The organism is Geobacter sp., assembly GCF_027327745.1.
Taxonomy (GTDB): Bacteria; Desulfobacterota; Desulfuromonadia; order Geobacterales; family Geobacteraceae; genus Geobacter.
In genome coordinates, this window is the sequence record NZ_DAHVYG010000033.1 from 1 (window position 1) to 200,402 (window position 200,402).

Below are 200,402 nucleotides of genomic sequence, written 5' to 3' on the forward strand. Positions count from 1 at the left end.
TTCAGGACCATGCGCTATGCCAATGATACTGGATCCATCAAGGTCATCAGCTACGGGGGGCGCGGTGTAGCCTGGAAAGGTTTCCTTGAAATGGCAAGAGCCATGGCACTGACCAGATCTCGACTATCTGACCGCACCATCGAGTGGCTTGTTTTTGGTGACGCCATTTTACCGCCGGATAACCCGATTGCCCCTTATATCCCTTTGGGTTTTCTAAAGCCGGAAGCGCTCTGCCAGGCTTACAACAAGGCAGATATCCTTCTAAGTGCCTCGTGGTACGAAAGTTTTCCTCTATTTCCTGTTGAAGCGATGGCTTGCGGTCTGGCAGTGATAACGACGCAGGCCGGTACCGAGGATTACGCTTTTCATGCCGAAACGGCTCATATCGTTGAGTCCAGAAACGTAGAATCGATTGCGGACGGCTTGTGCAAGTTGATTGTCGATATTGATTACCGGAATAACCTTGCATCAAATGGTGAAGTTATGGCCGCAAGGTTTACTTGGGAATCATCAGTTGACACAATGGAAAAGATTCTGACTGAGATAGCCACAAGGGATTGTTGACATAAACTGGAATGAAAGAAATACGCCTCTGGCATTTACCTGCTTACCTTCTCCATCGCTTCCTCTTTGACGGAGTGCTGGCCGTGGGGGACGAGGAGTTCAAGGAGAAGTGCAGGCTGATAATTACCGAGATTATGGCGGGCGAAAAAGTCGTCTTCATCGTGAGTCATGACAAAGAGGATATGCAGCGATACTGTGACGGGATCCTCAGTCTAACCCATGGAGTTGCCTGTGTATAAAACGGTGAACGTTGTAGTCGTAACGTACGGTAATCGCTGGGTCTATCTCAGAGGGTTGCTGGCTTTCCTGGAAGGCGAACCGTCGGTTAGGAAAGTTATAGTCATTGACAATGCCTCGCCCTACGATGTTGCGACTGCCTGTGAACAGGCTTCGTTTCCGAAAGCACGGGTATTCAGAAATGACGCCAATCTCGGCTCGGCAGGTGGTTTTTCGCGTGGGATATCCATTGCATGCGAAGAAGACAACGAACTCATTTTGCTTCTTGATGATGATAACCTGCCTAGACCCGGTTCCATCAAGGGGCTAATCGATACTTACAATGGTCTTGCAGGAGAAACTTGTGACGGGAAAGTTGCAGTAATAGCTTACAGGGACAGTCAGCATGCCCGCTTTAGGATTCCACTTAAGCCACTGTTTATGCAGGGGAGAGACTTCCTTTGTTTCAATGTGTTTAACGCCTTCCAGAGACACTTGGGTCTGGTCAAGGTCGAAAACGGCCCCCACTCGGGCCCGGAATACGCCGTTATGTCTAGAGGTGCTGCATACAGCGGGATGATGTTTTCCCCCAAACTTGTTTCCAATATAGGATTGCCAAACATCGATTTTATTCTTTACTTTGATGATGTTGAATATGCAATACGAATGCTAAAAATGGGTCACACTATCTGGCTTGACAGGGAAAATCCAGTCGATGATGTTCAGTTGAACTACTCTGCAAGCGCCTATGACATTCCTTTTTGGGGCTTTTTGTCAGCCGATTCTGATAGTAAGATTTATTACAATATAAGAAATAGAATATATCTGGATTATTTTGTAGATCATAAAAACTCTTTTCCCTATATGTTAAACAAATTCATATTTTTGTCTGGAATCACTTTCCTTTGCTTGTTTACCATGAAGCTAAGGCGGTTGAGGACTATTTTTGATGCGTACCGTGACGGGAGAGGGGGGCGTCTTGGTTTCAAAGAAGGTTATCAGATATGAGTAATAACTATGGCTATATGAAAAAGGTTACCGCAGTCATCGTGACCTGGAACAAACGTAGTGATGTATTGAATCTGTTGGATGCACTGACAACTCTCGAGTATCCAAAATTAGATGTAATTGTTGTAGATAACGCATCTACGGATGGCACTGCTGATGCTGTAAGGGCTCATCCTTCCAAAGTTTATCTGATAGAAAACCGTGAAAATATCGGCGGTACTGGTGGGTTCAACACCGGCATCAGGTATGCCTTGGACAATTGTTGCCCACATTACGTCTGGCTGTTGGACAATGACGCTCGCATAAGCCCCACTACCCTCCGCAATATGGTTTCCGCGATGGAGTCGGATCGTTCCATCGGAGTGGCCGGATCTTGTATCCTGAGCCCTGAGGATTCTTCTCTGATCGTTGAGGCGGGCGGGTTCGTCGATTTCCGCACGGCAACATGGAAGCCCCATCTCAGATACAAGAGATATGACCCAGTGGCTGCTAATGGAAAGCAGGAGGAAGTCCATTACGTGCCGGCCTGCTCCGCGCTTGTCCGTACCGAACTGTTCCATCGGGTCGGTCTTCTGGACGAGAGGTATTTTCTGCATTGGGACGATGTGGATTTCTGCTTCAGGGTCCGGGAATCCGGCTACAGAGTGGTTTCAGTCATGGATGCCCCAGCTTACCATGGTGTTGAAAAGGGGCACAATCCCATTACTCTCTATTATGACTTCAGAAACGCCCTTCAGTTTTTTGCGAAGCACGCCGACGGCCTTTCAAGGCTGCGCTGCTTCTCGAGGATCCTTGGGAGCTATCTCACCTCTTACTGCTATCTCCGCCTACTGGGGCGCCTCGCTCCTGCAAGGTACCTTCTTTCCGGCCTTATCGACTTCCTTGCCAGACGCGGTGGTCGGGCCGGAATGGAGCCATCCGCCATACTGGAAGAGGAGGGCGAATCCTGCGGGGTTGAAACGGATTTGCCCCCCGGGATGAAGAAGATCATCGTCTTCGCCGTGGGGGGATATGATGAAGTTGTCGCTGCTGTTGGGTACCTGAAGAGGTGCTCACCTGCCTGTTCCCTCACCATTGCCGCGGCAGCCGAGCGGGCTGAGGCCTACCGGCTACCTTTTGTCGAAGAAGTCGTCTCTTTCGATCTGTTGCGCGATGGTTTTGCGGCCAAATTCTCGACGGCCCTGAATATCCTCGCTCGGGGATACGACTGTGGGGTTTCGGTAGGAAACAGGTTCACGATTCCATATTCTTTCTTGGTCCGGAAGAATTTCATTTATCGACCTGCTGTCGACAGATTGCAGCAGTCATCATCGTCACTCTCGGCAATTTGGAAAATTCCTGTTTCCATGGCTGGAGGGTGGCTCTTGATGCTAAGGTATCTGCTCCCTGTCATGGGTGTGGGGCGTTCTGTGGTTGACTCAGCGTCGAATGGTCTCAGGACAATCCCCCGGCGGTAAGTACATCGCCTCTATCGACGGGGGATTACTGTGTAACCTGAGGCACCTGTCCGCCGCTCGCGTCTACAATCGTCCCGAAGGGAACCAAAAGGCATGAAAATACTTATCCTAGGCGCAGGTCCCTGCGGGCTCGGAGCAGCCCGTCATCTCCGAAAGCTGGGACTTGAGAACTGGCAACTCTTTGAGCGTTCCGGGCATGTCGGCGGTCTTTCCGCATCCTTTGTCGACTCTCACAGCTTCACCTGGGACATAGGCGGCCATGTTCTGTTTTCCCACTACGACTATTTCGATCAGGCAGTGGAAGAAGCCCTTGACGGCGCCTGGTACGAGCATCAGCGGGAGAGCTGGGTCCGGCTCATCGACACATGGGTCCCGTACCCCTTCCAGAACAATATCCGCCATCTTCCCCAAGATGCCCTCGACAAGTGCTTGGAAGGACTCAGGGCTTTAACCGGAGACCCGCGCACTGCCCCCAACTTCCGTGAATGGATGGACACCGTTTTCGGGGCCGGCATCGTCAGGCATTTCATGGAGCCTTACAACCGAAAAGTCTGGGGTGTTCCGCTCCACGAGATGTCCAGAGAGTGGATCGGCGAGCGAGTGAGCGTCGTTGATCTTGCGCGTATCGAGCGGAACATCGCCGAAAAGATCGACGACGTGAACTGGGGGCCGAACAATACCTTCAAATTCCCTCAGAGGGGAGGGACCGGCGCCATCTTCAGCGGCATCGCCCGCCGATTCCAGGAACGCATCTCCCTCAACCATGAACTTGCGGAAGTGGACCTTGCCACCCGCAGGCTCGCCTTTTTGAATGGCCGGCACGAGCATTACGACACCCTCATAAACACAATCCCCCTGGATATCTTCATCGAACTTTGCAGGGACGTGCCCGACAAGGTGCGCAAGGCCGCCCGCAATCTTGTACACAATGGTGGCCTCATCGTAGGCATCGGCGTTGAGGGGGAGAGGCGCGACAGCAAGTGTTGGATGTACTTTCCTGAGGACAACTGCCCCTTCTACCGGGTGACCAACTTCCACAATTACTCACTATGGAACGTGCCGGATGGCGACACGAGCCGCTTCTTCTCTCTCATGTGCGAAACGACCTACTCTCCGCACAAGCCGGTGTGCCGTGAGGAGATCGTTGAGACGACCATCCAGGGGCTGGTCAACGCCGGTATGCTCTCCGAGAGTGAGCGGGAGCGGATCGTCAGTCGCTACCTGATCGATATTCCGTACTCCTATCCCGTCCCGACTGTTGGAAGGGATGCGGCGCTTGCCGTGATCAATACGTTTCTCGAATCGAATAGGGTCTACTCCCGGGGACGCTTCGGCGCGTGGAAGTACGAAGTGGGCAACATGGACCATTCATTCATGCAGGGGGTGGAGGTGGTTGATCGCATACTGACCGGCGCTGAGGAGCCGACTTTTCTCGGTAGCATCTGAATCGATGGCGCATTGGACATGGCAGCTCCACTGACACTACTCAAACACGCAGACCGCCTTGCAGGCCAACTGATTGCCTCTTTGCTTCCCCGGCCAGTTTTACGCGAAATGCAAGGTTTTCCCAAGTCCCTACTGATCATCCGGCCCGGCGGAATCGGTGACGCAGTACTCCTTGTTCCTGCGCTCCAAACCTTGCAAGTCCGCTTCCCCGGCGTCTCCATCGACATCCTGGCCGAGCGGCGCAACGCCGGTGTCTTTTCGCTTTGCCCCGCACTCCGGTCGGTACGCCGCTACGATATCCCTTCCGAGTTTTTCGAAGCGTTACGCTCCCGCTATGATGTGGTGATCGATTCGGAACAGTGGCACCGGCTTTCGGCCGTGGTGGCCCGGATCCTCCGGGCAGAGATCCGCATCGGTTTCGATACCAACGACCGCCGCCGTCTCTTCACTCATCCGATTCCTTACGAGCAGGACGATTATGAAGCGGACAGCTTCATGCGGCTGCTAGCCCCGCTGGGATGCGCCGCGGAAGAGGAGGGTGGGGGGCCGTTACTCTCATTTTCGACGCGCGACGCTGAGGCTGCCGGTTGTCATCTTAAACGACTGGAGGGAAGGCCGATCGTCACCTTATTCCCCGGGGCGAGCATTGCCGAGCGGCGCTGGGGCGCGGAACGGTTCGTGAGGCTTGCACAACTTCTCGGGAGAAGAGGAGTCGGTGTGGTCGTGGTAGGAGGAGAGGGGGAACTGGCCGATGGTCGGACCATTGAAACGATCGGCGGTATCTCGTTGTGCGGTCTGACGAATCTCGCCGAAACCGCCGCCGTCATCGCCCGCTCGTCCCTCCTCGTCAGCGGCGACTCGGGCATCCTCCACATCGCCGTTGGCCTCGGCGTCCCCACTGTCTCCCTCTTTGGCCCCGGCCGGGCGATGAAGTGGGCGCCCCGCGGCGAGAACCACATCGTCATCAACAAGAATCTTCCGTGTTCCCCCTGTACCACCTTCGGCTATACCCCGCGATGCCCCATTAACGCCCGCTGCATGACGGAAATAACGGTGGATGAGGTTGAAGAGGCGGTGTTGACGCTACTTTCCAGAAAAAATTTTGACGGACACCAACAAAAGCCTTGACTTATCCGGGGGCGCTTGGTATTTAGGTAATCCGTTTTGCATGTAGGCGCGTAGCTCAGGGGGAGAGCGCTACCTTGACACGGTAGAGGTCGGCGGTTCGAGACCGCCCGCGCCTACCATCCAAACAACTCGCAGCGAGAGCTGTGGAAGGGGCATCGAAGTTCGATGCCTCTTCGTGTTAAGGGGCCAGTGATGGGAGATATCAGGGTTAAACTGCCGGACGGGTCGGAAAGGGTTCTTGCCGAAGGGGCGACGGTGCGCGATCTGGCCGCTTCCATCGGGGCGGGGCTTGCCAAGGCTGCTATTGCCGGCAAGATCGACGGGGTGGAGGTCGATCTGGCGGCCCCTCTTGTTGATGGCGCCAAGGTCGAGATCATCACAGAGAAATCCTCCGAGGCCCTGGAGATCATCCGTCACTCCACGTCCCACCTCATGGCCCAGGCGGTCAAGGAGCTCTTCCCACAGGCGAAGGTCACCATTGGACCGGCTGTGGAGAACGGGTTCTATTACGATTTCGATGTCGATCATGCCTTCACTCCCGAGGACCTCGAAAAAATCGAGGCCCGCATGCGGGAGCTCGCCAAGGCCGATCTCAAGATAGAGCGTCAGGTCCTTGCCAGGGACGAGGCCATCAGGCTCTTCGCGGATATGGGCGAGCCTTACAAGATTGAGCTGATCGAGGCGATTGGCGACAGCACTGTTTCCCTTTACCGGCAGGGTGATTTTGTTGATCTTTGCCGCGGGCCGCACCTCCCGTCGACCTCTTTCTGCAAGGCGTTCAAGTTGACAACGCTTGCCGGCGCCTATTGGCGCGGTGACGAGAAGAATAAGATGCTCCAGCGGGTATACGGAACCGCCTTTGCCGACAAGAAGGATCTGGACGCTTACCTGGAGCGGCTGGAGGAAGCCAAACGCCGCGATCATCGCAAGCTCGGGCGCGAGCTCGACCTTTTCTCGTTTTCGGACGAAGTGGGGGCCGGTTTTGCCATCTGGCATCCGAAGGGGGCAATGCTCCGCACCATTCTGGAGGATTTCGAGCGCAAGGAGCATCTGAAGCGCGGCTACGATATCGTCGTGGGGCCCCAGATCCTCAAGACCGAGCTCTGGCAGCGTTCGGGGCACTACGATAACTACCGCGAAAACATGTATTTCACCGAGGTGGAAGGGCAGGGGTTCGGCATCAAGCCGATGAACTGCCTGAGCCACATGATGATCTACAAGTCCCAGCTTCGCAGTTATCGGGATCTGCCGCTCCGTTTCTTCGAGCTCGGTACGGTGCATCGTCATGAGCGGGCCGGTGTGCTCCATGGTCTTCTTCGGGTCAGATGCTTCACCCAGGATGATGCGCACATTCTCTGTGCCCCTGAGCAGCTCGACGCGGAGATCAAGGGGGTCATCTCCTTTGTCAATGATGTCATGGCGATCTTTGGTTTCGAGTACGAGATGGAACTCTCCACGCGGCCGGAGAAGTCCATCGGTTCGGACGAGGACTGGGAACGTGCTACCGGTGCCTTGTTGGGAGCGCTGAAAGCCTCCGGACGTCCTTACGAGATCAATGAGGGGGACGGTGCGTTTTATGGGCCAAAGATCGACATCAAACTGCGCGATTCTCTTGACAGAAGGTGGCAGTGTGCTACAATCCAGTGCGATTTTACGCTTCCCGAGCGGTTTGACCTGACCTATGTGGATGCTGATGGCGACCGGAAGCGCCCCGTTATGGTGCACCGGGTGATCCTCGGTTCCATTGAACGTTTCATTGGCGTACTCATTGAACATTTTGCCGGTAACTTCCCGCTCTGGCTTTCGCCGGTTCAGGCGGTTGTGCTGACCGTTACGGACAGCCAGATACCCTACGCGTCCGAGGTCTTTGAGCTGTTGCGCGCCCGCGGTATCAGGGTCCAGAAGGATTTCCGCAACGAGAAGCTCGGGTACAAGATCCGCGAAGCGCAGTTGCAGAAAATCCCCTACATGCTCGTCATTGGCGATAAGGAAGTCGAGAACGGAACGGTTACGCCACGTTACCGTGATGGGTCTAATATTGCTGCCATGAAACCGGAAGAATTTGCTTCCTTTGTTCATGAAGAAGTGAAAAGTTTCAAATAGGAGGTGGAGCCATAGCCAAGCCTACAGTAAATATCAACCAGGCCATCAGGGCACGTGAGGTAAGGGTTGTCGGCGCAAATAGCGAGCAGCTCGGAATCATGCCGCTTCACGAGGCTCTGTCGCTTGCTGATAGTCAGCAACTGGATCTTGTTGAGGTTTCGCCCACTGCGGTGCCGCCGGTTTGCCGAATCATGGATTATGGCAAGTTCAAGTACCAGCAGAGCAAGAAGATGCAAGAGGCAAAGAAGAAACAGACGCACGTTCAGTTGAAGGAAGTCAAATTGCGACCGAAGACCGATGAGCATGATCTTCAGTTCAAGATCAAGCACGTACGGCGCTTTATCGAAGAAGGGAACAAGGCTAAGGTCACCCTGGTTTTCCGGGGCAGGGAGATAACACACACCGAGATCGGCCTCAAGTCGCTGGAGCGGATCGCGAGCGAGTTGGAAGATATCGCCGTGGTTGAGTTCAAGCCGAAGATGGAGGGGCGTAGCATGTTCATGATCGTGGCCCCGAAAGGTAAGAAATAGGATTCACTTCTATCTATCTATTTGCGCATTCAAGGAGAGAGTACGATGCCCAAGATCAAAACCAATCGTGGCGCTGCCAAGCGCTTCAAGAAGACGGGAACCGGGAAAATCAAGAGAAGTCACGCATTTACGAGCCATATCCTCACTTCAAAGACGAGGAAGCGCAAGCGTCAGCTTCGTTCCAGCTCTATCGTTGCCGCTGTTGATCACAAGAATATTGCGAAACTGATCCCGTACATCTAGTCAGCAGGTAATCGAGTCGCCCGTGAACCGTGAGGAAACCGTCTCCCCTTGCGGATCCGGCGTAATACCACAAAAAGGAGTTGTAGATGCCAAGAGTAAAACGTGGATTCAAAGCGAGACAGAGAAGAAACAAGGTTCTCAAGTTGGCAAAGGGTTATCGCGGGGCGAGAAGCAAGCTGTTCAGAAGCGCTACCGAGGCTGTCGACAGGGCTCTCAACTACGCATTCCGTGACCGCAAGGTCAAGAAGCGGGATTTCCGGGCGCTCTGGATTACCCGGATCAATGCCGCTTCACGGCTCAACGGTCTTTCCTACAGCAAGCTCATTTTCGGCCTTAAAAAGGCGAACGTAGAGATTGACCGCAAGGTCCTGGCAGATTTGGCGGTTTCGGATCCTCAAGGATTCTCGGAAATTTCCGCTCTTGCAAAAGCTCAGTTTTAATTAAATATTGGGATAGAAAAAGAAATGGAATGCTCTGCGTTCCATTTCTTTTTTTATAGAGGGTAACCTGATATGAAGGAACAACTCGATCAATTGCTCCAGGACGCTCTCCGGGAGATTGCCGGCGTCAATTCCGAAGACTCGCTGCAGGAGCTGCGCGTCAAATATCTTGGCAAGAAAGGGGCCCTGACCTCCCTCATGAAGGGACTCGGTTCTCTTCCTGCGGACGAGCGTCCCCTTGTTGGTCAGATGGTCAATACGGTTAAGTCCCAGCTTGAAGAACAGCTGGCTGAGGCTCTGACAGGCGTCAGGGAGGCGGCCAAGAGGGAGCGGCTGCAGAGCGAGCGCCTTGATGTGACCTTGCCGGGACGCAGGGGAGGACGCGGGACGAAGCATCCCGTTTCGCTGGTGATAGAGGAGATATCCGAGATTTTCGGTAGCCTTGGTTTCCAGGTGGCGGAAGGCCCCGAGATTGAACTCGATTTCTACAATTTCGAGGCTCTTAATTTCCCCAAGGATCATCCCGCCCGGGATATGCAGGATACCTTTTTCGTCGACGATAACATTCTACTCCGTACCCACACCTCTCCCGTGCAGGTGCGGACCATGCTCAAGCACGCACCGCCCGTTCGTATCATCTCGCCAGGTACGGTTTACCGGTGCGACTCCGACGCAACCCATTCCCCGATGTTTCACCAGATCGAGGGATTGATGGTCGACAAGGGAGTGACCTTCGGCGACCTGAAAGGCGTACTGACAACTTTTGTGAACCAGTATTTCGGCAAGGGGACAGGGGTCCGTCTCCGGCCAAGTTTTTTCCCTTTCACCGAGCCCAGCGCCGAGGTTGACATCGCGTGCGTAATGTGCCGTGGGGCCGGGTGCCGCGTCTGCAAGCAGAGCGGATGGCTGGAGATTCTTGGTGCAGGGATGATCGATCCTGAAGTGTACCGACACGTGGGTTATGACTCGGAAAGTATCTCTGGGTTTGCATTCGGTATGGGGATTGAGCGAATTGCCATGCTGAAATACGGGATCGGCGATATGCGCCTGCTCTTCGAAAACGATGTCCGCTTTCTTTCGCAATTTTAATGTGATGCGGGAATTGTTTAATGCAGTAGTTTAACAAACCAAACACGAGAGAGATTATGATCATAACGTACAACTGGCTCAAGGAATTTGTCGACTGTAATCTTCCTGCGGAAGAATTGGCAGATCTTCTGACCATGCTTGGTCTCGAGGTTGAAGCTATTCGTCATGTTGGCGGCGGTCTTGATGACGTCGTAGTCGCTCTCGTGGAGTCTAAAGACAGGCATCCGAATGCCGACAAGTTATCGCTCTGCAAGGTTAATAACGGTCGGGAGATCCTCGATGTAGTCTGTGGAGCGCAGAATTTCAAGGCTGGTGATAAGGTGGCACTTGCCCAGGTCGGGGCGGTCCTGCCGGGGGACTTCAAGATCAAACGCTCGAAGATCAGGGGAGAGGAGTCGTGCGGGATGCTTTGCTCGGAAAAGGAGCTTGGCTTGTCCGCTGAATCTTCAGGCATCATGATCCTTTCACCTGATTTGCCTCTTGGTGTACCTCTTTTCGATGCCCTCGGGCTTAAGGACACCATTTTCGAGGTTGGCCTGACGCCAAACCGATCAGATTGCCTAAGTGTTGTGGGGATTGCACGTGAGGTCGCTGCAAAACTCGGCAAGAAGCTTAATCTTCCACGGGTTGATGTTGTTGAAGCGGGAAAATCTGTCCAGGAATTTGCCTCCGTAACAATCGAGGCGCCAGAACTCTGCCCCCGTTATACTGCACGCTATATCAGCGGATGTACCGTTGCCCCTTCACCGGCCTGGCTGGTAAAGCGCCTCGAATCTGTCGGTATGCGTTCGATCAATAACGTGGTGGACGTTACCAACTACGTGTTGATGGAGTACGGTCATCCGCTTCATGCGTTCGATGCCGACCGTCTCGATGGGGCAAAAATCGTGGTCCGACGCGCCGCAGATGGCGAACGCTTCGTGACGCTTGACGGTCAGGAGCGGGTGCTGGATGCTTCTGACCTGACGATTCGGGATGCGCGCAGAGGCGTGGCGTTGGCTGGTATCATGGGAGGAGAGAATTCCGAGATCCATCAGTCGACAACGAATATTTTGCTCGAAAGTGCCTATTTCAATCCGTCAGCTATCCGCAAGACGTCAAAGCGTCTTGGCCTGCATACTGAGTCCTCACATCGATTTGAACGTGGAGCAGACGTTAATATCCTACTCATTGCCCTCGATCGGGCGGCTGCTCTGATTGCGGAGCTTGCCGGTGGTTCCACAGCAAGGGGGGTGATCGACGAGTATCCGACGAAGATAATTTCCTGCACTATCGATTTTCGCGCAGACCGATGCAATGAGTTGCTGGGAATCGTTCTCTCTGCACAAGATATAAGGGGAATCTTTGAAAGCCTTGATTTTGAGGTGATGGAGTGCGCTCCAGGGCAGTTCAAGGTCACGGTTCCAACTTATCGGGTCGACCTTGAGCGTGAGATCGATTTGATTGAAGAGGTAGCCCGCCTGAACGGCTACGAGAAGATTCCCGTTACCATGCCCAAGGCACGCGTTTTTTCTGACAGACCGACTCGACACCAGAGATATGAGAGGCAACTGCGGTCGCTCATGGTGGGCGAAGGGTTCACGGAAATCATAACTTTCAGCTTCATGTCCCCGGCAGTGTTTGACAAGCTTCTTCTCGACGCCTCTGACCCACGGCGTAACGTGGTCCGCCTGCGTAATCCGCTGGTCGAGGAACAGTCGGTTATGCGCACAACGTTACTATCTGGAATGTTGGAGACGGCCAGCAGCAATATCAACCATCGGTCTCTCGATCTCTGTATGTTCGAGTTGCGTCGAATATACCAACCTGTCGCCGATCAGGAATTGCCCCACGAGCCTCTTTATCTGGCGGGCCTGATTACTGGTTTGAGGCGGCCCGCCGGTTGGGGCGAAGAGAAACTGCCCGCCGACTTTTTTGATGCAAAAGGAGTTGTCGAGGTCGTACTGGATGCGTTCGGGATTCCCGCGGTTACCTATTCGGCCAGCTCCGTTGACCCCTTCTACCACCCCGGTAAGAGCTGCGTAGTCAACTCGTCTGGTGAGATTCTCGGATCGTTGGGGGAAATTCATCCGGACGTGCAGGATAATTTTGGCATCACCCAAAAAGTATACTATTTTGAGCTCAACTTCGAGAAGCTTCTCTCCAAGGCTTCCCCGCGAGTGACGGTGAAGGCTCCGTCGAGGTTCCCCGACACATTCCGCGACATTGCCATGCTTTTGGCTGAGGATACTCCGGCAGCCAGCGTCATCGGCACCATCATGGGGTTGAAGATACGCGAAATTGAAAGTTCATCTGTATTTGATCTTTACAAGGGAGCTTCAATCCCCCAGGGGCAGAAGAGTCTTGCGGTCAGAATCCGGTATCGGTCTTCCGAGAAGACTTTAACCGATGACGAGGTGGGAGTGCTGCATCGTCGCGTGATTGACGCTTTGGTGAAAAAGCTGGGCGTGTCTATTAGGTAAAAACAGGTTGATTATCTTACAACGCTATGATATAAAACCATGCGCCTTAGGTGAGCGGATTTTGTGAGTTAGTGTAATAATTTTGAGGGAGTATATGACCAAGGCAGACATTGTTGAGCAGATCTACGAGAAAGTGGGATTCTCGAAAAAAGAATCCGCTGAGCTTGTTGAGCGGGTCTTTGGGTTGATCAAGGAGACTCTCGAAAAGGGCGAGAAGATAAAGATAGCCGGCTTTGGCAATTTTGTTGTTAAGGAAAAGGCTGACCGTCGTGGCCGCAACCCTCAAACTGGCGACGAAATCATCATTTCTGCTCGCAAGATTCTCACCTTCAAGCCGAGCCAGGTTTTGAAGGCCTCTATTAACTCCTGATTCGCTTCCGTGAGGGAAGGTGGAAGCAAAGCTTCCGGATAAAACGTATTACAAGATCGGAGAGGTGTCGCGTCTGACCGATCTTAAGCCGTCGGTAATACGCTTTTGGGAATCGGAGTTCAAGGAACTTTGCCCAGCCAAGAGCCGCAGCGGCCAGAGAGTTTTCACGCGCTCTGATATCGAGTTGCTCAAGCAGATAAAGTTATTTCTCTATACGGAGCGGTTGACAATCGAAGGGGCCCGCAGCAGGCTTGCTCAAATCAGCAAGAAAAGCGAGCCGGTTGTCGCAAAACCGCACAATGAAGAACCCACTTCCTGTCTTCAGCTTCTGCGCGAAGTGAAATTTGAACTGCAGCAGCTGTATTCGGAATTATAAACATAATCGGGGCGTAGCGCAGCCTGGTAGCGCACTAGACTGGGGGTCTAGTGGTCGCTGGTTCGAATCCAGTCGCCCCGACCATTTTTGTAAATAGACGGCTATCAAGCCGTCTATTTTTTTATCACAAAGGGTGGCTTATGAGGATTCTTGTCACCAACGACGACGGGGTCTTTGCTCCGGGAATAATTGCACTTTCAGAAGCGCTGCGAAGTGTTGGCGACGTGACTGTTGTCGCCCCTGACAGGGAACGGAGTGCGGTTGGTCATGCTTTAACCCTGCACTCCCCGCTGAGAGTGACGGATCTTGGCGGTGGGGTATTCTCCGTGGACGGCACACCAACCGACTGTGTGAATATCGCGGTTCACACCCTGCTTCCGCAGCGGCCAGACATCGTTATTTCCGGTATCAATCGAGGTGGGAATCTGGGTGACGATATCACGTACTCCGGAACTGTCTCTGCCGCTATGGAAGCAACGCTCATGGGCTTCCCCGCCATTGCGGTGTCGCTGGTTACCTCGGGGCAGGGCGAATTTTACTCTTCGGCGGCATCATTTGCCGCCCGTCTCGCCCGTGTTGTTGTCAAGAAACGATTGCCTTCCGATACGTTTCTGAATGTGAACGTTCCCGATTTCCCCGAAGATCAACTCCGCGAGCCAGTTGTTACATCGCAGGGCAAACGCGACTACGAAGGTGAGATAGTGGCGAAGATCGACCCCCGTGGTCGTACTTATTACTGGATTGGTGGTAGTGAGCCCCAGTTCAGAGATTTGGAAAAGACGGATTACCATGCGATCAAGCGTGGCCATATCTCCATAACACCGCTTCATCTCGATCTTACGAATTATGCCTCCATGGCGGTACTCCAGCAGTGGGACATATCCTGAAGGTAGACAGTCGAGTGGCTCTCTGTTATTATCTAATGCTCTAATAATCGGAGATTTGTTATGAACTTTGACGTAGCACGCAAACGTATGGTGGAGTCGCAAATCATAGCTCGCGGCGTTACCGAACGCCGTCTCATTGAGGCGATGCTGAAGATCCCCCGCCATCTTTTTGTCGAAGAGGCCCTGTCTGCACAGGCGTACAGTGACACTCCACTTCCAATAGGCGAGAAACAGACCATTTCTCAACCTTACATTGTAGCTCTTATGACCGAACTTCTCGAACTTGGAGGTACCGAAAAGGTACTGGAGATTGGCACCGGTTCGGGATATCAGGCTGCAATTCTTGCAGTTTTGGCAGACAGGGTCTATACGATTGAGCGGATTCGCCCACTTGCCTTGCGGGCTCGCAAGGTGCTCGACAGTTTGGGGCTTCTCAACGTGAACATCCGGATTTCCGACGGTACTGTGGGGTGGGAGGAAGAGGCCCCGTTTGATGCGATCATGGTAACCGCAGGAGCACCGGATGTGCCACAGAAGTTTGTTGATCAACTCAAGCCTGGCGGCAGGCTGGTCTTGCCGGTCGGAAGTCAGTTTGAACAGGTTTTGGTGAAGATTACGAAAGCGGCCGACGGTACCTTGAGTCGCAAGGAGATAACCGGATGTCGTTTTGTTAAGCTTCTCGGGGCACACGGGTGGAATGTCGAGGATTGAACTGTAACCTTCAAACGGCTCGGAGTGAATATGGAAAATGGCGTTTTCGCAGATAAGGAACTGGAAGAGACGGAAGAACCTAGAGAGGATTTGCTTGAACATGAGCCGCCTTCCTTTGAATTGGAGGAGGGCGAAGAGGAGGAGCCCGAGGAGGAAGTCAAGGTCCTGGAACAAGAGCATTTTGACGACGCCATAAAGCTCTATCTCCGGGAGATCCAGAAAACCACCTTGCTCTCAGCCGATGAAGAAAAGGCGCTTGCGAGCCGCATTGCAAAAGGCGACAAGTCTGCCCGTGACAAGATGATAGAGTCTAATCTTCGTCTTGTCGTAAAGATTGCAAAGCGTTACATAAACCGGGGGCTCCCTTTCCTGGATCTAATAGAAGAAGGAAACATGGGACTCATCAAAGCGGTTGAACGCTTCAAGCTCTCCAAGGAATGCCGCTTTTCTACGTACGCCACATGGTGGATCAGGCAATCGATCGAACGCGCCCTGGTAAACCAGTCAAGAACCATCAGATTGCCAGTTCACGTCTCTGACGACATCAACAAGATGCTCAAGATAACCCGTGAACTCGTTCAGAGATACAACCGGGAACCTTCCACTAAAGAAGTTGCTGCCGAGATGAACGTGAATCCTGCGTATATTCGCAGACTGATGGTTCTTCTCAAAAAGACTTATTCGATAGAACGTCCCATGGGGGAGAACAGCGACTATTTTCTTATTGACACAATCGAGGATACTTCAACGATATCGCCTGCGGTTCTTCTCGAAGATTTGAACAAATATGAAATAGTTTCCAAGTGGTTCTCCTCACTGTCGGAAAACGAACAAAAGATACTGACTCTCCGATTCGGACTCGATGACAAGGAACCTCAGACGCTTGACACAATCGGACGAAGCTTTGGAGTAACTCGCGAGAGAATTCGGCAGATAGAGGCTAAATCACTGGAAAAACTTAGAAAATACATCGAAGGTACCGACTCTCAGGCAATAGATTAAACCTAAATCAGGAGGTGTGTCTTGGAAGAGTTGAAAAATATAATCAGAGACGTCCCCGATTTCCCAAAAAAAGGAATCGTATTCAAGGACATTACGACGCTTCTTGCTGACGCCAAGTCTTTCCAGAGAATGGTCGATTTGCTAGCACATCGATATGTTGGTGAGAAAATCGACAAAGTGGTAGGCGTAGAGGCTCGTGGATTCATCATTGGCGCAGCTTTGGCCTATAAGCTTGGGGCGGGTGTAGTACTGGTACGCAAACCGGGGAAGCTCCCTTCGGAAACTTTCAGCAAGAGCTATGAGCTCGAGTATGGAACTGACACCTTGGAGATTCACCGAGACGCCATAAAACCAGGCGAGAGGGTGCTGATAGCCGACGATGTACTTGCGACGGGAGGGACCATGGCAGCGGTTGTTGATATGGTCCGAACTCTTGGTGGTGAGATTGTTGACTGTTGTTTTATGGCGGAGCTGGACTTTCTGAACGGTCGCTCCAAGCTGCCGGCAGGAAGGGTTTATTCACTAATCAAATTCTAATTGTAATTCTGCCTTCTCTGTGAGGGGAAAAGGTTGCATTAATTGACGAGATAAGTTATATAGACCATTCAATTGTCCCCGTAGCTCAGCCGGAGAGAGCACTTCCCTCCTAAGGAAGGGGTCGGACGTTCGAATCGTCTCGGGGACGCCAGGAAATATAAGGGGTTACGGCTTATGACTGTAGCCCCTTTTTGTTCAGCTGCAGTGAACCTTGAGGTGGTGTTTCGCAGTCATGTCGTCACCCGTGGCTGCCAAAGCGGCAACAACCCAGAGACAACCTCGGAAGGGGAGTGAAGAAATGAAAAACGCCCTGAATCTGAACGATTAGGGCGTCTTCTTGTGCGATAATGGTGCCGAAGGCGAGACTCGAACTCGCACGAGCAATTGCCCGCCACCCCCTCAAGATGGTGTGTCTACCAATTCCACCACTTCGGCAAGGACCAACTTTATATCACCGATCCGATTTCTGTGTCAATACTTTTTTCTGCATTTATTTGGCCGGTGCGTTTACTGGAGCTTGTTGCGCCGGGGGTACGGGCTGTTGTGGTTTAGTGGTCGGTGCGGGCGCTGCTTTCTGGGGAGTCGACGTTGGAATCCCTTTTGAAGGCATGATGGACGAAGTTCCCGGTTGACCGGAGAGGTAGGCAAGCGTGAGCGAAGTAAGCATGAAGATGATAGCTGCACCAGTAGTGAGCTTGCTCAGGAAAGTTGTCCCGCCTCCGGCACCAAAAACAGACTGGCTGCCGCTTGCACCGAATGATGCCCCCATTTCCGCCCCTTTTCCTGATTGGAGAAGAACTATTGCAATGAGGGCAATTGATACCAGAATGTGAAGGATGATAAGTAAAATCATCATGTTGGATAACTCCGATTGCTTTAGTAAGCTTTACTGAATATCACATCGACGAGGTAATGCAAAGAACAAAATTAAGAGTTGTAGTTTGCAATGGCTGCAAAGGAGGGTGCATTGAGACTGGCACCTCCCACCAGGGCACCGTCGATGTCCGGTTGGGTCATGAGACCCTTGATGTTCTCAGGCTTAACGCTTCCTCCATACAAGACCCGGATTGCCTCGGCTGCGTTCCGGCCGTAGAGTCTTGCGATCAGAGTCCTTATGTGGGCATGAGCTTCCTGGGCCTGTTCGTTTGTTGCCGTCTTGCCTGTGCCTATTGCCCAGACAGGTTCGTAGGCGATGATGATCTTCGAGAGCCCGCCGACGGGTATATCAACAAGACCACCACAAACCTGGCTATCAAGGACATCTAACGTTTTTCCCGACTCACGTTCGGCAAGGGTTTCACCGATGCAGAACAGAACGGTAAGCCCTGCGGAAAGGGCAGCCTTGATTTTCCTGTTAACGGTCGTGTCGGTTTCACCGAAATATTGCCTACGTTCGGAATGTCCGACAATTACGTGACTGCATCCAACGTCGCACAACATGCCGGGAGAAACCTCGCCGGTGTAAGCTCCTTCTTCTTCCCAGAAGCAATCTTGGGCTGCAAGCATTACGTTTGTGCCTGCAATGACATCCCTTACTTTACCGAGGACCGTGAAAACCGGCGCTACGATAATTTCAACCCCTGATGTCTGTTTAACCAGCGGAATGAGTTCCGAGACGAGGTTCACCGCTTCAGCACTCTTTTTGAAGAGTTTCCAGTTACCCGCAATGACAGGTGTTCTCATTTTCGGTCTCCCTCGCTATTGTTTGCCGTTTTCTTCAAGAACCTTGATGCCGGGAAGCTTTTTACCTTCGAGCAATTCGAGGAAGGCCCCGCCGCCGGTGGATATATAGCTGATCTTGGCGTATTCGCCGGCCCGATGAACGGCCACGTCGGTGTCACCGCCACCGACGATAGTCAGTGCATAGGAGTTGGCGACAGCCGAAACCAGGGCAAAGGTGCCGCGGGAGAATGCATCCATTTCGAAGACTCCCATGGGGCCGTTCCATATGATGGTTTTGGCGTTTTGAAGCGCTTCGGAAAAGAGCGTTACGGTTGCGGGGCCGATATCGAGGGCCATCCATTCTTCCGGAATCTCCTGGACCGTGGTCACTTTCGTTTCTGCTTCCGGGTTGAAGCGGTCTGCGGCAACGCAGTCTATCGGCAGATAGAACTTGATTCCTTTTTCGCGGGCCTTGTTGAATGTATTGAGTGCAGTTTCGAGGAGGTGCTCTTCGACGAGAGACTTGCCCACGTTGTAACCGAGAGCCTTCAGGAAGGTGAACGCCATCCCGCCGCCGATGATAATCTTGTCCACCTTGTTGACGAGGCTCTCAAGCACTTCGAGTTTGCCCGATACCTTTGCCCCGCCGAGAATGGCCACGAGCGGCCTGATGGGATTTTGCATGGCCTTCTCGAAGTAATTCATCTCGTTCTTCATCAGGAATCCGGCCGCCACCACCGGGAAATAATTTGAAATGGCTTCCACTGAAGCGTGAGCACGATGGGAGACGGCAAAGGCGTCGTTGACATAGATGTCGCAATCGTTGGCAAGCACCTTGGCAAAGTCGCGGTCATTCTTTTCCTCGCCTTCGTAGAATCGGACGTTTTCAAGCATTACGATGTCGCCCGGCTTCATTGCATCAATTATTTTCTTAACCTCTTCGCCGATGCAATCGGGCGCGAGCTGGACCTCTTTGCCCAACAGCCGTGAGAGGCGTTTGGCGGCGGGAGCCATCGAATATTTCGGTTTGCGTTCCCCCTTGGGGCGTCCCAGGTGTGAAGCGAGAATAATCTTCGCACCTGCATCAAGGGCATAGTTGATGGTCGGGAGAACTGCCCGGATGCGGGTATCTTCCGTGATGTTCTGGTGCTCGTCGAGAGGTACGTTGAAGTCAACCCTCATGAACACTTTTTTCCCTGCAAGATCATCGATCTCGTCAATGTACCGGATAGACATTGTATTCCTCCTGAACGGATAGTCTTTGATTTTATGCTTTATTTTGTGAGGATAATCGGGGATAGCCACGATTTGTAAAAAAAGGGGGGGATATGTTATCCCCCCCTCCGTGGCTTCTTCGAGCTTACTTCGCGATTAGCTTTATGAGATCGACAACGCGATGGGAGAAGCCGGTTTCGTTATCATACCAGGAGAGGACCTTGACCATGTTGCCATCGAGGACCTTGGTGCAGCTCGCATCGACGACGGATGAGAGGTTGCAGCCGTTGAAATCGATGGAAACCAGCGGCTCTTCGCTAAATCCGAGAATCCCTTTGAGCGCACCTTTAGAGGCTTTTTTGAGGGCAGCGTTAACCGTTTCTGCATCTGTTTTCTTTTTGAGGGTGGCGACAAGGTCAACCACGGAGACGTTGGGGGTCGGGACCCGGATCGCCATGCCGTCGAGCTTGCCCTTGAGCTCCGGTAAGACCAGGGAGACAGCCTTGGCGGCGCCGGTAGTGGTCGGGATCATCGACATGGCTGCAGCACGGGCACGGCGCAGGTCCTTGTGGGGGAGGTCGAGGATCTGCTGATCGTTGGTGTAGGAGTGAACGGTTGTCACGAGCCCTTTTTCGATTCCGAAGGTCTCGTGCAGAACCTTGGCTACCGGTGCAAGGCAATTGGTGGTGCAGGACGCATTGGAGATGATGTGGTGCTTCTTCGGATCATAGGCCGTGTGGTTCACCCCCATGACAATGGTTATATCTTCGTTGGTGGCCGGCGCTGAAATAACGACTTTCTTGGCCCCCGCCTTGAGATGCAGCTCTGCTTTCTCTCGGGCAGTGAAGAGCCCGGTCGATTCGAGAACCACATCTATTTTCTCCTGTTTCCATGGGAGTTGCTCCGGGTTCCGCTCGGCAATGATTTTGATGGGCTTGCCGTTGACGATGATCTCGTTGGTTCCGACCTCAACCTTGCCGGGGAAAATACCGTGGACCGAGTCGTACTTCAGCAGGTGTGCCAAGGTCTTGGCATCGGTGAGGTCGTTAATGGCGACGACTTCGATCCCTTTCTCCTTATACACTGCACGGAGCACCGAACGTCCGATTCTTCCGAAACCGTTGATTGCAACCCTAAGAGCCATTGATCCCTCCCTGAAGAAGTATGTGCAAGCCTGAAGGCTGTGCTATAAACGCGACAATCATATAGAGTTGTCCCACCAACGTCAACTTCTTTTCATGACGCTGAACCCTCTTCCGACAAGGCGCTGCGGTTATTCACGGCAGGCAAATTTAATACGTGAGGGTGTGACGGCAATTATGCTAATATGAACAAAATTCGAAATATACCCGATTTCTTGTTTCTGATATTTTAATGAAGAATACTCTTGAAAAACGGATCATACTTTTTGCCTTTGCGATTTTGCTCCTGACGATTGCCGCAAACTCGGGGATGGACATCGTGGGGTTCCGGCGCGATTATGTTCAGGCTCTCATCCTGCGGTCGCAAAGTCTTGGCCTGTCCCTCAAGACAAACATTGAAAAGGTGATAGGGCTCGGGCTCGATGTCCGTGAGATCACCGGGTTGACGGAGCGTTGTGCCGAGCTCGTTCAATCCAGCCCCGAAATTGCTTACTGCGTCATCACCGACAGCGAGGGCAAGGTCCTGTTCTACAATGATGTATCCTTCAGCAAGCTCCGGTTTGACATCATCAAGAAGGCGCTTACAACTCGACTTGACCAAAGCATTCACCTGATCGGCGACGAGAAGGAATATTACGACACGGTTACGCCTGTCCGCGCATCCGACGGGAAGCAGGTGGCACTCATCCATATCGGCTTTTCGGATGATGTGATTGCACAAAAGGTCAACCGGATCATTCTTCGTTCTCTCATCGTCCTCGCGATTTTCTTTCTTATCTCTTTTTCCCTCGTGGTGATATTTGTCAAAAAAAGTATCGTCCAGCCCATTTCCGCTCTTCTCAATGGGGTGAAAAAGGTCTCGGAGGGCGACTTCGAGCAGCGAATCAAGTCGCTTCCAGTCTATGAGTTCGACGAGTTGGCCAAGAACGTCAATGTCATGTCCGAAGCCCTCAAAAACAGGGAAGAAGAGATCCGGCGCAATTATCAGGAGCTTGAAAATATACACAACGATCTTCATTCATCATACCTCAAGCTTGAAACCTTGAGCCTGGACCTGGAGAAGTCCGAAGAGCTCTACAAGTCGCTCCTTGAGGATGCCAGTGACGCCATCGTCGTTATCGACGAAAACGAGATTGTTAAAATGGCCAACAAGATGGCGGAGGAGTTCTTCGATCTCGGTTCCGGCGAGATTGTCGGCCTTCCACTTGCCCGAATGCTTGCCCATATAGGCACAATCAACGCACCAGTTGTCCACTCATTTTTTCAACAGGCAGGGAAGGGTAAGCAGGTAGCCGAAGAGATACGGTTTCTGCGCTCCGGAGGCGTGGAGGTCGTCGGACTTATCCATGCCAATATGGTCACCATTGGAAGCGAAAAGCTCATACAGGCCATAATCCGGGACGTGACCCGGGAACGTGAAATTCTGTTCAATCTTGAGAAGAGTGCCACCGACCTAGCCCGCCTCAACAAGATGAAAGATTCGTTTCTCGGCATTGCTTCCCATGAGCTGAAGACCCCCCTCACCGTTATCATGGGCTATGCCGAGTTGATTCTTTCCGATCTTCCCGACAAGCTCGACCAGAACATTCTCGAAATGATCCAGAACATCGCCAACGCTGCAGCGAGGCTCGATGGCATCGTCAAGGACATGGTGGATATCTCCATGATCGACGAAAAGCGTCTCCACCTGCGACTCGATGAAGTCAACGTCAACCAGCTTGTCATGGATTCGGTCAATGAACTCCGATTCTTTGTTTCGATGCGCAAGCAACAGATCGACGTGGAGCTGGATGAAGCGATTCCCTCAATAAAGGGAGACCGTGTCCGGCTGATGCAGCTACTGTCCAATGTCATCGGCAATTCCATTAAATTCACCCCGGATGCGGGAAAAATCATGATATCTACACGGTCCAAGTATTTGCTGCGTTCCAAGCAGCACCCCACCTCCGAGCCGATACCGCAAGTGGTCAATATTGGAAAGGATCAGCACCTCTACGTGGAGATAACCGTGGCCGATACCGGCATCGGCATAGATCTCGACGACCAGCTTCGAATCTTTGACAAGTTTTACGAGGTGGGGAATATCGAAGAGCACAGTTCCGGTAAAGTGGCTTTCAAGTCCCGCGGGGCCGGGCTCGGGCTGTCGATCGCCAAAGGAATTGTCGAGATGCACGGCGGTGAAGTATGGGTCGAGTCCCCCGGCTATAACCCGGAACAGTTCCCCGGATCTACTTTCCACATTGTTTTGCCTCTCAACCCGGTCACCGGCGACGGGACCATCGATTATCTGAACCTTCTAGAGTAGGAATGCTTGATTCATTAAAAAAAACTACCGTGTTTCGCCTTGAATATCGCACAGCATTTCGGTATAAAAAATTGGTTATGCCTTTTGGCCATGCCTGCGTTGTCGGGGCAATCACACGGAGGGATCGTGAAGGTCTGCCTGCTCGCCAGTGGAAGCAAGGGAAACTCCCTCTATGTGGAGTCGGGCGAAAGCAGAATTCTCGTTGATGCAGGACTTTCCGCACGAGAGATTGTACGCCGGCTTGCCGTAATCGGGGTCGATGCTGCAGAGTTGGACGGACTATTTGTGAGTCACGAGCATGTGGATCATGTGCGCGGGGTAGGGGTGCTGGCCCGCAGATACCATCTGCCGGTCTATGTCAGCTATCCGACCCACCGGGCGATTGGCGAAAGCCTGCAGGGTATTCCGGTTACGGAGTTTGAATCGGGCTATTCTTTCATGTTTCAGGATCTTCTGGTCGATCCGTTCCCCATCACCCACGATGCCTGTGACCCTGTTGGGTTTACCTTTGAATGCGCTGAGGGGAAGATCGGGGTCGCGACCGATTTCGGCGTGGCGACCCGACTCGTCGCCGACAAGCTCAAGCAGTGCCGGGTTCTTGTGCTCGAATCGAATCATGACGAAGAGATGCTGATAAACGGCCCCTATCCCTGGCATCTTAAGCAGCGGATCAAGTCCCGTCACGGTCATCTATCCAACAACGATTCAGCAGCCCTGTTGTCGGATCTGCTGAGCTCCGGGCTTGAGGGCCTCTTCCTTGCACACCTCTCTGAAGTCAACAACGACCCGGCTGTTGCACGGGACGTGACCCGGAATCTCTTGACCTCGCAGAACGTCTGCTCACCAAGGCTGATTGTCGGGGAGCAGTACCAGCCGAGCGAAATCTTCAACCTGTGACCATTGCCGGGGCCGACACGATGTCAGCCCTTTTACTTTTCCCTGATGAAGGAGAATCTGCCGTGATTGAGCGTTACAGCCGTCCTGAAATGTCCCGTATCTGGGAGCCGCGGAACCGCTACCAGAAGTGGCTTGATATCGAGATATACGCCTGCGAAGCCCATGCCGAGCTGGGGAACATCCCCCGCGAGGCGGTCGAGCGGATCAAGTCCAAGGCCAACTTCGACGTGGAGCGCATCGACGAGATCGAGCGGACCGTGAAGCACGACGTCATCGCGTTTCTGACCTCTGTCGCCGATTACATCGGTGACGATTCGCGTTTCGTTCACCTCGGCCTCACCTCCTCGGATGTTCTCGATACCTCGTTCGCCATGTTGCTGGCCGAGGCGTCCGACCTGATCATCGACGATATCAAGCGTCTCATGGAGGTTATCAAGCGCCGGGCCTATGAGCATAAGGAGACGCCGATGATGGGGCGCTCCCACGGCATCCATGCGGAACCGGTCACCTTCGGCATCAAGATGGCCCTCTGGTACGACGAGATGCGCCGCAACCTCCGCCGGATGGAGTCCGCCCGGGAGACCATCGCGTACGGGAAGATCTCGGGGGCGGTCGGCACCTTCGCCAACATCGACCCACGGGTTGAGGAGTACGTCTGCGGCAAAGCGGGACTGAAGCCGGCTCCCTGCTCGACGCAGGTTATCCAGCGCGACCGGCACGCCGAGTTTTTCTCGGCCCTGGCGATTATCGCGAGTTCCATCGAGAAATTCGCCGTGGAGATCCGCCACCTCCAGCGGACGGAAGTTCTCGAAGCCGAAGAGTATTTCAGCAAGGGGCAGAAGGGATCGTCGGCCATGCCGCACAAGCGCAACCCTGTCCTCTCCGAGAACCTCACCGGCCTTGCCCGCTTGGTGCGCGGCTATGCCGTATCGGCCTTCGAGAACGTACCGCTCTGGCATGAGCGGGACATCTCCCACTCCTCCGTAGAGCGCGTTATCGGCCCGGACGCAACGATCGTCATGGACTTCATGCTCAACCGTTGCATCGGGCTCATCGACAACCTCGTGGTCTACCCCGAAAACATGATGAGGAACCTCAATCTCATGCGGGGGCTCATCTTCTCGCAGCGGGTCCTTCTGAAACTGGCCAATGCCGGTGCTTCCCGCGAAAAGGCCTACGAACTCGTCCAGCGCAACGCCATGAAGGTCTGGGAGCAGGGGAAGGATTTCCAGACCGAACTTCTGACCGACGCCGAGGTCCGGGGGTATCTGCCCGAAGAGGAGATTCGCGAGGCGTTTGACCTTCAGTACCATCTCAAGCACGTAGCCACCATCTTCTCGAGGGTATTCGGTGGATAGCATCCTTGAGCTCTTCAGAAGTGGAGCTGACGAGGGTTCGCTGGTGTTCTGGCTCAAGGAACTCCTTTCGGCCGTCGTCATCTTCACGTTCTACTGGGTTCTTTCGCTCATTGTCCGGTATCTCCTTACCCACTGGGCGCCGCGGCTGACTGCGTTCACGCGCACCGACCTGGATGACCGGATCCTCCGGCGGGTGACCCCCCCCACGTGTCTCCTCGTGGTGCTGGCCGGCCTCTATTTTGCGGTGAAGTCCCTGCCGCTTCCCGAAAAGGTCCAGGTGGCGCTTTCCGGGGCGGTGTTCATTCTCAATGTCGTAGTCGTCAGCAACATAGCCTGGCGCGGGATCGACGAACTTCTGGAGTGGTACGGCACGCGTCTCGCCGAGCGGCACGGGGCGGGCGTGGACCGTCAGGTCATCCCGCCACTGGAAAAACTGATCACCATCTTCCTCGTGGGGATCGCCCTGATGGTGACGCTGCGGCACTTCAACTACGACATCCTGTCGGTTGTGACCGCCCTCGGCATCGGTTCGCTGGCCATCGGCATGGCGGCCAAGGACACCCTCGCCAACATGATCTCCGGGTTTACCCTCATGGTGGACCGGCCGTTCCGGATCGGTGACCGCGTCCAGCTTGCTTCCGGTCAGTGGGGTGATGTCTCCGACATCGGACTTCGCACCACTAAAATCAAGACGGTTGACAATACCCTCCTTATCATCCCCAACTCCGAGCTCTGCAATACGACAATCATCAACATGGCATTCCCCGACATACGCGCCAAGGGGAGGGTGAACATCGGCGTCGGATATGGCAGCGATGTGGAAGTGGTGAAGCGGATCCTGACCGAGACCGCCCTTGAGATCGGCGAGGTGCTCAGGGACCCCGCGCCGGAGGCTTTTTTCGTCTCCTTCGGCGACAGCGCCCTGAACATGTCGCTGTTCTTCTGGGTCGAGGACTACGCCCGGGTCTTCGCCACCACCGACCGCATCAACGAGCGCATCATCATCCGTTTCCGGGAGGAGGGGATCTCGATCCCCTATCCGACCCGGACAGTTTTCCTTGAAAAGGACCACTAATGGCGAGAAGAATCGAAATAGCCCTGAAAAAAGGTGTACGCGATGCCCACGGCGAGCGGATCAAGCGGGAGATCGAGCATTTCCTTCATCTTGCGGTTGAAGAAGTGCGGACCATCGATGTCTACACCGTGGACGGGGAATTGAGCGAAGATGAACTGGTAAAGGCGGCATCGGAGCCTTTCTGCGATCCGGTTATCCAGGATTGGCGCATCGACCGTCCAATGGCTGACGGGTTTGACTTTCTCGTCGAAGTGGGCTTTCGCCCCGGCGTCACTGACAACGTGGGCCGGACTGCCCGTGAGGCGATCGAGTACATCACCGGCCGGTTGTTTGCGTCGGGCGAGGGGGTCTACACGTCGGTCCAGTACCTCCTGAAGGGCGAACTTTCCCGGTCCGACGTGGAACGGATTGCGAAGGACCTCCTCTGCAACACCCTCATCCAGCGCTTCGTGATCCTCGATCGAGCTGAATTCCTGGCCAAGGGAGGGGTGCCGGTCTCCGCCCCGAAAGTGACTGCCGAGACGCGGAGCCAGGTGCGTGAAATCGATCTTAACGTTTCAAACGATGAATTGATGCGCATCAGCAGGGAAGGGGTGCTGGCCCTGACCCTTGACGAGATGAAGATCATCCAGGCTCACTATCGCGACCCGGCGGTTGTTGCCGAGCGTCGGAAGGTGGGGCTTTCGGACAAGCCGACCGACGCGGAGCTTGAGGCCCTTGCCCAGACTTGGTCGGAGCACTGCAAGCACAAGATCTTTTCCGGCAACGTCGAGTACATCGATGAAAACGGGAACCGGGAAGAGATCCGGTCCCTGTTCAAGAGCTACATCCAGCGGACCACGGCCACGGTTCGCCAGCAGCTTGGGGACAACGACTACTGCCTGTCGGTGTTCAAGGATAACGCGGGCGTCATCAGGTTCAACGACGACTGGTCGTTGGTCTTCAAGGTTGAGACCCATAACTCCCCGTCGGCCCTCGATCCTTACGGCGGGGCGCTGACCGGCATTGTCGGCGTTAACCGCGACCCCTTCGGCACCGGCATGGGGGCGCGGCTCATCTTCAACACGGATGTCTTCTGTTTTGCCTCGCCGTTTTACGAGAAGCAGCTCCCGAGCCGTCTCCTGCACCCCCGCCGTATCTATGAGGGGGTGGTGGAAGGGGTCGAGCACGGCGGGAACAAGAGCGGCATTCCGACGGTGAACGGCTCCCTGGTGTTCGATGATCGCTTTGCCGGCAAACCGCTCGTTTTCTGCGGCACCGCCGGTCTCATGCCGGCCACCATCAACGGCAAGCCGGCCCATGAAAAGCATATCGATCCGGGCGATCTGATCGTCATGACCGGCGGGCGGATCGGCAAGGACGGCATCCACGGCGCCACCTTCTCGTCCGAGGAACTGAACGAGAACTCTCCGGTGACCGCCGTTCAGATCGGGGATCCGATCACCCAGAAACGGATGACCGACTTCCTTATCCGCGCCCGCGACAGGGGACTGTACAACTTCATCACCGACAACGGCGCAGGGGGGCTCTCCTCCTCGGTGGGCGAGATGGCCAAGGAGTGTGGCGGCTGCCGGATGGATCTCTCCAGTGCCCCGCTCAAGTACCCGGGGCTCGATCCCTGGGAGATCCTCATCTCGGAGGCCCAGGAGCGGATGAGCCTCGCCGTGCCGCCGGCCCGCATCGACGAGTTTCTGGCCATGGCTAAACGCTTCGGTGTAGAGGCTACGGTGCTCGGCGAATTCACCGACACGGGTATCTTCCAGATCATGTACGGCGAGCGGACCATCGCCTATCTGCCGATCAGTTTCCTCCACGAGGGGCTTCCTCCCATGGAGATGCGGGGAGTCTGGGAGATCAAGCGGCACAACGAACCGGCCATCGAAGTTTCGACTGATTACACCGGCGATCTCAAGCGACTTCTCGGCTCTCTCAACATCTGTTCCAAGGAGTCGGTGGTCCGCCGCTACGACCATGAGGTCCAGGGGGGGAGCGTGGTGAAGCCCTTCACAGGCGTCGCCAACGACGGACCTTCCGACGCGGCGGTGGTGCGGCCGGTGCTCGATTCCTACGAAGGGGTCGTGGTGGCCCACGGCATCTGCCCCCGCTACAGCGACATCGATACCTACCACATGACCGCCAATGCCATCGACGAAGGAGTGCGCAACTACGTGGCCGTCGGCGGCTCGCTGGATCTGGTCTCCGGGCTCGACAACTTCTGCTGGTGCGATCCGGTCAAGTCGGAAAAGACACCGGACGGCGAGTACAAGATGGCCCAGCTGGTCCGCTCCAACAAGGCGCTCTACGACTACTGCGTCGCCTATGGCATCCCGCTCATCTCCGGCAAGGATTCCATGAAAAACGACTTTTACGACGGAGCGGTCAAGATCTCGATCCCGCCGACCCTCCTCTTCTCGGTCATCGGCAAGATCGACGATGTGCGCAAGGCGGTCACCATGGACGTCAAGCGGCCGGGGGACATCGTCTACCTCCTCGGGACGACCGCCAACGAACTGGGGGGCTCCGAATACTTCGCCCTCCGGGGCTTCGTCGGGAACAAGGTGCCGAAGGTCGATGCCGACAGGGCCCTGAAGCGGTATCGCGCACTCCAGCGGGCCATAACCGCCGGGCTTGTCGCCTCCTGTCACGACCTCTCCGACGGCGGCCTGGCCGTCGCCCTGGCGGAAATGGCCTTTGCCGGCGGGTTCGGGATTTCGGCCGAACTGGGGAGTGCCCTCTGGAGCGGTGATGGCGCCGGGAGAAACGATGCCGTTCTCCTCTTCTCCGAGTCAGCGTCGCGGCTTCTGGTAGCGGTCAGGCCGCAGAACCGTGCAGCCTTCGAACAGCTCATGGAGGGGTGCGATGCATCCAGGATCGGGGTTGTGACGGAAGAAGACGTCTTGACCATTACGGGGCTCTCTGGTGCCGCGGTGATCAGGGAGCGGATCGACGAACTCAAGCAAGCGTGGCAGAGCCCGCTGAGGGAGCTGTAAGATGGTGAGAGCGAGAGCGATAGTCATTACCGGCAACGGCACCAACTGCGAGATGGAGGCGGCCCATGCCTGCCGCCTCGGCGGTTTTGACGACGTGGTCATTGCCCATATCTCCGACCTCCTGGCCGGCGAGATCAGGCTCGACGATTTTCATTTCCTGAATCTGACCGGCGGATTTCTCGACGGTGACGATCTCGGCAGCGCCAAGGCCCAGGCCAACCGCTTCAGGTACGCGAAGGTCGACGAGCTCCGGGAGCACCTGATCGACCAACTCATGCATTTCATCTCCGCCGGGAAGCTGATCCTCGGCGTCTGCAACGGGTTCCAGCTGATGGTGAAGATGGGGCTTCTTCCCGCCTTCGGGGGGAGCTACCTCAAGCAATCCGCGACCCTGACCTTCAACGACTGCGGGCGGTTCCAGGACCGCTGGGTCTACCTCAAGTCCGATCCCGCCTCGGCGTGCGTTTATACGAAGGGGGTCGAGAAGGGGCTCTATCTTCCGATTCGCCACGGAGAGGGGAAATTCGTCGTCGACAGCCGGGCAACTCTCGATGCCATCGAGGCAAACCACCTGGCCGCCTTCAAGTATTCGGACAGCACCTACGAATCTCCCACCATGGAATTCCCCCTGAACCCGAACGGCTCGGTGAATGCCATTGCCGGGCTCTGCAACGAGACCGGCCGCCTCATGGGAATGATGCCGCACCCGGAGGCCTTCGTGCACCGGATCAACCATCCGCGCTGGACCCGCGAGGAGCTCCCCGAGGAGGGGGATGGCCTCATCCTTTTCAAGAATGCTTCAGAGTTTGTCAGAAAGAACCTGCTGTAACACCCGGGCGGCTGCAATCGTGCAGCCGCTTTTATCGTACATGGAGACGGAATGAAGCTTTACAGACCAACGGAAGAGTGTGGCATTTTCGGTGTCTATGGCCATCCTGAAGCAGCCAACCTGACCTATCTCGGCCTTTACGCCCTTCAGCATCGCGGCCAGGAGAGCTGCGGCATTGTCTCCTCCGACGGGAGATCCCTTCACGCCCACAAGAGCATGGGGCTCGTGGCCGATGTCTTCGGCGATCAGGAAATATTCCGGAAGCTGCCGGGGCGGTCGGCCATTGGCCACGTCCGGTATTCCACCACCGGTGACTCGGTCATCAAGAATGTCCAGCCGATCATGGTCGACTATTCCCGGGGCTCCATTGCCGTTGCCCACAACGGCAACCTGGTGAATGCCCAGACCGTCAAGGATGAGCTGGAAGCGTGGGGCTCCATCTTCCAGACCACCATGGATACCGAGGTTCTGCTCCATCTCCTCGCCACCTCCAAGCAGAATTCGCTCGAAGACCGTATCGCCGAGGCTCTCGGTAGGGTAAAAGGAGCCTACTGCCTACTCTTCCTCACCGAAACCCGGATGATCGCCGCCCGGGATCCCCAGGGTTTCCGTCCCCTCTGCCTCGGGAAACTGGGAGAAGGGTGGGTGGTTGCTTCCGAAAGCTGCGCCCTGGACCTCATTGAGGCCGAGTTCATCCGCGAGATCGAGCCGGGCGAAATCGTCGTCATTACCAAGGATGGGGTGACCTCCCATTTCCCGCTCGCGAAGTCCGAACCGGCCCCCTGCATCTTCGAGTTCGTCTATTTCGCCCGTCCCGACTCGTACATCTTCGGTAAAAATGTCTACATGGTGCGCAAGGAGTTCGGACGGCAGCTCGCCCGCGAGCACCGGGTCGACGCCGACATTGTCATCCCGGTTCCGGACTCGGGGGTTCCGGCTGCCCTCGGCTATGCCCAGGAGTCGGGGCTGCCCTTCGAGCTCGGCCTGATCCGCAATCACTACATCGGTCGGACCTTCATCGAGCCACAGCAGTCAATCCGCCACTTCGGCGTCAAGATCAAGCTCAACCCCGTTCGCGACATCCTGAAAGGGAAACGGGTCGTTGTCATCGATGACTCCATCGTCCGCGGCACGACGTCGCGCAAGATCGTCAAGATGGTGCGCAATGCCGGCGCCAAGGAGGTTCACGTCCGCATCTCGTCGCCGCCCACAAGTTACCCCTGTTACTACGGCATCGATACGCCGACCCGCAAAGAACTCATCTCCTCCTCGCACACCATCGACGAAATCCGGCGATATATCACCGCGGATACCCTCGGCTACCTTTCCGAAGAAGGGTTGCTGGAGGCTGTTGGGACCGGCACCAATCCGTACTGCAAGGCCTGCTTTTCCGGCGGCTATCCCATCAGGTTTCCTAAGTTGGGATCTGAGCCCCAGCTTGACCTCTTCTGAAAGGAGCATCATCGAGCATGACCGACAAAGAACGCCTCAAACAGATCGTCCTGGAACTCTCTTACGAAAAACGGAAGGTTATTCTTGCTTCCGGTCGCGAGAGCGATTTTTATTTTGACGGCAAGCAGACCACGCTCCATGCCGAAGGGGGACTCCTGGTCGGCAAGCTTTTCTACGAAGCCATTAAGGATGTGGAAGGGGTTCAGGGGGTAGGGGGGATCACTCTGGGTGCCGATCCCATCGCCACCGCCACCTCCATTGCCGCTTACCTTGACGGCCGGCCGATGCACGCCTTCATCATCCGCAAGGAGCCGAAGGGACACGGCACCGGCCAATGGCTGGAGGGGCGCAAGAACCTCCAGCCTGGCTCAAAGGTTATCATCGTCGAGGACGTGGTCACCACCGGCGGCTCCTCGATGAAAGCGGTCCTTCGTGCCGAGGAGGAGGGGCTTGAGGTCCTGGGCATTGTTTCTCTCGTCGACCGTGAAGAGGGTGGGCGGGAAAACATCGAAAAAGAAGGGTTCTGGCTTAGGACCATCTTTACCAAATCGGAGCTTCTGGCCTAGCCAAGCCGGGCGGGAACGGGCAACAATAGCATGAAGGCGGGTTTCTCCCGCCTTCTTTTTTGAGCAGACATGGATCAAATCCTGGCAGAATACGGTGTTCTTCTTTCCGAGGTCGACGACTGGTTCCGTCGCTGTGTCGCCTCTGCCGGCACACGCATCCGTTGCAGCGAGGGATGCTCAGAATGCTGCCGCGGTCTCTTCGACATAACACTTCTCGATGCGGCATACCTCAAAGCGGGATTCCATCAGCTTGACGAATGCACGAAGGCGTCGGTTCATGACCGGTGCCGGAGTCGCGTTGATGGATTGTGTAAGATGTGGCCTGAATTTGCTCCCCCCTATATCCTCAATTACCGTCCCGAGGATGACTGGGACCTCCTCATGCCCGATGACGATGAAACACCCTGCCCCTTGCTCGGCGGGGATGGAGCTTGTCTCGTCTATCCGTACCGGCCCATGACCTGCAGGCTTCACGGAATTCCCCTTGTCGACCTCTCGGGCGAGGTGCTTCACGACGAATGGTGTACCCACAATTTCATCGGGGAAAACCCGCTCGGAGACAGCCGACTCCAGGGCGGTCATTCCGCGATCTTCAGCCGTGAAGTCCAGCTGCTCAGGCGTTTTTCCGACGAGCTTCTGGGACGGACATTCTTCGAATTGGATACCTTTATTCCGACGGCGCTGCTTCTGGATTTTGAGCGGTACGACTGGAAGTCATTCGCCGATTGGCTTGGCCGGCATCTCCCTGATGCCCGCTGAAGCGGGACGTTGGGTCGACTCTGCGCGTTGTGCTCTATCTGGTATACTATGAAACAGAAGGAGCGCTATCGTGCGGGAGGGACCACACCATGAAAAACATCTGGCAAGAGCGCGAAAAGGCACTGGAGAACCAGTATATCTTCAAACAGGAACGGGAGAAGATCGAGCAGGCGCGGAAGGAAATGAAGGAAAAGCTCATCCGTGAACTCTGCAAGGATCGTTGTCCCAAGTGCGGCGAAGAAATCGAGGCCATGATCTTCAGAGGTGTTCCCCTCGACAAGTGCCCCGCTTGCGGTGGTGTCTGGCTTGGTCCCAACGACCTGAGGATCCTCGCCTCCAAGGATCATCGAAGCTGGTTCGACAAGTGGTTCAGGAGCGAGAACGAGCCACCGGAATCTTCCGCATAATGTCTGACATCCCGCAAGAAAATAGCCGGCTCTTTTGGAGCCGGCTATTCCAGTTTCCGCTTCGAAAATGGCGAAGCCTATTTTCTATGGCACATCCCGCACTTTGTTGGCCCTGTTCCCCGCAGTTCGTGACACCCCTTGCAGGTCTTGTGAGCAAAATCCTTACCGAAATTCGGCATTCTTCCGGGCGTCTTCTCGTGGCAGAACCTGCATTCGCGCAGCATATCGGTGTGTCGTTTGTGGGGGAACGTTACGCTTCCGTTTTTCGACGGAAAGATGAGGATATCGGCACCCGATGCCAGCGACGTCCATAACATAGTTACAGCCAGAAGGAGAATAATCCTGTTCATATCACGGTTCCCTTTCCGAGAAAGAGCATGTCCTGAACTGTCTGCGAAAGGCTGGCTCCTCGTCACGATCGGGTACTGACCATATCGGTAATGATTACCCTGCGCCCCACAACCCTCAGTCCATTCTCGACGAAGAGCCTTACCGCTTCCGGGTAAATCCGGTGCTCTTCATGCCGGATCCTGGACGCGAGCGTCTCTTCCGTATCGTCGTCCAGGACCGGAACGGCGGCCTGAATGATGATGGGGCCTGTGTCTGTCCCTTCGTCAACGAAGTGAACGGTGCATCCGGAGACCTTCACTCCGTATTGAAGCGCCTGGCGTTGCGCGTGAAGTCCGGGAAAAGCCGGGAGAAGCGCCGGATGGATATTCATGATCGAGAGGGGAAAAGCATTGAGGAGAATCGGCGTTATGATCCTCATGAAACCGGCGAGAACAACGAGACGAACGCCATGTTCCCTGAGCTTTTCGACAAGCGCGGCATCGTACTCTTCGCGACTGGCAAAAAGCCGGTGATCCAGGAAGAAAGCGGGGATACCATGCCGTTTGGCGCGCTCCAGTGCGAATGCATCGGAGTTGTTGGTGATTACGCAGGCAACCTGCGCCCGAATGGCCCCAGCTTCAATCCGGTCAACAATAGCCTGAAGGTTAGAGCCGTTTCCGGAGGCAAGGACGCCAATATTAAGAGGTTCGGACATCAGGAGGTTTCCGTTGCGCACGACAGGAGGAAATTAAACAAGTTCCACCGATTCGGCACCGGCTTCACATTTTGCGACTTCACCGATGACAAAGGCCTTCTCGTGGAGCCCTGAGAGGCGTATCAGGATTTCGTCGGCTTCCTTTTCGGGGACGGCCAGGACCATCCCGATTCCGCAGTTGAATGTGCGGTACATCTCCATCATATCGACCTTGCCGGCATTCTGGATGATGCGGAAGATCTCGGGCACCGTCCAGCTGTCGAGGCGAACGACCGCCTTGCACCCCTTCGGCAGGACCCGCGGGACGTTTTCCAGCAATCCTCCGCCGGTTATATGGGCAATGCCGTTGATGCTGAAATCGCGCAGCAGGTTGAGCACCGATTTTACGTAGATCCGTGTCGGGGCGAGGAGAACATCGGCCACGCTCCGGGAGAGCTCGGGGATGGTATCGTTGATGCCGAGCCCCATGACGTCGAATATTACCTTGCGGGCAAGGGAGTAGCCGTTGCTGTGAAGACCGCTCGATGCAATGCCGATCAGCTTGTTGCCGACGGTTATGGAGGAACCGTCAATGATGTTCTCGCGGTCGACCACGCCGACGGTGAAGCCGGCGAGATCATACTCGCCGGGCTGGTAGAAGCCGGGCATTTCGGCGGTTTCGCCTCCGATCAGGGCACACCCGGCCTGGACGCACCCTTCGGAAATCCCCTTGACGATGTCTGCTCCCTTTGCGGGGTCGAGCTTTCCAGTGGCAAAGTAGTCGAGGAAGAAAAGAGGCTCTGCTCCCTGGACGACGATGTCGTTGACGCACATCGCCACCAGGTCGATACCGACGGTATCATGCCGATCGGCCATCATGGCGATCTTGAGCTTGGTCCCCACACCGTCGGTGCCTGAAACGAGTACCGGATTCTTGTATTTGCTGGCATTGAGCGAAAACAGCCCCCCAAAACCGCCGATGTCGGAGATGACCTCCGGCCGGGACGTGGCCTTCACGAAGGGCTTGATCATCTTCACAAACGTATTGCCGGCGTCGATGTCGACGCCCGCATCCTTATAGGTGACTCCGGTATCGCTCAACTCTGTTCCTCCCGTGAAATGAGGAGCAAAATTTAACCCATGAGTCGGTAAATGTCAAACCCTATCTGGCGTCCACAAATGCCTGAAAAAACAGTTTACAAGCGGGGTGAGGTTCGCTTAAGATGCAATTCGGATGGACCTTGAAACGACAGCAATAATCCTGCCGATGACCGCCGCCGATCTGGAAGAAGTGATCGCAATCGAATCGGATTCTTTCCCACGGCCCTGGACCCGAGACCATTTCCTTGCAGAGATTGATTCTAACCGTTCTCTCCCCCTTGTAGCCAAAAACAGGGAAGGTCGAATTGCAGGCTACATCTGTTCGACCCATGTCCTGGACGAGGGCGAGATCCTGGATGTGGCCGTCCGTCGCGACTGCAGGGGGAAGGGGCTCGGCCGGATGCTGGTTACGACGGCTATCTCTACCCTCACGGCTCGGGGAGTCAGTTCCATAGGCCTCGAAGTGCGTGCCTCGAACGCATCTGCCATCGCCCTCTATCGCAGAATCGGTTTCGAAACGGTCGGCCTGAGGAAAAATTACTACGAGAACGGCGAAGACGCCTTCTTGATGGCATACACAATCAACGACAGCGAGGACAGAGCCGATGCAGTTTAGATCGACGATCATCTCCAATCAGGAGGTCTCACCTGGCTATTTCAGAATGCGGCTGACCGCCCCGCCGGAGCTGTCTGGAGCATCTCCGGGTCAGTTCATTATGGTGCGGGTCCGGGATGCCATAGACCCCCTCTTGCGTCGCCCCTTCGGCATCTTCGACGTCGGAACCATAAAGTCCGAATTTCCGGGACTGGGCTCCGCGACTTACTTCGAGATACTTTACAAAGTTGTTGGGAAAGGGACCGAGGCACTGTCGGACTATCATCACGGGGATCATGTCGACGTGATCGCACCGCTTGGCGCCGGTTTCGACCTTGGCGATCCTGCCGAAGAGAAGATCCTGGTCGGTGGCGGAGTCGGCATAGCCCCCCTCTACTACCTGGCCAGAACATTGGTGCAGCGCTCCCGTGTCCGGTTTTTCCTCGGGGGAAGAACCAGGGATGATATCCTCTGCGTGACCGAGTTCGAGCGGCTCGGCGTTGAAACATACGTGGCAACCGACGATGGAACCCTGGGGGACCGGGGACTCGTGACCGATGTGATGGAGCGGCACATCAGGGAGGATGGACGCCCGAAGACGCTTTATGCCTGCGGCCCGATGCCGATGTTGAAGGCGGTGGCTGATATTGCCCGGAGAACTGCCACCCCCTGCCAGGTTTCGCTGGAGGCATACATGGCCTGTGGCATGGGGGCCTGTCTCGGATGCGTGGTCAAAGGGAAGGGCCATTCCGATGATACCCCCGATTACCGCTGTGTCTGCAAGGACGGGCCGGTGTTTACCTTCGATCAACTGAAATGGGTATAGTGGAGTTACGATGAGCAAGCCTGATCTGTCCGTCAATATTGCGGGTATCGCGCTCAGAAACCCGGTCATGACCGCCTCCGGAACCTTCGGCTACGGCGAGGAATTTTCCGAATACGTCGATCTGGAAACGATCGGCGCCATCATTACCAAGGGCCTTTCCCTCCGCCCCAAGGCGGGGAATCCGACGCCGCGCATCCAGGAGACTACCGGCGGCATGCTCAATGCCATCGGGCTCCAGAATGTGGGTATTGATGCATTTGTCGAACAAAAGGTGCCGTTCCTGCGTACCGTCTCTACGCCTGTTATCGCCAACTTCTTCGGCAATACGGTGGAGGAGTATGCCGAACTGGCCGAACGGCTCGACCGGATTCCTGAGGTGGCGGGGGTGGAGATCAATATTTCCTGCCCCAACGTGAAACATGGCGGCATCGTGTTCGGTACCGATCCCAAGGCCGCCTACTCGGTGGTGAAAGCGGTTCGCGAGGCGACAATAAAGCCGGTTATCGTCAAGCTTTCGCCCAATGTGACCGATATCGTGGAGATGGCGTGGGCCTGCGCCGACGCGGAGGCCGATGCGCTCTCCCTCATCAATACCCTCACCGGCATGGCGATCGACCTGAAGAAGCGCCGGCCGGTACTGGCGAACGTGACCGGCGGTCTTTCCGGTCCGGCCGTGAAGCCGGTGGCCCTGCGGATGGTCTGGCAGGTGGCCCGGGCGGTGAAGATCCCGGTGATTGGCATCGGCGGGATCATGTCGGGAACCGATGCCCTCGAATTCATGCTTGCCGGTGCGAGCGCCGTCCAGGTGGGAACGGCCAATTTCCTCGACCCTGCAGCCGCGCAGCGGATCGCGACCGAGATGGAGCAGTATCTCGAAGATAACGGAATTGCCGACGTGAAGGAACTGATCGGCGCACTCGAAGTCTGAGAGGTTGTGAAGCTGGCATGGGGGGATGCGAAGGCGGGGAACTTCCCCGCCTTTGTCCGTTTGGAGAAGGAGTGAGAGATGGAATCGTGGCGTCGACGGCTTGCGGAAAGCATTACCACGCCGGAGGAGATAGCGGAGAGGTTCGGCACGGATCCGGCGCTTCTGGCCCCCGTGGCCCGGCGCTACCCGCTCCGGATTACCCGCCACTATCTCGGGCTTATTCGATCCGTCGGAGACCCGATCTGGCGGCAATGCGTCCCCGACCCGCAGGAACTGGAAGACGACCAGCTCCCCGATCCCCTCGACGAGGAACGGCTTTCACCGGTCCCCGGGCTCATTCACCGCTATCCTGACCGGGTGGTCTGGCTCGTATCCAACGAGTGCGCCGTCTACTGCCGTTTCTGCATGCGCAAGCGCCGCGTCGGGTGTCCGCTTCGGGGAGGCGATGGGGGAACTATGCACGAGGCACTCCGCTATATCGCCGAGACCCCGCAGATTCGGGATATAATCCTGTCGGGCGGCGATCCTCTCCTTCTTGATGACGAGCACCTGGAGCAGATCCTAGCACGGCTGAGGTCGATCCCCCACGTGGAGATCGTCAGAATCGGGACCCGTACCCCAGTCACCCTCCCGGAGCGGATTACATCCCGCCTCTGCCGGATGCTGCGGCGCTATCATCCCCTCTACGTCAATACCCACTTCAACCATCCGCGCGAGATTACCCCGGAAGCCGCCCGGGCCTGCGCACGCCTGGCCGATGCGGGGATTCCGCTCGGCAATCAGACCGTGCTTTTGCGGGGCGTAAACGATGACCCTGCGGTGATGACCCGGTTGATGCAGCGGCTTCTTGCCATCCGGGTCAGGCCTTACTACCTGCACCAGATGGACCTTGTACGGGGAACCGGGCATTTCCGGACAACCGTCTGGACCGGGATTTCGATCATGGAAGGGTTGCGGGGCCACACCTCGGGAATGGCGACCCCGTACTACGTGATCGACGCGCCGGAAGGGAAGGGGAAGATACCGATCCTCCCCGATTGCGCCACCCTGCAAGGGGATACGTGGCTGCTGCGCAACTACCGCGGGGAGACCATCAAATATCGTGATCCGGTCGGTTAGAGCTCTTCCGGCGTGAAGGCGACCACCTGATCAATGGTGGCAGCATCGAGGAGGATCATCACCAGCCGGTCGACGCCGAGGGCAATACCTGCGGACGGCGGCATTGCGGAAAGCTCCTCCAGAAACTTCCCCGGCAGGGGAATGGGGGGGTGGCCGAGGGATTCCCGGTAGGCCGATTCCCGCTCGAAGCGGGCACGCTGCTCGGCGGGATCGGTCAGTTCGGAGAAAGCATTGGCCAGCTCGACACCGCCGATATAGAGCTCAAAACGCTCGGCGACCAGAGGGTCCCCCTCCTTCAGGCGGGCCAGGGCACCCCGGGAAGCCGGGTAATCGTAGATGAACGTGGGCCGGTCCGTTCCCAACCCCGGTTCTATCCGCTCGACCATCACCTCGTCAAAAAGGTCTTCTTCGAGGGCCTTCTCCATCGTCATTCCGCCGAACTCGTCAAAGGCGTCCCGCACCGTTATCCGTTCCCAGGGCGAGGCGAGGTCGATGTCGCGTCCCCGAAACGCCAGTTTATCGCCGAAGCCTGATTTCTCGGCCACCGCACGGACAAGCTCTTCACATTCGATCATGATCGCGGAGTAATCGGCATTCGCCCGATACCATTCGAGCATGGTGAACTCGGGAACGTGCAGCCGGCCACGCTCACCGGCTCGCCAGCAGTGGCAGAGCTGAAAGATACGGTCATAGCCTGCGGCCATCAACCGCTTCATGCAGATCTCCGGCGAGGTATGGAGAAACCAGCCGTCGGCGCCAACCGGGTCGATGTGCGATTCAGGTGCCGGCGCAGGAATGCGAAGGGGGGTCTCTACTTCGAGATACCCCCCGTCAATAAAAAAGCTTCTGATTTCCTGGATAATCCGCGCCCTGCCCCGAAGCGCCTCACGCTTGCGGGCCAGGTTCCAGTTTTCGGCCATGATCTCTGCTATCCTTTTACCCGCGTCGAGTACTCGCCGGTTCGCGTGTCGACGACGATCATCTCTCCTTCTTCGATGAATGGAGGGACGCGGAGGACGTAGCCGGTCTCAAGGGTGGCCGGCTTGGAGTCGCTGCCGGAGGTGTCGCCCTTGATCCATGGATCGGTCTGGACAACGCGCAGGTTGACGAAATTGGGAAGTGTAACGCCAATGGCCTTCTCTCCGAAAATGAGGATGTCCACTTCCAGGTTGTCGATGAGGAAGTTCTTGGTATCGCCCACGGCATCCTCGCTCATCTGCACCTGTTCGAAAGTCTGGTTGTCCATGAAGGTGTAATGGGTGTCCTCTTTGTAAAGATACTGCATCCTGCGCTCCTCGAGACTTGCGGGCTCGAAGGTTTCGCCGGAACGGTAGGTCCGGTCCAGCGTCACACCGGTTATCATGTTTTTCAGCTTCGTGCGGTAGAGAGCCTGACCCTTGCCCGGCTTTGAAAACTCAAAGGCAGTGACGATATAGGGGTCGCCGTCGATGGTAACCTTGAGACCTTTTTTCAAATCAGCAACAGTGTACATACGCGTTCCTCATATTCCTGGTGGTGTTTGGCGAAAAATGCCTTGTTACACGATGACAGTCCGTCTGTTGGCAAAAAGAGGCAATGCTCCGCGACGCCTGGACAGTTACGGCGTTTCCCGTAAAATTAAATCCGGGATTTCAGTTGGAGGACATTGCTGCCGGTCCGGATTTTCAGGTTCGGGCCGGCAGTTATGGATAACGGGCCCCTCAGACGGAAACAGCTCGCGGGGCGATGCTCTCAACTTGAAAGAGGGGGTTGTCGAGACCAGCGCCAGGGTGATCAACAGCGCTGCCCATGTGTTTCCTGTGACGGGAAATAACCGAGCCCGCAGGGAATGCCGGACACGGGTAATTACTTGGCGCGGTAGGTGATCCGTCCCCTGCTCAGGTCGTAGGGAGAAAGCTCGACGGTGACCTTGTCCCCCGGCAGGATCTTGATGAAATACTTCCTCATCTTGCCGGAGATGTGAGCCAGAACGATATGGTCGTTCTCGAGCTTCACCCGGAACATGGCGTTGGGAAGTGGTTCGATGACCGTACCTTCAACTTCGATTGCTTCTTCTTTACTCATCGGTGCTCCTTATCGGGTGTGTCGAATGCGTGTGATGCCGCTATGATCAAACTTTTACACTTTATCCGGTAATTAAGTAAAAAGCAATGAATTTGATGTACTCAAGGGGGAATCACATCATGAATACCAGCGATGTAGTTGCCAGGGCAGGGCGGGTCTTTACACCCGCACTCCACAATTACTGGCCGATCACCGTGGTGCGCGGCGAGGGGGTGCATGTCGAATGCGACGATGGCCGGAACTATCTCGATTTTTCATCGGGGCTTGCGGTCCTCAATATCGGCCATAAACCGAAGAGGGTCGTAGAGGCGGCAAGACATCAACTGGAGCGATTTGTCCATACGGGAGGGGTTTACTACAACGAATCCACCGTCACTGCAGCGGAAGAACTAGTCGCCATAACTCCCGAAGGGCTCGACATGGTGTTTTTCAGCAATGCGGGAGCCGAAGCGGTGGAAGGGGCGTTGAAACTGGCCCGCTTCGTGACCCGTCGGCAGGGAATCGTCTGCTTCACCGGCGCGTTCCATGGCCGGACCCTTGGAGCCGTGTCGGTTACCAGCAGTTCCGCCCGTTACCGCAGCCGTTATCATCCGCTCCTCCCATCGGTGTTTCAGGTTCCTTACCCTTACTGCTATCGCTGTCCCTTTGCGAAGAGTCCCGACCAGTGCGACCTCAGCTGCCTCTGGTTCGCGGAAAAGACGCTGATTCACCACATCGCCCCCGACGAAGTGGCGGCATTCATTATCGAACCGTTTCTGGGCGAAGGGGGATACGTCCCGGCGCCCCGCCAATTTCTGGTTGGTCTGCGGGAGCTCTGTGACCGTTACGGGATCATGCTCATCTTCGACGAGGTGCAGTCGGGAATGGGGAGGACCGGTTCATGGTTCGCCGCCGGACACTATGGCGTCAGACCCGATATCCTGGCGGTCGCCAAGGGGATCGCCTCGGGCTTTCCCCTTTCCGCCATCGTCTCGCGGCACGAGATCATGACGCAGTGGCCGTCGGGAGCCCACGGCACGACCTTCGGCGGCAACCCGGTCTCCTGTGCCGCAGCCACCGCCACAATCCGCACCATCCGGGACGACAATCTTCTGGAACGTGGAAGGAGACTCGGAGACCGGGCCCTCTCCCGGCTGCGCGAAATCGCTGCCGAATCGCGGATCATCGGCGACGTGCGGGGGTTCGGCTGCATGATCGGCGTGGAATTTGTCGACGAAGGGGGAAATCCTGACGGCGAGGGATGCGAAAGGGTGTTAAAACATTGTCTCGAAAGCGGGTTGATCCTCATTAACTGCGGAACGTATCGAAACGTTGTCCGCTTCATTCCGCCACTGGTCACTTCGGATGACGAACTGGAGCGGGCCCTCGACATCTTTGCCGCGGCGGCAGGGAGCCCTAAGTGAAGGAAGAGCGCGTCATCATCATGGGGGCCGCCGGGCGGGATTTCCACAACTTCAACACCGTATTCCGGAACAATCCGGCGTACCGGGTGGTTGCCTTCACCGCCGCGCAGATCCCCTTCATCGCCGAGCGCCGTTATCCCCCCGCTCTGGCCGGAAGGCGCTACCCGGAAGGAATACCGATCCATCCGGAATCGTCCCTGCTGGAACTGATCCGCCGGCACCGGGTATCGAAAGTGGTCTTCGCCTACAGCGACATCGCTCACGCGGAGCTGATGCACAAGGCGTCGGCAGTTCTTGCGGCCGGTGCCGACTTCTGGCTCATCGGTCCCGATGCAACGATGCTGGCGAGCAGCCGGCCGGTAATCTCGGTATGTGCGGTACGGACCGGCTGCGGCAAAAGCCAGGTGACCCGCCACATCTGCGCTCTGCTGGCCGATGCCGGCGTGAGGCCGGTGGTGGTCCGTCATCCGATGCCGTACGGCGATCTCGCCACGCAGGTGGTGGAACGGTTTGCCGGGTTCGACGACCTGTCGCTGCACCATTGCACCATCGAGGAGCGGGAGGAGTTCGAACCCCTTGTCGGTCGCGGGACCGTGGTCTATGCCGGCATCGACTACGAGCGTATTCTGCGGGAGGCGGAACGGGAGGGGGAGGTGATCGTCTGGGACGGAGGGAACAACGATTTTCCGTTTTTCCGGTCGGACCTGGAAATCGTCCTCGTCGACCCCCTGCGTCCCGGCCATGAAACCGCCTATTTCCCGGGGGAAGTGAATCTCCGCCGTGCCGGCCTGGTTGTCGTCAACAAGGCGAATGCGGCAGCCCCCGAGGTGGTGGCACGCCTGGAAGAGGATGTCAGACGCATCAATCCGAAGGCCGAAGTCGTCAGAACTTTCTCGCGCGTCATCGTAAGCGACCCCGGCGCCATTGCCGGGAAACGGGTACTTGTGATCGAGGATGGCCCGACCGTCACCCATGGCGGAATGCCGACGGGGGCGGGGTACGCCGCCGCCCTGGAATCGGGCGCCGCAGAGGTCCTTGATCCCCGTCCCTGGGCGGTCGGCTCCATCGCCAAATCGTTCGAGGAGTATTCCCATCTTGGCCCCGTTCTTCCCGCCATGGGGTACAGTTCCGGGCAGGTGGATGAGCTTCGCCGGACCATTGAGGCCGTACCGTGCGAGGCCGTTGTGTCGGCAACCCCCGTTTCCCTGGAACGGTTGTTCCGGACGCAAAAGCCGATGGTCCGGGTCTTCTACGAGATCGAGGAGTTGCCCGGCGCACCGCTACGACGGGCGATCGGGAGATTTCTGGAGAACGCCGGACCTAAGTGTTGACAAACGTCTTTACTTCCCAAGGGGAAGCATAGTATGTATCTTCAGATACAAACTAACCTCGCAGGTAACGCTTCATGGTGCAACCCATCAGAGAATTCCCCCTCGAAAACGGGCTCTCACTCCGCATTTTCGATCACACCCGTCATTACTTCGGCGATTTTCATCACGTAAAACTCGAACTTACATGTGAAATCCCAATTCTTTCCGCGCATTTTGCCGAGTCGGCCGACAAGGAGGCCGCGTGCCGTCTTCTGGGAGACGCGGTCGTCTACCGCAGGACCGTTGAGCAGATGGGGGTTCCCTCCGCCGAAGTCCAGTCGACCGTGGAACGCCTGATCGGCAATTTCACGCACCACGCGCTCCCCTATCTGTCCACCCCCGACTTCTCCCGCCGTTTCGTCCGCGCCGAGTTCGAACGCGCACGCAAGAGAAAGAGTCGACCGATCGGTTACCTTCCGGGCTCCCATGACTGAAGCCATACTGCGTATCGATTGCATGGCCTTCGGTGGTGCAGGCCTGGGCCGCGTCGAGGGGAAGGCCTGCTTTGTGCCTTTTACCGCGCCTGGAGACCTGGTCCGCATCAGGGTTGCCGTCGCCAAGCCCTCCTATCTGGAGGGAGAGCTTGCCGAACTGCTGGAGCCATCGCCGCTGCGGGTGACGCCGCCGTGCCCGGTCTTCGGGACCTGCGGGGGATGCACCTGGCAGCATCTGGGCTACGACGCCCAGTGCGACGCGAAAAGCGCGATCTTTGGCGAGACCTTGTGGCGCTTCGGCCGGATCCGCCCCGAGGTGATCGCCCCGGTCGTCCCCGCCCCGGAACCTTACGGCTACCGAGCCCGGGTACAATTCAAGATCCGCTGGAGCGGCGGGCGGCTCCACATCGGTTTCTACCGGCGCGGTTCCCATTACGTGGTTGACGTGCCGGGGCGATGCGCCATCTGTCACCCCACGCTCAATCAGGTTCTTGCCGAAATCCGCCCGGTTCTTGCCCGCTTCCCGGAACCGGATCGCATTCCCCAGGTAGATGCCGCGGTGGGCGATGACGGAGCAGCGCTCATCATCGTCCATTACATCGGAGCCGACCGCCGCAAGGCGACCGAGTACCTGGCGGCAGTCCGAAGCGATCTCCCGTCGGTAGCGGGGCTCCATCTTCAATACGGCCGCAAGGAGACGATCGAGAAAATCTGGGGGATCGATGCCCTCGGTTACCGCATCCCTGATGGGTTTCTTCCCGAGGTACCAGAGACGCTCCTTCAATTCATGCGAGGCGGTTTCTCCCAAGTCAATTACCGGCAAAACCTGGAGCTCATCCGCGGCGTCGGCCGCCTGGCCCGGGTCGAAAAGGGAATGCGGGTCCTCGATCTTTATTGCGGCAACGGGAATTTTTCGCTCCCCCTGGCTCGGCAGGGTGCCGAGGTGGTCGGGGTGGAGGAGTACGGCCCGTCACTGGACGATGCGCGAAGAAACGCCTTGAACAATGGCATCACCTCCGTCGAGTTCATCCGGGCCGACGCAGGCGAGGGGGTTAGCCGACTGCGACAGCGGGGCGATTCTTTCACTGTCGTTGTTCTCGATCCACCCCGGACCGGCGCAAAGGAGGCGGTCGGCCACATTGCATCCCTTGCCCCCGACCGTATTGTTTACGTGTCGTGCGATCCCACCACGCTGGCCAGAGATCTGGGGCTCTTAGGCAAGAGCGGCTACCAGGTTGTCGAGAGTTTTCCCGTTGACATGTTCCCCCAGACCTACCACATCGAAAGCGTTACCTTGCTCCGGAAAACCGGTTGATCTCCCAAGCTGCATACCTTCCTTGACACTCCCCGCCGGAATTCGGACACAAACAACGACAAGAAACCATCAGAGAGGTGTCGCCATGTTTATCAAAAAACTATTCCGCAAGGGACATGAATCTTACCTCGAAAAGGGGGAAAAGCTTCTTGCCGCCGGGCGGGTTGCCGAGGCCCGGACTCTCTTTCAGGACGCCCTCGAGTCGCTCTCGTCCGATTGTCCGGGAAGGGATGCGGTCGAGGCCCAGATCCGGGAGCGCATAGCCCTGACCGGGAACCGGCTTGCCGAGCTGAACCTTGAAGAGGCCCGACATGCCTTGAAATCTGGTGAGATGGCAAAGGCTGAGGAGCATCTGAATTTGGCCCTCGACTTGGCAGAAGACGTAACTATCCGGGAAAAGGCGGAAAAAATTCTTGCTGCAATCCCGAGTGACGGGCTTCACGAACATGGCGTCCATGATGGCGCCGGGTGCAGCGGCTGCCACGGCACCAGCTGTCAACCGACCGAAAGTGCGACGTTTTCAAGTCATGGCCTCATGGACTCCGATCGTTTTGAACTTCTCGTCAGGCCGTTGCCCGGAGACTTGCCCGAGCGGTATCTTGATTTGGGAAAGGAATTTGCAAAGGGCTATTTGGCGGCAGATGCCGGTGATACCGCAGCAGCCAGGGCCGTCTATGAAGATCTCCTGTCGCGCGACGAAAACGACATCCTCCGCTACGAGATCGCCCTCCTGGATCACCGGGCAGGAGAGACGGAGCGCTGCGAGCGGCAATTGCGCCGTGCTCTCGAACTGAACGACGCCAATCCGCTCTGCAATCTGGTCCTTGTGCAGCTTTTGGGGGAAACCGGGCGCTTTGCCGAAGCTATTTCGCACCTCCAGGGGATGGTGGCGCGCAACATCCTTACGGAGCAGGCAGAGATGTTCCTGGGGGATATCTATCATGCCCAGGGGGACAACCTCCGCGCCATCGAGCACTACTCCCGGCTTCTCTCCGGACAGTACAAGCGGGAAGCAGCGGAAAGGCTGGCGGGTGTCCTTGTCGAATGCGGAAGAAACGACGAGGCTGAATATGTTGTAAAGCAGTATCTCAAGGGATGCTGCTGAGGTTTTTCCCGAATTTACTAAAGTTTATCTCTGCACCCGCCGATTGTTTTAATTAGATATGCCGCTTGCGATGTATTTCGTGAGTTCACTAACACGGGAGGCTACCGTATGAACAAGTCCGAATTGATTGAGGCGCTGGCTGCGGAGAAGGGGCTCACTTACAAAAAGGCCGAAGAGGTGGTCAACATTATCTTCGACGTCATGTCCGACGCCATGGTACGTGAAGAACGAATCGAGATCCGCGGCTTCGGGAGTTTTGTTGTAAAAGACTACAAGGCATATACGGGAAGAAACCCGAAAACCGGCGACCCGATTGAGGTCAAGCCGAAGAAACTCCCCTTTTTCAAGGTTGGGAAGGAGCTGAAGGAGCGGGTAGACGGGTAGCGTTGTCGTGTAGTTGCTCCCTGGCGGGAGAGCCTCCGCTGCCCCGCCCACGCTGATGCCGATGCAAGCCGGATACACCGACAGGACCAGCCGAATTGATGCTGAAATTTCGCGCCATACTTACAATCTGCCTCATTTGTCTCGCCACGACTGCCTCTGCAAATCCAACCATGAACGGCGAAACGGGTCTCATTACTGTTCCGTCAGCCGATACCCTCGATGCAGGTAACGTCTGTGTCGGTGTCTGGGGCGAAGGGGTGAAGAACGTCGGGGGGAGTGCCATCACAGTCCCGGTGGCCCTCACTCTCGGCATCGGTACTTTCTGGGAACTGTACGGCACCTATCCCAATATCCTCTTCAACGGCAAGGAGGATGTGGGGGGGAAAGGATATGCGGAGCTGGGTTCCAAGGTCCGTTTCATCGGTTCGCGGAGTTCTGCCTTCAAGATGGCGTTTGATCTTTCCGCTCAACGCCAAATCTCGGAGGACAGGGCAATTGACGGTACCACCAGCGGCAGCGTCAAGGTCATTGCCTCTTACGGCACAAGCCGCTTCGGGATTCACGGCTACTCCGGGTATCTGTTTTCCGGCTCCCCGCAAGGCCGGCAGTACGACAATGAGGTCCTCTACGGCGTCGGTGTCGAGTATCTTCCCGCCATGAGAGTGAGGCTGACCGGCGAACTGACCGGCAGCACGGGGCGCGATCCGTCGACAGCCGCGTCGCGGGAAGGGTTGCTGGGATTCCAGTATTTTCTCTCGCCGCACCTGACTCTCAACCTTGCAGGCGCAATCGGCCTCTCCGAGGGGAGTCCGGATTGGCGCGGCATCGTCGGTCTCACCGCCTGTCAGGGGGTCGGCACGTACGTGAAGCCGATTCCACGACTCGGCCAGGGTCTCGATTCCGAGGAAAAGAAGAATAAAAAGCCCGTCAAGGTGAGCAAGATTATTCCCATCTCTTCACTTCTGGTAAAATCCCTCGCCCCTGTGGCACCGGTCAGCAAGCTGGAGGTGCCGGTCGAGTCCGACAGGGAAGAGATCGTGATCAAGCCCTACGGTCAGGTCACGCTGCCGGCCCAGCCGGCTGCGGCAAAAGTGACGGCGCCGGCTCCCCACGAAGAGGTTTCCCTCGCCCAGAACGGCGAGGAAGTAAGACTCGTATCGCACTCCGGAAAAGCGCAGGAAAATTCGGCGGTCGAGTACACTCTCAACCGGCTTGAGGGTGTAACGCCCCTTTACGGGGTCGATGTCAAAGGGCAGAACATCCTGATGGCCTCGGCCGAGAACGAGCAGATTCCCGAGACAATGACCGTCTACCGGAAGTTCCGCTTTCCGGATGTCACCTTCGATTTCGACCAGTGGAGCCTGTCGGAGGAGGGGAAGAAGTCGCTTGCGGAGGTTGCGGAGTTGATCCGCAAGGACAAGCGGTGGATGTTTCTCCGCGTTGACGGGTATACCGACAACATCGGTTCCGCCAGTTACAACATGGATCTCTCTCTCAAACGGGCGATTTCGGTGGCCGGTTATCTGATTGCCCGGGAAGGGATCGATCCTTCCCGCATCTTCGTCAAGGGTCTCGGCAAGTCGAAACCGCTGGGTGACAACGCCTCGCCGGAGGGACGCAGGCTTAACCGCCGTTGCGAGATACTCTTCCTGGTTCCGAAGGAGTGACGATGAGACTTGCGCCGACTCTCATCCCTCTTTTTGTTGTCGCCGCATCTGCCGCCACCGCCCTGGGGAGCGACCGGGAACTGAAGCAGTTCCTCCACGAGGAACCTATCGCCACGGTTGTGGCGCACGGCGACTCGTTTTGCCTCGATCAGAAGATGATGAAAAGCATTGATCTCCTTGCTCCGCGTCTCAGATCCCTCGCAAAAGGGAGCGTGATTCGCATCGAAGGGTTTTCCCGCCGGGGTGAGGATCGGGAAGCCCAGGTGCGAAACTCCTTCTACCTTGCGTTCGAAGCACAGAAGTATCTTCGGGAAAGGCACGGGGTTAGCGCCGATATCTATCTCTCCGCCATCCCGGACGGGCAGAACTCGACCACTGACTTTCTCAGGATCGCCGTCTTTGCGGATGCCTTTTCGGCGATTCATGTCTCCCGCGCCGGGGACACGTCCCGGTAGCCCGCGGACATTACGGCTTGACGTTGCACCCTTTTAGTGACGTATAATTCCGTCGGCATGGTGCCGGCGGACAGAACCGTTGCGGCATGGTACACTGACAAAAGCGGTCTCACCGGCTCCGATTTCCCTCAAGGGGGTACCCGACATGAAAAGGCTTGCTCTCCCTCTCGTCCTTGCCATAATCGTTCTTTCCGGTTGCGCGATGAAAGTCATCCCGCAGCCCGTCGCCCAGGGGGTCGTGGATCCGTCGGACAATTCGCAGACCATCACAAAGGATGGGGTGTCCATCAAGGTTGCCAACAGCGACACGGAAATCGTGGCTTACAACCTCGAGAACGTGGTGACGGCCTTCTCGGTTTCCATTCACAACCAGACCGATCACGAAGTGGCGTTCGATACCGACTCCTTCCTCCTTCTCGACGATCAGAAACACCAGCACTTTCCGCTGACGCCGGCCAAGGTCAAGGAGCTGGTCTCCCGTGACTCCTACTACCTGATTCCCTATCCCTATGTAGGGTTCTACTACCTTGAGGATTACGAGAAGACATCCTTCTACAACGCGACCAATTCGCAACTCCCCTATTACTACGAAGTCTACCCGCAGGATATCTACACCCGGGCACTGAACGCCGGTTCCATCATCCCGGGTGCCAAGGCTGCCGGTCTCGTCTATTTCAGGATCGACCTCTCGTCAGTCAAGGAAGTCACCCTGCTGGTCTACCGCAAGGGGGCCTCCAGGTCTGCGCCCCCCGATTTCATGTTCCCCTTTGTCATTAAGAAATAGCGTCAGGGAGCAGTTCTTCCCATGACGATTCTGTACATCCTCGAGGCACTCGGGGGGCTCGGTCTGTTCATTCTCGGCATGAAGTCCATGTCGGGAGGGCTCCAGAAGCTCGCTGGCGACCGATTCCGGCGCTCCCTCGAACGCATCGCCGGCAACCGCCTGACGGCGGCGCTTCTCGGCAGCTCGCTTTCGGCGCTCTTCCAGTCGAGCAGCGCCGCCTGCATCCTTACCGTCGGCTTCGTCAACGCCGGTCTCATCTCCCTCTACCAGGCCCTCGGCATTCTCCTCGGCACCGGCATCGGCACGACCCTGGCCGTTCAGTTCATTGCCTTCAAGATTACATCCTTCGCACTCCCCGCCATCTTTGTCGGCGTGCTGCTCAAATGTTTCTGCACGAGGCGCAGATGGGTAAACGCAGGCGAGCTGGTCCTCGGCGCCGGGCTGATCTTCCTCGGGCTGCGGATCATGGAGGCGAACCTGCTGCCGCTGCAGCAAAATGCCCTTCTGTTCAGTCACGAATCGTTTCTCATCCCCAGGCGCGTGACCGCTGTCATCTTCGGGGCGCTGCTGGCGCTTCTGGTCCAGTCGGGGAGCACCGCCGTCGGCATCGCCATGGCACTTGCCGGCAGCGGGCTTGTCACCTTCGACACTGCTGCAGCCATGGTCATCGGTGAGCTGGTCGGCACCTCGATAATTACCGCCATAGCTTCCATCGGGGGGACCCTGGAGGCGAAACGGACCGTTATCTTCTATTTTCTGATCAACCTGTTCGCCGTTGTGGTCGTCATGATGCTGTTCCCGTCGTTTCTCAGGCTGGTCGCACTCATCTCCCCGTCCGACATGACCACATCCTCCTCCATCTCCCGAAGCCTCGCCAACACCCATACCCTTTTCAGCGTCCTGAACGCCTGTATCTTTCTCCCGCTGGTCGGTTTTTTCGCCCGCTCTGCGCCCCGTATCCTCCCGGCGCGGCCCGGCGCCACGGGAGTGGAACCCCGGACGGTGTTCATCGACCCCCGCGTCATCAATACCCCCCCCATTGCCCTCCTTCAGGCCCGCAACGAGCTGAAACGGATGGCCGACATCGTCCGGTCCATGTATGGCGAGATGGTGGAACAGTTCTTCCGTTACGACGCAAAGAAGGCGTCAGTGATCAGCCAGAAGGAGGCCGCCGTGGACATCATCCAGCGGGATGTCGCCGATTTTCTGGTTTCCCTCTCGCGCAAACCGCTGCCTCCGGAAAACAGCTACGAGATCCCGGTCATGCTCCAGCTTGTCAGCGAACTGGAGCATGTGGGGGATCAGGCCGAAGCCGTTCTGGGATATCTGCGACGCAAGAAGGAGGAGAAGCTCATCTTCTCGGCCTCCGCCATGACGGAGATCCGCAATCTTGCCCGCAAGGTTCAGGAACTAGTCGAGCTTGCCACCGACAGCATCGACGCTCCGCAGGAAGGGACGGAGGAGAGGGGGAGGGTGCTCAGAAACGAAGTAGCGGTGATGCGGGATGCCATGCTGACCAATCACATCAAACGCCTTTCCGCCGGCAAATGCACCGTCAGGGCCGGTCTGATCTACGCCGACATGATCTCGTCATTCGCCAAGATCGCCGATTCATGCCTCGCTATCATCGAAACGAAAAGGGAGTTCATCTGATGTCGCAGCCGCCGTTTGCCTCCATAGATCTCGGGACCAACACCGCCCGCTTGCTCATCGGCCGGGTCGAGGGGGGAGAAGTGGTGCCGCTTGTCGTCAGGCGCCGGATTACGCGCCTGGGGGGGGGATTCACCAGGGAACGGGGGATCTCGGACGAGGCTTGGGAACGCTCCCGCGATGCCCTGATCGACTTTGCCGATGAAATGAACCGGGCCGGCGTTGTCCGGTCGCGAGCCGTGGCTACGAGCGCGGTGCGTGACGCCGTCAACGGCCCCGCTTTCTGCGCGGACATTCTCGAACGTACCGGCATCAGGCTGGAAGTGATCGACGGCCGCGAGGAAGGGCTTCTTACGTTGGAAGGGGTCCTCTCCGGTCTCGATCGGAAAGGGGGGGATTTCTGCGTTTTCGACGTCGGAGGCGGAAGCACCGAGTATACCCTCGCCGTGGGAGACTCCCCGCTCTTCACCGAAAGCCTGCCGCTCGGGGTCGTCCGGCTCACGGAGGGAAAACCGGATCTTGCCTCCATGGAGGATAAGATCGTCAGGGAACTCGGCAGGGTAAGATCGAAAATCGTTGCCGCGGGGCTCGGCGAGCGGCTGGGCCGCGCAACGCTGGTGGGGACCGCCGGCACCGCCACGACCCTTGCCGCCATCAGCCTCGGGATGGAGGAGTACGACTACCGCCGGGTAAACAACTACGTGCTCCCGGTCGGGGAGATTCGGGACATTCTCGCGCTGCTCGCCCCCTTGTCTCCGGCCGAACGCCTGAAGGTCCCCGGACTCGAAAAGGGGAGGGAGGATCTGATCATCGCCGGGACCCTGATCACCCTGAAGACCATGGAACTGTTCGGTTTCGAGGAGATGAAGGTGAGCGACTTCGGTCTCCTTGAAGGGGTCCTTCTGAACATGGCGAAGACGGGAGGTGGTGTACGCACCTCCCGTTGAGCTCTTCTGCTACATCCCCGGCCCCCCAAAGGTCTTAATATAACCGACGAGCGATTTCATGTCATCCGAGTCGGGGTCCAGCGGTTTTCCCTTCAGCGACTTCTCGATGCAGCGGTTGACGATCGACGTCAGTTTCTCGTCCCCGTAGGAGCTGGCCGCCCATTCGAGTTTCCTGCCGCCGGGGTGGCAGGTCGCACAGCTCTTGCCGTTGGTCCCAAGCTTCACACTTTCGAACAGCTCCTTCCCGCGGTCAAGGGAGACCTCTGCCGCATAGGCGGCGGTTCCCCCTGCCAGCAGCGCGATAAGACCGTAACACGTCGCTCTGTTCATCCGGTTCCTCCTTCAGCGTTTTCTTCAAGGGTAATCAGATGATATTCAAAGTCAATGCTAGATCTATTTTTCATTTCACTAAACATTTTAGAAACCCGTTTTACAAAGCAGTTGACTAACAAACCGCTTCTTTTGTATATTCCGTGGGCAATTAAGGGGGCTCCCCCTTATTTTATTTTTCAGGGAAAATTTCATCATGAAGGAAATCCTTTCCGGCAACGAAGCCATCGCCAGGGGGGCTTTCGAGGCGGGTGTCAAAGTTGCCAGCGCCTATCCGGGCACCCCGTCCACCGAAATCCTCGAAACCATCGTCAATTACAAGGAAATCGACGCGTCCTGGGCGCCGAACGAGAAGGTTGCCCTCGAAGTGGCCATCGGCGCCTCCTTCGGCGGCGGACGAGCCATCGTCTGCATGAAGCACGTCGGAGTGAACGTGGCGGCGGACCCGCTCTTCACGCTCTCCTATACCGGAATCGGCGGGGGGCTGGTGCTGGTAACCGCCGACGATCCGGAGATGCATTCGTCCCAGAACGAGCAGGACAACCGCAACTATGCGAAGTTCGCCAAGGTTCCGATGCTGGAGCCTTCGGATTCCCGGGAGTGCAAGGAGTTCACCCGTCTCGCCTTTGAGCTCTCCGAGCGGTTCGATACGCCGGTGATGCTCCGCACCACCACCCGCATCTCCCACAGCAAGTCGATCGTGACGCTGGATGAGCCGGTGACCGGTCTCCCCGCCCCGAAGCTGGTGAAAAACGCCGCCAAGCTTGTCATGTTGCCGGGGAACGCCCGGGTGCGCCACCCCCTGGTCGAGGAGCGGACCGCCGCCCTTGCCGAGTACGGATGTAGTGCCCCGTTCAACCGGATCGAGATGCGCGATGCCGGGATAGGCGTCATCACGGCCGGCGTCTCCTACCAATATGTGCGGGAAGTGCTGCCGAACGCCTCGGTTCTCAAACTCGGAATGATCCACCCGCTCCCGATGCAGATGATAAGAGAGTTTGCCGCCCAGGTTGATCAGCTCTACGTCGTGGAAGAGCTCGATCCGTTCATCGAGGATCAGGTGCGCGCTGCCGGCCTTCAGGTCCTCGGGAAGGAGATCATCCCCCTCTGCGGCGAGCTGACGCCAGGGAGGCTCAGGAAGGCGTTCGGCATCCCTGCAGCCGTCCAGGCCACCGTCGAAAAGCTTCCGGGGAGGCCGCCGAACATGTGCCCCGGCTGTCCGCACCGGGGGGTCTTCTACTCCCTCAACCAGCTCAAGGCCTACGTCACGGGGGACATCGGCTGCTATACCCTCGGCTTCATGCCCCCCCTGAACGCCATGGACACCTGCGTCTGCATGGGGGCGAGCATCAGCACCGCCAGCGGCATCGTCCGGGTCCTCGGCGATGACGAGAAGAAGAAGGTGGTGGCTGTCATCGGCGATTCCACCTTCCTCCATACCGGCATCAACAGCCTCATGGAAATGGCGTACAACCAGTCGCCGGCGACGGTGGTCATCCTCGACAACCGGATCACCGCCATGACCGGCCGTCAGGACAACCCGGCCTCGGGGTGGACCCTCATGGACGAGCCGACCCCTCCCGTTGACCTGATGCAACTCTGCAGGGCCATCGGGATACGGCATGTTCAGGTGGTGGACCCCTTTGATCTGGATCAGACCCGAAAGGCGCTAGCGGAGGAAATGAACCGCCCGGAACCGTCGGTGATCATAACCAACCGCCCCTGCGTTCTCGTGAAGCGGGAAGGGGTCTTTCAGAAGGGGCTGGCCTTGTCGGTCGATCAGGACCATTGCAGCGGCTGCAAGGCGTGCCTCAAGCTCGGTTGCCCGGCCATCGAGTGGCAACCCGCTCCCGACGGCGGGAAGGGGAAGGCTTACATCGATCCACTGCTGTGCAACGGCTGCGATGTCTGCCGGCAGCTCTGCAAGTTCGGCGCAATCGGGGGGGGCAAATGAGCGACACGATCACCAACATACTCCTGGTCGGCGTCGGCGGACAGGGGATCCTCCTGGCGTCCGAAATCCTCTCCGAGGCGTTCATGCTGGCGGGGTACGACGTAAAGAAAAGCGAGATCCACGGCATGTCCCAGCGGGGGGGGAGCGTCGTCTCCCATGTCCGCTACGGCAGGGAAGTCTTTTCGCCCATCGTCCCCGAGGGTGAGGGGGACATCCTGTTCGGGTTTGAAATTCTCGAAACCTACCGTTCCCTTCCCCTGCTCAGGAAGGGGGGGACGGTGGTGGCCAACGATCTGCGCATCCAGCCGCCGTCGGTGCTCCTCGGTCAGGAACCGTATCCTGAAGGGCTGGCGGAGAAGATCAGGGCACAATTCCCCGATTTCCTCCTGGTCGACGGGCAGAAGCTCGCCTCGGAGGCAGGGAACCCCCGCGCCGCCAACACGGTCCTCCTGGGTGCGGTCTCCAGGCGGCTCGACATTGCCGAGGAGTACTGGCTGAAGGCCCTGGAAAAGATGGTTCCCGCCAGGGCGCTCGAGATCAACCTCACGGCATTCCGGCTCGGCCGGAACCTGTAACCAGCGAGGCTCTCCATGATGTACAACGAAGAGTTCGAGACACTCCCCCGCCAGGCCCTTGAGGCGCTGCAGCTCAAACGTCTTCAGACCACCGTCGCAAGGGTGTACGCCTGCGTGCCGTTCTACCGCCAGGCATTCGACAGGGCCGGCGTTTCCCCGGACAGCGTCAAGTCCCTGGCGGACCTGCAGCGGCTCCCCTTCACCCTGAAGCAGGACATGCGGGACAGTTACCCCTACGGCCTGTTTGCCGCCCCAATGGACGATATCGTCAGGATCCACGCGTCGTCGGGGACCACCGGCAAGCCCACCGTGGTCGGCTATACCCGCAAGGACATCGAGACCTGGTCGGAGCTGATGGCCCGCTCCTTTGCCGCGGCGGGGGTCCACAAGGGTGACATCATCCACAACTCCTACGGCTACGGCCTCTTTACCGGGGGACTCGGCGCCCACTACGGCGCCGAACGCCTCGGGGCGTCGGTCATTCCCATGTCCGGCGGAAACACGAAGAAGCAGATCATGATCATGAAGGATTTCGGTTCCACGGTCCTGACCTGCACCCCCTCCTATTCGCTCTTCATGGCCGAGGCGGCAAGGGAGGAGGGGATCGACTTCCGCTCCCTCAAGCTCCATGTCGGCATATTCGGGGCCGAGCCGTGGTCGGAGGCAATGCGGGCCGAGATCGAGGATAAACTCAATATCTGCGCCATCGACATCTACGGACTCTCCGAGATCATGGGGCCCGGCGTCGCCATCGAGTGCCGCGAGGCGAAGAAAGGGCTCCACATCTGGGAAGACCATTTCATCCCCGAGATCATCGATCCCGAAACCGGAGCGGCTCTCCCGGAAGGGGAGCGCGGCGAGCTGGTCATCACCACCATCACCAAGGAGGGGATTCCCCTCATCCGGTATCGGACCCGCGACATCACGAGCCTCACCTTCGAGCCGTGCGCCTGCGGCCGCACCCACGCCCGGCTCTCCCGCATGACCGGCCGAAGCGATGACATGCTCATCATCCGGGGGGTCAACGTCTTTCCGTCCCAGATCGAATCGATCCTCATGGGAATCGAAGGGGTCGAGCCCCACTATCTCCTGATCGTCGATCGCAAGGAAAATCTTGATACCCTTGAGGTTCAGGTAGAGGTCGACGAGCGGCTCTTCTCGGACGAGGTCAAGATCCTCCAGGCCCTGAGCCATCAGATCGAGAAGGAGATCAAGGATCTTCTCGGCGTCACCTGCAAGGTCCGCCTCGTCGAGCCCCAGACCATCGCCCGCAGCGAAGGAAAGGCCAAACGGGTCATCGACAATCGACTTTTGTCCTGAGTCTCTCCGAACGGACAGGGAGGGTAACATGAAAGTAGAGCAGATATCGATCTTCATCGAAAACAAGTCGGGTCGCCTGGCGGAGGTTACCCGGATTCTCGGGGAGGCGGGAGTCAACATCCGCGCCCTGTCGCTTGCCGATACCTCCGATTTCGGCATCCTCCGGCTCATCGTCAACGACCGGGAGAAGGCGAAGCAGGTCCTGAAGGAGCAGGGATTCACCGTCAGCAAGACCGAAGTGGTTGCCGTCGAGGTGCCGGACCGTCCCGGCGGACTCTCGCAGATCCTGCAAGCCCTCGACCGGGATGGCATCAACGTCGAATACATGTATGCCTTTGTCGAGCGCTGCGGTGAGAACGCGGTCATCATCTTCCGGTTCGACGAGACCGAGAAGGCGATTGCGACACTGAGCAACAACGGTTTCACCGTACTGGAGGGAGAGCGTCTCTATGCGATGTAACCATCACGGGATCGGGCAAAGGAGGGGGAAAATGAGTCGGATTGCAGCGGCAGTAGTCGGCATTGGATTGTTTTTCGTGGCAGGGCTCGCCCACGCGGCGGAGTCGATCCGGATCGGCGCCCTCTTTGCGGTGACCGGCCCGGCGTCGTTTCTCGGCGAGCCGGAAAAAAACACCATGGAAATGCTGGTGAAGGACGCCAACGCCAGAGGGGGAATCAACGGCCACAGGGTAGAGCTCGTCGTTTATGACACCCAGGGGGATGTCACCAAGGCGGTGCAGCTTGCCAACAAGCTCATCAAGAACGACAGGGTGAGCGTCATTGTGGGGCCGAGCACGACCGGCGAGACCATGGCGGTCATTCCGGTGGCGGAGAAGGAGAAGATTCCCCTCGTTTCCTGCGCGGCGGGGATCAAGATAACCGAACCGGTCAAGAAGTGGGTTTTCAAGACCCCTGCGAACGATCACGTCGCCGGCGAGAAGATCCTCCTCCATGCCGCCCGGCACAGGGTGAAGCATATTGCTCTCATTACGGTTTCCGACGGTTTCGGCGCGTCGGGTCGCGAGCAGCTCAAGGGGCTTGCCGCCAGGAAGGGCTTCACCATTGTTGCCGACGAGGTGTACGGGCCGAAGGACACCGACATGACCGCCCAGCTGACGAAGATCAGGGGTTCCAGGGCCGACGCGGTCATCTGCTGGGGGACCAATCCCGGGCCGGCCATCATCGCCCGCAACATGAAGCAGTTGGGGATGAAGATTCCCCTTTACATGAGCCATGGCGTCGCCTCGAAAAAATTCATCCAGCTGGCAGGCGCGGATGCCGCGGAAGGGATCATGCTGCCGGCGGGTAAACTCGCGATCTTCGACAAACTGCCGAAAAACGACCCCCAGCTCAGGCTCCTCAGGGATTACGACCAGTCGTACCGGAAGGCCTTCGGCGTCGAGGCTTCCACGTTTGGCGGATACGCCTACGATGCCTTCCTGCTCATAAGCTCGGGGGCCAGGAAGGGGACCACCCCCCAGCAGATCAGAGACGGCATCGAACAGGCAAAGAAAATGGTAAGCGTCTCGGGCATCTTCACCATGTCCCCCCGCGATCACAACGGGCTCGATCTCTCCGCGTTCGAGATGGTTAAGATTGTCAGGGGTGATTGGGAACTTACCAGGTAATCCGGGAGGAGGTGGGGAGTGTTGAGAAAAATTTCGTTCATTTTCGTTTCCGTGGTGTCTTTTCTGGTTGCGGCGGTCTGCGCGTTCGCCGCACCGCCAATCAAGATCGGCGGCCTCTTCGCCGTGACCGGGCCTGCATCGTTCCTGGGGGAACCCGAGCGCAACACAGCACAGATGGTCGTCAACGAGATCAACGCCGCCGGAGGGATCAGGGGGCGCAGGCTCGAACTCGTTGCCTACGATACCCAGGGAGATGCCACCAGGGCCGTACAGGCGGCCAACAGGCTCATCAAGGAGGACAGGGTCGTCGCCATCATCGGCCCCAGCACCACCGGTGACACCATGGCAGTTATCCCGATCGCCGAGCGGGCCCACGTCCCGCTCGTCTCCTGCGCGGCAGGGAGCAAGATTACCTCTCCCGTCAAGAGGTGGGTCTTCAAGACGGCACAAAACGATGCTCTGGCCGTCGCCAGGATCTACGAATACCTTGCCGGGAGGAAACTTACCCGGGTTGCCATCCTGACCGTTTCCGACGGTTTCGGCTCCTCGGGACGGGAACAGCTGAAGGCAAATGCCGCCAGGTACGGTATCCGGATCGTATCGGACGATACCTACGGCCCCAAAGACACCGATATGACCGCCCAACTGACCAAGATCAGGGGAAGTCAGGCCCAGGCCATCATCTGCTGGGGTACCAATCCCGGTCCGGCGGTGATTGCCCGCAACGCCCGGCAGATCGGCCTGAAGATCCCGCTGTTCATGAGTCACGGTGTTTCGTCGAAGAAATTCATCGAACTGGCGGGTGACGCGGCCGAGGGGATTATCCTGCCGTCGGGCCGCGTCATAGTCGCCGATCGCCTCCCGAATTCCGACCGGCAGAAAAAGCCGCTTCTCGCCTTCGTAAAGGATTACCAGCGCCACTACCGGGCGGAAGGGGACCATTTCGGCGGCCACGCCTGGGATGCCGTCATGCTCCTCAAGGCTGCCATTGAACGGGGGGGGGACAATCCGGCCGCCATCCGCGACCAGCTCGAGAAGATCAGGACTTTCGCCGGCATCGGCGGTGTGTTCTCCTATTCGCCGGCCGACCATGCAGGGCTCAACAAAGACGCCTTCGTCCTGGTCGAGGTCCGGAACAGGGACTGGACCCTCGTGAAGTAGGGGCGGCCCTGCGTGGCCGCCCAGATGGAGCCGCCCGATTACAATCTCCGATCCTTGGGAGCGCAGGCTTTCCCGGCCTGCGCTCCTGTTATTGTAAGCCCGACTCTACACACTATGAACCTTGGACAACAGCTAGCCCAGTACATCCTGTCAGGCCTTTCGACCGGGGCGATCTACGCCCTGATCGGGGTAGGCTTTGCCATAATCCACAACGCGACCGGGATCATCAATTTCGCCCAGGGCGAGTTCGTGATGCTCGGCGGGATGGCGACCTTCTTCTTTTTCTCGGCTCTCAAGGTGCCGCTTGTCCTCGCCGTTGCGCTGGCGACAGGCGTCTCCACCATGGCAGGGATCGTGTTCGAGCGCCTCGCCATCCGGCCGCTGAAGAATGCCACCCCCATCAACCTCGTCATCATCACCATCGGCGGCAGCATTCTCATCCGGGGGATCGCCATGCTCCTCTGGGGGAAGGATACCCATTCGCTCCCGACCTTCTCGGGCGACGAGCCGATCATGCTCGGCGGAGCCACCGTCATGCCCCAGCATCTCTGGATCTTTGCCGTGACGCTGGTGGTGATCGTCTGCAGCAAGCTCTTTTTCAGCCATACCATCAGCGGCAAGGCGATGCGGGCCTGCTCCTACAACCGGCGGGCAGCGGGACTGGTCGGCATCGACGTGCGGCGGATGGTTCTTTTCTCCTTCGCCATCAGCTCCGCCATGGGTTCCATGGCCGGCATCATCATCGCGCCGCTCACCATGACCTCCTACGATGTGGGGGTCATGCTCGGCCTGAAGGGGTTTTGCGCCGCCATCATCGGCGGCATGAGCAGCGGGCTCGGCACCGTTTTCGGGGGGCTGATCCTCGGCGTTCTGGAGGCCCTGGGGGCGGGGCTCTTCTCGTCCGGTTACAAGGATGCCATCGCCTTCATAATCCTCCTTCTGATCCTTTTCATAAGGCCCCAGGGACTTTTCAGGAGAGGAGAGTCGGAGCGGGTCTGAGCCGCTCCGGCCAAGGGTTGCCATAACCATGAAATCTCTTCTGCGAAACGAAGCAGTACGGTTTGTCCTCTTTTCCGCCATGATCCTGGCCCTCCCCGCGCTCCTCGCGGGAGGTTACCTTCTCAACGTCTTTGTGTTCGTCGGCATCCATACCCTGCTCGCCGTGGCCCTCAATCTTCTGCTCGGCTATGCGGGCCAGATATCGCTCGGGCAGGCGGCTTTCTTCGGGCTTGGGGCGTATGCCTCGGGGATTCTTACCGCAACCTACGGGCAAAATCCCTGGGGGACCATGGTGGCCGTTGCCTTGGCGGTCGGACTCCTCGCCTTTCTCGTCGGTTTTCCGATCCTGAAGTTGAAGGGGCACTACCTTGCCATGGCAACGCTCGGCTTCGGCATCATTGTCTACATCGCCCTGAACGAGGCCGTTGACCTCACGGGGGGGCCGTCCGGCCTGCCGGGGATCCCCAACCTCTCGCTCGGGTCGTACGTCTTCGACAGCGATCTGAAGAACTACTACCTCATCTGGGGTGTGACCCTGGCGACAATCCTCCTGTCGCTCAACCTGGTGAACTCGCGGATCGGTCGCGGGCTTCGGGCCATTCACGACTCGGAGGTCGCCGCCCGGGTTATGGGGATACGGGTTCGTCTCCTCAAGGTCCAAATATTCGCCCTTTCCGCAGTCATATCCTCGATTGCCGGTAGTCTCTATGCCCACACCATGACGTTCGTCTCGCCGACGTCGTTCGGTTTCAATTTCTCCGTCGAGCTGGTCACGATGGTGATCATCGGCGGGCTGGGGAGCATCTACGGCTCGTTTCTCGGCGCCGCGCTCCTGACGCTTCTGCCGGAGATGCTCAGGGCCTTCCAGGATTACGACATCGTGGTCTACGGCTTCCTCCTCATCGCGATGACCATGTTCATGCCCGGCGGCCTGGTACGGGGAGTGCCGGAACTTGCGCGGCGGCTCCTTGCAAGGCCGCAAAAAGGGAAGGCCGATGCTTGAGGTGAGCGGGATCACCCAACGGTTTGGGGGCGTCACGGCTCTGGACGACGTCTCGTTCAGGATCGGTGCGGGGACCATTACGGGGATCATCGGACCCAACGGCGCGGGAAAGACCACCCTTTTCAACATCGTTACCGGGATTTACACCCCCACGTCGGGAACCGTGCATCTTGAAGGGAAAAACGTCACGCGGCACGCCCCCGAGCGTCTCGCCGCCCAGGGGATGGTGCGCACCTTCCAGAATATCGAGCTCTTCGGGAAGATGACGGTACTCGAAAACGTGATGGTGGGGCTTCACACCAGGGGGAGAAGCGGCATCCTCGCCTCGGCCCTCCGGCTTCCCTGGCAGATTGCCGAGGAGCGCCGGCTGCGGGAGCAGGCACTTCACTGGCTCGATTTCGCCGGGATAAGCGACCTGGCGGAGATCGAGGCCGGCAATCTCCCGTTCGGCAAGGGGCGGCTCCTGGAGATTGCCCGTGCCATGGCGCTCCAGCCGAAAGTGCTCCTGATGGACGAGCCGGCGGCCGGGCTCAACAGCCGCGAAACCCTCGAACTGGCGCGACTGATCCGGAAGATCCGCGAAGAGGGTGTAACCGTGGCGCTGGTCGAACACGACATGGAACTGGTCATGGACATCTGCGAAGCGATCGTGGTGCTCAATCTCGGCAGGAAGCTGGCCGAGGGGACGCCGCGGGAGATCCAGGAGAATCCCGACGTGATCGCCGCATACCTCGGTGAGGGGTAGGGTCATGCTCAAGATCAAGAACATCAACACCTACTACGGCAAGGTCCACGCCCTCAAGAATGTCTCGCTGCATCTACACAAGGGGGAGATCGTAACGCTTATCGGTGCCAACGGTGCCGGCAAGACAACCATGCTGAACACCATCTCCGCCGTAACGCCACCCTCGGCGGGGAATATCATCTTCGAGGAGCGGGACCTCGCCGGGCTTTCTCCGGACCGGATCGTGAAGCTCGGCATCTGCCAGGTCCCCGAGGGGAGACAGGTTTTCAAGCCGTTGTCGGTGGAGGACAACCTGCATCTGGGGGCCTATCTGCGCTATCGGGGAAGGGAGGGGCGCGCCGAGATCCGCCGTGACCTCGACGACGTCTATGCGCTGTTCCCCCGCCTCCTGGAGCGGCGCAAACAGGCCGCCGGGACTCTCTCCGGCGGCGAGCAGCAGATGCTCGCCATGGGGAGGGCGCTCATGGCGCGCCCCAGGCTGCTCCTTCTCGATGAGCCGTCGATGGGGCTTGCACCGCTGGTGGTGCAGGAGATCTTCCGGGCCATCGAGCAACTCAGGCAGGAGCGGGGGACCACCGTGCTGCTGGTCGAGCAGAATGCCAAGGCGGCGCTACGGATGGCGGGTCGTGGCTATGTTCTCGAAACAGGTAAAGTAGTACTTGAGGGTTTGCCTTCCGACCTCTTGGAAAACAACGATGTTCAGCGGGCGTACCTGGGGAAGGACAAGAAGGAAATCTGGGAGCGTTGAGGTGCATATGCAGATCTGGGAACCGACATACGAATGCATGCCGCGGGAAGAGCTGGAACAGCTTCAGCTGGAAAGGCTCCAGGCAACGTTGAACAGGGTTTACAAGAACGTAACCTGTTACCGGAACAAGTTCAACGAGATCGGCCTGGTGCCCGAAGACGTCCGGTCGCTGTCGGACCTGCAGAAGCTCCCGTTCACGACCAAAGAGGACCTGCGCCTCAATTACCCCTACGGCATGTTCGCGGTCCCGCTGCGCGAGGTGGTGCGCATCCACTCCTCCTCGGGTACGACCGGAAAGCCGACGGTCGTCGGCTATACCAGGCACGACATCAGGACATGGTCCAATCTGGTCGCGCGTTTCATGACCGCAGCCGGTGTCACCCACGACGATGTGGTACAGATCGCCTTCGGTTACGGCCTGTTCACCGGGGCCTTCGGCCTGCACTACGGGGCGGAGGCCATCGGCGCGTCAGTCATCCCCATGAGCGCCGGCAACACCGAGAAGCAGATCATGATCATGCAGGACTACAGGACCACCGTCCTGGTCTGCACCCCCAGCTACGCCATCACCATCGCCGACAGGATGGAAAAGATGGGTATCGACCCGAAAAGTCTCTCGTTGAAAGTCGGGCTTTTCGGCGCCGAGCCATGGTCCGAGGCGATGCGCAAAGAGATCGAAAGCCGGCTCTTCATCAGCGCCACCGACAACTACGGACTTTCCGAGATCATCGGCCCCGGCGTGGCGGGCGACTGCGAGCAGAAGTGCGGCATGCACATCTTCGAGGACGCCTTCCTTCCCGAGATCATCGATCCGGAAACCGGCGCGGTGCTCCCGCCGGGAAGCGTCGGCGAGCTGGTGCTGACAACCCTGACCAAGGAGGCGTTCCCGATGATCCGCTACCGGACCCGGGACATCACGAGCCTCGACTACGCACCGTGCGCCTGCGGCCGAACAATGGTCCGGATGAAGAAGACCATGGGGCGCAGTGACGACATGCTGATCATCAAGGGGGTCAACGTCTTCCCGTCCCAGATCGAGGAGATCCTCTTCGCCGTCGAGGGGTGCGAGCCCCACTACCAGCTCGTCGTCGATCGTCAGGGAGCCATGGACGTGCTGGAGGTACGGATCGAGGTGACCGAGAACATCTTCTTCGACGAGATGAAACGGCAGCGGGCCTTCCTGGAGATGGTGGAAAAAAGAATCGATTCGGTACTGGGCGTCGGGGCAACCGTCAAGCTCGTGGAGCCGAACAGCATCCCGCGCCACGAAGGGAAGGCGGATCGGGTAATCGACAAGAGGAGACTCTGAACCTGCTCCTGCCCTGAACAATCGTTCCCTGAGCGTCGGGAAAGCCCATGATTCCACGAATGCCGCGCGGCAGCGCCATTCCCGGGGTCATGGGTTTTTGTTTTCAAGCTCAATCGTGAGAGTGCCTTCCTTGACAGGAGAAGATGGTGTGATATCAATATTCAACCATTCAGAATCACAGGCGCTATTCTGATCCGATCATGCTCCGCCTCTCGGCGGTTGGCGGGGTATGTCGGCATGCCATTATGTTTGGAGGAACTGCCATGCCAGGGACGGCAGGCACCGATCCGGCGGAGGAGATTGTTTCCTACGCCGACGGGCTCGAACAGCTCACGGACGAACTGCGCAGGCTCGACCTTCTCATCCGGAGCCGGGCGCTTGTCGTGCGCGGGCGGGGTGAGCGTAGTCAGGCCGCCCCGTTCAAGGGGCTCGTGATTTCGGACGAGGAAATCGACGAGCTTCTCCTCAGGCCTTCCCCGGATGCATCCGACCACTTCGTCCGCTTACCGCGCCATGGAGCCGGCCGTCCCACTGAGCTCGAAAGGATCGACGGGACGATTGCCGCCCGGCGGGCGGCGACCCGGCTCTCGGGGCTCGCTCTCCCCCTGCTTCGCCTCTCGCACCTCTTCCGTCTTACGCCGTTCGAGGAGCAGTGCCTCATCGTCGCCCTCGCCCCGGAACTCGACGGCAAGTACGAAAAACTCTACGCCTATCTCAACGACGACGTCACGCGCCGTCTCCCGACCGTGGGGCTGGTGCTCGACCTCCTCTGCGCGACGCTGCGCGAAAGGATCGAGGCGCGGCGCTTCTTCGACCCGCGGGCACCGCTTCTACGCTATCGCCTCCTCCGCTTCGCCGATCCCCCTGACAATGCCGCTTCGTCGCTTATTTCCCGTCCGCTCAGGACCGACGAGCGGATCGCGGGATTTCTCCTCGGGGCTCCTCCGGGCGACCCCCGCCTCGGCCGGGCGGCCAGCCTTGAACAGCCAAGGGAAGGGCTCGACCTGATCACGCTTCCCGCCGGCGAGGTAGAGCGTCTCCGCCGCGTTGCCGCCGATCATTTTCGCGACCCCGCCCGCAGTGACAGGAACCTGGTCTTTCACTTTCACGGCCCCCCCGGCGTGGGAAAGAAGGGGCTCGTTTCGGCGCTCTGCGCCGACCTGGGAACCGCGCTTGTCACGGCCGACCTGCGAAAGCTTGCCGACGGACCGCTCCCGTTCGAGGAGGCGGCGCTGCTTCTCTGCCGGGAGGTGGCGCTCCATCCGGCGGCCCTCTGCCTGGAGGAGTGCGATTTCCTCTGGGAGGACGATGGCGAACGGCAGCGAAGAGAAAGTCTCGCCGAAGCCGTGACCACCTTCTCCCGCCTGACCTTTTTCCTCGGCAGCAAGCCCTGGCGCCCCGATGGTCTCTTCAAAGATGAGCTCTTCGTGCCGATCCCCTTTCCCGTCCCCGGTGACGCCGACCGGAAAGAGTTCTGGGCGAAGGAGCTGGCAAGGGTGGGCGATCCTGCGCACGGCATCGACGTCGAAATGCTCGCCGGCGCCTTTCGCCTTACGCCTGGGCAGATGCGGCACGTCCTGGCGGATGCGGCGGACCGGGCGCGAGTACGCTCCGGGGAAGGGGAGGGGATCTCCGCCGATGACCTTCTGACCGCCTGCCGCTCCCTCTCAACTCCGAAGTTCGGAGGAGTGGCGCGTACGGTGAAGCCCTCCTTCGGCTGGAACGACATCGTCCTTCCCGCCGACCAGCGAGCCCAGTTGGAAGAGATCTGCGCCCGGGCCCGCCACCGGCATCTGGTGATCGGTGCGTGGGGATTCGGCCGAAAACTCGCCTACGGCACGGGGCAGAACGTCCTCTTCTCGGGGCCGTCCGGGACGGGGAAGACGATGGCGGCCCAGGTCGTCGCCACGGAGCTCGGACTCGCCCTCTTCCGGATCGACCTCTCCCAGGTGGTGAGCAAGTACATCGGCGAGACGGAGAAAAACCTCGACCGGATCTTTACGGCGGCGGAGGCAGGAAGCGCCATCCTCTTCTTCGATGAGGCCGACGCCCTGTTCGGGAAGCGTTCCGAGGTCAAGGACGCCCACGACCGCTACGCCAACATCGAGATCGGCTACCTCCTGCAGAAGATGGAGGAGTACGAGGGGATCGCCATCCTTGCCACCAACCTGCGGGCCAACATGGACGAGGCGTTCGTCAGGCGGATGCAGGCGATCGTCGAATTCCCGTTCCCGGACGAGGCGCAGCGGCGGCGCATCTGGGAAGTGGTCATTCCCGACCGGGTGCCGCTCGGGGATGACGTCGATTTCGGTCTTCTGGCCCGCGAGGTGAGGCTGGCCGGGGGAAACATCAGGAACATCGCCCTGGCCGCCGCGTTCTGCGCCGCGGCTGACGGAGGGAGCGTCACGATGGGGCACCTGATGCAGGCCGTCCGGCGCGAGTACCAGAAGCTGGGGCGGACGTGGGACGGGATGGAGCAGGGGGACGAGCCATGAGCACGAGAGATACGAAATGTCCGGAGAGGGAAGGCGCCTCTTCGTCCGCCACCCGGACGGGGGCGGGTGCCGTCCGCACAGCCGCGCAGGCCGGGCTTGCCGGGAAGCTTCTCTCCCTGCAGCGGACCCACGGCAACCGATACGCGCGACAGGTGGCGGAAAAGCTCGGAGGGGCTGGCGAGAAGGCGAAGGGAGACGGCAAGCTGGACTCGAAGATCGAAACCAGAGAGGCCGAGGTTGTCGGCGGCATTGTGGGAGGAATTATCGGCGGCGCTGTCGGTTTTGCCGTCGGAGGGCCCGTGGGAGCCGTGGTTGGAGGGGGAGCGGGGATCATCCTCGGAGCGGTGGTTGGACATCTGCTGGCCCGGAAAACCCTGACCATCAACATTACGAAGGTGGAGGGATCGACCCGATCCACCACTGTGGACGATGCCAGCAAGGTCCTCGAGGACGCCGCCAACGTGAAGATATCCGTGGGGAAGGTGAAGACCCTCACCAAGGCGGAGAGCGAGGCGGCGATCGGTACCGATCTTGTCCTGGACGAGTTTTCGACCCCGGGCAGTCCGACTGCGGAGGAGGTCGCCCTCACCGCCATCAACCGGACCCCGGACACGATAACCGCCTATTTCGTGAAAGCCATGAGCGCGGGGAGCCACGGTGAGGCGTTCAGACCGAGCGCATTCCCCACGGTGCCGCCGAGCGTCGCCATCAAGAACGGCGACAGCCCGTTCGTGGCGGGAAAGCCCCTCGCGCACGAGCTGTGCCACATCCTGCTGGACAAGGGGACTCACCCCTCCGACACCAAGAACCTCATGTCGTACAGTAACGACGGCGTCGGACTCACCCCCGACGAGGTGAAGAAGGTCCGGTCGAGTTCCTTCGTCAAATGACCGCGGGAAGGAGCCATTCAATGACTGAAGCCAAGCGAATCCAGACGGAAATCCAGGCGGCATGGTCGACCGTCCTCGATCTCCTGGGAACGGGCGAACTGGAGCGTCTGGAGCAGGCTGGGACGGCGGCCCTCCTGGAGCAGCTGCAATCGTATGAAGAGCTGCGGCAGCCGGAGCGTCTGCGCCAGCTCTCCTCGAACTGGCGCCGGTGGGACCTCCGCTGTGCCCCTCCCTGGACCGCTCCCGACGGGCGCGAGACGGTGGTCGCCACGGCAGGACCGGAAGGGAAGGAGCACCGGTTCACGTTCGTCAGGACTGCCGGCGGATGGATGCTCGACCGCTGGGAGCCCGGACTGTGACGGCCACCGCGATGAATGATGAGTGACCACGGAGAAGACCTTCGCCCATGATTCGAGACCTGAGCCAGACATTGCGGGCCATCCTCAGCCAGCCGGGACTTCCGGCCGAACTGGCGGCGGCGCGGATCGCCTTCGACCGGCCGACGGAACAGTTCAACCCGCAGCAGACAACGGTGGACCTCTTCCTGTACGACGTCCGCGAAAATGTGGAGCTCCGCTCCAGCGAGCCGGTCGTCGAGCGGGCCGGGGGAGAAGCGGTCATTCGCCGGCCGCCGCTCCGGGTCGCCTGCTCCTACCTCGTGACCGCCTGGCCCGTGGGGGGGACGGAGCCGGCGCTCCAGGAGCATCGCCTCCTGAGCCAGGTCCTGCAGGTCCTCTCGCGCTACCCGATCATCCCCCCGGCGTTTCTCCAGGGGGGACTTGCCGGTCAGGAACCGCCCCTTCCGATGGTCGCGGCCCTCGTGGACCGGCAGAAGAATCTCTCGGAATTCTGGACGGCGCTCGGGAACAGGCTCCGCCCCTCTCTCACCGTGACGGTGACGATCGGGATCGACGTCTTCACCCCCGAGACCGTGCCGATGGTCCTCACCGGCGAGGTGCTCCTCGGTGAGCGGACCGCGCCCCACGAGACCACGCTCAAGGCTGGGACCGAGGTGCGCTCGTTCCGGATCGGCGGCCGGGTCACCGGGACCGGCGACGCTCCGGTGGCGGGTGCGACGGTGACCCTCGTTGAACGGGGAATCTCGGCGACGTCCGACGGCGACGGCCGCTTCGTCCTCGGCGCCATGAAGCCCGGCAGCTATACCCTCCACGTGGTGAAGGGAGGGACGGTGAAAGACGTGGCCATCACCGTCCCGGCGCCCGGCGGGCAGAACTATGACGTTCAGTTGACGTAGTCATTTTCACCCTTCCGCCGGTGTGGCGCCGGGTGGGCCTGCACCGGGGAGGGACAGCGAAAGGAGGAGGTCAGTATGCCGCAATACCTGTCACCAGGCGTTTACGTCGAGGAAGTGCCCCCCGCGGCGCGTCCCATCGCCGGCGTCGGAACGAGCACGGCCGGATTCATCGGGGTCGGTCTGGGGGACGCCGATATGCCGCTCAAGCCGGGGAGCACCACCGACCACTTCACGGTCGCCGCGGCCGGTGTGCCGCAGCTCATCACCGGATGGGAGCAGTTCAAGAATTCCTTCGGCGACTTCCAGAAGAAAAAGGGGACCTGGTCCGACGCCGACTACGGCGCCTACCTGCAGCTGCAGCATGCCGTCTACGGGTTCTTCAACAACGGCGGGACGCGCTGCTGGGTGATCCGGGTTGCCGCGGCGGCCGATCTGACGAACGTGGCGGACGATCTGGCCAAGTTCGAGCCGATCGACGAGATCGCCATCGTCGCCATCCCGGGTGCAACCGCCAAGGCCCAGCAGGAGGCGGTCCTCGACCACTGCGAGAAACTCCTCGACCGGGTGGCGGTCCTCGACGGGGTCGAGAGCCCGGCGGCCCTCACGGCCGGCGACATCAGCGGTGGAACCCGGGACAGCAGCTTCGGCGCACTCTATTTCCCGTGGCTAAAGGTGTTCGACCCGGCGAGCGAGACGAACATCAATCTCCCTCCGAGCGGGCACGTCGCCGGCATCTACGCGCGGGTCGACGCCACGCGGGGAGTCCACAAGGCCCCGGCCAACGAGGTCGTCCGCGGGGCGGTCGATCTGGAGCGCCGGCTCGGCAAGGCGGATCAGGACGGCCTGAACCCGGCCGGGATCAACGTCATCCGCCCCTTCGGCGGCACCCTCAAGGTTTACGGCGGCCGGACGCTCGGAGGAGACGACAACGGCGAATTCCGGTACCTCAGCACGCGCCGCTTCATGAATTTCCTGCGCGAGTCGATCGACGAGGGGACCCAGTTCGTGGTGTTCGAGCCGAACTCCCCCGCGCTCTGGCAACGGATCACCCGCTCCGTGAGCGATTTCCTCCTGAACCAGTGGCGGGCGGGGGCCCTCTTTGGCGAAACTCCCAAACAGGCGTTTTTCGTTAAATGCGACCAGGACACCAACCCGCCGGAAGTGCGCGAGACGGGGCAGGTGGTGACCGAGATCGGCGTGGCCGTCGTTAAGCCGGCCGAGTTCGTCATCTTCCGCATCCAGCAGTTGACTGGCGGGTAACCGGTGATCCCGGGGACGCCGTCAGGTCCGTTCTGTGGTGGCGGGAGGCAGCGGCGGATAGCATGTCAAAGTTCAAATCGAATGAAGAGGAGGTTTTCCAATGGCACGAATAGATCCGTACAAGAATTTCCGCTTCCTCGTGGAGATCGACGGGATCGTGCAGGCGGGATTTTCCGACTGCAGCGGCTTCGGCTCCAACGTCGAGGTGGTCGAGTACCGCGAGGGGGGGGACGCCACGACGGTGCGCAAGCTCCCCGGGAAGGTGAGCTATCCCGACATCACCCTCAAGTGGGGGACCACCGACTCGCGGGAACTCTACGACTGGCACCTGGCGGCGGTGAACGGGCAGATCCAGCGCAAGAACGGCTCCATCATCCTGCTGGACGACACGGGACAGGAAAAGGTCCGGTGGAACTTCTTCAGCGCCTGGCCGAGCAAGTGGGACGGCCCCGATTTTACCGCCAAGGGGAACGACGTCGCCATCGACTCCCTGACGGTGAGCTGCGAGCGGGTTGAACGGGCATGAGTGCCTTCCGGACGGAATTCGAGTTCGTGCTCCCCCGGGGATACGTGGACGCCACGGGCGAAATCCACCGGGAGGGGACGATGCGGCTCGCCACGGCCGCCGACGAGATTCTCCCGCTGCGGGACCCCCGCGTCCAGGCGAACCCGGCATACCTGGTCGTCATCCTGCTGTCGCGGGTGATCACCAGCCTCGGGGCGGTGGAAGCGGTCAACCCGAAGGTGATCGAGGGGTTGTTCTCGTCGGACCTCGCCTACCTCCAGGAGTTATACAACAGGATTAACGGCACGGGAACCCAGGCCCTGAGGGTGGAATGCCCCCACTGCAACAGCGGGTTCGAGGTGGTGCCCGCACAGACGGGGGAGTGATCGGCTACCCCCTCGCGCAGCTCTACGAGGAGGTAGCCTCCCTTGCCCACTCCTTTCACTGGTCCCATGACCAGCTAATGGAGCTGGAGCATGCGGACCGGCGGCGGTGGGTGGAGGAGATAGCGAAGATGGGCCGCGCACGACGCACCTGACCGTGGCGCGACGGCTATTCCGGATCGAGAGATATGGATACGACTGCACCGGAACATATCGAAGAGGGGGGCGGCGGAGTGCCGCCGGCTCTCCGGCAGCGCCTGACGTGGCGCCCCCCCGCCGTGAGGGGAGCGGATGCGCTTCTTTTCGGGATCGCCGACCGTGCCCGGCCGATGCTCGCTGGCGTCGCCCGCCTCGAACAGTGGCACGGACGGTTTGCCCGGCGGGTGCGACCGGGGTGGACGTCGGTGGCTGCGCCGCCTCTCGATGCGGAAGGAAGGTCGGAAGTAGAACCGGGGTGGGCACAGGAGCTCGGCCCGGAGCATCTTCGGCAAGCGCCTCAGGCTTCGCCCGGACTTTCATCCTCCGCCGGAGAAGGGGAGCTGCGGCGCGGCGGCAGCAGAGACATCCCGAATCCCGTCCCACCCCTGGAGCTGGCAATCCTTCGGGAAACGCCGGTGGGGCCGGGCGGCGGAGCGTTCGTAAATATGCACGAAGGATCGCTCCGCATCGAATCGCTTGAACGAATCTTTCCTGCCGTCGAGAGAGTGACACCCGCACCCCGTGCCATGCTTCCGGAAGAAACCCGTATCGGCGAGAATCGTCCCCTGGAGTTTCGTCTCGCGACCACCGTAATGGCTAACCCGCGACGCGAGGTGCGGGGCGGCTTTCCCCATCCGGGAGGGCCGGGGGAGTCTCCCGCGGCAGGGAGGGTGGAGAGGGAACAGGGTGGTGCGGTTCGCGACGGACGGGATATCGTGACGGGTCTCCCCCTCCGGCCGGCAGCCGCCGCAGCGGGGACGGCACGTAAAGGCTCCCCGGCCGCGCATCTCCCGGGCGACAATGCGTTCGCCGGCACCACTACCCAACCAGCTCTCCCCTCGAAATCGGACTTTCGTTCCGAGCCACAGGGAGGGCTGGAGAAGTTCCTGGAGCAGTACGTCGTGCCGACTCCGATGCCGGGTCTCGCGATGCGCCTCCTGGAGCCCGCCCCCGAGGTTCTTCACTCCAGACCGCCCGACTCCCGGGAGCGGAATGCGGAGCGGCAGGAGACACCTGCGACAGCTCCACCGGCGGCGCCCCAGGCGCCTCCCCTCGACATCAACGCCATCGCCGAACGGGTATACCAGACGCTCAGGCGCCGGGACCAGCTTGAGCGCGAACGAAGAGGGCTCTCCTGATGGGACTGATGAAGGCGCTCATCATCAATACCGACGCGGTGGTGCCGGTGCCGATCCCGGTCATGTTCAACCCGCCGGAGTACCAGCTCCAGAAGACGAACCAGTACGCCGAGATCGGCATTCCGGGGCTCGGGTCGTCGCTCCTGCAGTTCGTCCGGGGGAGTGCCCAGACCCTCTCCATGGAGCTCTTCTTCGACACGACCGATCTGGGGCTCGACGTGCGGGCGTTCACCGGGCTCGTGCTGGCGCTCACCGACGTGAACTCCGACACCCACGCCCCGCCGCGGCTCCTCTTCGTGTGGGGGTCTCTGGTCTTCCCGTGCGTGCTGGAGAGCGTCAGTCAGCGGTTCGAATACTTCAACTCCCTCGGCATGCCCCTCAGGGCGCGGCTCAACGTCACCCTCAAGGGGAACGACAAGCTGGAGGATCTCCTCTCCAGCATCCCGCTCCTCTCGGCGGACCGGGCCAAGCGGCGGGTGGTCGCCTCGGGAGACACGCTCCAGAGCCTGGCGGCCCAGGAATACGGCGACTCGCGCCTGTGGCGCGCCATCGCCGAGGCCAACGGCATCGACAGCCCCCTCGGTCTCACGCCGGGGCAGGGGCTCATCATTCCCACCCTGACGTAAGGGAGCGTTATGGCGATCTTCGAACTCATTTCCCAGATATACGTCCCGACCTTCGCCATCAAGGTCGGCGGAGCGCCGCTGGACGACCGGGTCGCCAAGAGCGTCCTGGAGGTGAGCGTCACCGAGTTCCTCGGCTCGCCGAGCCAGTTCTCCTTCCGGCTGAACGACCCGGGGCTCCGGTTCATCGAGAAGGGGGGAGGGATCTTCACCGAGGGGACGAAGGTCGAGATCGGCGTCGGTTACGTGGGAAAGACGAAGACCCTCCTGGTGGGAGAGGTGGCGGCCGTGGCGGCCGATTTTCCCGCCAGTGGCCCGCCGACCCTCGGTGTCGAAGGGTTCGACCTCCTGCACCGGCTGACGCGGGGGACGACGTACCGCAGCTTCGGCGGGCCGGGCCCCCAGGACGGCTTCTCCCACGGTCAGGTCGTCTCCCGGGTCGCCGGGGAGGTGGGGCTCGGGGCTTCCGTCGATCCCGCGCTGACCAGGAGCGAGCCGGTGGTCCAGTACTACCGGTCGAATCTTCAATTCCTCGAACAGCTTGCCGAGGCTGACGGCTGCTTCCTCTGGATCGAGGGGGAGACCCTGCAGTTCCGAACGAAGCCCCGCGAGTTCGATCCGGTCTCTCTCGAATGGGGAAAGACCCTCGTGAGCTTCTCCCCCCGGCTGACGACGGCAGGACAGGTGGAGGCGGTCGTGGTCCGGAGCTGGGACCCGGGCCAGAAAAGCATGATTTCCCACCGCGCCCCTGCGTCGTCCGCGCCGGATCAGGTTCTCGCACCGGCCGGCATCGACCAGGTCGGCAAGGGGGCAGGGGGGAAGTCGGAGCTGGTGATCGAGGACCCCCGCGTCCTCAATGACAGCGCTGCCCAGGCCCTGGCGGAGCGGATCTACTTCGAGAAGCGGAAGGCCCTTCTCACCGGCAACGGCTCGGCGGCCGGCAATCCCGGCATCAGGCCCGGGACGGTGCTCAACCTCCAGGGGCTCGGGAAGAGGTTCAGCGGCGCCTACGTGGTCGAGCAGGCGACCCACACGGTGGGGGGAAGCGGTTACCAGACATCGTTCGAGGCCAGGTGGAAGGGATGAACGGATTCGATTTCATCAGGGGAGGGGAAGGGACGCGGTTTTTCGGGGTGATGGTCGGCCTGGTGATCGACAACGCCGATCCCCAGGGGCTCGGCCGGGTGAAGGTGCGGCTTCCGGCCGCCACCGCCGAGGAGATCGGCCACTGGGCCCGCATCGCCGTCCCGATGGCTGGGAACGAACGGGGAACCTTCTTTCTTCCGGAGGTGGACGACGAGGTGCTCGTGGCGTTCGAGCACGGCGACATCTCCCGGCCGTACGTCATCGGCGCCCTCTGGAACGGCAAGGACAAGCCACCGGAGACGAACGCCGACGGCAAGAACAACCTCCGCTTCATCAAGTCGCGCAGCGGGCACCAGGTCCGCCTCGACGATACCGACGGGTCCGAGAAGATCGAGATCATCGACAAGAGCGGGAAGAACAGCATCACCTTCGACACCGCCGGCAACACCATCACCGTCAGGGCCGACAAGGACGTGGTGATCGAGGCCCCCCAGGGGAAGATCAGCCTGAGCGCCCGGGAGATCGAGCTCAAGTCGTCCGCCGGCACGAAGATGGAGGCCCAGGGGTCGATGGAGCTCAAGGCGAGCGCGACCATGACCGTGAAGGGGGCGACGGTGAATATCAACTGATGATGAATTCGCAGAAAATCAAAATCCTGAAAAGCTATCTCTCACAGAGCACACAGAGGACACAGAGAAAATCTAAAACATCAAAAATTGAGTTTTGTCGAGAGATCGTAAGCTGATGGAATATGTTGGAATTTCAACAGAATATAGTGCTCATGTGTACAGGTAAGTACATGTGCCGGTAATGGATCGAGCTGATAGAAAAGGACGAGGAGCGTTACCGATGGGAATGCCAGCGGCAAAGCAGGGTGACAAGGTCACCGCCACCGACATGCATATGATCCAGCCCCCGGGGACCTCGCCGCCGGTGCTCCTTCCGCACCCCTTTGCCGGGACCATCGACGGGGGGCTGAGCCCGGACGTGAAGATCATGGGGATGCCGGCGGCAACGGTGAACAGCACGGCGTCCAACACCCCTCCCCACGTCCCCTCCGGCGGTACCTTCGTGAAGCCCCCCGCCAACCGGGCGACGATCATCGTGGGGAGCCCGACGGTCTTCATCAACGGCAACCCCGCGGCGCGCAGCGGCGACACAGCCCTGACCTGCAACGATCCGACGGACCTCCCGATGGGAACGGTGACGGCATCGGGAACCGTCTTGATTGGATAAAAGGAACCGGCTATGAACGGTGAATCGGACATCGGCAAGGAGTTTCTCGGGGCGGGACTCGGCTTCCCCCTCGCGGTCGACGGTGAGGGGCGTCTGGTGATGTCCCGCCTGGAGGAGCACGTTCGCCAGTCGATCCTCCTCATCCTCCGGACCATGAAAGGGGAACGGGTGATGCGCCCCGACTTCGGCTCGGGACTCGACAGCCTCGTCTTCTCCCCCGTCGGCGCCGTCACGGCGGCCCTGGCCGAACACGAGGTGAAGGAGGCGCTGATCCGGTTCGAGCCCCGGATCGAGGTGCTCTCGGTGCGGGCGGCCACCGACCCGCAGCAGCAGGAGGTGCTCCTTATCTCGCTCGAGTTCCGCGTGCGCCGCACCGACACCCTGTTCAACCTCGTCTATCCCTTCTACCTCGAAAAAGGAGCACCGTGATGCCGGCACCTTCCCCGACCATCGACGACCGGACGCTTCTCCGGATCCTGAGGCAACTCCTCGGGGAGGCAGGGAAGGCGTTCGACGCGGCGCCGGCGGTGACGCGCTGGAAATACGCCCGGCCGTTCACCGAGGATGAGGTGCGCCAGCTCCTTGCCCAACCTTTCGACGACGCCGGCCTCATGCTCTCCCATGGGTACGCCCGGCTCATGGAGCTTCTCCTCCAGCGGCTCAACGGGGTCCCCGAGAAGAACCTCCTCGCCTTTCTCGATGCCATGGGAGTGGAGTTACTCCCGCCGTCGCCGGCCCGGGTGCCGCTCACCTTCACCCTCGCCCAGGGGACACCCCCGACCCGCATCCCACGGGGCGCCCAGGCGGGGACCAAACCCGACGGGACGTCCGCCGCCGCCATCTTCGAGACCGGGGAGGATCTCACCGTACTCCCGGCGCGGCTCACCGCCGGATTCACCATGGACCCGGTCTGGGACCGTTACACCGACCTGGGAGGGATGCTCGGCGGCGAGAGCGGGACCGGCTTCACCCCCTTCGTCGGCGTGAAGCGGATGCCGCACATCCTTTTCGTCGGCGACGATGCGCTCCTCGACTTCAGCCATCCCGCCGTGGCGGAGCTTCTCTTAACCTGGCAGGGAGGAGCGCCCCCGGCGGTGGAGCGGCTCTTCCGCGAAGGGCTCGATTACGAGCTCCTCGTGCAGGGGGAGCTGAAGCAGGTTGTCCCCGTCTCCGTAACCACCGTCGCGACGAACCAGCTCCTCGTCCGCTTCTCGCTCGCCGCAGGGGTCGACCGGGAGACCATCCGGGGAGTCGGCCTGGTTGGCGGAATCGCCGGGCGCTGGCTCCGGGCGGTTCTTCCCACACCTTTGCCGGACGATCCGGTCGCCCGCGCCCTCTCGCTGGGAGCACCGCTCCTCCGGGTGAAGGGGACGGGAATTCTCCCCGATCTCGCCTATGGCAACACGGCCCCCCTCGACGTGACCAAGGAATTCCTTCCCTTCGGCCAGACCCCGAAGGTCGGGGACACCTTCTACATCGCGAGCGGCGATGTCTTCTCCAAGCCTGGGGCGACCGTCACCCTGACGGCCGGGACGAAGCCGACCCCGCCGCCGGTGCTCACCTGGGAGTACTGGAACGGTGACGTCTGGACGGTGCTTCCCAAGAGCAGCGTGGACGACGGGACTGCCGGTTTCACCCGGACCGGCTCCATCTCCCTCCTGGTTCCTTCGGAGGCGTCGAAAACCACGACGGGAGGGATCGCCTCCTCCAATTTCACCTTCGTCCGGGCCCGGATCGCCGCCGGGCAGTACCGGGGGCATCCGGCGCTGAAGAAATTCCAGTTGGCCACCGACACGAAGCTGAAGACCGCAGTGAGCGCCGGCGCCGATACCGTCCAGCTCACCGATCCCCCCTTCGCGGCGCCGGGGCAGGTGCTGGTGGTGGAGGACGAACACGCCATCGTCGTGGGATTCTCGGGGACGGACGGTCTCAAGGTGAGGCCCACCTTCGCGAAAGCACACGCTGCGGGAAGCCCCGTGATCCTCCGGGGAGCCGTGCCGGCAACCAGGCTCGCCGATGGAGTCGGCGTCGGAGCGACCCAGGTCCCCGTTCACTCCGCGGGCGGGATCTCGGTCAACGACATACTGCTCGTCGACGACGGCGCCAATCCCGAATTCATCCGGGTCGCAGCTCTTCCCGTCACCGGTGCGGCGGTGATCGTCGTTGCTTCCGCTCCGCTCCGGTTTGCCCACGCCAATGACGTGGGGCTGGCGCGGATCGCCGGGTACGGCCTCGTGGGGTACGCGGACGGCGACTGGCAGGATTTCTCGAAACCGTTCGCTCCGTTCGGCGATCAGCCGAGCCCTGGAGACATCTTCTACCTCTACGCCGTCGGCGGGCTCTCCCCCCGGGCGAAGGCGCGGGAGTTCACCCCCGGCGAGGGAAGCGGAGGGGGCGGGACCAGGGCCTCGACGATCAATTTCGGCCCCATCGGGGCAATATCCGCTGAAGCGAAGATACGCATCGACCTGGCGGCCATCTCGGTGCTCTTTCCCAATCTCGGCTTCACCCCCCAGGTGAGGCTGAACTTCCGGGTGGAGGTGGGGATGGTGCTCCCGGCGGTGGAGCTCCAGTGGGAGTACCTCGGGGCGGCGGGGTGGAATCCGGTCACCCCCGCTGCGGACGGAAGCGACCGGTTCCGGCAGGAAGGTCCCCGCGACATCGTGTTTCCTCCCATATCACCGATACTGGCCGAGGTGAACGGTCAGAAGAATTACTGGCTCCGCGTGAGGATCGCCAGCGGCAACTACGGCCTTCCCGCCGAGTTCGAGCCGGTCGATCCGTCGGACCCGTCCAGGGGATTCACCATGAAGGCGGGAACCGGAAACGTGAACCCGCCGGTGATCAGCTCCCTTTCGCTGAGCTACAGCGCCGAACGGACCCCGACGGTCGTGACGGAGAACGGCTTCCTCCTCCAGCAACGGACCGAAAGCACGTTCACCCCCTTTATTCCCGTAGGGAACCTCGCACCCGCCATCTACGCCGATCCCGATCCGGCCCTTTACCTGGGCTTCGACCACGCGTTCCCGGAACAGCCGGTGACTCTCTACGCCGCATCCATGCCCCGCTCCTTCGCAGGGAGCGTCATCAAGGAAGGGAAGGGGGGAGGGGGGGCTGCACCCCCGGCGGGGGAGTTGCGGTGGGAGTATTTCGGCGGCGGCACCTGGCGCGAGCTTACCCTCATCGACGGGACGGAGGCCTTCACCGCCTCGGGCACCGCGCAGTTTCTCACCCCCGCGGACATGGCTCCCCTCGCGCGTTTCGACGCCACGCCACGGTACTGGGTCCGCGCCCGGGCAGCCGCAAACGATCCCTCCGGCATCGACCGGGTGGCCGGCATCTTCCTCAACACGATCCCGGCCGTCCAGGGGAGTGCGGTAAGCGGCGAGATCCTCGGCTCGGGGAGCGGCAAACCGGGACAAACGCTCCGCTTCTCCCGTACCCCGGTCCTCGCCGGCCAGCAGCTGCTGGTCAGGGAGCCGGCCTCCCTCTCCGGGCTGGAGCGGGCGGCCCTGGAGGGGGAGGAGGGGAGCGACGCAATCCGGGAGCGGATCAACCCGGCCACGGGCGAGACCGAAATCTGGGTGCGCTGGCACGAAGTGCCGAACTTCCTCCGCTCCGACTCCCAGAGCCGCCACTATCTCCTCGACCGGGCCACGGGGACGGTGACCTTCGGCGACGGAACCCGCGGCGCGAACCCGCCCCGGGGAACCAACAGCATCACCGCCACCTACCGCACCGGGGGAGGTGCCGCCGGCAACGCACCAGGGGCGGCCGTGGCCCAGATCAAGTCTGCACTTCCGGGGGTCGCATCGGTGAGAAACCCGGTGGCGGCCGACGGCGGCTCGGACATCGAAAGCGCTGCGCTGGTGCGCGAGCGTGGGCCCCAGACCCTGCGCCACCGCTACCGTGCCGTGTCAGCCGGCGACTTCGAGTGGCTGGCGCTGGAAGCGGCTGGAACGCGCATCGCCCGTGTCCGGTGCCTCCCCAACGTCAACCGGGATCTCCGCTTCGAGCCGGGATGGGTGACGCTCCTTGTCGTTCCCCGGGGGACGGAGGCGAAACTCACGCCCGGTTCCGAACTCGTCCGCGACGTTGAGGAGTACCTTGAAGCGAAGGGAAGCGTCGGGCTCGTCCAGGCGACCCCTGGCCGGATAAGCGTCATCGGCCCGGGGTATATCCGCGTTGCCGTCGAGGCGGAGGTGGTGCCGAACGCGCTCCGCGAGGCGGAGCAGGTGAAGGAGCGGGTACGGACGGCCCTCGACTCTTTCCTCCACCCGCTTACCGGCGGGCCGGACGGGACGGGATGGGAGTTCGGCCGCGACGTCTACGCCTCCGAGGTCTGCCGGCTCATCGAGGGGACGCCGGGGGTCAACTACCTGCGGAAGCTGAGGCTCGTTCCCACCGTTGCCCAACGCCGCCTCGTCCTGGCGGAGGGGAAGGTGGCCGTCACGGATCTCCCCGAGGGAAGCCCGGTGACGTCCGTCGACCGGCGAAAAGCGGCGCTCCTCGCCGAGAAGTTTTCCGCAGGGGACGTCGTCGGGAAGGCGGCGGTCAAGGGATTCAAGGAAGGGGATCGAATAACCCGGGTCCTCGACCTCACGGTTCAGGCGGTGGCCGGAACTACCGTGACGGTGCTGCCGTTCACGGGAGAAACGGTCGTCTTTCCCCACGGGTGCGCCATTACCACCTTCAACGGGAGCGCGGCGACCCGGCTCGCCGCGGCGATTCCGCGCGGTGCCGCGGGGCTGACCACCGTCGTGGTGGAGGATGCGGCGTTCACGGCCGGACTTGCTTCCGGCGACGTGATCACCGTCTTCCATCCGTTTCCCATGGTCGTCGCCTCAGTCGAGACGGAGATCACTGAAACCACTACCCGTACCGCCCCGGGAACCGGCCAGCGGGTGGTTATCGAACCGTACGAGACCGAGGGCAATATCCCCGCGGGGGTGGTCATCGCCACTCTTGATAACCGGGTTCGGCTTCCTCTCTCGACCGGGGTTTCCGCGGAAGCACCGGTTACGGTCCTGGATTTAGCCGACTTCCAGAGGGACGATTCCGTCACCATCGCCCGACGCGACGGGATCGGCTCGCCGCTCACCGGAACCGTCGGGGAGGTGCGGCCTGTGGTCGATACCGTCTACCTTGACGACAACTTCCTCGTCTATCCGGGGAAGCACACCGTGAGAATGACGGCGGCCTGAGGGCTGTCCCAGCAGGGTAAAGAGGGCACCATGTCTCTGCCGATACCGAAAATCGATGACCTGACCTATGACCGGCTCGTGACCGAGGTGCGGTCGCTGATACCGCGATACTTCCCCGCCTGGACGGACCACAATCCGTCCGATCCGGGAATCACGCTCCTGGAGCTCTTCGCCTTCCTCGCCGAGACGGTTTCATACCAGCTCGACCGGGTGCCGGAGCGGACCCTGGAGAAGTTCGCCCGCCTCGCAGGGGAGGAGCGGATTCCGGGGGAGCCGGTCGACGCCACCCTGCGCCGGGCGATCGAGGGACTGGAGGTGCGGCTGCGCGCGATCACCGCCCGGGAATATGCCGACATCGCCCGCGGGGCGGTCGCTGGTATCGCCCGGGCCGCGGCGGTCGTGCAGGTTACGGGCGTAACGAACCTCTATCCCGACGAGCAGATCGTGAAAGTAGTCATCGTCCCGGACGACCCGGCAGATCCGGCGCCGGTGCCGACGCCGGCCCAGCGGCAGGTGGTATTCGAGGCCCTCCGCAGCCGTGCCCCGATTACGACGCGGGTGCAGGTAGTCTCGCCCGACTGCACGGGGGTCGATATCGCCATGGCGGTGATCCGGAATCCGGCCGACCGGATCCCCGGCGAAGGGGTCAAGGGGGCGGTAGAGCAGGCCGTGCGCGCATTCCTGGGCCCGCTGGCAGGCGGAACGGAAGGGGAGGGGTGGGAGTTCGGGAGGCCGGTCTTCAGGTCGGAACTCTATCAGCTCATCGAAGGGGTGAAAGGGGTGGATCATGTCCGCCGGCTCCTCCTGAACGGGAGCGAGGGGACTGCCGGCATCCCCCTCACGTCGCCGACCTCACTCGTCCATCTCGTGGCCCTCGACGTTGTGGTCACGGACAGGTAGGAGTAACCGATGCCCAATGAAACACGACCGATCCGGTTCCGCGATTTTCTCCCCGAGGCGTTTCGGACGGAAGAGGCCACAGGGACGGGCTTTCTCGGCACCTTTCTTACCGCCTTCGAGACCCTTTTCGAGGAACTTCAGGGGGAGATCGAGGGAACGCCCGATCGCACCTCCGGCGGGATACCCGATCTCTTCGACCCGACCGTCATTCCGCCGCCGCAGTACGGGCACCTGCCGGAAGATCCCTTCGCGTACCTGGAGTATCTGGCCGGCTGGGTCGGCATTCCGCTTCGTCCCGAGAAGCCACTCGACTGGAACCGGGAGTTCTTCGCCGCGGCAGTGCAGCTCGTCCGGGAGCGCAGTACGCTTCCCGGCCTGGAGAGGCTCCTGCGAGCATGGCTGAAGGGGGACCTTGCGGTGAGCGATCCTCCGGCCGCCATCATTACGGATCTCACCCGGACCCAGACGGACACGGACGCCGTCTTCCAGCTTGCCCCCGCCCTGGACGCCGATGCGAAGAGCGGCGAGCTGTACGCCCAGGTCGGTCTCACCACGTCCCTCGGAGAAGGGGCGCCGTTCTTCTTCATCGCCGATCTCATCGTCGACCCCGAGGTGCGCGACTTCCGCACCCCGGCGGGGATCGACACCTTCCAGCGGGCGGCGCGCTACCTCCTCGACCTGGAGAAACCGGCCTACACCTGCTACGAGCTTCGGGTGAGGGGGCATGCCGTGCAGCTGGCGGAAGAGGGGAAGACCGACGTGGATGGCCGTCCGGCGGCCCAACTCGGCGAGACGATGCTCCTCTGGGATGAACCATGGATTTACGACAGCGACTGCTGACGGAAAACATGCCCGTCATAGCGGGCGGTCTGAATGACAGGGAGGGATATGATGGCTGACATAACGAAGCGGATGAATTTCTTTGACCGCCAGTTCCTGCGGGCCCGGGACTTTCAGGACGAGCAGGCCTATCACATCGACCGACGCCGGCGCCACGGCGGCGGCCTCCACGGCAGCGGCGTGGTCGAAGGTCTGACCGTCTCAGCCGGCGGCGGGGTAGGACAGGTAACGGTTGACAGGGGATGGGCGCTGGACCCCCTGGGGCGGGAAATCGTCCTGGCTGCCCCGCGGGCCAATATTGCGACCGGGGGCGTCGATGTGGCGGTCTGGATCGCCTATCCCGACCCGGAGCCGCTCGCCAACCCGAGCAGCGACCCGGGGGTAACCGGGCTCACCCGGGTGAACGAAGGGCCGGTGGTGACGATCGTCCCCCCAGGGACCCAGCCGGCCAACGGAATTCTCCTCGCCACGGTCACGGCGGGAGGGGTGATCAACAACGGCGTCCGTGCGCTGGCCGGGGTGAAGGACCGCTCCATAACCGAGCCGAAGCTTGCCGACGGCGCGGTGTCGACGCGTGCGATCCAGGACGGTTCCGTCTCGTCGGTAAAGCTCCAGAGCGCCGCGAGCGACGCCCAGGATGCCCAGCGGGCGGTCACCGCCAACCACATCCGCAACCGGAGCGTCACCGAACCGAAACTGGCCGATGGTGCGGTGTCGACGCGGACGATCCAGGACAAGGCGGTCACGGCCGACAAGCTCCTTGATGGGAGCGTCGCCACGGTGAAGCTGGCCGATGACGCCGTCACCCAAGCCAAGATCGCACCGAAGTCCGTATCGATCCAGGAGCTCAAGGCGTCGATCGCCGCGGAGGGAACCCTGGTGCTCGCAGGAAGCACCGCCCAGCTGGTTCCTCCATCGCCGCTGGCGGCAGGGTTTTACATGGCGAACATCACCATCACCGACCAGCCCCAGGTCGGCGTCGACCTCCGGATAGCGTGCCAGGAAGAATACACGGCCACCATGCGGTTCATCCCCCGGCCGCCGCCGCTGCCGCCGATCACGCTTCCCATCGTCGGCCGGCAATGGCGTGTGACCAACCAGTCCGCAAACCAGCTGAACGTGGCATACCGGATCTACCGGATCGAAGAAACCTGACGGCGTCGAGGAGGATGCTTTATGCGACTGTTCGTAAAATACGACAAAGAGGGAAAAATCACATCAACCGCAAAAGTGGCGACGCTTCCCGAAGGCGTCGAGCATCCATACATCGACATCGGCAAGGGGGAATCGGTTATCGAAGTTCCGGCGACCAAATCCCTTGAAACTCTCACGTGCGAGGATATCCACGGAAAGTACCGGGTCGACGTGCACAAGAAGAAGCTCGTCAAGGGCAAAGGTTAACCGGCGAGGGGGGTTACGTGTCTGTTAAAGTAAAATTGTTTACTACAGGCCCGTTGTAAGTATCCAGATTTGCGGATAATCGGTCTATTTGTAAACACTTTTACTTAAAATGTCGGATAAGAAAAGTGTTTACTACGATGCGGCGTAAATTAAAATCCTCCTCCCGATTCCGATCGCTTTGCAGATTTCTACGGCAGTCTGGTTTGAAGTTCTCGTAAAGGATCCGTGCCTGCTCAAGCTTTGTCCGATCTGTTTTCGGTCTTCCTCCGGTTCTACCTCTCGCCTTTGCCGCTGCTCTCCCTGCCTCCGCTCTTTCAGCCTTCAGTTCTCTCTCCATTTGGTTAATAGCCCCCATAATGGAAATGAAAGCTCTGTCGGAGCCGATGGTTTTGCCGAACCTGACAAAATCTACTGGTTGAAGCTCCAATCATGGTTCCCTGTGATTGTTCCGGTCTTTCCTGAATCATGGCACAATTTTTGCGCTTGTAAAATGGCAATAGTCGAGGAGCCCCTTTGTGTCTCGTCGATAACCTTGTGATGCAAGTGATATCGGATGGTTATGGTGGCATGGTCGTGTGGCTTTCTTTGCTGGCCCTGCTTCTTGACATCGGCACGACGGTGATTTGACGTTTTCGGTCTCTTGTTCCCACGAACAGGTGCGATTCCACGGAGAGACGATATGGCAACGGTGAACATGATGGGACGGAGCAGAGGAGCAACGGGTGCGTTCGCACTGCTTTCCATGGCTGTGGCGCTGCTGGTCATGGCCCTGGCGGCGGAAACCGTGCGTGCCGGTACCATCACCAACTGTGCGGGGTGCCACGGCACCAACGCGAGCGATCTGCGGCCACTGGATGCCACCTACCGCAACATCTCCACCGGCGCCTTCCAGGGGAACCACGGCGCCCATATCTCGTCTGCGGCGACCGCGACCACCTGCGCCGCCTGCCACGGCGCCGGTGTCGCCGCCTATACCAACAGCCACCGCAACGCCAACATCGACCTCTCCGCCAACATCAACAGCTCCCCGGCTACCGGGACCTACAGCAAGGGAACCTCCTTCCCCCGGACGGCGACCCCCACCTTCGGTACCTGCGCCAATGTGAACTGCCACTTCGAGGCCACGACCCCCACCTGGGGCGCCGCCGCCTTCACGGCACCAGCCAACTGCACCAAGTGCCACGAGGCTCCGCCGAGCACCATCGATCCGGGGAGCCACGCCAAGCACGACACCTACTTCAGCGGGACCGGCAACTGCATCAAGTGCCACTCCGACCATCTGAACGAGGCGAAGCCGTTCGCCCACGCCACGAGCGCGGGCAAGCGGAACCTGGTTGTCCAGCCCCGCGACCCCGGCAACGTCCTGGGTGGGAGCTACGGCGGCGCCGTGAACGACTACCTGCCGAGCCAGATCAACACCTTCGGCAGCTGCACCGCCACCTACTGTCACAGCCCGGGGAACAAGGCGAGCAGCTTCGACGCCCCGAACCAGACGGCCACCTGGGGGGGAAGCCTCACCTGCAAGGGGTGCCACAAGGCCGATCTGGCCTCGGGAAGCGACATCCAGACCGGCAGCCACCGGGCACACGTGAACGGGTTCGGCATTGGCTACAACACCATCAAGTGCGTCAAGTGCCACGCCTCGACCGCCGCGGCGAACATGACCATCACCAGCGTCTCCCGTCACGTCAACAAGCAGGTCGAGTTGGCGTTCCACAACAGTTCTTCCGCTGTGAACGGCAGCTACAACGGGCAGCCGGCGACGCCCGCCTCCCCGTCGGTGAAGACGCCAGGTTCCGCGTATGGCCAGTGCCAGAACGTCTACTGCCATTCGACCGCCCAGGGTGCGAACGGGACGTGGCCCCCCACCTACCAAACCCCGACCTGGGGGAGCGCGGCGAGCGGACAATGCGGCACCTGCCACGGGGTTGACAGTAACCAGCACTCTTCCATGGCTGTAGCCAATTTTATTGCGTCGGGCAGTCACACCAAGCACCGGAGCTACACCTTCGGGATGTCGGACGCAGAGGCACGGTGCGCCGCCTGCCATTCCACCGCAGCCGGACTGACCCAGACAGGCTGCCAGTCAGCGGTTTGCCATACCAACATGACTCAGAAGCACGCAAACTACGAGGTCAACATCGGTATCGCCACCATTTTCGGTGCCTCGGCCAGTTATTCAGGAACCACGAAGCCGGGCGACGGCTACGGCAGCTGCACGAGCGTCTACTGCCACTCGGACGGCAAGGGCGCCCCGACCTACGCCCCCGCCGTCACCTGGGGTGGGGCGTCCCTTTCCTGCACGAGTTGTCACGGCAGTGCCACCGCCAACGGTGCGGGCGGCACTGCCCTTTCCGGCAAGCACGCCGCCCATGTGAACAACGCGGCGGTTTTCGGTACGAACAACAGCTTCCACTGCATCGACTGTCACATGGCCACGGTGAGCGACGACACCACCCTCAATGCGACGACCGGCACCAGCAAACACGTCAACAAGTTCGTCGACTACACCGGCGCCAAGGCGGGGGGCCCTTCGCGCTACAACTCCAGCACCAAGGTCTGCTCCAACCTCTACTGCCACAGTTCGGGCCAGGCGACCCCCACCTACCGCACCGTCGCCGCCTGGGACTCCGGCACCAACTACGGCTGCAAGGCGTGCCACGGCGCCGACGCCGGCTTCGTCTCCCAGTACGGTGAGCCCAACTACACCAACACCGGCGCCGGCACGGCCAATGCCAACAGCCACCAGCAGCACGTGGCAGGCTTCGGCATCACCGACACCACCGGCTGCGCCACTTGCCATTTCCGGACCGTCGATGCTGCCGCCGCCAACAAGCTCCGCAACTACTCCACCCTCCACCTCAACAAGAGCCGCGACATCGCCATCAAGCTGACCGGCGGCAAGACCGGCACCTACGACAGCGGGAACAAGACCTGCTCCAGCACCTACTGCCACGGCACCAACTCCTCACCCCAGTGGGGGGTCACCACCATCGCCTGCAACGCCTGCCACAGCGCCAGGGCAAACGACGCGTACTGGGCCTCCAACAGCGCCCACCGGCAGCACTGGGAGGACACGGCCCTTCCCGCGAGCTACGCGGCCGCCCCGGCCAACAACGGTACGGCGACCGCCTACCGCTTCACCTGCGCCTCGTGCCATTACGAAGGCCAGCACGTCCAGGGGCCGGTGAGCGCCAACAACTACGTGGCCCAGGTCCAGTTCGGCTACACCTCGGCCAGCCGCAAGGGGAACCCCTACAACTACGGCACCACCCAGGGGACCACCGACAACGGCTTCCAGTGGACCAACGGCGGCGGCACGAGCTGCTCCAACACCTACTGCCACTCCGGCGGCGCCAGCCAGGCCCCCCGCGTAACCTCCTTCAACTGGGCCTCCGGCGACGGCACCCTCGACTGCAGCGGCTGCCACGGCCAGACCACCTATCCCTCTGACTTCCGGAAGGCCACGCCGCTCTACGGCTCCGGAACCATCACCCACAACGGCGCCGCCAAGGGGAACGCCCACGACAGGCACACGAAGGTCGGCTCCCTCACCGGCACCTACATGCAGTGCTCCAACTGCCACGCCGAGACGACCCGGAACAGCACGAGCATCGCCGACAAGGCCAAGCACGTGAATAAGGCCTACAACGTCGCCTCCATCGTGCAGGGGGTCTACAGCTCCGCCTATCGCGACGGCGACAACACCCTGAACTCCACCAAGGTCACGGTCGCCTACAGCTACAACGCCGGCGGGAGCAGCTGCTCCAACGTCTCCTGCCACCCGATCGGGCTCAACAAGGCGGACCGGAGCTCGAGCACAGTCACCTGGAGCACCGGCTACAAGTGCATCGACTGCCACAACATCGCCATGGAGGACACCGGCACCTTCCACCACGCCATGCGCAACTATTCCACGGGCTACCCGACCGCCGCCCCCAACGGCAGCGCGGCGAGCGGCACCAACCCCGCGAACCGCCGCTGCACCATGTGCCACGTGGACCACGACAAGTTCAGCCCCAACCTGAACGCCAACAGCGCCGGCCGGGCCTACAATCTCCGGACCGACATCGCCGCGGCCCCCACCGCCTCAACCGGCTTCACCAACACCGACTTCATCAGCAGCGGCACCGGCGGCATCTGCATCAGCTGTCACACGAGCGCCCGGACCAAGGACACCACCCGCCGCCGCAACGATACCGGCGTTACCGTGACCCCTGTCATCGCATTCGCCTCCTACAGCGGCTCGGCCCACGAGTACAACGTGCCGGCCAAGTTCTTCAGCGACGGGAGCCAGGTGCAGGGGAACTGCTCCAAGTGCCACAACGCCCTCTCGGGCGAGACCTCGGTCTTCATGAACATCTCCACTTCGGGAGGCTCCACCGGCCTCTCCTTCGGCAACCACAACAGCGGCGTCCGCCGCCTGCAGGGGGCGCTGGGGGCAGCGGGCGGCGAGACCGCCGAGGAGCAGATCTGCTACCGCTGCCACAGCACCACCGGCGATTCCGCCCCCGGCGGCGGCCCCTCCAAGGTCGTGGCCAACAAGGATTACTACGCCGCCCAGACCATGAACGCCGCATCCCAGGGAATCTACGCCATCATGAAAAACGCCGGCTACAAGACCCCTGATCCGAACGTGAGCTACACCAACAAGCTCTACTTCAAGCCGAACGCCACCGAGAGCGACTACGACGGGACGGCCTACCCAAGCAACCCGCAGCCCTCCGGCCACAACACCGGCGACACCTTCGCCGGCGGAACCTGGATCGGCCGCTCCATGTCGCCGTGGGAGCCGAGCGTCAACTACGAGACCGTCTCGCTGCTCAACCTGAACAACACGGGTGTCGATTACTGGCGGATGGCTACCTTCGTCTCGCCGGCCGTACAGACCACAACCACCGTCCCTGCCGGCTCCTGGGTCATTAATATCTATTGCCGCGAGTCGAGCACGAGCCTTAATGGACGCGTCCGCTACATGGTTTATAAGTGGAACGCCGGCGGCCTGGGGGCGACCATCATCGCCAAGGGAACCTACGCCACCGAGCTCTCCACCACCGCGGCCCCCGGCAACAACCGGCAGATTGCCGTCGACATCGGCTCCGTCACCCTGAACGCCGGCGAGAAGATCGTTGCCGACATCTCCCTGGAGACGAACCAGGGGTACTCCTACAACCGCGACGCCTTCTTCTACTACGGCAACGGCGCCCCCAGCAACCTGACCCTCCCCGGGATGGTCTACTGGAGCTACGGCGACCCCGGCACCACCGGCTTCGGTCACAACGCCTCGTTCTTTGCCGGGGTCCACAAGCCCTCCACCACCGACGAGACCCAGGCCTTCATCAGCGCCAACAAGCACGTGGAGTGCGTCGACTGCCACAACCCCCACGCAACCAAGGCGGGGCTCCACACGGCGAACAACGCGACCATCGCCAAAGTCCTGCGCAACGTCCCTGGCGTCACCCCGACCTGGGGCGGCGCCTGGGCCGGCGCCACCGGCTACACCGCGATTGCTTCGGCCGACGCCGAGTACAAGATCTGCTTCAAATGCCACTCGAATGCCAACACCAACGTCACCAGCTGGTCCACGACCGGTTCGCCGGCTCCCACCGGTTCCAAGGCATGGACCAACCTGGCACTGGAGTTCAATCCGGCCAACAAAGCGGGGCATCCCGTCGTCGCCACCCTGAACAACTCGGCCGGCAGGGCGGCCGCCAAGGCCCTCGGCGCCGCCGCTCTGAAGGCGCCCTGGAACGCAAGCCCCGGCAACAACATCATGACCTGCTCCGACTGCCACGGCTCCGACTCGGCCACCACCAAGGGACCCCACGGCTCCTCGGTCAAGTGGATGCTCACCGGCACCAACAAGGCGTGGCCCTTCACCCTGGCCAGCCAAAACGGAGGTAGCACCGGCACCACGTTCAAGCTCGGCACCTACAACTCGAATGACGGCACCAGTGACGGACTCTTCTGCCTGAACTGCCATACCGTCATGGGCGCCACCAAAAACCGTTTTCACGCAAATGTCGGGGGGGGGAATCACAGCGGCTGGGCAAGCGCCACGCGCGGTGCGTGCGTCTCGTGCCACATCCGGGTGCCCCATGGCGGCAAGGTCTCGCGCCTTATCAGGCCTGGAACGGCCGCAGTCCTGGGTCGTTACGCTCCGGACGGCAACGGCGCCGAGGTGGCGGGCCAATCGCAACAGGTTATGACTTCCTTCGACAAACCGGCCACTTGGGGGACAGGCGGCACAAGTTATCTCGGCGGCAGCGGCAGTTGCTATTGTCACGGCGGGGGTGCGGAAACCTGGTAGGAAAAAGGGAGGCACGGAGAGGCATTCCGTGTAATTATAAATATATTTTTAGGCGTTGCCTGCACGTTATCCGTCGGATAGAATCACACGCGTCGGCAAAAAAATAAGTATGTCAAAGGAGAGGATATGGACAAGGATATGGACGGTAAACTTCTCATTGCAATGTGTGCGCTTCTCGTCTCCCTGGCGAGCGGCACTGGCACCGCCGGGGCATGGGGCACCACGAGCTATCAGTCATCCGGCTTGTCGTCATCGGGGACATCCCTGGACCTGAACCTGACGATTGCCGATTGTGCCAAGTGCCACACCGGTTCCAACCCTGACAGGCATCATGCACTGATGGCGAAGTCGGGTAAGCAATGCCTCGACTGCCATCAGATGACGGCTGATCCGACGGGTCAATATACCGTCCAGGTCGTACGCGACTGCCAGGCATGTCACCAGCCGTCGGTGCACGACGCCGTCCGGCACGACGTCAAGACCTGCAGCTCATGTCACGGCAGCGATGTCATACGGATTCATGGGGGGTGGGGGTATTCGTCAAGCAGCACGCTTTCGGTATGTTTCAAGTGTCACACGAGTACGGTGCCGGCGGTCCGGCAGACCATCGCGGCCGGGGTGGCCGGACAGGTTGTTGCGTGCACGGATTGTCACGGCAATGATCCGCACCGATGGGGCGGTTCGTGGGGGCGCTAACAGTAACAGACCACCTGCACAGCAGGTGGCTTAAAGTCCGGTCACGGCAGGAATGCGCTTGTGATATCCGGCACTCCATACGTTGTGCCCTACCGTTTTAAGGATGGAGAAATTCAAGTGCTCCGTGTACTTCATGGCGCGCGGCGGTGGCCGAATGAGTTCCCCACATGAGATTTTGTCTTCTGATCAGCATATGTTGTGCCCTCGTCATTGCTGCCTGCACTGAGACCCCCCGCGAGACCGCCGCTCCCCGACAGGCTGTGCCGACATCGGCCCCAAAGCCGACTCCGCTCCCCTGGAAACCTGCTTACAACGGCGGCACCCGGACGGACGCAGTGAAGAACGCCATCCTCCGGTACAATGAGCTCCTCGCCTTCGGTTACGAGCACCTGGACATGACCCACCTCCAGGAGGTGACGAACGAAAGGCAGGCCGAGAAGGCCTACTTCCACATGGCCGCCATTGGCGAGGGAGGGGTGCGGATGCTCTCCAGGCTGAAGAGGATCGACTTCACCGGGGTATCCTTCCCCTCTCCCGGAAAGGCCAGCGTCAGGACGCGGGAGGTTTGGGACTTCGTCTACCACGACATGAAGAGCGGCGCTAAAATGGAAGAGGAGAGGGACTTCGGCTATCTCATGACCTACACCCTGGAAGAGGAGGGCGGTCGGTGGCTCATAACGGACAGCGTCGCCGCCGGCGAGGAGAAGAAGACCCGGAAGGAGGGAAGGCGCTAGGTGTCTGAAAGAGGATCGACGCGCACCCTCGTCCTTCTCTCCGCCGCCATGGTGATTTTCTCCGTGGTGGTGGCCTGGGGGCTCGACCTCCACGGCAGGCGGGCGCGGGTCTACGGCGCGGCCGGCCCCCTGGGCGCTCCAGAGGCCGGGGCGCTCCTCGTCAAGACACCCCTTGACGCCTACCGCCTCTGGAAGGAACGGGGATATCGGGGGAGGATCATCCTCTACGTGGGAGAACGGTGGGCACGGCTCGACCCGAGCGAGTACAACATCCCTCCCGTCTACCGACCCTATCCGCTCCCCCTCTACAACCTACCCCGGGAGCGGGAGCGCGAGTTCCTGGACGACGGCAACTTCCTCTTCATGGCGGCCCTGAACGGCATCGCCCGCCGGATCGACGCCGTGCTCGCCCCGTCCGGCTTCGCCGGGATCAGTGCCCAGGCGCGGCAGGCACGAAACGTCTCCATGGAGAAGGGGCATGTCTTTCACACCCACAACGGCTTTCCCCGCAACTTTTACACCGCCGCCACGTTCCGTCCCCCTGCAGAGCCGGTCCTGCTCTACGTGGGAGCCTCCCACTTCAAGGAGGAAGACCCGGAGAGCCTGGCGAGGACCTTGACCTCGACCGGTCTCCGGAGCGACCTTGTGGTCCTCTGCGCCGAGGAGAACGATCCCTCCATCCCTCCGAAAGCCCGGGAGGCGCTGCTGCGCTTCGCGGATCTCGCGGCCCTCAAGCCGGCGGGACAGCGGTGATTTGTATGGAACCGAACCGCGAAACCGTCTTCGACCGGCGCTTCCCGCTTTTCGTCTGGGCTCTTTCTCTCGCCGCCTTTCTCCTGCGCGTCCTCTGGCTCCCGTCCCAGCCTCCTTCCGTCGATGACTTCTCGGTGGCCATCACCGCCATCAACTACGTGGAGTCGGGGCAGCTCGGCCCCACCATGTGGAACCATCCGGGGCTGCGAAACCTCCTGGTCTACTGGTCGATGGAGCTCTTCGGGAGCGGCGTCGTGGGGGTCAAGGGGTGGTGCGTCCTGTTCGGCACCCTGTCGGTCCCCCTCCTGGCTCTGGTGGCCCGGCAACTCACGGTGAGCCCCCCTGCGGCCCTCATGGTGGCCTTTTTCTGGGCCGTGGAGCCTTTGGCAGTCGATTTCTCGCGCCAGGGGATCAACGACATCTACCTGGCCTTCTTCCCGCTTCTCGCCATCTGGTGTGCCCTTCGGTACGAAGAGGGAAGGACTCCCTGGTGGCTCGTGGCGTCCGGCACGGCCTTCGGCCTCGGTCTGGCATCCAAGTGGAGCGTTGTTTTTCCGCTGGCCGTCACCGGGGGGCTGCTCTGCCTGCACCTTTTACGTGAGCGCTCTGGAGGCTCTCTGCTTGTGGCGAGGCTCTCCTTCCTCGCATGCTCCCTCGTTGTCCTTCCCCTGACGGTCTATCTTCTGACCTTCTTCCCCTGGTTCGGCCGGGGGTATTCGCTTTCCGAGTGGCCCATCCTCCAGAAGGCCATGTACCGTGAAACCAAGCTTCACACCGGCTACCACACGACCATCCGGGGCGACCATCGGGCGTGGGAGTGGTTCGTGAGGCCGGTGACTTACCAGGAGACTTTCTTCGTCCGCACCGACGATCAGGAGCCGATGCGAGAGCCGAGCGTGGAGGAAAACGCCGTCATCCTGCTGGCGGTGGCCAATCCACTGGTCTGGCTCCTGATCCTGCCGGCGACGGCCTGGACGGCGTGGCGGGGCAGCCGGACGCGGGACCGGATGCTCTGTTACATGGTGGCGCTCTTCGTGATCACCTATCTCCCCTTCGCTGTGGCCAACCGCCCCATCTGGGTCAACACTGCCGTCGCAGTGCTCCCCTTTGCGTTCATGATCCTCGGCTATGCCCTCTGGGACAATCTGGGGGGGAGCACCGCGCGGCGAAGGGCGCTCGCCGTCTATCTGGCGGCCGTACTGATCAGCACGGCGCCTCTCTATCTTCTTGCCATCGGCAAGGGATTGCGGATACCCTATCTTCGTGAGCAGCTCATTCGCACACTCCAGCTCAGGCACCATTCAGGCGACTGATGATTCTCCCTCGGTCTCGCGGCCGGGTGCGGTCGGCCGGGCAGTCCGGTTTGCCCGGTCGATCGGCCTTCTTGCGACCCTGGGAGGAAAATCGCCGACGCTGGTGAGTTTCAACGTCACCAATCGCTGCAACGAGCGCTGTCCCATGTGCAACGTCTGGCGCAGCGATGCGGCGGAGCTCTCGCCGGCTGAGATCGGTGCGATATTCGCCGACCTTCGACGGGCCGGAATCAGGCTCGTGGAGATATCGGGCGGCGAGCCTCTGCTGCGGCCCGACCTGCCGGAGCTCATCACCATCCTGGACCGGCTCGGCTTTCTCTTCACCATGACCACCAACGGCGCCCTCTGGCGCGATGACGTGGTCGAAACCCTGCGTCGTTCCCGGGGTGCCGTGCAACTGGCGGTGAGCCTCGATTCCCTGCGGCCCGACGTCTACCGGCTCCTCCGGGGGCGTGATTGCCTTCCAACCGTTCTCGCAACCATCGACCGCCTGGTGGAGGCTCGCCTCGGCATGCCGCTCAAGATAAACCTCAGCCTGAGCAGGCACAACGTGGACGAGGTCTTCGACATTCTTGAGCACGCCCGCCGGCGCGGCCTCTACCTTTCCGTCTTCCCAGTCAACAACGGGCCGGGGCGCGTTCACAGCTCCGACGATCCACTCATGGCCGCCTCGGAGGCCGACCTGCACCGCATGGCGGAGGTCTTCCGCGAGTTGGCCCGGCTGCGGCGACGCGGCGAACCCCTCTGGGAGTTCAGCGGATTTTACGACAGGGCTGCGGAGTTTCTCATTGGAAGTTCGCCCGTGGAATGCGGTGCGGGCCGCCTCTTCCTCGACCTTCACGCCGATGGTCAGCTGGCCCCCTGCGTGGAGCGCCGGCCCGTGGCCGACCTTCGCCTCGTGAAGGTTGCCGAGGCCCTTGCGCGGGTCGCGGCCCAGGCCGATGCCGTTGCTGCCTGCGCCCGGAACACCCCCTGCTGTTATTCCTGTACCGTCAATGTGTCGCTTACGGCCCGGCATCCGGTCCAGTTCGCCCTGGAAGCGCTCAGGGTCCGGCTCAAGCGGTTCGTTCGATTCCATTCCAGGGAGGATTTCCGTGGAGACTGATGCCGTCGGCGAAAGGCCCCTGCCGGTGGCTGTCATCGGCGGCGGACCGGCGGGACTCACCGCCGCGTACGAGCTGACGCGGCAGGGGATGCCGGTGGTGCTCCTGGAGCAGGACCCCCAGATCGGGGGGCTCGCCCGGACCGTGGAGTACCGGGGCTTCAGGTTCGACATCGGTGGACACCGCTTCTTCACAAAGAACCAGGAGGTTCTCGCCCTGTGGCGCGAACTTCTCGGCGACGACCTCCTCGTCCGGCCGCGCCTCTCCCGCATCTTCTACCGGGGACGCTGGTTCGACTATCCCCTGCGCCCCGTCAACACCCTCGTGAACCTGGGGGCAGGGGAGAGCATCCGCATCCTCGCCGGTTACCTGCGGCGTCGGCTGTCCCCCCTTGCTCCCGAGACGAGCCTCGCCGACTGGATCACCAACCGTTTCGGCCGGCGACTCTTCGAGATCTTCTTCAAGGGGTACACGGAAAAGGTCTGGGGGATGCCGTGCGAGGAGATCCGTGCCCAGTGGGCGGCCCAGCGGATCCGGGGGCTTTCGCTGCGCACCGCCGTCTTTTCCATGCTCTTTCCCGTATGGCGTCGCGGAGGTCGCCTCCGGACCCTTACCGACCAGTTTTTGTATCCTAGACTCGGACCGGGTATGATGTGGGATGCCCTTGCAGGACAAATCAGGGAAAGAGGGGGAGACCTACGTCTCCAGTCCCCCGTGGTGGCCCTCCACCATGACGGACGGCGCGTGACTGCCATCGAGGCCAGTTGGGGTGTGAAACGAATGGCTCTCGACGTGGAGCAGGTGATATCCACCATGCCGTTGCGCAGCCTCATCCGGCGGCTGAGGCCCGCTCCTCCCGGGGATGTCCTTGAAGCGGCAGAGCGTCTGCGGTACAGGGACTTTCTGACGGTTGTCCTCATTGTCGACCTCCCTGACCTCTTTCCCGATAACTGGATATACGTTCATGACGACAGAGTCAGGGTAGGGCGAATCCAAAACTTCGGGAACTGGAGCGTCGGGATGGTGCCTGACCGCAAACGGAGCTGCCTCGGGATGGAGTACTTCTGCTTTGCCGGCGACGAACTCTGGTCCATGGACGACGCAGCCCTCGCAGCCCTGGCCCGGGAGGAACTGGCCTTGCTCGGCCTGGCCCAGGCGGACAGGGTGAGCGACGGCACCGTGGTGCGGATGCCCAAGGCCTATCCGGTCTACGACGATGGGTTCGCCGACGCCGTGGCCGTCATTCGGCGGTATCTGTCACGGTTCGAAAACCTCCAGACCGTCGGCCGCAACGGCATGCATCACTACAACAACATGGATCATTCCATGCTTGCCGCACTCTTTGCGGCGCGGAATCTGCGTGGCGAACGCCACGACCTGTGGAGTATCAATATCGACGAAGAGTATCATGAACAATGCTCACGCTGAGGATCAGCACGATTTTTCGGGGAGAGGGGAAGCTTAATACCAATGGTTCAAGGTACACCATGAAAATGGTCCGGAACGGCTCGAAGGTGACCGGCGAGTTTTACAGGGCCGATGGAGAGGCGGTGGCCGAATGCCCATTCTCGCCCCCTTTGCGGAACCTGTCCTGATCAGCTCTAAATTTTAAACCGTCCCACCACGGTCTGCATAGCGTTTGCCAGGTCCTGGAGGGTTTCAGCCTCGGAGGCCAGCTTATGCGCTTATCGATAGCAGCATGGCTCCTCTCATCGAGGCAAAGCGCCTCACGGATTTCTCCCTGTCATTCCCTCCAGTTTGCACCTCAAGACATCCGGACCAACTGGAATATCCGCAACACTCGATCCGCCTCGAACACATCGAGGACCTGGTCGCGGTCCTCATCGCCGATTATAACGGCACGCCGTCCGCCTGCAACGGCTATCGGTCTCCGCTGGAGCTTAAACTGACATCACGCGCGAAGTGGCCTCCTCTCGCATCGCTCAGTTACGTCCCATAAGATATATTATGTAAAGTTCTTGAGGGGGCAAATAAAATGGAGAACCAGGCGGCTCTCCAGACGCGCCTGATTCCCCTAAGCCAAGCCGACCACTACACCGCCCTACAAGCCATCACCAAGGATGAGATGTAACAGGCTTCACCTCACTCCTCGAACGCCTCCAACTCCCGGACGAGCCTGGCAACCTTCTCCACAACCAGCTCTTCGATCCGCTTTCCCTTTTCGGCGCTCGCTTTGGTCGGGTCTCCCCAGACGCCCCCCGGCCAGTATTTCCGTTTGTTGCGGACAAGAAGTCCCGGCGGGAAGTTCGGGAATTCCCGCTCGCCCGTCCCCTTCACGAGGTGCGGATGGGAGTGCATGATTCGGGAGGTCTCGATCTCTCCCGCATGGGCGTCCCCTTCGGTTTCGACGATCTTTTTCCCTTCGCGGTATGCGAGTTCGTATTCGGTTACGACGGCAATCTTCAGTTCGGGAAGCTCCGGGAGAAGCTCCTCGCCTGCGTCCTGGAGCGCCATGCGGTGGGAGCCTCCGGCATGGCCGGTGAGGACGATGACGTTGCGCAGCCCCTGCCTGTATAGCGAGAGGACGATGTCCTTGAGAAGCGCCTTGAGCGTGACTGTCGAGATGGAGATGGTGCCGGGATGACACGACGTGGAGCGACAGGAGCCGTAATGGATCGGCGGGGCGACGAACAGAGGGATCAGTCGCGCGGCTTTCTTGCCGACTTCATAGGCCTGGATGGTATCGGTGGAGAGCGGCAGGTGGGAGCCGTGCTCCTCGACGGAGCCGAAGGGGATCAGGATGGTTCGGGTCCTGGCCAGTCCGGCCTCGAACTCTCCCATGGACATCTCTTCAACTATCATGTTGTCTCCGGGGGTCAGAGTTGTCCCATGAACTTATGGGTCTGGGGGATGACGCGGCATTCCCGCACGTAGCGGCTGGCAATCTCCTGCAGTTCGAGGACCCTCAGGGGTCCGATGTCGACGCTGCCGTCACGACGGGTGACCGGCTGCAGAACAAAGGGGATATTGCCGGCCACGGAGCTTACGATCTCGGCGGATCGCTCGATTTCCCAATCCTCGGTCTGCTCTCCTACGACAACCTTGACAAAGACATCCTTTGCCGACGCTTTCCTGAGAAAACGCCGATGGTCCTCCCAAAGTTCGGTGCAGCCCGAGGTGGAGGGAATCTTGATATCCATGCCGATCATGTCGATGTGGTCGATGAGAAGATCGAGGGCGGTGTGCATGACGCCGTTCGTTTCGAGATACACGGGGAGAAGGATTCGAAGCTTCGGCAGCCACGATTGCAGGATTTCATGGCTCACGAGGGGTTCCCCTCCCGTGATGCTGACGGAATGGTGTACGCCGGGCCACCCCCGATGCCACCCTTCGATCAGGGAAAGGATCCGATGGAGGGGGACCGGATTTTCCACCGGAACGAAATCGCGGCGGCCGGGAGCCTGTTCCATAAGGCACGGCTCGGCAGAGACGCCCGTGGGGGTATCGCAGTAATCGCACTGCAGGTTGCAGCCGCGAAAGCGGATGAAGACCTGCCGCAGCCCGATGAGCCCCCCCTCTCCCTGGATCGAGGAGAATACCTCGGCAAGTTCGGCGGAATGGTTATTCATAGTACGTGGCTGCAGCGTTGTCCGACTCCCAGACCGTAACGCTCCCTACCTTTACATTGCCGTCATTGAGCCGCCTGGAAAGTTCTCCGAACAGATAACGGGAGATATTTTCGGATGAGGGCGAAATGTCGCGGAACGGCTCCAGCTCGTTGAGATACTTGTGGTCAAGCGTCCGCAGCAGGCTGTTCGTTTCCTGCTTGAGCACCTTGAAATCGATGCCGAGGCCGGCCTTGTCGAGTTCGCGGGCGGTGACCTCCACTTCAACCTTCCAGTTGTGTCCGTGCAGGTTCTCGCAATCCCCCTGATAATTGATGAGACAATGGGCTGCCGCAAAGGATGTAATGATCTTGAGTCGGTACATGATGTTTCCTTCCGTAGTTCCGTATCGCGCGTAAATGGGGTGAAATAGTACCACGCTCCCGGTAAAAATGCAAAAATTGGCACAGACGACGATCGTTGGAATTTGGTTGCACAGGTAAGTATGTATACCTATAATGCCGGGTGCAATTTCAGGCAAGGAGTGCTTTCGCCATGACCAATGAATCGCTCGAAGGGCAAATGACCCTCTTTGGGACTCCCCAGGACAAGCCGCAGAAGATCGAGCGAGCGCGCAAGGCCGCGGCCGGGCCGGTGGAGAAAGGCCGTGAACCCCGTACGACCCCGCGGAAAAAGGGCGGAAAAGATACCTCTCCCGCCAGGACGAAGGGGACCCGAAAGGAGACGCGCAGCCTGTCGGGGCTCGTTCCGGAGGGGGACGTAAGGCTGACCGCCAATATCCGCGAGGATCTCCATTTGAGACTGAAGATCGCCGCGGCCAGGCAGCGCACAACGATTGGCGAGCTCATCGAGCTCATGGTGAAAAAGTACATAAAATAAAACTGTTGTAGCGCATAGCTCAAGCTACACTCAAAGTTTAACGCCCTCTCCCCGAATCCTGTCTTCCTCCACCAGTTTTACGGCCTCCTCGTCCAGCAGCCAGAGGAGTCGGCCGTCCACCGGATGGATGAGGCGGGCCGGCACCTCCCGCATCCCTGCGAGCGCTTCCCTCACGATGGCGGCCTTCCCTTCTCCCGAAACAAGAAAAACGATGAGAGCTGCCTGGTTGATGACAGGGACGGTGACTGTTACCCGCTGAATTGCTTCGTCGGCCTTCGTGGCCACTGCCACCAGACGGTCCGGCTCCCCGAGCAGCGGACTTCCCGGGAAAAGCGAGGCAATGTGGCCGTCTTCGCCGATCCCGAGAAAGACCAGATCGAATCGCGGGATTGCACCTTGGGAAACGGCGCCGAGTTCTGCCTCGTACCGGGCAGCCCCGGCATCGGCGCTTCCCTCGCACGCTATCGGATGGACGTTGGAAGGAGGAACGGGGACATGGTCGATCAGTGCCCGCCGCGCCATCCGGTAGTTGCTGCGGGGGTCGTCGCGGGGGACGCACCTCTCGTCTCCCCAGAAAAGGTGAACCCTGTCCCACGGGATCCGTTCCCGGCGGTGGGGTTCGGCCAGGAGTTCGTAGGTGCGGCGCGGGGTCTCGCCACCGGACAACAGGACGGTGAAGCGTCCCCGGTCGGCAACGGCCTCGCACGCTTCGCGGACAAAGAGTTCCGCTGCCGCAAGAGAAAGGGCTTCCCGGTCGGGATGGATCAGGATCATTTGCTCTCCTCGGCAAGGGCCGGCTGCAGCCAGTTGTGACGGTCGCGGGCAATGAGGAGATCCGCCGCCTCCGGTCCCCAGCTCCCGGCGGAATAGTCGGGAAACGCAGCCGCCGGTACTGCCTCCCAGACGTCGAGGATCGGCGATATGACCCCCCAGGCGCTTTCCACCTGGTCGGCCCGCATGAAGAGGGTTGCGTCTCCGCGGATCACATCGAGAAGAAGCGTCTCGTAGGCTTCGGGTGCGGATGCCTTGAAGGCTTCGCGGTAGTGGAAGGCCATGTCCACCGGACCGAGCAGCATCCGGGTCCCCGGCTGCTTCACCTGGATACGGGAGACGATCCCCTCTTCCGGCTGAATGCGGAGCACGAGCCGGTTCGGCTGCCAGCTTTCCACTGCCGCCGCGGGAAACGGTTGATGGGGTGCAGGGCGAAAGATTATGGCGACCTCGGAAACCTTGGTGTGAAGGCGCTTGCCGGTCCGGAGATAGAACGGCACCCCCTGCCAGCGCCAGTTGTCGATCAGGAGCTTGAGAGCGACGTAGGTCTCGGTGGACGATGCCGGCGCGACCCCCGGCTCCTCCCGGTAGGCCGGCACCGCCCTGCCGTCGACGATGCCGGCGCCGTACTGGCCGCGGACGGCGAAATGATGCACCTCTTCGGGCGGGATCGGACGGATGGCGCGCAGGACGTCCACCTTCTTGTTGCGGACCTCGTCGGCCGCGAAGGAGACCGGCGGCTCCATGGCGATGAGGCAGAGGATCTGGAGGAGATGGTTCTGGACCATGTCGCGCAGCGCCCCGGCCCCCTCGTAATAACCTCCGCGGCTTTCCACACCGACGGTTTCGGCAACGGTGATCTGGACATGGTCGATGTAGCGCCGGTTCCAGATCGGCTCGAAGAGCGAGTTTGCGAATCGCAGCGCCAGGATGTTCTGGACCGTCTCCTTCCCCAGGTAATGGTCGATGCGGTAGATCTGGGACTCGGCAAACATCCCGGTAAGGAGGCGGTCGAGGGTGCGGGCCGATTCGAGATCGCGCCCGAACGGCTTTTCCACCACCAGCCGGTCGTGGCCGCAGTCCTTGCAGAGACCGAGTTGCTCAAGCTGTCTCGTCGCCTCCTCGAAAGCGGTCGGGGGGATGGCAAGATAGAAAACCCTGTTCGAGCGCTCCCCCCACCCTCCTTCGATCTCCTGAAGACGGGCCTTCAGCCCCTCGCCGGTCTGCGGGGCGCTGAGATCGCCGCCGAAATAAGAGATGCGTTGCGCAAACGCGCTCCAAGCCCCGGGTTCCGTTGTCCCCCTCCGCGAGAACCGGTCGACCCCATTCTTCAGCCGCTGCCGGAACGAGTCGCTCTCCATTTCCCGACGTCCCACCCCGATGACTGCCAGCCGTTCGGGGAGATAGCGGTCGAGATGGAGGTTGTAGAGGGCCGGGATGAGTTTTCGCCACGTGAGATCGCCGGTGGCGCCGAAGATGACGAGGATGGTCGGTTCCTTCGGAGTGGCGCTCATTGCCCTTCCTCCCGTTGGGCATCCTTTTCCCGGTGTCCGCCGAATTCGGAGCGCAAGGCCGAGAGAAGCCGGTCGGCAAACCCGGCGCCGCTCCGGGAGCTGAACCGCTGGTACAGGGCCGCGCTCAGAACCGGCGCCGGAATACCCTCGTCGATGGCGGCGGAGACGGTCCAGCGCCCCTCGCCGGAGTCCGACACAAGGCCCTGGAAGCCCGAGAGATCGGGATCCTCCAGAAGGGCATGGGCGGTGAGATCGAGGAGCCACGAAGCGATTACGCTCCCTCTCCGCCAGAGCTCGGCAATCTCCGGGAGGTCGAGGTCGTACCGGTAGTGTTCGGGATGACGGAGCGGCGCAGTCTCCGCGTCGATCTGTCGCGCCTCGGCGCCGGCGTTGGCGTGGCGCAGGATGTTGAACCCCTCCGCATAGGCGGCCATCACGCCGTATTCGATGCCGTTATGCACCATTTTCACAAAGTGACCGGCGCCCGAAGGGCCGCAGTGGAGATAGCCCTGTTCGGCCATCCCTCCCCTCCCCTCGCGCCCGGGGGTACGGGGAGCGGCGCCGATGCCGGGGGCAAGCGTCGCGAAGAGGGGGTCGAGACGCGCCACTGCCTCCGCTTCGCCACCGATCATGAGACAGTAGCCGCGCTCTCCGCCCCGGACCCCGCCGCTCGTCCCGGCGTCGAGATAATGGATTCCCTTCATCCTGAGCGAAGCGGCCCGGCGCAGATCATCGTGGTAATACGAATTGCCGCCGTCGACCACGATGTCCCCCTCCCGGAGGTGGGGAACGACGGCATCGATGGTCCGGTCCACCGCGGCGGCGGGGACCATGAGCCAGACGATTCGGGGCTCGACGAGCCTTGCGGCAAACTCTCCCACCGACCGGGCCCCCACGGCCCCTTCCCGTTCAAGGCGTTCCACGGCATCGGCGTTCAGGTCGTAGACGACGCAGTCGTGCCCTCCCCGCATCAGGCGCCGCACCATGTCCGCCCCCATGCGCCCGAGCCCGATCATTCCGAGTTGCATGCGGTTTTCCCCCCTACTATTTGAGCCCCTTCTTCAGCGCCGTCCGCAGATTCTCCGCTCCCGGGTTGCTCACCGACCTCTTCACGACGATGTCGACAGGGGTCACCTCTTTGCCGTAATAGGCGCGATTGAGGCTGTCCCTGACCTCGACCAGGGAGCCCTCCAGATTCAGGCCGGCATAGAGCCCCTTGGTCCTCGAAAACGCGATGAAATCGGCCGGCACTTCACCCTTGGCGCCGGCGCCGATGGGGCCGAGGGCGATGGAGGCCCCCGCCCCGAGTTTGAGCGACGAGGAGAGGAGCGAGTTGACCGCCTTGTCGTTCATCACCATCATGATCACCTCCGACGCCTCTCCCCCGATCTGCAACCCGAACGTCACGGACCCGACGGTGTAGAAGGCGGGATTGCTCCAGTCGTCGCTGTCGTCCTTCCGCACCACGAGAACTCCGGTCCCCCCCGCTCCTCCGATGAAAAAGCCTCCCTTGATGACCTGCGGGTAGATCAGGAGCCCCTTGGCCTTGCGCAGATGATCGTGAAGCCACGAAAAGTTCCCGTCGGCCATGAAGTCGTTGAAGGTGGCCTTGGCCCGGTCCACGATCCCCTGGGCCTCCGTCGCGTCCGAGGCCGAGGCCGGCCCCGGGGCCGCGATGGCCAGAGCCGTTGCCAGGAAAACCACGAAGGCCAGCACCCGCATCATCGTACCCCTCACTCCCCTTTTCATCTCGCTGCTCCTTTCCGGGAAATCCTTTCCCCCTTCACCTACCCCCTGGAATCCGCCTTCCGACGGACTTTCCGCCCTTACCGCTCCAATGCGGCCACCTTGGCGAGCCGCCGCCGGTGCCGCTCGGCGCCGCTGAAACGGGCGGCGAGGAAACTGCTCACCAGATCCCACGCCTGTGCATAGCCCACGACGAGGCTTCCGAGACAGATGACGTTCATGTCGTCATCCTCGACCCCCTGGTGGGCGGAAAAATTGTCGTGAATCAGGGCCGCCCGCACGCCACGAACCTTGCTGGCGGCAATGGACGCCCCGACACCGCTGCTGCAGAGAGCGATCCCCCGCTCCACTTCCCCCTTCGCCACGGCCCCGGCCAGGGGAATGACGAAATCGGGGTAATCGTCCGCCGGGTCGAGGGAAAACGCCCCGAAATCGGTCACTTCGTGCCCCGCGCTTCGCAGTGCCTGAACAAGCCGCTCCTTCATGGTAAATCCGCCGTGATCGGCGGCGATGCCGATTTTCATGCCGGTTCCCCCTCGCGACCGATGAGGCGCAGGGCCTGGCGGCAAACGTTGTCGGCGGTAAAGCCGTATTCGCGCATGACCACATCTCCCGGGGCCGAGGCGCCGAAGCGCTCGACGCCGATGACCCCTCCCCTTTCCCCCACGTAGCGGTGCCAGCCGAGGGGAGAGCCCGCCTCGACCGCCAGCCGGGCCGTCACCCCGGGGGGAAGGACCGCATCGCGATACTCGCGGTGTTGGACCTCGAAAACCTCCCAGCTCGGGAGCGACACCACCCGTGACCGTACCCCGTTCGCCCGCAGCCGTTCCTCGGCGGCAAGCACGAGGGATACCTCGGATCCCGACGCAAGAAGAATCAGCTCCGGGACTTCTCCCCCCTCGACCTCCCTGATCACATACCCCCCCCGCCTCGCCCCATCCGCGGAAGCAAGATGGGTACGGTCCAGGACGGGCAGGTTTTGCCGCGAGAGAACGAGGGCCGTCGGCCCGCTTCGCCGCGCGAGGGCCATCTGCCAGGCAACGGCCGTTTCGTTGGCATCAGCGGGACGCAGCACCGTCAGGTTCGGGATCGCCCGAAGCGCCGCCAGGTGTTCCACGGCCTGGTGGGTCGGACCATCCTCCCCGAGCGCGATGCTGTCGTGGGTAAAGACGTGAATGACCCGCAGTCCCATCAGGGCGGCGAGGCGCAGGGAAGGACGAAGATAGTCGGAAAAGGCGAGAAACGTTGCGCCGAAGGGGATCGTCCCGCCGTGGGCCGCCATGCCGTTCAGGATCGCCCCCATGGCGTGCTCGCGGACGCCGAAGTGGATGTTCCTCCCCTGGTACCCCCAGACGGGCCCCACGGCCCCCTGGCGGTCCTCTTCCCCCCCGGAGAGAGGTTCGAAATCCCCCCCGTCGGGAAGAACGGTATAGGTCGAGGGGTTCAGGTCTGCCGAGCCGCCGATGATCTCGGGGAGACGGGAAGCCGCGGCAGCGAGGATTTTCCCCGAGGCAAGCCGGGTCGACATCCCCTTGGGGAGCGGGGTGAAACGGGGGAGGCTCTTCTCCCAGCCGGTGGGGAGCATGCCGGTGATGATGCGTTTCAGTTCGACTGCATCATCGGGGTATTCCCTGACATAGGCGGCCATCTTCCCGTTCCAGGCCTCTTCGGCCCCCTTCCCCTCCTCCAGCGCCGTGCGGAAACGGGCCAGCGCCTGGGCCGGAACAAGAAACGGCGGGTCCGTCGGCCAGCCGAGCCTCTCCTTGGTGAGGCGGACCTCCTCCGCCCCGAGGGGGGAACCGTGAACCTCGAAGGTGTCCTGTCTGTGGGGGGACCCGAAGCCGATATGGGTACGGACCAGGATCAGCGACGGGCGCCCGGTTTCGGCGCGGGCCGAGTCGAGGGCGGCACCGATGGCGGCCAGATCGTTGCCATCGGCCACTTCGACTACGTGCCACCCATAGGCCGCAAAGCGCGCGGCCCGATCCTCGGTGAAGGTTAGGGCAGTTGCCGCCGCAAGGGAAATACGGTTGTCATCGTAAAGACAGATAAGCTTTCCCAGTTTCAGGTGTCCCGCGAGCGATGCCGCCTCGGCGGCAACACCCTCCATCAGGTCACCATCGCCGACGAGGCAATAGGTGTAATGATCGACAACGTCCAGCCCCGGACGGTTGAAGCGCGCTCCCAGGTGGGCCTCGGCCATTGCCATACCGACGGCATTGCCGAACCCCTGCCCCAGCGGACCGGTGGTGGTCTCGACGCCGGGGGTGTGCCCTCGTTCCGGGTGCCCCGGCGTGTGGCTGCCGAACTTACGGAACTGCTTGATTTCCGAGAGGGGGAGGCCGTAACCGGTCAGATGGAGCAGGCTGTAGAGAAGCATCGAACCGTGGCCGGCCGAGAGGACGAACCGGTCCCGGTCGAACCAGTCGGGATTGGCCGGATTGTGCCTCAGATAGCGGGTCCAGAGGAGATATCCCATGGGGGCCGCCCCCATTGGCATGCCGGGGTGCCCGCTGTTGGCATTCTGGACGGCATCAACGCTGAGAAAGCGAATCGTGTTGATGCAGAGGGTATCGAGTTCAGTCTGTGACGGATGATGGGGGATGGGCATGTTTGCTCCCGGTAATTCGGTAAATATTGCCGTACCTACCCAACGCTTCCACCATACCGCTCTTCTTCGTTTTTGCAAGTCGCGGAGGTACGCCGCCTGCAACAAAGCAGAGATCGGCGGAGAACCGTTGCCTGAATTGTTTAAAACACGTATAAACGATAAGAATCACGTCCATTCAAGCGAGGTGCAAGATGAATTGTCTCAAAACCGTGTGTCTGGCCGCCACTCTCTCCGTATCCGTTGCCATGATCGCCCATGCGGAAGAGCAGAACAAACTGGCTGCCCCCTCCCCTCCCCCCGCCAAGGTTGCCAAAACAGCGAACACCGATCGACCCGTCAAGATTGGATACGTTGAGATGGAAAAGATTTTCAGCGACTCGGAGCGCGGGAAAGCTGCCAAAGCCCAGGTGAAGAAGAAGACCGAGAAGTACCGTGCCCAGATTGCCGCCCGCCAGAAGAAGCTGGAGAAGATGAAGGGGGATATCGAGGCAAAACTCCCCACCCTTTCGCCTTCTCAGCGCGAGGCCAAGGTGAAAGCCCTCCAGAAGAAGATCGCTGAATTCCAGGAGTTTGTTAAGGACGCCGAAAAGGATATGGGCAAGCTGGAGGGAGAGTTGACCGCGTCTGTCATGGAGTCGGTTGAAAAGGCCGCCGCCGAGTACGGCAAGGCCAACGGATTTGCCGCCATCGTCCCCAAGAGGGATATTCTTTACCTGGGGAACGCGGTGGATGTGAAGGACGTGACGGACGAGCTGACAAAAGCCATGTCGCGTCCATGAACAGGGAGATAACGTAGCTTTTCCTAATGCATTTTGGCTCGGTTATCCACTGCTGCTCATTTCTTTTTGCAAGGTCGTCAGAACACCCGATTCGTGTCGAGACCCGCAAACCACAAAATAACTATTGACACGTAATTTCAGCCCGTTACGGAGACTGCCCATCTGCTATGCATATTGCAGAAGTGCCCAACACTGCGTAGCTATTGCCGGGGTTATCCACAGATGCCGGATGGTTATCCACATGCCCGGTGGAAAGCACGACTTGCCCTGAAAAACAGACCCGATTAGTATCAATCTTCCGCTAACCTTCCTGAACATTCCCACGGCGGAGATTTTCGGCCATAGCTATTCCCTCTCCAGGCTTTGCAGCAGCCGCAGGTAGTCGCGCTGGCTCTCCCAGACCATGCTGGAAAGGAGGTTCACGAAGGGGGCAACGTTGCCGGTGTTGCTCTCCTTGACCGCCGCCAGGTACTCGCTGCGAACCACCGGCGGAATGATGGTCACCGGGTAGCCCTCCTGGAGCAAGGCCAGGTTCATCAGCAGCCGGGCGGCCCTGCCATTACCGTCCACGAAGGGATGTATGGTGACGAGCTGGGTGTGCAGGAGTGCCGCGAACTCGATGGGGTGCTTCTCGGCACGGAGGCGGGGGACCTCCTCGGCAAAGGCGGCCATCAGCCCCTTCAGCTCGCTGGGCGCGGGGAAAACGAAGTCGGTGCCAGTGACGATGATGTTCTGCTTCCGGTAGATGGGGCTCCAGGTTTTTGTGGCGAGGGAGATGTGGTGTGGGTTGAGAAGCATAGGAATTTCCTTGCGAGATCAGAAGCTTTACCGCCGGATATACGAACAAGCCGCGAGCTTTTCCAACAGATACTGATGAGTTATCTTCTCCTGCTCTAGTCTGAGCTTTTTGCTTTGCACAAAGTTGAATAACTCAAGCTCCTCTTCGTTCAAATGCTCCAAGATGCTTGCATTCGTCCGTTCCCCAGGGCCGATCTCCTTTTCAAAGAAGTTCAATGTAGCGAAGTCCATCAGGATTGCTTTCGTATGGGGAAAAAGCCTTCTTAGTTGCGAAAGGATCTGAAGACCGTGGGAATCGATGTCTCCCCAGTAGACAATCTCCTTTTCCATAAGCCACTTGCACTCTCCGAGAATATTCACCTTGAATCCCCCACCCCAGATGCAGACGGCATCCGGCAGGCCAGGCATCGTCAGAAAGTTCATCAGGTTCTCGACAATGTAAACATTCCGGCAGGCAATGAACATGCCTCTGAACTGGGTCTCCGGTATCGACAGATCGGAAAGACCGGAAAACATCCCGGCTGCGAGGAAGTCATCGAGAATGCGGACCCTGACAAGGGGCTCCGAATATTTCAGATTCAACCGTTTTTCGAAGAGGGTTTCATCCCTATTCACTGCATCGGGAATAAGGAATTCCAGCAACGACCTGACAACCCCTTTGTGCTGTTCGATGAACTTAGTGTGGACCGGAATCGGCAGTTCCCGCAGATACAGGCCTGGTTTCGGATTGCGGATAAAATAATTACAGACGGCCATGAGGTCGTGCCACGCTCCATTGTATTCGATGACTTTGAGCGGGTTTTGCAGCAACCACTCGCCGAGGGAGGGGAGTTCGGCGAGAATGTACGCCACATCCGCCTTGAAGTGTTCGACCTCTTTCTCTTTCCGAAGAAACCGAACGTAATCGTTTTCGGTCTCGAAGCAGATGGCAGTTGGGAGGTCTTGCTCCGTGTGCCTGCGCGTCTTGACCCGCTGGTAATGGATAGTGTAACCGTATCCGGTCCGGTCCTTCGACTGGTCGATAACTTCCGAGAGCTCGCGGCGCATGGTGTTGAAGTCGTCGGACAGGGACTTGTCCGACCGGATCACCTTGGGGAAAAAAGGCGTGCCAGACAAAAAAGCACGGAGGAACGACGGATAGAGGTTCTCTCCCTTCTTGCGTATCTCGGCGGCGGTTATCACGTCAAGTCTGCCATTTCTGCTTCTCCGCCTGATACTGGGCGATAGGCATATCGTAGATCAGCGAGTTGCGGTTGTTCTTGCGCTGGACGAAATGCACCCGGGCGATATACGGCTCAACGATGTGGGTCTTGTCGTTGGGGGTCACCACCAACAGCTGAAGGTGCAGTTGTTTGCAGAGATCCATGAGGTAGGTCGATTTCTCGTCGTCCTGATTGCTGAACGACTCATCGACACAGATAAAGCGGAACGATCTGGTGTCGAGGCCGTCCCGGCTGATCCCGAACTGGTAGGCGATGGCCGAACCGAGAATGGTGTAGGTCAGCTGGGCCTTCTCTCCGCCCGACAGCTTGCCGGTGTTGTCGTACGTGCGAAAGACCCGGTCGCCCTCCCGGTAGAACTCCTTGGCGGTGAACTCCAGCCAGTTGCGCACGTCAGTCACCTCCCGCCGCCATGCTTCCTTCGTGGATAACTCCTCGATCAGTGCCTGGATCTTCAGAAAACTCTGTTCCAGGATGGTGTCGTCTTTGGTCCGCTCATACTCCGCCAAGTTCGGCTTCCACTCCCGGAGTTTGATCTGGAACTCATGGATGTTCTTTGCCCTGACCCTGTTCTCCTTCAACTGGATATAGGTCTTGGGATTGTTGCGGAAATCGATCCGCTTCAGCGACCTGTTCAGCGCCTCGATGTTTTCGACGATCGCCTCCTCCTGGCCATGGAGCATGGTCTGAAAGTCGGCGATGCGGGTTATCATGTCCTCGTTGAGGTATTTCTTGAACCGGTTCTTGTGTTCGCTCAACTCCTGGCCACTGATCCGCTCGTGCATCTCCAGGTATTCCGACACAAAGGTCACGCTATCGGACAGCTTGTGGGTGTCGGAGAGCCAATCGGGGAACCGCCGCAATAGCTCCTCGTCAGAGGGGCGCTTGAATTCGCGCATCACCCCTTCCAGTCTGCTGATAACTTCGCCTTTATCCCGCTCATTGCTCCTGATACGGCTTGCCATGGAACTTACACACCGTTCGGCAACCGCGTCAATAGAATGCAGGTCGTGCCCCTGGGCGTCGAAACCGAAGAACTCCTCAAGGGCACTAAAGATTTCCGTCAACGAGCCTCCCTTATGAGCATCGAGCACGCCGAGCGCCGTTTTCAGGGCTTCGCGACATTGAGTCAGGTAACGATCCGCATCATGGTGGGCGACTGTCAGTCCTCTCTCCCTTTCCACCTTTTCGTCAATCACGCTTTTCAGTGCGGCCTGCTGCCTTTTCAACTCGTTGATCCGGTCGCTGCTCTTTTCTAGCAATGCCTTGTCCTGCTCCAGCTTCTGGATCTTGATGGCGATGCTTTGCCAGTCGATTTCTGCAAAGGTGTCGAACTGCCGAAAGGCGATGAGCGCCTCCTTTTCCGCACTCAACCGCGCCTGATGCCTCTTCAGCTGATCGAGTTCCTGGTTTGCCGCCTTTATCTTCCGGTCAAGTTCCTTCAGCACCTCCCTCGTATGCCTGATCTTTTCCTTCGTATCCCAGCCGAGCACGTAATTGTCGCGGGTCAGCACATGGGGACGGTCGTCCTTTTCGTGCCGGGAGCGGTTTTTCACCAGCCCCTGCGATGTCACCCCCTTGTCGCATTCGGAAAAGATATCGAGGTCGTCGGTGCAGAGATAATCGTAGTCGGTGCGTATCCTGTTCTCCACCCATTCCGCATAGGGAGAATCCCGGCGTATCTCGATCTTCGAGAAAAGGCTGTCTTCCGGCTGTGGAATCAGGTCATTCAGGAAGCGCTCCGGCTTGACACGGTGATATACGATCCTTCCCCTCAGGTTAGTGTCGTTGACGTACCGGTTGACATCCTTGTAATATTTTTCCGGCACGATCAGGCGCAGGGCGAAGTTGTGCAGCACCTTTTCGATGGCGCCCTCCCAGTGCTGCCGCTCCCGCGGAAGCACCTGGATGAGCTCGCCCACGAACGGTATATCCGCTTCGGTTGCCCCCACATGTTCCAGGATCTGGCGCCTGATCTCCGCGACCCGGCCGGTGATGTTGTTCTTCTGGCCCTCAAGCTCTTTCAGGTCGGTGGCCTTTTCCTCGAACGCCGTTGTCAGAAGTTTCTTCTCCGCAAGTCTGTCGGCCTGACGTGCTGTCAGACCGGGCAGCTCCTTATCGATATCGCGCCCCCTCTTTTCGGCCTCCTCGATCTGGTGGACAAACAGCGCTTCGTCAGGGTTTTCGCGCATCCGGGCCTTCGATGCCTTGTCGTTGTAACCCTTGAGTTTCTTCTCCCTCTTCTGCTTATCAGCCTCAAGATCATGAATAGCATTTTCCAGCCCTTGTATCCGTTGCCCTGTCTCATCTTTACGAATGTCAAAATCGAGATCCCGCTCCCTGGCGCGATCGCTCCCGATCTCGGCTGTCAGCGTCTCAAGGTCATCCGCCAGCTTCTGGGCCTGCCGCTCCTGCCGTTCGATCTCAACTTCGAGAAGATCCTTCTTGCGGACGGAGAACCATGGGGGGATCGCCCGCTCCAGTCCGGAAAGACGCACCTGCTCGGCAGACAGCTCATCCAGGCGGCGCGCCTTTTCCACCACCGGTCCCAGCAACCGCAACTGCTCTTCGGCCTTCTCGATGGCCCGATGGGCGTTTAAAAGAGTCGTGTAGTTCTCCTTGAGCCGGAAAAACTCCTCTTCCACGTTGCTCTCTTCCAGCATGTGGTTCCTGATGAAGTCGTCCAGATTGCCAAGCACCTTGAGCCCGACCGTCTGACTAAAAAGCGTCAACGCCTTTTCTGATCTCATGCCGAAAATGCGGCAGAACTTCTGGGCGTACGGACCGGGGGAGTCGAAAAATTCGACCATTTCCCTGCTGCCGGCCTTAAACCGCTCCTTAAGCCGCTTTCGCCACTGCCCCGTCGGGTCGAGAGGAAGGATATCCTTTTCAATGCCGAGCGGCTTGTGGGCAATCATATAACTTCGCTTCAGTTCGCTGCCAGCAAACCAGCGAGTCTGGGCGAGGGTTACGAACTGGTCCTCGTTGCGGAAGACGGCCAGCAGGATGGAGTAAACCTCCGTCCGATTCGGACGAAGACGCTGGGTGATCTTCCCCACCCGCCCCTCTTCCTCGATATCGCCATACTCGCCGAGGACGTAGCTCTCCTCGGTACGCTCGTCCTTCCTGGTGGCGCCGGACGACTGGTTGTAGAGCCGCTTCTTGCGCTCCGGCACGAGTAGGGTGAGGATGGCGTCAACGTAGGTGGTCTTCCCCGAACCGTTGGCGCCGGTGAGCAGGGTGGTGCTCCCCTCCGGGGATATGTCGCAGACGTAGCGATCGAAGGTCCCCCAGTTGTAGATCTCAACATTATGGAGGCGAAAACCTGCCTCCGATGACTGGGTGCTAAAGAGACTGTAGTTCATGGGCGAGTTTGTTCCTGAACTCTTCGAGTTTGTCGTTGGTGATTTTCGCCTTGATGATCCTGCGAACTTCGTACTGCGTCTCGTCCCGCGATGCTTCGGTCTTGCGGATAACCTTCAGAAAGCCGAGCCTGACGATCTCGTCGATATACCGGTCAAGCTCCCTGAACAACTTCATCTGGTTGGATTTCTCCTTGAAGAAGAGCTCCACCCGCTCCCTGAGCGCCTTGTGGCTGACATAGAGGTTGCGGGTGTCGGTATCGCTCACCTCGAATTCGTCCAACCACTCGCGCAGCAGCACGCAGATGAGGGTCACTTCGTAACTGAGGGGCATCCTGCGGATGAGGCCGATGGTCTTCCCTTCTTCGTCCAGCTCCACTTGGCGCAGAAACGCATAGCCATCCCCTTTGGCGATGATGACCTCGATGCCGATCCGGCCAAAGTATTCGCGAACCTGCATCTCGTGGAGGAGCAGTTCGTTCCACATCTTTTCGTTATCGTCGTAGATCCCACCCTGGAGCAGTCTCACGATCACCTGCGCATACGGTTCAATAGCAACAAATCGGCTTTCCATCATTGTTATCCCGTCATCTCGTAAAGATAATCTGCGGCACCTTCAGATATTTCCCTTCAACGGCATCGAAAAGGAGGAACTCCGATTCAGCGTCATTGACGACGTACTTCTCGGAGGAGTCGAGGAGCGAGACATAGCCAATCAGCTCTCCCAGACCTTTCTTCACCGGGTGCTCGCGGATGACCTCCGCCAAGGTGACCTGCGGCCTCTGCCGCAGCGTGTCGTGGACATTGCGCAGCAGCTCCCGTTTGTCAACGGCATGGGGATTGAACAGTTTGGCAAGATCGGCAATATCGAGAGTGCCGTCCAGCTTTTCCGGACGCCTGCTGAAGTCAAGTTCCACCGGCTCTTCACCCAGCTTTCGCTCCATTGGCATGGCGATCTCCGGCTCACCGTCCACCACGCAGTAATGCTCATCGACCGGTTCCCGTCCCACAAGTTGCAACGCCAGGTAGCGGATCCCATGAATGGTTTCACGCGCCTTCCTGCGCTCCAGCAGGTCCTTCTCGGCTATCACGCGGCTCAGCTTGTCGGCGAGAAGGTCATTGGAGTCGAGCACTTTCCGACCCGCCATGTGAAGGAGCGTCTTTATTTTCCGTAGGAACTTCTCGTTGTACTCGATCCCACGGTCTTCCAGAATGTTATAGAGCTCCGCAACGAGGAAACGGAGTTCCTCCTGGCTGGCGTCGTCGATAAGAAAGCTCCAGAAGGCATAGAAGCTCTTCCCTTGGTCGCTCTCCTTCAGTTCGTCGAGGGAGTCGAAGGTGTATTTGAGAATCGTCCCCTTGGTCAACAGCTTGTTGGTCTGCTTTTCATAGATACCGCGGGTGATATCCTTGAAATTATCCTCCACCTCGCGGAAATCGCCGATCAGTTCGTTGGTGAGCCGGTTGATCTCCTCAAAGCGGGATTTGATCTGGTAATTCTCGAAGCTTTTTACAAAGCCGTCCCGCTTGATGGCACGGATTTCGTCTTCAATCTCCCTCTTGCGGTTTTCCAGTTCCTCGATCTTCCGTTGCGGATCATCGGTTGAATTGTCGATCAGTTCCCTGAGCTTGTTGAAAATATCCCTGAACTTGGATTCGGTGCCCACGAACTCCCGCTCTTTCAGGAGTTCCAGCACCTGGAAGACCTTCTCCGTATGCTTGGTGAGGATATTGATGACCTCTTTAGTCATATCGTCCACATAGTTACGAAGGTAGTTCTCTTCGGTCCAACGATCGATATACCGCTTTGCCTTTTCCTGATAATCGAGGGACCAGAAAGCAAGATCGGCATTCTCCTCTTCGTCATGGTAATCGAGCTGATCGAGGTAGTCGGCAAGCCTCTGGACAAGCAGACTATTCGGGATAGCTATATCGTTGCGTTCTTTGAACTGTTGGTGAAAAAAGGTAATCATCAGTGCCGCGTGTCTGGATCGCAGCAGCTTCAAGGTGGGAGAGTTTCTGAGTAATGTGTCGAATTTATCAAGATCCATGTTCCGGCCTAAGAGCAGGATAATTTGAGTGCACTTCAACTGAGGTCAGGATGTCAGGTTCGCCAATTGGAGCATAGGCACGGCATCCCACGTCCTCCAAACCATTCATCAATCCCTCATAACACCGCAATATTACGCAGGTTTAATACACCTTTCAACCGAGGATGTCAATGGGAAAGGCCACGATCGAGAGTCGGGGACCGAGACTCAGGGCCTGATGAAGGAGAAAAAGAAAAGCCTCCTTTATGGGAGGCATTTCAGGATTTACCGCGCAGCAAGCCGGAGGATCACAACACCACCGCAGTCTTGCGGATGACCTGCCGAAACGACTCGCTGGCGGTCGACCAATCCACCACATCCACCTTGAAGGGGAGTTCCGACTCGTCAAAATCGTTTTCAAGCAAAGCAAGCCGGCCGAAGTCAAGGGGGGTGTCGCCGATAACGGCAAGGTCGAGGTCGGAATACTGCTTGGCGGTGCCGGTCGCCCGCGAGCCGAAAACCCAGACTTCCCGGTCGGGTACGTGCCTGCGGAGAATGGCCTTGACCGTTTCGAGATATTGTGGAGCAACGTCTATCACGGGCGGGGCATCTTCTCGGTCAGTCTGTCGAGCAGGTAACGCGCTTCCCGCAGAAATTCCGGGACGATCCGGAAAACCTCACGCGCCTTTTCCTCGTCGTAGGTGTGGCTGGTGGTGCCGCGCGCCTTGCGGTAACGTACCCAGTTGTCCCAGCCGGACATTAGCAAGCCCTGTTCACTTCCGGTACGGATGAGCGTCTGGAACGACATGCCGTCCACCTCTTCAGGGTTGGGCAAAGTGACCTCCAGGTAGCGCTTGAGCATCTTCCAGGAAAGCTCATAGGTGTATTCGAACCGCTGGATCACGCCATCCCTGAGCAACTCGCTGTCGGGCACCGAGAGCGATTCCCGCAGACCTGCGTTCAACTGTGAGATGGCCTTTCCCAGAGATTGAAAATCGAGTGTTTCCACGGCATCTCTCCTTATTCAGGGTACTTCCGAATTGCAGGGGAAAATCCGCTTTCGCAAGCTGCGGTTGCTTCAGCGAACGGCCATCGGTAAAAAACAAGGCTTCAACTGGCACTGGCGCGCCAGCCGAAGCCTTGGCTAAAATTGGTGGAGGTGCCGGGAATCGAACCCGGGTCCGAAGATCATACGCTAAAGGCGTCTACATGCTTGTGCGAGGGTTTTGATTTAACGGACCGGAACTCCCCCTGCCGGGATTTCCGGACAGCGATCCTGCTAAGGTTTTGCCTCGGGGCCGCAGGCGTTCCCGTTGACTATCCCACTGAAATGACGATCCATCCTTGCCCGTGGGAGAGGCTCAGCGGATCGGTAGCAGGGTATTAAGCTGCTACAGCGTAGTCGTAATTGTCGGCGTTTAATTCGCCCCGGGCTGTTTTACGAGACCTGCCCGGACCTCGGCATGCAACCTTTGCTTCCTATCCCCGTCGAAACCTTTACACCCCCGTAAATTTGCGTTCGCCCCGCTTGCGGGGTCGTTACTTGTTGCGTTCTTTCAGCGCCACAGCCATTTCGCGCTTCTGATCCTTCTTCTTCAAGTCTTCCCGCTTGTCGTACAGCTTCTTTCCCTTTGCCAGCCCCAACTCAATTTTGATGTATCCGTTCTTGAAGTAGAGGCGAAGCGGAACTACCGAATACCCCTTTTCCCGAATCTTTCCGTAAAGCCGGTTGATCTCGGCCTTGTGCAGAAGGAGTTTGCGCATCCGCTCGGGGTCGTGATTCTCCCGATTGCCGAAGGCGTATGGCGAGATATGCAGATTGTGCAGGAATACCTCCCCTTCGCGAACCAGCGCGAAGGAGTCGTTAAGATTCCCCTTGCCGAGACGGAGCGACTTCACCTCGGTCCCCTTGAGCACCATGCCGGCCTCAAACTTTTCTTCGATGAAGTAATCGTGGAAGGCCTTTTTATTATTGCAGATCAGCTTTTCGCCCATACACATGCATACTATCAGATGAGGCTAAAGCATTGCAAGGAGAAAAAACGGACTCTTTTTGTCTTCTTCATGTCAAGGAAGGAACTTTGCCGGCGGCGAACACGTCGACCAGGGTTCCCGTATGAACGACTGCTTCGCAAAGATTTCGCTCTGCGGGCAGGGAGGGGAGCCTGACAACGAGGAAATCGGCCCGTTTGCCCGGTTCGAGGGAGCCGACATGCCGGTCTGCGGCGATGGCGCGGGCGGCATCGAGTGTGGCCAGGGAGAGAACCTCCTCCGGGGTGAAGACCCCTGGGTATGCTTCGGGAACAAACCGCATTTCGTCCCAAAGGGAGAGTGAGTCGTTGCTCGCGAGGGAATCGGTGCCGAGGGCGAGTTGGATGCCGAGCTTTTTCAGAAGGTGGGCCGGCGCTCTGCCGACGGCGAGCTTTTCGTTGCTGCGAGGGCAGAGGATCACCGAGACACCGCGCTCTTTGAGGATCCTGGCATCGGCGGGAGTCAGGTGCACACCGTGGACGCAGGTTGTGCGCCGGTCCAGCAGGCCGTGCCGGTCCAGCCAGGATGCGGCGGTTGCGTGCTGCGGGGGGGGAATGAATTCCTCCCAGTGGACGTGGGGATAGAGAGTGTCCGCTATCATTCCGGAGGAATCGAAGTAGAAATCCGATTCGGCACGTGATTCCGCCAGGTGGATGACACGCGGGATCTCCATTGTGGCCGCGAGCCGGCAAAGGCTGCCATGGAACTGCGCCGCAAGCGTGTGGGGGGCGTGGGGCGATATTCCCTGCTCGAAGCTGCCGCAGCTAAAAGAGGAGAGGTCGGCGCGAAGGGCGTCCAGTGCCTCCTGGCAGCGGAGGGGCTCATGACCGATGGCCTCGAAGAAGATGCGGCCGGAGAGTGGAGCGTTGCAATAGAGGGGAAGGAGCGAACGGTCGCTGAGAATCTCGCCGACTGAGGTCGTGCCTGATTCGAGACAGATCCGGAGCCCCTCGCGTACGGAGAGTTCCAGCTCCTGCGGCGTGAGCGCCCGCCTGATCTTGATCACCTGGATGATCCAGTCCACGTAGGTGCGGGGAGAATAGTCGATCCCCTTGCGGATCTTCCAAGATGGGAAGTGGGTCAGTTCGAGATGGGTATGGGCGTTGACCAGACCAGGAATGATGACGCAACCGGGAAAGTCGCGCTCTGGGACGCTGTACCGTGCGCGAAGCCCGGCCAGCGTCCCCGTTTCAACGATGCGGCCACCGTCCACCACCATCGCACCTCCGGGAACAGGTGGAGACGAAATCGGTACGAGGTATGAGGCGGCGAACAGTTCCATGGCTCCCCTGTTACTACCAGGCTACTTTTTTCAGACTCCCCTGCCCCGCCACTTCTTTGCGTGTGGGAAGCATGCAGTTCTTGTCGTCGACAAAGACCAGCTTCGGCTCGTACTTCTGAGCCTCTTCGTTCTCCATGTTGACGAAACTTGCAATGATGACGAGATCCTTGGGCGCCACGAGACGGGCAGCGGCGCCATTGATACAGATGACCCCCGAACCGCGCTCACCTTCGATCGCATAGGTCTCGAAGCGGCTCCCGTTGGTGACGTTCCAGATCGACACCGCCTCGTAGGGAATGATGTCGGCGGCTTCCATCAGGTCGAGGTCGATGGTAATGCTTCCTTCGTAGTGAAGATCGGCTCCGGTGACCGTGGCGCGGTGAATCTTGCTTTTGAGCATCCTGCGTTCCATTTAATTTTCCTCCCCCAAGGTACAGTTGTCAATCAGCCTCGTTTTTCCGATTCTGACGGCCAGGGCCAGCAGGGTGCTTTCGTCGGCCGTCTCCAAAGCTTCAAGGGTGTCCTTGTTGCGGAATTCCGCATAGTCTATCGATGCAGCGGGGACCTCGGCGATCAGGCGCACCACCCGCTCCCTGAGGATCTTCACCGAACGCTCACCGTCGTTGAAAAGCCCCCGGGCGGCGGCAAGGGCCCTGTACAGGCAGAGGGCGTTCTGCCGCTCTTCGGGCTGGAGGTAGGCGTTGCGCGAACTCATGGCAAGCCCGTCGTCCTCGCGGACAATCGGCATGCCGATGACCTCAATGTCCATGTGCAGATCGGACACCATGCGCCGGATTACGGCAAGCTGCTGGAAATCCTTCTTCCCGAAAAGGGCGACATGGGGCATGACGATGTTGAAGAGCTTGGTCACCACGGTGGTGACCCCCCGGAAATGGCCGGTACGGCTGGCGCCGCAGAGGGGGAGCGTCAACTCCTCGGCATTGACATAGGTCTGATAACCGTGTGGATACATGTCGCCGCTCTTGGGCGCGAAGATGACATCAACCCCTGCCCCGGAGGCAACCGCCGTGTCGCGCACAAGGTCGCGAGGATAGGCATCGAGGTCCTCGGAAGGGCCGAACTGGGTCGGGTTGACGAAGATGCTCGCCACCAGGATGTCGCCCCGTTTTCTCCCTTCCCTCATGAGAGATGCGTGCCCCTCATGGAGGTAACCCATGGTCGGCACCAGGGCAATGGTCTTCCCTGCCGTGCGGGCCTCCCGTGTAAATCTCTGCATTTCGGCGACCGATTCGATAATTCTCATGTCAGCTGAACGAATGCCCCTCGTCGGGGAATTCTCCTTTCTTGACTTCGGCGATATAGGAGGTCACCGCATCGGCAATTACCCCCCTGACGTCTGCATAGCGCTTCACGAACTTCGGCGAGTATTTCTCGCAGAGACCGAGGATGTCATGGATGACCAGCACCTGGCCGTCGCAGTGGGGTCCGGCCCCGATGCCGATGGTAGGGATCGAGAGTTCATCGGTTATCCGCCTGGCCAATGCAAGGGGAATCCCTTCCAGAACCAGGGCAAAGGCGCCGGCTTCCTGCACGGCCAAGGCATCCTCCATGAGACGCCTGGCCTGTTCTTCCCTTTTTCCCTGAACCTTATATCCCCCCATCCGGTGTATCGACTGGGGGGTAAGGCCGATATGCCCCACGACCGGTATATCCATGTCGACGATGGCCCGGATGGTGGCGGCGATGTGGGTACCCCCTTCGAGTTTGACCGCCTCCGCTCCCCCTTCCTTCACCAGTCGCCCCGCGTTGAGCCGGGCATCGCGCAGGTCTGTCTGGAAAGAGAGAAACGGCATGTCGGCAACGACCAGCGCCTTCGGGCGGGCGCGCGTGACGGCCCGGGTATGATAGATCATCTCTTCGATGGTAACCGGCAGGGTATTGTCGTAGCCGTCAATCACGACTCCAAGCGAATCGCCGACCAGTATGGCATCGATGGCGCAGTCGTCCATGACCCGGGTGAAGGGAAAATCGTAGCTGGTGAGCATGGTGATCTTCTCGCCGGCTTCCTTCATCTTCTGGATATCGAGGATTGTCTTTTTTCTGCTCACTTCAGAACACCTCATTAACAAAAAATGCGCCCCCGGGAAACGGAGGCGCACGAAAAGACCGGAAGAGTATCTTCTCTCTTCTTCCTGGTGCGGCTATTGCCTTCCGTCCCGGTTCTCGGCGAATCCAGGCAGTATGCTTGTTGTGAAAGGTTCCCACGGCTCCGCCGGTGTTGCGGGCCATTCCTAGAACATTTTTTTGTTTAGCATGGATGAAACGATCGTGTCCACAACTTAATTTATTTATCCTGCGATCTTCTTCATCATCTCAAGCTCTTTGACCACTTCGCTGCTCTCTTCACGGCGGACTTCCATGTCTTCGAAGATCTTGGTCACCATCTGGCCGACCCCTTCCACCGACTTCTTGATCTCGGTACCGTCCTCCACCTGCTTAACGGTGGCCTTGACCATCTCCTGGGTCATCTCCTTGATCGTGTCGATGGAGCGGACGATGCTCATGGCGGCATCCGACTGCTCCTTGGATGCCTTGAAGATCTGGGAGCTCATGCTGCTCACGTTCTCGATGGAATGGGTCACGAGCTGCACGCTTCGCGCCTGTTCCTCGGTGGCGGTCTTGATCTCGCGGGTCATGTCCATGGAACGGACCGAGCTTTCGTGGATGACTTCCAGCGACTGCCCCATGACGCCGCCAAGTTCGACCCCGCGCTGCACCCGCTCCTTGGAGGCCGAGATATTTTCCGCAGCGTCGCGGGATTCCTTCATGATCTCTTCGATAATGCCGGTAATCTCGCCGGTGGATTGCCCGGTCTGAAGCGAAAGGTTGCGGATCTCGTCGGCAACGACCCCGAAACTCTTGCCGTACTCGCCTGCCTGGGCGGCGATGATGGAGGCATTGAGCGCCAGGAGGTTGGTACGCTTGGTAATGTCGTTGATGACACCGACGATGCTTTCGATCCGTCCGCTGTTTTCGGTGAGACGCTTCATCCCTTCGAAGGAAAGCTCGACCGAATTCTGGATCTCGGCCAGGGCCCTGATAGTCTCTTCCACCACCCGCCTCCCCCGGTCGGCCTCTTCCTTCACCTTGCTGGATACCTGATGGGAAATGGCGGCACTCTGCTCCACGTTCTTGATGGTGGAGTTGAGTTCTTCCATGGCGGAAGCGGACTTGTCGATCGATTCGGAGAGATAGTCGAGGTTCCTGGTCACCTGCTCGATGGACACGTAGATGTTGCTCACGGCGGAACTGGTCTCGTCCACGGCCGAAAGGACGCTTTCCGCAGCTGACGCAATGTGGGCGGTTCCGTCGGCCACCGAGCTGACCGCATCCTTCAGGTTGCTAACATAGCGCGAATAGTGGTCGCGGTTCTTGAGGAGGTCGGCAAAGGTGGTCTCAAGCTCCGACGTCAACGCTCCGATCGCCTTCAGCAGGTTGATACGGACGATGGCCGAGGCGGCCTGATCGGCAAACAGCTTGATGGTATCGACATCGGTGTCGTTAAGTGGCCGCTTGCTGAGGCTGTTGTCGATGCCGAAGATTCCGATCGATTCCCCCTTGACGACGATGGGACAGACCACGAAGCTCTTCGAGCGCAGTGCCTTGATCGTATCGTACGGCGGCTGGAGCTTGAACTCGGACGGATAGACGTTGATGTCGTCAACCATGTAGAGCTGCTTGTCGCTGAAGCACTTGAAGATGACCCCGCTGCGGAGATCGAGGGGGAGTGTCACCCCGCTCGGGTTGAATCCGGCAGTCCCGATGGACGCCACGAACGAGAGAGAGGTGCGCATATCGTCGGCCATGAGGATGTTGACCCGTTCATAGCCGAGAACGTCATGGAGCCCATCGGCGCAAAGACGTAGGACTTCGTCCACGTCGATGGATTTCTGGATCTTGCTGCTGATCTGGTGGAAGTTCTTGATATTGCTGTCGAGCACCCGGTAACGGTTCTCGAAGACTTCCTTCTGGGAGGCAACCTCCTGATGGAGACCGTCCAGCTCCACGGCCCGCGTGTGGAGTTCGTCACTTGTCTTTCCGATGTAAGTGCCGACAACGGCCAATACGGTGGCGGTGCCGATCCCCATGTAGGAGTACAGGGCGAGATTGTAGCCACTCTTGAAGATGTCGCCGAAAATCTGTGAAAGAACAGGCTGGTCCGGGTCGGCGAAAAAGACAAGTCGGAGAGCGGTCCAGGCCACAGGGGCGCCGATTCCCATGGCGCAGCCGAGGATGCCGTAGAGCCTGCTCCTGTTTCGGATGATTGCCCCGGTTTCCATAAAAGGTTACCCTCCAGTGAAGATATCCATGTACATGGCGGGGAGGCCTTTACAGGCCCCCTCGAAAAAACATTCTGCCGAGGAATAGCTAAACCGCTGAGACAACACCGGTGCACTCTATCTTGCCAAGGTCGCAAAGTCAACCATTTGCGAGGGTTTTGCGGAAATGGGGAACTCCGCGCCCCGGCCTTTTGTGGGATCATCGACGACCGACGGCGATGCCAAGCTCCTCGGCTGCGGTAACCATCTGGCCTTTCGGATCGACGAGCTTGAGCCGACGGACCGCTTTTTCGATCGAGACCGACCTGATATCCCTTCCCCGCAGACAGACCATCTCGCCATAGCGTTCCCGTTCGAGGAGTTCCACCGCACCAACCCCGAAACGGCTACCAAGGCAGCGGTCGAAGGTGGAGGGAGACCCTCCCCGCTGGAGATGGCCAAGGACCATCGTTCTCGTATCCATCTTCAGGCAGGACGAAAGCTCCCGCGCAACGTATTCACCGATTCCGCCGAGCCGCTCCACGGGGTTTGATTCGTCTGCCCGCCGCCGGACCACCCTCCCTCCCCCACAGGGGTACGCCCCTTCGGCGGCAACGATGATGCTGAATGTGCTGCCGCGGCGGCACCGCTCGTCGATCGCCCGGCATATCGACTGAATGTCGAACGGAATCTCCGGAATGAGGATGACATCCGCTCCGCCGCTTATTCCAGACTCCAGTGCGATCCAGCCGGCATAGCGCCCCATGACTTCCATGATCATGACCCGGTGATGGCTTTCCGCCGTGGAGTGGAGCTTGTCGAGGGCGTCGGTTGCCGTTTCCAGGGCAGTGTTGTAACCGAAGGTGACGTCGGTCTCCATCAGGTCGTTATCGATGGTTTTCGGAACACCGACTATCGGCACACCCTTGCGCATCAGTTCGAGGGCTATCTTGAGCGAACCGTCACCCCCCACCGTCACCAAGCCGTCGATTCCCATCTTTCGTATGTTGTCGACGACCTGATCGGATATGTCGGTAAGTACCGTCTTACCACCCTCCTCCACGGGGTAACAGAAAGGATTTCCCCTGTTGGAGGTCCCGAGAATGGTTCCTCCCCGGGGCAGAATTCCCCGCACATCTCCAAGGCCGAGAAGTCTCGTCCTGTCAGCCCTCAGAAATCCGTCGAAGCCATCCTCGATGCCGACGACCTCCCACCCGCGGCGGATAATGGCGCTCTTGACCACCCCCCGGATCACTGCATTGAGCCCCGGACAGTCGCCACCGCCGGTAAGAATCCCGATTCGCCGTTTCATCGCTCCTCCGTGCTGAAATTCCCTTGCCGTCAGACTCCCGTTCTGTTGCCAAAAGCCTGCATCGCGAGGGCGGCACTGCCGATCAGGCCGCCATCTTCACCCAGGGCCGCGGGAATGATCCTGAGCCGTTCGCCGGGAACCGAAAATGCGCGCGCCCGCATCTCCTTCTCCGCGGCGTCTTTCAGCAGATCGAAGCTGGCGGCCACTCCACCTCCCACGATGAACGCCTCCAGATTGAGGATATTGGCCAGGCCCGCCGCCGCAATTCCGAGATATCGGCCCGCATCCGCAAAAATCTTCAGTGCACGGGGATCGCCTTGCCGTGCCGCCTCGGATACGCTTTCGGCGGAGATGGCCTCCTCACCGCTCCCGCCCGACATGGCAGCACGGGCACTGGTCGCGATGGCCGTAGCCGAAGCGTACTGTTCCAGGCATCCACGGTTGCCGCAGGTACAAGGCCTGCCATCCGGTTCCACAGTCAGGTGTCCGAGCTCCCCGGCGACCCCATCGATGCCGGTCCACAGGCTTCCGTTGAGCACAAGCCCTCCCCCCACGCCGGTCCCCAACGTAACCATGATGAACGAAGAGAATTCTGCCCCGGCACCGTATAGCCGTTCTCCCCAGGCGCAGGCGTTGACGTCGTTGGCGATAACGGTAGGGAGTCCGGTGATGCGCTGCAGGTCTTCGCGCAGATTTACCCCGTCGAGGGGAGGAAGGTTGACGGAAACATGAACATACCCATCGTTGGCGATGAGTCCCGGTATCCCTGCTCCCGCGGCAACAATGGTTGCTCCGCATCCGTCGGCGGCGCTTCGCAAGACGCCAACTCCTTCGCGAATCTTTTCATAGAAGGGCTCACGCCCGGCTTTGATCTCGGTTTTGAGATCGTGCCGGTGCCGGATCCTCCCCAACCGGTCCACCAGGGCGAAACGGAGGTTCGTCCCTCCCACGTCGATGCCGGCAAAAAGCCCATTCCTCTCCTCTGTCATCGGAAGTACCCCGGAAGGTTATCGTTTAAGAGCTTCAAAGCGGGGAAGCAGGCGATCGTAAGCGGCGAGAAGACCCTCCGGAACGACCCTGACGTCGGCGACGACGCTCATGAAATTGGTGTCGCCGTTCCACCGCGGAACGATGTGGCAATGGAGGTGATCGTCGACCCCGGCACCGGCCGCCTTCCCCAAATTCATTCCGATATTGAATCCCTGGGGAGATGCTTCCTCGTGAAGGATGGCACGGCAGAGGCCAACGGTGCGGAAAAGATCGAGCATCTCCTCGTCCGACAGCGAATCCATGTCCGCCGTGTGTCTGAGGGGAGCGGCCATCAAGTGGCCGTTGGTGTACGGATACCGGTTCAGCATCACCAGAGATAACGGCGTTCTGTGAAGCACCAGGTGCTCGCGGTCTTCGCTGGTATCCTGCGGGAGACAGAAGATGCACCCCGAAGGTTTTTCAGTGAAAATATATTCGGTCCTCCAGGGTGCCCAGATGCGTTCCATGGCCGTCTCCTCCGTCTATCTGCCCGTCTCGGCAGGGGTTTCGGAATTATCAACCAAACAGGTCCAAATTACAAGTGCCGCCAGGGGATTGCCCGGGCTCTGGGAAGTAAAATGATTTTTTAGTTTCACTGTAATTTGAGCTTGACAAAGCGGCAAGACACGGACTAAGGTGTCTCAATTTAAGTGATTTCAGCAAAATAAAACTCCGTAACACCAGTGTGGCACGACGGAAAAATTTTTATCACGAGTAAAAATTGCCGGGATGCCGCCGAAGAAAGGAGCCGAGTCCGCCATGCGCAAGAAACAGGATGCCCTTGACTACCACTCCAGTGGCCGTAAAGGCAAGATCGAAGTAATTCCGTCCAAACCGTGCCTTACCCAACGTGACCTCTCTCTCGCCTATTCGCCCGGTGTCGCCGAGCCATGTCTCGAAATCGAGAAGAACCCCGAAGACGCCTACAAGTATACTGCCAAAGGGAATCTTGTCGCAGTCGTCTCGAACGGTACCGCCGTTCTGGGCCTTGGCAACATCGGTGCCCTGGCCGGCAAACCGGTCATGGAAGGTAAGGGGGTACTTTTCAAGCGTTTTGCCGATATCGACGTATTCGATATCGAAGTCAACTCGGAGAACCCCGACGAGGTGATCAAGGTCTGTCAGCTCCTGGAGCCGACTTTTGGCGGAATCAACCTGGAGGACATCAAGGCTCCGGAGTGCTTCTACATAGAAGAAAAGCTCAAGGAAACGATGAACATCCCGGTCTTCCACGACGACCAGCATGGCACTGCCATTATCTCGGCCGCCGGTCTGACTAATGCCTTGATGCTGGTGGGGAAGAAGATCGAGGAAATCCGCCTCGTGATCAACGGTGCCGGCGCCGCCGCCATTGCCTGCGCGAACCTGGCAATTTCCCTCGGCCTCAGGAAAGACAACCTCATCATGTGCGACACCAAGGGGGTCATCTACCGGGGCCGCACCGAAGGAATGAACAAATACAAGGAGCGCTTTGCCGTCGACACCTCGCTCCGTACGCTTGAGGAAGCCGTGGAGGGAGCCGATGTCCTCTACGGTCTTTCCTCCAAGGGCGCCTTCACCCCCGAGATGGTGCGCAAGATGGCTGCCAATCCGATCATCTTTGCCATGGCCAACCCCGACCCGGAGATCACTCCCGAGGAGGCCCGGGCGGTGCGCGGAGACGTCCTTATCGCCACGGGTCGCTCCGACTATCCCAACCAAGTGAATAACGTTCTCGGCTTTCCGTTCATCTTCCGCGGTGCCCTCGACGTACGCGCCACCACCATCAATGAAGATATGAAAAAGGCCGCGGTCTCTGCTCTGGCAGAGCTGGCCCGGGAGGAATGTCCCGACTCGGTCTGCCGCGCGTACGGCAACGTGAAATTCTCCTTCGGCCGGGATTATATCATCCCCAAGCCGTTCGACCCCCGGGCCCTTCTGCGCGTTGCCCCGGCGGTCGCCAGGGCGGCCATGGAATCGGGAGTGGCCCGCCAGCCGATCGAGGACATGGAGAAGTATGTCGAGCACCTGGAATCGCTGCAGGGCAAGGCCAAGGAAACCCTGCGCATGATCATCAACAAGGCCAAGTGCGACCCGAAGCGGATCGTCTTCCCGGAAGGGGACAACGAAAAGATTCTCAAGGCGGCCCAGATACTCATCGAAGAGGGGATCGGGAAACCGATCCTCATCGGGAATCACGAAAATATCCGCGCCAAGATGGCGGAGCTCGGTCTCGAACTCAACGGTGAGGTGGCAATCGTCGACCCCGCGAACTTCGAGCGGTCGGAAGAATACGCCGAGGAGCTCTTCCGGCTTCGCCAGCGTAAGGGGCTGACCCTTTCCGAGGCGCGCCGGATCATGACCCGCAAGTCCCGCACCCATTTCGGCTGCATGATGGTCCACATGGAGGATGCCGACACCCTCCTTTCCGGTATCGATACCCACTATCCGGAGACCATTCGCCCGGCCCTGGAAGTGATCGGCAAGCAACAGGGGCTCTCCAGCGTCCACGGTCTCTACATGATGGTCTTCAACAAGGGGATCTTCCTCATGGCGGACACCACCGTCTGCATCGAGCCGACGCCGGAGGAACTGGCCGAAACCGCCGTTCTCGCCGCCGAGAAGGCGCGCATGCTCGACCTCGAGCCGACGGTGGCCATGCTCTCGTTCTCCAACTTCGGATCGGTGAGCCATCCCCAGACCCTGAAGGTGAAGCGGGCGGTGGAGATCGTCAAGGAGCGGGAGCCGAATCTTGTCATCGACGGGGAGATGCAGTCGGACACGGCGGTGGTGACCGAGATCCTCCAGAAGAGCTTCTCCTTCGCAAGCCTCAAGGAGGCGGCCAACGTCCTGATTTTCCCCGACCTCAACTCCGGGAACATCTGCTACAAGCTCCTTCACCACCTCGGGGGAGCCGAGGCCATCGGCCCGATCCTCATGGGGATGAAAAAGCCGGTCCACGTGCTGCAGCGGGGAGACGATGTCAGCGACATCGTGAACATGGCCGCCATTGCAGTCGTTGACGCCCAGAACTCCTGATTTTCCATCTTCCGTCACAAGCAAGAGAAAGGGGGCTCGACAGGCCCCCTTTCCCTTTCTCTTGCCATTACAACATGCTCTTTGCTAAGATTTTTCCTCCTGACCCATCCCAATCCTCCCTGGGAGTTTTCCCGCAATGGAGCGCCAGTTTCTTTTCAATCACCCCGTGCGAGGTTTGTCGCGAGCGTTGCTCCTTTCTCTCGCGCTCCACGCAACGGTGGCCACGGCAATAGCTCTCTTCTCACGCAGCCAGGCCTCCATCGGTTCTCCACGGATTGTCACTCTGGACCTGGCGGAGCTAAACGATAATCCCATCCCCGTCTCTCCCGGGCCGGTTTCGGAGGCAAAGCGCACCACAACGCTGACACGACCTGCAACGGCAACGGTGCCACCCCCGATGGCAGTGGGGGAGAAGCTTCCCGAAGAACAGCCGCCGAAGCCCCTCTCACCCGAACCACGGATGAATCCTTCGTCCCTGTCGCTTGGAATGACCCGAGGGTTTTTCAGGAGCCTTGCCGATGGCGATACCCTGCGCAGCGATATCAAGGAGTATTACTTCGCGCTGGTTCAGAGGATTAACGAACAGTGGTGGGCAGTGGCGGATCAACGGGGAACAGAGCCCGGGAGGCAGGAGGCCCTGGTGACGATTGTCCTGAAAAGAGATGGTGAAATTCTCGATGTGAGGCTGATAAAAAGTTCAGGGAATCCGGAATACGACCGGGTGATCCTGAAAGCACTTCAGTCGGCGACTCCGCTTCCTCCCCTTCCGGAGAGCTATCCCGGCGAATATTTCGAGGCCCCGTTCAGACTTATGGCTCCATTGGGCCTTCTTTCCTGAGACTGGACCGTCCTACCCCACGATTTCCTCGGCGTCATCGAGATCCACAAGCTCGATATCCGCCAGATCCAGTGCTTCGTCATCGCACTGCAGCCGGGCTATCTTTTGAACCGTGTCCCTGAAATCGGGGCTCACGGCGTAAATCTCGCGATATTCTTGCAGCGCCTGTTCGCACGCCCCCATGGCTTCCCGCAGCAGCGCGCGTTCGTACTTGAGGCAGAGCTGCTCCTCTTCCGCCAGCCCGGGCAAGGCCAATCCCCCGGTAAAGAGTTCCTCGGCCTGGAGATAATCCCCCTTCTCCCTGCAGCAGATACCCTGAAGAGTGATGCAGTCGATCCGGCGCTGCGGGTCCAGAGAGGCTGCTCTGAACTCGGCGATCGCGTCGTCGTAAAGCCCCATCTCCTTATAGGCAATACCGAGGTTGTAGTGGGTCTCGGTGTCGCCCTGGTCGAGCTGTTCGCCCACCCCCTTCTTGAATGCCGAAAAGAGTCCGTCAAGGGCGTATTTGTCGCGCTTTGCCGGTTCCTGTGCCGTTGCTGCGGCCGGGATAAGCCCGTCGAGCTCATCCTCGGAAAAATCGAGATCGAGGGCTTCGGCACCGCCTTGTTCCGCCGAAGCCGGGAAGGTTTCTTCAGCACCGTTCAGCCAATCGTCGGACTCCGCCGCGAGATGGGAGACATCCAGTTCAACCATGTCGCCGTCGAACGTATCGCCCCCGCCGGCAAATTCGCCTTCAGGCTCCGACACCGCAAAATCGAAGGTCGCCGACGCATCATCGCCCGGGAAGAGTCCTTCTTCGCCTTCCGACGTCAGAGGCCCGGGCTCCGGAGGCTCGGCTGCCTCCGACCCCGAGGACTCGTCTGCAGAAGCGGCTAACAGCCCTGTTTCGGGTAATTCTTCCTCTTCGAACGTGATATCGATCTCGTCCTCTGTCGGGAAGTCGTCAGCAGTCGCTGCCTCAGAGGATATCTGACCGGAATCCGGCACCGATTCCGAAGGGGTGGGAGACGTTTCAGGCGAAGATGCAGGTTCGGTGCTTGCCGTTTCGGCAGACGCTGCCTCTTTCTCCTCGACATCAGCCGTCTTGTCTTGCTCCCTGTCTCTATCGACGACGTCGGGGTGTTGAGGGGCCAAGTCGTGAATGGCACGATAAAACCCCTCGACGGCGGCGGGCTCCCGGGAGAGGAGCTCCGGCTCGAACATCTTGAGATACCTGAGGGCTTCGTCGACGTTCTGCTCGTCGATGAAACAGGAAATCAGGCCCGTGCGGGCCGCGATCTCGTCGGGGTAGCGTTTGACGATCTGTCCGTAGGCACCCTTTGCGGTCCGGGGATCGTTGGCGGCGCGGGCGGCATCGGCCAGAAGATAGAGAGCCCTGGGATTGAAGCGGTCATCAGAGACCAGCTGCTTCAACAGCGGCAATACCGCCACAGGGTTGCCGCTGTTGACCTGCCCCTCGGCCACCGCCAGGAGGAATTCCTTCCGTTCGGGGAAGAGCTGGCCGATCCGCTCGCACACCCGCGCAAAGGTCGTCTCGTCGCCACTCCTCTTGATATCCCGGGCCAGGGCCGTGAAATCGTCGTATGCCTGCTCTCCCAGTCCCGCCCTGTGACGGGTTTCAGCCAATTTGAGGCGGATGTTGAAATTGTCCTTGTCGACGGCATGCATCTTTTCGAGGACCGATAGAGCCTCGTCAAGTTGCCCGCTTTTTTCATAGTGATCGTAGACCGTCTTGTACTCTGCAAGGGCATTTCCGACCAGGCCCTGTTTTTCGTTCAGAGATGCAAGCGTGAGAGAAATGGCGCTATTACGGGGATCGGTGCGCTGGATCTGCTTGTAGACGGCGATGGCCTTGAGGTAAAAACCGTTGTCCGCGTAAAATTTGCCTATTACTTCGAATTCCCTGACCGCATCATCCTTGCGGTTTGCCCGCATCAGAAGTTCGGCAAACTTCTGCCTTACCCTGATATCCTTCGGATCAAGGACAACCGCCTGCTCGTACTCGCGGATGGCGCGGTCGAGCTGCCCTTTCACGAGGAATTTCTGAGCAGAGTCGAGATGTTTTTCTTTCTTGGTCAAAGCTTCTCCACAACAACCGCATCAGCGGCGACGATCATCCTGTAAACCTAAAGGAAAGAGTGCCCCTTGTCAAGCCATATGAACGCCGGAAAAACCGCGTAAATTCCAGCTTTCGGGGCTAGTCGCCTTCTGCGTCGGCCCCCTCTTGCCTGACCAATCTCATTCTTCCGGCGTGAGCAGCCGACGCATGATACCATCATCGCCTCTCAACCTGCGAAAAAGCCGCTCCCCCTTCCCTTTTCATACACTTGCTGATAAGATGCACCGTTATCGTTCAACGTCGATATATGCCTGCCAGGAGATAATTTCCCATGAACTACATCAGCACCCGAGGAACCATCACGCCGATCGACTTCAAGGATGCAGTCATGATGGGGCTCGCCACCGACGGAGGGCTTCTGCTGCCGGAGACGATACCGGCGCTTGCCCCCGGCACCCTCGAGTCGTGGAAAAAGCTTAACTATCAAGAGCTTGCCTTCAACGTCATGTCGCTCTTCGCCACGGACATTCCGGCGGGAGACCTTCGGCGGCTGATCGACACCTCCTACGCCACCTTCACCCACCCGGAGATCACACCAGTGGTGAAGAAGGACGGCGTCCACATCCTGGAGCTCTTCCACGGTCCGACGCTTGCGTTCAAGGACGTGGCCCTGCAGTTCCTCGGCAACCTCTTCGAGTATCTTCTCCGGGAGCGGGGGGAGCGGATGAACATCGTCGGCGCCACCTCGGGCGACACGGGAAGCGCCGCAATCTACGGCGTCCGCGGGAAGGAGAACATCAACATCTTCATCCTCCACCCACACGGCAAGACCTCGCCGGTCCAGGCGCTCCAGATGACCACAGTCCTCGACCCGAACGTCCACAACATTGCGGCCCGCGGCACCTTTGACGACTGCCAGAACATCGTCAAGAGCCTCTTCAGCGACCTTCCCTTCAAGGAGCGCTATGCGCTGGGCGCCGTCAACTCCATCAACTGGGCACGGGTTCTGGCGCAGGTGGTGTACTACTTCTATGCCTACTTCCGCGTCGCCGGGTCTTTCGGGCAAGAGGTGGTCTTCTCGGTCCCCACCGGCAACTTCGGCGACATCTTTGCCGGGTACGTGGCGAAACGGATGGGACTGCCGGTAAAAAAACTCCTTCTGGCCACCAACGAAAACAACATCCTCACCCGCTTCATCAATGAAGGCGACTATTCCCTGGGGGAGGTGGTTCCCACCGTTTCCCCCTCCATGGATATCCAGCTCGCTTCCAACTTCGAGCGCTACCTCTACTATCTCTTCGACGAGAATCCCGTCCGGGTCCGCGAAGCGTTCGCCTCCCTACCCGTCAAGGGGCGGATCGACTTCTCTCCCGCCGAGCTGGAGCGGGTCCGCGAGGAATTCATCTCCCGCTCGGTGAACGAAGCGGAGACCATTGCCACCATCTCCGCATTCCACAGGGAGACCGGATACATCCTCGACCCGCACACAGCGGTCGGCGTGAAGGCGGCCCGGGAGATGGTCACGGACGGGACCCCGGCGATCTGCCTTGCCACCGCTCACCCGGCCAAGTTCGCCGAGGCGGTGGCCCGGGCCGTCGGCTTCGAGCCGGCGCGCCCCCCCTCTCTCGAAGGGATCGAACGGCTGCCGACCCGCTGCCAGGTACTCGATGCAGACCGGGACGCGATCAAGGCGTTCCTAGAGGAAAAGGCCCGCTGAGGGCCTTTTCTCTGCCATCACGGCCATGTTTATCGACTGGAACCAGATCGACACCGTCCTCCTCGACATGGACGGCACCCTCCTTGACCGTCACTTCGATGACCACTTCTGGCTCGAACATGTGCCGAAACGTTATGCCGCCCAAAACGGCATCCCCCTGCCCGAGGCGAAGGAGGTTCTCTACGCCCAGTTCCGCTCCCAGGAACGGACCCTCAACTGGACCGACCTTGACTACTGGTCAGAGCGGCTTGGCCTCGACATCCCGCTCCTCAAGCTCGAAGTGGAGCACCTGATCGCCGTCCATCCGGGGGTAGTGGAATTCCTCCTCTTCCTGCGCCAGAGCGGCAAGAGCGTCTGGCTCGTCACCAATGCCCACGGCAAGACCCTCTCGCTCAAGATGAGAAAGACCCGCCTCGGCCCCTATTTCACCGGCATCGTGTCGGCCCACGAGATCGGTCTTCCCAAGGAGGAAAACGCCTTCTGGGGAAAACTGCGGGAGAAGGTGCCCTACGATCCAGCCAGGACCCTCCTGGGCGAGGACAGCGAGACCAACCTCGGGACCGCGGAACGCTACGGCATCCGCTTCCTCGTCTACGTGAGCCGCTTCAGCTCCACGGTCCATCCGACGCCATCGACCCGGTTCCCATCCATCAACCACTTCACCGAACTCATTCCCCATCCGGACGACCGCCGGATCGTCATCCCTGAATAGACAAAGGCGGCCGTAGTGGCCGCCCCTGCGTTGCGCTTTGCTCTCGTCAAAATACCCAATTGTAATCTACTTACTCACTCCAGGTTATCCTCGATCCGGATCAGCCTGGTTTCCTGGGTGATGATGTCAAAGGTGTCGATCTCGTCCAGGGCCTTGCGCACGTGCTCCTCGCGGGCTTCGTGGGTCATGATCACGATCGGCACCTCCTCGCCCGCCATCCGCGCGCTCTGCACCATTGACTCGATGCTGATGTCGTACCTGCCGAGCACACCCGAGATCTTGGCCAGGACGCCCGGCTTGTCGACCGCGCTGAAGCGGAGGTAGTATTTTCCCTCGATGCTCCCCATCGGCTTGATCGGGAGGGTGGCCACCGCGTCGTCGCCATAGCCGAGGGGGGCGGCACGCCGGCCGATGCCGGCCATGATATTGCGGGCGATGTCGATGATGTCGCCCACCACGGCACTGGCCGTCGGGTCCATTCCCGCGCCGCGGCCGTAGAACATGACCGGTCCAATGAAATCGCCAGTAAAGCGGATGGCGTTGAAGACGCCGTCCACATCGGCCAGCGGATTGCTGACCGGGATCATGGTCGGGTGAACGCGGGCCTCAACGCCGTCGGCGTCACGCTTGCCGATGGCCAGGAGCTTGATCTTGTAGCCGAAATCCCGGGCAAACTTGATGTCCACCGATGAAAGGGAACTGATCCCCTCGGTGTGAATGTCGTCGAAGTTGACCCGGGTGCCGAAGCAGAGCGACACCAGAAGTGCCAGCTTGTGCGCCGTATCGACCCCCTCGATGTCGAAGGTGGGGTCGGCTTCTGCGTAACCGAGCTCCTGGGCGTTTCGCAAAACATCTGCGAAATCGGCCCCTTCCTTGGTCATCCGGGTAAGTATGTAGTTACATGTACCATTAAGTATGCCGAAGACGGTGGAGAAGTTGTTGGCCGCCATGTTCCCCCTGAGGGCGGAAATGACGGGGATCCCTCCACCCACGGCCGCCTCGAAGAGGACCTCGACCCCTTTGCGGGCGGCAGCGGCGTAGATCTCTTCGCCGTGTAGCGCGAGGAGCGCCTTGTTAGCGGTCACCAGGTGCTTCCCATTCTCGATTGCCTTGAGCACAAACGCCTTGGCGGGATGATAACCGCCAATCAGTTCGATCACGACGCCGATCTCCGGATCGGTAAGAACCTCGTCGGCGCTTGTCGTCAGTATGCCGGCAGGAAGGGAAATGCCACGATCGGTGACGATATCCAGGTCGGCAATTTTCTTCAGTGTGATCCGGGCACCAACTTTTGCGGCAATCAGCTCCGCGTTGGTCATCAGCAGCTTCGCTACGCCGGTTCCGATGGTGCCGAAGCCCAGCAGGCCTACCTTTATCTCTTTCATAATCCCTCGCTTCAGTCTGTGGGGAAATGTTTGAGGATGAATCTAACCTTTGTCGGGAAGGGTCGAGGCAATTTCGTCGAGGATGCCGTTCACGAATGACGGCGACTCCTCGGTGCCGAACTTTTTCGCCACCTCAATCGCCTCATTGATGGTGACGTTCTTGGGGATTTCGTCACGGTAGAGGAGCTCGAAAACAGCGAGGCGCAAAATGTTCAGATCCACGCGTGCCATCCGGCCGATGGACCAGTTCTTCGACTTTTCGGCAATCGCCGCGTCGAGCACCTCGCGGTGCTCGAGAACGCCGCGGACCAGTTCGTCGGCAAAGGCACGTCCCGCCGCAGTCCCGGCTTCGGATTCGTCGAGAACAAGCTCCAGGGCGGGACCGGCCTCGCTAGCCGCATAATCACGGGCATACAACAATTGGAGGGCTATTTCCCTCCCCAGGCGACGCATACCCACTCTCAGAGCTCCTTATAAAGACGCGCGGTTTCAATGGCGGTCATCGCCGCATCAAACCCCTTGTTACCCGCTTTGGTCCCGGCCCGCTCGACTGCCTGCTCGATGGTGTCGGTGGTGAGAACGCCAAAGGCGATCGGCACCTCCGTATCGAGAGAGACATGGGCTATTCCCTTCGACACCTCGGCAGCCACGTAATCGAAGTGAGGCGTAGCTCCGCGGATCACGGCCCCGAGGCAGATGACGGCATCGTATCCCCCCTTTGCGGCCATCTTCTTTGCGGTGAGCGGGATTTCGAACGCCCCGGGCACCCGCACGACGTCGATGGCCGCATCGTCGGCGCCATGACGGACCAGGGCATCGACGGCTCCCTCCAGGAGGCGCTCGGCGATAAAGCTGTTGAAACGGCTCACGATGATCCCGAACTTGAGGCCAGAGGCGTCCAGTTTGGCTTCGATGATTCTCGGCATGCGGTTTCCTCCTTATAGACAATGGACAACGGGGCGCGGGCACCGCTCCGGTACACCCGACATCACGCTGGCTCAGATATTTTCCAGCAGGTGCCCCAACTTCTCGCGCTTCGTTTTGAGATAGCCGAGGTTGGTGGTGGTGGGGGGGATCTCGATGGAGACCCGGTCGACGATGTTGATGCCATATCCCTGGAGTCCGATGAGCTTCCGGGGATTGTTGGTCATGAGGCGGATCGAGCGGACTCCCAGATTGACGAGAATCTGCGCCCCGATGCCGTAATCGCGCAGGTCCGGCTTGAAGCCGAGCTCCAGATTCGCCTCCACCGTATCTTTTCCCTGGTCCTGGAGGGCGTAGGCCTTGAGCTTGTTGAAGAGCCCGATCCCCCGCCCTTCCTGGCGCATGTAGAGGATGACCCCCTTCCCTTCCGCCTCGATCATCTCCATGGCACGGTGGAGCTGGGCGCCACAGTCGCAGCGAAGGCTCCCGAAGACGTCGCCGGTCATGCACTCGGAGTGGACCCGCACCAGCACCGGCTCATCGCCGCTGATCTCCCCTTTCACAAGCGCCAGATGCTCCAGCTTGTCCACGTCGTTTTCGAACGCTATGGCGCGGAACTCGCCGAACTCCGTCGGCAGCGTAACATCGGCGGCGCGACGGACGAGGGATTCGTGCTTGAGGCGATAGGCCACCAGGTCGGCGACGGTACAGATCCGGATCCCGTGCTCCTTGGCGAATTTCTTGAGCTGCGGCATCCGGGCCATGGTGCCGTCCTCGTTCATGATCTCGCAGATGACCCCGGCAGGCTTCAGGCCCGCAAGCCGCGCAAGATCCACCGACCCCTCGGTCTGTCCGGCACGGACCAGAACGCCCCCGTTTCGGGCCCGCAGCGGGAATATGTGGCCCGGGCGCGCCAGGTCCTCCGGCCGGGTGGAATCCGCCACGGCCGTAAGGATCGTGTGAGCCCGGTCGGCGGCAGAGATGCCGGTGGTCACCCCGCGCTTCGCCTCGATCGAGACGGTGAAGGCGGTTCCGAACGAAGAGGTGTTGTCGGAAACCATGAGCGGGAGACGCAGGAAGTCGCACCGCTCGGAGGTCATGGTGAGGCAGATCAGACCGCGACCGTACTTGGCCATGAAATTGATCGCCTCGGGGGTGACCTTCTCGGCTGCCATGGTGAGGTCACCCTCGTTCTCCCGGTCTTCGTCGTCCACGAGAATGACCATCTTACCCTGGCGGATATCCTCGACAGCTTCTTCAATCCTTGCAACGGGCATTACCGGCTCCAATACGGGAATTTGGCAAGCTTTCTATATCTCACAGAAAACCGCTCTTTGCAAGCAGTTCGAGACTCACCCCGTTCCCCCTGCGCTCAGATGTTCCGGCCCCCAGGAGCCGCTCGACGTATTTGCCGAGAATGTCGGTCTCGATGTTTACTTGATAGCCGGGACGGGCGGCGCCGAGGGTGGTCATGGCGGCGGTGTGGGGGATGAGGTTGACCGAAAAGCCGTCGCCCGACACGGTGTTGACGGTGAGGCTGATGCCGTCGATCGCCACCGACCCCTTGGTCACGAGGTAACGGGCAAATCCGGTGGGGATCCGGAAACCGAAGACGATGTTGCCAGAGATTTCCCGGCGCTCCGATACGGTGGAGATGAAATCCACGTGGCCGGTCACGATATGCCCGCCCAGGCGGTCGCCCAGGCGCAGCGCCCGCTCCAGGTTCACCCGGGCGCCGGGGGAGAGCGTTCCGAGCGTGGTTCGCTCCAGCGTTTCCGGCGAGGCATCGAAGGTAAGTTCCCCCGCACCCTTGGCCACAACGGTGAGGCAGGCTCCGTTCACCGCCACCGAATCACCGATGGCAATCGACTCCAGCGGCAAACCGCTCCCGACGACGAGCCGTGCAGCGGTGCCGGCACGCTCTATCCTCCTGAGCGTCCCCACCTCTTCTATGAGCCCGGTAAACATGCTTCCTCCGGATAGGCCTCGACCATGATATCGCCGCCAAAGCGGCGCACCGTGTCGGTCCTCAGCCTGAATGCCTCAGTCATGCGCCCCACGGAAGGACCGCCGAAGAGGCCGTAGCCCTCTTTACCCCCCAGCAGTTTCGGGGCGTAGAAGAACAGGAACTTGTCGATCACCCCCGCACGGAGCGCTTCGCCGGCAAGCTCGCTCCCTCCCTCGATGAGCACCGCCTGCACCCCACGTGCCCCGAGCCTCTTCAGAAGGTGCCTCAGATCGACCCGACCGCCGCGGTTCGCACAGTGGAGAATTTCAGCGCCGGCGGAGCGAAGGCCCGCCATCCGCTTCTCATCGCGGGAGACCGTGGCGATGAGAGTCGCGGCATCCGATTGCTGAGTCAGCATCCGGGCCGTGGCGGGAGTACGGAGGTTACTGTCGACCACCACCCGAAGGGGGTCCCGGCCCCCGGGTATCCGGGCGGTCAGCTGCGGATCGTCGGCAAGAACGGTGCCGATCCCCACCATCACCGCATCAGCCCCGGCTCGAAGTTTGTGCACATATCGTCGCGATTTTTCGTTGGTTATCCAGCGGGAGTCCCCGGACCCGGTGGCAGTCTTTCCCTCCATGGTCATGGCCGACTTGAGGGTCACGAACGGCATTCCGGTCGAAACATGCTTGATGAACGGCTCGTTGATTCTTCGACAATCAGCTTCGAGAATGCCGGACACGACTTCGATGCCGGCGGCTTCCAGCCTGCCGATTCCTTGGCCGCAGACCCTGGGGTTCGGATCGACCATCCCGACGAAGACCCGCGCCACTCCCGCCGCCACGAGGGCATCGGCGCACGGCGGGGTCTTTCCGTGATGGGAGCAGGGCTCCAGCGTTACGTAAACGTCGGCTCCCCGCGCCCCCTCGCCCGCCTGCCGCAGGGCATGGACTTCGGCGTGGGGGGTGCCGGCCTTGCGATGCCACCCCTCACCGATGACGGCGCCGCCACGGACAATGACGCAGCCAACCGCCGGGTTCGGGCTCGTCCTGCCGATGCCGCGCCGCGCCAGGGAAAGGGCACGGCGCATCATCCGTTCGTGGAAATCGGTCACGGGCACGGCGCGGGTCACTTCTTCAGCAGGTCTTGCAGCTCGGACATGAATTCATTCACATCCTTGAAGGAGCGGTAGACGGAGGCGAAGCGGACGTAGGCCACCTCGTCGATCTCGTGGAGCTCGGTCATCACCCATTCGCCGATGGTGGTACTCGGAACCTCCTTTTCTCCCCACTCCTGAAGACGGCCTTCGAGGCGGTCCACGAGCCTGTCGATCGTTTCCCGTGAGACTTGTCGCTTTTCACACGCTTTCTGGATGCCGGACACGATCTTCATCCGATCGAACGGTTCGCGGCGGCCATCCTTCTTCAGGACGAGGGGAAGGGGCTCCTCGACCCGCTCGTGGGTGGTAAAGCGTTTGCCGCACGACTCGCACTCACGGCGCCGGCGAATGGCGGCCCCCCCCTTGTCGGGACGGGAGTCGACCACTTTGCTGTCGGGATGGAAGCAGAACGGGCACTTCACGGAGCGTCTCTCTCCAGTTCACTGTATTTTTCGACCAGAACGCCGGATTCCCGGATCATCTCACGGGCCAGATCATCGGAGTACCCTTCCTCGTAGACGATGCGCCGGATGCCGGCGTTGATCAGCATCTTGGAGCAGATGATGCACGGCATGGTGGTGCAGTAGAGGGTGCTGCCATCGATATTGGTGCCGTGCTTGGCGGCCTGGATGATGGCATTCTGTTCGGCGTGGAGGCCGCGGCAGAGCTCGTGCCGCTCGCCCGACGGTATTTGGAGTCTCTCGCGGAGGCATCCCACGTCGAGGCAGTGGGCAACCCCGGATGGGGCGCCGTTGTACCCGGTGGCAAGGACGTTCTTGTCCTTGACGATAACCGCCCCCACCTGCCGGCGCAGACACGTGGACCGCTTGGCCACCAGGTGGGTGATCTCCATGAAGTATTCGTCCCAGGTCGGGCGGGCCATGGTCTCTCTCCGTATCGGGAAATGGCGGCCAGCATACTTGAGAAACGCCGTCAGGTCAAGGTTCCAGGCGGAATTCACCCCTACGGGATCACTCGTCGGGAGCGCTTCGGAGTCGCTTGGCCTGGGCACGTCGTTTCTTATCCTCGAGACGCCGCTTTTTCTCGGCGTTGGGCACCCGGGTCGCCACTCGCGGTTTTGCCCGCCGGGCACGGCGTTCCAGGGCCTTGCGGAGGCGCTCCATGGCCACTTCGCGGTTTCGCGCCTGGGAGCGGCTTTCCGATGCCTGCACCACAATCCCCGTGGGGAGATGGCGGATGCGGACCCCGGTCTCCGTCACGTTGCGATGCTGGCCGCCGGGGCCGGAGCCCCGGATGAATTCGATCTTCAGGTCAGAGTCACGTATCTCGATCACGTTCGATCTCCGATGGTTAAAGCCGGCGGCCCGATTGACAGAATGTTCGCGAAAATTGATAATATCGTATCAAGCATGAGAGGTAAACCATGAACGCAGAAGCCCTCTTGACCAAGCATTTCGGCGTGGCCGACCACGCCTGCAGTATCGTCCTGGAGCACAGCAGGCTTGTGGCCGACAAGGCGCTCCGGGTAGCTCGCTCCCTGGGCGACCCGGCACTGGATCTGAACTTTATCGAAGAAGCGGCCCTTCTTCACGACATCGGTGTCTGTCGGACAAAATCTGCCGGCATCGGCTGCACCGGAGATGCCCCCTACATCCTTCACGGCATCATTGGCCGGGAGATTCTCGAATCCGAGGGGCTTCACCGCCACGCCCTCGTCTGCGAACGCCACATCGGCGTCGGCCTCACCACCGACGACATTCTCCGTCAGGGACTTCCCCTTCCCTCCCGCGACATGGTCCCCCTCAACCGCGAGGAGATCATCATCTGCTTTGCGGACCTCTTTTTCTCCAAGAAGCCCGACACGCTCCGTCATGAAAAAAGCTGCGACGAGGTGAGGCGGAACCTGGGGAGGTTCGGAGAGCACAAGGTTGCCATCTTCGAGCAATGGCTGCAGGAACTCTCCGGATAATCACACGAACATCTCATTACATACTTACCCGAAACTGCCGGGCATCGCGGGTGCGCTTCCATATTTGTGTTATAGTTTGGAAAAACAGCTGATCGAGGTGGAATGCCATGACGCTGCCATCCGAACTGAGACGCATCGCGGAGACCATCTGGGAGCTTCCCCGATCCTACAAGCCCGGCATGCTCGTGCCGGCACGGATCTTCGCCACGGAAAGGCTGATCCAGGCCATGGACGCCGGGGTTTTCGACCAGGTATCGAACGTCGCCTGCCTTCCCGGGATCCAGAAATACGCGTTCTGCATGCCCGACGGCCACTGGGGGTACGGCTTTCCGATCGGCGGGGTGGCGGCCATGGACCCGGAAACCGGCGTCATCTCCCCCGGCGGCATCGGTTTCGATATCAACTGCGGCATGAGGCTCGTCCTGACGAATCTCACCTACGATGAAGTCAAGCCGCGCCTCCGCGAACTGGTGGACGCCCTCTTCTACAAGGTGCCGGCCGGAGTGGGGTGCCACGGTTTCGTGCGGCTATCCCACGAGGAATTCTGCGATGTGGCGGAGCATGGGTCACGCTGGGCGCTGAAGAACGGTTACGCCTGGCCGGAGGACCTGGAAATGACCGAGGAGGGTGGCTGCTTTGCCGGAGCGGACGCCTCGAAGATCAGTCACCGGGCCGTCGACCGGGGGTTCAACCAGATCGGAACACTCGGCTCGGGGAACCACTACCTTGAGATCCAGGTGGCCCGTCCCGAAAACATCCACGATCAGAAACTCGCCCAAGCCTTCGGCATCACCGTCCCGAACCAGGTCGTCGTCATGTTCCACTGCGGAAGCCGGGGGTTTGGCCATCAGGTGGCGACAGACTACCTGCAGCTGTTCCTCTCGGTCATGGAGAGGAAGTATGGCATCCATACCAATGACCGGGAACTTGCTTGCGCTCCGTTTCGCTCCCGCGAAGGGCAGGATTACTTCGCCGCCATGAAGTGCGCGGTCAACATGGCCTTCGCCAATCGTCAGGTAATCCTCCACCGCATCCGCGAGGTCTTTGCCGACATCTTCGCCCGCGACCCGCGCGACCTGGGAATGGAGATGGTCTACGACGTTGCCCACAATACGGCGAAACTGGAAAATCACGTCGTTGACGGGAAGAAGCGGGAGCTTCTCGTTCACCGCAAAGGAGCCACCCGTGCCTTCGGGCCCGGCATGGAGGGAATCCCCGAGCGTTACCGCAATACCGGCCAGCCGGTGATCATCGGGGGGAGCATGGAGACCGGCTCCTACCTGCTGGCCGGCGTCCCGGGGGGGAGCGAGACGTTTTTCACCACTGCCCACGGCAGCGGCCGGACCATGAGCCGGCACCAGGCAAAACGGATGGTAAAAGGGCAGAAGCTCCAGCATGATATGGAGACCCGGGGTATCTACGTCCGCACTGTTTCGTGGGGGGGCCTTGCCGAGGAAGCGGGATTCGCCTACAAGGATATCGACGAGGTGGCCGAGGCCACCGAGCTTTCGAATCTGAGCCGGCGGGTGGTGCGTCTGGTACCGGTCGGGAATGTGAAAGGGTGAGATGGGAAGAGCGGCGGGAACTGTCCCTGGGCAAGCCGGCTATACAAGAAAGTCGACCACCAGCCCCTTCAGTTCCATGATCTTGTTGGTGATGGCGAGGCGGTCCTTGTTCTGCGTCATGATCAGCCGGTAGAGGTTGTCGGCCTCCCGGTCGATGACGGTGACGATCTCGAAGCAGCGGGGATTGAGGGTGTTTCCTCCGATCCGTTCGAGGCGGTAGGCGTGGGAGGTGACCTTTTTCGTAAGGGCGCCGATGAGATCCCGGAACACCTTGAAATTGGCGATGGTCGGTTCGCGCTCCAGTTCGCTTCCCGCCCGGTCGATCTCGTCCTTGAGTTCTTCAAGCTCCTGCTCGTAGCTGAGAAATTCCGCCTGACGACGGGAAAGTGCCCGGACAAATGGTGAAGTACTCCCCTCCCCTGCCTTTGTCAACGATCCCTTTTTCGCCTTTTTTTCGATATCCCGGGCTGACAGTTTATCGTTAATCCGCATCTGGCAGCCTCACTGCTCTGTACCGGCGGGATTCCGCTGCCAGGGAGAATCGGGCAGGGCAAGGCAATTACCCGACCAGCTCCAACTCGTAATAATCTCCCTGGCGTCGACGCCAAAGGTCCGCTCGCATCTCAGGTTTACCTGCCCGCCGTACGCGTAAACCTCACCCCGATCCTCGTACCAGTGATAACACTTGGTACCTTCATTGTCGGTGGAGACCGCCGACGGGGGACCGACCTGGGCAATCAGTTCGCCAAGACGGGCACCCTGCCAGGCGCTAAGTTGCTTCGGCACCGGAGAACAGCCGGCAAGAACGATCAGGAGGAGTGAAAAGGCGAGAGTAGATTTCACGTTTTATCCCAATAGCATGAAGGAATTTCCGCAATAATGCACGAAACGGGCGGAAAAAACAAGGGTGTCGACTCCCCTTGGTGAGACTTCGATCCGTGTGCGATGGGCAAGTCCTTCAACCAGTCAAAATGGTCCACCCATGACAGAATATCCCCGATTTTTGCGCTCATCCGCAGCGAAGATGGTGTATACTTCACCATTGATTGCCATTGTCCTTTGGCCCCCGGCAGGCGACGACGGTTTGTATCTGATGTCATGACTTAATCTTGATGACAGGGGAAAACATGGCCAAGAAAATCTTCATTGGAGCGACCGGACAGAACTGCGGCAAAACCACGATGAGCGTTTCGCTCATGCACCTGGCGCGACAAAAGTACCGGCGGGTCGGATTCATCAAGCCGATCGGGCCCAAGATCGAGGTATACGGTTCGATGACCGTCGACATGGACGCCGTTCTCATGGCCAAGACGTTCGGACTCGAAGAAGACATAGCTCTCATGAACCCGGTGTCGCTGCACAAGAACTTCACCCGCGACTACCTGAGCGGTAGGCTGGACTGTCATTCGCTCAAGCAGAAAATGATCGAGGCCGTAGAGATTCTCGACAGGAAGTTCGACTTCCTCATCATCGAGGGGGCCGGCCATTGCGGCGTCGGGTCGGTCATCGGCCTTAGCAACGCCTGTGTTGCGCGCATTCTCGATGCTCCGGTTATTATCGTAGCCGACAGCGGCATCGGCAGCACCATTGACGCCGTCCACCTGAACCTGGCCCTGTACGAAAAGGAAGAAGCCGATGTCCGAATGGTCGTCGTAAACAAGCTTCGGGCCGACAAGCGGGAGTCGATCCTCGGGTTTCTCGCCAAGGGATTTCCCAGCAGAAATATCCAGGTAACCGGAGGCTTCAACTACTCGCCGATCCTTGCAAACCCGACGCTTTCCCACATCGGCAAACTTCTGAACCTTGCCGTACATGGCGATCCCGAGGGACGCAGCCGCATCATTCACCACATTCACCTTGGCGCAGCCTCGTCCCAGCGGGTGGTGGACGGGCTCGAAGAGGCCACTCTGCTGGTGCTTACCAGCTCGCGGGACGAACTCATCGTCACCCTTTCATCCCTCTATCACATCCCCTCGTACCGTGACAAGATCGTCGGACTCGTCATTGCGGGGCATGTGCCGATCTCTGAAATCAGCCAGCAGATTCTGGATGACAGCAACATCCCCTATATTCGCGTCCATGAAACGACGGCGAAGGTATTTACCGCCCTCATGGAGGACGTGGCAAAGATCACTTCCGAGGACCAGGAGAAGATCAGCTGGATCAAGGCAAACGCCGAAAACGAGATCGACTTCGAGGCTATTGACGCCCTTTTCTGAGGAGCGGGTAAATTCCCATGCCATACCGATACCTGGAAGAAATTGCCACCGCCGACGTAGCCTTCGAGGCATGGGGAGCGTCGTTGGAAGAGATGTTTGCCGCCGCCGCCGATGCCCTGGCGAACGTAATGGTTGCGGACCTCTCCTCCATCACCACCGTTCACCGGGTTCCGATGGACCTTGAACACGAAGCGGTCGACCTCCTCCTCTTCGACTTCCTCCAGGAGCTTGTTTTTCTGAAGGATGCCCGACGCCTTCTCCTGCGGGTTCCCAATCCCTCCATCTCTCGCGCCGGAGAGGCGCTTATCCTCCACGCCGTCGCCGAAGGCGAGGAGATCGACCCGCAGCGCCATGACCTCCTCGTGGACGTGAAGGCCGTGACTCTTCACCGGTTCGAGGTGGTACAGCGGGATGCGGCGTGGTACGCCACGGTCATTCTCGATATTTGAAGCCGTTGCAGGAACGCCGGCAACTAACGAAATGCAAACAGGGGGAGAAACCATGAGCGTCAAGGACCAGATCGACACCTTTCTCAAATCCCAGGAGTTCGGGGTGGTAGGGGCTTCCGCCGACCGCCACAAGTACGGCAACAAGGTGCTGCGGGTCTACCAGCAGAAGGGGCTGCGGGCAATTCCGGTCAACCCGAAGGAAAGCGAGATCGAGGGGGTGCCTTGCGTGGCGAGCGTATTGAACCTGCCGGACACCGTGAAGAGCCTCTCGGTCATCACCCCGCCCCCCGTAACGGAGCAGGTTGTAGAGATGGCAAAACAGAAGGGGATCGAGAACATCTGGATGCAGCCGGGCGCCGAAAGCGATGCCGCGGTGGAGGCGTGCCGCCGGGCCGGGATAAACGTCATTGCCGACGGCACCTGCATCCTGGTCGTGCTGGGTTACCGCGACCACTGAGCAAATCCCCGCCTGAGTCTGCTAACTCAATGCCTCCGGACGAGAACCGGACACGTCCGTACGCTGCGGCTTCAGTCACGGGCCTGCCGATTGTACAGGGCATCCCCTTCCTGATCCGAAACCTGCACTCCCACGCGGTCAAGGATCTCGCCGGTGGCACGCCAGAGTTGGGTGATGGCGTCGTTGTACCCTGCCAGCGCCTTGATCTGGTTACTCTTGGCCACCGCCAGATCATTCTCCACATCGAGGACATCTTTCGTCGTGGCGAGCCCCACCTGGTTCTTCTTGATGAACGCACGGAGGCGCTCCTCGGCAAAGGCCCTCCCCCGGGCGGTTACGTCGATCTGCTTGAAATTCGTCTCGATGCCGCGCACCGCACTCTTCACTTCGTTTACGACGTTCGCTTCAAGGCTGCTGATCTGGGTCCTGGTCTGATCCACCCTCAGGCGGCTCTTGATGTAATCGTTTCGTGCGGCATCGTTGCCCAGAGGATATGCGAACTTGAACCCGACGCTCCAGACCGGATAGTCGGCCGAGCTCACCTTTTCCAGGTCGCGGTTGTAATGCTGGTCGAGCCCGGTGGCGGCGAAACTCGCGGAAAGCGACAGGTCGGGGAGGGTCCGGTTGCGGGCCACGCGGGCCTGCAGTTCGTTCGTCCTGAGGGTGGTGCGCTGTGCCTTCAGCTCGGGGCGGTTGTCGAGAGCACTCTTGACGAGCTCCCCCTCGCTGATGGCAACCGCCTCCTTCGTCGGAACGTCCACCGGGATGATGTCACCCCCCGAAGGAATCTGAAGGAGCACCCTGAGCACGTCGTTTTCGTCCCTTACCGCCTTTTCGGCATCGAGAACATCCTTCTCCCGGCTAGCGACACCGAACTCGGCGTTCAGGATCTCCATGGCGGGCAAAACACCTGCCTTCACCTGGGCCTGGGTGTCGGAGAGAATCTTGCGGGCCAGCTCCAGCGACGTCCGCTTCACCTCCAGGTCTTCCCTCAGGCTGTACAGCTTGTTGTACTCGGTTCGGACCTGGGCAACCGTATCCATGAGTCTGGTCTTGAACTGGTCGACGGATCCTTCCTTGTTGTTGCGCGCCACCATGATGGCAAGCTCGGTCGGCTCGCGGCCGAAGTTCTTCAACAGGGGCTGGGAGAGGCTCAGGGTGAGATCGGAATTCCAATAGTTGGGAAGAGAAAAGCGCGCGTTGGTGCTGGTATACGTATTGTTGAAGGTAAGACCGAGGGTGCCGCCGGTGGGTATCAACTGGCTTACCCCCGGATTGAGCTCGAAGGTCTTTTGCCTGCTGAGATTAGCGAAAAATGTGCTTGCCGGCTGGGTGACAGCGTATTGAAAATTGGTAAACAGGCTCAGGAGGGGATTGTAAATTCCCTCATTAAGCCTGATGTCCGCCTCAGATATCGCCGGATTGTAAAGCTCGGCCCTGACGTCGAGATTTTTTTCAACCGCCGACCGGACCGCCTCTTTCAGCGTAAGGCGCAGCTCCCCCTCCTGCGCCCCCGCATGCGAGGCCCACAAGCCGACCATCAACAGTGCAACCATACGTTTCATCGATTACTCCTCCTCACAAGGCCGTTGAGAATAAGACTCGGGCGAAAACAGGGTCTCCTCTCCAATTACCATTAAAACGATAACCCCCCGCAACAGGTTGAATACAATTTTCGCCGCTGCAACCGGATCGACCGACACCACGCCGAACTGCAACCAAGTTACGTATTTCTTCGGCTGAACGCCTGTTCAGGTGTGCGAATGTTCATCAAAACAACCGGGCTGTCAAGCTCAAATTATCCCTCATAAGCCCCAATGCAACAGGGTGTACCCGCAAATGAAAAGGGGAATGCCCTGCGGCACTCCCCTTTTTGTTCTGCTGTTCCGGAAACAAAGATTATTTGAGTCGGTCGGCATAGAGCGGGAAACGCTTCATGAGCCCATTTACCCGACCCTTGATCTCCAGGAGTTTGGCATCGTCACCGGCATTGGCCAGGGCCTCGGCAATGAAGCCCGCAACCTCGACCATCTCGGCTTCCCTCAGACCGTGGCTTGTGGCGGCAGGGGTTCCGATCCTGAAGCCGGAGGTAACAAACGGCGAGCGGGTCTCGAACGGAACCGTGTTCTTGTTGACCGTGATGCCGGCCTTGTCGAGGGATTCCTCGGCAATCTTACCCGTCAGCTCAGTGTCCGTGAGGTTGACAAGCATGAGGTGGTTGTCGGTGCCGCCGGATACGAGCCGGAAACCACGCTTCATCAACTCCTCGGCCAGCGTCTTGGCGTTCTTGACAATCTGGGCCTGATAATTCTTGAACCCGGGGGCAAGCGCCTCCTTGAACGCCACCGCCTTGGCGGCGATCACGTGCATGAGGGGTCCCCCCTGGATGCCGGGGAAGATATTGGAATTGAGGGTTTTGGCATACTCCTCACGGCAGAGGATCATGCCGCCACGGGGACCGCGCAGCGTCTTGTGGGTGGTAGTGGTGACGAACTCTGCATGGGGAACGGGGTTCGGATGCAGGCCCGCGGCCACCAGACCGGCGATGTGCGCCATGTCTACCATGATCACCGCTCCGACCTTGTCGGCAATGGTCCTGAAGACGGCAAAGTCGAGAACGCGGGGATAGGCACTGGCCCCCACTACGATCATCTTCGGCTTGTGCTCCAGGGCGAGCCGCTCGACCTCATTGAAGTCGATCGTTTCGGTCTCCCGGGAAACTCCGTAGGGAACTACATTGAAAAAGCGCCCGGAGAAGTTGACGGGGCTGCCGTGAGTAAGGTGCCCGCCGTGGGAAAGGTTCATGCCGAGAATCGTATCGCCCGGCTTGAGCACCGAAAAGTAGACTGCCATATTGGCCTGGGAGCCGGAATGTGGTTGAACGTTTACGTGATCGGCTCCGAAAAGTTGCTTTGCCCGCTCGATGGCAAGGTTCTCCACCACATCCACATGGTGGCAGCCGCCGTAATAACGCTTGCCGGGGTACCCTTCGGCGTACTTGTTTGTCAGAATGGAGCCCTGAGCCTCCAGCACTGCCTCTGAAACAAAGTTTTCGGAAGCGATAAGCTCCAGATTGTACTCTTGCCGCTCGGTCTCATGCCGGATTGCCTCGGCAACCTCGGGATCGAATGTTGAAAGAATCGACATCTTGTTGCTCCTTTCAGTGATATAAAAAGGAAAACGGGACCGCTGGCAGTCCCGTATCGTGCATGCTTCCGAGCTGTGGCCGGAACACCTGGCACACTACTTCATAAGTTCCTTCTCCAACGCGGCTATCTTGTCGAGTCGTCCCTGGTGGCGCCCCCCCTCGAAGGTGGCGTCGAGCCAGGTACAGACCATCTCGCGGGCCGTCTCCTCATCGAGAACGCGTCCGCCGAGAACGAGGATGTTGGCATTATTATGCTCTTTCGCCATGCGGGCCATGAACGGATCGGCGGCAAGCGCCGCCCGTACCCGGGGAAACTTGTTTGCCACGATCGACATGCCGATCCCGGTTCCACAGAAGAGAATCCCCTTTTCAGCGGCGCCATCCGAAACCTTCCGGGCCACCCGGATCCCGAAATCGGGATAATCGACGGAGTCTCCATTGTCGGTCCCGCAGTCCTCGACCGCGATGCCGCGTTCGGCGAGAAGCCGCTTGATCGCCTCCTTCAGCTCCAGCCCCCCATGATCACTTCCCACCACTATCACCGTGCCGTCCTCCTAGATCTTCTTGAAGAGCAGCGTGGCATTGGTCCCTCCGAAGCCGAAGTTGTTGCTGAGGGCGTAAGTGATCCTGGCATCCCGCGCACTGTTGGGGACGTAGTCGAGATCGCACTCGGGGTCCTGCTCCTTATAGTTGATGGTCGGGGGAACAACCCCTTTTTCCATGGCCATCAGGGTGAAAACCGCCTCAACACCGCCGGCCGCACCGAGCAGGTGTCCGGTCATCGACTTGGTGGACGAAACCATCACCTTCTTCGCGTGATCGCCAAAGACGCGTTTGACGGCAAGGGTCTCGAAATAGTCATTGAAGGGAGTGGAGGTGCCGTGGGCGTTGATGTAATCCACCTCTTCCGGATTCACGCCGGCGTTGGCGAGGGCCATCTTCATGCAGCGGGCCGCCCCCTCTCCTTCCGGAGCCGGTGCCGTAAGGTGGTATGCGTCACCCGAGAGACCGTAGCCGACGACTTCGGCGTAAATCTTGGCGCCCCGCTTCTTCGCCGCTTCGTACTCCTCCAGCACAACGATCCCTGCACCCTCGGCAAGAACGAACCCGTTGCGATTCTTCTCAAAGGGACGCGATGCCCCCTTGGGATCGTCATTGTGGGTCGAAAGCGCCTTCATCACGGCAAAACCGCCGATGCCGAGCGGCGTAACCGTCGACTCGGTCCCGCCGGCAATCATGGCATCCGCATCGCCACGCCTGATCATGTGATATGCGTCGCCAATGGAATGGGTGCCGGTGGCGCAGGCGGAGACCGACGACACGTTCGGCCCCTTTGCGCCATACTTGATGGAGATGTGGCCCGGTGCCAAGTTGATGATGAGCATCGGAATGAAGAAGGGGGAGATCTTCTTGTACCCGCCATCGAGCATCGCGGAGTGATATTTCTCGATAGTCGGAAGTCCGCCCAGACCGGCACCGACAAGGACGCCCACGCGCTCCGCGTTCTCCTCGGTAATCTTGAGCCCCGAGTCCTCCATGGCGAAATGAGCCGCTCCCATGGCATACTGGATGAAGAGGTCCATCTTCTTGACCTCTTTCTTGTCAATGAACTGCTCAGGGTCAAAATCCTTGACCTCGCCGGCAATCCTGACCGGAAGATCCGACGCATCGAAGCGGCTGATCAGGTCAATGCCGGATGTTCCCGATGTCAAAGCTTCCCAGTTCTTCCGGTTGCCGGTACCAAGCGGGGAAACAGCCCCGATCCCCGTCACCACAACTCTTCTCATAATGATCTGCTCCCGATGTACGGATTCTGAGGACGTGTCGGTGTAACCACACGTGTGCGAAAAAGGGGGAAGGCAACCCTCCCCCCTGGGACTCGTCTATTAGGTGTGCTCGGTGATGTAGTCAATGGCGTCCTGGACGTTCTGAATCTTCTCGGCGTCCTCGTCGGAGATCTCGATATCGAACTCCTCCTCAAGTGCCATGACCAGTTCGACGGTATCAAGAGAGTCGGCCCCGAGGTCGTCCATGAAAGAAGCATCGTTGGTAACCTGTGCTTCGTCCACGCCAAGTTGTTCGGCCACGATCTCTTTCACCCGCTTTTCTATCGTTGACATGCTGTTTTACCTCCGTTTGGTTTTATACCCGTTCAGGTTTTTGGGTAATTTTTCTAGCTACATACCATGAAACTTCTTATTTGCAAAAGATAAATTTTTCACATGTGCATGCCGCCGTTGACCGACAGGACATGACCCGTAATGTAAGACCCCAAGTCCGATGCAAGGAAGAAAACGGCATTGGCAACATCGTCCGGAGTGCCCAGCCTCTCAAGGGGAATCTGCTGCAACAGCCCCTCGCGAACCTTCTCCGAGAGCACTGCCGTCATATCGGTCTCTATGAAGCCCGGGGTAACAGCATTTACGCAGATCCCGCGTTTGGCAAGCTCGCGGGCCGCCGATTTGGTGAGGCCGATCATCCCCGCCTTGCTGGCGCTGTAATTGATCTGGCCGGCGTTACCCATTTCGCCGACAACGGAACTGATGTTGATGATCCTGCCGCTACGGGCCTTGGTCATGAGTTTCGCTGCCTCGCGAAGGCAATTGAAAGCCCCCTTCAGGTTGACATCGATGACCGCGTCCCAATCGGCATCCTTCATCCTGAGAAGAAGGCCGTCCCGTGTGATGCCGGCATTATTGACGAGAATATCGACCTTTCCGAACTTCTCGACGACTGCGGCGAACAGAGACTCCACAGCGGACGAATCGGCAACGTCCACCGCCATGGCCAACGACTTCCGCCCGAGCGTCTCAATCTCGGAAGCCGTCTTCCGGGCACTCTCCAGAGTCGTGGCGGTCACCACCACATCGCACCCCTCACGGGCCAGTTTGAGAGCTACCGCCCTGCCAATCCCCCGGGAGGCACCCGTCACGATCGCAACTTTTCCCGCCAGATTCATGCTCGCTCCTATGCCAACGCCCTGACACCGGCGGTGTCTTCTACGTTGCATGTCGTAACTTCCTTGTCGATCCTTTTGACGAGGCCCGACAGGACCTTGCCGGGACCGATCTCGACGAAATCCGATACCCCGAGGCTCACCATTTCGCGTACGGAAGAGTCCCAGAGGACGGGGGCGCTCACCTGCCTGACAAGAAGCTCCCGTACCCGCGCCTTGTCGCTGTTGGCTTTTGCCTCCACGTTCGTCACCACCGGAGCTGCAAAGTCGGCAATGGCGATCCGGGCAAGAACCTCGGAGAGACGCTCACCGGCGGGGACCATGAGACTCGAGTGGAAGGGAGCGCTTACCGGAAGCAGCATCGCCTTTCTAAACCCCCGTGCCTTGGCAATTTCAATGGCACGATTCACCGCCTCGGCATGCCCTGCGATCACAATCTGGCCCGGGGAGTTGAAATTCGCAGGGGAGACGACCTGTCCCTGGGCAGCCTCGGCGCAGATTTCGGCAAGTACGTCCGCCTCCACTCCGAGAACAGCCGCCATGGCCCCCACGCCGACAGGCACAGCTTCCTGCATGAAAGTCCCGCGGGCACGAACCGTCCTGACCGCATCGGCGAATTGCAGGGCTCCGGCAGCCACAAGAGCTGAATATTCCCCTAATGAATGTCCTGCGTAATAGTCGGCCGCCACGTCGGTTTCCTGACGAAGAACCCGCAGCGCGGCAATGCTTGCGGTGAGAATTGCCGGTTGGGTGTTGGCGGTAAGTTTCAGCTCGTCCTCTGGTCCTTCGAAACAAAGCTTCGACAGCCTGTTTCCCAGGGCATCGTCAGCTTCTTCGAAAGTGTGCCGGGCAATGGGGAAATTTTCCGCCAACTCCTTGCCCATACCGGGAAACTGTGAACCCTGACCAGGAAAGATAAAAGCTCTTTTGCCCATTGCCGTGAATCCCTTGTGAAAAGTTTACCAGCGAATTAACGCGGAGCCCCAGGTAAGGCCGCCGCCGAATGCGTCAAAGAGAACCAGGTTGCCGTCAGCCATTCGTCCCGTACGGTTTGCCTCGTCAAGGGCGATCGGTATTGATGCAGCCGAAGTGTTGCCGTAGCGGTCAAGATTGACGAATACCTTGTCGCTGCCAAGGCCAAGCCGCTTGCCGATGGCATCAATGATCCGTCGATTTGCCTGGTGGGGTATGAAAATGTCGATATCCGGGGGAGAGAGACCGTTGGCCCCGAGCGCCTCCAGAGCGGCATCCTCCATTGCTCGGACGGCCAGCTTGAATACTTCGTTTCCCTGCATTCTGAGAAAGTGACGTTTGGCGTCGAGAGTTTGCTGGACGGCCGGGTTTCTGCTGCCGCACCCCTCTTGATAAAGAAGCTCCCAGTAGGAGCCGTCACTATGGATGTGGGTGGAGAGGATTCCGTGATCATCGGTGCAGGAAGACAAAACCGCGGCCCCTGCCCCATCCCCGAAAAGAAGACATGTGTTGCGGTCGGTCCAGTCGAGGATTCTGGTCAGGACCTCCGCACCGATCACCAGCGCCTTGGATGCCGCACCGGATTTGATCGCGTTGCTGGCCAGTGAAAGGCCGTAGATGAACCCCGAGCATGCGGCTGACACATCGAAGGCGGCAGCCCTGGAAGCCCCGAGATTACTCTGAACGATACAGGCGGTGGAAGGAAACGGGAAATCCGGAGTTACCGTCGCCACGATGAGAAGGTCGATTTCGCCTGCCGCCACGCCGGCCATTTCGAGGGCATGCTCGGCCGCTCGCGTTGCCAGAGTCGACGTATACTCCCCTTCACCTGCGATCCGGCGCTCCTTGATCCCCGTTCTGGTGGTTATCCATTCATCGGAAGTATCCACCATCTTCTCAAGGTCAAAATTGGTCAGTACCTTCTCGGGTACAGACGAGCCGGTGCCGACAATCTTCGCTCTCAACATCCGCTCACCCCTTCTAACCGGCGGCGACATCCTTCACACTGTCGCGCTGCATGTAGGCAACGAAATCGCTTTCCAGTTTCTCGACAAGACGCTGGTTGACACCTTTGCGTGCATATTCGTGGGCAAAATGGATTGCGTTCTTGATCGCCTTGACGTTGGAACCACCGTGGCAGATCATTGCAACGCCGTTGATTCCAAGGAGTGGTGCCCCGCCGTATTCGGCGTAATCGACTTTCTTCTTGAAGTTCTTGAACGCCTTGCGGACCAGGAAGTAACCGAGCTTGGAGACGACACTCTTGACAATTTCTTCCTTGAGCATCTTCCCGATTGCCTCGGCGAGCCCTTCGGACAGCTTCAGGACAACATTTCCGACAAATCCATCACAGACGACCACATCAACCATGCCGTTGAAAATGTCGCGGCCCTCGACATATCCATGGTAGTTGAAGGAGATATCCTTGAGAATGGAATGGGTTTCCCGGGTCAGTTCGTTCCCCTTGCTATCTTCTTCGCCGTTGGAGAGAAGGCCAAGCTTCGGCCGTTCGACCCCCATCACGTGCCGGGCGTAGACCTCACCCATGATCGCAAATTGTACGAGATGAATCGGCTTGCAATCGACATTGCCGCCGACGTCAAGGACCAGGGTCTTTCCGCGAAGCGTCGGAAATATCTGGGCGATCGCCGGCCGGTCGATCCCCTTGATGCGCTTGAGGACGAACATCCCTGCAGCCATGGTCGCACCGGAGTTGCCGGCACTGACCACCGCATCCGCCGCGCCACCCTTTACCAGTTCGTAGGCAACCCGGATCGAAGAATCCTTCTTCCTGCGAACGGCATCGGAAGCGGCATCATGCATCCCGACCACTTCACTGGCGTGCTGGATGGCTATGTCAAGGCCTTGAATGTTGTGCTTGGCGAGCTCCTGGCGAAGACGATCCGTGTCGCCAACTAGGGTAATGGGGATGCCGTACTCGCGCGCAGCGGCAACGGCCCCCTCCACCTCGATGACGGGAGCGTTGTCGCCTCCCATCGCATCTACAGCAACTCTCATGGTACCCCTGCAGAAAGGAAAATCGACATACGAGGAGGAGATCCGACTAGATCTCCCCCGACTTGATCACTTCTTTGCCTTTGTATGTGCCGCAGGAGGCGCAGGCACGGTGGGGGAGCTTCGGCTCCTTGCATTGGGGGCAGATCGAAGAGGCAGGAGGAGTCAGAAAATCGTGAGCCCTTCTCATGTTCTTACGGGATTTGGAGGTCTTTTTCTTAGGTACCGCCATCGTATTTCTCCTTTTACTTTTCTACCTTTAGATTCTTGAGTGCAGCAAACTTGATATTGAACGATCCCCGCTCGCATCCGCACTCGCCTGCATTGAGATCCGTCCCGCACGTGGCGCAAAGACCGAGACAGTTCTCTCGACAAAGGGGCTTGAGAGGAAGCTCCATGATAACCTGTTCGGCTATCTCGGGAGCAAAGTCTATCTCATCCCCTTCGTATACTACGGAAACCAGATCTTCCTCGCCCAGTTCGACCTCGTCCTCATCTTGAAGCTCCTGCTTCCGCTTCAAGTAAATCATGGTAAAGGCTGATCGAAGATCGGAGTCGAACCCGGAGAGACAACGGGAACAATTAACGCGAACCGTGGTGGCCAGACTCCCTTGAACCCGGATATGGTCATACTCGCGCCAAACCGAGAGCTCTGCGGCAATAGGCCGCAAAAACTCACATTCGCCCGCATCGGTCAATTCCTGCAGGGTCGGAAAGCTTTCGGCCAACTCCTCGAAAACGAGAAGTTTCGGCTGGTCAATTATCTCGTCAATCCTGATCTTCACGCTGGTTTCCCGCGGGCAGAGCCCGAAGCCCCCCAGTATATAGATGGGGGTCTGATTGTCAAGCAAAATGAGGCAAAACGAAAACCGCCCTTTCAGGCGGCTCGTATAAGTTTCATTACCTTATTCACGTTGATTTTGCAAGTACATTTCCCGACATTTTCCTGTGAACGCTCGCATAAAGTGCTGTGTACAAAGGGGGGCGAGTAGGATCAAGCGAAAAGTCAGATTGTTATTGTTTCCCCCGGACGCAGACTCGGAGTATCGGGATTATGGAATGAAGAGAAGAAAAGCAGAGCGAATATGAAAATCACCGCGGCAAGCACAATAAGATGCGGCGTCAAGCGAACGGAGTGCCCAGAATCGCGCGGTGCGCCCGCAAGAAGCCCTGCAACGGCCATCACCACCCCGACACCACCGAAGAGTCCGCCCCAGAACAGCCCGTCATAAACAAGCTGGACTTCAGTGTAGGATGAAAGGCCCAGCCATGCCGCAAACACCGAATGGAAGAACGTGGAGGCGGTAACTACGATTACTGCCATGATTATGCAGTAGATTCCGACCCGGATAGTGCGCTTCCTCATCTCACCCACCGCACCAGCTCACGTCTCCGATCCCCTTGCGGAGCACCGTCGGGACATCGCCGATCAGACTAACCACGGAGCTTACGTCAGCGGAGAGAATCCCGCCATCCACCACCAGATCGAGTTGCTTCCCCATCGCCTGATCGACGAGAAAAGGGTCGCCTATCGGCTCCTCCCCCGAGATGTTTGCACTGGTGGTGATAATCGGATGGCCGAGTTCCCGCACTATCGAGAGGCAAATCGGATTATCCGGCATGCGAATTCCAACCGTTTTCTGCTTTGTCACCAGAAGATCGGGGACGATGCTAGTGGCATCCAGGACAAAAGTATACGGACCTGGCAGATAGCGCTTGATGATCTTGAATGCATAGTTGCTCACCTTGGCATAGCGGCTAACCTCGGACAGGTCGGAGCAGATGAAGGAAAACGGTTTTTTCTTCTCGCGCTGCTTGATGAGATAGATCCGCTCAATCCCCTTTTTATTGAAAATACTGCAGCCGATGCCATAGGTCGTATCGGTCGGATAGGCGATGATTCCGCCTCCCCTGAGGACCTCCACCACCTTCGCAACGAGCCGTGGCTGAGGATTGTGAGGATTGACGGCGAAGAGCATCTTCTTACCCCTTCGGGTTCAGATCGAGAAGGTCCTTGTGAACGAACAGACCGTCCTTCTGGATGAGATGATTATCGAACCAGATCTCGCCATCTCCCCTCAGAAGTTTCACCATGTCCCAGTGTACTGCGGAGCGATTGCCGTTGTCGCACTCGTCGTAGCACTGGCCCGGCGTAAAGTGAATGGAGCCGAAAATTTTCTCGTCGAACAGGATATTGCGCATCGGCTCCCGGATATTCGGATTCACCCCGATGGCAAACTCGCCGATGTATCGTGCACCTTCGTCGGTGTCGAGAATACGGTTGAGCGCATCATCCATCCCCGTTGCAGTCGCCTTTACGACCTTGCCCTTGCGGAATTCGAGCCGGATCCCGTTGAACTCCTTCCCCTGATAAACGGTCGGACAGTTGTAGGTAATGTGTCCCTCGACGGAATCGCGAACCGGCGCGGTAAACACCTCACCGTCAGGAATATTGAATCGCCCGTCGCACTTTATCCCGTCAAGCCCCTTGATGCTGAACGAGAGATCCGTGTCCGAAGCCTTGATACGCACGGTTTCCGCACGATCCATGAGCCGTTTGAGTTTTTCCTGCTTCCGCGACTCAGCCTGCCAGTCAATGCAGCAGGCGGAAAAGAGGTAATCCTCGTACTCCTCCAGGCTCATCTTGGCTTCCTGAGCGGCTCCGTGGGTTGGATAACGGGTAATGACCCACCGGGTATTTTTCACGCGCATGTCAACGATGGGGCGGGTGGTTTTCGACCAGGCAATCATGTTCGCCTGGTTTGCCTGCGCCATCACCATGGAGTTTTCCCCCGCCGAAATGCCGATATAAACCGACACCTCTTTCATGAAGTCAAGTTTGTGCTGGGGAAAATGGGAAGTCTGGGCCTTCGTGGCGGAATTGTAGAAATGGCGGTCGATTTCGGGAATCTGGAAAGAATATTCGGCGTATTTCGCACCACGGGCGAGACAGAGGGAATAGAGCTCCTTCACAAGCGGGATACATTCGGTGCCGGATGCATTGATGAGAACCACGTCCCCCTTCCGGACGCGGGTGGAGTAGCCGACAAGAACCTCGGCAAGCTGACGTACACGCGGATCGTTCATTGATACCCCCTCTCCGTTCAGGTGCCGGTGTGGCCAAATCCTCCGGTACCCCGGCCAGTATCGTCGAGCTCGGTCACTTCGCTCAGCTCGGCACGGACAAACGGCGCAAAGACCATCTGTGCAATCCGTTCGCCCGGTCTCACCACGAATGGCTCAGTACCGTGATTGATGATGATAACTCCTATTTCGCCACGATAGTCGGGATCGATGGTACCCGGCGAATTGACGAGCGCTATGCCGTGCCTGAGCGCAAGTCCGCTTCGGGGACGAATCTGCGCCTCATAACCGTCCGGAAGTGAGATGGCGATGCCGGTAGGAACCAGTTGGCGCTCCCCCGGCAGAAGCGTCGTTTCTTCATCGAGAGCGGCACAGAGGTCCATCCCTGCGGCGTGCTGGGTCATGTAACGGGGAAGCGGAACGTGGTGACCGGGACGAACATGGCGTATTTTGACGAGGCAGCGATTCACGGCAGACCTACAGGACAAGGCGTGACGGTTCGCACCGCTTACCTTCGACTCTCCCCGTGAGGGCAAGCGTCAGATAACGCTCGTCAAAAATCTCTCCGGCAAGGGACTGAATCCCCTCTGGAGTAACGGCGTCGAATCCGTCGGTGAGCTCGGCCAGCGGCATGTAACGGCCAAAATAAATCTCGTTCTTTGCCAGTTTAGTCATGCGATTATCGGTGCTTTCAAGGGAAAGCAACATGTTTCCCTTGATCTGTTCACGGGATGCGTCAAGCTCGCTCTGGCTTACCGGCTCGCTCTTGAGACGCTTCAACTCCGCAGCGGTGATATCAAGAACATCGTCAAGCTTGTCAGGGGCCGTTCCGGCGTAAATGACCAGCGATCCGGCATCGGTATGGGATACCACATAGGAATAGACCGAATAGGCGAGACCCAGACGCTCCCTGATTTCCTGAAAGAGGCGGGAGCTCATGCTGCCACCGAGAATGGTGTTGATGAGATAGACTTCGAAGCGCCGCGGGTGATTCTGGGGAAGCGCCCTGGTTCCCAGACAGATGTGCATCTGCTCCAGGTCCTTCTCCACAATTTCCACCCGTTTCTCGTAAGTCGGGAGGTGACAGAAGTCACGGCCGCTTCCTCCGGGGATCCGGCCAAAGAGCCCTTCGAGAAGGGAGAGCAACTCCTCATGGCGAACATTGCCCGCGACCGAGATGATAATGTCGTCCGAGCGATACTTTGAATCCTTGTGAGAGAGGATGGCATCGCGGGTAAGCCCCACGATGCTGTCGACGCTTCCGAGGATCGACATCCCCAGCGGGTGCCCCTGCCAGAAACTGCGATGAAAGAGATCGTGAATGAAATCATCGGGAGTGTCCTCCAGCATGCTGATTTCCTGGAGAACAACCTTCCGCTCCTTCTCGATCTCTTCGGGGTCAAAGGTGGAATACAGGAAGATATCGGCGAGAAGGTCGACGGTCTTAGGGAGAAACTTGTCGAGGACCTTGGCGTAATAACAGACGTACTCACGGCTGGTGAAAGCGTTGAGCACCCCTCCCACCGAGTCGATCTCCCGCGCGATATCGAGGGAGGTGCGACGCTCGGTCCCCTTGAAGAGCAGATGTTCGATGAAATGGGCGACACCATTGTGCTCCCGCCGTTCGTGGCGGGAGCCGTTGGCAACCCAAATCCCGATGGAGACGGAGTGTACATGCGGCATGTACTCGGATATGATCCGAACACCGTTATCGAGAATCGTTTTACTGACCATGGATAAGACTATACCCTGAAAGGAAGAGTTTACCAGCAACCCCAATCCCTGGTTATTCGGAGAGAACAGCCCCCAAGGCCTCCTTACGGGACAGCTTTATCTTGCCCTGCTTGTCGATGCCGATACACTTGACGAGGACCTTGTCGCCTTCCTTGAGAATATCGGTGACGTTCTTCACCCGCTCCGTGTCGAGCTCGGAGATATGGACGAGACCGTCCGTGCCGGGGAAAATCTCCACGAATGCACCGAAGTCCATGACCTTCTTGACGGTGCCCATGTAAAGTTTCCCCTCCTCCGCCTCGGCGGTGAGGTCGCGAATCATCTTGATAGCCTTGTCACAGGCTTCCTTGCTGGTACTGGCGATATTGATCCGGCCCGTGTCCTCGATATCGATCGAGACGCCGGTCGCCTCGGTGATTCCCCGGACGTTCTTCCCTCCGGAACCGATGACGTCGCGGATTTTATCGGTTTTGACCCAGATGGTGGTGATGCGCGGTGCATGGGGGGAGAGCTCGGCCCGGGAGGCGGCCAGGGTTTCGGCCATCTTGCCGAGAATGTGCAGACGCCCTTCCTTCGCCTGAGCGAGGGCGTTCCCCATGATCTCGCGGGTAACCCCGGTGATCTTGATATCCATCTGGATGGCGGTCACCCCTCCTGCAGTGCCGGCAACCTTGAAGTCCATGTCGCCCAGGTGATCCTCGTCACCCAGGATATCGGAGAGGATGGCGACGTCATCACCTTCCTTGATGAGCCCCATGGCGATACCGGCAACCGGGGCCTTGATCGGCACGCCGGCGTCCATCATGGAAAGGGCGCCGCCGCAAACCGAAGCCATAGAGGAGGAACCGTTACTCTCCAGGATGTCGGAGACGATCCGGATGGTGTAGGGGAAATCCTCATGTTTCGGAAGGACCCGTTCCAGCGCGCGCTCGGCAAGCATCCCGTGGCCGATCTCGCGGCGTCCCGGAGCGAGCCGCATGCTCGTCTCACCCACGGAGAACGGCGGAAAGTTATAGTGAAGGAGGAAGCGCTTCTTGCTCTCGCCGAAGAGGGAATCGATCCGCTGCTCGTCGCTCGCCGTGCCGAGGGTGGCGGCGACAAGGGCCTGGGTCTCGCCCCGGGTGAACAGTGCGGCGCCATGGGCGCGGGGAAGAATGCCGACCTCACAGGTAATCGGACGAACCGTTTTGGTGTCACGGCCGTCGATCCGCTCTCCATCCTTGAGGATGTGCTCACGGACAAGCTCGTATTCGAAGTCGCCGAGAACCGCCTTGATCTCCCCTTCACGTCCTTCGAACTCTCCGGCCAGAGCGGCCAGGGTTTCAGCCGTCACCGCATCGATCCGGTTGTGGCGCTCCTGTTTCGACTTGATGCGCACCGCATCCTTGATGCTGGCGTAGGCGAGCTCCTTGACGCGAGCCTTGAGGGTCTCGTCGGCGGAGTTTGCCACCACCTCCCGCTTGGGAACACCGGCCATGGTGCGGAGTTGGACCTGGGCCTCGATGAGCGGCTGAACCGCGGCGTGACCGAAGAAAATCGCCTCCAGCAGATCGCCCTCGGAAACCTCGGCGGCGCTTCCCTCAACCATGATCACGGCGTCACGGCTTGCGGCCACGACCACTTCCATGTCGCTCTTCTTCTGCTGCTCGACGGTCGGATTGCAGACGAACTGACCGTCGACGCGCCCAACCTTGACACCGGCGATCGGACCGAGGAACGGAATGTCGGAAACTTCCAGTGCCGCAGAAGCGCCGATCATCGCGAGAATGCCGGGGTCGTTGTCCTCTTCGGCCGAGATGACCGTCGCCATGATCTGGGTCTCGTTGAGGAAGCTTTCAGGGAAAAGCGGGCGAATGGGACGATCGATGAAGCGGCAGGTGAGGGTCTCGTTTTCGGTGGGACGCCCCTCCCGCTTGAAGAAGCCGCCAGGAATCTTCCCGCCGGCATACGCCTTCTCCTGGTAATTCACGGTAAGCGGGAAGAAGTCCTGTCCTTCCCGCGCACTCTTGGCCGCCACCGCGGTCACGAGCACCATGGTGTCGCCGCAGCTGACCACCACCGAACCGCTCGCCTGCTTGGCCATCTTGCCCGTGGCTATGGTTATGGTCCTTCCACCCAACTCCACACTTACTCTCTGTTCATTCATTTCTCTCTGGCCTCCTGAGCCTGGATTGCTTCGTTGGGGCCGTCGATCGAATCACCAAAGGTCTTGGTGCCTCAATCCACGCCCCCAACAAAAATAAATGGGCCGCGAAGCCCATACCGGTGTCGAACCTGTAAATTGATCCCCGTCCGCCATGGCCTGGCAAGACGGCACCAGTCGCGGAACGGGGACAGAGGTGAAAAAGGAGAGGCAATATACCCCTGAGGAGTATACTGCCCCTTCTTAACGACGAATGCCGAGCTTCTCAATGATCGCCCGATACCTCTCGACGTCCTTCTTCTTCAGATAATCGAGAAGCCGCCTTCTCTGACCGACGATCTTCAGAAGGCCGCGACGGCTATGATGATCCTTCTTGTGGATCTTGAAGTGGTCCGTCAGATAGATGATACGCTCGGTGAGAAGAGCGATCTGCACTTCCGGGGAACCCGTGTCGCTGTCGTGACGCTTGTGAGAGGAGATAATCTCCTTTTTCTTATCCGTTACCAGCACGTCCTGAACACCTCCTTCCATTACTGTAGTACGATCATGGATCATTATGTTTAATGCCATCGGCTTTGCAACAGTGAACCTTTCTATCACAAACCCTTGGGGCTGTAAAGCTAAACCTCGTTAAAAACCCTGATAAGCCTGAGGTTTTTCGAATCCTCACTCCACGTCGAACTGAGACTTTCCGCAACGGCAAGAAGACGGTCGCCGTGCATGAGCCGGAAACGCTCTCCTGCCCCCACTTCGCCGACCACAGAGACAAAATCGGTCGGCCGGGGGACTTGGCCGTGCCGAATCCGCACACTCCCCTCATCCCCCAGTAACAAAGTTCTGAGATGACCAAGCGCTTCGCCGAGAGGAGTGATATGGTTCCCGACTTCCCCCATTTCACTGATCCGGCTGAACTCGTCAAGCGACAGGGCCCGATCAATGGCAAACGGACCGCTGCGGGTCCGGCGAAGTGCCGTGAGGTGGGCGTCACACCCCAGCGCCTCGCCGATGTCGTTGGCAAGGGTCCTCACGTACGTCCCCCGCGAACACGAGACGGTGAACGTTACGTGCGGCAGATCGACAACATCGACGGCAATCGAGTAGATCTCGATCTCCCTGGGCGACCGCTTCACTTCTTCCCCTTTGCGGGCAAGCCTGTAAAGGGGGACACCGTTTTGCTTCACGGCGGAAAACATGGGCGGGAGCTGGCTCTGTCGCCCGACAAAAGATTTCATGATCGCTACGATTCGATCCGGAACGAGATCTTCCCACGTCCCCCGGCGGATTACGGTTCCAGTGCAGTCCTGCGTATCGGTGGCAGCACCGAGCACCATGGTTGCCCGGTATTCCTTCATCCCCTCATCGAGGAAAGGGATGGCCTTGGTCCCTTCCCCGAGAGCAACCGGCAGTACACCGGTGGCGAAGGGATCGAGGGTGCCCGTATGTCCGACCTTCTTCTGACGCAGGGTGCGGCGAACGACCGAAACAACGTCGTGGGAGGTAATGCCGACAGGTTTATCCAGAACAATGAAACCGTCCATCGATCAGAGAGCCTGCTCCAGATGGGCGAAAACCTTGTGCCGCACTTCATCGAGCGTGCCGGCAACCGTGCAGCCGGCAGCGTTGTGGTGTCCGCCGCCCCCAAAGGTGGCTGCCAGGCTCGAGACATCCACTTTTCCCTTGGAACGGAAACCGACCTTGAAGAGCCCCGAGTTGATTTCGCGGAAAAAGACCGACACTTCGACCCCGCAAATGGAACGGGGGTAGTTGACGAAACCGTCGGTCAGTTCTGCGCAGGCCCCGGTCCGCCGGTACATGTCGAGCGTAACCGTGATTGATGCGAAGTCGCCCCGTTCCGATATGGTGAGGGTGGAGAGCGCAAGGGCCAGGAGCTCCAGCCGCTGGCGCGGCTGGCTCTCGTAAAGCTTTTCCGCTATGGACCACGTATTGATCCCCGTTGCCACAAGCTCGCCGGAGATGGCGAAGGCCTCGGGATTGGCATTGGAGTACCGGAAGGAGCCGGTGTCGGTAATGATGGCGGTATAAAGCGAAATGGCGATCTCGTAATCGATGCTGTCACCTGCTGCCTTGATGATGCGATAGACGAGCACGCCGGTCGCAGCTGCGGACGGATCGATATAATTGATGGCGCCGAAATTGTCACGGGTGAGATGATGGTCGATATTAATGAACGAACCGATCCTTCTGCACTCCGTCACCTGCCGCCCTGCCCGGCTGAATTCGCCGACATCCAGAACAAAGCAGACATCGAAGTCGCGATCGGGGAGATTCTGGACCACCGTGTCGGCAAGCGGAAGAAAAGCATACAGATCAGGAACGGGATCACATAAATGAATCGTGACATCTTTGCCGAGTCGCCTCAGATACGCAGCCAAGGCCAAAGACGAACCGACTGCGTCCCCGTCCGGACTCTCATGGGTAGTTACGAGAAAGCTCTTGTTGGCACGGATCTCTCCGATTATGCATTCAATCATGCTCACCTTCCGCCGTGCCGATTTCCTTGAGAAGCTTGTCGATACGGCTGCCGTACTCAATCGATTCATCGTATTTGAAGACGACATCAGGGACGTATTTCATCCGGAGCGCCTTGCCGATTTCCTTGCGGATGAAACCTACCGCACTTGTGAGGCCGTGACGCGTCGCCTTTTTCTCTTCATCGGTTCCGATGACCGTGTAATAAATAGTTGCCAGATGGAGGTCATCGGTGACCTTGACCGCGGTAATGGTCACAAAACCGACGCGGGGATCCTTGAGCCCCTTGACCAGCAAAGCTGAGACGAGCTCGTGAATTGCCTCGGCCACCTTGTCAGAACGTTTATGCATGTATAAACCTGCGCCATCTGCCACGGCTGAACCCGTGGCCCGATGCTTTCCAGTCTTTCCTTACTACAGCGTCGCTGCCACCTTTTCGATTTCGAAGTCCTCGATGATGTCACCGACCTTGATATCGTTGTAGTTCTCGAGGCCAATCCCACACTCGTAACCGGTGGCCACCTCCTTCACGTCCTCCTTGAAGCGGCGAAGGCTGGACATCTTCCCTTCGTAAATCACGATGTTGTCGCGCAGCAGCCGCACCTGGGCATTACGCCTCATGATGCCATCCTGTACGTAGCAGCCGGCCACGTTGCCGACCTTGGGGACGGAGAATACTTCGCGGACCTCGGCGCGGCCGAGGTGCTTTTCGCGAAGGGTCGGTTCCAGAAGCCCCTCCATCGCCTTTTTGATATCCTCGACCGCATCGTAGATGATGTTGTAAAGGCGAACGTCGACCCCTTCCTTCTCTGCCAGGGCCGATGCCTTCGGCTCCGGACGAACGTTGAAGCCGAGAATAATAGCGCTGGATGCGGTGGCGAGGTTGACGTCGGTTTCGGTGATCGCCCCGACGGAAGAGTGGATGACATTAAGGCGCACGGCATCGGTGGAGAGCTTGCGAAGCGATTCGGCAACCGCTTCCACAGACCCCTGAACGTCTGCCTTGACAATAACGTTGAGGTCCTTGACCTCTCCCTTCTGGATCTTGTCGTACAGCTGCTCCAGCGACATCTTGCTGTGCTTGGCGAGCTCGGTCTCCCTCTGCTTCTGCTGGCGGTAGGAAGCTATCTCCTTTGCACGCTTCTCGTCGTTCATCCCGATGAAGACATCGCCGGCATCGGGAACCCCGGTGAAACCGATGACCTCCACCGGCATCGACGGCCCCGCCACCTGGACTTTCTCTCCCCGGTCATTCTGCATGGCCCGAACACGTCCATAGTGCACGCCGGCCACAAAGAAGTCGCCAGTCTTGAGGGTACCCTCCTGGACGAGAACAGTCGCCACCGGACCGCGGCCGCGATCCAACTTGGCCTCGACGATGGTGCCACGGGACTCCTTGTTGGGATTGGCCTTGAGATCCATGACGTCGGCCTGCAGCAACACCATCTCCAGGAGCTCGGGAAGGTTGATCCGCTTCTTGGCCGAAACCTCGACGAAAATGGTGTCACCACCCCACTCCTCGGATACGAGACCCAGCTCCATGAGCTCCTGCTTGACCCGCTCCGGCTTTGCTTCAGGTTTGTCGATCTTGTTGATGGCGACAATAATCGGCACGCCGGCAGCCTTCGAATGGTTCACCGCTTCACGGGTCTGGGGCATGACACCATCGTCGGCGGCAACCACAAGGATAACGATATCGGTGACCTTTGCTCCACGGGCACGCATGGCGGTGAACGCCTCGTGGCCCGGCGTATCGAGGAAGGTTATCTTGCGGCCGTTCAGCTCGACGTCGTAGGCGCCGATATGCTGGGTAATGCCGCCTGCCTCCCCGGCAATGACGTTCGCTTCACGGATTGCGTCAAGGAGCGAGGTCTTGCCGTGGTCGACGTGTCCCATGATGGTAACCACCGGCGGACGCTTCAGCAGGCTCTCCGGCGCATCGGGCACCGCTTCGAGCATTTCGTCAACATCGATGGCGACGTTTTCGATCTCGTAGCCGAAATCGCCGGCGACCAGCGTGGCGGTGTCCACATCGAGAGGATGGTTGATAGTCACCATCATCCCCATTTTCATGAGGACCCGGATCAGATCGGTCGCCTTAACTCCCATCCGCTTGGCGAGTTCACCAACGGTTATGGACTCGGAAATCTTGATGATTCGCTTGATGGCCTTCGGAACCGTAATCTCGGTCTTCCTGCCGATACTCACCTGCTCCTTTTCGCGCCGCTTTCCCTTGCCCGCCTTGGGCCCCGGCTCGAACACCCGCTCACGGCGTTCCAGCATTTCCGCCTTTTTGAACACCTCTTTCTTCTTGTCGGGCGCTCCACCCTTCTTTCCGCCCCGTGCCGCTTCCACGGGAACCTCGGCAAACTCCTTCTTGCGAGCACCTTTCTTCAGCTCAGCCGATGGTGCTGGTGCCGGCCGCTCGGAGGGGGCCGGAGCAATTGGCCGCTCTTCCTTCCTGCGCGGCGGAGTAATGACGACCTCCCGCTTCTCCGCTGGCCGGGCGGCGGGCTTGGTGGTAATGCCGGGAAGCTCCACCCGGCCCAGGATCCTGGCGCGAGTGGCGGTCGGCACTTCTGCGGGCGCCTCCGCCGGTGCAGGGGGTGCTTCAGCCGGTGCCGAGGGAACTGGAGCTGCTTCCTCAGCCGGAACCGCAGGTGCCGGCTCAACCGCCTTTGCAGGCGCCGGGGGGGCGGCTGCCTCAACCGACACGGCAGCTGCCGCCACCGCTTCCGGGACAGCCGGCTCTTCCGGCTGGGCTTCCGCCACTTTCGGACGACGGCGGATAACCGTTGTCGTTACGCGGACCTCTTCCTGCTCCTTGGCGGAAACCGCCTTGGGGGGCGCAGGAGCCGTCACCTTTCTGACATCGTCGTCCTCAAGGACCGACATGTGACTTTTCACCTCAATGCCATGACTCTTGAGTCTGGCAATAAGCTCCTTATTCTCGATTCCCAACTGCTTGGCCAGTTCATATACGTGGATCTTGCTCATCCACCGCACCCCCATCAAGGAAATTACCGTATCGTTTCACTTCGTTAAGTATTGATTGGACAAAACCGCTCTCAATCACTGCCACCACGCTTCTCAACCCCTTGCCGAGAAGCCCGCCGAAACGGTCCTTATCGAGCATGCGCAAACAGGGGATACCACCGCGCTCCGCAAGATACGAAACCTTCTCGCCGATATCCCCGGAGATATCGGAAGCAAGCAGCACAAGACCAAGACCGCCACCCCTCCGGAGCCGCTCCATGACCATGTCGCTTCCTGAGACGATCTTGCCCGCTTTGTTTGCAAGTGCAAGATAGGAGGCAACCCGCTCCATGAGGAGAGCGGCTATCTGTGCCGCGAGTTCTCCCGCGGGCGGCACTGTTACCTCGCTTCTGAAGGCCCGGGAGAACTGCCTCCGTTCGACGGCCTTCGTAACGCATGAGCGACGGAAACATGTGTATGCGCCCCTGCCGGGGAGCTTTGCCATGACGTCCGGCACCAGGGTACCCTCGGGCGAGAGGACGAACCGGAGAAGTTCACCCTTGTCGCGCGCTTCACGACAACCGAGGCATGTCCTCTGTGGTGCGGTTCGCGGCATCTCTACTCTTCGATCTGCTCGACCGGCGCCTCGCCGGGTTCCGCCACCGGACCTTCGGAGGTCTCCGCTTCAGCGGCCTCTTCCGCGGTCCCGTCGTACGATGAGAACTCCAGCAGTTCGGCCTCCGCGGCGCGGGTCTCGCTCTTGATATCTATCCGCCATCCGGTGAGGCGCGCGGCGAGCCGTACGTTCTGTCCGCGCTTGCCGATGGCGAGAGAGAGCTGGTCGTCGGAAACTATTATCTCCATGGCACGATTCTCCTCGTCTATATACACCTTGGAGACTACGGCAGGCTGCAGGGCGTTGCAAGCAAAGCGAGCCGGGTCCTCGGACCAGGGGATGATGTCGATTTTCTCGCCGCGGAGCTCGGAAACCACATTCTGGACCCGGGAGCCGCGCATGCCTACGCAGGCGCCGACCGGATCCACGTCCGAATCATGGGAGTAGACGGCGATCTTGGAGCGGCTCCCCGGCTCGCGGACCACCGACTTGACCTCCACAATCCCTTCGGCTATTTCGGGCACCTCGGCCTCGAACAGCTTGGCGAGGACATTGGGATGGGTTCTCGACATGAGGATCTGCGGTCCCTTCGGCGTCATCCGGATATCGGTGATAAGGGCCTTGACGCGATCCCCCTGACGGTACACCTCGCGCGCGGCCTGCTCCTTCTGGGGAAGAAATGCCTCGGCCCGTCCGAGGTCTATGATCAGATCCCCACGTTCGAAACGGCGGACTACTCCATTGACTAGCTCCCCGATCCGATCCTTGAACTCGTTGAAAATCGTTTCCCGCTCTGCCTCGCGCACCTTCTGGATGATCACCTGCTTGGCGGTCTGTGCGGCGATACGGGTGAAACCACTCGCATCGAGCTTCATCCCGAGCGAGTCGCCGACTTCGACATCGGGGTCGATTTCCTTCGCCTCCTCAAGATCGATCTCCTTGTAGGAGTCCTGCACCTCGTCCACCACCGTGACGAATTCAAATAGTTCGACCTCGCCGATCTCGGAGTTATAGTGCGCCTCCAGATCGCGGGTGTTTCGAAACTTCTTGTTGGCGGCGGTAAGAACCGCCTGCTCCAGGGCCTCGACGACGATCTGACGGTCAATGCCCTTTTCCTTCACGATCTGGTCGATGATGTGCTTGAGGTTGAAGGTCGTTTCCACTTCGGATTCTCCTTAAAAGTCTATGGTTACGATTGATTTCTAAAGTTCGAATTCCAGATTCGCCTTGGCGATCTTTTCAAGCGGTATGCGGGCCATCTGTCCTTCGCGCAGGCGAATGACGACGACACCGTCATGGAGCCCTTCGAGATCACCCAGAAAGGTCTTGCGCCGGTTCCCCGCCTCGTCCGCCAAAAGCTCAAAGGTCCTGATCTTCACCAGGCGCCCCCGAAAACGGTCGTAATCCGATTCTTTCCTGAGAGGACGATTGAGTCCCGGCGACGAGACTTCGAGCGTATAACGGTCACCGATAAAATCTTCCACATCGAGTATTTCGGAGAGCTCACGGCTAACTTCCGCACAATCGTCCAGGGTAATCCCACCCTCCCTGTCGAGGAAAAGCCGCAGCACCATCTGGCGCCCTTCCCGCTTGTACTCGACATCGACGAGCTCCATCCCGAGGGGAGCCACAATCCCCTCGACAATACCCGCTACCCTGGTTGCCACATCCTGATGCGCCATGGGGAACAAAACCTCAGAAACAAAAAAAGTGAGCTCAGGAGCTCACTTTTGAGTGAACATTAACTTGTACTAGCTGTTTAACATGAACCCCCGGCAATTGCAAGTATTTTTTTCATACTGAAAAACTGCGGATTCCCCCTGGATTGCCGCCATGCCATTAATTTTTCCACCAAGATGGTTGCGCAGTCGTTAACCTTGCAGCGGGGCCTGGTTGACAACCGGACGCTTTCCGTGATAGACAAAGCGCCGGGAGGTACGTTATGAGGCATTTCATCGATTCGCTCACCGAGAGCGTCGTTGCGGGGAAACCGGTGCAGGAGTCGGATGCGCGGGCACTGGCAAACGCATCGGGCAACGACCTGTTCACGCTTTTTGCCGCCGCGAGCAGGATAAAGAGTCACTTCCTCGGCTCCGCAGTCCATCTCTGTTCCATCATCAACGCAAAATCGGGACGCTGTCCCGAGAACTGCGCATTCTGCGCCCAGTCGGCGCATCACGCCACCGATACCCCGGTCTACCCCCTTGTGGATGAAGAAAGGATCGTCGCCAATGCCCGGGAGGCCGAGAAGAACGGTTCCCGCTGCTTCGGCATCATCACGAGCGGCACCGGCATCAACAAGGGCGAGGAACTCGACCGTATCTGCCGGGCCGTCCGCCGGATCAGGCAGGAGACGAAAATCGCCCCCGCCTGCTCCCTTGGCATCATCGATTTCCCGACCGCCGCGGCGCTCAGGGAAGCCGGGGTCGAAACCTATCACCACAACCTTGAAACGGCCCGAAGCTTTTTCCCCGAAATCTGTACCACCCACAACTACGAAGAGGATGTCGAAACGGTCCGCGTGGCGCGCCGCGCCGGGCTCAAGGTATGCTGCGGCGGCATCTTCGGCCTTGGAGAGTCGGTCGATCAGCGGATCGAGATGGCACTGACCCTCCGGGAACTGGACGTAAACTCCGTCCCTCTCAACTTCCTCAACCCGATCGAAGGGACGCGGCTTGCAGGCGCCGACAACATCACCCCCCTTGAATGCCTGCGGACCATCGCCCTTTACCGGTTTATCCTCCCCGACAGGAGAATTGCCGTCTGCGGCGGCCGCGAGCGCAATCTCCGCGATCTCCAGTCGTGGATATTCCTGGCCGGCGCCGACGGGACCATGATCGGAAATTATCTGACCACCACCGGCAGGCCTCCCGAACAGGACTGGCAGATGCTCAAAGACCTGGAACTGGCCGTGGAGGGGTGCTGTGAATAGCGGGGCCATCTTCGTAACCGGTACCGACACCGGCGTCGGCAAGAGCGTGGTCTCGGCGGCCCTGGCACGCCTGCTTCACAGACGTGGCGTCAACGTGGGGGTGATGAAGCCGGTGACAAGCGGCTGCGTCGAGCGCGACGGAGCGCTTGTCTCCGAAGATGCGGAACTCCTCGCCTGGGCTGCGGGGGTCTCCCTCGACGACGACTGCGCTCCCTATCGCCTCCGCACCCCCATTGCCCCGTCGGTGGCAGCAGCGCGCGAAGGGGTGAAAATCGACTTCTCGCGGATTCGGGAAGCCTGCGAACGGCTTGCGCAGCGGCACGACTTCGTCATCGTCGAAGGGGCAGGCGGGCTTATGGTGCCGCTCACCGGCGGGATGCTGGTCGCCGACCTCGTCACGGCACTGAAACTCCCCCTGCTGGTCGTGGCGCGACCGAACCTGGGGACCATCAACCATACCGTCCTCACCTGCTACACGGCGAAGCAGCTTGGCATCGACGTGCGCGGGGTGATCGTCAACTCCTACCCCGACCCTCCCGACATGGCGGAAGAATACGCCCCGCATCTGATCGATTCGCTCTCCGGAACGCCGCTTCTCGGTGTTTTTCCCCGCCTTTCGGAAGGCACGGACCGGGAGGTGGTGGAACGGCTTGCCGTGCGCCTTGCGGGAGAACCAACCACGAAGATCCTTCTCAGGGAGATCGGCCTTGAACAGCCTTGATACGAAGACCCTCCGGGAGTACGACCGGAACTACGTCTGGCACCCCTTCACGCAGATGAAGGAGTGGGAACGGGACGTTCCGGTAGTGATCGTGCGGGGTGAGGGGTCGTACATCATCGACTCCGACGGCAACCGGTACCTGGACGGGGTCGCCGCCATCTGGACCAACATCCACGGCCACTGCAAGCGGGAGATCAACGAGGCGATCAAGAGCCAGGTCGATCTCATCGAGCACTCGACCCTGCTCGGTCTTGCCAACGACAAGGCCGCCATCCTGGCAAAACGCCTCGTCGACATCGCCCCGCCGGGGCTCTGCAAGGTCTTTTACTCCGACAACGGTTCCACTGCGGTGGAAATCGGGGTCAAGATGGCCTTCCAGTACTGGCAGCACAGGGGACGCCCCGAAAAGACGAAATTCATCTCCTTCAGCAACGCCTACCATGGCGACACCATCGGCGCCGTGAGCGTCGGCGGCATCGACCTCTTCCACGGGGTGTTCCGCCCCCTCCTCTTCCCGACCATCCAGGCGCCGGCACCCTATTGCTATCGGTGTGAATTCGGCGATTCCGATCCCGAAAACTGCCGACGGCACTGCCTGCAGGAGCTGGAGCGGCTCATGGCCGCCCACGCCGACGAGGTGGCCGGCCTCGTTATCGAGCCACTGGTCCAGGGAGCCGGCGGCATGATCGTCCAGCCGGAGGGTTTTGTGCGCGCGGTGCGCGCGCTCTGCGACCGTCACGGCATTCTGATGATCGCCGACGAGGTGGCCGTGGGGTTCGGCCGAACCGGCACCATGTTCGCCTGCGGACGTGAGGGGGTGACCCCCGACATCATGGCCCTCTCCAAGGGGATCACGGCAGGGTACCTGCCGCTGGCGGCCACCCTTGCCACCCGGGAGGTTTACGACGCCTTCCTCGGCGAATACCGGGAGATGAAGACCTTCTTCCACGGCCACACCTTCACCGGAAACCCGATTGCCTGCGCCGCCGCCCTGGCGAGTCTCAATCTCTTCAAGAGCGAGCGGTTGCTGGAGAGTTTGCCGCCTAAAATCGATTACTTGTCGATCAGACTTCAAGCAGTGGCTCAACACCCCTTCGTGGGCAACGTCCGCCAGTGCGGCATGGTAGCCGGTATCGAACTGGTCCGAAACAAAGAGACCAAAGAGCCTTTCCCGTGGGAGGAGCGGGTCGGCGTGCGGGTCTGCCGCGAAGCGCTGCGCCACGGGCTCTTCCTCCGCCCCCTCGGCAACGTCATCGTCGTCTTCCCCCCCCTCTCCTGCACCCTGGAGGAGCTGAAACTCCTGATGGACGGGATCGGGAAATCGATCGAGACCGTCACCGGGCACCCTTCCGCATAGCCGAAAGACAAAGGGGATGACCGCAGCCGCGTCATCCCCCTTGTCTTTCTTCACGCCTGTATTCTTCGGGAATTTTTCAGAATTTGCCGCGCAGCACCTGGGCCGAGACGATCACCCCGCCTTCGCCGTGCCCGCGGGCCGGGACGTAATCCGGGATGACGGTCGGCACCGCCAGCCTCACCTTGCCGTTCTCCACCTCCGCCAGTGCCGTTGCCGCCTTCGCGGTACCGTAAACGGCACCGGCCAGGATCCCCCCTGCCGCCCCGTAACCGACGTAATCGAGGTGATCGGCCGGCCGGTGGGTGAACGCCAGCAAGGCCCCGCCCACCAGTGCCCCCGCCAGCCCGCCGTAGAGGGCATTTCTGAAGACGGTTTCGAATCCTCCCTCATCGGCGTGGCAGGGAACGGAGGAGACCGCCAGCGTCAGGGCGATCAGGGCGCAAAAGATAACGGTGCGTACGGTGTGTGTCATTGGATACCCCTCACTTGTCGATTTCACTGGATTCCCCAAACATTAGCAATGAACGGGCCAACTGCCGGCACCAGGGAGATATCCGCACAAGAGGCGGAAATCACGCGCGTAAAGCGGGTGCCTTCCCCCACTGAGACCCGGCTGACGGGAGAACGGGCGTTGCAATCGCGCAACAGATTTTCGAGACGGCATCCCTGAAGCCGGAGAGCACCACACCTTTTTTGCACGGGATTCCGGCACATTGGCAGGCAATGCGGCGGGATTTGCATATTTGCTACACAGCCGCCATTGCCCTGACGGCAATCCGGAGCTCGTCGTCGCGGGTCGCCGCTTCATCGTTCAGCCGGGCAGTAAGAACGAGGTCGAGGATCTCCCGATAGCGGGGCCCGGAGGGAAGCCCCAACTCCCGCAAGTCGTCCCCCGTAATGGCAGTGGTCACGCCACGCAGATGGGTCACGTAGAGCGAAACGAACTTCCGCACCTCTTCCCGGCCCGTTTTCGCCATGATGTAGAGGAGGACCTCGGTCGTAAGGCCCCGGAGCCAGAAGAAGATGTCGCTACGCCGCACCTCCTCGCCCCGCGCCGCCTTCCGCTCCATCAGCTCCAGCACCTGCTCGCCCTGGAGACGCATCTCGATGAGCCGCTCGCGGTAATGCTCCGAGACCGAGAGCCGCGTGCAGGTACCCCGGAAGGAGTCGCCGGAAAGGGAAGAGGTGAGGGCCAGGAAGTAGACCACCCAGGTCTCGATAGTCTCGCCGAGGTAGAGAAGATCGAACCAGGAGATCACCTTCTTCACCTCGTCGAGGATCCGCAGGTTATCTTCCCCGAGGGCGATGTCGGGATGGATGAACCTCAGGAGCCCCAGTCCCGACATCCGGAGGATCGCCCGGACCGGCTCCCGTTCCCTCAGGATCGCCACCAGTTCGTTTAACAGCCTCTTCCCGCCGAGTTTCTCCAGAAACCCCATCTTGACGGCGTTCTTGACGAGATTTTCGGTATGACGGGAGATCTGGAAACCGAGGCGCTGTTCGAAGCGGATCGCCCGAAAAACGCGCGTCGGATCCTCCACAAAGGAGAGGTTGTGCAGGACCCGTATCGACTTCTCTTGAAGATCACGGTAGGCGCCGAAGTAGTCGAGGAGCAGCCCGAAATCGACGCCGTTCAGCCGGATGGCGAGGGTGTTGATGGTGAAGTCCCGCCGGTAGAGGTCCATCTTGAGCGAGGAGCGCTCCACCGTCGGAAGAGCGCCCGGCGTGGCGTAATACTCGAGCCTCGTGCTCGCCACATCCACCTTGAACCCGTCGGGAAGGACGATGACGGCGGTGCCGAATTTATCGTGGCTCTTCACCCGGCAGCCCATGCGGGACGCGAAGGTCTCGGCAAAGAGGATCCCGTCCCCCTCCACCGAAACGTCGATGTCGTCGTTCTTGTTGCCGAGGAGGAGATCCCGCACGAAGCCGCCGACGGCATAGAGGGGGAGCTCCAGCTCGTCCCCCACCCTGCCGAGATCCCGCAAAAGGGACAGCACCCGCGCCGGGAGCCCTTTGTTCATCAGGTGCAGCACCTCGCGCCGGCGCACGGGGGGATTCTCCCGGGCCAGGTCATAGACCGCCTCGGCGGTTCGCTGCACCCCGGCATACATATAGCGCAGCAGATCGGTGCGGGTTATGACGCCGACGAGACGCTCCTTCTCGAAGACCGGGACGAGCCGCCGGTGCTGCACGACGATGTACTCCTGCAGCGCTGCGATCGGCGTGGAGGGCTCGGCACGCAGATACTCCGTGTGCATGTATTCGCTGACCGACAAATCGCCCAGTCCGTGGTAGAGGGCCTTTTCCACGATCCGGCGGGAGATGATCCCCTCCATCCGTTCGCCGTCCATGACCGGCATGGCGTTCACGTTGTACCGGGTGAGGTATTCCCGCGCCTCGGCGAGCGTGGTGCCGACCGGCATGGTCATCACCGGGGACGACATCAGATCGGCGGCGGTCCGCTTGGGGTTCACCCGCTCCGGGAGAAGACGGTTCAGTCGCCCCAGCACCTGGATCACGGTCTCCCCCCGTACCGTCGCCGCAGCCGCGGTGGCATGGCCTCCACCACCGAATTCCCGCAGGATCGCACCCACATCCACCTCGGAGATGCGGCTGCGGGCCACGATGTAGACCCGCTCTCCCATCCCCACCACCACAAAGAGCGCCTCAAGGTTCTCCATGTCGCGCATCATGTGGGCCAGCACGGCAATGTCCCCCACGTAGTAGTCGAGAGACGCGTGGGCAATGGCGACATCCACGCCGTTCACGCTGACGGTCCGCAGCGACTTGATCAGGTCGTTGAGCAGCGAAACCTGCTCGGCGGTCAGTTCCTGGGTGACGAAATCGGCAACGATGTTCAGGTTCGCCCCCTGCTCCAGGAGCCAGGCCGCGGCGGCATAGTCATCGGTCGTTGTGGAGGGAAAGGTGAGGTTGCCGGTATCCTCGTAGATGCCGAGCATCATGAGCGTCGCCTCGACCGGCGTCACTTCGGCCCCCCTCTCCTTCAGAATCAGCGCCAGGATGGAGGTGGAGGATCCGCAGTCGCGGATCGCGCCGCCGCTCGGCCTGATGTCCCCCGAGGCGCCGGGGTGGTGGTCGTAGATATGGACCTCGACGCCGGCACGACCCAGCAACTCGGCAAAGCGGCCGATGCGGGATGAGTGCTGGCAATCGACAAGGATGAGACGGGTGATCTGCTCGAAATCCACCTCCTTCAACCGGGTGAGGGAGGGAACGTAACCGGGGGACTTGAGGAAGAAATCCCTCATGCTCTTCTCCTGGGAGCCGGAAAAGACCATGAGGGCATCGGGGTAGAGCCGCTTCGCCGCAACCATAGCGCCGAGGCAGTCGAAGTCGGCGTTCACGTGGGTGGTGATGACATCCATGGGAGAGAGTGTGCCGCAGGAGCGGCAAAAGTAAAGTGCAAGCGGGATTTTCGCCGCTAGCGGGATGCAATGAGGGGCTTGAGCGGTTCGGAGAGATATACCGGATTGGAGCCGACCACCTCCACCACCGGTCCATCTTCCAGCAGCTCCAGATCACCGGTGTCGTCCTCGTATTCGTCCTCCCCCACGGCCCAGTCGTAGAGCTTTTTCGCGTCCTGCAGCACCGGTTTTTCCGGAATGCCGTACATCCGCTTCTGCATCGGCTCGTCGAAGAGCCCCACGCAGCCGTGGGAGGCGGGACGCCCCGGGAGGTCCCGCGCGTGCATCCAGTAGGCCACATTGTCCTGCCCCACATGGAAACGCATCGCGAAGTCCATCGGGTACTGGGCGGTCTGGTCTTCGGTCTTGTAGAGCGACGACGTGTGGGTCCGGTGGCGGGCATCGATCCGGAAGAGGCCGGTGGGGGTTTCGTGTCCCACGCCGCCGGTGGCCGCCGGCATGGAGAACCTGAGCTTCCCGTTCTCATAAGCTCCGATCCACTGTTCGGTCAGGCTGATGAGGATGTACTTCTCGTAATGCTTCGCGGGCTCGTACTCCCGGGGAAGCGGCGTGTAATCGCTGGCAGCCGTCAGGTCGTCCGGCACCTTGAGGGTCATGCCGGGATAGGTATGCCGCCGGTCGATCCGGTTGAAGCGGGCCACGGTCACCCAGTCGGGCCCGAAGAGCGATTCGAGGGTTTCGTCGGGCCTGATGAAATGCGGAGACCATCTGACGTTGCGCTGGCTCGGGTAGTCGATGCGTGTGAGGTCTTCCCTGGCCCTGTCGGCGGGAGAGGCTCCCGGCACCGAGATGGAGGTCGGTTCATTGACAACGATGGCGGAAAAAACGATGAGGGCAATGAAAGGCGCCAAACTGCGGATCATGGGTTCTGTCCTGTGGCAAAAAAAGAATGGGGCGAAAGCCCCATTAAAAAAATATGCCCGCACCGTAGCACTTTTGTCTACCGCGGTCAAGAGATGGAAGTACGTCCCTCCCCGAACCGCTCGGCGATGATGCGCTCCACGGCACTGTAGGGATCGGTCCGGCGCGACGTCATCTCCTCGACGATCTCCCTGAACCGCCCGTTCACCCGAATGTGGCCATAGACCTCGGCAAAAAGCCTTTCCTTGAGGAGATCCATGAAGTGCCGCACGCTTCGCTCCTCGCAGATCCGCTCAAAAGCCCCCGAGTCGACGAGATACCGGCGGTGATTCTCGATCTCCACCACCATCTCCTCGATGCCGCGGTTACGACTTGCCTCGGTCAGCAGCACCTTCGGCTGCCAGTCGTCCGGTTTGGTCTGTTTCATCTCCAGCATGACGGAAAGCTCCCGTGCGGTACGGTCCGCCCCGTCCCGGTCTGCCTTGTTCACGACAAAAACATCGCCGATCTCCAGGACACCCGCCTTGATCGCCTGGATATCGTCGCCGAGCCCCGGCACCGACACTACCACCGTCGTATGGGCCATCCTGACGATGTCGATTTCGTCCTGTCCCACCCCCACCGTCTCGATGATCACGACATCCATCCCCATGGCGTCCATGACGTTCACCACATCGCCGGTGGAGCGGGAAAGCCCTCCCATGTGACCGCGGGTGGCAAGGCTCCTGATGAACACATCCGGGTCGTCGGCATGGCGGTTCATCCTGATCCGGTCCCCCAGGATCGCCCCGCCGGTAAAAGGGCTGGTCGGATCGATCGCCACCACCCCCACGCGCTTGTCCCGCTGGCGGTACGCGGCGGTGAGCTGGTCCACGAGGGTCGACTTTCCGGCCCCCGGAGGTCCGGTGATCCCGAGAATGAAAGCCCTCCCCGTCAGGGGGTAGAGCTTTTTCATCTCATCGGCGGCGCTTCGAAAGCCGTCGTCGAGATCCCTCATGAGGCGTGCGGCGGCACGGATATCGCCATCAAGTATTCTGTCTGCCAAAGACATGCTCGGGTTCCTTCAAGAGATTTGGAGCTTCGCCACTACCGGACCGTCGTTCTGCAGGGCCTCCCGGCCGCACACCGCTACCCCCTCGGTGTCACGTGCTCGCGAATCCACCCGACGATATGCTCGGTGGAGGTCCCCGGCGTAAAAACCTCCTTGATCCCGGCGGCCTTGAGCCCGGGGATATCGTCCTCGGGAATCACGCCGCCGCCGAACACGACGATGTCGTCCGCCGACTTCTCCCTGAGGAGCTCGCAAACCCTCGGCAGGAGCGAATTGTGGGCACCGGAGAGGATCGAAAGCCCCACCGCATCCACATCCTCCTGGATGGCTGCCGAAACGATCTGCTCCGGGGTCTGGTGGAGCCCCGTGTAGACAACTTCGAAACCGGCGTCACGGAAGGCCCGGGCGATGATCTTGGCCCCACGGTCGTGGCCGTCCAGACCCGGCTTCCCGACGAGAATACGCAGCGTTCTTTCAGTCATGGCACTCTCCTTGGCTCGTGTTCACTTCTCTATTCCAACCCGTGCCGGCACCCCGGCCCGATAATAGTGTTTGATTTCGCGCATTTCGGTCACCAGGTCCGCCGCAGCGATCACCCGCTCGTCCACGTTGCGTCCGGTAAGGACCAGCTCGACCTGCGCAGGCTTGGCGGCCATGAACTCCAGGACCTCCTCGACGGTCAACAGGCCGAACGAAACCGCTCCGTTCACTTCATCCAGAATGACGAGGTCGTACCCGCCGCTCGACATCGTCTCGCGGGCCGTATCGAGGGCGGCGCGCGCAAGCCGGACATCCTCCGGGTCGGGATTCTCCCGGTTGACCCAGCCGGGGCGCCCGGTCTGGATAATCGTCAGATCGGGCGCGAGGCGGGCCGCTGCGGCGTGCTCCCCGTAAGGGCCGCCCCCCTTCATGAACTGGATCATGACGACCTTGAGGCCGCGCCCCACCGCCCGGAAGGCAAGACCCAGGGCCGCAGTGGTCTTGCCCTTCCCGTTCCCCGTGTACACCTGGATGAGTCCCTGATCGAGCTTCATCTCGTCTCCCCGCAACCCTGCCGTTCCCAACGATGTGGCGGCATACACATTTCTATAAACATGATACCCGGTACAACCCGGATCGAACAGCTCTTTGATCCGGTTGCCAAACCGGCTCTCGTTTTAGCCTCGGTAAAAATTGTGCCGGGACTATAACAACTGATCCGACAGGCTGTCAAGCCGTATTCACGGATTTATAACGTTGTTTATTGCTACTTAAATACCCACTTGCCGCATCCCCCATCGCCTGTGACAAATGAATGCTTGACACAACCAGCCGCTTTTGATATTTAGAGTCTCCACATTGCGGGCGATTAGCTCAGCGGGAGAGCACTGCCTTCACACGGCAGGGGTCGTAGGTTCGAACCCTACATCGCCCACCAGAAAACACGACCGGCCAAGTCGAGAAACTTGGTCGGTTTTTTTATTGCAATTTAAGTTAGTTACAACGCTACCACCTGAACAATCCAGTCCCAAAAACCACGCATCACAAACGATTCCCGTACGTATTAGTCAAGCCTGAAGGTACCTACACAAGCTTCGATTTCGCAGCCCGCATGCCGATGAATACCTGTTCGGCGACCGCAGCCGGGAAACCGGCCGGCAGAGACGATGCGACACGGTTGATGATGTCATCCATCGGATCAAGCAGTTCCCTGGTAATGCCGGCCAACTCTTCCTCAGGGAAACGGACCTTGCGGGCCATACTCTCCCAGTGACGCTTCTGGATTTCACCCCAGTAATAGTGCTTGTTTTTCCCGTCCGCGGACATGGCCATTTTCATCTGCTTCGTGTGGAGTTCTTTTCTCGCCACGAGGGGCCAGGCGGACATGACGTCATAGAGCGGCGTCATGCGATAGGCACCACGCGGCAGCAGGTAGATGCTGAAATTCTTCCCATGGCCGTCAATGGCCCCCAGCAGCCAGAACAGGAGCTGCGCTTTCATGAACAGACGCCGGTCAGCTGCGGCATTCTCGGAGCCGAGCAGCAGATCCATGATCCTGCGGATGCCCGGTCCGCCATCCTCTTCATACTTGAACACCGGCGGGACTCCCAGGGCCTGGCACATATCCTCCATCGGCAGGCGGATGATCCAGGTGCCGTCCTTTGACATCCGGCGGTCAAACCGCTCCACCACGAGGGTCTTGACATCCTCGAAGGTGCGGATTTCGGCGTTTGCTACCGGCATGCCGTATTCCATCAGGATACGGTGACACAGCCATTCGTTTTCGACGCTGTCGGAGAGATCGATCCGGGGTGTCTGCCCAATCGGCAGCTTGAAGATATGGGTTGTCGGCGTAACACCGTGTGGTCGGCACCAGCGATCACCGTGCAGCAGAAGAGCGGTTTTTTCCTGGGCACCGGCAATCGAGATGCGGAAATCGGAGCTTCTTTGCATCCCCAGCGGCATTGTTTGATAGTTTCTGAGGGTCTCGGCGATCTCGGCATCAGTAAGCGGCTCCGCCGTTATGGTCATGATACCGGGCGGCTCTTCAGTTTCCGGCAGGAGTTGGACAGCGCCGACACAATCCCGCCCGATGTGCCACAACAGGTCGAAGCATCGGTCGCTGGCAGCGCCGAACCTTGTCTGAATCCGCTTTCGTATGGCGTCATTGTCCGGTAGCAGGTTGTCGAAGAAATGCTCAACCGCTGTGCCGTGCAGAGGGTGGTAGCTGAGAGGGAGCGACAGGGACAGAGGCCGGCTGTTTTCAGATTCGAGCCAGGAAGGGGCATAGGCAAGCTGTATTTTGCCCGTTGATGAAAAGGAGAGAGTACCGACCTTCTCGCCGTTGATGTAAACAATGAGAGGGATGCGGGTTCTGGGCCTTGCCACGATTACCACCTATCCTCTGCCGGTTGCCCCTGCTCCCGTGGGCCGACCAGGATATTCAGATTGAGGGCCGCAAAGAGAAGAAGAACCGTCTGCAACTGCACCGACGGCTTACCCTTCTCGATCATGGAAATGGTGGTCTGGTTCACCCCTGTCATTTTCCCCAGGGCGACCTGGGTTAACCCCTGTTTTTTTCTCTCATCCCTGAGAATAGCGCCCAGGGATTGGGCTGATGTGATGAGCCTGAACATAAACAGCCTCGAATTATTGCCTGATGCCGATATTTTAACTTTAATGTCTATTTAATATATTTCTTCGTTATTGTATATAAGAAATATTTTCAACTCGTTTTCTTTTGAACAAACCTCCCGTAACTCAATCCTCTTCGCAGTTCCAGGTCGAAGAGGTTAGAGTAGCGGATGGTCTTGCTCAAGTGAACGCCGGAGACCTCCCGTTTTTTGTTGTCTTCACCTGCATTTGTTTTCAATCACATCTCAAGCCCGGCCTTGGGATCTCCTCCACGCCGTCACAGGTTGGCCGCAATGTTATCCAAAACCTCATCGACCCCCTTCACTTGGGCGTAGACCGCTCCCAGCGCCGCCATGTACGAGGCGTGGACCTGGGGAGCGGGGACCGTGACCCCGTTGAAGGCGAGTTCTCTGGTGGCGCAGGCGTCGTGGGCCAGGATACAGGTGAAGCCCAGGTCGAAGGCCCCCCTCACGGTGGCGTCCACGCACATGTGGCTCATCATGCCGCAGACAAGGAGGCTTGTGATCCCCCCTGACCTGAGGCGTTCCAGGAGGTCCGTCTCCCGGAAGCTGTTTGGATAGTGCTTGACGACGACGGGTTCCGCAGGCAGCGGGCGTACTCGCTCATGAATCTCGGCTCCCGTGGTGCCGGGCAGAAAAAAGGTCGCTCCCGGCCGGTTGGCGATGTGCTGAATGTGGAACACCGGCCACCGTTCCCGCCGGAATGCCGCAAGCAGCCTTCCCGCCGCGGATGCTGCCTGGATACTGCCAACCAGTTCCATCTTGCCGCCGGGGAAATAGTCGTTCTGAATGTCGATAATTAACAGGGCTGTGCTCATTTTCGAACCTCCTCGCGCGGTTGAACTAGAAACGATACGCCACCGTCGCCGTCGCCACATGGTCGCTGTAGTCGAACGAGGGATCGTCGGAGCTCCGCCGGGCATACTGATAGCCGGCCGAGACGGTAAGCCGGGTAAGGGGCGTCCACTCCACGCCGGCGTTCAGCTCCTGGGTGAAGTCGCTCCGCGGCGCCACGCCGGAACCGGGAACATCCCGGAAATCCTTCCACGACAGACGGTCGAAGACCGTCCCCTTCACCTTCGGGGTGAACTGATAGGCAAAGCCGGCGCCGATGGTGTCGGTAACGCTGTAGATCCGGTCGGCGTAGGTCTCCTCGTAGAGCTGGCGCTCCCAGTTCAGGAGGAACCCGAGCTTCGCGGTGAGGGCGTAGGATGCCGCCACCTTCCCGATCACGCCGCTGAAGTCCCGGGCCGACGACGCCTTGTGGCGGCGGTTGAGGTAGCCGACGTAGCAGGAAACCGCCGTCCGCGGACTGAAGGTCTTGTCCAGTCCCACCCGGATCGAATCGGCGCTGTTGCTGTTGTTCACGGCCGTCGGGCCGAGGACGAGAGCCTGGTCGTACTCCCTCTCGTCCCGCTGGTAGGTGGCATAGAGCCGCGCCTCGGGCGAAATCCGGTACGAGACCGTACCGGCATAGCGGTCGATGTAGTACTCGCTCGTGCGGTACTGGGGAAGCGAGTAATCCACGGTCAGACGCCGGTACGCCGCCTCGAAGCCGAGCCCCGAGGTCATCACGTATCCCACAGAAACCCCCGCCGCCATCTCCCGGCGCCTGTTCACCGCGGCGCTCCGGTAGTCGGTCCGCGCCTCGGGGGTCTTCGCGTACGACCCGTCGATCCTGACCCGCAGCGCATCCAGCAGCGCCAGCGTCACGGCGCCATTGGCCTCGTCCCGGTCCACATCCTGGTCCGAATAGTTGCCGTAGCGGATGAAATCGCGCCGCACCAGCAGATCCAGCTCCTGCCGGCTCAGCCGGTACCGGACCCCGGTCCCGATGCTCGCCACGGTGATGAAATCGCCAAGCCGCTCCTCGCCGACCAGACTCTTCAGCTCTGCCCGGTCCCGCACCCGGAAGATGTTGCTGTCGTACATCTCCGTCACCGACGCAAACGGCTTCAGGGTATCGCCGAGGAAGGCGGCCCGAGCCGGAACCGCCACCGTTACCAAGGTCAACAGAAAGATTGTTTTTGAAGGGAATTTCATGAGATTGTAAGTTTTGCGTTTTGGGTTTTGAGTTTAAATCCCGAGTCCCGAGTCCCGAATCCCTAGCCTCAACATCCCGTCCCCTTCACCACCGCCAGCACGGTCCGGGCGATGAGCTTGAGATCGAGGCCGAAGTGCCAGTTGTCGATATACTCCAGATCCATCTTCATCCAGACGTTGAAATCCTTGTTGTTGCGGGCCACCACCTCGTGGATGCAGGTGATCCCCGGGCGCATGCTGAGGCGCCGGCGCTGCCACCGCTCGTAGCGCTCCACCTCGGAGGGGAGCGGCGGCCGCGGCCCCACGAGCGACATGTCTCCCTTCAGGACGTTGATCAGCTGCGGCAGCTCGTCGAGGCTCGTCTTGCGCAGCAGCCGCCCGATCCAGGTGATCCGCGGGTCGTTGCGGATCTTGAAGACCGGCCCCTCCAGCTCGTTCAACCGTTGCAGCTCCTTCAGCTTCGCCTCGGCGTTCACGATCATCGTCCGGAACTTGAGGATCCGGAACGGTCTTCCCCGCAGGCCGCTCCGGACCTGGCTGAAGAAGACCGGCCCGGGCGAGGCGAGCTTGATCGCCAGCGCGATGAGAAGAAAGAGGGGGGAGAGGACGATGAGCCCCGCGGCCGACCCCATGACGTCGAGGACCCGCTTGAGCGACAGGGAGAAGAAATCCTGGGGGGTCGTATCGAAGGTGAGGAGCGGCCACCCCTCCACCTCCTTCACCACCGGCTTGGCGATGGCGGTATCGAAGAAATCGACCGCGATGGTCGCCTTCACCCCGATCTTCTCGCAGACCCGCACGTACTCCTCCAGCCGCGACAGCCACTTGCGCGGCATGAGGAAGAGCACCTCGTCCACCACGTGCTCCTCCAGGATGCGGGGCATGTCGTCGAAGGTGCCGATCACCTTCCCCTTCCCCACGGCCATGCCGCGCATCTCTTCCTCGTCGATGAAGCCGAGGATCTTCTGCCCCCACTCGGGGTGGGACTCGATCACTTCGGCGAACTCCCGGGCCCGTGGCCCCGAGCCGACGATGAGCACCACCCGGAAGTTGAGCCCCTTGCGCCGGGCGCTCCGCAGGAACTGGAGCACCAGAAACTTCTCCGCCGCCAGGAGGAGCACCGCCGCTCCGAAAAACGCCATGACGAAGGTCCGCCTCAGGATGTCGAGCTCAAGGAAAAACGCCGCGGCGGAGAAAACCAGGGTGGCGACCAGCGACGCCTCGAAGATGGTCCAGAAGACCTGCCAGATGCTCTTCTCCCGCATCGAGCCGTAGACCCCGAACCACTTGAGGACAATGATCCAGAGCGGGATGAGCAGGGCCAGGAACGGGAGGTAGTCGTCGAAGGACGGCACGGTGTACAGCCCGTCGGACTCTTCAACGCGCACAACGTTGGTGGCGATCAGATAAGAGATGCCGATGATGATTGCGTCAAGACAGATGGCGATCTTATGGATGAATCTGTTCTGTTCCTTGAGCATGGTGTACTCCTGTCACTCCCCCCCTTGGATTAAGGGGATCGTAACTCCCCCCCGGCCCCCTCTTAACCCAAGAGGGGGTGAAATTTTAAGGGGAGGCGGGGGTGGGGTTATGCCTCTGTGGTGCTGTCAACCACTTCCACGCCGGCAATAACCTGACGGCTTTTCCCTGAACGACGGTGTCGCCCTCTTCCTCCCAGGTAAGCACAAACAGATTTTCGCAGGCCAGTTCCTCAGCGGCACGCAGCAGAGCGGTCAACTCGCGCTTCCTGGTCTTCGGATCGGTCATGTCATAACAGACCTGGATCAGATCGGTGGTCACGCCACCATCCCTGACGACAAAATCCACTTCCCTGCCGCCCGGTTCCTTGTAGGTATAAAACTCCCGCCCCCGCCGGGCCAGTTCGATGGCAACCAGACTCTCCAGAAGACGGCCCGAATCGGCCCCTCCCCGGAAACCTACGGCAGCAACGAACCCCAGCCTTTCGAGGGACCGCCGGCCGGGATAGTATCCTCCGCGATCAAAGAAGAGGACCCCTCCCTCAGTGCCGTTTTTCCATCATCGGATAGACTTCCTTGCGGTGGCAGATACCGAGGATGAGGATTTCCTCTCCGTCAACCCTGAAAACAACCCGGTAATCGCCGACCCGCATTTTCCAGTATCCCCTGAGGGTTTTCCGCAGGGGCTCGCCATACTCATGGGGGGCGATCATGAGGCGGGTCTCGATCGCCTTCCTGATCCTGTCCCGGACATCGGCATTGAGCTTCGCAATATCGTGCTCTTTCACATCTGGATGATAGATGACCGAAAAAGGCATGCTATCCCCAGACGTCTTTGTGGCTGAGACCCTTGCGGCGGTCGAAATCTTTCTCCCGTTCCGTCGCAAAAGCCGCCAACGCTCTGTCCTCCCGGAGCTCAAGGGCTTCCTTGACAAGGTCCCGCATCAGCATCGACATGGAAACGCCTTCGTCTTCGGCAAGGTCCTGGATCGCGTTGTACAGGGGCTTTTCAAGGACAACGTTAATTCTCGGGTTTTTTGCTGGCATGGTCATTCCTCCCCGAACAAAGTGTACCACTTGTGTTCCACTCGATCAACCATTCCTATTGTGCCACCGTCTCTGCCCGAGTTGGACGCATTAATCGCAAAGGCGCGGAGTCAGGCACAATCTGACGGGCTCAAAAGAAGCGACATCAATAAGTTTTGTCAAGCGATAAACATTATTAAGTCAAAAGAGGCGGGTTGCCCCGCCTTCGAAAGAGAACAGGTAGATGTCCCCTTAAGATCCGTCGCGTGATATATTCGCAAATTCGACAGGATAGGTGTGCTAAGTTGGCGTCTGCTCGGCGATGGTTCCCACAAGACCGTCTCCCAAAATATGTTTGACAATTCAGGGCAGATCAGTAGTATTTGTTATGGAGGCTTTGTGATGCTTCGGCATTGCATTGCCTTTTTGCTTTTCCACCTAGCCTCTTCCGGCCTGCTTCCCGCTTCGTAAATCTTTGATCACCCCGAAGCTCCGGATCTTGAAACCCTTTATACCTTCCACGCTCCGTTCCGCCTGGTGCCTGAGCCGGCTGATGGTGTCCACAAACACACCCAATTCCTCTCGTCTCGGTTCTGTAAGGTTCTTCGTCCGAAAGCCCCATGAGATTATGTAGGCGGCCAGATCAGCCACCTGGATTCCCGTGGTCAGATCGCTATGGACGAAAAAGGGTTCCGGGATAATCTGTTCCGCTCTTCTGCGTCCCTTCGCCGTCAGCTTGAAATACCTGTCCATCTGTCCTAGCAGGATATGGCTCTTGCTTTTCTCCAACTCATCAAAGACGACGATTCCAGAAGCTGATGAATCCACATCCTCCAGAAAATAGAAGAAACGTTCAAAAAGATACGAATAATCTTTCCTCAGATACTCAGCGTTATGGTCGCAATGCTCCTTATCTGCAACGATACTGGCGAAGACCCGGCATTCATGGCGGGCGCATATCTCGAACACTTCCTTCACATAGGCAAGCTTTGCCTGGGCCAGGGCCGCCATCTCCCGCTTTCCAGCAGCGGGTCCGTTTTCCAGACAGCTCTTTGCCAACAGAGTTCTTTCCTCACCTGGAATCGGCGGTAACATGGCGGCATGGGCGAATGCCTTTTTCTTGAGGAGCTTCTTCCCCTTCAGCTCCCTTGTGCCCTGGCTGTAACGTATGCCGAAATGTCGGATTTCGGCTTCCTGAATCGCCCGGATCAAGTTCCACAGTGTTGAATCCTTAATGGCGATGCCAGTCAACACCTCATAGGGAGAATCCTTATGGTCCTGCCCGCTCTCGTCGATAAACAGAAAATATGCCATGTGTGTACTCTTTCAAATACCCGCAAAACCCGGCAAAACCGATCCGAGTTCTGAGCTTGTAACTCAAAACTCAAAACTCAAACCCCCTTCACCGCCTTCTCATACACTTTCAGCGTCTGCTCGGCGAATTACGCGGACTCCAGAACTACCTCCACACCCCCCTTGTATCAATCAGCACCTTTTCTTTCAGCAACTCCCGGTCAATCTCCTTGAACTCATCATGATCCACCAGTACCAGAAGGATATCGGCTTCCTTCAGCACAGAAGACAGATCGTAGAGGGGGAATTCGTCAAAACCGTTGACCACATTCGGCTCACAGGCCATGACCTGCCCCAGTTCTGAAGCAATCAACTCGCGGGTTATCTCCATTGCCGGAGACTCACGCAGATCGTCGATGTTCGCCTTGAAGGCGAGACCCAAACAGCCTATGACCGGATTTTTGAAGCGTTCTGCCCGCGCCCGCACCCTGTTCAGCACCCAGTGCGGCTTATGGTCATTCACTTCACGGGCAGCACGGATCAGGCGGGCCTCCTGCGGCGCCGCGGCAACGATGAACCATGGATCGACGGCTATGCAGTGTCCGCCCACGCCGGGACCTGGCTGCAGAATATTGACGCGGGGGTGTTTGTTCGCCAGTTCGATCAACTCCCAGACGTTGATTCCCAGCCGATCACAGATTATCGACAACTCGTTGGCGTAGGCTATGTTCACGTCGCGGAACGAGTTTTCCACCAGCTTGGCCATTTCCGCGGTCCTGCTGTCGGTCAGGAAAATGTTGCCGTTGCAGAAAGTCTTGTACAGCTCTCGCGCTTTCTCCGCCGAAGCCTTGTCAATCCCGCCGATGATCCGGTCGTTGTCCACCAGTTCGCGGATGATGTGGCCGGGGAGCACCCGCTCGGGGCAGTGGGCGATGAAAATCTGGCTGCTGGCAGCTAGTGGCTGGCTGCTGGTCGTGAGGTCTGGACGGTGTTCTGCTACGATTGCGCCGATTCTTTCTGTTGTGCCAACAGGCGAGGTGGATTCGAGAATAATCAGATTGCCGGCTTTGAGGAACGGGGCAATAGCCCGGGTTGCTGCTTCCACATAGCTGATATCCGGTGCCTTTGGATTACCATCAACCGCCATGAACGGTGTCGGCACAGCCAGAATGAACGTGTCAGACTCCTCAGGGGTGAGGGATGCTTTCAGATTTCCGCTGTTCACCGCCGAACGGACGAGGATATCCAGGTCCGGCTCGACAATATGGATGTTTCCCTCGTTGATGGTATTGACCGCGGCTTCATTGACGTCGACTCCCAGCACCTGGTGCCCTTTGGTAGCCAGCATGGATGCGGTGGGAAGCCCGATATATCCGAGACCGACAACAACGATCTTTTGCCTCTGCTTGTTCACGTTAAGCCCTCCATGAGTACATGAATTCAAAACAGCAGCCAGCCGCTAGCAGCTAGCCATCATCAGAGCCTCGCATATCCTGGCGGCAGCATTGCCGTCGCCGTAGGGATTGTGCGCTTTCGACATCGCTTCATAGGCCATAGCATCATCCAGAAGAACATTTGTCTCCTTAACGATCGCCGCCCTGTCCGTTCCCACCAGCTTGACGGTGCCGGCCTCTACGGCTTCCGGTCTCTCCGTTGTGTCACGCATGACGAGAACGGGCTTCCCGAGCGAGGGGGCCTCTTCCTGGACGCCGCCTGAATCGGTGATGATCAAATGAGAACGGTTCATGAGATAGACAAAGGGGAGGTAGTCGACAGGCTCAATCAGGTGGACGTTACTGATCTTCCCGTTACCGAGAATCCGTCGTACCGGTTCCTGCACATTGGGATTGAGATGAACCGGATAAAGAATCTCGACGTCCGCGTTACTCCTGGCAACGTCGGCAAGGGCATAGCAGATATTCTCAAAACCAGCCCCGAAGTTTTCGCGGCGGTGTCCTGTGACGAGTATGAGTCTTTTGCGATGATCGAGGAACGAGAAGTCTGATGCGAACTGGGTAGAAATAGCGGAATTGGTATTAACTTGGTCAGCAACAGCCAGAAGTGCGTCCACCACGGTGTTTCCGGTCACGGAAATGGTTTCATCCGCGACACCCTCTCTCAGAAGATTCCTGCGAGACGCCTCGGTCGGGGCAAAGTGCAGATCTGTCAATGCTCCGGTTACACGACGGTTAATCTCCTCAGGAAATGGAGAAAACTTGTTGTGAGTACGGAGCCCCGCCTCCACGTGCCCGACCCTGATCCGGCAGTAGTAGGCGGCAATGGACGCGGCCATGGTGGTGGAGGTGTCGCCATGGACCAGCACGATATCAGGGCGCTCTTTTTCAAGTACCTGCTTCAGTCCCTGCAGGACGTTGCAGGTGATGTCGAAGAGATCCTGGCCAGGGCGCATGATGTCCAGGTCGTAGTCCGGTTTTATGTCAAACAGGTTGAGCACCTGATCGAGCATCTGGCGATGCTGGGCGGTCACGCAGACGACGCTTTTGAATGCCTCCGGACGCTTCTCCAACTCCTTTACCACAGGTGCCATTTTGATAGCTTCGGGGCGGGTGCCGAAAACGGAGAGAACTCTTAGCATCAGAACTTATTACCTTTGTGAAAAAAATCTACCGTACATTTGTCAATTTCAGCATTCAATTCAGCTAACTAATTCCAATACTTATCCACGAGCTGCTTGGTATTGAAAATGTTTCCCCTGCTCGAAGCGCCAAATACGATGGACTCGATGTTTGGCTGCTGACAGATCCATTCAATGGCTTCATCCGCTGAGATAGCTCCAGATGCAAATACAGACATTGCTATGGCTCGGAATTTCTTTTCTTTCAGAGAGCGTTCATAAGCATCGAAACCTCCGCACATGCGGAAACCGATCTTGTTAATGTTCGAGCAAACGATAGGATTTTCTATTCCCAATTCCTCCAGCACATCAAGCAATCTGGGCATGTTCATGGTGATAAATCCTGGCTCGGCATTGTAACGGGCCTTCACGTGGTTGGCGAAGATTCGGAACGCTTCCTTGAAATTTAGGCCTAGCAGCAGGTCTACGACTACGTTCTGGAGAAAAATGACTGGGGTCTTCAGCCCCTTGAACATTTTCATTTCTGCATCCACCAACAAGGTGGTTATCCCCTCAATGTCCTTTTTGGCAAGGGACATCCCCCCCCTTAACGCGGTATCGAGCAAACCCTCGTCCGGAAGGAAGCGCTTGATTGCTCCGAGCATGCCATGATCCGTCATTGCATTGGCATACTTATGCGCATAGGGCATGCATGGATAAAACAAGAAATCTTTGTATCGTTCAGGATTATTCCGCATATGATCACATATCAATGCGATCCGGTCGTGAGTCGTACACATGAAGGTTCTAACGCCCTCGTCATAAGCTGTATCCAGAACGTCAATGATTGACTGAGTATCCTGAAAACGCATTGCTTGAGTTCGCGCTTTTTCCTCTGACATATGGTTAACGCCGAAAAACTGATTGTCACCAAACAGCAAACGATCCATTGAAAAGCCCCTCCTCAGGGTCCATATTTCTTCGCACTTCTTCCTGCTCACTTCTCCAGTTTCTCGTCCTTTCAGCCGAAAAGAAAACGCTTCTTGCGTTTCGCTGCCGCAGGCAAAGCATCATCTGACGTAACCGCCGCGCCTTTCTCAGCATCGGCGATCATCATGGAAATCACCTTGTCTGTTGCCACCGCATCCACAAAGGAATTCACGTTCTCCGCTCTTTTTTCTTCAATGCATCGCACGAAGTAATCCAGTTGGGCTGAATACTCTTCGCCGCGGATATAGAACCAGACCGGATCAGTTAAATCTGTTGTATAGCGAACATTCCACCCTTGCTGGTAGCCAGATGGAACGTTAGTTGTGTCACGCAAATATGCCTGGCACTCTTGGCGATCTGCGTAAATACGCCCCCCCTTCCCCCAGATAGTTATTTTGGTGCTCATCTTTCGATAAGATTCATCACTCCAGTTCACCGAAAGTTGTGAGCTCATGCCATTTGCAAAGTAGAGGGTACTGAACACTTCATCGTCTGTTTCTTTTGAAAAAATGCTGTTCAGCACCGTACCCCCCACGCCCACCGGCATTCCAAAATACCAGTTGACCAGGTTAATCGGGTGTGCCGCATAATCATACAAGCACCCCCCACCTTCCTGCCGCTGAGTGCGCCATGTCGACCCCTTCGGTCGCAATACTACCGGTCCGTAGGCTTCCGCCAAAACGTGAGTGACCTCCCCGATTGCACCGGCATCCAGAAGCCGCTTCACTTCCTGGAATGCACCGACAAAGCGGTAGTGGTAGCCAACCTGATTCACCAAGCCTTTCTCTCGCGCAAGTTTAGCGGCCGACTCTCCGTCTCTGGTGTCCAGACAAAAGGGTTTTTCACAAAATACGTGCAAGCCGCATTCAAGCGCCCTATTGACCATTCTTGCGTGAGAACTTGAAGGTGTGGCGATGATTACGGCATCTAATTCAACCTCTCGCAACATCGCTTCGTAATCTGTATAAGTATTCACTCCGGTGTATTTGTTGAGCACATCGAGCACGTAGCTTGCTGAGTCGCAAACTGCCACAACTTTAACCAAGGGATGTGCGTTGATCATGGCGTGATGGGACAGCCCCATCTTGCCAAGGCCAATAACGGCCAAACGAACCATCTCTACCTCCAATCCCAAAAAATGATTATTTGTTTGCAAAAGATTTTAGAGGGCGAATAAATCCTGCGGCAGCGGCTTCGAGAACAAAGACCAATGACCACCAATAGCGCTTAGCTCGTAATTTCGGCTGAATAACAAGACGGAAAAGCCATTCCATACCGAGTGTTCGTATCCACGCCGGAGCCCAGGGGACGGCGCCGGAGTGATAGTCGAACGCCGCCCCAACCCCTACCATCCAAGGCGCGTTAACACGATTCAGGTGAGCGGCAATCCATGCCTCTTGCTTTAAGAGTCCAAGCCCAACCCAGACTATGTCCGGTTTAGTTGCATTGATCATCTCTACTATTTCCTCATCTTCTTCCGGTGTTAGTTCACGGAATGGAGGGCAATAAGTACCAACGACATTTAGTTGTGGAAATTGCTCTCTAAGCCTTTCCGCCATCAGGTTTGCAACCCCTTCTTTGCCACCATAAAAAAAATGCCTCCAACCACGAGATTGGCCATAACGGCTGCAATCAAGCAGTAAAATTGGGCCATTATAGCGTTTGATGTTCAATCCCCAAAAATAGCCTGCTGCGATTACCCCGACTCCATCACATAGTGAGAAATCAGCCTCCTGAACATAAGCCATATGATCTGGTTTCCTCAAAGCGTGATACATCGATTCCGTATTGGTGATGGAAATATATCCACCGGGGATTTTCTCTTGGATTCGCCGTTCTATTCCTTCGAGGACAAATTGAGGGGAATCCATTGAAACCGGTATCCCCTTAATACTCTCCCTGTTACAAATCATCTTGAGCTACGCTCCTCTATTCGTACTTGCTGTAAGAACGCCAACTACCCGATCTATAAAACATTCGAATGACAAGTTGCCTCTAATCATTTCATATCCTGCTTCGCCCATTTGTCTGGAAACTGCAGGATCAGATAGGATATTGCGAAGGCATGTCGCAATCTCATCGGCATTCCCATTCCGCAGGCGAAATCCATTCTTCCCGTCCACAACCAGATCATCAGCACTTCCGTCAGCATATCCTGAAATTACCGCTACACCGTGAGCCATAGCCTCGTTAATTGCCAGCCCCCCCGTACCTGGCAAGATGAAAACGTCAGCGGCGTCAAAGTATGGACCAACACCGTCTACTACCCGACCAGTGATGACCAGGTCTTCTCGCTGTCCGAATTTCTGTTGAATTGAATCTAAATGCGGACCATCTCCCACCAGGACAAACATGAGATCAGGATCCGCTAGAATGTCGAGTGCCTCGAAAACAACTTCAAGTCGTTTCTCCTCAAGAACGGCACCTACATAGAGAACAATTTTTTTGCCTTTCAATTTTGTGTAACATTGTTCCAGTAGGCTGTGTGCCGTTTCTTTAGATAAACATTCAATAGCTGACTCATTGATGGTATTATGCATTACGGTAACTTGATCGGGCCGTGCACCGTGTGCAATTGCATAATGTTTGGCATTGGTATGATATGCCAAATGATGATCAAAACAAGGAACAAACTTGCTTAGAATCCAGCGCTTCAGGCGGCTAGGGTTGTATTCGTAGCCGCATTGCCACGCTATGACTTTGAAATTGATACGGTTTTTAAGTTTTAGTATCTGCCATTCGGAAAATGTGCCAGAATGGCACATTGTTATAACAACTGCTGGCCGAAGCTTCTTGACTATCTTAGTTACACCATGCTGATACCTAAACGTAAAACTAAAAACTGGAATTTCGGTTAAATCGAACTCAATTTGACGGCGAACTATTTTCTCATTCAAAGCAACCCGACCACGGGTTGTTTGTTTTTCACGTCCGGATACAATTACCAATTCATACCCATATGCGGGAAGAATATCATCCAGACGCTGCAACATCTCTTTATGATAGTGCATTACTCTATCAAATATAAAAATCACTGGTCGCAACGATCGTAGAATAATTTGATTACTTGTTGTCATTGTATGCTATAGGCTATAATGAAATAAACGTCTAGATATTATTTAACCTTCAATAGAACAAAAGAGGAGCTATTCCAATTTCCATTTTAACAACTCCATTAAGAGGCCTCACCTCGTCAAAAAGTGATTGTACTCTTGAAACCCGCCATTCTGCCGGTATTTCAAACGAAGCTATACCGTCATGATCCTTCCAGACTATCCAGCCGAAAACTTTATTGTTAACTAACAACTCACACACCCTAATACCGCCAAAGGAATTAGTTTGTCGTATTTCTTTCCCTTTCATCCACATTACAACTTGCGCATATGCCTTCACCATTGGCTTTGCAGTCCCAGTTGTTGGTTCTCTCATTCCTAGACCATACAAGTTGTCCCATGAGTACCAAAAAAATCGATCCAGTCCTTCAGCGCGTCCTATGATGAAAGCTCTAGCCAAATAAGCGCCAGATTCTATCTGTAGTTCGAGTTTCTTCCATCCTGCCGAGCTAACCATCGGATGATCAGATGTTCCATCACCGTTTGCAATCCACCAGCCTGTTTCTGTGTTCCATAAAGGCTTGTCGACAATGCCGTTCTTATTCATTATTCTTCGAACCTCTTGTATTAAAGGTATCATTGCTTCAGGGGCACTTTTTTGCACATAAAAATGATAACCAACAATATCAATATAATGCCTGACACCTTTGGCCAGTAGGCTATCAAGATATTCCAAGTGTCGTCCTTCACCTGTTACTCCGGGCCCAATCACTTTAATCTCAGGGTCCACTTGCTTCAATGTTTCATAGGCAATTTTGTACATCTGTACGAGAATTTCCTGAGTGCCTGAAAAATACTTCTTGTCACTCGGCTCATTCCAAACTTCATAATATTTGATGACTCCTTTGTAGCGTTCCGCGATCGTCTTCACATAAATACGCCAAAGTTCCAAATCGTAAGGCTCAGATGCAAAGCCCGGCTTATACCCAGAAGGCTCAAATGGCCGCGTTGAAGCCCATGGAGCGCACATTCCGAGCGGATAAACAATTTCTATTCCTTTACGTTTTGCTATAGACACATATAAGTCGAGTCTTTTGAAGTTCCATTCGCCATGAGACGGTTCTATGTAGGGCCATCCGACATACGCATCCCATAATCGCCAACTACCAAATTCGAATGGCGGCCACGGAGTACCAGCGTCTAGACGGTGGATAATGATGCCAAAATAATTGAGAGGGGTAGCTGATGTGGGTAGTAACATGCCCTGCTTGGCATCTGCCACAAAGGTCGTGAAAAGAAGCAAGCCAATGATGAGTAAGTACACTCTCTTTTTCATTCTTCGCTGAATTTCCATCGTAAAAATCCCTCAACTCGTCCTAAAGCAACAAAAAAGCCATACACTGCTGTTAACAGCTTCCCTCGAAATAATGGAATGCTTATTGGTGCCACAAGACCACGCAAAATTATCCAGAGCCCTAATCGGTGTTTAGCATATATTGCTCCTGTGCCTCGAGCACGGTTCCGTGCGTTACGGTAAATTGTTCGCCTATCCCCTTTAGGGACATTAAAAAAAGCGTGATGAACTTTAGCCGTTGGGCAGTAGTCCATGCTCGCCCCCAATGAAAGGGAGCGAAGCACCAAGTCGATTTCCTCAGCGGCGCCATACCATTGCCCCACCCCGAGACGGCAATCAAATCCTCCTAACAGATGAAGCAAATCTTTCCGCAGGAAAAGCGAGATGGAACTCGCATCGCCCCCCCGATACTTGCGCCACGATTTAAGAGACAAACTTCCAATAATCATCATTTTTTTTCTAGTTACAGCCTGCTCAACCCAACAAGCAATTACACCTTGGAGCGCCGTTTTGGTAAGAAATAAATGCCTGATTTCAGCAATAGTGTCAGGCTCATACCAGCAGTCATCGTCTGGAAAACCAATGATTTCACCAGTTGATTGTAAGATGCCGAGATTGCGAGCCAATGACAGATTCCCTTTATCCATTCGCAAATGGCGGAGTGGAAGACCTGCTTCCAGACTCGCTTCAACAATAGGTCGAAGTCGATCATCCCGGTTCTGGTCGACCAGCACAACCTCGAAAATTGCATCAGTTTGCGTAACAAGCGACTGAAGGCACCGACCTACTTCAGCGGTTCGACCGACCGTCGCCAGTACGAGCGAAACCTTCATTTCAGGCCTCCGCAGCGCATCGCAGCAACAGCAATCAGAAATCCAGTGCGCAACCGGTAGAAAGTATTGCCGGCAGCACGAGAATCGGCGGCCATCTGCCAGGCACCGCGGATATCGCCAGATACCAGCCGTGCCCTCGCCACGTTGAGCAGATGACTTGCAAGCAGCCGGCGCGCCCCGCTTTGCAAGAATTCAGGCACATCACCACGCTCAAGTCGCTCACTCAACCTGATATAACAGGGAAGCAGAATTTGCACCGATGACGACGTCGTGGCGCTGGCGGGCACACCCATACGGTATTCGGCACAAACCGCCGGGTCGAAGGCAACCGGGTACCTTTCTGCAATTCGAAACCAAAGATCCTGATCCTCTCCCAGCTTTTCCCCGACCGGAAAACGTTGTGATGGCTCAGAAAAAACCGCCCGACGAGCGGCCAACGAACTGGTGGAAGTAAAAGCGGACCGGCACCATGCGGTGTAAAAATTCGGCACAAGGCCGCGCCGGAGCGTAATCGACTTATGCAGAGGGTTACTGGCAAAGCGGCCGTCGTCCCAGAAGCGACGATAGGCGGTGCCAAGAAGGCCCGCTTGCGGGAAATCCGCTGCAAGCCCATGAATCGCCGCAATAAATCCGGGCAGGTAACGGTCATCAGCATCCAGGAAAGCGACAATATCACCTTTGGCCTCCTGAATGCCGCAATTGCGTGCTGATGCCACACCAGCATTTCGCTGCCGAATCAGTCGAAGCTGCGGTACTGCCAGCCTTTCGACACATGCTGCACTGCCATCAGTAGAACCGTCGTCAATAACGATAATCTCTGCTGCCGGGAGCGACTGTTTTTGCACCGACGCAATCGCCTCTTCAACAAAGTCCGCCTTGTTAAATAGCGGTATAACGACTGAGATGCTTGGAGTGACGCGTTTGGTCATGCGGTCCTCAGTATTATAGGAACCTTGCAGGAAATATCGCTCTCCCGGCCGATCGGTTTACGGAGAACCAACTGGAACAGCAAGAGTTGAGTGAGGAAGTCTCCATTGAACAGTGTACCAAGCGTGAGTGGGGTTTCGGTCATGCACCGAATCACTATGATGAAAAACAACACCACCGATACGCCGCGTGTTGCGTCTGCAACGCGAAAGGCCATACGACCGAGGACAACCAAATATCCAGCGAGTGTGATTACCCCCACCACCCCCGCCCCGCTCAGACTTTGTAGAAACTGATTATGCGCACTGAACGCGAAGGGCATGCCGATCTGCCACCGAAATCTCGCCCCCCAGATCTCAGGCCCGTAACCGAATAGGATATTTCTTTTCCATTCGGCGATCGCCACCTGCCAGATACGCCCGCGTCCGGTAAGCGTGCTGATGTCGCTGCCTGCCTGCGTGTATGCTATTTGCTCCCATAACGAAGACGAACCCATCAGGAAGACTGCAGATCCCGACACAAGGATCAGAGCACATATTCCAGCAACAACACCTGAAGTAACGATCCGTTTGGTCGAGCGACTCTGTCTGTACCAGGCGAGAAGCGGCAGAGCGAGCAATGCAGCCCCCCAAACCGTTTTTGATTGTGCAAGAATAAATACCAGAGTCGCCGCACTTACGGCGAACCAACGCAAATCGCGACGCTGCCAGGGCTGCATATATTCAAGCAACAGGTAGACCAGCGCAAGCGGCCCAATGCTGTTGGCGTTCGACCCAACTCCCCACAGCCTGATGTAAAGCCACGGCACCCAGCCTGTGGTGTATGGCTGCACAGCAAGTTGTGGTTGGAACACTGCGACAATAAGACTCGCGATCATCATCCCCATGAGTGCCACCTTTGCGGCTGAGATGATCGGAGTAAGGGGTTCACGACGCGAGACAAAGACGGCAGCACAGGGGATTATTGGGTACAGCAGATTGTGGATGAACGTCGGGTGTGTACCCAAAAAACTGGGCAGGACATTGTTTCCGATGTAATAAGCACTAATTGCACCGAAAAGCAACGCACCGTCAGCGGGCTCCAACTCGCGGCGTCTGTATGCCTGACCGACAAGGCGTGCAACACAAATTCCAAGAACTACGTACGTAAGGATGCGAAGCAGCCATGCTGCGGAACCGAAAGCCTCATCATTCAGAGCGGTTTCAAAGCCAAAACGTGTGAGGTTTCGGCCGGAAAGCAGCGAACTAACTGCTATGCCCAGTGCAAGTAACGGGATAATGCTCGGAGCAACCCAAGCGCCCCGGCAATTTTCTGCGTGTAGGAATAGCCCTATCCCGGCAATAGCACCAACTGCAGCCACAAACGCAACAATAAGAAGTAGAATGTCACCAAACGACATGTCTACCTCTCCACACTTGCAAATAAGGAGATCCATCGCCCCACCGGCGGTGGACACTTATCAGCGATACGGTTAACAAGTCTTGAGAGTTCGTTATCGATTGTTCCCGGCAACCACTTTACGGCAGCGGCAAACGCAACCAAACCTGCTGCGACGTCCGCGATCAACCAGAATTGAGGTACGATCACCAACTGACGCATAGCGACATCGGTCACCAACACCGCTCCAGCGCAAATAATCGAAACATAGAGACCACGCCGAACAGCACGCCACACCGATGCAAAAGGCATGGTTAAAAGGCGGCAGGCCGCATAAAGAATAACGGAGCAGCGCAGCATGAACATCAGCAATACAGCCCATCCTACTGCGGCAAGCGAAATCTTTGCTGCACACCATGCCGCTACAATCCATACCAGCAAAATTGGCAACTGACTCTTGAACTCACGTCCCGGCGCCCCTCCTGCCCAAAGCAAAGGCGTTGTCATTCCCCACACCAGAAAGAGTGGCATGGCCAGCGCAATCGGCTGAAAAACAGCACCTGCGACACGCCACGAATCACCATAGAGGGCGAGCACAAAGGTGCTGGAAATGGCTGATACGGCTGCAAACGCAGGGAGAATAAAAAGCATTATGGCGCTGACTAGGGCAAGGTATGCGCGAGATACACGTTCGTGGCTGTTTGAAGCATGGGAGGCCGCAGAGAAAAACACCGGCTGGATCACTCCCAGCAGAGAACTGGTCGGGTTGTAGAGCATGTTGTAACTCGTTGAATAGAACCCTATTTGCTGGCTTAAGAAGACGCGCCCAACAATTACCCTGTCGATATTATTGATCATCCAGTTAGTTATATTGGTTGCCAGAACGGTCAATCCATACCCTGAAAGAGAACGCGCTTCCGCATACCAGAGAAGAGGTGTGACTGCATGTCTGGTTGCCAAGTACAACAGGACAAACATACATGAAGCCTGCACCAACCAGCCAATCACCAATGACCATACTTGAGCACCGGCAAGAGCCAATGGGATAGCGACGCAAATATAGCCGACGATGTAGCTGATCACTTGCGCAAACTGAATCCGCTTGAAATTCATTTCGCGCTTCAGCAGGTTAAGAGATGGGGCGGCCAGTGCATTGAGCAGACAGATGGCAGCCATGCCAAGCACCACATCATGCGCACGCTTATCGCCGAAGAATGAAGCGATCGGACCGCTGGCAAAAGCAATTGATAAGGAAACAAGAATGCCGATAATGATCTGCCATGTGAATACAAAACGCAGGTCATTGTGGTTAATAGTCTTTTTCTGGATCAGCCCATAGGCAATACCTATGTCTGCAAAAAAGTTGCTGAAGCCTACAACAATTGCACCTATGGCGAAAAGGCCGTATTGCTCAGGCCCTAAAATCCGTGCAAGAACAACCTGTGCTACAAGTTGCAGGCCTATTCTTATAATTGTGCCACCCGAACCCCAAAAAACAGCCGAGAGGCTTCGGTTACCTAAATCTTTCATTGATTCAATCCGCAAAGAGTTGACCACCCAAAATCACGGGTAGCGACTGATGCAACTCCTTAACAAACCCCTTCTGCACCTCATAATCCTTCTTATAATCTCCCTCCCCCACCAACGATGAAACCCTCACCAACACTCCACCAGCATCAGCCCCAAACGTCCCCCAATAAGCCTGCTTCCACTTCCGCTCAAACTCACTCGTAACAACCTTCCCCCCCAACACAATCCAATACTGAACCGCCTCCACCCCACCATCCGGATTCTTAGCCACCATCTGCTTGAGACTCAAATTCGGAGAACTCATCGCAGTCCGCCCGACAGAAGTAACATTGCACCCCGAAGCCTTGTAACAAACCTCCGGCAGATGAATACTGAAATTCTTCCGCTGATCCGCCCCATAGGCCACAGCCAGCATCACCCTCTTCCCATCGGGCCGCTCGTACGTCCTGATCAGCACATCATCCAGAAACTTCTCTTCCTTCGCCCCCAGCGTCGTATCCTGACTCACCATCCGCCACTCCCCGATAACCGTCGGAATGGCGGAAAGGTTGATGGTCTTCGCCTGGGCATGCCGCTCCACGCGGCAGAAAAAGGTCAAGGCCCCGGCCAGGGCGAAGAGAGCGAGTATTGTGATGTGTTTGAGGTTGTTTTTCATAAGCCCTTACAATCGTGAGACGTGAGATGTTAGACGGGAGACGCCACTTCTCACTTCTCTCGTCTCACGTCTCACTCTCAATGCGCGGCAAGGGATAACGATTTTCGCTGTAGATCGATACGCACGCACCGCCGGTGAGCACAACATCAATGCCGTGGTTGCGCAGCTGATCGGCTACAAAAGCGCCGAATTCCCCTACAGTCATTTCCCGAATCGGTTTCATAGGGTCTTTCCGGCTCGTCTCGGCCTGCGCCTGTCCATCAGCAACTCATTCCTGATCTCTTCAGGATAGAAGGAGAGGGCCTTCCCCAGTAGGGCCTTGAGTTCCTGAAGAAATGGATAGCGGGGATTGAACCCATAAAGGCGCGTTTTCCCGGCCAGCCTACTGTAAAGCACTCCGCCGGCTTCAAGCTTCTCAAGCTGTTTCTGGATCGGCCCCAGGCTGGACGTGAAGAAACCGGCTATTTCCCTTGCATACCCCTCCTCGCGAGCAGCCAGAAAAATTAGTACCCTTTCGCAATTCATAGATCCCAGTACCGGCTCAAGCATATTGACCTCCCAATAAAGTCATATGACCTAATTTTAAAGTCAATTATGGCATAATCGGCAGCTCGTGACTAGCGGCTGGCAGCCAACGCCTGATCCCCAAACAACAACGTCCTCTGCTCACCATTCACCGCACCATAGAGCGCCGTGACGAATTCCTTCTGCACCTCGAATTCGCGGGCACCCCCCTGCGGAGCATTGATAGAGGAAACCCGTACCAGTGTCCCTCCAGCCCGGGCGCCGAAAAAACTGTTGAGTATCTGGTTGAATTTTCGCTCAAAATGGTTGGTGACGACCTTTCCGTTGAGGACAATCCAGAATCCGGAACACTCCCCGCATTCCCTTCCCCTACTCCTCCTTCACCTGTCACACCCCATGATGGGCCTCGGTATCCGCACGATGGGCGGTGAGATCGGCGGCCACGGCATCAACCTTTACTTCAACCCGGTCGAGTCTTTTCTCGACCTGGTCAAGTTTTCCTTCCATTCGATCCATCCGCTCCGCCAGCATCTGCTGCCCTTCCACGACAAGGTCGAGCTTGTGCTGAAAGTTCTCTTCGACAATTCCGATCCTCCGGTCGAAGGCCTCTATCATATCTTCCTTGAAACTCGTAAGCACGGCCACCAGTTGTTTTTCATCGACGGACATCGTGTCTCCTTGATCCGTAAAACTATTTTAAAGGCTTTGTCTCTCACCCGTTCGCTTCGCTCTCTAGAGACCACAGAGATCACAGAGTAAGGCTTTTAAACTCTTTAAGGGTTTTACCCCGAAAAGCTTCCCAGGTTTTCAGGTTTTCCTCTGTGTCCTCTGTGCCCTCTGTGAGAGACTGGTTTTAAAGACGTTTCTCTCACCCGTTCGCTTCGCTCACTAGAGCCCACAGAGGCCACAGAGAAAAGCGACTATACGGCGACCCGCGTTATTCCGTCAACCAGCTTTGTCTCGTTGAAATTGATCAACAATCCCAATGGTGAAACGCGG

At 59.0% G+C, this 200,402-nt stretch carries 199 protein-coding genes, 5 tRNA genes, 1 other RNA gene and 1 pseudogene; 99 read left to right on the forward strand and 107 right to left on the reverse strand.

Annotation, left to right across the window (positions count from 1 at the left end; genetic code table 11):
• From M6689_RS06410 to M6689_RS06510, 21 genes are all read left to right on the forward strand, one after another.
• Positions 1–564: glycosyltransferase family 4 protein (locus M6689_RS06410; RefSeq protein WP_298269247.1), on the forward strand; the 564-nt coding region annotated here is incomplete at its 5' end.
• Positions 565–647: 83 nt separating this feature from the next.
• Positions 648–803 carry a hypothetical protein gene (locus M6689_RS06415; protein ID WP_298269249.1) on the forward strand — a complete coding sequence of 52 codons (156 nt, stop codon included), beginning with the start codon at positions 648–650 and terminating at the stop codon, positions 801–803.
• On the forward strand, positions 796–1,788 hold the full coding sequence (locus tag M6689_RS06420) for a glycosyltransferase (protein WP_298269252.1): 993 nt from the start codon (positions 796–798) through the stop codon (positions 1,786–1,788). Before M6689_RS06415 ends, M6689_RS06420 begins: the two co-directional genes overlap by 8 nt.
• Entirely contained in the window at positions 1,785–3,245 is a 1,461-nt protein-coding gene (locus M6689_RS06425) for a glycosyltransferase family 2 protein (protein WP_298269255.1), read from the forward strand. Before M6689_RS06420 ends, M6689_RS06425 begins: the two co-directional genes overlap by 4 nt.
• Before the next feature lie 93 nt (positions 3,246–3,338).
• The gene (locus M6689_RS06430) at positions 3,339–4,691 is read left to right on the forward strand and encodes an FAD-dependent oxidoreductase (RefSeq protein ID WP_298269257.1); all 1,353 of its coding nucleotides are present in this window, start codon (positions 3,339–3,341) and stop codon (positions 4,689–4,691) included.
• A 192-nt stretch (positions 4,692–4,883) separates the two neighbouring features.
• Entirely contained in the window at positions 4,884–5,819 is a 936-nt protein-coding gene (locus M6689_RS06435) for a glycosyltransferase family 9 protein (RefSeq protein ID WP_298269259.1), read from the forward strand.
• A gap of 44 nt (positions 5,820–5,863) precedes the next feature.
• Positions 5,864–5,938: transfer RNA gene (locus M6689_RS06440), tRNA-Val, on the forward strand.
• Positions 5,939–6,011: 73 nt separating this feature from the next.
• Positions 6,012–7,922: a threonine--tRNA ligase gene (gene thrS / locus M6689_RS06445; protein ID WP_298269261.1), complete on the forward strand. Its 1,911-nt coding sequence runs from the start codon at positions 6,012–6,014 to the stop codon at positions 7,920–7,922.
• An 11-nt stretch (positions 7,923–7,933) separates the two neighbouring features.
• On the forward strand, positions 7,934–8,452 hold the full coding sequence (gene infC, locus M6689_RS06450) for a translation initiation factor IF-3 (RefSeq protein WP_298269724.1): 519 nt from the start codon (positions 7,934–7,936) through the stop codon (positions 8,450–8,452).
• Between the two features lie 45 nt (positions 8,453–8,497).
• On the forward strand, positions 8,498–8,695 hold the full coding sequence (rpmI, locus tag M6689_RS06455; RefSeq protein ID WP_298269263.1) for a 50S ribosomal protein L35: 198 nt from the start codon (positions 8,498–8,500) through the stop codon (positions 8,693–8,695).
• Positions 8,696–8,781: 86 nt separating this feature from the next.
• Positions 8,782–9,135, forward strand: coding sequence for a 50S ribosomal protein L20 (gene rplT / locus M6689_RS06460; RefSeq protein WP_298269267.1), 354 nt, complete (start codon positions 8,782–8,784; stop codon positions 9,133–9,135).
• A gap of 72 nt (positions 9,136–9,207) precedes the next feature.
• On the forward strand, positions 9,208–10,224 hold the full coding sequence (pheS, locus tag M6689_RS06465) for a phenylalanine--tRNA ligase subunit alpha (protein ID WP_298269269.1): 1,017 nt from the start codon (positions 9,208–9,210) through the stop codon (positions 10,222–10,224).
• Positions 10,225–10,280: 56 nt separating this feature from the next.
• Complete coding sequence (gene pheT, locus M6689_RS06470; RefSeq protein WP_298269272.1) at positions 10,281–12,686, forward strand: phenylalanine--tRNA ligase subunit beta; 2,406 nt, start codon at positions 10,281–10,283, stop codon at positions 12,684–12,686.
• A gap of 94 nt (positions 12,687–12,780) precedes the next feature.
• Positions 12,781–13,056, forward strand: coding sequence for an integration host factor subunit alpha (locus M6689_RS06475; protein WP_298269274.1), 276 nt, complete (start codon positions 12,781–12,783; stop codon positions 13,054–13,056).
• Between the two features lie 19 nt (positions 13,057–13,075).
• Positions 13,076–13,432, forward strand: a complete 357-nt coding sequence (locus M6689_RS06480; protein ID WP_298269277.1) for a MerR family transcriptional regulator — start codon at positions 13,076–13,078, stop codon at positions 13,430–13,432.
• A 7-nt stretch (positions 13,433–13,439) separates the two neighbouring features.
• Positions 13,440–13,516, forward strand: a tRNA-Pro gene (locus tag M6689_RS06485).
• Between the two features lie 56 nt (positions 13,517–13,572).
• A complete protein-coding gene (surE, locus tag M6689_RS06490) occupies positions 13,573–14,319 on the forward strand; it encodes a 5'/3'-nucleotidase SurE (RefSeq protein WP_298269279.1) in 747 nt (248 codons plus the stop codon).
• 60 nt (positions 14,320–14,379) lie between these two features.
• Positions 14,380–15,030 (forward strand): protein-L-isoaspartate(D-aspartate) O-methyltransferase, encoded by a 651-nt coding sequence (locus M6689_RS06495; protein WP_298269282.1) that lies wholly within the window; start codon positions 14,380–14,382, stop codon positions 15,028–15,030.
• Positions 15,031–15,060: 30 nt separating this feature from the next.
• The gene (locus M6689_RS06500) at positions 15,061–16,032 is read left to right on the forward strand and encodes a sigma-70 family RNA polymerase sigma factor (RefSeq protein WP_298269284.1); all 972 of its coding nucleotides are present in this window, start codon (positions 15,061–15,063) and stop codon (positions 16,030–16,032) included.
• Between the two features lie 21 nt (positions 16,033–16,053).
• Positions 16,054–16,569 (forward strand): adenine phosphoribosyltransferase, encoded by a 516-nt coding sequence (locus M6689_RS06505; protein WP_298269286.1) that lies wholly within the window; start codon positions 16,054–16,056, stop codon positions 16,567–16,569.
• Between the two features lie 74 nt (positions 16,570–16,643).
• Positions 16,644–16,720, forward strand: a tRNA-Arg gene (locus tag M6689_RS06510).
• A 197-nt stretch (positions 16,721–16,917) separates the two neighbouring features.
• Here M6689_RS06510 and M6689_RS06515 read toward each other — a convergent pair.
• The 5 genes from M6689_RS06515 to gap all read right to left on the reverse strand — a co-directional run bounded on the left by M6689_RS06515 (position 16,918) and on the right by gap (position 20,590).
• A tRNA-Leu gene (locus M6689_RS06515) sits at positions 16,918–17,004 on the reverse strand.
• Between the two features lie 55 nt (positions 17,005–17,059).
• The gene (secG, locus tag M6689_RS06520; protein ID WP_298269288.1) at positions 17,060–17,425 is read right to left on the reverse strand and encodes a preprotein translocase subunit SecG; all 366 of its coding nucleotides are present in this window, start codon (positions 17,423–17,425) and stop codon (positions 17,060–17,062) included.
• 71 nt (positions 17,426–17,496) lie between these two features.
• Complete coding sequence (gene tpiA / locus M6689_RS06525) at positions 17,497–18,252, reverse strand: triose-phosphate isomerase (RefSeq protein WP_298269290.1); 756 nt, start codon at positions 18,250–18,252, stop codon at positions 17,497–17,499.
• A 15-nt stretch (positions 18,253–18,267) separates the two neighbouring features.
• Positions 18,268–19,467: a phosphoglycerate kinase gene (gene pgk / locus M6689_RS06530; RefSeq protein WP_298269292.1), complete on the reverse strand. Its 1,200-nt coding sequence runs from the start codon at positions 19,465–19,467 to the stop codon at positions 18,268–18,270.
• Positions 19,468–19,591: 124 nt separating this feature from the next.
• The gene (gap, locus tag M6689_RS06535; RefSeq protein WP_298269295.1) at positions 19,592–20,590 is read right to left on the reverse strand and encodes a type I glyceraldehyde-3-phosphate dehydrogenase; all 999 of its coding nucleotides are present in this window, start codon (positions 20,588–20,590) and stop codon (positions 19,592–19,594) included.
• Between the two features lie 230 nt (positions 20,591–20,820).
• On the opposite strand from gap, the gene M6689_RS06540 reads away from it, so the two are divergent.
• The 10 genes from M6689_RS06540 (at position 20,821) to M6689_RS06585 (ending at position 33,226) form a co-directional block, all read left to right on the forward strand.
• Entirely contained in the window at positions 20,821–22,893 is a 2,073-nt protein-coding gene (locus tag M6689_RS06540; protein WP_298269298.1) for an ATP-binding protein, read from the forward strand.
• A gap of 126 nt (positions 22,894–23,019) precedes the next feature.
• Positions 23,020–23,790 (forward strand): MBL fold metallo-hydrolase, encoded by a 771-nt coding sequence (locus M6689_RS06545; RefSeq protein ID WP_298269300.1) that lies wholly within the window; start codon positions 23,020–23,022, stop codon positions 23,788–23,790.
• Positions 23,791–23,852: 62 nt separating this feature from the next.
• Positions 23,853–25,148, forward strand: coding sequence for an adenylosuccinate lyase (gene purB, locus M6689_RS06550; protein WP_298269305.1), 1,296 nt, complete (start codon positions 23,853–23,855; stop codon positions 25,146–25,148).
• Positions 25,141–26,223, forward strand: a complete 1,083-nt coding sequence (locus M6689_RS06555) for a mechanosensitive ion channel domain-containing protein (protein WP_298269308.1) — start codon at positions 25,141–25,143, stop codon at positions 26,221–26,223. Before purB ends, M6689_RS06555 begins: the two co-directional genes overlap by 8 nt.
• Complete coding sequence (locus M6689_RS06560) at positions 26,223–29,213, forward strand: phosphoribosylformylglycinamidine synthase subunit PurS (protein WP_298269311.1); 2,991 nt, start codon at positions 26,223–26,225, stop codon at positions 29,211–29,213. Before M6689_RS06555 ends, M6689_RS06560 begins: the two co-directional genes overlap by 1 nt.
• 1 nt (position 29,214) lies before the next feature.
• Complete coding sequence (locus M6689_RS06565) at positions 29,215–30,042, forward strand: phosphoribosylformylglycinamidine synthase subunit PurQ (protein ID WP_298269313.1); 828 nt, start codon at positions 29,215–29,217, stop codon at positions 30,040–30,042.
• Between the two features lie 51 nt (positions 30,043–30,093).
• The gene (gene purF, locus M6689_RS06570) at positions 30,094–31,494 is read left to right on the forward strand and encodes an amidophosphoribosyltransferase (protein WP_298269315.1); all 1,401 of its coding nucleotides are present in this window, start codon (positions 30,094–30,096) and stop codon (positions 31,492–31,494) included.
• A gap of 17 nt (positions 31,495–31,511) precedes the next feature.
• Entirely contained in the window at positions 31,512–32,060 is a 549-nt protein-coding gene (gene pyrE / locus M6689_RS06575; protein WP_298269316.1) for an orotate phosphoribosyltransferase, read from the forward strand.
• Positions 32,061–32,129: 69 nt separating this feature from the next.
• Positions 32,130–32,819 (forward strand): YkgJ family cysteine cluster protein, encoded by a 690-nt coding sequence (locus tag M6689_RS06580; protein ID WP_298269318.1) that lies wholly within the window; start codon positions 32,130–32,132, stop codon positions 32,817–32,819.
• 89 nt (positions 32,820–32,908) lie between these two features.
• On the forward strand, positions 32,909–33,226 hold the full coding sequence (locus M6689_RS06585; protein WP_298269319.1) for a zf-TFIIB domain-containing protein: 318 nt from the start codon (positions 32,909–32,911) through the stop codon (positions 33,224–33,226).
• Between the two features lie 77 nt (positions 33,227–33,303).
• On the opposite strand, the gene M6689_RS06590 is transcribed toward M6689_RS06585, so the two are convergent.
• The 3 genes from M6689_RS06590 to purM all read right to left on the reverse strand — a co-directional run bounded on the left by M6689_RS06590 (position 33,304) and on the right by purM (position 35,351).
• The gene (locus M6689_RS06590; RefSeq protein WP_298269321.1) at positions 33,304–33,576 is read right to left on the reverse strand and encodes a cytochrome c7; all 273 of its coding nucleotides are present in this window, start codon (positions 33,574–33,576) and stop codon (positions 33,304–33,306) included.
• Positions 33,577–33,638: 62 nt separating this feature from the next.
• A complete protein-coding gene (purN, locus tag M6689_RS06595) occupies positions 33,639–34,271 on the reverse strand; it encodes a phosphoribosylglycinamide formyltransferase (RefSeq protein ID WP_298269322.1) in 633 nt (210 codons plus the stop codon).
• Between the two features lie 33 nt (positions 34,272–34,304).
• On the reverse strand, positions 34,305–35,351 hold the full coding sequence (gene purM / locus M6689_RS06600; protein WP_298269323.1) for a phosphoribosylformylglycinamidine cyclo-ligase: 1,047 nt from the start codon (positions 35,349–35,351) through the stop codon (positions 34,305–34,307).
• Between the two features lie 133 nt (positions 35,352–35,484).
• Here purM and rimI point away from each other — a divergent pair, with 133 nt between their 5' ends.
• The 4 genes from rimI (at position 35,485) to M6689_RS06620 (ending at position 38,819) form a co-directional block, all read left to right on the forward strand.
• Entirely contained in the window at positions 35,485–35,967 is a 483-nt protein-coding gene (rimI, locus tag M6689_RS06605; protein ID WP_298269324.1) for a ribosomal protein S18-alanine N-acetyltransferase, read from the forward strand.
• Complete coding sequence (locus M6689_RS06610) at positions 35,957–36,772, forward strand: dihydroorotate dehydrogenase electron transfer subunit (protein ID WP_298269325.1); 816 nt, start codon at positions 35,957–35,959, stop codon at positions 36,770–36,772. The genes rimI and M6689_RS06610 overlap by 11 nt, the downstream gene beginning before the upstream one ends.
• A gap of 10 nt (positions 36,773–36,782) precedes the next feature.
• Complete coding sequence (locus tag M6689_RS06615) at positions 36,783–37,700, forward strand: dihydroorotate dehydrogenase (protein WP_298269327.1); 918 nt, start codon at positions 36,783–36,785, stop codon at positions 37,698–37,700.
• A gap of 78 nt (positions 37,701–37,778) precedes the next feature.
• A complete protein-coding gene (locus M6689_RS06620; protein ID WP_298269329.1) occupies positions 37,779–38,819 on the forward strand; it encodes a KamA family radical SAM protein in 1,041 nt (346 codons plus the stop codon).
• Here M6689_RS06620 and epmA read toward each other — a convergent pair.
• The 3 genes from epmA to infA form a co-directional block, all read right to left on the reverse strand.
• Positions 38,816–39,739, reverse strand: coding sequence for an EF-P lysine aminoacylase EpmA (epmA, locus tag M6689_RS06625; RefSeq protein ID WP_298269332.1), 924 nt, complete (start codon positions 39,737–39,739; stop codon positions 38,816–38,818). The genes M6689_RS06620 and epmA overlap by 4 nt on opposite strands.
• Before the next feature lie 8 nt (positions 39,740–39,747).
• Positions 39,748–40,311 carry an elongation factor P gene (gene efp, locus M6689_RS06630; protein ID WP_298269333.1) on the reverse strand — a complete coding sequence of 188 codons (564 nt, stop codon included), beginning with the start codon at positions 40,309–40,311 and terminating at the stop codon, positions 39,748–39,750.
• Between the two features lie 353 nt (positions 40,312–40,664).
• Positions 40,665–40,883 (reverse strand): translation initiation factor IF-1, encoded by a 219-nt coding sequence (gene infA, locus M6689_RS06635; RefSeq protein ID WP_298269334.1) that lies wholly within the window; start codon positions 40,881–40,883, stop codon positions 40,665–40,667.
• 119 nt (positions 40,884–41,002) lie between these two features.
• Between infA and M6689_RS06640 the strand changes: the two genes are divergently transcribed.
• From M6689_RS06640 to M6689_RS06690, 11 genes are all read left to right on the forward strand, one after another.
• Positions 41,003–42,286 (forward strand): aspartate aminotransferase family protein, encoded by a 1,284-nt coding sequence (locus tag M6689_RS06640; RefSeq protein ID WP_298269336.1) that lies wholly within the window; start codon positions 41,003–41,005, stop codon positions 42,284–42,286.
• On the forward strand, positions 42,283–43,617 hold the full coding sequence (locus M6689_RS06645; RefSeq protein WP_298269338.1) for a cyclic 2,3-diphosphoglycerate synthase: 1,335 nt from the start codon (positions 42,283–42,285) through the stop codon (positions 43,615–43,617). Before M6689_RS06640 ends, M6689_RS06645 begins: the two co-directional genes overlap by 4 nt.
• 74 nt (positions 43,618–43,691) lie before the next feature.
• A complete protein-coding gene (locus M6689_RS06650; protein ID WP_298269340.1) occupies positions 43,692–44,090 on the forward strand; it encodes a hypothetical protein in 399 nt (132 codons plus the stop codon).
• Positions 44,083–45,405, forward strand: coding sequence for a 23S rRNA (uracil(1939)-C(5))-methyltransferase RlmD (gene rlmD, locus M6689_RS06655; protein WP_298269341.1), 1,323 nt, complete (start codon positions 44,083–44,085; stop codon positions 45,403–45,405). Before M6689_RS06650 ends, rlmD begins: the two co-directional genes overlap by 8 nt.
• A gap of 85 nt (positions 45,406–45,490) precedes the next feature.
• The gene (locus tag M6689_RS06660) at positions 45,491–46,510 is read left to right on the forward strand and encodes a tetratricopeptide repeat protein (RefSeq protein WP_298269342.1); all 1,020 of its coding nucleotides are present in this window, start codon (positions 45,491–45,493) and stop codon (positions 46,508–46,510) included.
• A gap of 108 nt (positions 46,511–46,618) precedes the next feature.
• On the forward strand, positions 46,619–46,894 hold the full coding sequence (locus tag M6689_RS06665; protein ID WP_298269344.1) for an HU family DNA-binding protein: 276 nt from the start codon (positions 46,619–46,621) through the stop codon (positions 46,892–46,894).
• 170 nt (positions 46,895–47,064) lie between these two features.
• On the forward strand, positions 47,065–48,561 hold the full coding sequence (locus M6689_RS06670; RefSeq protein WP_298269346.1) for an OmpA family protein: 1,497 nt from the start codon (positions 47,065–47,067) through the stop codon (positions 48,559–48,561).
• Between the two features lie 2 nt (positions 48,562–48,563).
• Positions 48,564–49,016 carry a hypothetical protein gene (locus tag M6689_RS06675; RefSeq protein ID WP_298269349.1) on the forward strand — a complete coding sequence of 151 codons (453 nt, stop codon included), beginning with the start codon at positions 48,564–48,566 and terminating at the stop codon, positions 49,014–49,016.
• 145 nt (positions 49,017–49,161) lie between these two features.
• Positions 49,162–49,800 carry a hypothetical protein gene (locus tag M6689_RS06680; protein ID WP_298269351.1) on the forward strand — a complete coding sequence of 213 codons (639 nt, stop codon included), beginning with the start codon at positions 49,162–49,164 and terminating at the stop codon, positions 49,798–49,800.
• Between the two features lie 21 nt (positions 49,801–49,821).
• Positions 49,822–51,453 carry a Na/Pi cotransporter family protein gene (locus tag M6689_RS06685; RefSeq protein ID WP_298269354.1) on the forward strand — a complete coding sequence of 544 codons (1,632 nt, stop codon included), beginning with the start codon at positions 49,822–49,824 and terminating at the stop codon, positions 51,451–51,453.
• Positions 51,453–52,397 (forward strand): exopolyphosphatase, encoded by a 945-nt coding sequence (locus M6689_RS06690; protein ID WP_298269357.1) that lies wholly within the window; start codon positions 51,453–51,455, stop codon positions 52,395–52,397. Before M6689_RS06685 ends, M6689_RS06690 begins: the two co-directional genes overlap by 1 nt.
• Positions 52,398–52,406: 9 nt before the next feature.
• Here the strand turns inward: M6689_RS06690 and M6689_RS06695 are convergent, their stop codons facing one another.
• On the reverse strand, positions 52,407–52,727 hold the full coding sequence (locus M6689_RS06695; protein WP_298269360.1) for a cytochrome C: 321 nt from the start codon (positions 52,725–52,727) through the stop codon (positions 52,407–52,409).
• A 196-nt stretch (positions 52,728–52,923) separates the two neighbouring features.
• Here M6689_RS06695 and iorA point away from each other — a divergent pair, with 196 nt between their 5' ends.
• The 30 genes from iorA to M6689_RS06840 all read left to right on the forward strand — a co-directional run bounded on the left by iorA (position 52,924) and on the right by M6689_RS06840 (position 83,584).
• Positions 52,924–54,681: an indolepyruvate ferredoxin oxidoreductase subunit alpha gene (iorA, locus tag M6689_RS06700; protein WP_298269363.1), complete on the forward strand. Its 1,758-nt coding sequence runs from the start codon at positions 52,924–52,926 to the stop codon at positions 54,679–54,681.
• Positions 54,678–55,256 carry an indolepyruvate oxidoreductase subunit beta gene (locus tag M6689_RS06705; RefSeq protein WP_298269366.1) on the forward strand — a complete coding sequence of 193 codons (579 nt, stop codon included), beginning with the start codon at positions 54,678–54,680 and terminating at the stop codon, positions 55,254–55,256. Before iorA ends, M6689_RS06705 begins: the two co-directional genes overlap by 4 nt.
• A 15-nt stretch (positions 55,257–55,271) precedes the next feature.
• Positions 55,272–56,576: a phenylacetate--CoA ligase gene (locus tag M6689_RS06710; protein WP_298269368.1), complete on the forward strand. Its 1,305-nt coding sequence runs from the start codon at positions 55,272–55,274 to the stop codon at positions 56,574–56,576.
• Positions 56,577–56,604: 28 nt separating this feature from the next.
• The gene (locus M6689_RS06715; RefSeq protein ID WP_298269371.1) at positions 56,605–57,036 is read left to right on the forward strand and encodes an ACT domain-containing protein; all 432 of its coding nucleotides are present in this window, start codon (positions 56,605–56,607) and stop codon (positions 57,034–57,036) included.
• A 31-nt stretch (positions 57,037–57,067) separates the two neighbouring features.
• Positions 57,068–58,204 (forward strand): ABC transporter substrate-binding protein, encoded by a 1,137-nt coding sequence (locus M6689_RS06720; protein ID WP_298269373.1) that lies wholly within the window; start codon positions 57,068–57,070, stop codon positions 58,202–58,204.
• A gap of 18 nt (positions 58,205–58,222) precedes the next feature.
• Complete coding sequence (locus tag M6689_RS06725; RefSeq protein WP_298269375.1) at positions 58,223–59,365, forward strand: ABC transporter substrate-binding protein; 1,143 nt, start codon at positions 58,223–58,225, stop codon at positions 59,363–59,365.
• A gap of 114 nt (positions 59,366–59,479) precedes the next feature.
• Positions 59,480–60,364 (forward strand): branched-chain amino acid ABC transporter permease, encoded by an 885-nt coding sequence (locus M6689_RS06730; RefSeq protein ID WP_298269378.1) that lies wholly within the window; start codon positions 59,480–59,482, stop codon positions 60,362–60,364.
• A gap of 28 nt (positions 60,365–60,392) precedes the next feature.
• The gene (locus tag M6689_RS06735) at positions 60,393–61,367 is read left to right on the forward strand and encodes a branched-chain amino acid ABC transporter permease (protein WP_298269381.1); all 975 of its coding nucleotides are present in this window, start codon (positions 60,393–60,395) and stop codon (positions 61,365–61,367) included.
• Positions 61,360–62,112, forward strand: a complete 753-nt coding sequence (locus M6689_RS06740) for an ABC transporter ATP-binding protein (protein WP_298269384.1) — start codon at positions 61,360–61,362, stop codon at positions 62,110–62,112. Before M6689_RS06735 ends, M6689_RS06740 begins: the two co-directional genes overlap by 8 nt.
• Positions 62,113–62,116: 4 nt before the next feature.
• The gene (locus tag M6689_RS06745; protein ID WP_298269386.1) at positions 62,117–62,860 is read left to right on the forward strand and encodes an ABC transporter ATP-binding protein; all 744 of its coding nucleotides are present in this window, start codon (positions 62,117–62,119) and stop codon (positions 62,858–62,860) included.
• A 7-nt stretch (positions 62,861–62,867) separates the two neighbouring features.
• Positions 62,868–64,169, forward strand: coding sequence for a phenylacetate--CoA ligase family protein (locus M6689_RS06750; protein WP_298269389.1), 1,302 nt, complete (start codon positions 62,868–62,870; stop codon positions 64,167–64,169).
• Between the two features lie 263 nt (positions 64,170–64,432).
• Positions 64,433–66,664 (forward strand): ATP-binding protein, encoded by a 2,232-nt coding sequence (locus M6689_RS06755; protein ID WP_298269391.1) that lies wholly within the window; start codon positions 64,433–64,435, stop codon positions 66,662–66,664.
• Positions 66,661–67,554 (forward strand): hypothetical protein, encoded by an 894-nt coding sequence (locus M6689_RS06760; protein WP_298269394.1) that lies wholly within the window; start codon positions 66,661–66,663, stop codon positions 67,552–67,554. Before M6689_RS06755 ends, M6689_RS06760 begins: the two co-directional genes overlap by 4 nt.
• A gap of 20 nt (positions 67,555–67,574) precedes the next feature.
• Positions 67,575–67,913, forward strand: a complete 339-nt coding sequence (locus M6689_RS06765; RefSeq protein WP_298269396.1) for a hypothetical protein — start codon at positions 67,575–67,577, stop codon at positions 67,911–67,913.
• A gap of 47 nt (positions 67,914–67,960) precedes the next feature.
• Positions 67,961–68,809: a Pvc16 family protein gene (locus tag M6689_RS06770; RefSeq protein WP_298269399.1), complete on the forward strand. Its 849-nt coding sequence runs from the start codon at positions 67,961–67,963 to the stop codon at positions 68,807–68,809.
• A 75-nt stretch (positions 68,810–68,884) separates the two neighbouring features.
• A complete protein-coding gene (locus M6689_RS06775; protein ID WP_298269402.1) occupies positions 68,885–70,069 on the forward strand; it encodes a phage tail sheath subtilisin-like domain-containing protein in 1,185 nt (394 codons plus the stop codon).
• 100 nt (positions 70,070–70,169) lie between these two features.
• Positions 70,170–70,595 (forward strand): phage tail protein, encoded by a 426-nt coding sequence (locus M6689_RS06780; RefSeq protein ID WP_298269404.1) that lies wholly within the window; start codon positions 70,170–70,172, stop codon positions 70,593–70,595.
• Positions 70,592–70,960: a phage tail assembly protein gene (locus M6689_RS06785; RefSeq protein WP_298269407.1), complete on the forward strand. Its 369-nt coding sequence runs from the start codon at positions 70,592–70,594 to the stop codon at positions 70,958–70,960. The genes M6689_RS06780 and M6689_RS06785 overlap by 4 nt, the downstream gene beginning before the upstream one ends.
• On the forward strand, positions 70,906–71,112 hold the full coding sequence (locus M6689_RS16255) for a DUF6760 family protein (protein WP_366949733.1): 207 nt from the start codon (positions 70,906–70,908) through the stop codon (positions 71,110–71,112). Before M6689_RS06785 ends, M6689_RS16255 begins: the two co-directional genes overlap by 55 nt.
• Before the next feature lie 33 nt (positions 71,113–71,145).
• A complete protein-coding gene (locus M6689_RS06790; RefSeq protein WP_298269410.1) occupies positions 71,146–72,294 on the forward strand; it encodes a hypothetical protein in 1,149 nt (382 codons plus the stop codon).
• Entirely contained in the window at positions 72,294–72,920 is a 627-nt protein-coding gene (locus tag M6689_RS06795) for a LysM peptidoglycan-binding domain-containing protein (RefSeq protein ID WP_298269413.1), read from the forward strand. Before M6689_RS06790 ends, M6689_RS06795 begins: the two co-directional genes overlap by 1 nt.
• A gap of 9 nt (positions 72,921–72,929) precedes the next feature.
• Complete coding sequence (locus tag M6689_RS06800; RefSeq protein WP_298269416.1) at positions 72,930–74,003, forward strand: hypothetical protein; 1,074 nt, start codon at positions 72,930–72,932, stop codon at positions 74,001–74,003.
• A complete protein-coding gene (locus M6689_RS06805; RefSeq protein WP_298269417.1) occupies positions 74,000–74,632 on the forward strand; it encodes a phage baseplate assembly protein V in 633 nt (210 codons plus the stop codon). The genes M6689_RS06800 and M6689_RS06805 overlap by 4 nt, the downstream gene beginning before the upstream one ends.
• 220 nt (positions 74,633–74,852) lie before the next feature.
• The gene (locus M6689_RS06810) at positions 74,853–75,239 is read left to right on the forward strand and encodes a PAAR domain-containing protein (RefSeq protein WP_366949734.1); all 387 of its coding nucleotides are present in this window, start codon (positions 74,853–74,855) and stop codon (positions 75,237–75,239) included.
• Between the two features lie 12 nt (positions 75,240–75,251).
• Positions 75,252–75,668 (forward strand): GPW/gp25 family protein, encoded by a 417-nt coding sequence (locus M6689_RS06815; RefSeq protein ID WP_298269422.1) that lies wholly within the window; start codon positions 75,252–75,254, stop codon positions 75,666–75,668.
• Positions 75,668–80,443 (forward strand): putative baseplate assembly protein, encoded by a 4,776-nt coding sequence (locus M6689_RS06820; protein WP_298269425.1) that lies wholly within the window; start codon positions 75,668–75,670, stop codon positions 80,441–80,443. Before M6689_RS06815 ends, M6689_RS06820 begins: the two co-directional genes overlap by 1 nt.
• Before the next feature lie 30 nt (positions 80,444–80,473).
• Positions 80,474–81,343, forward strand: a complete 870-nt coding sequence (locus tag M6689_RS06825; protein WP_298269428.1) for a baseplate J/gp47 family protein — start codon at positions 80,474–80,476, stop codon at positions 81,341–81,343.
• 9 nt (positions 81,344–81,352) lie between these two features.
• Entirely contained in the window at positions 81,353–82,183 is an 831-nt protein-coding gene (locus M6689_RS06830) for a hypothetical protein (RefSeq protein ID WP_298269431.1), read from the forward strand.
• A 51-nt stretch (positions 82,184–82,234) separates the two neighbouring features.
• Positions 82,235–83,338, forward strand: a complete 1,104-nt coding sequence (locus tag M6689_RS06835) for a hypothetical protein (RefSeq protein ID WP_298269434.1) — start codon at positions 82,235–82,237, stop codon at positions 83,336–83,338.
• A gap of 21 nt (positions 83,339–83,359) precedes the next feature.
• Positions 83,360–83,584 (forward strand): hypothetical protein, encoded by a 225-nt coding sequence (locus M6689_RS06840; protein ID WP_298269436.1) that lies wholly within the window; start codon positions 83,360–83,362, stop codon positions 83,582–83,584.
• A gap of 132 nt (positions 83,585–83,716) precedes the next feature.
• Here the strand turns inward: M6689_RS06840 and M6689_RS16260 are convergent.
• Positions 83,717–83,942 (reverse strand): annotated as a pseudogene (locus tag M6689_RS16260) (recombinase family protein); the annotation flags it as partial.
• 321 nt (positions 83,943–84,263) lie between these two features.
• Between M6689_RS16260 and M6689_RS06845 the strand changes: the two are divergent.
• The 8 genes from M6689_RS06845 (at position 84,264) to M6689_RS06880 (ending at position 95,921) form a co-directional block, all read left to right on the forward strand.
• Positions 84,264–89,894, forward strand: a complete 5,631-nt coding sequence (locus M6689_RS06845; protein WP_298269438.1) for a CxxxxCH/CxxCH domain-containing protein — start codon at positions 84,264–84,266, stop codon at positions 89,892–89,894.
• A gap of 126 nt (positions 89,895–90,020) precedes the next feature.
• On the forward strand, positions 90,021–90,590 hold the full coding sequence (locus M6689_RS06850; protein WP_298269440.1) for a cytochrome C: 570 nt from the start codon (positions 90,021–90,023) through the stop codon (positions 90,588–90,590).
• Between the two features lie 60 nt (positions 90,591–90,650).
• Entirely contained in the window at positions 90,651–90,761 is a 111-nt protein-coding gene (locus M6689_RS06855) for a type II toxin-antitoxin system RelE/ParE family toxin (RefSeq protein WP_298269442.1), read from the forward strand.
• A 164-nt stretch (positions 90,762–90,925) separates the two neighbouring features.
• Complete coding sequence (locus M6689_RS06860) at positions 90,926–91,324, forward strand: hypothetical protein (RefSeq protein WP_298269444.1); 399 nt, start codon at positions 90,926–90,928, stop codon at positions 91,322–91,324.
• Positions 91,325–92,077 carry a hypothetical protein gene (locus M6689_RS06865; protein WP_298269448.1) on the forward strand — a complete coding sequence of 251 codons (753 nt, stop codon included), beginning with the start codon at positions 91,325–91,327 and terminating at the stop codon, positions 92,075–92,077.
• A 5-nt stretch (positions 92,078–92,082) separates the two neighbouring features.
• Entirely contained in the window at positions 92,083–93,390 is a 1,308-nt protein-coding gene (locus M6689_RS06870; protein WP_298269450.1) for a phospholipid carrier-dependent glycosyltransferase, read from the forward strand.
• Between the two features lie 103 nt (positions 93,391–93,493).
• Positions 93,494–94,495 (forward strand): radical SAM protein, encoded by a 1,002-nt coding sequence (locus M6689_RS06875; RefSeq protein WP_298269453.1) that lies wholly within the window; start codon positions 93,494–93,496, stop codon positions 94,493–94,495.
• Entirely contained in the window at positions 94,485–95,921 is a 1,437-nt protein-coding gene (locus M6689_RS06880; RefSeq protein ID WP_298269455.1) for an NAD(P)/FAD-dependent oxidoreductase, read from the forward strand. Before M6689_RS06875 ends, M6689_RS06880 begins: the two co-directional genes overlap by 11 nt.
• 675 nt (positions 95,922–96,596) lie before the next feature.
• On the opposite strand, the gene M6689_RS06885 is transcribed toward M6689_RS06880, so the two are convergent.
• From M6689_RS06885 to queD, 3 genes are read right to left on the reverse strand one after another with little or no spacing between them, the layout of a single operon-like run.
• Positions 96,597–97,316 (reverse strand): creatininase family protein, encoded by a 720-nt coding sequence (locus tag M6689_RS06885; RefSeq protein WP_298269458.1) that lies wholly within the window; start codon positions 97,314–97,316, stop codon positions 96,597–96,599.
• A 14-nt stretch (positions 97,317–97,330) separates the two neighbouring features.
• On the reverse strand, positions 97,331–98,083 hold the full coding sequence (locus tag M6689_RS06890) for a 7-carboxy-7-deazaguanine synthase QueE (RefSeq protein WP_298269461.1): 753 nt from the start codon (positions 98,081–98,083) through the stop codon (positions 97,331–97,333).
• Positions 98,076–98,444: a 6-carboxytetrahydropterin synthase QueD gene (gene queD / locus M6689_RS06895; RefSeq protein ID WP_298269463.1), complete on the reverse strand. Its 369-nt coding sequence runs from the start codon at positions 98,442–98,444 to the stop codon at positions 98,076–98,078. The genes M6689_RS06890 and queD overlap by 8 nt, the downstream gene beginning before the upstream one ends.
• A gap of 170 nt (positions 98,445–98,614) precedes the next feature.
• On the opposite strand from queD, the gene M6689_RS06900 reads away from it, so the two are divergent.
• The gene (locus M6689_RS06900; protein ID WP_298269466.1) at positions 98,615–98,959 is read left to right on the forward strand and encodes a hypothetical protein; all 345 of its coding nucleotides are present in this window, start codon (positions 98,615–98,617) and stop codon (positions 98,957–98,959) included.
• A 30-nt stretch (positions 98,960–98,989) separates the two neighbouring features.
• Here the strand turns inward: M6689_RS06900 and pgl are convergent, their stop codons facing one another.
• From pgl to tkt, 6 genes are all read right to left on the reverse strand, one after another.
• The gene (gene pgl, locus M6689_RS06905; protein WP_298269470.1) at positions 98,990–99,733 is read right to left on the reverse strand and encodes a 6-phosphogluconolactonase; all 744 of its coding nucleotides are present in this window, start codon (positions 99,731–99,733) and stop codon (positions 98,990–98,992) included.
• Positions 99,730–101,244: a glucose-6-phosphate dehydrogenase gene (gene zwf, locus M6689_RS06910; RefSeq protein ID WP_298269472.1), complete on the reverse strand. Its 1,515-nt coding sequence runs from the start codon at positions 101,242–101,244 to the stop codon at positions 99,730–99,732. The genes pgl and zwf overlap by 4 nt, the downstream gene beginning before the upstream one ends.
• A complete protein-coding gene (gnd, locus tag M6689_RS06915; protein WP_298269476.1) occupies positions 101,241–102,272 on the reverse strand; it encodes a phosphogluconate dehydrogenase (NAD(+)-dependent, decarboxylating) in 1,032 nt (343 codons plus the stop codon). The genes zwf and gnd overlap by 4 nt, the downstream gene beginning before the upstream one ends.
• 16 nt (positions 102,273–102,288) lie before the next feature.
• Complete coding sequence (locus M6689_RS06920; RefSeq protein ID WP_298269477.1) at positions 102,289–102,993, reverse strand: lipid-binding SYLF domain-containing protein; 705 nt, start codon at positions 102,991–102,993, stop codon at positions 102,289–102,291.
• Between the two features lie 77 nt (positions 102,994–103,070).
• Positions 103,071–103,514 (reverse strand): RpiB/LacA/LacB family sugar-phosphate isomerase, encoded by a 444-nt coding sequence (locus M6689_RS06925; RefSeq protein ID WP_298269479.1) that lies wholly within the window; start codon positions 103,512–103,514, stop codon positions 103,071–103,073.
• Positions 103,511–105,601 (reverse strand): transketolase, encoded by a 2,091-nt coding sequence (gene tkt, locus M6689_RS06930; RefSeq protein WP_298269481.1) that lies wholly within the window; start codon positions 105,599–105,601, stop codon positions 103,511–103,513. Before tkt ends, M6689_RS06925 begins: the two co-directional genes overlap by 4 nt.
• 191 nt (positions 105,602–105,792) lie before the next feature.
• Between tkt and M6689_RS06935 the strand changes: the two genes are divergently transcribed.
• Positions 105,793–106,380: an OmpH family outer membrane protein gene (locus M6689_RS06935; RefSeq protein WP_298269483.1), complete on the forward strand. Its 588-nt coding sequence runs from the start codon at positions 105,793–105,795 to the stop codon at positions 106,378–106,380.
• Between the two features lie 345 nt (positions 106,381–106,725).
• Here the strand turns inward: M6689_RS06935 and M6689_RS06940 are convergent, their stop codons facing one another.
• From M6689_RS06940 to M6689_RS07020, 17 genes are all read right to left on the reverse strand, one after another.
• A complete protein-coding gene (locus tag M6689_RS06940) occupies positions 106,726–107,178 on the reverse strand; it encodes a Fic family protein (protein WP_298269486.1) in 453 nt (150 codons plus the stop codon).
• Positions 107,179–107,205: 27 nt separating this feature from the next.
• A complete protein-coding gene (locus M6689_RS06945; protein ID WP_298269489.1) occupies positions 107,206–108,360 on the reverse strand; it encodes a Wadjet anti-phage system protein JetD domain-containing protein in 1,155 nt (384 codons plus the stop codon).
• Position 108,361: 1 nt separating this feature from the next.
• Positions 108,362–111,763 (reverse strand): ATP-binding protein, encoded by a 3,402-nt coding sequence (locus M6689_RS06950; protein WP_298269492.1) that lies wholly within the window; start codon positions 111,761–111,763, stop codon positions 108,362–108,364.
• The gene (locus tag M6689_RS06955) at positions 111,744–112,289 is read right to left on the reverse strand and encodes a DUF4194 domain-containing protein (RefSeq protein ID WP_298269494.1); all 546 of its coding nucleotides are present in this window, start codon (positions 112,287–112,289) and stop codon (positions 111,744–111,746) included. The genes M6689_RS06950 and M6689_RS06955 overlap by 20 nt, the downstream gene beginning before the upstream one ends.
• Before the next feature lie 58 nt (positions 112,290–112,347).
• Complete coding sequence (locus M6689_RS06960) at positions 112,348–113,811, reverse strand: DUF3375 domain-containing protein (RefSeq protein WP_298269496.1); 1,464 nt, start codon at positions 113,809–113,811, stop codon at positions 112,348–112,350.
• Between the two features lie 287 nt (positions 113,812–114,098).
• On the reverse strand, positions 114,099–114,389 hold the full coding sequence (locus M6689_RS06965) for a nucleotidyltransferase family protein (RefSeq protein ID WP_298269499.1): 291 nt from the start codon (positions 114,387–114,389) through the stop codon (positions 114,099–114,101).
• The gene (locus M6689_RS06970; RefSeq protein ID WP_298269501.1) at positions 114,386–114,799 is read right to left on the reverse strand and encodes a nucleotidyltransferase substrate binding protein; all 414 of its coding nucleotides are present in this window, start codon (positions 114,797–114,799) and stop codon (positions 114,386–114,388) included. Before M6689_RS06970 ends, M6689_RS06965 begins: the two co-directional genes overlap by 4 nt.
• Positions 114,800–114,941: 142 nt before the next feature.
• Positions 114,942–115,297, reverse strand: a transfer-messenger RNA (tmRNA) gene (gene ssrA, locus M6689_RS06975).
• A gap of 32 nt (positions 115,298–115,329) precedes the next feature.
• Positions 115,330–115,785: an SsrA-binding protein SmpB gene (smpB, locus tag M6689_RS06980; RefSeq protein WP_298269504.1), complete on the reverse strand. Its 456-nt coding sequence runs from the start codon at positions 115,783–115,785 to the stop codon at positions 115,330–115,332.
• 67 nt (positions 115,786–115,852) lie between these two features.
• Positions 115,853–117,103: an amidohydrolase family protein gene (locus M6689_RS06985; protein WP_298269507.1), complete on the reverse strand. Its 1,251-nt coding sequence runs from the start codon at positions 117,101–117,103 to the stop codon at positions 115,853–115,855.
• Between the two features lie 13 nt (positions 117,104–117,116).
• A complete protein-coding gene (gene panD, locus M6689_RS06990) occupies positions 117,117–117,515 on the reverse strand; it encodes an aspartate 1-decarboxylase (RefSeq protein WP_298269510.1) in 399 nt (132 codons plus the stop codon).
• Complete coding sequence (gene panC, locus M6689_RS06995; RefSeq protein ID WP_298269513.1) at positions 117,516–118,367, reverse strand: pantoate--beta-alanine ligase; 852 nt, start codon at positions 118,365–118,367, stop codon at positions 117,516–117,518.
• Between the two features lies 1 nt (position 118,368).
• Positions 118,369–119,172, reverse strand: coding sequence for a 3-methyl-2-oxobutanoate hydroxymethyltransferase (panB, locus tag M6689_RS07000; RefSeq protein ID WP_298269516.1), 804 nt, complete (start codon positions 119,170–119,172; stop codon positions 118,369–118,371).
• A 240-nt stretch (positions 119,173–119,412) separates the two neighbouring features.
• Positions 119,413–121,404 (reverse strand): methyl-accepting chemotaxis protein, encoded by a 1,992-nt coding sequence (locus M6689_RS07005; RefSeq protein WP_298269519.1) that lies wholly within the window; start codon positions 121,402–121,404, stop codon positions 119,413–119,415.
• A gap of 199 nt (positions 121,405–121,603) precedes the next feature.
• Positions 121,604–122,695: a 6-phosphofructokinase gene (locus M6689_RS07010; RefSeq protein WP_298269521.1), complete on the reverse strand. Its 1,092-nt coding sequence runs from the start codon at positions 122,693–122,695 to the stop codon at positions 121,604–121,606.
• A 29-nt stretch (positions 122,696–122,724) separates the two neighbouring features.
• Positions 122,725–123,684, reverse strand: a complete 960-nt coding sequence (locus M6689_RS07015) for an ROK family protein (RefSeq protein WP_298269522.1) — start codon at positions 123,682–123,684, stop codon at positions 122,725–122,727.
• 18 nt (positions 123,685–123,702) lie between these two features.
• On the reverse strand, positions 123,703–124,191 hold the full coding sequence (locus M6689_RS07020; protein WP_298269525.1) for an HIT domain-containing protein: 489 nt from the start codon (positions 124,189–124,191) through the stop codon (positions 123,703–123,705).
• A gap of 292 nt (positions 124,192–124,483) precedes the next feature.
• Between M6689_RS07020 and M6689_RS07025 the strand changes: the two genes are divergently transcribed.
• Positions 124,484–126,742 (forward strand): NADP-dependent malic enzyme, encoded by a 2,259-nt coding sequence (locus M6689_RS07025; protein ID WP_298269528.1) that lies wholly within the window; start codon positions 124,484–124,486, stop codon positions 126,740–126,742.
• A 136-nt stretch (positions 126,743–126,878) separates the two neighbouring features.
• Entirely contained in the window at positions 126,879–127,580 is a 702-nt protein-coding gene (locus tag M6689_RS07030; RefSeq protein WP_298269530.1) for an energy transducer TonB, read from the forward strand.
• Between the two features lie 12 nt (positions 127,581–127,592).
• On the opposite strand, the gene M6689_RS07035 is transcribed toward M6689_RS07030, so the two are convergent.
• Entirely contained in the window at positions 127,593–129,659 is a 2,067-nt protein-coding gene (locus M6689_RS07035) for a tetratricopeptide repeat protein (protein WP_298269534.1), read from the reverse strand.
• 311 nt (positions 129,660–129,970) lie between these two features.
• On the opposite strand from M6689_RS07035, the gene thrC reads away from it, so the two are divergent.
• Positions 129,971–131,356 carry a threonine synthase gene (gene thrC / locus M6689_RS07040; RefSeq protein ID WP_298269537.1) on the forward strand — a complete coding sequence of 462 codons (1,386 nt, stop codon included), beginning with the start codon at positions 129,971–129,973 and terminating at the stop codon, positions 131,354–131,356.
• Between the two features lie 25 nt (positions 131,357–131,381).
• The gene (gene yrfG, locus M6689_RS07045) at positions 131,382–132,068 is read left to right on the forward strand and encodes a GMP/IMP nucleotidase (RefSeq protein ID WP_298269540.1); all 687 of its coding nucleotides are present in this window, start codon (positions 131,382–131,384) and stop codon (positions 132,066–132,068) included.
• Between the two features lie 74 nt (positions 132,069–132,142).
• On the opposite strand, the gene M6689_RS07050 is transcribed toward yrfG, so the two are convergent.
• From M6689_RS07050 to M6689_RS07090, 9 genes are all read right to left on the reverse strand, one after another.
• The gene (locus M6689_RS07050; RefSeq protein ID WP_298269542.1) at positions 132,143–133,453 is read right to left on the reverse strand and encodes a homoserine dehydrogenase; all 1,311 of its coding nucleotides are present in this window, start codon (positions 133,451–133,453) and stop codon (positions 132,143–132,145) included.
• 42 nt (positions 133,454–133,495) lie between these two features.
• Positions 133,496–133,912: a transcription antitermination factor NusB gene (nusB, locus tag M6689_RS07055; protein ID WP_298269545.1), complete on the reverse strand. Its 417-nt coding sequence runs from the start codon at positions 133,910–133,912 to the stop codon at positions 133,496–133,498.
• Between the two features lie 2 nt (positions 133,913–133,914).
• Positions 133,915–134,379 (reverse strand): 6,7-dimethyl-8-ribityllumazine synthase, encoded by a 465-nt coding sequence (gene ribE / locus M6689_RS07060; RefSeq protein ID WP_298269549.1) that lies wholly within the window; start codon positions 134,377–134,379, stop codon positions 133,915–133,917.
• Positions 134,380–134,451: 72 nt separating this feature from the next.
• Positions 134,452–135,654 carry a bifunctional 3,4-dihydroxy-2-butanone-4-phosphate synthase/GTP cyclohydrolase II gene (locus tag M6689_RS07065; RefSeq protein ID WP_298269551.1) on the reverse strand — a complete coding sequence of 401 codons (1,203 nt, stop codon included), beginning with the start codon at positions 135,652–135,654 and terminating at the stop codon, positions 134,452–134,454.
• Between the two features lie 40 nt (positions 135,655–135,694).
• Positions 135,695–136,345 (reverse strand): riboflavin synthase, encoded by a 651-nt coding sequence (locus M6689_RS07070; RefSeq protein WP_298269553.1) that lies wholly within the window; start codon positions 136,343–136,345, stop codon positions 135,695–135,697.
• The gene (gene ribD, locus M6689_RS07075; protein WP_298269726.1) at positions 136,327–137,439 is read right to left on the reverse strand and encodes a bifunctional diaminohydroxyphosphoribosylaminopyrimidine deaminase/5-amino-6-(5-phosphoribosylamino)uracil reductase RibD; all 1,113 of its coding nucleotides are present in this window, start codon (positions 137,437–137,439) and stop codon (positions 136,327–136,329) included. The genes M6689_RS07070 and ribD overlap by 19 nt, the downstream gene beginning before the upstream one ends.
• A gap of 14 nt (positions 137,440–137,453) precedes the next feature.
• Positions 137,454–137,906, reverse strand: a complete 453-nt coding sequence (nrdR, locus tag M6689_RS07080; protein ID WP_298269556.1) for a transcriptional regulator NrdR — start codon at positions 137,904–137,906, stop codon at positions 137,454–137,456.
• A complete protein-coding gene (locus M6689_RS07085) occupies positions 137,903–138,367 on the reverse strand; it encodes a dCMP deaminase family protein (RefSeq protein ID WP_298269559.1) in 465 nt (154 codons plus the stop codon). The genes nrdR and M6689_RS07085 overlap by 4 nt, the downstream gene beginning before the upstream one ends.
• An 88-nt stretch (positions 138,368–138,455) precedes the next feature.
• Positions 138,456–138,779: a peptide chain release factor-like protein gene (locus tag M6689_RS07090; protein ID WP_298269562.1), complete on the reverse strand. Its 324-nt coding sequence runs from the start codon at positions 138,777–138,779 to the stop codon at positions 138,456–138,458.
• Between the two features lie 89 nt (positions 138,780–138,868).
• On the opposite strand from M6689_RS07090, the gene M6689_RS07095 reads away from it, so the two are divergent.
• Together M6689_RS07095 and M6689_RS07100 are read left to right on the forward strand one after the other, a co-directional pair.
• Positions 138,869–139,414, forward strand: a complete 546-nt coding sequence (locus M6689_RS07095) for an HD domain-containing protein (protein ID WP_298269564.1) — start codon at positions 138,869–138,871, stop codon at positions 139,412–139,414.
• 107 nt (positions 139,415–139,521) lie between these two features.
• Positions 139,522–140,979 carry an RtcB family protein gene (locus tag M6689_RS07100; RefSeq protein WP_298269567.1) on the forward strand — a complete coding sequence of 486 codons (1,458 nt, stop codon included), beginning with the start codon at positions 139,522–139,524 and terminating at the stop codon, positions 140,977–140,979.
• Positions 140,980–141,018: 39 nt separating this feature from the next.
• On the opposite strand, the gene M6689_RS07105 is transcribed toward M6689_RS07100, so the two are convergent.
• Both M6689_RS07105 and M6689_RS07110 read right to left on the reverse strand, forming a co-directional pair.
• Complete coding sequence (locus M6689_RS07105; protein WP_298269569.1) at positions 141,019–141,471, reverse strand: YaaR family protein; 453 nt, start codon at positions 141,469–141,471, stop codon at positions 141,019–141,021.
• A gap of 9 nt (positions 141,472–141,480) precedes the next feature.
• The gene (locus tag M6689_RS07110; protein ID WP_298269572.1) at positions 141,481–141,822 is read right to left on the reverse strand and encodes a hypothetical protein; all 342 of its coding nucleotides are present in this window, start codon (positions 141,820–141,822) and stop codon (positions 141,481–141,483) included.
• A 284-nt stretch (positions 141,823–142,106) separates the two neighbouring features.
• Between M6689_RS07110 and M6689_RS07115 the strand changes: the two genes are divergently transcribed.
• The 3 genes from M6689_RS07115 to M6689_RS07125 are packed head-to-tail and all read left to right on the forward strand — an operon-like array spanning position 142,107 to position 144,104.
• On the forward strand, positions 142,107–143,198 hold the full coding sequence (locus M6689_RS07115) for a phosphotransacetylase family protein (protein WP_298269574.1): 1,092 nt from the start codon (positions 142,107–142,109) through the stop codon (positions 143,196–143,198).
• 17 nt (positions 143,199–143,215) lie between these two features.
• Positions 143,216–143,647 (forward strand): archease, encoded by a 432-nt coding sequence (locus M6689_RS07120; RefSeq protein ID WP_298269576.1) that lies wholly within the window; start codon positions 143,216–143,218, stop codon positions 143,645–143,647.
• A 52-nt stretch (positions 143,648–143,699) separates the two neighbouring features.
• A complete protein-coding gene (locus tag M6689_RS07125) occupies positions 143,700–144,104 on the forward strand; it encodes a CoA-binding protein (RefSeq protein ID WP_298269579.1) in 405 nt (134 codons plus the stop codon).
• A 71-nt stretch (positions 144,105–144,175) separates the two neighbouring features.
• On the opposite strand, the gene M6689_RS07130 is transcribed toward M6689_RS07125, so the two are convergent.
• From M6689_RS07130 to rimP, 25 genes are all read right to left on the reverse strand, one after another.
• Positions 144,176–145,669: a TolC family protein gene (locus M6689_RS07130; RefSeq protein WP_298269582.1), complete on the reverse strand. Its 1,494-nt coding sequence runs from the start codon at positions 145,667–145,669 to the stop codon at positions 144,176–144,178.
• A 334-nt stretch (positions 145,670–146,003) separates the two neighbouring features.
• A complete protein-coding gene (glyA, locus tag M6689_RS07135; RefSeq protein ID WP_298269585.1) occupies positions 146,004–147,251 on the reverse strand; it encodes a serine hydroxymethyltransferase in 1,248 nt (415 codons plus the stop codon).
• A 96-nt stretch (positions 147,252–147,347) separates the two neighbouring features.
• Positions 147,348–147,794 carry a ribose 5-phosphate isomerase B gene (gene rpiB, locus M6689_RS07140; RefSeq protein WP_298269587.1) on the reverse strand — a complete coding sequence of 149 codons (447 nt, stop codon included), beginning with the start codon at positions 147,792–147,794 and terminating at the stop codon, positions 147,348–147,350.
• Positions 147,795–147,806: 12 nt separating this feature from the next.
• Positions 147,807–149,039 (reverse strand): beta-ketoacyl-ACP synthase II, encoded by a 1,233-nt coding sequence (gene fabF, locus M6689_RS07145; RefSeq protein WP_298269589.1) that lies wholly within the window; start codon positions 149,037–149,039, stop codon positions 147,807–147,809.
• Positions 149,040–149,138: 99 nt separating this feature from the next.
• Positions 149,139–149,372, reverse strand: a complete 234-nt coding sequence (gene acpP, locus M6689_RS07150) for an acyl carrier protein (protein WP_039741956.1) — start codon at positions 149,370–149,372, stop codon at positions 149,139–149,141.
• Between the two features lie 98 nt (positions 149,373–149,470).
• On the reverse strand, positions 149,471–150,211 hold the full coding sequence (fabG, locus tag M6689_RS07155) for a 3-oxoacyl-[acyl-carrier-protein] reductase (protein ID WP_298269597.1): 741 nt from the start codon (positions 150,209–150,211) through the stop codon (positions 149,471–149,473).
• Positions 150,212–150,219: 8 nt separating this feature from the next.
• Positions 150,220–151,143 (reverse strand): ACP S-malonyltransferase, encoded by a 924-nt coding sequence (gene fabD / locus M6689_RS07160; RefSeq protein ID WP_298269599.1) that lies wholly within the window; start codon positions 151,141–151,143, stop codon positions 150,220–150,222.
• Positions 151,144–151,167: 24 nt separating this feature from the next.
• Complete coding sequence (locus M6689_RS07165; protein ID WP_298269601.1) at positions 151,168–152,148, reverse strand: beta-ketoacyl-ACP synthase III; 981 nt, start codon at positions 152,146–152,148, stop codon at positions 151,168–151,170.
• Positions 152,149–152,161: 13 nt separating this feature from the next.
• Positions 152,162–153,199, reverse strand: a complete 1,038-nt coding sequence (gene plsX, locus M6689_RS07170; protein ID WP_298269603.1) for a phosphate acyltransferase PlsX — start codon at positions 153,197–153,199, stop codon at positions 152,162–152,164.
• 46 nt (positions 153,200–153,245) lie between these two features.
• Positions 153,246–153,428, reverse strand: a complete 183-nt coding sequence (gene rpmF, locus M6689_RS07175) for a 50S ribosomal protein L32 (RefSeq protein ID WP_298269606.1) — start codon at positions 153,426–153,428, stop codon at positions 153,246–153,248.
• 13 nt (positions 153,429–153,441) lie between these two features.
• Entirely contained in the window at positions 153,442–153,981 is a 540-nt protein-coding gene (locus M6689_RS07180; protein ID WP_298269608.1) for a DUF177 domain-containing protein, read from the reverse strand.
• 221 nt (positions 153,982–154,202) lie between these two features.
• On the reverse strand, positions 154,203–154,562 hold the full coding sequence (locus M6689_RS07185) for a hypothetical protein (protein WP_298269611.1): 360 nt from the start codon (positions 154,560–154,562) through the stop codon (positions 154,203–154,205).
• Position 154,563: 1 nt separating this feature from the next.
• Positions 154,564–155,175, reverse strand: coding sequence for an L-threonylcarbamoyladenylate synthase (locus M6689_RS07190; protein ID WP_298269613.1), 612 nt, complete (start codon positions 155,173–155,175; stop codon positions 154,564–154,566).
• 4 nt (positions 155,176–155,179) lie between these two features.
• Positions 155,180–156,283, reverse strand: a complete 1,104-nt coding sequence (locus M6689_RS07195) for an aminopeptidase (RefSeq protein ID WP_298269615.1) — start codon at positions 156,281–156,283, stop codon at positions 155,180–155,182.
• Between the two features lie 17 nt (positions 156,284–156,300).
• Positions 156,301–156,750: a dUTP diphosphatase gene (gene dut, locus M6689_RS07200; protein ID WP_298269617.1), complete on the reverse strand. Its 450-nt coding sequence runs from the start codon at positions 156,748–156,750 to the stop codon at positions 156,301–156,303.
• Between the two features lie 7 nt (positions 156,751–156,757).
• Complete coding sequence (locus tag M6689_RS07205) at positions 156,758–158,014, reverse strand: pitrilysin family protein (RefSeq protein ID WP_298269620.1); 1,257 nt, start codon at positions 158,012–158,014, stop codon at positions 156,758–156,760.
• A gap of 52 nt (positions 158,015–158,066) precedes the next feature.
• Positions 158,067–160,160, reverse strand: a complete 2,094-nt coding sequence (pnp, locus tag M6689_RS07210) for a polyribonucleotide nucleotidyltransferase (RefSeq protein WP_298269623.1) — start codon at positions 160,158–160,160, stop codon at positions 158,067–158,069.
• A gap of 240 nt (positions 160,161–160,400) precedes the next feature.
• A complete protein-coding gene (gene rpsO / locus M6689_RS07215) occupies positions 160,401–160,667 on the reverse strand; it encodes a 30S ribosomal protein S15 (RefSeq protein ID WP_298269626.1) in 267 nt (88 codons plus the stop codon).
• A 110-nt stretch (positions 160,668–160,777) separates the two neighbouring features.
• Positions 160,778–161,695, reverse strand: coding sequence for a tRNA pseudouridine(55) synthase TruB (gene truB, locus M6689_RS07220; RefSeq protein ID WP_298269629.1), 918 nt, complete (start codon positions 161,693–161,695; stop codon positions 160,778–160,780).
• Positions 161,696–161,698: 3 nt separating this feature from the next.
• Positions 161,699–162,649 (reverse strand): bifunctional oligoribonuclease/PAP phosphatase NrnA, encoded by a 951-nt coding sequence (locus M6689_RS07225; RefSeq protein ID WP_298269631.1) that lies wholly within the window; start codon positions 162,647–162,649, stop codon positions 161,699–161,701.
• Positions 162,642–162,998 carry a ribosome-binding factor A gene (locus M6689_RS07230; RefSeq protein ID WP_298269728.1) on the reverse strand — a complete coding sequence of 119 codons (357 nt, stop codon included), beginning with the start codon at positions 162,996–162,998 and terminating at the stop codon, positions 162,642–162,644. Before M6689_RS07230 ends, M6689_RS07225 begins: the two co-directional genes overlap by 8 nt.
• 63 nt (positions 162,999–163,061) lie before the next feature.
• Positions 163,062–165,644 carry a translation initiation factor IF-2 gene (gene infB / locus M6689_RS07235; RefSeq protein ID WP_298269633.1) on the reverse strand — a complete coding sequence of 861 codons (2,583 nt, stop codon included), beginning with the start codon at positions 165,642–165,644 and terminating at the stop codon, positions 163,062–163,064.
• Positions 165,622–166,239, reverse strand: coding sequence for a DUF448 domain-containing protein (locus tag M6689_RS07240; RefSeq protein WP_298269635.1), 618 nt, complete (start codon positions 166,237–166,239; stop codon positions 165,622–165,624). Before M6689_RS07240 ends, infB begins: the two co-directional genes overlap by 23 nt.
• 2 nt (positions 166,240–166,241) lie before the next feature.
• Positions 166,242–167,402: a transcription termination factor NusA gene (nusA, locus tag M6689_RS07245; RefSeq protein WP_298269637.1), complete on the reverse strand. Its 1,161-nt coding sequence runs from the start codon at positions 167,400–167,402 to the stop codon at positions 166,242–166,244.
• Between the two features lie 39 nt (positions 167,403–167,441).
• Entirely contained in the window at positions 167,442–167,921 is a 480-nt protein-coding gene (gene rimP / locus M6689_RS07250) for a ribosome maturation factor RimP (protein ID WP_298269640.1), read from the reverse strand.
• A 260-nt stretch (positions 167,922–168,181) separates the two neighbouring features.
• Here rimP and bioB point away from each other — a divergent pair, with 260 nt between their 5' ends.
• From bioB to bioA, 3 genes are read left to right on the forward strand one after another with little or no spacing between them, the layout of a single operon-like run.
• A complete protein-coding gene (bioB, locus tag M6689_RS07255) occupies positions 168,182–169,171 on the forward strand; it encodes a biotin synthase BioB (RefSeq protein WP_298269642.1) in 990 nt (329 codons plus the stop codon).
• Positions 169,164–169,892 (forward strand): dethiobiotin synthase, encoded by a 729-nt coding sequence (bioD, locus tag M6689_RS07260; protein WP_298269644.1) that lies wholly within the window; start codon positions 169,164–169,166, stop codon positions 169,890–169,892. Before bioB ends, bioD begins: the two co-directional genes overlap by 8 nt.
• Complete coding sequence (gene bioA, locus M6689_RS07265; RefSeq protein WP_298269647.1) at positions 169,879–171,249, forward strand: adenosylmethionine--8-amino-7-oxononanoate transaminase; 1,371 nt, start codon at positions 169,879–169,881, stop codon at positions 171,247–171,249. The genes bioD and bioA overlap by 14 nt, the downstream gene beginning before the upstream one ends.
• Before the next feature lie 76 nt (positions 171,250–171,325).
• Here the strand turns inward: bioA and M6689_RS07270 are convergent, their stop codons facing one another.
• The 6 genes from M6689_RS07270 to cobO all read right to left on the reverse strand — a co-directional run bounded on the left by M6689_RS07270 (position 171,326) and on the right by cobO (position 177,644).
• Positions 171,326–171,721: a hypothetical protein gene (locus tag M6689_RS07270; protein ID WP_298269648.1), complete on the reverse strand. Its 396-nt coding sequence runs from the start codon at positions 171,719–171,721 to the stop codon at positions 171,326–171,328.
• A 274-nt stretch (positions 171,722–171,995) separates the two neighbouring features.
• Entirely contained in the window at positions 171,996–174,638 is a 2,643-nt protein-coding gene (locus tag M6689_RS07275; protein ID WP_298269651.1) for an A-adding tRNA nucleotidyltransferase, read from the reverse strand.
• Between the two features lie 56 nt (positions 174,639–174,694).
• Positions 174,695–175,561, reverse strand: coding sequence for a L,D-transpeptidase (locus tag M6689_RS07280; RefSeq protein WP_298269653.1), 867 nt, complete (start codon positions 175,559–175,561; stop codon positions 174,695–174,697).
• 86 nt (positions 175,562–175,647) lie between these two features.
• Positions 175,648–176,610, reverse strand: a complete 963-nt coding sequence (meaB, locus tag M6689_RS07285; protein ID WP_298269655.1) for a methylmalonyl Co-A mutase-associated GTPase MeaB — start codon at positions 176,608–176,610, stop codon at positions 175,648–175,650.
• A gap of 77 nt (positions 176,611–176,687) precedes the next feature.
• On the reverse strand, positions 176,688–177,092 hold the full coding sequence (locus M6689_RS07290) for a cobalamin B12-binding domain-containing protein (RefSeq protein ID WP_298269657.1): 405 nt from the start codon (positions 177,090–177,092) through the stop codon (positions 176,688–176,690).
• Positions 177,093–177,113: 21 nt separating this feature from the next.
• Positions 177,114–177,644, reverse strand: coding sequence for a cob(I)yrinic acid a,c-diamide adenosyltransferase (gene cobO / locus M6689_RS07295; RefSeq protein WP_298269659.1), 531 nt, complete (start codon positions 177,642–177,644; stop codon positions 177,114–177,116).
• Between the two features lie 308 nt (positions 177,645–177,952).
• Here cobO and M6689_RS07300 point away from each other — a divergent pair.
• A tRNA-Val gene (locus M6689_RS07300) sits at positions 177,953–178,027 on the forward strand.
• A gap of 146 nt (positions 178,028–178,173) precedes the next feature.
• Here M6689_RS07300 and M6689_RS07305 read toward each other — a convergent pair.
• The 25 genes from M6689_RS07305 to M6689_RS07420 form a co-directional block, all read right to left on the reverse strand.
• Positions 178,174–179,478: a type II toxin-antitoxin system HipA family toxin gene (locus tag M6689_RS07305; protein WP_298269662.1), complete on the reverse strand. Its 1,305-nt coding sequence runs from the start codon at positions 179,476–179,478 to the stop codon at positions 178,174–178,176.
• Between the two features lie 2 nt (positions 179,479–179,480).
• The gene (locus tag M6689_RS07310; RefSeq protein ID WP_298269665.1) at positions 179,481–179,726 is read right to left on the reverse strand and encodes a helix-turn-helix domain-containing protein; all 246 of its coding nucleotides are present in this window, start codon (positions 179,724–179,726) and stop codon (positions 179,481–179,483) included.
• 275 nt (positions 179,727–180,001) lie between these two features.
• Positions 180,002–180,562 carry a cysteine hydrolase family protein gene (locus M6689_RS07315; RefSeq protein ID WP_298269668.1) on the reverse strand — a complete coding sequence of 187 codons (561 nt, stop codon included), beginning with the start codon at positions 180,560–180,562 and terminating at the stop codon, positions 180,002–180,004.
• A gap of 25 nt (positions 180,563–180,587) precedes the next feature.
• The gene (locus tag M6689_RS07320) at positions 180,588–181,757 is read right to left on the reverse strand and encodes an outer membrane beta-barrel protein (protein WP_298269671.1); all 1,170 of its coding nucleotides are present in this window, start codon (positions 181,755–181,757) and stop codon (positions 180,588–180,590) included.
• 98 nt (positions 181,758–181,855) lie between these two features.
• Complete coding sequence (locus M6689_RS07325; protein ID WP_298269673.1) at positions 181,856–183,268, reverse strand: sugar transferase; 1,413 nt, start codon at positions 183,266–183,268, stop codon at positions 181,856–181,858.
• An 85-nt stretch (positions 183,269–183,353) separates the two neighbouring features.
• The gene (locus M6689_RS16265; protein WP_366949735.1) at positions 183,354–183,587 is read right to left on the reverse strand and encodes a hypothetical protein; all 234 of its coding nucleotides are present in this window, start codon (positions 183,585–183,587) and stop codon (positions 183,354–183,356) included.
• Positions 183,588–183,807: 220 nt separating this feature from the next.
• Positions 183,808–184,083, reverse strand: coding sequence for a type II toxin-antitoxin system RelE/ParE family toxin (locus tag M6689_RS07335; RefSeq protein WP_298269675.1), 276 nt, complete (start codon positions 184,081–184,083; stop codon positions 183,808–183,810).
• A 1-nt stretch (position 184,084) separates the two neighbouring features.
• Positions 184,085–184,312: a ribbon-helix-helix protein, CopG family gene (locus tag M6689_RS07340; protein ID WP_298269677.1), complete on the reverse strand. Its 228-nt coding sequence runs from the start codon at positions 184,310–184,312 to the stop codon at positions 184,085–184,087.
• Positions 184,313–184,729: 417 nt separating this feature from the next.
• Positions 184,730–185,605, reverse strand: a complete 876-nt coding sequence (locus tag M6689_RS07345; protein WP_298269680.1) for a DUF3800 domain-containing protein — start codon at positions 185,603–185,605, stop codon at positions 184,730–184,732.
• Between the two features lie 145 nt (positions 185,606–185,750).
• On the reverse strand, positions 185,751–186,998 hold the full coding sequence (gene wecC, locus M6689_RS07350; RefSeq protein ID WP_298269683.1) for a UDP-N-acetyl-D-mannosamine dehydrogenase: 1,248 nt from the start codon (positions 186,996–186,998) through the stop codon (positions 185,751–185,753).
• Positions 186,999–187,043: 45 nt separating this feature from the next.
• Positions 187,044–188,180 (reverse strand): non-hydrolyzing UDP-N-acetylglucosamine 2-epimerase, encoded by a 1,137-nt coding sequence (wecB, locus tag M6689_RS07355; protein ID WP_298269686.1) that lies wholly within the window; start codon positions 188,178–188,180, stop codon positions 187,044–187,046.
• Between the two features lie 68 nt (positions 188,181–188,248).
• On the reverse strand, positions 188,249–189,109 hold the full coding sequence (locus M6689_RS07360; protein WP_298269689.1) for a hypothetical protein: 861 nt from the start codon (positions 189,107–189,109) through the stop codon (positions 188,249–188,251).
• 71 nt (positions 189,110–189,180) lie between these two features.
• A complete protein-coding gene (locus M6689_RS07365; protein WP_298269693.1) occupies positions 189,181–190,266 on the reverse strand; it encodes a Gfo/Idh/MocA family oxidoreductase in 1,086 nt (361 codons plus the stop codon).
• Positions 190,267–190,291: 25 nt separating this feature from the next.
• On the reverse strand, positions 190,292–191,020 hold the full coding sequence (locus tag M6689_RS07370) for a WecB/TagA/CpsF family glycosyltransferase (protein ID WP_298269697.1): 729 nt from the start codon (positions 191,018–191,020) through the stop codon (positions 190,292–190,294).
• Between the two features lie 48 nt (positions 191,021–191,068).
• Positions 191,069–192,160 carry a glycosyltransferase family 4 protein gene (locus tag M6689_RS07375; RefSeq protein ID WP_298269699.1) on the reverse strand — a complete coding sequence of 364 codons (1,092 nt, stop codon included), beginning with the start codon at positions 192,158–192,160 and terminating at the stop codon, positions 191,069–191,071.
• 115 nt (positions 192,161–192,275) lie between these two features.
• On the reverse strand, positions 192,276–193,556 hold the full coding sequence (locus tag M6689_RS07380; RefSeq protein WP_298269701.1) for an endo-1,4-beta-xylanase: 1,281 nt from the start codon (positions 193,554–193,556) through the stop codon (positions 192,276–192,278).
• Positions 193,535–194,389 carry a glycosyltransferase family 2 protein gene (locus tag M6689_RS07385; protein WP_298269704.1) on the reverse strand — a complete coding sequence of 285 codons (855 nt, stop codon included), beginning with the start codon at positions 194,387–194,389 and terminating at the stop codon, positions 193,535–193,537. The genes M6689_RS07380 and M6689_RS07385 overlap by 22 nt, the downstream gene beginning before the upstream one ends.
• A complete protein-coding gene (locus tag M6689_RS07390; protein WP_298269707.1) occupies positions 194,386–195,318 on the reverse strand; it encodes a glycosyltransferase family A protein in 933 nt (310 codons plus the stop codon). Before M6689_RS07390 ends, M6689_RS07385 begins: the two co-directional genes overlap by 4 nt.
• Complete coding sequence (locus M6689_RS07395) at positions 195,315–196,715, reverse strand: O-antigen ligase (RefSeq protein WP_298269709.1); 1,401 nt, start codon at positions 196,713–196,715, stop codon at positions 195,315–195,317. Before M6689_RS07395 ends, M6689_RS07390 begins: the two co-directional genes overlap by 4 nt.
• A gap of 2 nt (positions 196,716–196,717) precedes the next feature.
• A complete protein-coding gene (locus M6689_RS07400; protein ID WP_298269712.1) occupies positions 196,718–198,223 on the reverse strand; it encodes a lipopolysaccharide biosynthesis protein in 1,506 nt (501 codons plus the stop codon).
• Positions 198,224–198,227: 4 nt separating this feature from the next.
• On the reverse strand, positions 198,228–198,878 hold the full coding sequence (locus M6689_RS07405) for an exosortase C-terminal domain/associated protein EpsI (RefSeq protein WP_298269714.1): 651 nt from the start codon (positions 198,876–198,878) through the stop codon (positions 198,228–198,230).
• Positions 198,879–198,942: 64 nt separating this feature from the next.
• Positions 198,943–199,101: a hypothetical protein gene (locus tag M6689_RS07410; protein WP_298269716.1), complete on the reverse strand. Its 159-nt coding sequence runs from the start codon at positions 199,099–199,101 to the stop codon at positions 198,943–198,945.
• On the reverse strand, positions 199,098–199,427 hold the full coding sequence (locus tag M6689_RS07415; protein WP_298269719.1) for a winged helix-turn-helix domain-containing protein: 330 nt from the start codon (positions 199,425–199,427) through the stop codon (positions 199,098–199,100). The genes M6689_RS07410 and M6689_RS07415 overlap by 4 nt, the downstream gene beginning before the upstream one ends.
• Before the next feature lie 68 nt (positions 199,428–199,495).
• Positions 199,496–199,738, reverse strand: coding sequence for an exosortase-associated EpsI family protein (locus M6689_RS16270; protein ID WP_366949736.1), 243 nt, complete (start codon positions 199,736–199,738; stop codon positions 199,496–199,498).
• A 52-nt stretch (positions 199,739–199,790) separates the two neighbouring features.
• Positions 199,791–200,072, reverse strand: a complete 282-nt coding sequence (locus tag M6689_RS07420) for a hypothetical protein (protein ID WP_298269722.1) — start codon at positions 200,070–200,072, stop codon at positions 199,791–199,793.
• Positions 200,073–200,402: the final 330 nt, after the last annotated feature.

Bases quoted from the DNA above. Each gene is read 5' to 3' on its own strand.
- M6689_RS06775 (WP_298269402.1), top strand. From the start codon at position 68,885: ATGCCGCAATACCTGTCACCAGGCGTTTACGTCGAGGAAGTGCCCCCC.
- M6689_RS06540 (WP_298269298.1), top strand. From the start codon at position 20,821: ATGAAGAATACTCTTGAAAAACGGATCATACTTTTTGCCTTTGCGATT.
- M6689_RS07405 (WP_298269714.1), bottom strand. From the start codon at position 198,878: ATGAAAAACAACCTCAAACACATCACAATACTCGCTCTCTTCGCCCTG.
- M6689_RS06795 (WP_298269413.1), top strand. From the start codon at position 72,294: ATGGGACTGATGAAGGCGCTCATCATCAATACCGACGCGGTGGTGCCG.
- glyA (WP_298269585.1), bottom strand. From the start codon at position 147,251: ATGTCGATTCTTTCAACATTCGATCCCGAGGTTGCCGAGGCAATCCGG.
- M6689_RS06665 (WP_298269344.1), top strand. From the start codon at position 46,619: ATGAACAAGTCCGAATTGATTGAGGCGCTGGCTGCGGAGAAGGGGCTC.
- efp (WP_298269333.1), bottom strand. From the start codon at position 40,311: ATGTACACTGTTGCTGATTTGAAAAAAGGTCTCAAGGTTACCATCGAC.
- cobO (WP_298269659.1), bottom strand. From the start codon at position 177,644: ATGAAGCTCGATCAGGGACTCATCCAGGTGTACACGGGGAACGGGAAG.
- M6689_RS06820 (WP_298269425.1), top strand. From the start codon at position 75,668: ATGCCGGCACCTTCCCCGACCATCGACGACCGGACGCTTCTCCGGATC.
- M6689_RS06695 (WP_298269360.1), bottom strand. From the start codon at position 52,727: ATGAACAGAGCGACGTGTTACGGTCTTATCGCGCTGCTGGCAGGGGGA.
- M6689_RS06735 (WP_298269381.1), top strand. From the start codon at position 60,393: ATGAAATCTCTTCTGCGAAACGAAGCAGTACGGTTTGTCCTCTTTTCC.
- M6689_RS06950 (WP_298269492.1), bottom strand. From the start codon at position 111,763: ATGAACTACAGTCTCTTTAGCACCCAGTCATCGGAGGCAGGTTTTCGC.
- M6689_RS07415 (WP_298269719.1), bottom strand. From the start codon at position 199,427: ATGCTTGAGCCGGTACTGGGATCTATGAATTGCGAAAGGGTACTAATT.
- M6689_RS07030 (WP_298269530.1), top strand. From the start codon at position 126,879: ATGGAGCGCCAGTTTCTTTTCAATCACCCCGTGCGAGGTTTGTCGCGA.
- epmA (WP_298269332.1), bottom strand. From the start codon at position 39,739: ATGGCCGAAAACTGGAACCTGGCCCGCAAGCGTGAGGCGCTTCGGGGC.
- M6689_RS07360 (WP_298269689.1), bottom strand. From the start codon at position 189,109: ATGGATCGTTTGCTGTTTGGTGACAATCAGTTTTTCGGCGTTAACCAT.
- rimP (WP_298269640.1), bottom strand. From the start codon at position 167,921: ATGGCGCATCAGGATGTGGCAACCAGGGTAGCGGGTATTGTCGAGGGG.
- M6689_RS06800 (WP_298269416.1), top strand. From the start codon at position 72,930: ATGGCGATCTTCGAACTCATTTCCCAGATATACGTCCCGACCTTCGCC.
- M6689_RS07185 (WP_298269611.1), bottom strand. From the start codon at position 154,562: ATGAGGAAGCGCACTATCCGGGTCGGAATCTACTGCATAATCATGGCA.
- tkt (WP_298269481.1), bottom strand. From the start codon at position 105,601: ATGCCCATCCCCCATCATCCGTCACAGACTGAACTCGATACCCTCTGC.
- fabF (WP_298269589.1), bottom strand. From the start codon at position 149,039: ATGAGAAGAGTTGTGGTGACGGGGATCGGGGCTGTTTCCCCGCTTGGT.
- thrC (WP_298269537.1), top strand. From the start codon at position 129,971: ATGAACTACATCAGCACCCGAGGAACCATCACGCCGATCGACTTCAAG.
- M6689_RS07420 (WP_298269722.1), bottom strand. From the start codon at position 200,072: ATGTCCGTCGATGAAAAACAACTGGTGGCCGTGCTTACGAGTTTCAAG.
- M6689_RS07095 (WP_298269564.1), top strand. From the start codon at position 138,869: ATGAACGCAGAAGCCCTCTTGACCAAGCATTTCGGCGTGGCCGACCAC.
- wecB (WP_298269686.1), bottom strand. From the start codon at position 188,180: ATGCTAAGAGTTCTCTCCGTTTTCGGCACCCGCCCCGAAGCTATCAAA.
- queD (WP_298269463.1), bottom strand. From the start codon at position 98,444: ATGTACCGACTCAAGATCATTACATCCTTTGCGGCAGCCCATTGTCTC.
- M6689_RS06690 (WP_298269357.1), top strand. From the start codon at position 51,453: ATGTCGCAGCCGCCGTTTGCCTCCATAGATCTCGGGACCAACACCGCC.
- ribE (WP_298269549.1), bottom strand. From the start codon at position 134,379: ATGCCGAGAATCATCGAAGCCAAACTGGACGCCTCTGGCCTCAAGTTC.
- M6689_RS06845 (WP_298269438.1), top strand. From the start codon at position 84,264: ATGGCAACGGTGAACATGATGGGACGGAGCAGAGGAGCAACGGGTGCG.
- M6689_RS06590 (WP_298269321.1), bottom strand. From the start codon at position 33,576: ATGAACAGGATTATTCTCCTTCTGGCTGTAACTATGTTATGGACGTCG.
- M6689_RS07230 (WP_298269728.1), bottom strand. From the start codon at position 162,998: ATGCATAAACGTTCTGACAAGGTGGCCGAGGCAATTCACGAGCTCGTC.
- secG (WP_298269288.1), bottom strand. From the start codon at position 17,425: ATGATGATTTTACTTATCATCCTTCACATTCTGGTATCAATTGCCCTC.
- M6689_RS06925 (WP_298269479.1), bottom strand. From the start codon at position 103,514: ATGAAAATCGGCATCGCCGCCGATCACGGCGGATTTACCATGAAGGAG.
- rpmF (WP_298269606.1), bottom strand. From the start codon at position 153,428: ATGGCGGTACCTAAGAAAAAGACCTCCAAATCCCGTAAGAACATGAGA.
- M6689_RS07025 (WP_298269528.1), top strand. From the start codon at position 124,484: ATGCGCAAGAAACAGGATGCCCTTGACTACCACTCCAGTGGCCGTAAA.
- M6689_RS06730 (WP_298269378.1), top strand. From the start codon at position 59,480: ATGAACCTTGGACAACAGCTAGCCCAGTACATCCTGTCAGGCCTTTCG.
- M6689_RS06755 (WP_298269391.1), top strand. From the start codon at position 64,433: ATGCCAGGGACGGCAGGCACCGATCCGGCGGAGGAGATTGTTTCCTAC.
- rlmD (WP_298269341.1), top strand. From the start codon at position 44,083: ATGACTGAAGCCATACTGCGTATCGATTGCATGGCCTTCGGTGGTGCA.
- M6689_RS06715 (WP_298269371.1), top strand. From the start codon at position 56,605: ATGAAAGTAGAGCAGATATCGATCTTCATCGAAAACAAGTCGGGTCGC.
- M6689_RS06675 (WP_298269349.1), top strand. From the start codon at position 48,564: ATGAGACTTGCGCCGACTCTCATCCCTCTTTTTGTTGTCGCCGCATCT.
- M6689_RS06835 (WP_298269434.1), top strand. From the start codon at position 82,235: ATGGCTGACATAACGAAGCGGATGAATTTCTTTGACCGCCAGTTCCTG.
- fabG (WP_298269597.1), bottom strand. From the start codon at position 150,211: ATGAATCTGGCGGGAAAAGTTGCGATCGTGACGGGTGCCTCCCGGGGG.
- plsX (WP_298269603.1), bottom strand. From the start codon at position 153,199: ATGAGAGTTGCTGTAGATGCGATGGGAGGCGACAACGCTCCCGTCATC.
- M6689_RS06810 (WP_366949734.1), top strand. From the start codon at position 74,853: ATGGGAATGCCAGCGGCAAAGCAGGGTGACAAGGTCACCGCCACCGAC.
- M6689_RS07205 (WP_298269620.1), bottom strand. From the start codon at position 158,014: ATGGTCAGTAAAACGATTCTCGATAACGGTGTTCGGATCATATCCGAG.
- smpB (WP_298269504.1), bottom strand. From the start codon at position 115,785: ATGGGCGAAAAGCTGATCTGCAATAATAAAAAGGCCTTCCACGATTAC.
- M6689_RS07115 (WP_298269574.1), top strand. From the start codon at position 142,107: ATGGCCAAGAAAATCTTCATTGGAGCGACCGGACAGAACTGCGGCAAA.
- tpiA (WP_298269290.1), bottom strand. From the start codon at position 18,252: ATGAGAACACCTGTCATTGCGGGTAACTGGAAACTCTTCAAAAAGAGT.
- M6689_RS07315 (WP_298269668.1), bottom strand. From the start codon at position 180,562: ATGAGCACAGCCCTGTTAATTATCGACATTCAGAACGACTATTTCCCC.
- M6689_RS07370 (WP_298269697.1), bottom strand. From the start codon at position 191,020: ATGGATTCCCCTCAATTTGTCCTCGAAGGAATAGAACGGCGAATCCAA.
- infB (WP_298269633.1), bottom strand. From the start codon at position 165,644: ATGAGCAAGATCCACGTATATGAACTGGCCAAGCAGTTGGGAATCGAG.
- thrS (WP_298269261.1), top strand. From the start codon at position 6,012: ATGGGAGATATCAGGGTTAAACTGCCGGACGGGTCGGAAAGGGTTCTT.
- M6689_RS07310 (WP_298269665.1), bottom strand. From the start codon at position 179,726: ATGTTCAGGCTCATCACATCAGCCCAATCCCTGGGCGCTATTCTCAGG.
- panD (WP_298269510.1), bottom strand. From the start codon at position 117,515: ATGGAACGCAGGATGCTCAAAAGCAAGATTCACCGCGCCACGGTCACC.
- panC (WP_298269513.1), bottom strand. From the start codon at position 118,367: ATGAGAATTATCGAATCGGTCGCCGAAATGCAGAGATTTACACGGGAG.
- M6689_RS06660 (WP_298269342.1), top strand. From the start codon at position 45,491: ATGTTTATCAAAAAACTATTCCGCAAGGGACATGAATCTTACCTCGAA.
- acpP (WP_039741956.1), bottom strand. From the start codon at position 149,372: ATGTCAACGATAGAAAAGCGGGTGAAAGAGATCGTGGCCGAACAACTT.
- M6689_RS07165 (WP_298269601.1), bottom strand. From the start codon at position 152,148: ATGTTGAGAGCGAAGATTGTCGGCACCGGCTCGTCTGTACCCGAGAAG.
- M6689_RS06565 (WP_298269313.1), top strand. From the start codon at position 29,215: ATGGTGAGAGCGAGAGCGATAGTCATTACCGGCAACGGCACCAACTGC.
- M6689_RS06840 (WP_298269436.1), top strand. From the start codon at position 83,360: ATGCGACTGTTCGTAAAATACGACAAAGAGGGAAAAATCACATCAACC.
- pnp (WP_298269623.1), bottom strand. From the start codon at position 160,160: ATGAATGAACAGAGAGTAAGTGTGGAGTTGGGTGGAAGGACCATAACC.
- M6689_RS07335 (WP_298269675.1), bottom strand. From the start codon at position 184,083: ATGCCTTTTTCGGTCATCTATCATCCAGATGTGAAAGAGCACGATATT.
- M6689_RS06560 (WP_298269311.1), top strand. From the start codon at position 26,223: ATGGCGAGAAGAATCGAAATAGCCCTGAAAAAAGGTGTACGCGATGCC.
- M6689_RS06745 (WP_298269386.1), top strand. From the start codon at position 62,117: ATGCTCAAGATCAAGAACATCAACACCTACTACGGCAAGGTCCACGCC.
- purN (WP_298269322.1), bottom strand. From the start codon at position 34,271: ATGTCCGAACCTCTTAATATTGGCGTCCTTGCCTCCGGAAACGGCTCT.
- rplT (WP_298269267.1), top strand. From the start codon at position 8,782: ATGCCAAGAGTAAAACGTGGATTCAAAGCGAGACAGAGAAGAAACAAG.
- M6689_RS06920 (WP_298269477.1), bottom strand. From the start codon at position 102,993: ATGAAAAGGGGAGTGAGGGGTACGATGATGCGGGTGCTGGCCTTCGTG.
- M6689_RS06790 (WP_298269410.1), top strand. From the start codon at position 71,146: ATGGATACGACTGCACCGGAACATATCGAAGAGGGGGGCGGCGGAGTG.
- M6689_RS07275 (WP_298269651.1), bottom strand. From the start codon at position 174,638: ATGGATGTCATCACCACCCACGTGAACGCCGACTTCGACTGCCTCGGC.
- M6689_RS06885 (WP_298269458.1), bottom strand. From the start codon at position 97,316: ATGATAGTTGAAGAGATGTCCATGGGAGAGTTCGAGGCCGGACTGGCC.
- M6689_RS07240 (WP_298269635.1), bottom strand. From the start codon at position 166,239: ATGCCGCGAACCGCACCACAGAGGACATGCCTCGGTTGTCGTGAAGCG.
- M6689_RS06705 (WP_298269366.1), top strand. From the start codon at position 54,678: ATGAGCGACACGATCACCAACATACTCCTGGTCGGCGTCGGCGGACAG.
- iorA (WP_298269363.1), top strand. From the start codon at position 52,924: ATGAAGGAAATCCTTTCCGGCAACGAAGCCATCGCCAGGGGGGCTTTC.
- M6689_RS07340 (WP_298269677.1), bottom strand. From the start codon at position 184,312: ATGCCAGCAAAAAACCCGAGAATTAACGTTGTCCTTGAAAAGCCCCTG.
- fabD (WP_298269599.1), bottom strand. From the start codon at position 151,143: ATGGGCAAAAGAGCTTTTATCTTTCCTGGTCAGGGTTCACAGTTTCCC.
- M6689_RS07005 (WP_298269519.1), bottom strand. From the start codon at position 121,404: ATGGAAACCGGGGCAATCATCCGAAACAGGAGCAGGCTCTACGGCATC.
- M6689_RS06940 (WP_298269486.1), bottom strand. From the start codon at position 107,178: ATGCTTCTCAACCCACACCACATCTCCCTCGCCACAAAAACCTGGAGC.
- M6689_RS07385 (WP_298269704.1), bottom strand. From the start codon at position 194,389: ATGAAGGTTTCGCTCGTACTGGCGACGGTCGGTCGAACCGCTGAAGTA.
- M6689_RS07410 (WP_298269716.1), bottom strand. From the start codon at position 199,101: ATGAAACCGATTCGGGAAATGACTGTAGGGGAATTCGGCGCTTTTGTA.
- M6689_RS06585 (WP_298269319.1), top strand. From the start codon at position 32,909: ATGAAAAACATCTGGCAAGAGCGCGAAAAGGCACTGGAGAACCAGTAT.
- M6689_RS07120 (WP_298269576.1), top strand. From the start codon at position 143,216: ATGCCATACCGATACCTGGAAGAAATTGCCACCGCCGACGTAGCCTTC.
- M6689_RS07020 (WP_298269525.1), bottom strand. From the start codon at position 124,191: ATGGAACGCATCTGGGCACCCTGGAGGACCGAATATATTTTCACTGAA.
- truB (WP_298269629.1), bottom strand. From the start codon at position 161,695: ATGGACGGTTTCATTGTTCTGGATAAACCTGTCGGCATTACCTCCCAC.
- meaB (WP_298269655.1), bottom strand. From the start codon at position 176,610: ATGTCTTTGGCAGACAGAATACTTGATGGCGATATCCGTGCCGCCGCA.
- M6689_RS07225 (WP_298269631.1), bottom strand. From the start codon at position 162,649: ATGATTGAATGCATAATCGGAGAGATCCGTGCCAACAAGAGCTTTCTC.
- M6689_RS06760 (WP_298269394.1), top strand. From the start codon at position 66,661: ATGAGCACGAGAGATACGAAATGTCCGGAGAGGGAAGGCGCCTCTTCG.
- M6689_RS07395 (WP_298269709.1), bottom strand. From the start codon at position 196,715: ATGTCGTTTGGTGACATTCTACTTCTTATTGTTGCGTTTGTGGCTGCA.
- M6689_RS06960 (WP_298269496.1), bottom strand. From the start codon at position 113,811: ATGGATCTTGATAAATTCGACACATTACTCAGAAACTCTCCCACCTTG.
- rimI (WP_298269324.1), top strand. From the start codon at position 35,485: ATGGACCTTGAAACGACAGCAATAATCCTGCCGATGACCGCCGCCGAT.
- M6689_RS06805 (WP_298269417.1), top strand. From the start codon at position 74,000: ATGAACGGATTCGATTTCATCAGGGGAGGGGAAGGGACGCGGTTTTTC.
- M6689_RS06710 (WP_298269368.1), top strand. From the start codon at position 55,272: ATGATGTACAACGAAGAGTTCGAGACACTCCCCCGCCAGGCCCTTGAG.
- M6689_RS06785 (WP_298269407.1), top strand. From the start codon at position 70,592: ATGAGTGCCTTCCGGACGGAATTCGAGTTCGTGCTCCCCCGGGGATAC.
- infA (WP_298269334.1), bottom strand. From the start codon at position 40,883: ATGAGTAAAGAAGAAGCAATCGAAGTTGAAGGTACGGTCATCGAACCA.
- M6689_RS07105 (WP_298269569.1), bottom strand. From the start codon at position 141,471: ATGCGGATTAACGATAAACTGTCAGCCCGGGATATCGAAAAAAAGGCG.
- M6689_RS06850 (WP_298269440.1), top strand. From the start codon at position 90,021: ATGGACAAGGATATGGACGGTAAACTTCTCATTGCAATGTGTGCGCTT.
- M6689_RS06650 (WP_298269340.1), top strand. From the start codon at position 43,692: ATGGTGCAACCCATCAGAGAATTCCCCCTCGAAAACGGGCTCTCACTC.
- gnd (WP_298269476.1), bottom strand. From the start codon at position 102,272: ATGCAACTCGGAATGATCGGGCTCGGGCGCATGGGGGCGGACATGGTG.
- M6689_RS06900 (WP_298269466.1), top strand. From the start codon at position 98,615: ATGACCAATGAATCGCTCGAAGGGCAAATGACCCTCTTTGGGACTCCC.
- M6689_RS06815 (WP_298269422.1), top strand. From the start codon at position 75,252: ATGAACGGTGAATCGGACATCGGCAAGGAGTTTCTCGGGGCGGGACTC.
- M6689_RS06770 (WP_298269399.1), top strand. From the start codon at position 67,961: ATGATTCGAGACCTGAGCCAGACATTGCGGGCCATCCTCAGCCAGCCG.
- bioB (WP_298269642.1), top strand. From the start codon at position 168,182: ATGAGGCATTTCATCGATTCGCTCACCGAGAGCGTCGTTGCGGGGAAA.
- M6689_RS07130 (WP_298269582.1), bottom strand. From the start codon at position 145,669: ATGAAACGTATGGTTGCACTGTTGATGGTCGGCTTGTGGGCCTCGCAT.
- M6689_RS06935 (WP_298269483.1), top strand. From the start codon at position 105,793: ATGAATTGTCTCAAAACCGTGTGTCTGGCCGCCACTCTCTCCGTATCC.
- M6689_RS06870 (WP_298269450.1), top strand. From the start codon at position 92,083: ATGGAACCGAACCGCGAAACCGTCTTCGACCGGCGCTTCCCGCTTTTC.
- rpmI (WP_298269263.1), top strand. From the start codon at position 8,498: ATGCCCAAGATCAAAACCAATCGTGGCGCTGCCAAGCGCTTCAAGAAG.
- M6689_RS07050 (WP_298269542.1), bottom strand. From the start codon at position 133,453: ATGAAAGAGATAAAGGTAGGCCTGCTGGGCTTCGGCACCATCGGAACC.
- M6689_RS07065 (WP_298269551.1), bottom strand. From the start codon at position 135,654: ATGCCCGTTGCAAGGATTGAAGAAGCTGTCGAGGATATCCGCCAGGGT.
- M6689_RS06580 (WP_298269318.1), top strand. From the start codon at position 32,130: ATGGATCAAATCCTGGCAGAATACGGTGTTCTTCTTTCCGAGGTCGAC.
- pgk (WP_298269292.1), bottom strand. From the start codon at position 19,467: ATGTCTATCCGGTACATTGACGAGATCGATGATCTTGCAGGGAAAAAA.
- M6689_RS06740 (WP_298269384.1), top strand. From the start codon at position 61,360: ATGCTTGAGGTGAGCGGGATCACCCAACGGTTTGGGGGCGTCACGGCT.
- M6689_RS07290 (WP_298269657.1), bottom strand. From the start codon at position 177,092: ATGACTGAAAGAACGCTGCGTATTCTCGTCGGGAAGCCGGGTCTGGAC.
- M6689_RS07400 (WP_298269712.1), bottom strand. From the start codon at position 198,223: ATGAAAGATTTAGGTAACCGAAGCCTCTCGGCTGTTTTTTGGGGTTCG.
- M6689_RS07070 (WP_298269553.1), bottom strand. From the start codon at position 136,345: ATGTTTACCGGGCTCATAGAAGAGGTGGGGACGCTCAGGAGGATAGAG.
- M6689_RS06685 (WP_298269354.1), top strand. From the start codon at position 49,822: ATGACGATTCTGTACATCCTCGAGGCACTCGGGGGGCTCGGTCTGTTC.
- M6689_RS06985 (WP_298269507.1), bottom strand. From the start codon at position 117,103: ATGGAACTGTTCGCCGCCTCATACCTCGTACCGATTTCGTCTCCACCT.
- M6689_RS07195 (WP_298269615.1), bottom strand. From the start codon at position 156,283: ATGAACGATCCGCGTGTACGTCAGCTTGCCGAGGTTCTTGTCGGCTAC.
- M6689_RS07015 (WP_298269522.1), bottom strand. From the start codon at position 123,684: ATGACAGAGGAGAGGAATGGGCTTTTTGCCGGCATCGACGTGGGAGGG.
- zwf (WP_298269472.1), bottom strand. From the start codon at position 101,244: ATGAGCGCCACTCCGAAGGAACCGACCATCCTCGTCATCTTCGGCGCC.
- M6689_RS06615 (WP_298269327.1), top strand. From the start codon at position 36,783: ATGAGCAAGCCTGATCTGTCCGTCAATATTGCGGGTATCGCGCTCAGA.
- M6689_RS06780 (WP_298269404.1), top strand. From the start codon at position 70,170: ATGGCACGAATAGATCCGTACAAGAATTTCCGCTTCCTCGTGGAGATC.
- M6689_RS06830 (WP_298269431.1), top strand. From the start codon at position 81,353: ATGCCCAATGAAACACGACCGATCCGGTTCCGCGATTTTCTCCCCGAG.
- M6689_RS07280 (WP_298269653.1), bottom strand. From the start codon at position 175,561: ATGATCCGCAGTTTGGCGCCTTTCATTGCCCTCATCGTTTTTTCCGCC.
- M6689_RS06750 (WP_298269389.1), top strand. From the start codon at position 62,868: ATGCAGATCTGGGAACCGACATACGAATGCATGCCGCGGGAAGAGCTG.
- surE (WP_298269279.1), top strand. From the start codon at position 13,573: ATGAGGATTCTTGTCACCAACGACGACGGGGTCTTTGCTCCGGGAATA.
- pgl (WP_298269470.1), bottom strand. From the start codon at position 99,733: ATGATCCTGATCCATCCCGACCGGGAAGCCCTTTCTCTTGCGGCAGCG.
- M6689_RS07345 (WP_298269680.1), bottom strand. From the start codon at position 185,605: ATGGCATATTTTCTGTTTATCGACGAGAGCGGGCAGGACCATAAGGAT.
- M6689_RS06720 (WP_298269373.1), top strand. From the start codon at position 57,068: ATGAGTCGGATTGCAGCGGCAGTAGTCGGCATTGGATTGTTTTTCGTG.
- pheT (WP_298269272.1), top strand. From the start codon at position 10,281: ATGATCATAACGTACAACTGGCTCAAGGAATTTGTCGACTGTAATCTT.
- gap (WP_298269295.1), bottom strand. From the start codon at position 20,590: ATGGCTCTTAGGGTTGCAATCAACGGTTTCGGAAGAATCGGACGTTCG.
- M6689_RS07390 (WP_298269707.1), bottom strand. From the start codon at position 195,318: ATGACCAAACGCGTCACTCCAAGCATCTCAGTCGTTATACCGCTATTT.
- pheS (WP_298269269.1), top strand. From the start codon at position 9,208: ATGAAGGAACAACTCGATCAATTGCTCCAGGACGCTCTCCGGGAGATT.
- M6689_RS07010 (WP_298269521.1), bottom strand. From the start codon at position 122,695: ATGAAACGGCGAATCGGGATTCTTACCGGCGGTGGCGACTGTCCGGGG.
- M6689_RS16255 (WP_366949733.1), top strand. From the start codon at position 70,906: ATGCCCCCACTGCAACAGCGGGTTCGAGGTGGTGCCCGCACAGACGGG.
- M6689_RS06765 (WP_298269396.1), top strand. From the start codon at position 67,575: ATGACTGAAGCCAAGCGAATCCAGACGGAAATCCAGGCGGCATGGTCG.
- M6689_RS06890 (WP_298269461.1), bottom strand. From the start codon at position 98,083: ATGAATAACCATTCCGCCGAACTTGCCGAGGTATTCTCCTCGATCCAG.
- M6689_RS06500 (WP_298269284.1), top strand. From the start codon at position 15,061: ATGGAAAATGGCGTTTTCGCAGATAAGGAACTGGAAGAGACGGAAGAA.
- M6689_RS06495 (WP_298269282.1), top strand. From the start codon at position 14,380: ATGAACTTTGACGTAGCACGCAAACGTATGGTGGAGTCGCAAATCATA.
- M6689_RS06425 (WP_298269255.1), top strand. From the start codon at position 1,785: ATGAGTAATAACTATGGCTATATGAAAAAGGTTACCGCAGTCATCGTG.
- M6689_RS07085 (WP_298269559.1), bottom strand. From the start codon at position 138,367: ATGGCCCGCCCGACCTGGGACGAATACTTCATGGAGATCACCCACCTG.
- M6689_RS06640 (WP_298269336.1), top strand. From the start codon at position 41,003: ATGAATACCAGCGATGTAGTTGCCAGGGCAGGGCGGGTCTTTACACCC.
- M6689_RS07125 (WP_298269579.1), top strand. From the start codon at position 143,700: ATGAGCGTCAAGGACCAGATCGACACCTTTCTCAAATCCCAGGAGTTC.
- M6689_RS06475 (WP_298269274.1), top strand. From the start codon at position 12,781: ATGACCAAGGCAGACATTGTTGAGCAGATCTACGAGAAAGTGGGATTC.
- purF (WP_298269315.1), top strand. From the start codon at position 30,094: ATGAAGCTTTACAGACCAACGGAAGAGTGTGGCATTTTCGGTGTCTAT.
- M6689_RS07325 (WP_298269673.1), bottom strand. From the start codon at position 183,268: ATGCTCAAGGAACAGAACAGATTCATCCATAAGATCGCCATCTGTCTT.
- M6689_RS06680 (WP_298269351.1), top strand. From the start codon at position 49,162: ATGAAAAGGCTTGCTCTCCCTCTCGTCCTTGCCATAATCGTTCTTTCC.
- M6689_RS07190 (WP_298269613.1), bottom strand. From the start codon at position 155,175: ATGCTCTTCGCCGTCAATCCTCACAATCCTCAGCCACGGCTCGTTGCG.
- M6689_RS07380 (WP_298269701.1), bottom strand. From the start codon at position 193,556: ATGGAAATTCAGCGAAGAATGAAAAAGAGAGTGTACTTACTCATCATT.
- yrfG (WP_298269540.1), top strand. From the start codon at position 131,382: ATGTTTATCGACTGGAACCAGATCGACACCGTCCTCCTCGACATGGAC.
- pyrE (WP_298269316.1), top strand. From the start codon at position 31,512: ATGACCGACAAAGAACGCCTCAAACAGATCGTCCTGGAACTCTCTTAC.
- M6689_RS06620 (WP_298269329.1), top strand. From the start codon at position 37,779: ATGGAATCGTGGCGTCGACGGCTTGCGGAAAGCATTACCACGCCGGAG.
- M6689_RS07100 (WP_298269567.1), top strand. From the start codon at position 139,522: ATGACGCTGCCATCCGAACTGAGACGCATCGCGGAGACCATCTGGGAG.
- M6689_RS07365 (WP_298269693.1), bottom strand. From the start codon at position 190,266: ATGGTTCGTTTGGCCGTTATTGGCCTTGGCAAGATGGGGCTGTCCCAT.
- M6689_RS06610 (WP_298269325.1), top strand. From the start codon at position 35,957: ATGCAGTTTAGATCGACGATCATCTCCAATCAGGAGGTCTCACCTGGC.
- M6689_RS07375 (WP_298269699.1), bottom strand. From the start codon at position 192,160: ATGCACTATCATAAAGAGATGTTGCAGCGTCTGGATGATATTCTTCCC.
- M6689_RS06670 (WP_298269346.1), top strand. From the start codon at position 47,065: ATGAACGGCGAAACGGGTCTCATTACTGTTCCGTCAGCCGATACCCTC.
- M6689_RS07270 (WP_298269648.1), bottom strand. From the start codon at position 171,721: ATGACACACACCGTACGCACCGTTATCTTTTGCGCCCTGATCGCCCTG.
- M6689_RS06430 (WP_298269257.1), top strand. From the start codon at position 3,339: ATGAAAATACTTATCCTAGGCGCAGGTCCCTGCGGGCTCGGAGCAGCC.
- M6689_RS06825 (WP_298269428.1), top strand. From the start codon at position 80,474: ATGTCTCTGCCGATACCGAAAATCGATGACCTGACCTATGACCGGCTC.